Source organism: Burkholderia arboris, assembly GCF_038723655.1.
GTDB classification, from domain to species: Bacteria; Pseudomonadota; Gammaproteobacteria; order Burkholderiales; family Burkholderiaceae; genus Burkholderia; species Burkholderia arboris.
On record NZ_CP109823.1, the window covers coordinates 1 to 230686 of the forward strand.

Sequence of the window (230686 nt, forward strand, 5' to 3'; positions counted from 1 at the left end):
TTGCGCAACCCAATTCACGGCGACATCGAACGCACGAGCGTTGAGAGCGGGATCACGGGCGGGATGCAACTGGCCTTTGCCGATGCCGTACTGCATTCCGCTGCGCTGACCGCGATCAAAGAAGCTGCGATGCTGGTCGCGACCAGCAAGGGACTCGAATACATCAATGACACGGGTGGCGCGACCTTCGCGGAAATCGACGCATTGCAGACGCACTATGCCGATCTCTGCCGCCTTTATCTGTTCGTTCCGGGGCCCGCCATGGAACGCGCAGCGGCCGTAGTGAAAGCGGTGTTCCGGACGCGGCACGAAGTCAGGTCGAGCTACGTAGATGTTTGACCGGTCGGGAGCCTGTTAGCCGCCGTCGCTCCGACATCGGTGCTCCGCTCACGCTGATAGCCACAGTCACGCCGCCGGCTCCGGCAGTTCATGCACCGAAAGCGGACGTCATTGCCGAGAGTCTCGATTGGCCGTAACGGGTGGTGGATTCAACCGGTCGATCCGGAACGGCGTGAACGTAGGTGATGACCTAGGTCTTCGCGCGGACCGAAACTCGACAGCGATGTTTGCTCGCGATACGAGCCGGCGGTTAACTGATGTTCGGCTGTCACTGCGCCGCGCTCGCTGCGCACGTCCGGCGATTTCACCGCCATTCGCTATGAAACCCATCGCGGTCGTATTGCACGGCCCGACCAGCGCCGGAAAGAGCAGCCTGGCTGCGCGCGCTCCGGGACAGTTCGGACGTGCCCGTGTTTCACATTTCGCTGGACGTGTATGCCGAATTGTCGCGCAGGCGTGACATGCGATCGGACGAAGCGCTCGACCAGGCGCTCAGACATCATCCTCTGAACCTGCAGTCGACGCTCAGCCGCGTTGCGGCCAGTCATTTCGACATCGTCCTCGATCTCGTCCTTCGGGATACACCCGCGCTGGACGCGTGCATTGCTGCACTGTCACCTCGCCGTACCAGCGTCGTTGGCGTTTCGTATCCGTGGGCCATTCTTGAGCAGCGGGAACGTGCGAGGCCGGATCGGGGAGAGGGAATGGCCAGATCCCAGATCGGACACCCTGCCTGTTCACGGCCGTACTCGATGCGCATCGACACGTCGACATGCAGCCCGGAGGAAGGCGCCCACCGTATCCGGGCCCACCGCGACGAACGGGGCGGGTGATTGCGCGTGAAGTGCGACGCGGATGCGCTCAGGCACCGCAGCGGCCATTCCGGAAAGCCCCGCGATGTATCAGCGAACCTTTCCGGTTGAAGGCTCAGGAACAGGAGAAGGTGCTGCAGCCAGCGTCGGCTGCAAGACGTCGCCGCGCCCGGCTGACGTTCCCGCGTGTTCCACCGAACCGTGCGCAGCCGGCAACGCAACCCGCACATAAAGAAACGCGCGCCGTTCGCGATCGGGCAGCACTTGCGGCCCGTAGCTGATCCTCACCGCGCCGTCGTCGATCTCGCCGGCCTGCGCGAAACGCCACGCGCCGGGATCGCTGTCGAGCAGGAATTCGGCGCGTGCATACGCGTGCGGCTCGAACAGCTCGGGAATCGCCACGGTCCGCCCGTCGAGCTTGTCGAGCAACGCTTCGACGACGTTGAAGCCGTAGCCGTCGCGCACGATGTCGCAGATGAAGCTGCCCGCGATGCGCGGATTCAGTTCGATCACGTGCGGCACGCCGTCGTGCACGATGCAGTCGAGATGCACGGGCCCCCACGTGAGCCCGGCGGCGGCGGTCGCACGCGTGCCGACGTCGATCAGCGCGCGCAGCGTATCGGCGTCGAGATCGAGTTCGGACGTATAGCCGCGTTCGAGAAAACCGGCGCCATGCCGCTTCAGCTTGCGCAGCGCGCCGACATAACGGCCGTCGAAATACTCGACGCAGTATTCGCTGCCCTCCAGGAATTCCTCGATGACGACACGTTCGGTCGCAAGCGACGACGCATCGGCCTGCGCGGCGACGAGCGCGTCGAGTTGCGTACGGACTTCAGCGATGTCCTCGCACCGCCGCACGCCGTCACTCGCCGAGCCTTCCGACGGCTTGACGACGACCGGAAAGCGCAACGGCGTAGCCGCCGCCGCGAGCGCTGCCGGCGCGGCCAGCGTGCCCGCGACGAACTGCGCGGCCGGGATGCCGTGTGTGGCGAGCAGCGCCTTCTGGTTCGACTTCGACACGGCGTGCGCGACGTGCCGCGCATCGGGGCCGGGCAGGCCGAGCGCATCGGCGACCCATGCGGCGGTGCGCGCATAGGTGTCGTGCGCGGTCGTCACGCGCAGCGTGTCGATCTCGTCCGGAAAGCGCGTGCGCAGCCAGCCGGCGAGCCGGCCCGCGTCGGGCTCGAGGTTGACCGTCTCGACGCTGCCGGGAAACACGCCGTCGAGACGATGGCCGGGCGCGGTGATGACGGTCACGGCCACCTGGCGTGCAAGGGCGGCGCGCACCAGCGCGACGCTGCTGCCGGTGGCGCGTGCGCCGATCACGATGAGTCGCTTCATGAAGAATCCTTGATCGAGGACGGAAGAAAGGCGCCGGCTAGCGTGCACGTCGGCGCAGGCGTTGCGCTTCGAGGCGCGGCAGCAGGTGCTGGACGACGCGCGGCAGCGTATAGATCGGCAACTGTGCGCACGTGAACACGAGCGCCATGGTCGGCGTCGCGGCCAGCCCGAGCGCGGCCCACATCAGCCCGACGTTGCGATTGGCGACGATCAGCGCAACGTTGAGCCGCGTGCGGACGTCGCCGGGCGTGAGCCCGTAGGCGAGGATCTGGAAACCGGCGTTGACCGCGAACGCCAGGGCAATCGCCGTCAACGCGCGGTGCGGCGCGTCGATGATCGACTGCTGCATGCCGGCCATCGTGCCGAGCGCGAACACCAGCAGCGCGACGACGACGATCGCATCGATCGGTGTCGCAAAACGGTCGAGCCGCGCGCCGGCCACGCGCCGCACGAGCAATGCGACGCCCTCGGCGCTGCCGATCAGCAGCGCGAGCCGCAACGCGAGACTCAGCGGCGAGATCGCCACGGCCGCATCGTGGCTGAACCAGGCCGTCAGCAGCGGCGCGGTCAGCGGCACGAACACCATCGACGCGAGGGTGGCGACGAGCGCGACACTGGCGTCGAGCGACAGCATGCGCGCGATCGTCGACGTGCCGCTCGACGGCGGCGCGCAGTACGCGATCACCAGCGCGACCACCCAGTCGTACGGCATGCCGGCGAGCCGTGCGGCGATGCCGAGCGCGACCGGGCACGCGATCATCGTCATGGCAGGCAGCAGCACCGACACAGCCGGCCGCCGCGCGACCGCGCGCACGGCGCTCGGTTCGACGCGCAGCAGCGTGCCGAGTACGAACAGGAACACGGTGACGGGCATCAACGGCCGCGCGAGATCCGCGAGCGGCGGCACCAGCAGCCCGAGGACGACGCCACATGCGAGCACGGTCGGCCCGCGCCGCACCAGCGCAGCGATCAGCGCGCGCACGGGCGGGCCTCGGAGCGGCGGTGAACGGGGGTGAAGCCGGAGCAGACGGCGGATGGCATGCGGATTCCTCGGAAAAGGCGCGGCCGGCACGGAATATCCGCTAGGCTAATCCGGATGATGAGCGAAGTAAAATGATATAAACTGAATCAGTAACAAGAGAAAGTGATATGAACATTCCTCTGCTCGAAACCTTCCGGGCCGTCGTGCAGGAAGGCAGCGCGTTGCGCGCGGCCGAACGGCTCGGCTGCACGCAGTCGAACGTCACCGCGCGGCTGCGCCAGCTCGAAGAGTCGCTCGGCGCGCCGCTGTTCGACCGGCACGGCAAGCGACTGGTGCTGAACGATGCCGGGCGCCGGCTGATACCGTACTGCGACCGCATCCTGCGCCTCGTCGACGAAGCGACGCAGGTGGTGCGCGACACGCCGGTAGCACGCAGCTTCCGGCTCGGCTCGATGGAAAGCACGGCGGCCACGCGGCTGCCGGCGCTGGCCGCCGCGCTGACGGCGCACGATCCGGCGCTCGGCCTCGTGGTGCAGATCGGCAGCGAGCCGGATCTGGCCGATGCCCTGTTGCGCGGCCGGCTCGACGCCGCGCTCACCGCACGCGCGATCGTCAGGCCCGGGCTGCGTTACGAGCCCGCGTTCGCGGAAGACATGGTGCTGGTGAGCGCGGCCACGGTCACGCGCCGGCAGCTGCTGGCCGACAACGCGGTGCGGCTGCTCGCGTTTCACGACGGCTGCCCGTATCGCGCGGTCGCGGAGCACTGGCTGAAGGCGCGCGGCGTCGCGATCGAATCGGTGTCGTCGTTCGGCACGTTCGGCGCGATCCTCGGCTGCGTGGCGGCCGGGATGGGCGTTGCAATCCTGCCGAAACGGATCACGACCGAGCACGTGGCGCGCAAGGAGTTGCGCACGCATGCGTTCGACGATCTCGACAGCGTGACGACCTACCTCGTCACGCCCGACGAAACGCCCGCGTTGCCGGAGCTCGACGTGTTGCGTACGGTCATCGGCCGGCAGGCGGGCGCGCTGCTCGCCCGCTGATCCGGGCGAGCCGGCGCGCCGTGCCCGCCGCGTCAGGCCGGTGCGACCGCGTGTTCGTCCGCGAAGAAATTGGCCTCGATTTCGCGGATCCGCCGGCAATCCTCGAGCAGCCGCTCGAAGGTCGGGCTGTACAGGCCGACCGTGCCGAGCGCCGTCTGCAGGTCGGTGGTCACGCGCAGCGTGTCGCCGACCTTGATCCATTGCTTGAGCCCGACGAACGACGGCAGCGCCTGGATCGCCTGCCACGTGAAGTCCTGCCGCAGCACGCCGTTGCGCGACGACAGCAGCAGCACGTGCCCGCAGTAGCCGCGAAAATCCGTCGGCGCGACGGCGTCGCCGAACAGCCGCTCCGGATGCATCACGGCTTCGACGGCGGCCGACACGTGGTTCTCGCCGCTGACTGCGCTCGTCAGCCGCGGATCGAGGCTGCCGTGCAACCGCGCATTCAGCTCGACGATTGTCGGGCCGTCGGCCGTATCGAACAGCTCCAGATGGGTCGGCCCGAAGCGTACGTCCAGCGCGTCGAGCACGTCGGCCGCATAGTCGAGCAGCGGCGCATAGCGTGGATCGGCGTGGTTCAGCACCAGCATCTTGTCGAGCCGCGGCGCGTGCGTGCGGTCGCGATGCACTTCCCACAGGCTGACCACGCGATGGCGGCCCTCGAAGGATACCGAATCGACGATGTATTCCTGCCCCTCGGAATAGCTCTGGATCACGATGTCGTCGTTCGGCTGGTTGTAGAGCGAACGGGTGGCCAGCACGTCGCGCGCGGCGGCTTCGACCTGCGCGAGCGTCCGGCAGATCTTCACGCCCGTGACGCCCGCGCTGCGCGCCGGTTTCACCACGAGCGGCAACGTGCCTTGCGCGCGGGCCCATTCGACCGCCTCGTCGACCGACGTGCTGTGAAAGTGCGCCGGCGCACGCAGGCCGGCCTCGCGGATGCGTTCGTTCATCGCGAACTTGTCGCGTCGCGCGGCCGACGTCGCGAGCGGGTTGCGATACGGCACGTCGAGCCGTTCGGCCAGCGTGTCGGCCAGCTCCAGCGCGGCGTCGAGGCCGTGCAGTACCGCGCCGATCCGCAAGTCGCTCAGCTGCGCGAGCGTCGCGTCGATGTCGCCGCGATGCTGGATCTGGCGGATGTAGTCGGACGGCACGAACTGGTTCAGGTAGATGTCCGGCAGATCGGGGTCGCTGATCACGTGTGCGCAACGAATGCCGTACGCACGAAACGCGGGCGCCAGGTAGGCGGCGGTCGACGCGCCGTCGACGATCAGGACGGTATCGATGAAGCGATGCTGCATGGATTCCTCGCTCGGCTGGGGGATCGGTGAAAGGGTGTCGGTCGAAAGCGGTTCAGGCCCGTGTGGCGGGATCGGGGGCGTCGCCGGGCCAGCGCGCGGCCAGCACGATGCAGACGGCGATGAGCGCGGCCGCGACGGCGAACGCGCGCGACGCGCCGGCCACGATCGCCGCGCCCTGGCCGGCGACCAGCGCGCCGAGCGCGGCGACACCGATGGCGGCGCCGACCTGGCGTGCGGTATTGAGGATCGCGGACGCGGTGGCCGAGCGGCCGGCCTCGACGCTGCCGAGCATCGTCGACGTCAGCGCGGGAATCGCGATGCCGCCGCCGATCGCCATCGCCGCGAGCCCCGGCGCCAGCAGCGCGTAGGGCGTGTGTGCGGCGAGCGTCTGCCACAGCCACACGTAGCCGGTGAGCGACACGGCGAGGCCGACGACGACGGTCGTGCGGAACCCGTACCGGACGGCGAGCCGCGCGCTCGCGAGGTTGGCGAGCATGATGATCGTGAGCGGCGCGAGCGCGAGCCCCGATTCGGTCGCGGTGAAGCCGCGACCGCTCTGGAAATAGAGGCTGAGCGAGAAGATCAGCCCGTAGAACGCCGCATTCGTGACCGCGCCGATCGCGAGCACGCCCGGCACGCGCGCGATCCGGAAGAACGCGAGCTGCAGCATCGGCGCGGCCACGCGCCGTTCGATCGCCACGAACAGCATGCCGAGCGCGGCCGACGCGGCCAGGGCGCCGGCAGCATACGGGTCGCCAATGCCGTGGGCGCCGGCGCGGATGATCCCGCCCGTGAGCAGCCCGAGCACGAGCACCGCGACGATCTGGCCGGCCGGATCGAACAGCCGCGTGCGTGCGGCGGCCGAATCCTGCACGTGGCGCAGCGTGAGCCACAGCCCGATCGCGCAAATCGGCAGGTTGATGAAGAAGATCGCGCGCCAGCCGAGCGAGTCGATCAGCAGGCCGCCGAGGGTCGGCCCGGCCGCGCTGATCGCACCGCCCGTCGCGCTCCACCACGCGACGGCCTTCACGCGTGCGGCGGCGTCGTGGGCGCACGCATGCGTGATGAGCGCGAGCGACGTGGGCAGGATCATCGCGGCGCCGACACCCTGCGCGACCCGCGCGGCGATCAGCGCCGCCAGCGACGGCGCGAGCGCGCAGCCGAGCGACGCGAGCAGGAACAGCAGAAGACCGTAGGCGAACAGCCGCCGGCTGCCGAAGCGGTCGGCCAGCGTGCCGGAGGTCAGCAGCAGCGCGGCGAACGACAGCGTGTACGCATCGACGATCCACTGCAGCCCGTGAACGCTCGATCCGAACGCGTGACCGAGGCTCGGAATCGCGACGTTGACGACGGTCACGTCGAGCTGGACGATCGCGAAGCCGAGGCTCGCGGCCGCGACGGTCGGGAGGATCGGGCGCAGCGACGTGCGGTGAGGCGGCGCGGCGGCCGTCTGCGTGCGGTCGAGCGCGTGGGCCTGGTCGCTCATCGGGCCTCCCCGGGCGCGCGGTGCGACGGGCGGCACGCCGGCAACGACGTGTCGTATCCGGAATGATCGAAGGAGCAGCGGCGCGGCGGGGGGTATCGATTCATCTGGCGGGTTCCCGTATGTCGGACGAAGGGCGCCGGCTGCCCGTCGGGCAGCGGTCGCATGGTCGAGTCCGACAGAAAACTAGCATCGACCCGCTGGCGAATACAAATAATAAGCAGCGATTTTTTAACAAGTATTTGTGTTAAAGACCGGTGCGAACGACGCGAACCGGCCACGGCCGCGTTGCTGAACTTATATCGATAATTTTTGTTTGCAATCGAATTAATATCATTTCGCAATGCAATGACGGTCTCCTAGTCTTGTCGAGCGCTTCGCACCGAGGACGGCAGAGCGCGGCGGTGGTGCCATACCGCTCTTCGACCCAAGATCTTTATACGAGAGACCTATGACCTATCTCGCAGATGAACGCATCGCTTTGACCGCAGTGGAGTCGGCTCACATTCGCAAGACGCTCGGCGCGCTGGGCTACGACCCGGCCGGCGGCGCCGGCTATATCAGCGCAGTCCGCAAGCTGGCCTACAACGCGTTTCCCGACCGGATCGTCGACGCATTCGATCGCGCGAAGGCGCCGACCGCGGACGCGCACGGCTCGATCGAGATCGACAACCTGCCGATCGACGAGGGCGTGCAGGGCAGCCCGCGGTTCGAGGAAACCGGCCGCTCGTTCAAGGCCGGCGTGCTGAGCGAGAACGTGCTGGTCGCGCTGAGCACGCTGGCCGGCGAGCCTTATTCGATCGCGCACGAAGGCCGCGAGCTCGTGAACAACCTGACGCCGCACAAGACGAACGCGCGCGACTATACGGGCCTCGGCTCCGAAGTCGAGCTCGACTTCCATATCGAGAATGCCGCGCAGGCGCACATGCCCGAAGGCGACACGTCGCCGTTCGCGCTGCTGCTGCTCGGCGTGCGCAGCGAGGCCGGCGGCGGCCCGTACACGCGGCTCGCCGATGCGCGCCGTGCGCTGCAACTGTTGTCGCCGGACGATATCGCGCAGCTCTACGGCGAGCACTACATCATTCGCGTGCCGTACCGGTGGCGCGGCGCGGCGCCGACACCGCGCGACAACACCGACCTGAGCGCCGTGCTGTCGGGGCCGATCGACGCGCCGCGCGTGACGGTCGCGTTCTATCCGGACATGGTGCTGGCCGTCAACACGCGGGCGCAGGAAGCGCTGGCCAACCTGTATCGCGCGGTGCGCGAGGTGTCGTTCGGCGTGCAGGTGTCGCCGGGCAAGCTGGTGCTGATCAACAACCATTTCACGCTGCATTCGCGCGACCGTTTCGATCCGCAGTACGACGAGAACGACCGTGCGCTCCGTTGGGTGCAGCGCGTGTTCGTCGCGCGCAGCCTGTGGAATTTCCGCGCGTTCACGCCGCTGCAGGCGCGCGTGTTCGATCCGAAGGCGCTGTATGCGGGCGACGCGGTGCCGGTGAGGCAACCGTCGCGCGTCGTGCAACCGGTGCCGCAGCGCGCGGCCGAACTCGAGGCGACGCCTGCGTGACAAACCGCGCCGGCGGCGGCGTGCGCCGAACGTCGCGCCGCCGCCCCCCGTGCCTGCTTCACGCATCATCGAATAACAAAGGATTCCGGAAGACATGAGAAGAACCGCTTTTCCCGTTGTACACATCGCCCGCGTGCTGGCCGCCATCCTGATCGCCGGGCACGTTGCCGCCGCGCAGGCCGCGCCGTTCGACCTGAGCCCCGAGCAGCCGGGCCGGCAGCGCGGCGCCGTGAACCCGGCGGTCGAGCAGGCGTTGCCGGGCGGCTTCAAGTTCGCCGAAGCGAATACGCTGACGATCGGCATCGCGCCGAACCTGCCGCCGCTCAGCACCTATGCGACCGACGCGCGCACGGTGGTCGGTTTCGATCCCGATCTCGCGCAGCTCATCGCGGACAGCGTCGGCCGCAAGCTGAAGATCGTGCCGCTCGCGTGGGCCGACTGGCCGCTCGCGCTGCAGTCCGGCAGGGTCGACGCGGTGATCTCGAACGTGACGGTCACCGAGCAGCGCAAGGAGAAGTTCGACTTCTCGACCTACCGCAAGGATCAGATCGGCTTCTACGTGAAGAGCAACAGCCGGCTCGTCGCGATCCGCGAGCCGAAGGATGTTGCCGGGTTGCGCGTCGTGACCGATTCGGGCACGAACCAGGAAAAGATCCTGCTCGAATGGAACCGGCAGAACATCGCGCGCGGCCTCGCGCCGGTCGAGATCCAGTATTACGCGGATGCCGCGGAACGCTGGGTCGCGCTGCAGTCGGGCCGCGTCGACACGATCTTCAGCGTGAATTCGATGCTCGCGTACCAGGCGTCGCTGCGTGGCGATGCGAAGCTGATCGGCACGGTCAGCGGCGGCTGGCCGCGTACCGCGGACATCGCGATCACGACGAGGAAGGGCAGCGGCCTCGCCGGGCCGCTGACGCTCGCGATCAATGGGCTGATCGCGAACGGCAGCTACCGGAAGGTGCTCGGCCGCTGGAGCCTCGATGCCGAAGCGGTCGACCAGTCGCAGACCAATCCGCCGGGGCTGCCGCGCACCTGAGTGCCGCACGCGGCGCCGCTCACGTAATCGGCCACTGCAGGATCACGATCCCGTCGTTGTAGTCGCGGTCGGCGCCGTCCTCGGCCCCGAGCCAGCCGAGCCAGACCGTGTCGCCGGCCGACAGCGGCGCGAGCCGCGCATCGGTCGCCGATTTCCTGCCGTTGGCCGACGCGTCGATCCGGATCCTGCCGCCTTGCGAGTTCAGCGTGAACTGCCTGACGCCATCGTTGCCGTTGCCGGCGAACGACGCGGCCGGCTCCGGTGCGTCGTCGATGAACAGCTTCAGGTCCTGCCGGTCGGCGGCATTCGCGTAGAAGGTCGCCTTGAAAGCGGTATTCGGCGGCAGCGTGAAGTGGCCGTTGCGGTCGGACGACGGCTTGAAGCCGGGCTGTTTCGTGTCCGGCTGGCTGCCGGCGATCTCGATCGTCGTTTCCCAGCGGAAGTAGCCCGATACGGCGCCGTCGCGATCGAGCACGGCGAAATCGGCCGTGCAGGTGGTGGCACCCGCGGCCAGCACGTCGCTGCGCCAGACATGGTCTTTCATCGGCCGGCACGACGGATGAAGCAGGTCGTCGCCGTCCGGTACCGGCACGGCGGCATCGCGGATTTCCGCTTCGATCGGGGCGACGATGCCGGCGTCCTTCAACGCGAACCGGACGAACAGCACGCTCACTTCGGCGCGCAGCGCCAGCGCGGTTTCGCGCAGATGAAGCTGGTCGCCCGGCGCCAGGCCGGCAAAGAGACGGTTGTCGTTGTGGCCGACCTGCCCGGTCTCGCCGGGGCTCAGCACGTAGATGTGCCGGCCGTCGATCACGGTCGGCGCGTTGGCGTCCCGGCTCGCATCGGGGTAGGCCGACAGCAGCGTGACGGCGTCGATGACCGCGAGGACATCGCAACGAAGACCAGACATGAGCACCTCCTCCGCAACAAGGGAGCGGCACGGGCGGCCGCCGCGCGGCCGCCCGCGTGCCGCGATCAGTTATGGATCGAGATGAACGGATCCCACGAGAAGCAACCCTGGATCTGGCAGTTGCGATCGATGATCTGGAACTGGAAGTGGTAGGTCACGCGGCCGACCTTCAGGCATTCCGACGACCAGTAGTAGTTCGCGACTTTCTGGCAGGTCGGCACTTCCGGCTTGCTGGTGTTCGGCACCGGGATCGACGCTTCCGCGACCCGCGGCGTCGGCGTCGAGATCAGGTCGTTGCCGACGTTGCCGATGAACTTGTAGAACACCACCTGGTTCTCGAAGCCCAGCGACAGGCTCGTTTCGCGCCAGCGGATCAGGTCGCCGACCTGCGCTTTCAGGTCGAGCTCGCCGCCCGCCTGCCCGGAAATGACGTTGTCCTGGTTGGTCACCATATAGACGTAACGCCAGTCGATCAGCGTCGGGGCAGCCGGGTTCTTGCTGGGATTCGGATATTTTTTGAGAATGGTTTCGGTGTCGAACGAAACGAGCACATCGGTTACGCGTGACATGGAAGCTCCCGTTTTAAGTAATGGGACTTATCGTTGCGCGAATTGCTTCGTGCGGTCGCCATCGCCTTGTTCTGCAAGGATTTGTGCCCGATTGGGCCCGTGCTTGAGCGACGGCGAATCCAGATTATCCCGTTTGAATATTCGTGGAAGCTGTAAAGGTAAACAGGGTCGTTAAAATATATTCATTTGGTAATTTTAAAATCGGAATCAATCGATTCGATGCGTTACATAAATATAGCGGCATCGAATACGTTAATTGATGGGCCGATTATTTTCCGGGCAGGGGAGGCCGCTTACCGGTAGGTCCAGAACCGGTGCAGCAGGAACGTCGTCGGCGGGATCAGCAGCGCGATCGCGACGACGCTCATCGCGCGCGACATGTCGAGCGCCGCGGCGCCGCGCGCCAGCAGCAGCGTTTCGGCGAACCCGGCGAGCGTGACCGCGAGGAAGCGCGTCGCGTTGCGCGCGCGTACCGTCGACGAAAAACTCCACAGCGTATTCGCCAGGTACGAGAACGCGGTGGCGCAGACGAACGCGACCGCGTTCGCGGCCACCAGCGTCGCATCGAGCAGCGCGAACATCGCCGCCGCAACCAGCGTGTGAATCGCGGTCGAGCAGAGCCCCGACACGCCGAAGCGCACGAGCCTCGCGCGCTCGGCAGCGAGCAGGCCGATCATGGTGCCCGCGCGTCAGCGCGCACCGACCCGCGCACGGACCGGCTGCACGCGCCGGCGTGCGGCCAGGCGGCGCGCATCGCGTGAAACCGGCAGTTCGATCACCTTGCCGTGCGCCTGGTAGCGGCGGCGGATCAGGTAGACGGGCCGTTGCTTCGACTCGTCGTAGATCCGCCCGACATACTCGCCGACGACGCCGATCCCGATCAGCTCGATGCCGCCGATGAACAGCGTGACCGAGATCAGCGACGCATAGCCGAGCACCGGATTGCCGAACAGCAGCGTGCGCAGGATGATGAACGACCCGTACAGGAACGCGAGCGCGGCGATGCCGAGGCCGATGTAGGTCCAGCTGCGCAGCGGCACGGTGCTGAAGCTGGTGATGCCCTCCAGTGCGAAATTCCACAGCTTCCAGCCGGAAAACTTCGAGTGCCCGGCGCTGCGCGGATCGCGCTGGTATTCGACGATCACGGTCTTGTAGCCGACCCACGCGAACAGCCCCTTCATGAAGCGGTGCCGCTCGGGCAGGTTGCGCAGCGCATTCACGACCTTGCGGTCCATCAGCCGGAAATCGCCGACGTTCTCCGGCAGCTTCACGTCCGACAGCAGGTTGTGCACGCGGTAGTAGATCGCGGCGGCGGTGCGCTTCGCGAACGAATCGCACGCGCGGTTGCTGCGTTTTGCCGCCACGACTTCCGCACCGTCGCGCCAGTGTTCGATCATGACCGGAATCAGGCTGGGCGGATCCTGCAGATCGGCATCGAGCGGGATCACCGCGTCGCCGGCGGCTTCGTCGAGGCCGGCCGTCAGCGCGGCCTCCTTGCCGAAGTTGCGGGTGAGATCGATCACGCGCACGCGCCGCTCGGCGGTGCTGATGCGGACCAGGCGTTCCAGCGTGTCGTCGCGGCTGCCGTCGTTCACGCAGACGATCTCGAAGCGGATTGCGTCGATGGCCGTCAGCAGTGGAATCACGACGTCGAAGAAATGCTCGACGGCCTCGCCTTCGTTATAGAACGGCACGACCAGCGAGACGAGCGGCGTGTAGATGGATTCCCGCATGATGATTCCCCTTGTAATGTCGCTTCACCGGCCGACGCCGATCGTCGGGCGGCCGGTGCGGCGCATTCCGTACGCCGGGCGGTGGTGTGACCGGGCCGGATGGGCGAACCCGGTGTCGGTCGAGGTGTCGCGCGCGTCGGGCATCGACGGCACGTCGTGTCTTTCCTGTGCGATCCGGCTGACGAGCAGCGCGAGCGACGCGAGCGTCACGAGCGGCATGAACTGGAACGACAGGTGCGGTACGACCGCGAGGCCCGCGAGCGGCATCGGCCACAGCAGCATCAGCCATTCGCGATCGAAGTGGCGCCAGCCGCGCGTCCCCGCATAGCGGGCGTACCACGCGATCACGAGGCCGTACCACGTCAGGTCGTAGTCGTACAGATAGGGGCTGACGAGCAGGCAGGCGCACGCGAGGGTCGCGGCGCGCAGCGCGTACGAACATGCGCCGCGCCACGCGTAGACCACGGCAATCGCGGCAGCCGCGGCCGACAGCAGCTGCAGGCCGCGTGCAACTAGCGCGGGCCAGCCGGCCATCGTCGCGAGTGCAAACACGGTCGGCATGCGCGCGAGTTTCGCGTGGCCGGTGCCGACGATCGCGTAGACGTTGGCGATCACGTGCATGAACGTGACCCACGGGGCGAGGCCGAACGCGAGCGTCGCGAGCACGACGCTGACGGCGAGCGTCGCGGCCCACGCGGCCAGCGCACGCCATTGCCCCGCGCACAGCAGCGCGAGCGGGAACAGCACCGCGAGCTGGGGCTTCGTCGTCAGCAAGCCGAAGCAGATCCCGGCGACGACCGGGCGGCGGTTCAGCGCGAGCAGGCCGAGGCCGGCGAGCGTCGCGGTGAAGAGGCTGGTCTGTCCGACGATCACCGTGAGGAACGCGCCGGGGAATGCGAGGGCGCACAGCCACGCGGCATCGCGCTGTACGGTCGCGCGGATCGTCGCCGCGAACAGCGCGTACGTGACCGCGAGCCACAGCACGAGCGCCAGCGTGTACGGTAGCCAGCCGAGCGGCAAGACGAACAGCAGCATCGTGGGCGGATAGAGCCACGGCTGCGTGCCGTCCGCGAGCGTCAACGTCGGGATCGCAAGCTTCTGGACCGCGAACAGCGCGGGGAAATGCCATGCGTCGGCGCCGTGCCCGTGCGCGGCGAGCCATGCGGCGCTCCAGACCGGCGAAAAATCCGGCGACAGCGGGTCCGGCGCGCCGTGGTTCGACAGGATCACGCGGATCAGGTAGATGCCGATGAACAGCAGTTCGGTCAGCAACGCGGCGGCCGCATAGAGGCGTATGCGGTCGCGATTGAACCAGTGCGGGTAGCGGTGCGGGCCGGCGATCGGGAGTTCCGGATGCGCGTCAATGGCGGAATGCGCATGGCGGGCGAACGAAGGCGCTTTCATTGCGTGCTCCGTGACGCCAGTGCCGTGCGGCGCACGACGACGAACAGCACCGCGAGCAGCACGACTGGCCCGATCTGCGGCAGCTTCATCAACCGATTGAACATCTCGAAGATCGGCAACAGCCACGCGAGCACGAGGATGCCCTGGTCGCCGGGAAGCCAGCCTTCGTCGAGACCGTACGCGATCAGGCAAAAGACCGCGATGCCGAGCCACGTCAGTTCGTAGTGCCACAGATAAGGCGTCGTCAGCAGCGTGGCGACCGCCAGCACCGCGCCGCGCAGGCGCATGTCGTGCGTGCGACGCCACACGTTGACGGCCGCGGCGATCGCGAGCAGCGCGACCGCCGCCTGTGCGGCAAGCGCGGCGGCTACCGGTGCGCCCGCGAGCCGCAACGCGGCGAACGGCGTCGGCGACGCGAGCCAGTACGACGCGAGCATGAAATGCTGCTCGCGTACCGTCGACATCGCATGCGTCAACCCGTGCAGCGCGGCCGGGCCGGACAGTGCGACGCCGGCTGCCGCGAACAGCGTCGCGGTGATCGCCGCCGCCGCGAAGGTGCGCCACGCACGCGTCGCGATCAGCACGAACGGGAACACCACGGCCAACTGCGGCTTGATCGCGAGCAGCCCGATCAGCACGCCCGCCACGACCGGACGCTTGCCGAGCAGATGCAGCGCGAGCGCGGCGAGGCCGGCGGTCAGGATGCTGTTCTGCCCGAACAGTGCGGACATGCACACCGCCGAATACGCGGCGGCCACGAGGGCCGCGGCGCGCGGCACGGGAAGATGCGCGCGCAGTCCCGACAACCGCGAGACGGCGAACGCGTAGCATAAAAGACTGCCCGCGAAAAAGAGGAAGTAAGCGGGCAGGAAAGGCACAAGGGCAACCGGCGCGACGAACAGCAGCATCGTCGGCGGATAGAGCCAGGGAAGCGGCCGGTGTTGCAGAAACGCACCGAAGTGCGCGAACTCGGCCTGCACGAATGACGACGTGTCGTAGGCCGATGCGGCATGGCCTTGCAACACGAGATGCGATGCAGTCCAGAAGACCGAGAAGTCGGTGCCTGGACGGGCGATGGCGTTCGACGTGAAGCCGTCGGTCACGACGCCCCACACGACCACCAGTGCGATGAACAGCAGCAGCATGATGCAGCTGTATGGAACGATCCGGTCCGCTGTCAGCCATTGAGCACAGCGTATGGCGCGATCGCGCGTTTCACGATTGGCTGTGTACATGATGCCCCGTTTATCGTTTGGCTGCGTGGTCTGTCGCAGCCGTTTGATGTTGTCGTGCCTGCGGATCGAATCGCGTTGAAACGGCGTTGTCCGGTGAGTTCATTGTTGAAGAAAATATCGCGTGATGCAAACCACGCATGGGCGGCCGGTCTTTAATGTGTTCAGCGATGCGCGTGAAAACCGCCGTTTCTGGTATGAAAAAACGCCGACGCCGGGTTTCGTGTTTCTGGCTTGAAACATTCCGCGATTTTCACCGGGTTCGCATGCCGCCGATCCTGCGGTGCGCGAGCGGCGCCAGGCGTTCGGGAAAATCCCGAGAAAAAATTTCGAGCCCTTTGTGCAGCGCGACGACGGGCGTTCCGGGGGCCTCCGTTCGCGGGGGCGCCTATATCAAATCTGAAACATTTCGATCGTTGCGCCCCTGGCCCGGGGCGGCGTGGATCGCCGGAACCCTTGATGCACCTCGATTTCGCCCGAGATGGTCCGCTCTTTGCGTAAGCGTTGGCACGGCAGTCGACGACGGGATGACCGGCCGGTTCGGACAAAAGACACACGGAACCGGCTTTGGAATCACCTGCGGAAAAGATGGGCCGGAGCGCGTCGGGGAACATGCTGCTCCAGGTCGATGAACCGCGCGAAACGTCGTCGAGTGACCAATGAGACCCGATGTCTTCAGGGCAATAAAAATCGGCATGGCAGTACTTGGGGAATAAAAATGAAAGACCACTGCACATCGCGGATCGCAAGCCGCGTTAAAAACACATTGCGGCTTTGCCGGGAGTTCGTCTCCCGTTCAACTGGATTCCATGCGTCGAACGGCCGTCGTGCCGTTCCGGTCTGTCGGCATGCCCGGTTCATCCGGCTGGTCGGCCCGGCCACGCCTTTCTCGCGCTCCGTTTCACTGATACCCGTTCGCACGGACAGGGGTGTGCATCCCCGTTCCCGCAGCTGAGCGTCGCGTTCCGATTTTTCGTGTAGTGCCGGTGGTGCCCACCCCCGACGTCTTGATTGACGAAGGGAATTACATAGTAGTCCGAAAGGAGAAAGCTCATGCCAAGAATCATCGAAAAGGTAGCCTGGTTCGTCGAGGATCAAGACGGTGTGACGGCCATTGAATACGGCCTGATCGCCGCGCTGATCGCAATCGGCATCATTGCCGCGCTGACGACAATCGGCACGGATCTGAAGACCGTGTTCAGTACGGTCGCCGACGATCTGGACTCGGTAGTGGCAGCAATCTGATGAACGGTACGGCGAGCGGCTCCTCAGGATTGTTCGTCGGCACCACACGGCATCAACAACATGCCTCGACGTATCGATGCCGGATCATTCGATCCAGCCGGCACGCGAGGACTTTGAAAGTGACTACGCAAGGAGATCATCATGTCCAAGTTCGTTCAACAAGTCAGCCGTTTCGTTCGCGATGAAGATGGCGTGACGGCCATCGAATACGGCCTGATCGCCGCCCTGATCGCCATCGGCATCATCGCCGCGCTGTCGACGGTCGGCAAGGACCTCAAGACCGTGTTCACCACGATCGCGGACGACCTCGATTCGGCGGTCGCAGCCATCTGATGGACCATGCCGTGGACGGCTCGGCCGGTGCAGTGCTCGAGCCGTCCCCGGCCATCCGATCAACCAGGAACCGGAGACCACCATGCAAGCCACGATGTGTGTCGTCCGTCGCTGGATCGCCGACGAGCAAGGCGTGACGTCGATCGAATATGCGTTGCTCGCGGCGATGTTCGCCACCGCAGTGCTGGGCAGCGTCGTCACGCTGAAAGGCTCGCTCGCCAATACGTACGAGGTGATTGCAGCGGCCGTGACGTCTGCGGTAACCACCGCGCTGGCAATGGTTTCCTGATTCAACGATTCGATCCGAGAGGTTTGCCATGTTACCTGTTGCGCCGCCTTACCCGGTCCCGTTGTGCGTGACGTTGCTCGCCGTCGCCGCGGCCAGCACGGACATCGCAAGCCGCCGCATTCCGAACCGTCTCGTCGCGGTCGGGCTCGTCGGCGCGCTGGTCGCGCAGTGCATGCTGCACGGCGTCCTGGCAGGCGCACTCGGGTGGCTCGCAGGAGCGGCGACCGGCTTCGGCCTGCTGCTGCCGTTCTATCTGTTGCGCGGGATGGCGGCCGGCGACGTGAAGCTGATGCTCGCGATCGGCGCATGGGTCGGGGCGGAAATGACGTTCTACATCGTGCTGGCCACGTTCCTGGCCGGCGGGATAGGCGCCATCGCGTTCGCGCTGCTGCGCGGCCGGATGCGCCAGATGTGGGCGAACGTCCGCGCGCTGATCGCGCGTCGTTCGCAAGGGGCGCACGCGGAAGCCGCCGGCGGCCCCGTGGAATTCGCATCGGTCGGCACGCTGCCGTATGGCGTGGCGATCGCGGCCGGCACGCTGGGCATGTTGTTCGTGTCGTGCGCATAGCGCGACGCACAAGCAACGAGGACGGAGCGATCATGAACACGAATCACACCGAACCGAGACGCGACGTGCAGGTGGCGCACCTGCCCGATCCGCTGCCGTCTCGGGAAGCCCATACGAAACTGGGCACGCAGTTGCCGACGGCGCCGCGCACGCTCGAGGAAACCGGGCTGAGCATGACGTTCGTCGCCGGGCTCGTGCTGAAGTCGACGCTGGTGCTCGGCCGCCCGTCATACGGCGACCTGGTCGAGCGGCACTGCCTGCCGCTCGCGGTCCTCGACGACGTCTTCGCCTTCCTGGTGCGCGAGCATCTCGTCGAGCTCACCCATCGCGGCGCGACCGATCTCGACGTGACGTTCCGCCTGACCGACGCGGGCCGCGTGCTCGCACTCGAGGAACGGGCGCGCAGCGGCTACAGCGGCCCCGCACCGGTGACGCTCGACGCGTATCTCGAATGCGTGGCCGCTCATTCAGTGCGCAAGCTGCACATCGGCCAGAACGACGTGTGGGCCGTGTTCGAAGGCATCGTGATCGACACGTCGGTGCTCGATGCGGCGGCTGCGGCACTGAATGCCGGCCGTCCGCTGCTGATCTACGGCCCGGCCGGCAGCGGCAAGACCTTCCTCGCCGAACGGCTCGGCTCGCTGATGCACGGCCATGTGCCGGTGCCGCACGCGATCTGCGCGGCCGGCGAAGTGATCCAGATCTACGACCCGCTCGTGCATGTCGAGGTCGGGCAGCCCTCCGGCAACTGGTCGATCGATCGCCGCTGGCGCCTGTGTACGCGGCCGGTCGTGATGTCGGGCGGCGAACTGACGCTCGATGAGCTTGATCTCCGCCGCGACGAAGCCGCCGGCTTCTATCAGGCGCCGCCGCACATGAAAGCCAACATGGGCATGTACGTCGTCGACGATCTCGGTCGCCAGCGCGTCGAGCCACGCGACCTGCTCAATCGCTGGCTGCGCCCGCTCGATCGCGGCGTCGACTTCATGACGCTCGAATCCGGCAACCGCTTCGTGATGCCGTTCGATGTCTGGCCGGTGTTCTCGAGCAACCTGTCGCCGGAACAGCTCGGCGACGACGCGTTCCTGCGTCGCCTCGGTTCGAAGCTGCACGTCGGCGCGATGTCGATCGACGACTACCGCGCCGTGTACAACGCGGCCTGCGCATCGCTGGGGCTCATCTCCGCGAGCGATGCATTCGACTACCTGCTGCATCGGCTGCATCTGCCGACCGGCAAGGCGTTTCTCGCCTGTTTTCCTGCGGACCTGCTGCGTCTCGTGGCCGCCGGCGCACGGTATCGCGGCGATCCGCCCGAAGTGACGCACGACGCACTGTACGACGCATGGGCGAGCTATTTCGGCGCGGCACCCGAACGTGACGGCAGCCATCCGCCGCCCGTCGAGCGCGGTGGCCGCACGTTCGTTACCGGTTGAGCCGTTTCTTTCACGAATCGTCGAGGAGCATTGCCATGAAAAACAGTCGAGCGGTCATGATGCTGGTCGTCGCGATGGTCGCGGGTCTTGCCGCGGTCGTGTTCGCGTCCCACTGGCTGGTGCAGACATCCACGAATTCGGTCACGCCGGTCGCGGTGGCCACCACCGACCTGAACCTGGGCGAACCGCTCGGGCCGAACCAGATCCACCTGGTCAACTGGCCGTCGGGCAGCGTGCCGACGGGCGCGTTCACCGATACGAAAGCCCTTGAAGGGCGCGTGGTGCGCACCAGCCTCTCACGCGACGAGCCGGTGATCGAGTCGAAGCTCGCACCGGTCGGCACCAAGGGCGGGTTGTCCGCGGTCATCGCCGACGGCAGCCGCGCGATCACGGTGCGCGTGAACGACGTGGTCGGCGTCGCGGGCTTCGCGCTGCCGGGCAACTACGTCGACGTGATCGTCAACACGCAGGAACAGCAGGGCAAGACCGACGGACAGAGCATCTCCAAGATCGTGCTCGAACACATCCTCGTGCTCGCCGTCGCGCAGCAGGTCAGCCGCGACGACACTGCACCGAAGGTCGTCAACGCGGTGACGCTGGAAGTCACGCCCGACCAGGCCGAACGGCTCGATCTCGCGCGCAGCGTCGGCACGCTGTCGCTCGTGCTGCGCAACCAGGTCGACCAGAAGACGCTGAACACCGACGGCGCGACCAAGCTGACGCTGCTGGGCAAGGAGCCCGCACCCGAAGCGCCGCCGGCACCTGTCCATGTACGGACGGTACGCGTGCACGTCGCATCGCACGCGGCGCCGGAAGCACGACGCGACTGCGTCGGCGTGCTGACGGGCGTGAAGGGCAGCGTCGAGTGTTTCTGAAACAGATCAATACAGCCAGACAAACAGATCGGCCGCCGGCAACGCGCGGCGGCCTTGGAAGTCGATAACCGGCACGGCGCCGGTCTCTCGGGGGATCAGACGAAATGAAGATCAAACCGCAACGCACAGGTACGAGCCCACTGCGGACACGCGTCGCACGGGGCACGATGATGGCCGCGATCCTCTGTTCGGGATGGCTGACCGTTTATGGCGCACTCGCGCAGGAAGGCGTCGAGTCGGCCGTGCTGACGAAGGGCGGCGCCAGCGCGCCGGCCGCCGTCGGCAAGGGGCCGATGCAGATGACGATCAGCATGGCGCCGGTGCCGGCCGCCGCGCCCGCCGCCTCGGCGGGGCCGCTGCGCGGGCCGAACTGCGTCGGCGCCGTGCGCGAGTCGACCAGCGTCAGCGTGCCGCTCGGCAAGTCGCTGCTGGTGCCGATGCCGGAGCCGGTCCGCAATCGGACGATCGGCAACCCGGCCGTCGCGCAGGCCACGATGGTGTCGCCGCAGACGCTGTACATCCTCGGGCTCGCGGTCGGCACGACCAACATGATCGTGCAGGGCAAGAGCGGCGCCTGCCGCGTGATCGACGTCGCGGTCGGCGCGGATGCCGGCGGCCTGCAGGCATCGCTGCTGCAGCTGATGCCGAACGAGCGCGACATCCACGTATCGACCGCGGCCGGCACGATCGTGCTGGCGGGTACCGTGTCGAGCTCGCAGGCTGCGCAGCAGGCCGTGCAGATCGCCCATGCGTACGGTGACAGCGCCAGCGACCCGGCAGCGGGCGGCAAGGGCGGCGGCGGTGTGCTGAACATGCTGAACGTCACGTCGCCGCAGCAGGTGATGCTCGAGGTGAAGGTGGCCGAGGTGTCGAAGACGCTGATCAACCAGATGGGCAGCGCGTTCAACATCCAGGGCGGGTTCGGTTCGTGGAGCGGCGCGCTGGTCAGCAACCTGCTCGCGGGCGTGGCAAGCGGCGCCGTCTTCAACAAGGCGAACAACAAGCCGTTCAGCATCGCGGCCGACGCGCAGAACACCGACAACCTCGTCAAGATCCTCGCGGAGCCGAACCTCGTGACGATCAGCGGCCAGGAAGCGACGTTCCTCGCCGGCGGCAAGATCTTCATCCCGATCCCGCAGAGCAGCGGCAACGGCACGTCGTCGATCACGCTGCAGGAAGAGGAGTTCGGCGTCGCGCTGAAGTTCACGCCGACGGTGCTCGCCAACGGCCGGATCAGCCTGAAGGTCGCGCCGGAGGTGTCGGAGCTGTCGCAGACGGGCGTCACGCTGAGCGCGACCAACATCGGCGGCACGTCGATCCTGCCGCTGATCACGACGCGGCGCGCCTCGACGACGGTCCAGATGAGCGACGGCGAATCGTTCGCGATCGGCGGGCTGATCAAGGACAACGCGACCGGCGCGCTGAAGGCGATCCCGGGTGTCGGCGAAGTGCCCGTGCTCGGCGCGCTGTTCCGCAGCACGTCGTTCCAGCAGGACCGCACCGAGCTGATCTTCCTGATCACGCCGCACCTGGTGAAGCCGCTGTCGACCGCCGATGTCGCGCTGCCGACCGACAGCTTCTCGAAGCCGAACGAAGCCGACGTGTATGCAACGGGCAACATGGAAGGCCGCGGCGGGGTTCGCAAGGCAGGCGCACAGCCCGCGAACGGCGCAGCAGCTGCACCGCAGGCTCCGGCCGAGGCTCCGGCACCCGCGCCGGCTCCGCAATCGGAAGCGCCCGCCGGTCCCGCCGCCGCGCTGCCCGCGCCGCGCGCGCCGCAAGGTGCCGACGCGCAGTCGCCGGTGCTGGCCGAGCCGCACAAGGTGCCCACGCCGGTGGTCGCCACCGTGCCGCAGCCCGACACGTCGAACGCGGCGCGCATCGCGAACATCGAAGCCACCGCCGCGCGCCTCGCGGCAGCCGGCCCCGATACGCCGGCCAAGCCGGCGGCGCGGCCGAAGCACCGGGTGCCGGCAGCGCAGGCGCAGGTCGCGCGTGCGGGCGCCGAACCCCAGTCCACCGATCGTTGAAGCCATCCAAGGGGACACTCATGAAATCCGCCTACCTCGTATTCGTGCGCCGCGCGGCGCTCGCCGTCCCGCTCGCGTTCGCGCTTGCCGGCTGCATGTCGTCGACCCCGGTGTGGGACAGCCGCTTCGGCGATTCGGTCCGCACCGTGATGCAGGCCCAGATCATCGATCCGCATGCCGGCGAACACCCGGCAGCGGCATCGGGGGTCGACGGCGGCGCAGCCGCGGCCGCGCTCGACAACTACGACAAGTCGTTCAAGCAGACGGTGCCGCCCGCCAATGCATTCGTGATCGGCATCGGCAAGGCCACCCAGTAACGCCAGGACGCTCAGGGAGAACGCCATGAACAGCGCAGCCCGCTATCCGAAAGTCATGCGTCGCAGCCCGCATCGCCAGCGCGGTGCCGTCGCGATCATCGTCGGTCTTGCACTGGCGGTGATGATCGGGTTCGTCGGTCTCGCGCTGGATCTTGGCAAGCTGTACGTCACGCGCAGCGAACTGCAGAACAGCGCCGATGCCTGCGCGCTGTCGGCTGCGCGTGACCTGACTTCGGCCATCAGCCTGTCGGTGGCCGAGGCCGACGGCATCGCCGCCGGCCATCTGAATTTCGTGTTTTTCCAGAACAGCGCGGTGCAGCTGTCGACGAACGCGAACGTCACGTTCAGCGATTCGCTGACCAACCCGTTCCTGACCAAGACCGCGGTCACGACGCCGGCGAACATCAAGTACGTGCAATGCGCGACGAAGCTGAGCAACATCGCGCACTGGTTCATCGAGGTGCTGAACGTGCTGCCGGGCACGAAGCTCGCGAGCGCGGCGGAAGTGTCGGCGAGCGCGATCGCCACCGTCGGCGGCGGGCAGACGACCTGCGCGATCCCGGTGTTCGTGTGCCGCACGACGGGCTCGCCGTCCTACAACGTCGGCGACTGGATCACGTCGCCCTCCGGGTCGTCGTCGACCTACGGGCCCGGCAACTTCGGCTGGGCGGCGCTCGACGGCTCGACGAACGAGACGACGCTCGCGGGCGAGCTGTCGGGCAACACCTGCAACATCACGAGCCCGCCCGACCTGAGCACCACGGGCCTGAAGTCGGCGTCGCTGCGCGCCTGGAATACGCGCTTCGGTATCTACACGAACGGCGCGAACGGCTCGAGCGGCCAGCCCGACTTTACCGGTTACGCGTATGTCGGCCCGAACTACGGGCCGCCCGGAACGGCCGGCATCAAGGGTGATGCCTATACGCAGTTCGTTACCGACCGCACGAATTTCAAGTCGTACCAGGGCGACGGCGCGCCGCCTGCGGGCAGCGGAATCGCCACCAACGGCACCGCGACGGCGAGCAACTACCAGACCTACGGCGGCGACCGGCGCGTCGCGCTCGCACCGGAGGGCGACTGCTCGACGCTGAACGGCAACAGCGGCAAGGTGCACGTCACGCAATGGGACTGCGTGCTGATGCTCGATCCGCTGCCGTTCAGCCCAGGCAAGGGCGGGGTCGTCGCGCACCTCGAGTACCTCGGCTCGTCGGTGTCCGGCAACAATCCGTGCGCGACGCACGGCTTGCCCGGCAGCGGCAGTGCGTCGGGGACCCAGGTTCCGATGCTCGTTCAATAGCGGAGAGACGACCATGAACAAGCCTCCGTTCCGCCGTTCGCGCACCCGCGGCGTCGCCGCCGTCGAGTTCGCGCTCGTGCTGATTCCGATGATCATGCTGTCGACCGGCGTGGCCGAGTTCGGCCGCGCGATCTACCAGTACGAGACGCTGACCAAGTCCACGCGGGATGCGGCGCGCTACCTGTCGGTGTGGCTGCCGACCGACAGCGCCTATCCGGTGTCGCAGGCGCAGTGCCTCGTCGTCTACGGCAGCACGACCTGCGGCTCGTCGGGCACCGAGCTGGTGCCCGGGCTCAAGACGTCGATGGTGACGATCTGCGACGCGCAGCGCACGACCGGCTGCAGCGACGGGTCCGATCCGCCGCAGTTCGCGAACCTGCCGACCTACGACTCGAACAACAACGCGGCGAGCGGCACGGCGACGGGCGCAATCAACGTCGTCGAAGTGAAGATCAAGGGCTACAAGTACCAGCCGATCCCCGCGTACCCGTGGCTGCCGTCGATCACCTTCAACAACATCGTCACCGTGATGAGGCAAGTGTCATGAACGCTCGCCATGCCCCCCCGTCACGCCGGCGCGCCCAACGCGGCGCGACGATCGTCGAGTTCGCGCTGATCGCGTCGGTGCTGATCATGCTGCTGATCGGCATCTTCGAATTCGGCCGCGTGCTGTTCTACTGGAACACCGCGAGCGAAGCCGTGCGTCTCGGCGCGCGCACGGCCGTGGTCTGCGACGTGAATGCCGCCGGCGTCGCGAAGCGCGTGACGGCGCTGCTGCCGCTGCTGTCGAACGCGAACGTGTCGGTGAACTACTCGCCGGCGAACTGCGACGTGAATTCGTGCGCGTTCGTGACCGTCAGCGTCACGAACGTCACCGTCAAGACGATGATCCCGTTCGTGAACGTCACGGTCACCATGCCGCCGTTCACGACGACACTGCCGCGCGAAAGCCTGACTTCCGCGACCGGCGGCACCGCTTGCAACTAATCGAACAGACGAGGCACACGACATGATCAACCTCCTCGTAGCTTCCGACGATACCGCGCGTCTCACGCAGATCGCGCGCCTCGTGGCCGACTGCGGACGCTATCGCGCGACCCGCGCGACCGGCCGCCCGTCGCAGATCGAGCATCGCACCGACGGGCTCGACGCGTTCGATGTCCTGCTGGTCGACGGCACGTCGCTCGAGCCGTCCGAGCTGTCGGCGATCGAGCGCATCTGCCGCGCCCACGCGAACCTGACCTGCATTCTCGTGACGGCGGATGCGTCGCCGCACGTGCTGCTCGACGCGATGCGCGCAGGCGCCCGCGACGTGCTGCAGTGGCCGCTCGAGCCGCAGGCGCTCGCCAACGCGCTCGAACGGGCGGCGGCGCAAAGCACGCGGCGCGACACCGACGATACGCGGATCGTGTCGTTCATGTCGTGCAAGGGCGGGGCCGGCACGAGCTTCGCGGCCAGCAACATCGCGTTCGAGATCGCCGAAGGGTTCAAGCGCCGCGTGCTGCTGATCGACCTGAACCAGCAGTTCGCCGATGCGGCGTTCCTCGTCAGCGACGAAACCCCGCCGTCGACGCTGCCGCAGCTTTGCGCGCAGATCGAGCGGCTCGACAGCGCGTTTCTCGACGCGAGCGTCGCGCACGTGACGGAAAACTTTCACGTGCTCGCGGGCGCCGGCGACCCGGTCAAGGCCGCCGAGATGCGCGAGGACGCGCTCGAATGGATCCTCGGCGTCGCCGCGCCGCGCTATGACTTCGTGATCTTCGACGTCGGCGTCGGCATCAATCCGCTGTCGATGGTCGCGCTGGATCGCAGCGACCAGATCCAGATCGTGCTGCAGCCCGCGATGCCGCACGTGCGCGCCGGCCGCCGGCTGCTGGAGATCCTCGTGTCGCTCGGTTACTCGACCGACCAGTTGCGGCTGATCGTAAACCGCGCGACGCGCGCGAGCGACCGGACCCGCACCGCGCTCGAGGAAGTGCTCGGCCTGCAGGCGGCCTGCACGATTCCCGACGATGCCGATACCGTGCTCGAAGCGATCAACCAGGGCCATCCGGTATCGCGGCTCGCGCGCGGCACGGCGGTCGCGCGTGCGTTGCAGGGGTGTGCGAAACAACTCGTCGACGGGGAAGTGCGCGCCGGGCACAGCGCGGCGAACAGCGAACCGTTGATGTCCAGGCTCTTCGGCCGCAAGGCCACGCCGAAGCTCAAGTCCATGTAAATTTTTCGGGGAACCATCATGTCATTGCGCGAACAGATGTCCTTGCACCGGGCCCAGCCGCTGGTGGCGGGTGGTGAACCGGCCGGTCCGGCACATTCGTCGGTGCGCGACGCATACCAGAAGCTGCGCCGCGAAATCCACCTGGCGGTACTCGAACGCGTCGAGCTCGAGCGCCTGTCGCGGCTGCCGCAGGATACGGTCCGCATGGAAATCGGCGCGCTGATCGCGCGCATCCTCGACGACGGGCGGCTGCCGGCGAACGACATCGAGCGCCGGCAGCTCGCGGTCGACGTGTACGACGAGATGTTCGGCTTCGGCCCGCTCGAAGCGCTGCTGCGCGACCCCGGCATTTCCGACATCCTCGTGAATACGTACCGGCAGGTCTACGTCGAACGTTGCGGCCAGCTCGAACTGACCGACGTGACGTTCTACGACGACGCGCACCTGATGAAGGTGATCGAGAAGATCGTGTCGCGCGTCGGGCGCCGCATCGACGAATCGAGCCCGATGGTCGACGCGCGGCTGCCGGACGGCTCGCGCGTGAACGCGATCATCCCGCCGTCCGCGATCGACGGGCCGCTGATGTCGATCCGGCGTTTCGCGGTCAACCCGCTGAAGATGGACGACCTCGTGCGCTACCACAGCCTGACGCCGCCGATGGCCGAGCTGCTCGACGCGCTGTCGCGCGCGAAGGTGAACGTGCTGGTGTCGGGCGGCACCGGCAGCGGCAAGACGACGCTGCTCAACATCCTGTCCGGCTACATTCCGCGCAACGAGCGGATCGTGACGATCGAGGATGCGGCCGAACTGCAGCTGCAGCAGCCGCACGTGCTGCGCCTCGAAACGCGCCCGCCGAACATCGAGGGCAAGGGCGAGATCACGCAGCGCACGCTGGTGCGCAATGCGCTGCGGATGCGCCCGGACCGGATCATCCTCGGCGAAGTGCGCGGCGCCGAAGCGCTCGACATGCTCAACGCGATGAACACCGGCCACGAAGGCTCGCTCGCGACGATCCACGCGAACACGCCGCGCGACGCGCTGACGCGGCTCGAGAACATGATCAGCGTCTCCGGCCTGACGCTGCCGCCGAAGACGATGCGCCAGCAGATCGCGTCGGCGATCTCGGTGGTCGTGCAGGCGGCGCGGCTGACGGACGGCAAGCGCAAGATCGTCAGCATCCAGGAACTGACCGGGATGGAAGGCGACATCATCAACATGCAGGAGATCTTCACGTTCAAGCGTACGGGCGTGGATCGTGACGGATCGGTCCGCGGCCACTTCTGCGCGACCGGCGTGCGGCCGAAGTTCGTCGAGCGGCTGCAGGCGTTCGGCATCAACCTGCCGGATTCGCTCTACGACCCGTCGCAGCGCTACGAGACGAACTGACGGCCCGTCGCCGCCAGCTCCGGGGAGGCTTCATGAACACGATCTTTTACGGCTTTGTGATTCTCACCTTCGTCGCGGTGGTGCTCGCGATCGAAGGCGCCTATCAATGGTGGAACGCGCGGCACGGCAGCGCCGCGCGCCGGATCGAATCGCGCATTCGCGCGATGTCGGCCGGCGGCAACGTACAGCAGGAGCGGCTGTCGATCCTGAAGAAGCGGATGCTGGACGAATCGAAGCCGTTCGACCGGCTGCTGCTGAGCGTGCCGCGCGTGCAGGCGCTCGATCTCGTGCTTCAGCAGTCGGGCCTCGACTGGACGCTGCCGAAGCTGATCACGCTCAGCGCGCTGTTCGCGGCTTTCGCGTGGCTGGGGATGAGCGTCGCGAGGTTGCCGCAATTCGCCGGGCTGCCGGTCGCGCTGTTCGCCGGATGCCTGCCGATGATGCACGTGATGCGCCGCCGCGCGCGCCGGATGCGCAAGCTCGAACGGCAGTTGCCGGACATCTGCGACATGATCGCGCGCGCGCTGCGTTCCGGTCATTCGTTCACGAGCACGCTCGGGATGGTCGGCGACGAGTTTCCCGATCCGATGGGCGGCGAATTCCGCGTCACGTTCGACGAGGTCAACTACGGCGTGTCGTTGCACGATGCGCTGATGAACCTCACGACGCGCGTGCCGGTGCAGGACCTGCGCTACTTCGTGATCGCGGTGCTGATCCAGCGCGAGACGGGCGGCAACCTGGCCGAGCTGCTCGACAGCATCGCCGCGCTGATCCGCGAGCGCTTCAAGCTGTTCGACAAGGTGCGCGTGCTGTCGGCCGAAGGGCGGCTGTCGGCATGGATTCTCGGGCTGCTGCCGTTCGGTACCGCCGCGGTCATGGCGCTGCTGAACCGCGAATTCCTGTCCGTGCTCTGGGAGGATCCGGCCGGGATCAGGATGGTCGGCACGATGCTCGTGTCGATGCTGTTCGGCCTGTTCTGGATCCGTCGTATTGTCCGCATTCGCGTCTGACGCGCGTGCCGAATAACGAACCGTTGCGAGGTTGTCATGCAAAACCTGAGCGTGATCCAGGCCGTGATGCTGGGCGGCTTGTTCCTCTTCGTGGCCGGCGGCGTGCTCATCGCGATGCTGCTGTTCGCGCCGCGCAGCATCCAGCGCCGGCTCCAGCAGGCCGGCGGGGCCGGGGCGGGCGGGACCGCCGTCGGGGGGACGGGCGACGGCGACGACATGGCGTCGCGCTGGGTCGCGAAGCTGGTCGAGCTGTCCACCCCGATCTCGAAGCTGTCGGTGCCGAAGGAGGGCTGGGAGAATTCGCCCCTGCGCATCCGGCTGATGAACGCCGGCTGGCGCAACCAGAGCTCGGCCGCGCTGTATTTCACGGCGAAGACGGCGCTCGCGCTCGGGTTGCCGTGCGCAGCGCTGCTGGTGCTGATCACGACGTCGCTCGGTGACGAGCGCGCGCTGCTGTCGATCATCCTCGTCGCGTTCGCCGGGATCGGCTACTACATCCCGAACATCGTGCTGTCGCAGCGGGTCAAGGTGCGCCAGCAGAAGATCTTCGAGGATTTCCCGGATGCGCTCGACCTGCTGACGGTGTGCGTCGAAGCGGGGCTCGGGCTCGACGCGGCGCTGATGAAGGTGAGCGAGGAACTGCGCTTCAGCAGCGAGGTGGTCTCAAGCGAACTCGACCTGCTGCTGCTCGAGATGCGCTCAGGCTTCACGAAGGAGACGGCGCTGCGCAATCTCGCGCTGCGGACCGGCGTCGAGGACATCGAGTCGTTCTGCGCGATGCTGATCCAGGCCGACCGCTTCGGCACGAGCATCAGCGAATCGCTGCGCGTGCTGTCGGACATGCTGCGCACGCGGCGCCGGATGCGTGCGGAGGAGCGGGCAGCGAAGATTGCGCTGAAGCTGCTGTTCCCGCTGATCTTCTGCATCTTCCCCGCGCTGATGATGGTGCTGCTCGGCCCGGCAATGATCCACGTGTATCGCGTGCTGCTGCCGACATTCGTTGGCGTCGCACCGTGAGCGGCGAACCGGCGTCGCGCCGGGATCGCCGATGAAGGATGGGCGTGCCGGCCCGCCCCCCGCCGGCCGGCACGGCAACAGGCTTCATGGAGGCTCCCTCCCCAGGCGGCGCCGCGAGACAGGTTGACCATAGCGGCGTCAATGCATCCTGGACCCATGGTCGGCCATGGAACAAGCCGTAGTCCACCGCCTTCGCGGCTGCCCCCTACCGCTAACCTCTGAAGCCGCGTTGCCGGCATGGCGCGATGCGGCTGAAAGCGACGTCGCAGGGATGAACCCCCGCCATCGAGTTAATTGAATCATGCGCGGGATTGTTCATTCTGTTGTCGATTGCAATTGCTTCTCGTTCGTCTTTTGCGAACGGCGGGAATGCGCCGCGTTTGCCGAAATGGCAAATTTGCAGAAAGCATTGTGTAATTGATGGTGGGCGCCCGCCCGCTGGCGGTCGACGAGCCGCTTGCACCGGCGTCTCGAGCGTCGTCCGAAAATCTCCTTGAAATACCTGGCTCGAATTTCTACATTATTCAAAATCAAACTCGCATGACGGAACGGACGAATCCATCGTTACACGTACCGTAAAGCCGAACAAAAACACTTGAAAATCAAGAGACTGCCCGACAATACGGAAAACAGGCCAGTCACGCACGATCAAGGCCGGGGGAAACAATGAGCAAGCAAGCAACGGCAAGCACGCTGCCTGACGCTTCATCGAGCAGGCGCCCATGGGGCTGGGACGGCCCCGCGAATCCGCCGCGCACCTTCCCCGGTCCGCTTCCTCCCGGTTCCTGACCGCAAGCGCCCAACCGCGCCCGCCAGACCGTTTCCGCACCGACCCATCCCGCACGCCGAAGCACACGCGAAGCGGCCCGCGCACGGCCGGCGTGACGACGCGTGTCGTGCATCGGCGGTGCCGGCATAACAAATCGAATGAGAGACACAGCATGGCCATCGATCTGCCTGTCACACGCCGGACGTTTCTGAAGCTGGCCGGGAGCGGCGCGGTCGTCGCGATCTCGATCACCCATTTGCCGGCACTGGCGCTCGGCGCTGCCGAGCCGGCGGAAGACGGCACGAGCGGGCCCAGCTGGGCACCGGTGCCCGGCAAGGCGCGCTGGCGCATCGACGGCATGCCGAAGATCACGGGCCAGAAAATCTATGCGCGCGATTTCAAGTCGCGCGACTTCGTCGGCTGGCCGCAGCAGGAGAGCTGGCTCTATGCGTTGCGGTGCGATCGGGTCGACGCCGTGTACGACGGCTACGACCTGAGCGTGCTGCCCGCGGAATTGCGGCCGATTGCCGTTGTCGACAACGCGTTTCTGACCGCGCGACGGATTCCGCTGGCGCCCGTTCCCGATCCGATCCCGAACCAGGACATCTACTGGCTCGCGCGGACCGGCTACCCGGCGGACTGCTACGGGCAACCGGCCGCGCTGCTGATCTTCGAGAACTTCGATGCCTATCGGCGCGCGAAGAAACTGCTCGATTTCAACCGCGGCGTGATCCGCTACGGCGCGCCGGTCACGCCGCCGACGGCCGCGCAGGCCGTGCCGTATTCCCCCGTGACCGTCTACGTGCGCGACGACGAACGCCGCTTCAACTACGTCGACAACTACCAGGCCGACAGCAGCGGCAAGCCGACCGAACAGTACCTGAAGGAACGCGAGGACGCGGTCGTCAACATCGACGCGACGATCGCCCGCAACGCGGCCGCCGGTACGTGGATCGGCGTGCGCGCGACCGGCAACGACGGATTCGAGACGCCGGCGATGGACCCGATGTTCATGGAGCCCGAAGCGGGGCTCGCGTGGTACGACGCGTCCACCGCGAAAATGAGCCTCGTGCTCGGCACGCAATCGGCGAACGACGATGCGACCGGCGCGATCGGGCTGTTCAAGGACAGCGACGTAACGGTCAAGGAAGCGCACGTCATCGCGTGCTATCCGGGCGGCGGTTTCGGCGGGCGCGACAAATCCTACTTCCCGCTTTATCTGGCGCTCGCCGCGCCGTTCGCGAAGGGCGCGCTGCGCTGGCAGCAATCACGCTACGAGCAGTTCCAGGTCGGGCTGAAGCGCTGCGAAACGCAGTTCTCCGAATCGCTGTGGTTCAACCGCCGCGGCAAGCTCGAAGCGGTCACGTGCGACTTCCTGATGAACGGCGGCGGCAAGAAGAACCTGTCGCCGTACGTCGCGCAGCTCGCCGCGCTGAGCGCGATGAGCTGCTACGAGATCCCGCGCGCCCGCGCGCAGGCGGCCTCGACCTATACGCGGGAAGTGTTCGGCGGGTCGCAGCGCGGCTTCGGCGGGCCGCAGGCGTTCATGGCGATCGAGACGCTGATGGACGAGGCTGCGCGCCGGCTCGGGCTCTCGCCGTTCGCGATACGCCGCGCCAATTTTCTCGGCAACACGCCCGGCCTCGGCAAGGGGCGGGCGATCACGGGCGCGCCGATCCTGTTCGACCTGCAGCTCGACGCGCTGCTCGACCGGCTCGAACAGCATCCGCTGTGGCGCGACCGCGAACGCACCCGTGCGGAACGCGGCGCGCGCAATCTGCGCTACGGCGTCGGGCTCGCGATGGCGAACGAGGCGTACGGCACCTCGGGAGACGGGATGTTCGGGATGGTGCAGATCCTGCCGGACAGCCGGCTGCGCGTGGTCACGCCGTACACCGACATGGGCAACGGCGCGGCCACGACGCTGGGTCTCGCGCCGGCCGAATTTCTCGGGCAAAACGCGCAAACGATTGCGATGAGCGAGATCGGGCCGTTCAACGCGCTCGGGCTCTCGCGGTCGAGCAATCCGTCAACCAATCCGAAGACGGTGCGCTACACGTATGGATCGTCGAGCGCCTGTCTCGGCGCATTCCACCAGTATCACGCGGTGAAGGGCGCGGCGCAGGCGCTGTTCCTGCAAAGCGTGCTGCCGGCGGCGCGGGCGTGGTGGGGCCTGCCGGTCCGCGCCGAGGACGTGCGCTGGGTCGATCGCGCGCTCGTCACGAACGGCGCCGCACCGATTCCGTGGCCGGCGCTGCTCGCCACGATCACGAAGATGGGCCTGCAGACGGTGGCGGCCGTGCATGCGAGCTATGCCGGGTACTTCTGGAAGGGCACCTATCCGTTCGCGTCCGGCAATGCGCAGATCGATTACGACTACGTGGCGGTGGGCCTCGATCCGTATTTCCTGACACCGCTGTCGCGCACGCTGCAGGCGCCGCCGGTCGACACGACGCTCTACGGGCGCACGACCTATGCGCCGTCGGCGTCGCTCGTCGGCGTGTCCGTCGATCCGGCGAGCGGCCGGGTGAAGGTCGAGCGCGTGGTGACGGCCGTGAGCGTCGGCCGGCAGCTGTCGCCGGAGCTCGTCGAAGGACAGTCGCAGGGCGCGGTCGCGATGGGGATCGGCAACGTGCTGACCGAGACGTGTCCGCTCGGGCCGGACGGGCCGGGTGGCGGCCGATGGAACCTCGACCGCTACGAGGTGACGCGCCTGCCCGACATTCCCGCGCAGGAGCTGATCGCGTTGCCGCCGCCCGGCAACGACCCCGCGAATGCCCGCGGCATCGCGGAAGCGGTGATGTGCCCGATCGCACCGGCGCTGCTCAATGCGCTGGCGATGGCGACGGGACGGCGATTCAGGGTCACGCCCGTGACGCCGGACAAGATTCGGGAGGCACTGCAATGAGCGATCCGGTCCGCATGGTCATCAACGGTCAGCCCGTCGAGGCGGCCGCCGCCGACGGCGACATGAACCTCATCGATTTCCTGCACGAGCGGCAGGACCTGACGGGCACGAAGCTGTGCTGCGGCATCGGCGTGTGCCGGGCGTGTACCGTCGGCGTGCGTAACGCACCCGATGCGCCGATGGAAAAGACGCTGTCGTGCTCGACGCCGGTCAGCGCAATGGCCGGCATGCACGTGTACACGATCGAAGGGCTCGCGCAGGGCGGCACGCTGTCGCCGTTGCAGCAGAGCTTTCTCGAATCGTTCGCGTTCCAGTGCGGCTACTGTGCGTCGGGATTCCTGATGGCCGCGACCGCGATGCTCGATCATCTGCGCACGCAGCCCGTGCACGTCGCCGAACTCGACGCGATGATCGAAACATGGGTGGGCGGCAACGTGTGCCGTTGCACCGGCTACGTCAAGTACATCGAGGCCATTCGCAAGGTGGCGATGCGCTACACGAAGGAGGCGGCATGACGATCAGAACCTGCGTCGCGGCGCTGGCGATGCTGCTGGCCGCGCCCGCCTCGTTTGCCGCGGAAGGCGCCGGTGCATCGCTGCACGAATATGCGCAGCAGTGCACCGACGAAATCGGCGAGATTCCCGCGTTCGACTGCAACAGCGGCACGGACGTCCCGATCACCGTCAACGGCAGCGTGCCGGTGCGGTATGTGGCGCACATGACGTGCGACCGCCCGGCGCTGCTGCCGTACGACGCGCCGACGTCCGGGCAATGCACGCCGTATTCGAAGATCCTCGACCTGTCGCACGGCGACACGCAGATCTCGGCGTTTTGCCGCCGCAAGCAGATTCGCGAGAACCGCAGCCCGTACTACGACGAAGTCGACATCGTGCTGCACCATGTGCGCAACGGCAAGACCTGCTGGTTTCATGCGGACAAGGGCGGCACGGGCGGCATGGACGCGTCGCGCGTGCCGCCGCCGAACGAGACGACGCCGCCGCCCGGCCGGCCGTCGGCCGCGGAATTCTGGTGGAAGCCGGCGGCGACCGCGACGAAGCGCTGCGTGTCGTGCCACGATGCGAGCCCGGTGATGTACAGCCCGTGGCTCGGGCAGGTGTGGAACCGCGTGCCGACCGACCCGTGGGGCAAGTACGTGAATCTCGGCGCCGACTTCGCGTCGTGGACGTCGCACGCGATCAGCACGCCCGGCAACACCTGCATCGGCTGCCATCGGATCGGCGACCAGAACAGTTGCAAGATCTACGTGCCGCTCGCGGCGGGGTTGCTGCCGCCGCCGAAAGGCAGCAACCAGCTGGCGAGCAGCTATCCGTTGACGCACTGGATGCCGATCGACAACAACCGCAGCCTCGACGAATGGAACGCGGCCAACGTGAAGTCGGTGAGCGACTTGCTCGAATGCTGTTCGGCGCGGGGCAAGAACGATCCGAAGTGCAGCTTCACGCCGGCGGCGCAGGCGGCGAAATAAGCCGCCCGCACGGCGTCACGGCCGCCCTTCGCTCGGCACTTCCGCCGCCTTGCTCAGCTCGCCCATGATGATCTGCGCGATCACGTTGGCCGGCGCGCGTCCGTCGGGCGCGGCCGCCGTGGTCGCCCACGTGACGATCGTCGTTTTCGTGGCCGGGTCGTAGCCCATGAAGGTGTTGAAGCCCGGTATCTCGCCCGTGTGGCCATAAAACGTGCCGAATCTGGCCAGGCCCATGCAGTAGCTGGGCGACATCGGGTCGGACGCATCGATCGGCGTGCAGCTGGCGAGCCGCTGCGCCTGCAGGTCGGCGCTCAGGTAGCCGCCGCCGACCATCCGCTGCACGTAGGCGGCCAGTTCGGTCACGGTTGAAATGCCGGAGCCGGCCGTCCATGCCCACGACGTGTTGACGCCTGTCACGTCGGTCGGCAGCAGCGTGCCGTTTTTCGCTTCCGCCTGGCGTTCGGGCGACAGCGCGTCGCTGTCGGTCGTCTCCGCATTGGTGCCCCATTGATAGCCGTGCGGCGCGGGCGCCGGCAGCGCCGTATTCGCCTGCGGCGGGAGGAACGTGTTGCTCAGGCCGAGCGGCGCGAACAGGCGCGCGTTCATCGCGTCGGCCGCGCTCATGCCGGTGAGTTGCTCGATGATGAGCCCGAGCAGCACCGTATTCGTGTTCGAGTAGCGAAAATCGGCGCCCGGCGCGAAATAGACCGGCTGGCCTTCGGCGATGTCCAGCAATTCCGTCGTCGTCCAGACCTTGTCCGGCTGCGCATCGAGCGTCTGGTTGAACGCGAGGCTGGTCGAATAGTTGTAGAGGCCGCTGCGCATCCTCAGCAACTGCTCGATCGTGATCATGTTGCCGTTCGGCACGTTGGCGACGAACTTGTCGACGGTGTCGCCCAGGCTCAGCCTGCCTTCCTGCACGAGTTGCAGGATCACCGTGCCGGTCCACGTCTTCGTGATGCTGCCGACGCGAAAATGCGCGCTGGTCGGGATCGGCGTGTTCGTGCCGCGCACGGCCGTGCCGAACGATTCGAGCCAGTTGCCCTGCGGCGACTGCACGTAGACGACGGCGCCGGGCGTCATCGTGTCGGCGAGCAAGGCGTTGATCTGCGGGCGCGCCGCGTTCGCGAACGCGGGCCCGCCGGACGAGGGCGAGCTGTCACCGCCGCAAGCGGACACCGTGAGCCCGATCACGACGGCCGGTGCGACGGCAACCAGGCGCCGCACGAGCCGTTTCGCCGCGCGCGTCAAGCACCGGAAGGTTGCTGAAGTAGCCATGGCGCGGTCCCTCCGGGTTCGTGACGAACTTCGTTTCCACCTTCTCCAAAACTATAGGACAGGCGCATCCCGGACGGCAGCACGCGTTGCTTTCGTCCGGATTCGTCTGGAGATAGCGATCCGGCCCGTTGATCCGGCCGCCCGCGTTACTGGAAGTGATGCACGTAGCGCAGCACCATCCGTGTCCCCTGCGGCCGGTTGCGCGCGTAGGTCTCGAAGTACGCGTTGAGCAACAGGTGGTCGTGCGGCGAGAAGCTGACCATGGCGCCCGGCCCGACCGCGAACACGGCCTCCCGTGTGCCCGGCACGTCCTGCCCGTTTTCCTTCATGTCGGTGGTCTGGCGCAGCCAGTAGCCGTTGAGCCCCAGCCGCAGGCCGGGCCGCACTTCATACTCGGTCGCGAAGTTCACGTGGATCGCCTGGCCGGCCTGCGTCGAGGTCACGTCGGGCCCGAGCGACGTGGCCGGCCGATGGTTGGTCGCATTCCACAGATAGTGGAGCCGCCACGACACGGTCCATCTGGGCGTGAGCCACAGCGTGGCGGCCCAGTACGGATCGAACGACCAGAAATGACTGCCCGGGTTGATCGCGCGCGACGGATCGTATGCGCCGGTCGGCGCAATGAACTGGAATTCCACGCGCTGCGCGAAGCGCGGGCCCTGCGCGCCCATCACCGGGTCGAACTGGATGAACGGGCCGATCAGCAGATCGCCGAAGCCGGCGCGCGCATTCAGCGCGACGTTGCCGATGCCGTCGTCGGTCCGCGCGGACGCGATCCACGGCAGGATCACGTCGAGGCCCGGATGCATGCCCGCGAACGCTAGCGGCGACTGGTAGACGAGCTGGCTCAATCCTGCGAACAGGTCGATGTCCTGCTTCGGCAGCCCGACCTTGTTGCCGGCATTGTCGTTGACGCGGCCGGCCGTGTAGTACTGCAGGTACTGCGTGCCGTACCAGCCGGCGCCGGCCGGCGGCATTCCGTCGAGGAAACTGGTCATGCCGAGGTTGACCGACGGCAGGTCGGTCGCGTTGGCCGGCGCGTGACCGGCGAGGCCGGCGATCGCGAAGCCTGCGACGACGAGCAGGCGAGAGCCGAATTTCATGTTCACCACCTCCTGGTTATTTGTATGTATAACTAATCAAATGGTGCGTAAAAGATCGGGATGATCGGCGATCGCACGATACTGGCCGGCATGGAATACGAGCGGCGCCTTGCCGAATGCATCGAACTGCTCGATCTCGCCGATGAAGAGCAGGTGATCGCCGCCTTCGTAGTGGCCGACGTTGCTGGCAGCATTGCTTGCACGGGAAGGCGTGAGCGGCCCCGCCCGCGTGTTCGACGACGTGTGGGGCGGTTTCTTCAATACGTTCGCCGCACAATCGCACGCGCCCGACGCATTGACCGACGGCCTTGGTGCGCACTGGAAGCTGATGCGCTGCTCGATCAAGCCGCACGCGTCGTGCCGCAGCGCCCATGCGGCGGTCGACGCGACGTTGCAACTCGCGGACGGCCGCACGTTCGATGCCGACGCGCTCGAACGGGTGGTGGTGCGCGCAAGCGCGTTCGTTGCGCGGATGTGTGGCGGTCGCGACCTGTCGACGCTGTCGTCCGCGCAGATGAGCCTGCCGTATGCCGTTGCGGCGGCGCTCGTGTTCGGCGATACCGGGCTCGGCGCCTATCGCGCAGACCGGCGCGCCGACCCGCGCGTGACCGCGCTGCTCGCGCGCATCACGGTCGACGTCGATCCGGCACTCGGCGATCTCGACGAACCGACGGTGACCTTGCAGCGCGCGGACGGGACGCGGGAATCGCGTCACGTTCCGATCGCACTCGGCGATCCGCGCAATCCGCTGCCGGATGCGGCGCTGCTGGCGAAATATCGTGCGCTGGCAAGCACGGCGCTCGACAGTGCGCGCGTCGACGCGTTGCGCGACGTGTGCCTGTCGCTGGATCGGCAGGCAGACGCGCGCGTGCTGAACGAGCGGCTCGCAGGCGATTCGGAAAACCGCGAATGACCGTGCCGATGGGCTTCGAGCGGCAGTGGCGGCTGCAACATTCGCGCGAAAAACGGCCGATCAACGATACGTCAACGCCGAGGATGTGCCGCGTGCGGGGTGCCGGGCCTATGGCAGCGGCGCGCCCCACACCGCCGTCACGTCGCCACCCAGCCGCCATTCGTCGAACGGGCGGCGCGGTGCGATGATTGCCGGCAGGCGACGATCGCGAAAGCGCGCGAAGTACGGCTCGACCCAACTGAGTTCATCGCGAAACGTCCACGGGAACAGGTCCTGCCTGACCGGCGTGATGGCCGCGAAGCTCGCGGGATTCTCCACCGCGGCGATCACGAGATTCGCGAGACGGCCGATCGCACCGTCGTTTTCCCGATAGAGATCGATATGGCGCTGCTGCACGAGCTCCGCCGCGAACACGAGCGGCAGCAGTGCGAACGTGTGGTAGTGCAGCGCACGGTTGCCGCGCTTGACTTCCCGTGCAAGCGAACCGTCCGGGCCGATGTCGCGGATGCCTTCGCGAACGCGCAGCAGCCCCGAATCGACGAGGCTCGCGTTGCCGGTCGCGGTGCCGATCGCGATCAGGTCGAGTCCGGCCCAGTACACGAGGTTGTTGTGCAGGTGGTTGATCGCTTCCGCATCGCGGGTGGCGATCGCGATGCGTTCGAGCCACGGATCGATCGCATCGAGGCGCGCGCGATTCGCATCGCGCACGTCGCGCGGCATGCGCAGGATCACCATCGCGAAATCGGTGCCGGCCCATGAACGCTCGTAATGGCCCTGGTAACCCGAGATCCGGCCCATCAGCGCATCGGCCTGCGCCCAGCTTTCCAGCAGGCTCGATGCGCACGACCAGTCGCCGTGGTCCGCCGCCGTGTTGAGCCGGGCAATGAAATCGCGCATCGGCTTCACGGCGCGCGCATAGCCGGCGGCGTCGTCATAGTAGCCGGGCGGATCGATCGTCGTGACGGCTGGCGGTATGTCGCAGGCGCGGGCCGGTGGCACGGTGCCGAATAGCGCGCCCAGGGAGAGCAACACGGCGAACAGCGGTCGAGTCGACAGGCAGCGCATACGGTCCCCGGTGGTGACGGTCGTGACGCCGGGTGCCCGCGGTCGACGCCGTACCGAGCATCGTGCGGGGCCGCGTGGTCCGCGGCCGTTTCCGGGTCGAACGCAGTCTAGCGTCCCCGTCTTTCATCCGCCTTTCCCGGCGGCAGCCGACCGGATCGATGGCGCGCCTGCGCCGTTTTCGCCGCGCGAGCGCCGGATTCGCGTGCCCGCGCACTTTTTTTGAAGACCGCGCCACATTCGCCCGGTATGATCGCTGCGCTCGCGAACGACGCCACTGGCCATCGGATTCCGGCTCGCGCGCAATCGACATGACCGGCATGACACCACAGGGCGGACGCCGTTCGATGCGTCGCGCCACGATCGGGCCGAATCGGCCACCAGCACGACGGAGCAGGGAACGATGGTAACGGGGACGAGTGCGGCGCGACGCGCGAGGGCGATCGCGGCCGCCGGAGCATGGTGCGTGGCGGCGGCAGGCAGCGCGCCCGCGCAGGCTGCGGATGCGGGAGGCGCGCCGCAGGCCGGCGCGGCGGCAGCCGTGTTGCCGGCAATCGACGTGCAAGGCGTGGCCGACGGCGCGTCCGTCGGGCTCGTCGGGCGGCGCACCGCGACCGGCACGAAGACCGACACGCCGGTGGCCGAGATCCCGCAAACGATCAATATCGTGACCGCACAACAGATCGAGATGACCGGCGCGGCCGACCTGAACCAGGCGCTGCGCTACGTGCCGGGCTTCTCGACGTTCGGCGCCGACAGCCGGACCGACTGGTATGCGGCGCTGCGCGGCTTCACGCCGACGCTGTACGTCGACGGCGTGCCGGCCCTGAATACGGCCGTGATCGCGAACTGGCGCGTCGACCCGTACACGATCGATTCGATCGCGGTACTGCGCGGGCCGACGTCGGTGCTGTACGGCGCAGGCGAGCCCGGCGCGATCGTCGACGCGCAGACGAAGCTCGCCGACGGCGCGCGCGTGCGCGAAGCCGGCGTGCAGATCGGCAACGATGCGCGCAAGCAGGTCATGCTCGATGTCGGCGACCGGCTCGACCCGGACGGCAAGGTGGCATACCGCTTCGTCGGCGTCGCGCGCGACGGCAACGCGGTGACCGGCCCGAACGGTGACCGGCGCGTCGCGCTCGCGCCGTCGTTCCGCTGGCGGCCGAACGCCGACACGTCGCTGACGGTCTCCGCAACGTTCCTGCAGGACAGCGGCGACATATCGTCGAACTTCCTGCCGGCGTCGGGCACGGTATTGCCGAACCCCAACGGCCGCCTGTCGCAGGACACCTACATGGGCGACCCGTCGTTCAACGACTACCGCAAGAAGCAATGGTCGCTCGGTTACGCGCTCGAACACCGCGTGAACGGGATCTGGACGCTGCACCAGGACGTGCGCTGGTCGCACCTGTCGCTCGACGATGCAACGGTGTTCGGCAATGGCTTCGCGCCCCGCAGCACGACGAACATGATGCGTTTCGCGGGGCTGTTCCAGCTCAACTACAGCCGGCTCGACATCGACAATCACGCGCAGGCGCGCTTCGGCACGGGGCCGCTCGAGCATACGCTGCTGTTCGGCCTGCAATTCGACCGGCAGACGACGACCAACAGCGTGTGGCTTGCACTCGCGCCGTCGCTCGACCTGTACCACCCCGTCTACCGGCCGGTGACGGCCGCGATCTTCTCCGGTCCGACGTCGCTCGGCCACATCGACCAGTACACCGCGATGAACACGGTCGGCGTGTATGCGCAGGACCAGATCCGCTGGCAACGCTGGACGCTGACGCTCGGCGGCCGCGAGGATGTCGTGAATGCGCGCTTCGACGACCGGACGGCCGGCACGCAGGCGCAGCAGAACGTCAGTGCGTTTTCCGGGCGCGTCGGGCTCACCTATCAAGGCGACGCCGGGCTGTCGCCGTACCTGAGCTATTCGACGTCGTTCGATCCGGTCATTGGCGTGCGGATGTTCGGCGGCGGCCTGCCGAAACCGACGCGCGGCGCGCAGACCGAGGCCGGGCTGCGCTGGCAGCCGCCCGGCAGGAACCTGATGCTGAACGCGGCCGTCTACCAGATCGACCAGACCAACGTCGTGACGCCGACGCCGGTGAATCTCGACCGGACCGGCACGACGTCCGTGCAGACCGGCAAGGTGCGTTCGCGCGGCATCGAGCTGAGCGCGGTCGGCAAGCTGACGCGCGAGTTGTCGATCGTCGCGTCGTATGCATATCAGGACGTCAAGAACGTGCAGGCGAACGACGCGTCGCTGAACAACTGGCCGGTGTCCGTGCCGCTGCCGCGGCAGATGGCGTCGCTGTGGGCCGACTGGACCTGGCAGACGGGCGCGCTGGCGGGCGTCGGGATCGGCGGCGGCGTGCGCTATCAAAGCGCGTCGGCCGGCGCGCCCGACAATTCGTTGACGGTGCCGAGCGCGACGTTGTACGACCTGGCGTTGCATTACGACATGCCGCACTGGCGTTTCGCACTGAACGTCGCGAACCTGTTCGACCGGCGTTATGTCAGCGGCTGCCAGTCGTACGCCGTGTGCGTGTTCGGCAACGAGCGGACCGTGCTGGCCAGCGCGAAATACAACTGGTGAGCGCGCGCTATCGTGCCGCGGCGGGCAGCAGATATTCGAGGCCGTGCGTGAAACCGCGCGGCGCGACCGTCAGGTGATTTTCGTCGTCGAGTACGTCGACGCGCAGCCGGAGCGACCGGAACTGCCTCGACCGCAAGGACTTCTCCATCTTCCGCGTGTCGGTGACCATGTTGTAGGTCCTGGCAAAACGCGGATCGCCCTTCCGGACTTCCTCGTACTCGCCGACATACATGAACACCTGCGCCGGCAGGTCGCGGTGGCTGGCCGCGTAGGCGGCCTCGACACGCGACATGGCGTGCCGGTCGTACCACAGCGACGGACTGCCGATCAGATAGCCGGAGAACAGGTCAGGTTCGGTCAGCAGGATCCTCATGCCCAGCAGGCCGCCATATGAATGGCCGAGCAAGAATCGCCGGCTTTCGTTGGTCCGGTACTGCTTCGCGATGAACGGCAGAACCTGGTTGCGGAGATACGCCTGATACGCGCCGGCCTGGCCGTGAACGGCATCGGCCGGTGCGTCGGGAGATCCTGCCGACGTGGGCGTGTAGTCGCGTCGCCGGCTCTGCATGCCGCTTTCGCCGCGCGCATAGGACAGGCCGACGAGTATGAATTCCTCGACGACCGGCCCTTCGCCGTTGAGACGGCGGGCAATCTGCTTGACGAGGGGGAACGCATAGTCGGCATCCGTCACGTAAAGGACGGGATAGCGGCGCTGCGGCTGGCTGCCGTAGGACGGCGGCAGCGCGACGAATACCTGATAGTCGCGGCCGGAAACCGGGTCCGGCACGTCGCGGACTTCGGTGTCCGCGACTTCATAGGGCTCGCCGTTGCCGCGCTGCCAGTACGCCGGATGGGTTGCCGTCGTTGCCTGTCCCGCTGCGGCGGCGGAGTGGGCGATCAGGCACATCGCGACGAGGCCCGCATGCAGAAGTGGCTTCATGCCGGACCGCATGCCTCGTTTGGCCCGCATCAACGAGGCGACGATCGAATGGTTCGGGAAACGTGGACGTCGCATGGGGCGTGCTCTTGGCCGAAAGCGCGCAGTTTGCCAAAAAAAGCGCGCTCGCGCGGCGCCGATTCGATTCGTTTGGGCGAACGGGCGGGCGCGATTGGTCAACGACGGCCGGCGCGCCAGGGCCCGGCGATTCCGTTGCCCGGTTGCCGGCGGTGAACCGCGGCCCGTGAAGCCGGCAGCGCGCGACGGGACGCCGTGAACCGGCGCGCTACGCGCCGCGTTGCGGCTCCCGTGCGGCGGTGCGCGCGCCCGCGTGACCCTGGCGCCGCCATTCGGTCGGGGTGATGCCGAACCGCTCGCGGAAGGCGGTCGCGAAATTGGCCGGCGTGGAAAAGCCGATTTCCTTCGCGATGCTGGCGATGCTGAGCGACGTCGAATCCAGCAGGTCCTGCGCGATCCGCAGCCGCTCGTACCGCAGATATTCGAACACCGTCTGGCCGAGATTGTCGCGAAACGCGCGCGACAGCCGCTTTTCGTGCGTGCCGACTGCGCGTGCCAGTTCCTCCACCGTCGGCGGATCGTTCAGCGTGCGCGACAGGTGGCGAATGGCCGCCCGCACGATGATGTCGTCGTCCTTGCCGGCCGCGAACAGGTTGTCCGCCGGTTCCGGACCGGCCGGCCGTTCCCGCTGCGTCCGTGAGAGCTGCACGCGAATCCGCGCGACCACTTCTTCCGGCTCGAACGGCTTCACCACATAGTCGACGCCGCCGATCTCGAGCCCTTCGAGCCGTTCGTGCAATGCGCCGGCCACGGTCAGGAAGATGACGGGAATCCCGGCCGTGAGCGGATCGGCGGCAAGCAGGCGGCACGCGGTGAAGCCGTCCATGCGCGGCATCCGCACGTCCATCAGGATCAGGTCGGGCATCAGCGCCTGCGCGCGCTGGCACGCTTGCGCGCCGTCGGATGCGATGCTGATCCGGCATCCGGTGTCGCGCAGGATGTCGATCAGCAGACGCAGCTGGTCGGGTTGATCGTCGACGACCAGGAGATGGGCGTCGCTCAATGCGGAGATCGATGAAGGCATCGTGCACCTGTTCGGAAAAGGCGGTTGGCTGCGTTTCCACGGGTGGCCTGCCCGGTTCGGGGGAAACGTCGTGAGCCGCTCTATGACGACGCATAAGCGCATCGCACGCTCGCATCGATTCCAGAGGTTGCCGGCACTGCGCGACGGACAACCGGTCGTCGCATGACACGGCATTCGTTTTTTTGATCGCTGAGCCGGTAAGGACGTGGACGATTGCCGTGCTCGCGCCGTGAAGATCGCGACTGCAGGAATCAATGCGAGCGGAATTGTAGGAGCTTCTTTCAAATCCCGCCAGACACTGCGGCTCTATTCGCGTCATCCCGCTTTCCCGATATTTAAAATGGCGGATTGAGACAGGAACGCCGCGCGTTGATATGCGTCAATACTCATGGTTTACGCGAATGCCGGCCACGCAGATCCGCGATCGACTGGATTCCGGATTGTCTTCCCGGGATTGATTTGAATTTAAATCCGCTTTGGCAAAGTATTTATCCGCCTTGTAAAACATTGCGATTAATTTCGGCAGCACGAAATCGTTTGCGAGGCGCGGGTATTTCGCGTAAGTCATTGAATATATTGAATTTCACAATCTATAAAGAATGTCGGCTTCAATAATTCAAGATCGTGTCCCATAATTCGTCCGAACTTTGAATGCCGGGTGGCACAGCGCAACGGAAGGCGCCGCAAGGTGCGCCGGACGTTGTGCGATTCGAGTCCGAAGCATCGATTGATGCCCGCCCGGGCAAATGCTCGTGGCACGGAAATGAAACACCGGTTGCCGAAGATGAAATAAAAGAAGCGGGGTTGGTCGCGGTCGGCGCGACCTCACATCAGAGGTGTTTATAACGACAGGTTGAATCTCCGGATTCAGTCGGGGAAAGGCTCGTCCATAAATAGCATTACGCATTCCTAATGAGGTTTCATGAATAACGGAACGGGCCGTAACTAGACGGCGGGCCCGGAGGCTTCGATCGTCCGGTGGAAACGAACGGTCGATGCGGATCGCCTCCAACGTGGCAGCGCCGGATCACGGAATCGGGTTCCGCACCGAAGTCGCAATCGCAATCGAAGTCGAAGCTGTCAATAAACGTAAGTAGTCCATATTCAAACCAGACGCTACACAACGGAGCAGAAGACCATGAAGAGGAAGCAGATTTCGGTGCTCGCCGCCGCGATGTTCGCGGGCGCGGGTATGCTGAGCGCCGGCGCCGCGCACGCCGACAATTTCGTCGACCGCGGCAACCCGGACAACGCGCTGAACGGGCAGTGCATCGACGGGACCAACCCGCTGTGCGTCAAGACGAAGAACGGGACCTACGTGGCGGTGAGTACCACGAACGTGACGCAGGGCACGAATGCCAAGGCCGGCACCAGCGGCATCGCGATCGGCGACCAGTCGAATGCGAGCAGCAACGGCGGCAGCAGCAGCGGCGGTGCGATTGCGATCGGTGTCGGCTCGCAGGCGCTGGCGAACTCGGCGACCGCGATCGGCACGGTGGCGGTCGCGCAGGGCAACACCGCGCTGGCGATCGGCCGCCAGTCGGCCGCAGTCGGCGATTTCTCGATGGCGCTCGGCAACGTGGCGGATGCGCACGGCACCAGCTCGATCGCGCTCGGCCACTCGGCATTGGCCAGCGGCGACCGCTCGGTCGCAATCGGCGGCGCGAACCCGACGTCGAGCGATGGCGTATCGGCCGGCGCGTCGTACGACGCGGCGACGCAGACGCGCGCGGGCGGCACGCAATCGGTGGCGATCGGCGCGGGTGCGCAGACGAACGACAACAATCAGGTGGCGATCGGGTCGGGCAGCATCGGCGCGAACAACGGCGGCACGCCGGTGTTCGGCGGCACGGCCGCACCGGTCGGCGGCGCGGTATCGTTCGGTGCAATCGGCAGCGAACGCCAGCTCAAGAACGTTGCGGCGGGCGCGGCCGATACGGACGCCGTCAACGTCCAGCAGCTGAAGAACGTGAACAACACGCTCAGCACGGGCATCGGCAATGTCGACGCGCGCGTGACGTCGGTCGGCAATTCGCTGTCGACCACGATCTCGAACGTCGACCAGCGCGTGACCAGCGTCGGCAACAGCCTCAGCACGAGCATCGTCACGGCGACGCAGAACGTCGTGAAGTACACCGACAACACGCATGCGGCGATCGCGCTCGACGGCGTCAACGGCACGACGATCGGCGGTGTCGCGGCCGGCGTGGCCGATACCGACGCCGTCAATGTCGGCCAGCTGAAGGGCAGCGTCACGCCGCTTCAGACGTCCATTTCGACGGCGGCGTCGAACATCGCGAACCTGCAGACCAGCGTGACCGGCATCAACACGTCGCTGAGTACGGCGGCGTCGAACATCGGCGGCCTGCAGGCGGCCGATGCGCGCAACGTGAAGTACGACGGCGCGAGCGGCTTCGACTCGGTGACGTTCGCGGGCACCAACGGCACGACGCTGCACAACGTCGCCGACGGCAAGGACGTACACGACGCCGTCAACGTCGGGCAGCTGAACGGCGGCCTCGCGTCGCTCAGCACGAGCGTGACGAACAACCTCAGTACGACGCTCGGCAACCTGAGCACGTCGATCACCAGCCAGATCAGCAGCGCGACGAAGAACGCCGTGCAGTACGACAGCGACGCGCACAGCGGCGTCACGCTGGGCGGGACGGGGGCGGCGGCGCCGGTCGGCCTGCACAACGTCGCGGACGGCACGGCCGCGAACGATGCGGTGAACGTGGGCCAGCTCGGCAAGGCAACCAGCACGCTCAATCAGTCGATCACGACCGTCGGCAACCAGGTGACGACGAACACGGGCAATATCGCGGCGCTGCAGCAGGATGCGCTCCAGTGGAACCCGGGCATCGGCGCTTACGACGCGAGCCACGGCGGCCACGGCCCGCAGCTCATCAGCAACGTCGCGGCCGGCAAGGCCGGCACCGACGCGGTCAACGTCGACCAGCTGACCGCGGCGATTCACGACGGCACGAGCCAGCTCGATGCGCTGGCCGTGAAATACGACGACGCGAGCAAGCGGCAGGTTTCGCTCGGCGCGGGCAACGGCGGCAGCCCGGTGCGCGTGACCAACGTCGCGGCCGGCAACGTCGCGGCCGGCAGCACCGACGCGGTGAACGGCGCACAGCTGCGCAGCGCGATCGACAGTACCGCGGCCGCACTCGGCGGCGGCGCGACGTCGAATCCGGACGGCTCGATCACCGCTCCGAACTACAAGATCGGCGGCAGCGCGTTCAACAATGTCGGCGACGCACTGACGAACCTAGACGGCCGCGTCGGCAGCAACACGACGACCCTCGCGAATCACGAAACGCGCATCGGCAACGCCGAAACGAATATCGCGGGCAACACGGCGGCGATCGCCGGGCTGCAGCAGGACGCGCTGCAGTTCGATCCGAAGCTCGGCGCGTTCAGCGCGGCGCGCGGCGGTGCACCGACGCAGCTGACGAACGTGGCCGACGGCAATGTCGCCGCGGGCAGCACGGATGCGGTGAACGGCGGCCAGCTGTCGGGCGTGAAAACCGCGCTCGAACAGCAGATCACGCAGGTGTCGAACCAGGCCGGCGAAGCCGTGAAGAACGTCGTCAAGTACGACGTCGACACGAACGGCAACCGGCTGAATTCGGTGTCGCTCGTCGGCGGCGATGCAACGTCGGCGGTCGTGCTGAAGAACGTCGCGGCGGGCACCAGCGATACGGACGCGGTGAACGTGAAGCAGCTGAAGGGCGTGCAGTCGAACCTCAACCAGCTCGGCGCGCTCGCGGTGCAGTACGACGACAGCTCGAAGAGCACGATCACGCTCGGCGGCGCCGGCGGCACGCGCATCACCAACGTGCAGGCAGGCACGCTCAGCGCGACCAGCACCGACGCGGTGAACGGCTCGCAGCTCTACGCGACCAACCAGCAGGTGTCGAAGAACACGACCGACATCTCGAACCTGCAGAGCAACGTCACCAACATCGCGAACGGCAAGGCCGGCCTCGTGCAGCAGCAGGATCCGAACGGCGCGATCACGGTCGGGCAGGGCACGGGCGGCACCAGCGTGAACTTCTCCGGCACGGCGGGCGACCGCGTGCTGACCGGCGTCGCGGCGGGCGTGAACGCCAACGACGCGGTCAACATGGGCCAGTTCAACACCGCGCTGCAGAATGCCGCGGCCAACGACAAGATCCGCGCGGCGGCGACCGATGCGAACACGTCGTGGATCGCGCGTGCCGATGCGGGTTCGATCGGGTCGACGGCGACCGCGACCGGCAAGAATGCGGTGGCGGTTGGCCAGGGCTCCGTCGCCGATCGCGACAATTCGTTCTCGGTCGGTGCGAAGGGCAGCGAGCGCCAGGTCACGAACGTCGCGGCCGGGACGGCGCCGACCGACGCGGTGAACGTGCAGCAGCTGAACGACAACCTGTCGACGGCATCGGCGCAGGCGAAGGGCTACACCGACCAGCGCGTCGGCCAGGTGTACAACGCGTTCAACGACCTGAAGAAGGACATGTACGGCGGCGTCGCGTCGGCGATGGCGGTGGCCGGTTTGCCGCAGCCGACGGGCGCGGGGCGCTCGATGGTGTCGGCGGCGACGTCGAACTATCACGGTCAGCAGGGCTTCGCGGCCGGCTACTCGTACGTGACGGAGAGCAACCGCTGGGTCGTCAAGGCGTCGGTGACGGGCAACACGCGGTCGGACTTCGGCGCGGTGGTCGGCGCGGGTTATCAGTTCTGATGCAGGTCGCGCAGCGTTGAGCGTTGAGCGGTGCGGGCGCCGGGGCATGGATGCAGCGCCCGGTACCCGTGATCGCCCGGTGGCCCGGGGTCCGTTGACGGACCCCGGGCCATTTGCGCAGCGGCCCGCCTGGCGGCAGGCATGCGCCGGTCTGTTCGACCAGGCGGATGAATCCGGGCAGCGCGCGAATCGACGCGCCCGCCGTTGCGCCGATACTCGCGGCGCCGCCGCATGCGCGCGGCGGACGATGCAACGCGCATGCGGTTCCGGGACGCTCAGCGGACGCTGGTTTGCCGCGGCGGCGGAATGTCCTTGAATCGTGGATCGAGCGCGATCCAGAACGCTTGCGTCCGGCCCGGTTCGGTCAGCGCCGGGTCGGGGCGCCAGCCGCGCGCCTGCTTTCGCTCCAGTTGCGCCGTATTGCTGTCCCATACGCGAGACAGCCTGTATCGATCACCCTTCGCGATCAACGCGTCGTCGACCTGTTTCGCGAGGTTTCTCGCGGCGTCCGTTCCCCGATGTTCCCGGGCGACCAGGATATTGATCTGGGCGACTTGTCCCGGCGCGTGCAGCCCGGTTTCCGAATCGTCCATGAAACCCGTGATCACGTCGTCCTTGACCGCGACGACCACCCCGTCATAGTTGCGCGGGTCGAATGCGTCGGGCGGGTAATCCTCCTCGAAACGGGCGGCAAGTGGGCCACGATCGTCCGCGTCTATTTCGAACGGGAATCTGATGAGTTCGTCCCTGGTGTTCGCGTCATGCGGGTCGACCGCTCCCATCGTCGTTCCGTCGGCGTAGTGCCGGCGGCGCGAAAGCTGTGCCGGCGGCGCTTCGCCCGCGCTCTCCAGCGACGCCGTACTTGGACGGCGCTGTCCGGACAAGGGGGCGGGAACTGCGATTGGATCTGGGCTTGCGCGGCAGTATCGACGGTTGGCGCCGGCGCTGGCGCTCAGTGCGAACTGTCGACAGGGCTTTCGCTGTTTCGCGGGCTGGAATCGGGACTCGGGGTGCGCGTCACTTGCATGGCGTTCAGGAAATGAGTGGCGGGTTAACGGAATGTAGGCGGGCCTCGCGCGCCGATCGCCGCCGCATCGGAACCGCGGTCGCCGGATGCGAAGCGAGCGTGACGCTGGCGGCATCGATTGCGGGTTTGCGCGCGCCGCTTCGCATTGCGTCCGGCCGCAATCGACGGACCGAGGTATTTCTGCAGGAGTCGGCGTCAGCACGGCCTTGCCGAAGGGGCGTTCACCCCAGCCCCATGCTAGCGAACAGGTATCGGAGAGCACATGGACAATACGGTCAGCGGGCCGCGTCAGGTTTCATTCGGAAGTCCGCCTGCATCTACGCCGGCGCCGGAGCGCCACGACAGCCCGCCAGCGCAGCCGTCCAGCCCGGCCGGCGGCGCGGTGCTCGAACGGCTGCGCACGATCGGCGCCCGGGCGGATACGCCTTTTTCTCCGCGGCCCGTCAGCCCGCTGACGAAGGCCGACATGAGGTCCGTCGTCACGCCAAGACCCGTCTCCCCGGAGACGGCATCGCCCATCCGCCGGCCGGCGGCATGGCGGATCGGCAACGTGCCCGCAAGCGCCGGCAACACGAGCCCGCCCGGCAGCTTGCCGGAGCCGGGCAGAACGGCTTCTGCTGCGTCGAACGGTCATTCGTCGCCGCATGCGGAAGCGCCGGCCAGCGCGCCGAAACAGCCGGACGAAGACTGGCGCGCGTTCCTGACGCGTACCGGGCATTCGCCTGGGTCGGAGGCACCACCATCGCCGTCCGGCAGCCCTGCGCAGACGAGGGGGCACGAAGACTGGAGCACGTTCCTGACGCGCACCGGGCATGCGCCTGGATCGGCGGCGCCGCCATCGTCATCCGGCAGCCCCGCGCAGACGGGGGGCCATGAAGACTGGAGCACGTTCCTGACGCGTACCGGGCATGCGCCTGGATCGGCGGCGCCGCCATCGTCATCCGGCAGCCCTGCGCAGACGGAGGGCCACGAAGACTGGCGCGCGTTCCTGACGCGCACCGGGCATGCAACGGAACCGGAGGCGGCAACCGAGCCGTCAGGCAGCCATTCGGCGGCGCGTGAAGGCGTGCAGGACAGCTTGCCCGCGAACCCGGCGGGACACGTGCCGGTGGCCGTTGCCGACGTTCCGCTGCAGGCGCCGAAACCGGTTCGTCCCCATGCGACGGCGCACATCTTGCGGGAAGTACCCGATCGTTCGCCCGGTGTGCCCGCGCAGGTCAATCCTGCACCGGCACGCGCCGACGCGCACCGTAATCCACTGCAGGCACTGAGGGACGGGATCCGACGCATCTTGCGCTGAATCGCATGGCCGTCCGCTGCGGATCGCCCGCCACCGTTTCGCATCGCGGCCGCCGCAACGGCACGCTTCTCCTACGATCGCTGTCACGGCCGCATGGGCGCGGCCCAACCCTGGGGAATTTCATGCAAGCTGCGCAGCGCTATCAACATGTCCTCACACAGCATCTCGCGAAGCCGCTCGAGCACGCGACGTCGCTTCCGGCGGCGTTCTACACCGACCCCGAGATCTTCGCCCACGAACGCGCGGTGCTCGACCAACGCCACTGGCGCGTCGCAGCCGCCGGCGGACAGGTTGCCCGGCCCGGCGACGTGCTGCCCGTCACGCTGTCCGGCATGCCGCTCGTCGTCACGCGCGATCGAGACGGCATGCTCGGCTGCTTTCACAACATCTGCAAGCACCGCGGCGTGCCGCTCGTGAGCGAGACGGCAAGCGACGTCCATTCGATCAGGTGCCCGTATCACGCGTGGCGATACGGATTGAACGGCGCGCTGGAACGTGCGAGCCACTTCAACGGGATTCACGACCACCACGTGGATGCTTCGCACCGCGCGTGTCTCGAACTCGATCGCGTGCGAAGCGCGAGCTGGAACGGTCTCGTCTGCGTGAACCCGGGCGGCCGAGCCGCGCCGCTCGCCGATACGCTGGCGGCGCTCGAGCGCCGCTGGCACGACTACGACTTCTCGCAACTGCAGTACGGCGGCGCGCTGCACTATCGCGTGCACGGCAACTGGAAGCTCGTCGTCGAGAACTTTCTCGACAGCTATCACAACCCGTTCGTGCATCCCGCGCTGAACAAGGCGTCGCTGTGGAACGAGCACTACCCGATCGTGGACGCGCACGTCTGCGGCGTCGGCACCCGTATCTACGATGCGGCGACCGCCGGCCACGGCGGCCTGCCGACGTTCGCCGGACTGTCGCCGCAACGCGCGCGCGGCGCCGAGTACCTGCTCGCGAGCCCCACGCTGATGCTCGGCCTGCATGCGGACTACCTGTTCGTGCTGACGGTCGATCCGGTCGACGTGCAGACCACCGACGAGCACGTGTACTTCTTCTTCGTCGGCACGCCGTCCGCCGGCGTACCGGCCACGAATGACGACGGCGATCCGCTGGAAGCGCTCCGCGAGCGCGTGCGCGCGAACTGGGATCGCATCAATCGCGAGGACCTTCCGATGATCGAGGGCATGCACGCGTGCCGCCGCTCGCCCGGCTATCGCGCCGGCCCGTTCTCGCCGTTCCACGAAGGGCCGCTGCATGCGTTCCAGCTCTCGCTCGCGCGCCGGATGGCGCCCGAACCGGCTGTGCCGTCGCAGCCCGCCGAACGGCACGACGCACTCCGCTTCCACCCGATTTCAGTCGAGGCCTGACCATGCAGATTGCATTCAACGGGCCGTCGCACGGCGACCTGGGCGAGCGGCTGTGCGCGCTCATCGGCGCCGACGCGGTGCTGACCGACGAACCGTCGCTTGCGTTCTATTCGAACGACGTGTTCTGGCAACCGGGCGTGGCGCCGCTGGCGATCACGCTGCCGCGCAGCGCCGACGACGTGGTCGCGCTTGCGCGACTCGCGCAGGATCTCGACGTCGCGCTGATTCCGCGCGGCGGCGGCCTGTCGTACGGCAAGGGCTATCTGCCGCCGCACCGCAACTGCATCGTGGTCGACACGCGGCGCATGTCGCGCGTGATCGAAATCGACGAGAAGAGCCGCTTCGTCACCGTCGAAGCCGGCTGCACCTGGGCCGAACTGCACGAGGCGCTGCTGCCCACCGGCTTGCGCACGCCGTACTGGGGGCCGATGTCGGGGATCGGCGGGACGGTCGGGGGCGCACTGTCGCAGAACAGCGCGTTCTACGGATCGAGCCGCCACGGCACGGTGGCCGACAGCGTGCTCGGCGTCACGGCCGTGCTGGCCGACGGCACCTGCGTGACCACCGGATCGGGCGGGCGGCGCGGCGCGAAGCCGTTCACGCGCCACGGCGGCGGCCCCGATTTCACGGGGCTCTTTCTCGGCGACAACGGTGCGTTCGGCATCAAGGTCGCCGCGACGCTGCGCCTGATCGAGCGTACGCCGCATGTCGGCTACCTGTCGGCCGGCTTCGCGACGATGCAGGCGATGGTCGACGCGCAGGTGCGGCTGGCGCAGACCGGCAAGATCGCGGAGAGCTTCGGCATCGACCGCAACAAGGCGCTGCAGTCGGCCGGCGTGAACCGCGCGGCCGACAGCGTGAAGAACCTGCTGGCGGTGGTCGGCGCCGGCACGAGCCTCGCGGCCGGCGTGAAGGACGCGGTGGCGGTCGCCGCGGGCGGCACGCAGTTCCTGACGGCGTATCCGTACACGCTGCACCTGATGGTCGAGGACGAATCGGCGCGACGCCTCGGCGAGGCGCTGGCCGAGGTGCGCGCCATCGTGCTGTACGAGGGCGTCGAGCTGCCCGATTCGGTGCCGCGCGTGATTCGCGCGAAACCGTTCGGCCCGGTGCGCGGCATGCTCGGGCTGAACGGCGAACGCTGGGTACCGTGCCACGCCACGTTCGCACTCGCCGATGCGTTGTACGTGTGCGATGCGATGGCGCGTCACTTTGAAACGTTCGATGCGTTGATGACGCAACACGGGATCAGCCGCTCGCATTTCCTGATGTGCATCGGCAACGAGTTTTTCTTCGAGACCGCGTTCTACTGGCGCGACGAACTCACGCCGCTGCACGTCGCGACGGTCGGGGCGGACGTCACGGCGCCGTGGGCCGACCGGCCAGCCGCGCCCGACGCGCGGGCCGCCGTACAGGCGATTCGCGACGCGACCTATCTCGCGTATGCGGAACTGGGCGGTGCGAGCTGGCAGGTGTCGCGCGACTATCCGTTCGAGCGCGTGCTGGAACCGGGGTCGTGGAACCTGATGCGGCGTGTCAAGGCGAGCCTCGATCCGGATCGGCGAGTCAACCCGGGAGCGCTCGGCGATGGCTGCTGATCCGCGCGAAGGGGCGGCGGCCGGTACGCCCGCCGCCGACGGCGTGACCGGCGCGCAGGTCGCGCTGATGGCGACGCTGTGCGCGTTCTCGGCCGGCAGCCTCTACTACAACCAGGTCATGGCGACTGCGATCGCGTCGAGCTTCGGCGTCGCGCCGGCCACCGCGAGCACGCTGTCGATCTTCGGCCACGTCGGCTACGTGGCCGGCCTCGTGCTGCTCGTGCCGCTCGGCGACCGTTACGAGAAGCGCTCGCTGGTCGCGCGTCTCGCGTGGCTCGGTGCGCTTGCATTGGCCGGTGCGGCGCTTGCGCCGTTCTTCGCGCTGGAGGCGCTCGCCACCCTTGCGAGCGGCGTGTTCGCGACCACCGCGTCGCTGACCGTGCCGTTCGCGGCGACGCTGGCGGCGCCCGCGCGGCGCGGCCGTGTCGTGGGGCGCGTGATGCTCGGGCTGCTGATCGGCATCGTCGCGAGCCGCGTGGTTTCGGGCGCGCTGACCGACGCGCTCGGCTGGCGCGCGATGTTCGCGTTCGCGGCGCTCGCGCAGGCCCTCCTCGCGTGGCTCGTGTCGCGCCGGCTGCCGCGCTCGCCGGCGACGACCGGCGAATCCTATGCGAGCCTGCTTCGCTCGCTGCACGCGCTTTATCGCGACGAACCGCGCCTGCGGCTGTCGGCGTGGCGCGGCGCGCTGCTGTTCGGCGCGTTCAGCGCGCTGTGGGCGAGCTACGCGCTGCATCTGCGGCACACGCATCCGGCATGGGGCGCGGCCGTGGACGGGTTGTTCGGGCTCGCGGGCATCGCCGGTGCGCTGATCGCGCCGGCGATCGGCCGCGCGGCCGACGTGCTCGGACCCGAGCGCGTGTTCGGGCGCGCGCTGGCCTGCCTGTTCGTCGCACTGGTGCTGTTCGCCGCGTGGCCGGGGCAGGTCGCCGTCGAGGCGCTGGCGATCGTGTTGCTCGACATGGGCATCCAGGCCGCGATGGTCTGCAACCAGACCGTGATCTATGCGCTGCGGCCGGCCGCGCGCACGCGCATCAACGGCGTCTACATGATCGTGTACTTCATCGGCGGCACCAGTGGCACGGCGCTGGCCGTGCCGGCGTGGACGACGGCAGGGTGGCCGGGCGTGCTGGCCGTGTGCACGGCATTCGTCGCGGCGGGGGCCGGGTTGCATGCCGGGGCACGGTGGCGTGCGCGTGCGTGGCGCGGCGACCCGACGGTCTGACCGTCTGACGCTGCGCGATCGGGTACGGCCTGGCCCCGCGCGCATGACGGATGCGCCTGCGTCGACCGTCGCAATCAGCGCGGAACAATGGGCGGTCAGACGCGGCAGGACATTCAACGACACGCGCACCGCGCCCGCGATGCGCGGCCCATCCGCGCGTGGGCTCGCCCCCGTCCGTCCCCATCGCATGACGACCGACGTCGAACGCCGCGGACCGGTGTTCCAGTGCGTCGCACGTGTGACCTTCGGGGGCAACGGGTTCCGGAACCAGCACAGGCGCACCGCCACGCGGGTTACATCATCGATGCGAAGACGGATTGGCGGACGCGAAGTGCCGGTCCGCCGCGCGAGCCTGGGTCAGGCGAGGCTTCACGCGCGCAGCCAGATGAATTCACCCGTCGCGATACCTTCGAACATGTCGTCGTTCGATTCGATGATGTTCTGCCGCCAGTACCGGCCGTGCTCGGCGTAGTGCGAGAGGAGGTCGGCGAGGGTCTCGCCGGTCACGTCGTCGGCGAACGGCACGCGCACGATCAGCACGATGCCGCCCGTATCGCTGTCCATGCCGAGCTGTGCCTGGTCCTGCGCATAGATCAGCAGGTTCGCTTCCAGCATCAGCCGGAAGATCGTCAACGTGCGGCCGGCCGTGACCGTGCCGTAATGAAAATTGACGTAGAGCGCGCCCGGGTCGTTGTCGAAGTAATCGAGCCGCACGTCGAAACCCTCGACCTCGATCGTCCGCGTCTGCAGGATGTGGTCGACGTCGGGCAAGCCGACGGCGGCGCACAGTTCGCCGACCAGCGCGGTATAGATATCGATGCTCATCGGCCTTGCGACCCGTCGAAAGAAGTGCCGGCCGTACCGCGCCGCGACCCGACCGGCACAAGGGTCGCGGCGCCGGTTGCCTTCGTCTCGATCACGAGGGCTTCGCGGCCTCCTTGACACCCGAAGAGGCCGCTTTCATTGCCTCGCCGGTCGCCTGCTTCAATTGCATGTTCGACACGGCGCCTGCGATCGCCAGTTGTTCGTTCCCGGCGGCCCCAAGCTGTCCGATGATGCCACCGGTGGCGGCAGCCGAATTCGCGCCTCCCGCGACGCTGCCGACGACGTTGCCAATACTCATGTCCGACTCCTTTCGACGTGTAGAAGAGCCTGTCCGAACGCCGCCGCGATTGCATGCGGGCGACTTTCTCGACAGTACGTTGCAGATCGCGACGGTCCGGTCGCCCGGCGTCGCGGGATTCCGCGCACAAGCGCGAAAACCGGGCGCTACTTCGCGAGTTCCTGCTCGCGAAGCTGCGCGACGAGGCGGCTGGCCGCCATCAGTCCGAGATAGATCTTCGAGCGGTTGCTGCGGTCCAGGTCGGTACCGCCCCGGGCGTCGCCGACCGCCTGGGCACTGAGCTGCAGCGCGCGCTCGAGCTCGATCAGCCGCGGCCCCGAGGCCGGGTCGGCGAGCAGGTTCTGCAGGTTGCCGAAATCCTCGGCGTGGCGTTCGATTGCTTCGTACATGCGAATTCCCCTTGGGCTTCAGTGAATCGACGCTGCGGCGGCCCGGTCGTCCGACGGCAACGGCACCGGATCGACCCGCGCGACGGGCGGTGTGGCGGGCGCCGCCGGCGTGGCGGATGCCGCGCCCGGCGCCGATGCGGCGGCCGTTTCCGGTGCGATGTCGTCAGCGGCGTCGGGCACCGGATAGATGTGCTTCACGCCGTCCGGCGTTTCGGCATACCGCACGTCGCCCGACGACAGCAGCGCGGTGAAATTCCCCTGTTTGGGGGCCGGCGCCGGCAGGTCGATGTCGGTCAACGCGACGCGAATCTGCGTGACGCTCTTGTCGAAATCGCCGCGAATACGCGTCAGCGCACTCTCGACGCGTTGCCGGTCCGCCACCGCGCCGGATACCGTAAACACGCCGTGGCCGTCGTAAGCGACCTGGACGCCGTCGACGTCGACGGCATCGCGAATGCCGCGAGCGATGTCGTCGGCCACCCGATAGCGGCGCACGATGACGGCCGGCTTCATGCGGTCGAACAGTTGCCGCGCGACATGATCGTCGTTCGCCGAGCGGACCATCCCCGTCACCACCGCGCGCGCGGCGCCGTCGCCGCCATCGCGGGCCGCATGTAGCTCGTTCAGGTGCGCGTCGGCCAGCGCGCGGTTCACGCGTTGCTCGAGCAGCACGTCGGGCGGCGCGAGCGCGGCGCGGCTGACGTTGGTCGTCAGCGCGAAGCTGAGGCCGGCCACGCCCGCGCCGACGGCGACACACGCGGCGACGATGCCCGCATAGCGCAGCCGTTTCACGCGCGCGGCGCCGCGCGGCGTGTCGTCGCCTTCGTTCGACGCGCGGGCGGGGCCGGTCAGCAGTGTCGACAGCAACGCGAGGTCGCTCGGCCACGTGTCGTCCGCCCAGCCGATGCACAACGCGATGTCGTCGAACTGCAACGGCACGAAGTCGACCATCCAGACCTTGCAAGGATCCAGCGTCGCAGGCGGTTCGTCGTCGTGCCCGGCGAACGCGTCGCCGCGAGCCGCGCGGGCCGACGCCGCGTCATCGCCGTCGCGCGGCAGGTCTGCCTGCGGTGCAGCGAAGGCGGCGAGCGAATCGTTCGTGTCCGCGTGCTCGAGCCGCTGGCTGCTGACCGCGCCGTTCGATTCGACCACCAGCAGGACGTCGGCACCCCGCCAGTCGGTGAGCTGGATGTCGGCGTCGTCGTCGGCGCCGACGCGATACGCACCGGGCTCCAGATGGACCTGGGCGCCGGCGTGGTGTCCCGTGAGGATGCGCAGCAGTTTCATGGTCGATTCGGATCCGTGCGGTGACGCAGGCGACATGCATCGCAGCGGCGTCGCGTGCTTTCGATACTTTCACTGTAACGGCCGTCGGTTCCGTCGCCCGGCAGACGCGCGAACCGGCGTGCGTGTCTGCGAAGCGGTCAACGAGTCGATGGCGGGTCAGACGGGGTGTCGTCGCCGGGAAGGTCGCGCGCGTCAAGGTTCGACGCGTGCGCACCGGCTTCCAGCGACGCCAGGATGCTGTCGGCGCGCGCCGCGCGCGAGCCGATCGCCGGCCGTTCGAGCGCAAGCAATTGCAATCCCAGCAACAGGTTGAAATGCCGGATGCGGGCGGCCGGTTCGACGGCCGGTGCGGCCCGGTCGGCCGGATGCGATTCTCCGGCGCCCGTGGCGGCGCTGCGCAGCCGGGACCGCTCGACGAGCCGCGCGCGCACCGCGTCGAAACCGGTCGCGCTCGACGGGCCGAGCCAGGTGCGTGCCAGCGTGACTTCACGGGCGACGCGATACATTCGTGCATCGAGTGGCGTTCCGGGGGCCGCGGCGAGCTCGTCGCGCATCGCCAGCAACGCGTCGCAACACGCATCGGCAACGGCCTGTTCGCGCGCACCGCCGGCGTCATGACCGAGTGCGCCGGCCAGCCAGCCGGGTACCGTCGCGTCGTCGAGCAAGGCGGCCGCCGCGCGCCGCGTGCCAGGCTCTCGTTCGCGCTGCTGCTGTTGCCGGCCTTGCTGCTGTTGATTCCCGTCCTGCTGGGACGACTGCTGCTCGCCGCCGCGCTGTCCTCCGCGTCCGCCGTCACGACCGACGCGCAATCCGGACAGCGGGCTCGACGTACCCCGCCGGGTCGTGCCGTGCGGACCCCGTTGCTGCGCCGGTTGCGCGATTGCCTTGCGCGGCATCGCGAAGCGCGCGCGCTTGCCGGCGTTTTTCCGCCGGGCCTGCGCGAGGCGCGCGCGCATCCGGGCGGCCAGCTGCTTGTTCGCCAGCAGCCTCGCGCTCACGTTGCGCGCATGCGCGAACAGCGTGCGGCCGCGAAACAGCGCGGCCTGATGGCTCGCGCGCGCGTCGTCGCGTCCGTGTTCGGCGCGGGTCCGCTCGGTTTGCGCGAGCCCGTCCTGTGCGGCAGCATAAGGATTGTGCGAGATCCGGCTCATCGACATGCCGCTCCGGGGATCGTCGTGACGATGCCATTCATTGCGGCAACGCGGTGCGCATCATCTGGTTGGCGAAATGCAGGACCGAGGACGCCGCGAGCGGGGCCACGATGATGATCGTGATCACCACCGCCACGAGCTTCACGCCATGCGGCAAGGTCTGGTCCTGCATCGACGTGATCGCCTGCAGGAACGAGACGGCGAGCCCGACCGCGGCCGCCACGATGACGACCGGCAGCGAGCAGTAGAGGCACAGCAGCATCCCCTGGGCGGCGGCGCCGATCAGCGCGTCGATTTCCATCGAGAATTCCCGTAAGCAAGCATTCGATATCGATTGCGGCGCGCTACCGGTAGGTCAGCACGAGGCCGTGGATCAGGGTCGACCAGCCATCCATCACGACGAACAGCAGCAGCTTGAACGGAATCGCGACGTTGGTCGGCTGCACCTGGTTCAACCCCATCGCGAGCAGCACGTTGGCGATGATCAGGTCGACCACGATGAACGCCACGTAAAGCAGGAAGCCAATCTTGAACGCTTCCGTGAGCTCGGTGAGCGTGAACGCGGGCGCCAGCACGAACAGGTCGGTGTCCTTCAGTTCGCTCGCGACATCCTTCGGCCAGACCATCGCCGCCGACCGGACGAAGAAGCGCCGCTCGCGCTCGTGCGCGTGGGCTTCGAGGAATTTGCGGAACGGTTCGCGCGCGGCGCTGAACGCCTGCATCACCGCCTGCGAACTCGATGCGCCCGCGACCGGGTCGCTCGGCAGGTTGCGCGACGCGGCGATCGCGACCGGCGCCAGCACATACGCGGACACCAGGATCGCGATGCCGTTGAGCACCATGTTCGGCGGCACCTGCTGCACGCCGAGTGCGTTGCGCAACAGCCCGAGCACCACCACGATCTTCATGTAGCAGGTGACGACCATCGCGATGAACGGCACGATGGTGATCGCGATGACGACGAGCAGCAGCCCGGTGAGGTCACTGTACTGAACCATCGCCGTGCGCCATCCGCAGGATTCGAACGCCGAGACGATCGGCAACCGCGATCAGCTCGCCATGACCGATCGTCTGTCCGTGGGCCACCAGCCTGATCTGTGCGTCGGACACGCGCGTATCGAGCTCGATCACGTAGCCCGGCCGCAGCGACGACAGTTGCGCGAGCGGCAGCGCGACGCTGTCGAGTTCGAACTGCACGGGCAGGTCCAGCTCGCCGATGTCGACGGGGTCGTCCTGGAAATCGTCGGCGAGCGGCGGGTGCGCGTCGTCGGGGTAGTGCAGATCGTCGGTCATGACGGGGTCCTCGCTGATGACAAGCCGGCTGCCGTCGATTTCGACGCCGGTGCAAAGCCGGGTCAGCCCCGGCGTCCCCCACGCGGCGCGCGCGAGAAATGTGTCGCCCCGGGCCAGCGCGGTTTCGACATGCGTCGGCATCGTGCGCAGCAATACGTCGCCGGGGCGCAGCGCCTCGAGCGCGGCGATCGCGATGCGGCGCGCGCCGATCGTGATGCGGCCCGGGATGCGCAGCAGCGGATGGAGGCCGCAGGTGGAGCCCGGTCGCGCATGCGGCGCGTCCTGCGCCGGAGCGTCGGAGGAGCGGCCCGCCTGCATCGACGACAGACGCCGTTCGAGCAGCGCGAGCGTCGCCGCGCCGATGTGCAGCGTCGCGTCGTGACGGTATCCGTCGACCGTGACGGCCACCTCGGCGACGAGTCGATCGGCATCGGTGCCGGTGCCGGGCGCGTTGCGGCCGGCGTGCTGCTGGCCGTGCCGCGCGGCGGCCGCGCCGCCGGTTCGCAGCACGTCGGCGACCCGGCACGTGCCGATACCGGTTTCGAGCAGACGCTCCGTGAGTGGCGCCAGCAGCACGCCGGCGATCGATTGCCGCAGCGCCTGGACCGTGCCGGCGGCCGACCCGCGCGAATCGGACGCGAGCGCCTGCAATGCCGGATAGCGCGCCAGATCGACATCGACCGCGAGGCTTCCCGTGACATGGGCGAGAACGATCCGGCCCGGTTCGTCGCGATGCGTGTCCGGATCGGCCGCCCGCGGCGCGGGTGTCAGCCGCCATCCGGTAACGCCGCCGAATTGCGCGACCAGCGCGTCGACACGCGCGTCGAACAGCACCCGGCTCGCTTGCGCGGCGGCCGGCGTGATCCGCGACAGGCCGCGTGCAAGCGCATCGGCGGGCAGCGCCGGCGCACGGGCGTCGGTTGCGGCAAGGGCGGGCGGCCGCTGCGAAGCGCCGCCGGTGATGCCGTCATTCAGCAATGCCGTTTCGTCGAGCACGATGCGATCGAGGGTTGTCCGTTCAGGCGGTGTCGGAGTGTTCGTCTGCAGATGTGCCGCAAACGAGCCGCGCTTCATGTCGCGTCACCCGATGACGATCTCGATCTGCCGCGGTTCGCCCCATGCGTCGAGGAGTCCGGTCAGTTCGCGATCCAGGAGGCGACTGTGTTGCCAGAGTAGCTGTCTGCTCGACGGGTCTTGCGCGTCGAAACGAAGCTGCAGACAGAGAGGCGAAAGCGACAGGTACAGCGTCGTGTCCGGCAGCACCGCCGGGTCGAGCGGCAGGCACACATCCCAGCTGCCCGATTGCGCGATCGTCCGGTTCGCGCAGAACTCGGCGATCTCGCGCGCGATATGCGCGGTCAATTCGATGAACCGGTTCTGTTGCCGGTAGACGGCGTCGACGACCGGCGCGCTGGCCGCGCCGATCCGCTCGGCCAGCGAGGCGCCTGCGCGCGCATCGCCTGGCGCATCGCCGCGGGTATCCTCGTCGGCACCGGAATCCGGTGCGTCGTACGCATCGTGCCCGTCGTCTTCGGATGCCGCGCCGCCCACGCGCGGCACGGCACGCCGGCGCAGCAGCGCCGCGTAATCGAAGCGGCGCGCGCGGCGCGCACCCGGCGCGTCGACAGGGTCGGTCGCGGGCGGGATGATCCGGGCGGGACGGTGGATCCTGGACATCGCGCGTTACAGCATCACGCGGCCGAGCGGCTGCAGATCGACATGCGAGCCCAGCTCCTGATACGAGTAGACCGGCAGCCAGCCGAGCTGCGCTTCGATCATGCGCCGCACGTAGCGCCGGATATCCATCGACGTCACCAGCGCAACGCCCGTGCGCGGCACCGGGCCGACGAAGGACTGGATGCTGTCGACCAGGAACTTCGCTTCTTCCGGCGGCAGCGCCAGATAGTTGCCGGTCGGCGTCTGCTTGATCGCCTGGCGAATATGCTGCTCGACCGGCATGTCGAACAGCACGGCCGGCAACTGCTTCGCGCCGTTGGCGGCACGATGCGCGAGGAAGCGCGACAGGTCGCCGCGCACGTATTCCGTGAGCATCAGCATGTCCTTTTCCTTCGGCCCCCATGCGATCAGGCTTTCCATGATGTTGCGGGCGTTGCGGATCGACACCTGCTCCTCGAGCAGGCGCCGGAGCACGTCGGCGATCCGCTGCGGCGGCAGCACCTTCTGCACTTCGGCCACGAGCCCCGGGTATTCGCCACCCATCTGGTCGAAGATGTACTGCACCTCCTGGACGCCGACGAACAACGCCGCATGCTGCCGCAGCAACGCGACCGACGCATGCGCGATCAGCTGCTCCGCGCGCCATACGCGGGTCTTCGCGGGCACCGACTTTTCGTCGATCCAGTAGGTTTGCGGGCCGTTCGCGACGAGCGGCATGCCGACGTCGCATTGCGCGATCATCGCGCTGGCGGCTTCGTTGTCCACGGTCTGCGGATCGCCGGGTTCCGGTCCGCGCGCGGCCGCCGCGCCGAGATCGGGCAGCATCACCTTGCCGGCCGGCAGGTCGAGCGACAGTTGCGGCACGTCGTGCATCAGGAATTCGCAGCTCGACGGCGGCACGCGGTCCGACACCCAGATCGTGATGCCGGGAAACGGCAACCCGAGTTCCTCCTGCAACAGCGCGCGCTCGGCTTCGAACGCGCGGTCGAGCGCCGGCTGGTTGATGCGCACGACCAGGTCGGCGGAAATGCGCACGCCGAGCGGCGCGGCGAACGCGGGCGCCTGCGGCAGGATCGCGGGCGAGACCGTTTTCGCGCCGGCCCGCTGCATCGAGCCGAGCGGTTCGTCGACGGACGCGCCGCGCGACGGCTTGCGCTTGCCGAGCCGGTATGCGGCGAAGCCGAGCGCGCCCGACAGCAGCAGGAACAGCGGCCACGGAAAGCCCGGCACCGCCGCGAAAGCGAGCAGCAACAGCGACGCGAACGCCAGCGCGCGCGGGCTGGCCGCGAGTTGCCGGCCGATCTCGGCGCCGAGCGACAGCGATTTGCCTTCGCGCTCGTCCGACACGCGCGTGATCATCACGCCGGCCGCGACCGACAGCAGCAGCGACGGGATCTGCGACACCATCGCGTCGCCGATCGACAGGATCGAGAAACGGTTGGCCGCTTCGCCCGCGGTCATCCCGTGATACGCGACGCCGACCGCGAGGCCGGCCACGATGTTGACGACCGTGATGATCAACCCGGCAATCGCATCGCCCTTGACGAACTTCATCGCACCGTCCATCCCGCCATGCAGCGCGCTTTCGAGCGCGAGCGTCGCGCGCTTGTGACGCGCTTCGTCGGGCGTCAGGTTGTTCGCGCGCAGGTCGGCGTCGATGCTCATCTGCTTGCCGGGCAACGCGTCGAGCGTGAACCGCGCGCCCACTTCGGCAACCCGTTCGGAACCCTTCGCGATCACGATGAACTGCACGACCGTGATGATCACGAACACGACGATCCCGACGACCAGGTTGCCGCCGACCACCAGCTGGCCGAAGCTGTCGATGATGTCGCCGGCCTCCGCGTGCAGCAGGATCGACTTGGTCGACGCGATGTTCAGCGACAGGCGGTACAGCGTCGTGAACAGCAGCAGCGTCGGAAACGCGGACAGCGACACGATGCTCGGCACGTACAGCGTGATCATCAGCAGGGTCGCGCTGATCGCGAGGTTGAGGCTCAGCAGGATGTCGATCAGCAGCGTGGGCAGCGGCAGGATCATCAGCGAGATCATCGCGACGATCAGCGCGAGCAGCGCGATTTCTCCGCCGGCGGGCAGTTTCAGCGACTTGAGCAGGGTAGCCATGTGACGTAACCGGTTGCGTGGATCAGTGCGCGTCGGCGCGGGCGCCCGCATCGGGCCGGCCGCGGGCGGTGCCGAGCGATTCGACCCAGCGCAGGATCACGGCGACCGTCTCGAACAGTTCCTCGGGAATCGGCGCGCCCAGCTCGACCTTGTAGAGCGCGCGCGCAACGGGCGGGTTGCCGACGATCGGCACGTCGGCCAGCTGCGCTTCCCGGCGCAGGCGCGCGGCCTGTGCGTCGAAGCCTTTCGCGATGATCACGGGCAGCGGGTTTTCGTCGGGCGCATAGCGCACGGCGACCGCATAGTGGGTCGGGTTGACGACCATCACGCTCGCCGCGCCAACCTTCGGCCGCGCCGGGCCGTTCGACAGTTCGCGGGCGATCCGGCGGCGCTCGCCCTTGATGACCGGGTCGCCTTCGTCCTGCTTGTGCTGGCGCTTGACCTCGTCCTTGCTCATCTTCTTGCTGCGGATGAACAGCCAGCGCTGCAGTTTCACGTCCGCCGCGCCCATGATGATGAACACCAGCGCGGCCACGCCGAACAGCTTCAGCACGATGACGGCGAGCAGCCGCGACAGTTGCGGCAGCGGCTGGTACAGCGAACCGGCCACCATCGGCATGACCGCGTCGATGGTGCGCCACATCACGAACGACACGATCAGGCCCTTGACGATCATCTTCAGCAGATCGATCAGCGTCCGCACCGAAAAGATCTTCTTGATGCCGGCCACCGGGCTGACCGCGCTGAGCTTGAACGCAACCGGCTTCATCGACACCTGGAAGCCGACCTGCGGCGCCAGCGCCACCACGGCGGCCACGAGCGCGGCCGCGACCGGCACCAGCACGGCGCCGGCCAGCCGGGCGCCCATCTGCTGCAATGCGACCGCCAGCGTGACCATGTCGTGGCCGGACGACACGAAGCCAAGCGCGATATGCAGCGACGAGCGCGTGGCGTCGACGATCATGTCGCCGCACGCGAGCAGCACGATCGCGCCGGTGGCGAGCAGCGCGCCGTCGATCAGGTCGCTGCTTTTCGACACCTCGCCGTCGCGGCGCGCGTCGCGCAGCTTCTTGTCGGTTGGCTGTTCGGTTTTCTCGTCGCTCATCGCGGGCCTGGGTCGGGATCCTGCGTCGATCATAGAGGCCGGCCCGCCGGGCTGCCGGGCAGGCACGAAGCGCTCCGTGCGCAAACGAAGCGGGCTGCGGCGGCCGGGCCGGGCCGGCGGAATGCGCATCCGGCTTCGTTTGCGCACGGAGCGCTTCGCGTCGTCCGCCGGCCACGCGGCACCCCGTTGCTATGGTGGGATGGTCCGTCGGCAACGCCACGCGTCTGCCGCAACGGCGGATGCCCGTATCCATGGAGAGTCAACGTCATGCTCAACAGCCAGCCTGCGCCGTCTTCCGCGAACGCGCTTCCCGACTATCTGCAATGCAGCCACGACGTCGTGTGCGGCCTGATCGATACCGTATCCGCCGCGCTGTTCGCCCATTTTCCGAAGGCAGCCGGCGACACGCTTGATGCCGAGCTCGTGCTGGATGCGCTGCGCGTGTTCCGCCCGGCCGTGGCGGAGATCGGCATGCTCGACGGCGTGCTGCACATCGTGCACGGACGCTGGACCGACGCGGAGCACGCACTGAGCACGGTGATCGATCTGGCGCCGGATTTCGTCTACGCAAAGGCGATGATGGCCTATTGCCTCGCGTCGACGGGCGAGCCGGGCTGGCGCCAATGGGCGCATGGCGCGCTCGAGTCGAAGCCGAACCGCGAGGCGCTGCAGCTGATACGCGCACTCGAGGCGCGCGAGGACCTGAACCACGCGATACGCGACTACCGCGGCGGCGAATTCCGGATTCCGGAGTCGTGCCAGCCGTCCCCGGTCGCCGTGCACGCCGACCCGGCACGGCAGGACGACAGCCGGGCCGCGCCGCCCGCAGCCGGCCCGCAGCTGAATTACCTGCGCGCCTGACCGATGCCGCCCCCGGCGGCGTTCCACATCGCAGAACGAGGAGGGTGAATGAGCCAAGCCATCGCAAGCCAGATGATCGACGCGGCATTGACCGATATCGCGCAGGGCGGCGACGCGGCCAGCGCCGGCGCCGCGGCAAAATTCCAGGCGCTGATGAACCAGCCGCACCTGGTTCCACCCGGCACGCATCACGACGGCGCCGACGGCGGCAGCGTGATCGCCCAGATGCTGACCACGCACGACGCGGCCGCGCAGCATGCGATGGACCGCGTCAGCCAGTTTTCGGAGCAGAGCGCCCACATGGACGTGAAGCAGGTGCTCGCCGAATCGGCCGATGCGGCAATGGAGATGTACCGCGTGCAGTTCGACTTCCAGGCGAAGATGAGCGTGGTGTCGTCGTCCCGGTCGTCGGCCGAAACGCTGATGAAGAACCAGTAGCCATGACGCGCCGGACAGGATGGAAGCGCGACGCGGCGCGGCGGGCCGGCATTGCCCTGATGGTGGCCGGCTGCGCGCTGCTGGCGTCGTGCAAGAAGGAGCTGTACGCGAACCTCAGCGAGCAGGACGTCAACGAGATGGCGGTCGCGCTGCTGGAGCGCGGCGTGAGCGCGGACAAGGCGAGCGCGGACGGCGGCAAGACCTACGTGCTGCAGGTCGAAAGCAGCGACATGGTGCGCGCGATGCAGATCCTCAGGATGCGCGGCCTGCCGCGCAGCAAGTTCGACGATCTCGGCAACCTGTTCAAGAAGGAAGGCCTGGTGTCCACGCCGACCGAGGAGCGCGTGCGCTTCATCTACGGGTTGTCGCAGGAGCTGTCGGCCACGTTGTCGCACATCGACGGCGTGATGTTCGCGCGCGTGCAGATCGTGCTGCCGAACAACGATCCGCTGGCCCAGCAGGTGAAACCGTCATCGGCGGCGGTGTTCATCAAGTACCGGCCGGAATCCGATATCGACGCGCTCGTGCCGCAGATCAAGAACCTCGTCGTGCACAGCGTCGAAGGGCTGTCGTACGACCAGGTGAGCGTGACCGCAGTCGCGGCCGAGCCGGTGGAAATCGCGGCCGCGACGCCTGCGCAGGCGCATCCGCTGCGCTGGCTCGCTGCGGGCGGCGCCGTGCTGCTGCTGGCGATCGGCGGCGCGGCGGCGGCCATGCGGCACCGCGTGCTGAAGCAGCGGCTCAAGCCGGCCGCCGACGTGCTGGGCGACCGGATCGCCGGCTTCGCGTCGCTGCGCCGCAAGCGCGGTTCGCAGGCGTGACCGTGACGTGCCGGCCGCCGTGCGCGACGGGGTGTGCCCGGTCGTGATCCTGTCTTGTCGATGAATGCGATGACCGATCTCTCGTATCGAATGGCCGCGGCCGCGCTGGCGGCGTGGCAGCGCAACGCGCGGAGCGCGCTGCAATGGGCGCATCCGTCGTGGCTGGCCGGTGCGCTCGGTATCGACGCGGCCGCGGCCGATGGGTTGGCGCGCGCGTTGGCCGCGCCCGACGGCTCAGCGGATGCGGGCAGCGGCGCTGCGATCCGCCTGCGTATGCGCGTCGATGCCTGTTCGCTGGCGCTGCTGCGCTGCGTCGGGCTGCCGCTGCCGGACATCCGGGCCGTCGTCGGTCCGGGCGCGCTGCGCGTCGACGCGTTGCCGCCGGCGACCGGCTTGCGCGTGTTGCGCATTCGCGCGCTGCGGTTCCGGCGCGGCGAGATCCGGCGGATCGTCGACAAGCGCATGCGTGCGCGCGTCGCCGAATGGTCGGGACTCGCGCTCGACCGGCTGATCGCCGAGCAGCCGGGCAAACGGCACGCGATTCCCGACATCGAACAGATGGCCGGGCGCGTGCCGGTTCCGCCCGTCACGGCAGTCGATGGCGATGCGCTCGCGCTGGAAGGGCATGCGCTGATCCGGCGCGACCTGGGTCATGCGCATTCGCCGTGCCCGTTGCTGCGTCTCGCACTGCCGGCCGACGCCCACGCGTTGCGCGCCGCGGGCGCGTCCCCTCACTGGGTCGACCGGATTCCGGCCGACCTCGACCGGCACGGCACCGACGCGCTGTTTGCCGAACTCCCTCATCTGTTGCCGGAGTACGCATGGTTATCTGGCTGAGCAAGCCGCGACAGGCCGATCCGTCAGCGGAAGAGTCGTACCCGCGGTTCGGTGCGCAGGGCGACATCCTGCCGCGTGAAACGTTCGGCACGCTGGTCGACATCGAAACGGCCTACCGGCAGGCCGGCGAGGATGCGCGCGCCGAGCTGGATGCCGCGCGCGAAGAGGCCCGGCGCATCGTCGCGGCCGGCCGTGCCGACGCGGACGCGTTGCGGGACGCCGCACGCGCGGAGTTCGCATCGGCCGCGCAGCGCGGTTTCGAGGAAGGCACCGCGCGCGGCGCGGCGGACTGGCTCGTCAACGTCGCCCAGGCAGGCAGCGACGCGCGGGCGGCGCAGGAGCGGATGCGCGCCCGCATGGCCGAGATCGTCGCCGTCGCGGTTGAGCAGATCGTGCGCAGCGAAGGCGCGAGCGCGCTGTTCGAGCGGGCGCTGTCGGCCGTCGACCGGATCGTCGAAGGCTCGACCTGCCTGCACATCGCGGTTCATCCGGACGATCTCGACGATGCGCGTGCCGCGTTCGACGGGCTCGCGAGCCGCTGGCGCGAACTCGGGCGGCCATTGCCGGTCACCGTGGCCGCGGATCGGCGGCTCGCACGCGGCAGTTGTCTGTGCGAATCCGACGTCGGCCTGATCGACGCAAGCGTGTCGACCCAGTTGCGGACGATGCGCGCGGCCATCGCCCGGGCGCTGAAGGCATCCGTGCAGGACGCCGGCGGCCCTACCGGTGACGATCCGGTTGCCGCGTACGACGACCGCAACGACGATGACGGCAACGGCAACGGCAACGGCAACGGCAACGGCAACGGCAACGGCAACGGCAACGGCAACGGCAACGGCAACGGCGACGGCAACGGCGACGGCAACGGCGACGGCAACGGCGACGGCGATGGTGATGGCGCAATGCCGGACGCGGTCGGTATGCCGGTAACGGGCGGCGCGGACGATCCGGCGCCGGCCGCGAGCGCCGGCGCGCAAGCGGAAGAGGCGGGCACATGGCGCTGACCGACCTGCCCGAAGAGGCGACGGCCCACACCGCCGGCAAGCGCATCGCCCCCGTGCGGGACACGCGGCTGCGCGACCTGACCGATGCGATCGAGCGGGAACTGCGCGCGAGCGTGCGCGTGCATCAAAGCGGCAAGATCACGGAGGTGATCGGCACGCTCATCAAGGTCGCGGGCCTCGACCTGCAGCTCGGCGAGCTGTGCGAACTGCGCACGCCGGACGGCGCGCTGCTGCAGCACGGCGAAGTGATCGGCTTCACGCGCGACCATGCGCTCGTGTCGCCGTTCGCGCGGCTCGCGCAAATCTCGCGATCGACGCGCGTCGTGGGGCTCGGCCGGCCGCTTTCCGTCAAAGTGGGCGACGGCCTGCTCGGGCGCGTGATCGACAGTCTCGGCGAGCCGATCGACGGGCTCGGCCCGCTCGGCATGGACGACGCGCCGGCGCGGCCGATCTTCGCGGATCCGCCGAGCCCGATGACGCGCCGCATGATCGAGGACACGATGCCGACCGGCGTACGCGTGATCGACGCGATGACGACCTTCGCGGAAGGCCAGCGGATCGGCATCTTCGCGCCGGCGGGCGTCGGCAAGAGCACGCTGCTCGGCATGCTCGCGCGCGGCGCGCAGTGCGACATCAACGTGATCGCGCTGATCGGCGAACGCGGGCGCGAAGTCCGCGAGTTCGTCGAGCTGATTCTCGGCCCGCACGGCATGGCGCGCTCGGTGGTGGTCTGCGCGACGTCCGACCGCTCGTCCATCGAGCGCGCGAAAGCCGCCTATGTCGCGACCGCGATCGCCGAGCATTTTCGCGACGAGGGCAAGCGCGTGTTGCTGATGATGGACTCGTTGACGCGGTTCGCGCGCGCCGGTCGCGAAATCGGTCTCGCCGCCGGCGAGCCGCCCGCGCGGCGCGGCTTTCCGCCGTCGATCTTCGCCGAGCTGCCGCGCCTGCTCGAACGCGCCGGCATGGGGGAAACCGGCTCGATCACCGCGCTGTACACGGTGCTCGCGGAAGACGAGACGGGCAGCGACCCGATCGCCGAGGAAGTGCGCGGCGTGCTCGACGGCCACCTGATCCTGTCGCGCGAAATCGCGGCGAAGAATCGCTATCCGGCCATCGACGTGCTGGGCAGCCTGTCGCGCGTGATGCCGCAAGTCGTCGCGCCCGGCTATCTCGCGGCGTCGACCCGGCTGCGCGAATTGATGGCCCGGTACCGCGACGTCGAGATGCTGTTGCAGGTCGGCGAATACCAGCCCGGCTCGAATCCGCTGTCCGACGAAGCCATTGCGAAGATCGACGCGATCCATGCGTTCCTGTCGCAGCCCACGGATCACTATGCGGACCCCGCCGATACGGAAATGGCGATGATGCAACTCGCGCAGCCCCGCGCCGGCGGCGCGTACTGATGCGCACGATCTCGCGCCGGATCGCCGCGCTCAAGCGCGCGGGCGCGCGTCGCGAGCGCATGGAGCCCGAGCTGCGCGGCGCGCTCGACGCACACCGGCGCGAGCACGCGGAACTGCAGGCGCGCGTCGAGCGCACGATGGCCCGCCTCGCGGAACTCGACGCGATCGCCGCGCAGCAGCGCGCGCGGATCGCCGGCATGATGACCGGCACGGCGCCGTTCGCGATCGACGATTTCGACGGCTGCCGCCGCTACCTCGAAGTGATCGAAACGCAGGCGCGGGCCACGCAGGCGGAACTCGACACGCATTGCGACGCGATGGCCGCGAAGGACGAACAGGTCGCGCAGGCCCGCCGCGCGATCGCGCAGAACCGCGGCCGCATCGACCTGTGCCGCACGCGCACGACGCAGCTCGAACGGTCGCTCGACCGGATCGAGCTCGACGCCGAGGACGAAGCGGCGGAAGAACTGGCGCTGGCGCGCCGCGGCCGCGCATGAACGACCAGTTTCTGCAGATCGGCCCGCAACTGGTCCAGGACCTGACGGTGCTGGGCGTGTGCTCGATCCGTCTGCTCGTGATCCTGACGCTGTTTCCGCCGACCGCCGACGGCATCCTGCAGGGGCCGTTGCGCAACGGCGTCGCGCTGATCTTCAGCCTCTACGTCGCCGTTGCGCAGCCGGCCGGGTTCGCCGGATCGCTCGCCGGCACGGGGCTGATCGTGGTCGCCGTGCGCGAAGCGCTGATCGGCACCGTGCTCGGGTTTGCCGCCGCGACGGTGTTCTGGGTCGCGGACGCCGCCGGCACCTATCTCGACAACCTCAGCGGCTACAACAACGCGCAGCTGACCAACCCGATGCGCTCGGAAAAATCGACGCCGTCGGGCACGCTGCTCAGTCAGGTCGCGATCGTTGCCTTCTGGTCGCTCGGCGGCATGGAATTCCTGTTGCAGGCGTTGTACGAGTCGTACCGCTGGTGGCCGGTAGCCGCGCAGACGCCCGTCGACATGAATTTCCTCGAGATGTTCGCGATGCACCAGACGGATACGCTGATGCAGATGATCGCCAAGCTCGCCGCGCCGATGGTGTTCGTGATGGTGCTGATCGACCTGGGCGCCAACCTGGCATCCAAGTCCGCGCAAAAGCTCGAGCTCAGCGCGCTCAGCCAGCCGATCAAGGGCGCGGTCGCGGTGCTGATACTCGCGCTGTTCTGCGGCATTTTCGTCAACCAGATCCACGATCAGCTCGATCTGCGCCTGTTCGCCAGCCAGATGCGCGCCGTCGCGCACGGAGCAGGCCCGGCTGCCCGCTAGATCCTCCGCAACGCGCCGGAATTTCAACACTCCTCAAATCGGATCGCGGCGTTAGGTTTGTTGAATGTTCAACAAATCTTCCTCGTCTACATTACTTCCATGGCGCTGTCACGCTGCACGACGTCCCGCATGAACGGGCGCGCGCGGCACGCCGGCGGCGGGTGTCGATCATCGTTTCAGGTCGATGCTCACGATAAACCGATATGGAGTCCGATATGTTTTCAAGCCTCTATTTTCCGCTTGTCTCGGTGCTCGCCTGTCACGACGCGCAGCCCGACCATCTCGACATGCTGCTCGACGGCAGGATCGCGGAGACGATGTCGTACACGAGCCGCTGCGCCGAGCAATGCGATCACGACGAGAGCGGTGCATCGGGCTGCATGCAGATCCAGGCCGATCTGCAAACCATGCTCGGCATCGACGAGGATGCGGAGGATTCGTACCGGGAAGCGCAGAAGATGATCCGCTCGTCCCGCCGCGACCTGCGCATCGCATCGTGCCGCAATGCCGGCTGGCAGGCGTTTTTCCGTCACCGGCTCGGCACCGCGATGTCGTGCTTCATGTCCATCGTCGACGATCCGAGGCTCGAACCGCGCCAGTCGATGGAAGGGCGCTTCGGCGCACTGTGCGTGCTGCTCGAACTGGGGCAGTTGCACGAGGCCGAAGGGCTGCTCGTCGAACTCGAGGTCATGCTCGATGAGCAGACCGCGAGCGGTCGAGCCGCGTTGCCGCAGCTGCCGGTGTGGCGCGAGCTGATCGATACGCTGCGTTACGACCTCGGCGTGCAGAATGCGCTGCGCACCGCGGCGCAGCTTTCCGATCACGTGTTCTGGCAGTCGGGCCTGGCGGCGCGGCCGGCAGCCGGGAAGCGCACGCACGTGCCCGATGCCGGGCCGTTTTCAGCGCTCGCCGCTCGCGTGCGCTCGCCGTTGCTGCGCAGCCGGATCGATTACCTGGATCACCTGCAGCGTCTTGCCGCCGGACAGCGCGAAGCGTCGCCGGCCGCGGTTGCGCATCTGAACTGGGCGATGGCGAACGGCCTCTATGCGTATCAGTACGCGGTGCGGATCGAGATCGCGTTCGCGAGCCTCGCCGGCGGTGCGCCGCAGCTCGCGGAAACCATGCTTGCGCCGCTCGCCGCCGACCGGCGCGCCGCGCAAGGCCGCTGGAAACTGGAGTCGCTGTACTGCCTCGCGAAGACGCGCGCCGCGCAAGGGCGCGACGCCGATGCCGCGCAGCTGTACAGCCGTTATGCCCTCGTCGCGATGCAGTGCCTGCGCGACGCGTCGGCGGTGCTCGCGCCGTTCGCGCATCGGGCGAAGCGCGTCGCCGAGCAGCTCGACGATGTCGGCGCGCGATTGCCGGCGAAGTACCGGCGCGCCTATCGCTACCTGATGGAAAACCTCGAACGCAGCGATCTGTCGGTGCGCGAGGTGGCGGCCGAGATCGGCGTGACCGAGCGTGCGTTGCAGAGCGCGTTCAAGAACAGCCTCGGCTCGACGCCGACCGAAATCATCCGTCAGAAGCGCATGGAGCGGATTCGCGCGGAACTCGAAAGCGACACCGTGCTCGGCACGCCGAGCGTACTGTTTGCCGCAGCGCGTTGGGGGGTGCAAAGCCGCTCGACGCTGGTCAACGGGTACCGGCGCCAGTTCGACGAAGCGCCGTCGGACACGCTCAAGCGCTGAATCCACCGAGGCCATGCCATCCGTGCGGGCCCGATCACCTTCAAATCAGACGGCAATCCACATGACAGTCACTTCGCGTCGCAATCCGTGGGGACGGCGCTTCGCCGCCAGCCTCAAGCTGTGCCTGGTCCTTTCGCTCGCCATCGGCGATGGCGCGCGCCCCGCGATGGCGGCCGACGTGCCGTTCCGCACGTCGGCCGTGCATATCCAGGTGGAAGGCAAGGACCTGAAAGACGTGCTGCGGGATTTCGCAGCGAGCCAGGGGGTCGTCGCGTCGGTGGCCGGCGACGTGCATGGCGCGGTATCGGGACGCTTCGACATGTCGCCGCGGCGCTTTCTCGACACGCTGGCATCGACGTTCGGCTTCGTCTGGTTCTATGACGGCAGCGTGCTGTCGATCAGCAGCGCCAGCGACGTGACGCGCCGCGTGATTCATCTCGACTTCGCCGGCACGCGGGAGCTGCGTTCGACGCTCGCGCAGATGGGGCTCGAGAACAAGCGTTTCCCGGTGGTCTACGACCCGTCGATGGGCGCGGCGCTGGTCACCGGCCCGAGCCAGTACGTCGCGCTGGTCGACAATCTCGCGTCGCGCCTCGATCAGAACGCGAACCGGCGGGTTGGCACCGAAGTGCGGATCTTCCCGCTGAAACACGGCTGGGCGGCCGACCACGACGTCGTGATCGACGGCAAGACCGTCACGGTGCCGGGCGTCGCGCGCGTGCTGGCCGACATGTATCACGCGGGCGGGGACGATGCGAACGGGAACCCGGGGCTCGGCGCGAGCGCGATGACGCCCGGCATGGAACGCCAGACGCCGATGACCGACGCGGCAGGCGGTACCGGCGGCGGCTCGCCGTTCAGCGGCGCCGGCGGCGGCGGGGTCAACCCGCCGTTGCCGGCCTTCTTCGGGCGCGGAGCGGGCAGTGCACCGCAGTTCGGTGCGCAGCCGCCGGCGCAGGGCCGCACGGCGGACGGCGGTTATGCGAACGCCGGCGGCGGCACGGGCGCGGTGCCGGCCGGCGCCGGCATGCTGCCGGTGATCAAGGCCGATCCGCGCACGAACTCCGTGTTGATCCGCGACCTGCCGCAGCGGATCGGCCAGTATCGACCGCTGATCGATCAGCTCGACGTGCGGCGGCGGTTGGTCGAGATCGAAGCGCACATCATCGAGATCGACGATACGGCGCTGCGGCAGCTCGGTGTCGACTGGCGTGCGCACAACAGCCACATCGACATCCAGACCGGCACCGGCTCGACCTCGGCCAACAGCTATGCGAACGGGCAGTTGAACCCCGTCTTCACCGGCACCGATTCGAGTGGCGGCACGCTGCTGAACGCGACACCGGCCGGCCTGTCGCTGACCGCCGTGCTCGGCGACGCCGGGCGTTACCTGATGGCGCGCGTCAACGCGCTCGAGGACAGCAATCTCGCGAAGATCGATGCCAGCCCGAAGGTCGCGACGCTGGACAACGTCGAAGCCGTGATGGACAACAAGAAGCGCTTCTATGTCCGCGTGCAGGGGTATACGTCGGGCGACCTGTATGCGATTTCGACGGGCACGTCGCTGCGCGTGCTGCCGATGGTCGTCGACGAGGACGGGAAGACCCAGATCAAGCTGCAGGTCCACGTCGAGGACGGCATGACGACACCGCAGAAGGTCGACAACATTCCGGTCATCACGACCAGCACGATCAACACCGAGGCGGTCGTGTCGCAGGGAGAAAGCCTGCTGATCGCCGGCTATCGCGTGGACAATACGTCGAACGGCGAGAGCGGCATTCCGGTGCTGTCGAAGATCCCGCTGCTCGGCGGCCTGTTCCGCTATCGCGAGAACCAGCACAGTCACATGGAACGGCTGGTGCTGCTGTCGCCGCGGCTGATCGAGTTCTGACGGCCGGCGCCGGGCGGGGCGGCACGCGCGGCCGCCCCGCGATTGCGCGATCCGGGACATTCGCTCGCGTGCTGCCGCTTCGGCTTGCTCCCTGCATGATCCAATCCGGTATGCCAACCGCCGTGTTGATTCCCAGCCATGCCGACCTCTGTCGATTCGAAGTCTTCGCCGCCGATTCTCCCGTCACAGGTTGACGACGGGAGCGAGGCCGATCAGCGTGTGAAGTCCGGCGGCGCAACCCATGCGTCGCCGCACGGGCCGCTTGGCGGCCTGACCAGGTACAAGGCGAACCTTGCCGGTCTGCCGGCCGAGATCCACCAGGCGATTGCCGGCCAGTTGCCGATGGCGGACCTGTCCAGATTGTCGCGAACCGCGCGCACACTGCATGAGCGGTTGGGCGGCGAAGTCCGGGCATTCGCTTCGTTGCGGAAGGAGATTGACGACACGTCGGATCTTGCGGGCCTGCACCGGTTGACTTCGCGCGTCGCCGCGGAAGTGGTCGGGGAGGGGAAGCCGGCCATCCGTCGGTCGCACGCGGGCGAACGGCAGCCGCTGTTCTTCGTGATCGGCGAGCGAATGTACGTGGCCCTGAAGCACATCGTCGACATGCCGCCGGAACAACGCGCCGGCATGCCGCCGGAACAACTTGCGGCGCAATTCGGGCAATACATCGCGGGTTTCAGCCAGATGCGGCCGCCCGAGCTTGCAGAGGCTGGTGTGTACTACGCGGCAGCGTCCATCGTGAACGCTTTGCCGAGAGGCGCCCAGCAAGCCGTTTTCGATCGCGCTCTCGCCGCGGCGCGCGCTTTCCCGCCGGAGTACCGGAGCCGCATCCTGATCGCGCTGACCGAGGCCACTTTCCGAAGTCCCGATCCGGTGAGCGCCGACTCGCTTCGCGATGCACGAACGAACACGATCACGCTCGCGAACAGTACCGACGGCATGGCGCCGGCCCAACTCAAGCCGATCGTCGAACGGCTCGCGAACCATTCGAAGCTCTTCCTGATGGCGTCGGAGGGCGGCGACTGGCAGTCTCCATTCAATGCGATCGTCGATGCATCGAGCCGGCTGGCGCCGGACGACCGGCAGGCGGTCGGTACCCTGTTGAACGATTCGCTCGACAAGATCGAGTCGAACATCGACCCCGCCGGCATCGACGCCGCCCGCCAGCGTCTGGCCATGCTGACGCCGCCCGCCGCCTAGGTATTGCACGCGGCCTCGCTATCGCTCGTCAGCAGCCGGGACGGCGAGGCCGCGGGCGTACGGAGCAACCGCGCCTTGGCCGGCTCGACGACCTGTTCCATGACCCGCTCGACGACCCGCTCGATCCGGTAGCCGTGCGCGTACATCGTTCGCAGGACGATGCCGCATGCGCCGTCGAGCAGCAACTTCTTGCGCAGCTTGTAGATGTGCTGCTCGAGCGTGCGTCCGACGATTTCCTCGGAACTGCCCCACACGGTCGCGGCGATCGCGCGCCGTGTCACGTAGTTGCCCTGCTGCGAGAACAGCACCCACGCGATCGCAAATTCGCGGGTGGTCAGGCGTACGCCCTTGCCGTTCATTTCCACGCTGCCGTTGCGGCGGCTCAACCGGTAGATGCCCATGCCGATCTCGTCGCCGGCCGGTTGCGGCTTGCCGGATTCCGCGGGGCCGCCGGTGAATCGATGCACCGCGAGCAGGACGCGCAGGCGCAGCTCGCGCGGGTCGACCGGCTTCAGCACGATGTCGTCGGCGCCTGCGCTCAACGCGGCGATCGCCCGGTCGTGCGCGAAGAAATCGCCGATCGCGATCAGCGGCGCGCGCCGGTCGCCGAAACACGCACGCCGTGCCAGGACCGGATGGGACGCGTCCATGCCCGCAGACGCGTCGAACACGATCGCGCTGAACTCCTCCCGATGCAACGCACGCGCCAGATCGACGTCCTCGCGATAGCGCGTGCAGATCACGTTATCGCCGACCAGGCAGGTTTGAATCAGATGAAACAACGCCGAATCGTGGGTATAGATTGCCAGTTTCAATGGGCACCTCGCGAAGACATCTCTCTCTCTTTTACTTGGATGCCCGGGAGGGTACGACCGCGTCCGTCCCGGCCCACGAAAGGTAGGGGGAGGCCCTCGCTAGATGCGTAACATTTTGTTAAATAACCGCCAGAATGACGCGGCGAGGACGGAAGCCGTGCGTTTCTTGAAAAAATGATCGGAACAATTGGGTCGTATTGGGCGATATTGCGCGACGATTCCCGGTTTTTAGCAACACCCAATATTTGGTCAATTGCTCGATTGACGAACAAAATGTCAGACGAATCGGCCGTGCGGGCCTTGTGCCGCAAGGACTTCCGAGAAATCTTACAGGCCGTAAAGTCACGGGTGACTTTGATTGAGGATTGGTCAGTGGTCTGGAATCGGTACCGTCCCGTTTGCCGGTCCAGCGGGCGCATGCCACGGCGGCGGCATCGCGCCGATGCGACCGGATCGCGCCGGCGCATTCGATGTGGCGACGGCGGATGCGCTGTAGATCAGATAGGTCGCCCCATAGGGCACCAGCAGCGTGCTGCCTTCGCGATCGCACAGCGCATCCGACGGCAGGCCGCCGCGGGTGTCGACCTGCTGGATGATCGACGTACGCGTGAAGCGCCCGGTGCGCGTCGCGCTGCCCGGCCGGTGACGCGCGACGTAGCGTGTCCAGACGGGGGTGCCGGCCGTGACCTGCGCGACCGCGTCCGTGCGGACGACGACGTAGCTGCTGTCGTAGGCCGTGAAGTAGCCGCCCGGTGCGACGGTGCCGACGCTCTGGCGCTGCCGGTCGACCAGCGTCGCGAGATCGCCTTCACGCGCCCACAGGCGCACCGCGCCGTCGCGACGGCATTCATAAACGGTCTGGCCGCGTGCGGTCAACACCTGGTCGAGATGCTGGGCCGGGCCGGCCCGCAGCATGGCCGGCAGATCGTCATCGGCCGGCAGGACCGGGGCAGACGCGCAGGCCGCGAGCGTGACCAGCGCGATCGCCGACGCCAGCATGCGTGTTGCTCGCGATTCGATGAAGCGTGAGGACGGGGGCGGGAACATTCGGTTCGTGCCTGCCGTGAATCAGGCGGCCTGCACGCGGTTCGAGCTCAGCGCTTCCATCACCCGGGTGTACGCGTCGGTGCTCCGGTAGCCGGCCGGCTGATCGTCGCTCGCCGCTGCGAGAAAGCGGTCGACGATCGCGATCGCGGTCGGGTGGCCGTTCGCCAGCACCGCGCGGGCGCACCGCTGCCATTCGATATCGCCGAGCATGTACAGGCACCAGCTCTGCAATGCCCAGGAAATCGGCCCGCCGTCGCCGCGCTCGTCGATCTGCCGCAGCACTTGCGACGCTGCGAGCCAGTTCGACGAGCCGATCTCGAGCCGCGCTTCGCAGATGTCGCCGGTCGTGCCGTGCGGGTGCAGCACGCGCAACGCCGGCAGCATCTCCTCGAGCTCGGCACGCGAACCGCAGCGCACGCCCCAGGAAAACATCGTCAGCAGGATATTCGACACGATTTGCGGGTTCGACATGAGGTGTGCTCCGAAGACGTAGTGAGCGTCGCAGCCGGATCCGGCGGACGAACGGGGCGCGTCGATGCGCCGATCGCGCAGCCATGACGGCAACGGGATTGTCGGCGATGCCGCGGGCGCGCCCTCCGGCGTGCGCGAAGCGCTGAATGGGGCGACGAATGTTGCGCGGCGATGAACGGTTGCGCTGCGCGTCGCGACGGGGCGCCGGTCACGCAGCGCGCACGTCGATACGTCGTCGGGCGCCGCCGGGCGCGTCGCCGGAAGGCTGGCCGATTCGGTTCGCGTGACGCGGCTTCGCACCGCTCATCCGGTTCGCGGATGCCTGCCCATAGTCTGACGGTGGATCGGACCGTACGCGAGCGCGCGCCCGATCCGTCTTGGCGATCCACACTTTTCACCGGGAGCAAACACATGAACGACATTACTTCAGGTTGTCTGAGCTCACTCTTCGGCTGTTCATCGACCCAGTCGCCGCAAGGCATGTCCAATGGCGGGAACATGGGGGGTATCGGGCTCCTGCGGAAGCTGAAACAGGACATCGAGAAACTGATCACCGACATGCTCGGCATGAACGGCGGCGCAGACGGCAACACGGGCGGCGTCGACGACAGCATGGGCGGCAACTACGGGAACGGGATGCCGCAGCGTGACGGCGCCATGAACGGGAACAACTTCCAGACCGGTGGCGACTACGGGAGCGAGGTACCGGGCGACGACTTCGGGCAAAGCCAGGGGCAGGGGCTGCGCGACGTCAAATTCAACTCGCCGGCCGGCGGGGAGGCACTGCACCTCAAGATGGACCAGAACGGGAATCTGTTCAACGGCAGCGGCAATTCCGTCGGCCGTTACGATCCGCAGACCCGCCAGCTCTCGTTCAACTCCGGTGCGGGAAAGGAAATCGAACGGCTCATGACGGGCGGCCGAAACATGCTCGGCGTTCCCGACGAATTCGCCCCGAAGAAGGGCCCCGGCGGCAACGCGGTCTTCTCGCCGTCGCAGTTCACCATGAGCGTCGGCGACCTGAACCAGAAGGCCGATTTCTGACCGGACCCGCGGGGAAGCCAGTCACACCGGCAACGCGCCTGCACACGTTCGCTTTGCCATACGCCGTTTCGGATCCGCGGGTGCCCGGCATGTCGCCGGGCCCTAGTCTTTTCATTGCGATCTGGCAGAGCGAGATACCGCCAGAGTTCGCATCAATCAGGCATCACACTGGAATCAGGAGAGTCACATGGGCGCAATTGCAGAAATCGGATCGAAAGTGATCGGAGCCATCGGCGGGATCGGTGGCCAGGAAGGAGGCGGCGGCTCGTCGCCGGTCGACGCGCTGATTCATAGCCTGCTGGGGGGCGGTCTGAAGGCGCTGGAACCTCAGCCTTCCGCCAGCAAGGATTCGTCTTCCTGAACGATTCAATTCCCTGAAAAGGACGCTCATGCAACCCGACCATGAAGAGGTGTCCCGGCTGGGACGTGCGTTGATCGACAGCATCATGGAGGATCGCTTCGACGAAGCCGAGAGTTTGCTGGAACGGCTGTGCGTCGCGCATCCCGCCGCCCGGTCCCAGGTGATATTTCCGGTCGCCATCGCGATCCGGCGCGGCCGCCCGCAGGATGCACTGCATCTCGTCAACGGGTTGCATGAGAACGACCGCCCGGATCTGAAGGCGCTTTGCCTGCACGCACTCGGCGATCCGCTGTGGCACGGCTATGCGCTCGAGCATCAGGACAGCGAGGATCCCGACATCCGCAAGACCATGCGCGGCCTGCTCGAGATCGAACGGCAGGCCCACGGCGTCTGAGCCGCGCGATGAAGCGATTCCGACTGGCAGACCGCGCGGACCTGGCGGTCTTTTACGAGGCCGATGCTGCCTGCTTTCGCGCCGCAGGCAGGGAGGACATGCTTCAGCTCGTCAGCAAGGACGTGTTCGTCTCTCACTACAGCGGGTGCCCGTCCATCGGTTTCGTCTGCGACGGCAACGCGATCGGCGGCATCATCCTCGATCGCGATCACGCGCACCTGGCCGTGCTGCCCGATTACCACGGGCGGTGGGCCATTCTCTGGAAGCCCGCGCTCGAATGGTTGTTCCGCATGACGCCGGAGGCATGGGGGGTCGTGGAAGCCGACAATCGCGTCTGCCTTGAATTCATGACGCGCAACGGCTGGACCGGGGTGCCGGCCAGCGACGGCAGGATCGTCTTTCGCATCACGCCGCGCACGTCGCGGCGGCCCTGACCGGCGCCTGCCCGATCGCACCGTTCACGGATTGCCATGGCAATCCGGTGGTGCGATCAGATATTGTCGAGCACACTGAAGACCTTGTCCGCCGTCTGCTTCGCATCCTTTCCGAGGTTGCTGTTCTCGATCGCTGTCTTGGCTTCCGACACGCCCACGTTCTTGATGACCGTGAGGATTGCCGATACCGGATTGAGACGGCCTTTCGTGATGATGTCGATGACGCTCTTGCCGATGGCCTTGAAGAAGGCGCCGATATACTTGCCGGCCTGCTCGAGCCCCCACTGCAGATTGTCCTTGTTGGTGCCGTCGAGATTCACGTGGGAATCGTTCGTCTCGTCGAGCTTGTGCCCCGTCTTCTCGAGGTGGGCCCAGCCGCCTCCCGGATGCCCGCCGGCGCCGACCACGTCCTGCAACAGTCCCGCTTCCGTGCCGTGACGCGCGTCGCCGTCTTTCGTGAAGCCGTCGATCTTGCCGTTGCCGACCTGCGATGGATCGCGCGCGTCGCCGTTCCGGTTTGCCGAACTCTTGATGTTCGTGAGCAACGCGGCCGCCTTGAACGCCTGGTCGGGATCGTTGTACATGTTGCCGCCGACGAACTTGTTCAGGTTGTCCTTGATGCCCCCCTGGTTGCCCAGGTTTTTCAGCAGCGGGTTGTCGTCGATGATCTGCTGGGCCGTTCGGTTGTCGCCAGGCGGCCGCTTCGTCTGGTCGTTCGGCGCCTGTGTGGCGTAGGGCGCCATCCGGGGATCCGGAGACGCGGCACACGGCTTCTGGTTTTCGGCGGGCGCGGGTGCGGCGGCAGATGTCGTCGTGTCCGTCACGGTCTGCGTCTGCGCGAAATTGACGGGAAGGTCGACCGGCGTCGGCGATACCGACGCCTGCCGGTATTGGCCCTCGGGAATCGGCGGCGACGAGCCGCCCGACTCGGTGGCAAGCAGTGACTCGATGTCCTGCAGGATCGCCTTGATGACGGACGAAATGTCGGCGGGTTTGCCGGTCTCGCCGTTGCGAAACGTTGCGCCGATCGAAACCGGATCGGGGTACCGGGTCGAAATCATTACGCCTCCGTGAGCGAAGTCTGCGCACCGAACGCCGCCCCTCGCCGTTCGGTCGCCGGACGCGTCGATGCCGCGCTGCAGCGGCGTACCCGCCAGATGCAGCGCACGGTTCAAAGACTAGCCGGGCGCGACGCAGGCTGCGCGCGTCACGCGAACATCGGTGCGGAAATCCGAACGTCCAGCCGTGTCATGGCGCGAGCCTCGGCGCATTCGACAGTCATGCCGGTCAACGCAATCAAATCGGTTTCCTTAATAACTGGATGGTTCGACAGAATTCATGCCGGCGAGTCACGTCAGTTTCATGTCCGGTAGCGATAGTAGGCGTATCCCATTACGTGACCGCTCCAGCGAGATGTCGACTCCCGCGCTCAATCGATCGAACGGCATGCCGCCAGCACGGGCTGCCGATCACGCGGCCGATACGCCTGCCACCCCCTCACCGGGCCCGTCGACGCAAACGGATCCGGCGCCGGCGCCCGGCCAGGTCACCGGTGTGCTGGCCGGCCTGACGTCGAAACTGAAATCGCGCGCCAGGGCGGCGGGCCACGCGATCGCCCACCCGAAGCGGCCGAATCTCCCGATGGAGCTCACCGCGCTGTCGGTGCTCAAGGTCGGCACGAAGGGCCGGCCGGTTCTTCCGCATCAGACGAACGATCCCGCCCGCGACGTTGCCGTTCCGCCGCCCGCGTTGTCCGGCGCGACGCGTCCCGATTCGCTCGCCTATGTGCGGCCCGAAGGCGCGATGCGCAAACCGGCGCAATCGATGCAGCAGGCGCTCGGCGGCTTCAGCGCGCACGCGGCCGACACGACACCCGCTGGCGGCGACGACGGCATCGGCGATCCTGCCGCGGCCGCGCGCCGTTGTTTCGCCAGCCGCGACCCGGCCAGCATCGACCGTCTCGTCACGGATCTACGGCACGCGCTCGCATCCGCGCCGGGGCTGCCGCCGGCAGGCCGCGCGTGTCAGGCGGAACTGCTGATCGATGCGCTGGCCGACGTGTGCTACGGACAGCCCGATCTCGCCCGCGACGTGTTGCGTCGCCTGCAGCAAGGCCTGTCGATCCAGTCGCAACCGGCACGCGATGCCGGCTTCATCGACAACCATCTGACGGCGCTTGCGTGGCGAACGGCCCAGAAGCTCGCGGTTACGGCCAGCGGCTACGACTGCGTGCACGCGCTGGCCGGTCGCACCTGGCCGCCGGCGGACGGCGCGGCGCGATATGCGCCGCGCGTGTGGCTGCAGGCCGCCGATCGGCTGGTCGACACGACGCGCTGCGATGCCGATCCCGCGGGCGTCGAACGTCACGCGCGGGCACTGGCCGGCGATACGTCGGCCACGAAGCCCGCGCATGCCGCGTGGCTCGTGCGTGCGGCGTCGCGGCTGTGGCGCAGCCAGAACGCGGACGGGCTGAACGCGTCGGACAAGGGCGCGTTGCTCGCCGGCCGGCAGGGCTTTTTCAGCGATGGCCCCGGCACGCCGTTTGCCGCGACGAAGAACCGGCTCGCGCGTTTCCTGAACCACACGATTCCGCGCGCCACGTCGGACCACTTCGAGCCTGCGCAGGACGAACGCGACGAGGCGGTGCCGGTCGCGGCGCAACGCTCGGCGTTCGCGGCCGCGGTGCGGCCGTTCGGGTACCGGAAGAGCGCCGTCGCGGCGATGCAGGACGGTGTGCCGGGCGCGAGCCTCGGCGCATGGTCGAAGGACGAACAGGTGCTCGACGCCGCGCTTCGCGATGCCTTCGTCGCGATGGACGAACACCCCGCGGTGCGCGAACCTGCGGCTGGCCCCGCGAAGCTGAAGAAGGACAGCCGCGCGATTCACGAAACGGTTGGCGCGGCCGAACTCGCGGTGCTGGCCGAATTGTCGCGTACGCCCGGCGCCGGCCGGCAACCGGTCGGGTACGGGATGAAATTCGACGATGCCACGGTCGGCCTCATCGCCGCACGTGTCGTGCACACGCTCGACGACGCCGCCATCGACCGGCTCGCGCGCCGCGCCGTGCAACGGCCCGGTGCACGCGCAGCGCCCGTTTCCGTTCGGTCGACGCTGCGCGCAGCGCGCGTGCGGCGCATGCTCGCGGCATTCCGCGACACGCTGGCGGGCGCCGACCGAAGTCCACAGGCGCGAGCCGATGCGCTCGAACGCGTGCGCAAGCATCTGATCGGCGGCTCGGACGTGCTCGACGCGAAGAAAATCGGCCTGTGGCGCAAACACGTCGGCGACGACGTGCCGCCCGCCGTTGCCACCCGGTTCGACACGATCGACCGCATCGCGCTCGGGAAAGCGGTGAAGCCGCGCGGCACGACGACGGACGATTACCGCGACGCGGGCGATCGCATCATCGACGCGCTCGAAGGCAGCGGCAAGGCGATCGTCACGGAAGGCGGCGTGATCGGCGCGAGTACGCGCGGCGTCAGCGCGACCGCTGCATCGTTCCCGTGGATTGCACCGCGGCTCAACGTGCAGGCGTCGCACGGACGTCAGTCGGTACTCGAATTCAGCCGCAGCACGGCCGCTTACAAGATCGGCATCGGCACGCAGCGCCGGAACCGCTTCGAGGCCGGCGGCGGCCTTCAGGTGGGGCACAACTTCAGTATCGTGCGTGCGGCCGGCAACGTCGAGGTCGGGCATGAGTGGGACGACACCGAACAATGCACGGTCGACCTGAGCATCGCGCGGCGGCTGCATCCGGTCAACGACGCCTATGACGACTCGGCCGGCAGGCGGCAATTGAAGTCGGTCAACCGCTACCTGTTCGACAACGCCGGCAGGGGCAAGGGCGAACGGGCGCTCTGGAACGAACTCGGCAGCCGCTTCTTCGACAACGATGACTTCTCGGTTGCATGGAACAACCAGACCGCCAGTTTGCGGAAGGTCCAGGTGGCGACCGACCTGCGGGCCGGCGTGAAGATCGGCGCGGGCCAGTACTCGGCGCGCGCGACCGCGGCGCTCGGCGACACCTACCAGTGGGTGCACCGCGCCGAACTCGATTCGGTCGACGCGAGCGGCCAGACGAAGATCGAAGGCCATCGCGTCGGCAGCGGCCATCGGGCCGGCGTGGAGGCCGGCATCAACGTCAGCATCAGCGATCAGTTGCAGAACGCGCAGACGGGCAGCGCCGACCCCGCCGATGTCGCGACCGTGTCGATCTTCTCGCCGAAGCTGATCGGGGTCGAGGTACCGGTGCACGACTCGTTCCATCAGGCGAAGGCGACGCTCGTGCGTGAACGCGGCAGGCTGCAGGTGCGCGCGTCGAATGCCGACACCGAATTCGCGAACTTCACGCAGTACAAGAACGCGCTGCGCAACGATCCGGCCTGGCTGCTCGCGTTCGGCGCGACGCCCGGGCAGCCGCTGCCGGCCGCGGCGGCCGACTACGAGCGGGCGCTCGCGGCCGGCCGCGAACGCATCGAGCAGTACCTGTCGCAGATCGCCGAAAATCGCGTGCAGAACCTGCGCTTCGTGCTGCGGCGGCGCCTGCGCGAACATGCGGCCCGCGAAGCCGACGCGCTCGACGACCGGATCGCGTCGCTGCGCGCCCGGCATCGCGGCGACCCGCCGGAGCACGACATCGACATGTTGCTCGACCGGCGCGATGCGCTGCTCCGGCGCGCCGACTCGTGGTTGCCGACCGAACTGCTGACCGTGCAGGCGACCGACCGGCAAATCACGGCAGGGCTGCGGCTGGGGCTGCAGATCGCGGTGCAGAAAGGCGCGCGCGGCGAGCATGAAGTGGCCGCGCTGAAGCTGTCGCCGCGCGAAGCCGACCGGCTGGACCGGAATTGGCCCCGGCAGCCCGAAGCGCGGGCGTGACGGGCAGCGTCGCCGCCCGGGTAGGCCGCTGCGTTTTGAGGGACGCGCATTCGCAATTGCGGGGACGCTGGCATGAAATGCGACGATCATGAAGTCGCGCAACGGCGATGACCTGTCGTTGCGGCCCATACGTATCACGCGGCGCGCCCGACAAGGACCAACACCGTCCGGAGAGCGACGTGGGCGTATGGGGCCGTGGCGTCAACGGGAACTGGCCGGACTGAATCTCCCGAATTCGTTTGAAACGAATGAATGAAGGCGGATTGTCTTTCCATAAGTTTATCCAGGGTCGCGCGCAATTTATTCTTGCTTGTCGTCTTGCGCCGAAATCGCGACATTAGCGGCTGTTCGATATCGACACTGACGAGGGAATTCGGCAATGAAGCCGTCAAGCATGACAACGTGGGTGACTGGCGCGGACCACGGACGTGTGGCTGCGATGCGCACGCTCGCGCGCGGCGCGCTGGCGTTCGCGACGTTCGCGTTCGCGCAGTCCGTACCGGCGGCCGGCAAGGCCCCCGACAGCAAGCCAACGGTCGTGCTGCAGCGTGTGCCCGTGCCGGACACCGGTCGCGAGATGGGGATGGGGCTTGCCGAATTCCCGCCCGATGCGCTCAAGCCGCGTCATGCGGCCACCGGGCCCGAGCTGTGTTACGTCCTTGAAGGCGAAGTCGTCGTGCAGGTGGACGGCAAGCCGCCGGCGACGTTTCACGCGGGCGAGACGTTCCGGTTGCCGGCCGGCGTCGCGCACGTGACGCGCGCCGGGCCGGCCGGTGCGAAAGTCGTGGCTGCGTGGGTGCGCACGCCGGGCCAACCCTTCAACGTCCCGGCGCGGCACTGATGCCCGTGTCGCCAGTCATCGCGTGGCCGGAATGCGCAATGCGCTGTCCCGATTGCACAATGACGACCGGTGGTTACGCAGGGGCGATTCGACTATTCCTTGGAATCGACTTGTGTCGTTATGTGCAGATCCGGAGAACAAGCACGTAATTCCGACTAAAATGCCTTTCCGGATTCATTGCAATAAGCCAAGGGGTTGCCTGCGACATCGCGACCGTTCAAAAAACGTGTCACTCAACCGGCATGCGCATGACATTCAATGCTTCGAGAGAAACGCGCGGATATGAATGCGCGATCAGCGATCACGGCGACATCGCGTCGCGCCCATTGTCGGGGTGACCGGCTCGACCGGTTGTCCGTCATGCCCACGCGCCGTGCGTGGCCGGCTCGCGACGAGCCCGGTCGCGGGGCGGCACGCGTGGCCGCCACGAAATAACCTGTCCGGACTGTCCCGGTCGACGGTTGCGTCCGGATTCCGCCGCGGCGGATGCGCGCGTCGGGCATTACCGGCGTGCGCCCAGGTGCATCCCTCATCCCCGCGAGCCCCGGATCGGCCTGGACGAACCGGCGGAGCGGGCGCAACGGTGGAGCAGGTTCCCGTCGACATGAAAACCCCGATTTCCTTCGCGCTGAGCGCCGCGCGCCCGAGGGCCGGCGCATGAAGAAACGCTCGTCGCCACCTGCTTCCGCCGCGCATGTCACGCTGTTCGGCCGTTTTGCGCTCGATCGCGACGCACGCGTGCTGTACGCGGAAGGCAGCGCGCTGCCGGTCAACGAGCGCGCGATGGCCGTGCTGATCACGCTGGTCGATGCCGCGGGCAAGATCGTTTCGATCGAGCAGTTTCAGCAACGCCTGCGGCCGGCGTCGTCCGTCATGGCCCATAGCGTGCATGCGCTCGTATCGCAGTTGCGCCGTGCACTGGGCGACGATCGCGGCATGATCGAAACCGTGCCGCGTCGCGGTTACCGCTTCGCCGCCGAGTGGTATGACATTCGCGACCGGCTGGGCACCGCCGACAACGAGCCTCCGGCGGCCGATGCCGATGCCGATGCCGATACGGAGCCGGACCGGCAACAGGCCGGCGATCGCGACGCGTGGCCCGACCGTGGCCCCGACCTCGAAGGGGCGCGAAAGCTGCTGATCGGACGCGATGCCGAACTCTCGGAATTGTCGATGCGCATTGCGCAACACCGGCTGGTCACGCTGATGGGCGCACACGGCAACGGCAAGACGCGGCTCGCGCACGAGACGGCATTGCGCGTCGCGGCATTGTTCCCGGACGGCATCGTCCGCGTCGAGCTGGCCGGGCTGACGCTGCCCGAAGGCGTGCCCGACGCAATCGCGGCGCAGCTTCCGCCACACCCGCACGTCAAACCGGCCGCGCAAGGGCTCGACGGGCTGATCGCGCGACTCGCCGGCCGCCGGATGCTGCTGATCGTGGACGATTGCGACCCGCTCGCGCATGAGGTCGGCGTGTTGATCGACGCATTGCTGACGGCCACCGACGTGTGCGTGATCGTGTGCGCGGAAGCGCCGTTGTTCATCGCAGGCGAATACGTGTTGCCGCTGGCGCCGTTGCGCTTTGCGCTTCGGCCGCCGAACGACGTGTCGCCGGTCATGCCGGACGCGCCGCCTTCGGATGCCTGTCAACTGCTCGCCGCGCAGCTCGACGCATGCGGTGCCCGGTTCGCGAGCGACGCCGCCGGCACGGCGTCGAACGACACGCCGGCCGCGCACGTGCAGCGCCACCTGGAATCGATCTGCCGCGCGTTGAGCGGCAATCCGCTGGCCCTCGACCTGGCGGCGCGCCAGATTGCGGGTGCCTCGCGCGGCCGCACGACGCCGGCCGAAGCCGTCGCGGCGTGGGATGCGCGCTGGCGCCGCTACATCCTGCAGCGAACCGGCGGCCACGAGCTGGCCTTGCCGCCTGCGGCACTGGTGCCGACGGTGGTCGCCCATGCGTATCACGCACTCGATGCCGGCGCGCAGCACGTCCTGCGTTGCGCGAGTCTTTTCGCGGCGTGGTTCGATGTCGCGGACGTTCACGCGGTATCGGCGGAGGGCGACGCCACCCGCGCCCCGGACGACGCATCCGCCATGCAGGCGATCGTGTCGACGCTGATCGATGCCGGCCTGCTGATCGAACACGCGTCGAGCGACGCGCGTCGCCTGTTTCAGGTCCCGGCCGCCGTCCGCCGCTTCACGCTCGGCGTGCCCGCGCACCGGCCCGACCAGGCACGCGCGGCCGCCCGCCATGCGCAACGGATCGCCGAACGGCTCGACGCGGCCGGCCATCGCGCCGGCGAACCCGCGTCTCGCGCGCCCGCACTCGCCGACGTGCGCCGGGCCGTCGGCTGGTCGATCGAGGCACGGCATTTCCACACCGCCGCGCGGTTGCTGCGGCATTCGGGATCGCTGTGGGCTGCCGCGCATCTCACCGGCGAGTGGACGGTCTGGACCGGCCGCGTTCTGGATCACGACCTGTCGCGCTCGATTCTGAAGGTGCGCGATCTCATGCAACTGCAACTGACGCTGGCGCAGGCGATGCAGCAGGCGACGCCGGCGCCGTTGCCGGCCGACACGATCGCCGCGTGGTGGCGCGTCTACGAACTCGCCACCGCCTGTGCCGACGATGCCAGCCGGCTGCATGCGTTGTCGGTCCTGTTGCTGCGTACGCTCGAAGCCGGCTTCAGCGACGATTCACCCGAACTCCTGATGCGCGTGCGGGCACGGATCGCGCAGGAATGCGAAGTGTCGTCGTCGCATCGCAGCTTCGCGTTGCTGCGCGGCGCGCTGCTGACGCTGGACGGCCGCCACGACGAGGCGATTGCGCTGCTTTCGCCGCACGACGAACCGGCGCGGGAGGCGGATTGCGATGCCGACGAAGCCGCCGATGCCGCCGAAGCCGCCGAAGCCGCCGAAGCCGGTGCGCCGGACACGTGCCGTCCCGACTACATCACGTCGGTTGCGGACAACGCGCTCACGATATCGCTGTGGCTCACCGGCGCGCAGGCGATCGCGCATCCGACCTTGTTGCATGCGTTGCAGGGCGCGCGGCAGCAGTCCGATCCGCTGTCGCGTTGCGCGGCCGCGATGATGGCCTGCGTGCTGTTCCTGCTCGAAGGCGACGCGCCGCGCGTCGCGCAACAGGCCCGGCTGCTCGTCGACGTCGCGCAGCGCAACGGGCTGCCGGGCTGGCGCAACATCGGCCGCCACTTCCTGATGTGGGTCGACGCGACCGACGAAACGCACGACGAGACCGGGAAGCTGATCCAGCTTGCGCTGCGCAATCTCGCGCGCGGCCACGTGAGCATCATCGACCTGGCGATACTTGACCGGTTTGCCGGCGCGGTGCTGCAGCTGGCCGGCGGCCCGGCTTTGAACCGCCTGTTCGAACAGACGACCGCGAATCTGCCGGCCAGCGGACGCCGCTGGCTGCTGCCGGAAGCGTTGCGCGTACACGCGGTCGTGCGCCACCGCGCCGGCGTGCCGGCGGACGACGTACGGGCGTTGCTCGACCAGGCAACGCACGAAGCCCGCCGGCAGCGCGCTTCGCTGCTCGAGCGGCGGATCTCGGCGACCGTCGAGCAGATCGTCCCGTCGCGGTAAGCGTCATGCACGAGCGGGCGGCGCCTGCCGCCTGCTTCAGTTCGACTGCATCCGCTGCACGATCAGCCGGACCTGGGCCGCATAGCGGTCGCGTTCCGCTGGTGTTTGCGAATGGTATGCGCCGACCGCCTTCCACGTATTGCCGTACTTGAGCATCATCTTGCGCAGGTGCCACGCGGCGATATAGACGCTCGCGCAAGGATCCATCAACGTGTGCGACGTGATGCCGTACGTCGACAGCGTCGTCAGATGGATCGAGTTGATCTGCATCAGGCCATAGTCGATCGACCCGTTGGTGTTGACGCGCTTCGCGTTGACGTTGTCGTGCGATTCCTGCCATGCGAGCGCGCGCAGAATCGTTTCGTTGACGTGCTGGTAGGCGGCGGCTTCGGCGAAGCATTCGGCATGGGCGACAGGCGTCAGGTACGGCAGCAGCGCCAGAAGCGCGATCGCTCGGATGGCCATGGGTTCGATCGTCGGAAGGATTCGGGAGGATGAGGCATCCATCATGCTCGTACGACTCGGCCGGGTGAGGGGGGCGCACGCGAATCCACGGCGCGCGGTGCGAATTCATTGCGTCGTCGCACGTGATTTCGCATGCGCGCCGGACGGCCGGAGGCATGGCCGCGATCATCGACGTTTGTCCCGTGCCGAACACGCCTGATTCAGGGGAACGACGTCATGCCGAACATCACGCGATCTGCCGGCGGCCTCTCGAACGCGTCTCGCCGCTCGTCTTCGCCGGAGCCAGGCGAATCGGAGCCGGGGGCAGGCTCGGGGCCGGATGTCGATACCCGGTCCCGTGCCGCTGCAGGCATGCCCCCGCCGTTGCCCGGGCGACCGGTCTTTCTCAAGCGCATGCAATCGTCCTCCGTGCGTCGGCCAGACCGCCGTTACGCCACGGCGAGAGGTGCGATCGTCAGGCACATGAACGAAATTTTCAATACCGTCCACGCCCGGGTGGCGCTGACGGCGCCACGCGCGGCGCCATCCCGCAAGCCTCGTCTCTGACACGCACGGCATGCCCGACGCGCAATGACACCGTTTGCCCGCCGGGAGGCGGGCGGGCAACGCGATCGATCGTTCCGTCGATCGCGCTCGCGGCATGCCGCGTCGGGACGCGGGTCGTACCCGTACGCTACTTGGTCTCGGTTGCCTTCAGGATCCCCCCCGAACCGGCCTTGATTGCCTCGGCCTCGGCCTGCGTCAGACTCAGCTTCGACTGATACACCGCCAGTTGCATCTGCGATTCGGAATAGCGCTCCAGCGATGCAGGTTCGCTTTCACGAACCTGCGGCTTTCTCGCGTGTCGTTCCGCCGCAGGATCCATCCGCGGTTTGAGGTCGGCGAGTTTCCCGGCAACGGCGGGCCGGTTCGAAAATCGGGACGGTCTGAGCGTATCGGGCTCGTCCGTCGTTGATGGATGCTGAAGCGGGGCGACGTTCGCGCCGCCAACACGTGATGTCGACATGTCCGGACTCCGGCGTCTCGCATTAAAAGTCCGTTCTAACATGGCCTCGCCGGCCCACGGTCGACGCACGCGAATGATCGTCGCGCGATGCGAATCCCGCTTGATTCCCGCGCATCGACGCGTTGCGCCGAGAGGCCGGACTTCGTGACTTCGTCGACGGTTTCGGCGGCGCGGCGACGCACGCACCGCCGGGCATCGAGCGCCGACACGCAGGTCTCCCACAGGACATCTGGCGCCGTACGCGCGACGGCCGCGGTAACGCAATCGGCGCCGCTCCGACCGCGGACCGATTCTTCCGCGCCCATCGACCGCTCTGCCGACGGGCCCCGGGAACCCGCCGGGTCGCTCGCCGCAAATGCGAGTAGCGCAATCCATCGAGATCGTCCCCATACCCCGACCGGCGGCCCCGCGCGGGTTCGCGCGCCGCCCGGCACACGCGTCCAATGCGAGTTGTCGAATGTGAGCCGCAGCTCATATTCTGAAGTCGTCGGGCGGCAAGGCATGGGGCCTCCGCCGATCACCGCATCAGAGAGTACGACCATGACCGAAACGACCCAAACGATGAAGCTCAACCACCTGAGCTTTCCCTCGGCCGACACGCTGGCGACGGCCCGGTTCTTCGAGCGATACCTCGGCTTCACGATTGCCGGAAGCTGGGACGAATCCTGGATTCTCAAACGTCCGGGCTTCGACGTCGTGATCGATCACGTCGGCGACGGCGTGCCCGCGTGGCCGACGAATTTCCACGTCGGCTTCGAACTGCCGAGCCTCGATGCCGTGCGCGCGCTGTTCGAGCGCTTCACGGCGGAGGGCGTCGCGATGGAGACGGACATCTTCAACAACGGGCGCGGTTCGCGCTTCTTCTGTCGTGCGCCGGGCGGCGTGATGTTCGAGCTGAACACGCGCGCGGATGCCGCACCGGAATATCAAGGCACCTTCGACGACTGACGCGGGGTGGTTCGTACCGCGCTCAACCGCGACCGGCGTTGCGTGCCAGCATGTCGATGAACGCGCGGGTGCGCGAAGGCTCGGTGATCTCCGTCCATTGCAGGTGCGCGTATTTCGGATCGTCGCGCAGGCCGGTGAACTTGACGCGGTTTTTCGCGAATGTCGTGCATGACCACAGCAGTACCGAGTCTCGCGAGCAGAACGCCATCCGCAGCGACTCCCGGTTGCCGTGAGACAGCTCGGTACGCATGAGCCCGCGGCTGATCGTGCGCCAGAGTACCCGCGAGAATACGGTCCAGCGCCCGAAGTTGAGCCAGACGACGTGCGTGGCTCTCGACCACAGCACGTCGCGCACCGCGCTGTAGTTCCCGTCGGCGACCCAGTGGTCCCCGGCGGTTGCGGCCAGCACGGCGCGCTCGAACTGCTCGGGCGGCACGGCGGCCCAGTTGCGACCCCAGTAGAGCCGGTCGAGTTCGATGTAAGGGCAGTCTGCCGCTGCTGCGAGCGCGCTGGAGAAGGTGGATTTCCCCGATCCGCTTGTTCCGACGACGACGACGCGCATGTGTTTGACCGCGGGCAAAGGGCGAAGCCGCGTATTGTGCCCGATGCACGGGAACGGCGCCGCTTGGCCGGTCGACTCATCGCCGTTGGCCAACCGGTTCCGGCCGGCTGCCGATGATTCGACGAGCCGGCCAGGGACCGAACACCGCTTACCGGAGCGACACCACCATGTTCTGCGTGTTGCCGACGGGAACGTAGTCGAACTTGAGGCGCTTGCTGTCCGATTGCGGTACGCCGTCGATGGCAACGACCCGCTTGTTCAGCATCGCGGACTGTTCGAACGCACTGCCGGCGCCGTAGAGCGTGAACTTGCCCGTGCTCCTGGACTGAGGGCTCGACTGAAAGTTGAACAGGCCTTCCGGGTATTGCCGGTTGCTCAGGAAGTCGAAGGGCTTTCCGCCGGAGTAGGTATCGAATTCCACATCGGCATGATCGGCGATGGAAAAAATGGCGGTCGATGCGCTGTCGTAAAACTCGACCGCGTCGGTGACGAACGTCGCCCGTGCGCTGTCCTGGGCCGCAACCCGCACGCTCTTGCGCAACGTGATCTTCTTGCTCTTCACCGCGCTCTTCGCGCTGTTTCCGAACGCGAAACGCGATTCGGCGATCTCCAGCTTGCCGCCGGTCGCTTCCAGGTTCAGCGAATGGTCGTCGCCCGGCGCCCGCGGCAACTCGGTCGGCAGGACGAAATACTCGCTGAACGTCAGCACGACCTCGTCGGCCCGGACCTTCACGGCCGATCGTCCCTTGACAAGCAGCCGCTTCGTGCTGGCGTACAGCCCGCAGTCGACCTGATAGCGGCTGGCGCCGGCCAGCTTCAAGTCGAGGAGGAGGTCGATGTACATGCCGAGCACCAGCGGATCCAGACCGCCGGCGTTCACCTTGTCGAAATGGCTGGCTTCGAACGACGCGTCGGTGAGCGTGAAGTTGACGAACGGATGTCCGATGAGCTTGTACGGATACGGCCCCATCGTGAAATCGACACCCTTCGGATCGCCGGACACACCGCGCAGGACGAGTGCGCCGCTGCGGAGATCGATTTCGGTCGGCGGAATCGCATTGTCGAAATGTCCGCCCCATACCGACGACTGCCTGGAAAGCAGCATCAGCGTTCCCGCGGGGGGGATCATCGTGAAGGACTTGCCGGCTTCCTTGTCGAAGGAGGCGGCACTCAGTTCGTACGGCCCCGGAATGTCGTAGGTCTGGTTTTCGTCTGGATTCCAGATGAAGATTTTCGACATGATGCCCTGAACCGCGCCGGATTTTGTGGAGGCTCGTATTCTTGAGAGAATCGAGTCATGAACAAGAAGGCAAGCAAGTTTTCCCCGGAAGTGCGAGAGCGCGCAGTGCGTCTGGTACGCGAACAGCGTAGCGAACACGCGTCAATGTGGGCGACGGTCGAATCGATTGCGCCGATGATTGGCTGTACGCCGCAGACGCTGCTGGATTGGGTCAAACGTGACGAGGTCGACCGTGGGGAGCGCGATGGCGTGAGCACGGCCGAGCGTGAACGCATCAAGGCCCTGGAACGCGAGGTCAAGGAACTGCGCCGGACCAACGAGATTCTCAAGCTGGCGAGCGCGTTTTTCGCCCAGGCGGAGCTCGACCGCCGTTTCAAGTCCTGAAGGCCTTCATTGATCAGCATCGCGACGCCTTCGGGGTCGAGCCGATCTGCAAGGTCTTGCGGATTGCCCCGTCGGGCTACCGACGCCATGCTGCGCGGCTTCGAGATCCGTCCAAACGCTGCGCCCGCGCCAAACGCGATGAGCTTCTGCAGCCGGAGATCAAGCGTGTCTGGCAGGCCAACATGCAGGTCTATGGCGTGCCGAAGGTCTGGAAGCAGATGAACCGGGAGGGTATCTTGGTCGCACGCTGCACGGTCGGGCGGTTGATGAAGCTGCAGGGCTTGCGAGGCGCAGTTCGCGGCAAGCGAGTTCGCACGACGACTCCCGATTCGAGCGCGCCGCGCCCACTGGATCGGGTCAACCGGCAGTTCAAGGCTGAGCGACCGAATCAGCTTTGGGTGTCGGATTTCACCTACGTCTCGACGTGGCAGGGCTGGCTGTACGTGGCGTTCGTAATCGACGTGTTCGCCCGTCGCATCGTTGGCTGGCGAGTCAGTTCGTCGATGACCACGGACTTTGTTCTGGATGCACTTGAACAGGCGCTGTACGCTCGCCAACCGGGTGACGAAGGGACTTTGATACATCACTCAGATAGAGGGGCGCAATACGTCAGCATTCGCTACAGCGAACGTTTGGCCGAGGCGGGTATCGAGCCGTCCGTCGGCAGTCGTGGCGACAGCTACGATAACGCGCTGGCTGAAACGATCAACGGTCTGTACAAAACGGAACTGATTCATCGGCGCGTCCCGTGGAAAACGAGGGAATCTGTCGAACTGGCAACCCTGGAATGGGTGGCCTGGTACAACCATCATCGGTTGATGGAACCGCTCGGCTATATCCCGCCCGCTGAGGCTGAGGCAAACTACTACAGGCAACTCAGAAATGCCGCTGACGTGCCTGCATTAACTTAAACCAACCAGCCTCCACGATTCTCGGCGCGGTTCAGCCCTCCTGATTGAGTTGAGCGGAATGCGCAGGTGTATCGAATCGACCCGGGTCGCTATTGAATCCTGGCAAGCAATGGCTGATTTTTTATCGGCCTTGATGAAAATCCAGAGATCCGGGTTCTGGTGAAAGAACGAAAACAATATAGAAGGAGTTATTTTAAAAGGCGATTACACTCGATTACACGGACTGTCGCGGTAGCACCGGCATCGGTGACCGTCCGTACGACGGCGGCACCGCCTCAGGCGCGGAGGGCGCCACGAGGCAAGCCATACCCCGGCCGGCGTTTTGTTTCGAGTTGTTCAATTCAGCCGGGCATTGTTGATTGCCGCGTAGCCGGTTTCGGAATATTCGAACCAGGCAGGGAGGCAAAGCTTCCTGAAAATGTTCAATTTTCTTTCGGCGAATTTTCAAGTGAGCGATCAAATTCAATTCAATCAAATTTGGTATTGAATTTGTCGAAATCCGGCCCTATACCTAATGACGCGCACGTGATTGGAATTCTGTCGCGCGGTGTGCGAGCAGGTTTTATGCATGGGCGGAGCAAGACCGTCTTAGTCGTTCCGGCGTGTTTTCCGAATCCTGATTTCGGGAGATCGATATGTTCGATTGTCTGATAGCGGAGGACGTACTATGAGCGCGGCCAAAGGCAGGCTGGTGGTGATCGGATCGGGCATCAAGGCGGTTGCGCACTTTACGCTGGAAGCGCAGGCGCATATCCAGCAGGCGGACATCGTGCTCTATGCGGCGGCCGACCCGGTCACCGACATGTGGATCGAGGCGCAGAACCCCAACGCGTTCGATCTCTACCAGTATTACGCGGACGACAAGGCGCGCGTGATCACGTACGTCCAGATGATCGAGCGGATCATGGCGGAGGTGCGTGCGGGCAAGTACGTGTGCGCGCTGTTCTACGGTCACCCCGGCGTATTCGTGACGCCGTCGCACAATGCGATCGCGATTGCCCGCAACGAAGGCTACGATGCCGTGATGCTGCCGGCGGTTTCGGCCGAGGACTGCCTGTACGCGGACCTGGGCGTGGACCCGAGCGTTCCGGGCATGCAGATCTACGAGGCGACCGATTTCCTGTTGCGGCGTCGCAAGGTGGATACCACCGCCAACTTCATCCTCTGGCAGGTCGGTTGCATCGGCGACCTGGGCTTCAAGTTCGGCGGCTACCGGAACGACAAGTTCGACGTGCTGCTCGACTATCTCGAGGAGATCTATGGCGCCGAGCATCCCGCCATCAACTATGTCGCCAACATGTTTGCCGGGCCGCCGCAGATCGACCGCCACGTGATCGGTGACTACCGCGACCCCGACGTGAAGGCGAAGGTCTCCGGCATCTCGACCTTCTTCATTCCGGCGAAGGACGGCATCCAGTCCGATGCCGGCATGCTCGCCAAGCTTGGCCTCGCCAGAATCAGCGAGGCGCGCCGCAACCCGTTGATCTGCGACCGCGAAGACTATCGCGTACTGGCCGAAATCGCCCGGCGCAACATCCACAATCACAAGGTACCGCCCGGCTACAAGTACAGCTTCGCATCGGAAGCGTTGTACCAGACGCTGCTCACGCTTGCGCTCGACCAGCGTGCCCAGGGCGAGTTCCAGACCAACCCGCGAGCCTACCTCGATTCGCGCGCGGGCCTGACGGCCGAGGAGCGGCGCAACCTGCTGCTCCAGCACACGGGCGTCACCCGGATGATGTTCAAGCGCGATCCGGACAAGGAGGCTGTCCGGTTCGTCGGCGCCGCGCTGCTCGATCCGGAACTGGCCCGCGAATACCGCGATCGTCAGGCCGCTGCCGCGCAAGCGGTTGCCGACCACGAGATTCCGCTCGGCGAGTACGAAGGCGTGGTCGCGTCCTGGTTGCGTCGGCAGGGTTTTGCCGCCACGCCCGCCGCCGTGACCCGGGCCATGGAAGCGGTCCATACCAGCAAGGACGACCTGAGCCTGGCCTGAGCGCCTGCACGCGCTGTCCCACCACCTGAAAAAGAGGAAAAGACCATGGCTTCCTTCGACGTGTCCGGCACCTATATGACCAGCTGGCTGCAGCCGGACGGAAAGACGTACATTCCCGGGCCGGTCGTGATCGATACCGGCAACCAGTCCGTCACGCTCAACGGCGCCGCGATCGCTTCTCCGTCGTTCACCGCAACCGGGGTGAGCTGGGCCGCGACCGGCGGCAATGCGACGTCTGCCAGGCTGACCTTCTACCAGAACGGCGGCGTCAACGGCTTCGTCGGCGTGTTCTCGCAGGGAAGCGACCCGTTGCCGACCGCCAACAACCTGTTCGGCAACGCCGGTGCCGCCACCCAGCAGTTGTCGACGTGGAACGGGACGTACAACCTGTTCAGCCTGACCGCGGACGGCAAGAGCACGCCGCTGAGCGACAAGCTGGTCATCAGCGCGCCGCAGGTCACGTACGGCGGGTCGATCGTGAACAAGCCCGTCTATACCGGCGAGAAGGGGCCGAAAGGCGAGATCGACCAGCTCGCGTGGTTCAGCGCGAACGGCAATCCGCAGAATGCGATCATCCAGTTCTCGAACGCGCAGGCGCCGACGTTGACGCTCTACGGGGAATTGTGGAACAGCGGTGCGCAGCCCACTTACGTCAATCTCTCGGGGACCACCAAATCCAGTTCCGCCCCGCCGAACATCACGGTGGTCGCCGCGCTGATCAGCAACACGTCGACCGAAGTGACGACGGAGGTGACGACCGAGGTCACGACGGAAGTGACGACGGAAGTCACCACCGAGGTGACGACGGAGGTGACCACCGAGGTCATGACGGAAGTCGCGGTGGCGGTGGTCGAGGTGCTGGCGGAGGACGACGACAAGCCGTCACCCGGTTCGACCAAGGCGTCCCTCCCCAAAGAGGATGCCGCGGCGGCGGAGAAGCTGCTCGAAAAGGCCCTGGCGCTTGCGGCGTGAGCCGTGCGACGGGAGGCCCTTCATGGCATCCGATCGCGGCCCTGTCCGGTACCGCAGCGCGGAGACGGTCGAGGTGGCGGGGCGCGCCCTGCCGCTGTCGTCCGTCTTCGCCTACGATACCGCGCGGTGGGATTTGCGTGCGATCGTGGCGGAGTTTTTCGGCACCGACGCGCTCGAGACGCTGCACCTGGATCCTCGCTGGAACCCGCAGAAGACGGACCTCACGCTGCCGCATCACTTCGTGACCCGAAACAGCTGGGACGTCAGCAAGGCCTTGCACGCAGCGGTAGCCGAGCGCTCGATGGCGCTGATCCGGTCGCTCGTCTTCGATCATGTCGACGGATTCGCCGGCCCGATCCGGAGTTGCCAGCCGATTGCGATGATGCGGGTCAACTTCCACGGCTCGCGTGCGATCCTGCGCTTTCATCGTGATGCGGAATACGGGCAGCGGCCGAATCTGGTCAACATCTGGCTGCCGGTGACACGCACCTTCGACAGCAATTCGATGTACGTCGAATCCGCGCCGGGGTTGAGCGACTTCAAGCCCGTCGAGCTTGAATACGGCGAAGGATTCATATTCTACGGCACCGAGATGATGCACGGCACGCTGGACAACCTGAGCGGCGCGACGCGCATCTCGTACGACTTCCGGTTCTCGATATAGCGCCGGGCGTTCAGGCCGCCATTTTGTCGCCGACACCTGCTTCAACGCCTCTTCGACCCACCGCACGTCGCCCGCCTCGCGGGGCGGGCCTGCTTGAACGGTGCCGAGGTGGCGCTGGCGCCCGAAGCGAGGAGCGAGAAGCGAGAAGCGAGAAGCGAGAAGCGAGAAGCGAGAAGCGAGAAGCGAGAAGCGAGAAGCGAGAAGCGAGAAGCGAGAAGCGAGAAGCGAGGAGCGAGGAGCGAGGAGCGAGGAGCGAGGAGCGAGGAGCGGCGCGGCGGCCGGGAATGCCGGCGCGTCAGTCGAGCGGAGGCACCGCGCCATCCTGCAAAGTTTTGACGAGCCTCGCGCGCCGTTTCTCGAGATCCGCGATCTGACGGTCGATGGCTTCGAGGCGTTCCCGCTGGACGTCGGTGATCTGATCGCACGAGCGGGCGCCGTCAATCAGCAGCATGCAGTCCGGAAAGCCGCGAATATCGTCGATGGTGAAACCGGTCGCGATCATGCGCTGAATCTGTTTGACCTGCGTTACCACCTTGTCGGGGAACATGCGATAGCCGTTGGCCGCCCGCACCGACGCGAGCAGGCCGTGCTCGTCGTAGTGCCGGATCGATCGCACGCTCGCGCCGGTGAGTTGGGCAAGCTCGCCGATGGTCAGGCGTGCCTGCGCAGATGGATTTTTCATGAAAGGCAGGTTAGCACGAACCGCTTGACTCTCACACAGGTGTGAGGGTTGAGACTGGGCGTTCCGGCCACTCTTTCAGGAAAACATCATGAAATTCCGATCGCTGATCAACCTGCTGATTGCCGCGATCGCGTGGGCGATGCCGGTCGCATTCGCCAGCGCCGCGGCCGCCGCGCCCGTGAGCTATACGGTCAGCTCGACGGACGGGGCCAAGCTGGCCGTTCAGGAAAGCGGCGACCCGGACGGGCCGCCGGTCATCCTGATCCACGGTCTGCTCGGCAGTCGCCTGAACTGGGACGCCCAGGTGGCGAGCCCCGCATTGCGCCGCTACCGGATCATTACCTACGATCTGCGCGGTCACGGCCTGTCGGACAAGCCGTCCGGCGCGGAACCGTATCGCGACGGAAACCGTTGGGGTGACGATCTTGCGGCGGTCATCCAGGGGGCGCATGCGCGCAAACCCGTCGTGGTCGGCTGGTCGCTCGGCGGCGTCGTGATCTCGAATTACCTCGCCAGGTACGGCGATCACGGGATCGCCGGCGCGGTGTATGTCGACGGCGTGGTGGAGCTTGCGCGGGATCAGATCGTCGCGCATCCCGATGTTTACCGGGACATGAACGCGCCGGATCTGAAAACGCATCTCGACGGCGAACGCACCTTCGTCGGTCTGTGCTTCAACCATCGACCGGACGCCGCCACGTTCGAGCGGCTGCTCGCCAACGCCGCGATGGCATCGTGGGACATGCAGAAGGCCGTCCCGACGATGACGGTCTTCGCGGCCGCGGGGCTCGGCCACGCGCACGTGCCGCTGCTTTTCATCTACGGCGGTCGCGACGCGCTCGTCGATACGGACGCGACGCTGGCGCGCGCGGCTGCGCTGAATCCGCGTGTGGTCAGCAAGGTGTACGCGGAGTCGGGGCACGCGCCGTTCATCGAGGAGGCCGAGCGGTTCAATCGCGATCTGGCCGCGTTCGTCCAGTCAGCGTCGCGGCAATGAATGCGCGTGTCGCGCTGCCCGCATGGCGCAATCCGGGGCGCGCAGGCACGCGATTTCAGGCGGGCGTGGCCGTGGTTCAGGCCGCGTCGCCCACCGCGCGATCGTGAAAGCGCTGGAACGCATCGAGCAGCCGCGCGCGCTGCGCCGCCAGCGACGGATCGCGCCGATCGCGCGGCCGCGCGACATCGACGTGGATTTCGCCGTCGATACGGCCCGGGTTCGGCGCGAGCATCAGCACGCGATCGCCGAGATACAGCGCCTCGTCGAGATCGTGCGTGACGACGATCGCGGCCATTCGGTGCCGGTGGACGACATCGAGCAGCAGCGTCTGCAGGCGCATCCGGGTGATCGCATCGACCGCGCTGAACGGTTCGTCGAGCAACAGCAGATCCGGTTCGCCGAACAGCCCGCGAGCGATCGCGGCGCGTTGCGCCATTCCGCCCGACAACGTGGCCGGCAGTTGCCGCGCGACGCCCGCCAGGCCCACTTCGTCGAGCAACCGGGCAACGCTCGGCGCGCGGCCGCCTCGCGGGCCGGCCGCGAAACCGACGTTGTCCGCGATCGATAGCCACGGCAGCAGCCGCGGCTCCTGGAAGATCACGCCGACGCGCGCGGACGGTCCGGCGAGCGCGCTACCGTCCAGCGTCACGCTGCCGCGAAAGTCGGCGTCGAGCCCGGCGACGATCCGCAGCAGCGTGCTCTTCCCGCAACCGCTCGGGCCGACCACGCAGACGATCTCGCCGCGTGCGACCTGCAGCGCGACGTCGGCGAGGATCGTGCGACCGCCATACAGCTTGCGGACGATCCGCAGGTCGAGCAGCGGCGTATCGGTGCCGGCGGCCGGGCGGGCCGAAGGATGTGCACTCATTTCGACACCTCCCGCGGCACGCTGTCGAACGCATCGCGCCAGCCGAGCCAGCGCAACTCGATGCGGCGCATCGCGCCATCGGTCAGCTTGCCGAGCAACGCGAGCAGCAGGATCGCGCCGAATACGAGATCGGGGCGCCCGGTTTCGCGGCCGTCACTCAACAGGAAACCGAGGCCGCGGGTAGCCGCGATCAGCTCCGCGGCCACCATGAACATCCACGCGAGACTGAGGCCGGTGCGCAGGCCGGTGACGATCTGCGGCAGCGCGGCCGGCAGCAGGATGCGACGGAACAGCGCCAATGGGCCGAGCCGGTACACCGCGCCGAGCTCGACGAGCTTGCGGTCGACGTCGCGAATGCCGGCGACCACCGCAAGATGGACCGGGAAGAATGCGCCGATGGCGATCAGCGTGATCTTCGGCGCTTCGTCGATACCGAGCCACAGCAGCAGCACCGGCACCCATGCGAGCGAAGGAATCGCGCGCAGCGCCTGAAACGTCGGCTCGAGCAGCGCGTCGATCCGACGGCTCAGGCCCATCGCCGCGCCGACGACGAGCGCGAGCCCGGCGCCGGCTGCAAAACCCGCCGCCACCCGCAACGCACTCGCAGCGACATGGCGTGCGACCCGCGTGACGCCCATGCGCGCGAGCGTATCGAGAATCTCGCTGGGCGCCGGGACGAGGCGATCCGGCAGCCAGCCCTGGCGCACGGCGCACTCCAGCAGCGCGAGCGCGGCGAACGGCAGTGCGAGCCCTGCGATGCGCCACCCGCGAAGCGGGTCGCGCCGGCTCGCTTCGGGCGGGGCCGGACGGCGGGGCGCAAGCGCATCGTCCCGGGCAGCGGTGTCCGTCATCGGCGGCCAGCTCAGTGCGATGCAGCGACGATCGGGCGCGCGAACGACGGATCGATCAGCGTATCGACGATCTTCGCGGGATCGACGCCGGGCTTGGTCAGCTGCTCGGCCGTCAGCACGGGCGCGGCGGCCTTCAGCGCCGCGCGCTGGGTATCGCCCGGCACCGGATCGCTGAAGTCGTTGCGCTGGAGCTGCAGCCGCGCGACCGGCAGCGACACCTTCGATTCGTCGGCGACGATCTGCGCGGTTTCGGCCGGATGCGCAACGATCCACTGGCGCGCGCGGTCGTAGACCTTCAGCACGCGCGCAACCGCCTGCGGATACTGGCCGGCGAACGCGTCGCGCACATTCAGGAACCCGTACGTATTGAACGCGACGTTGCGATACAGCAGGCGCGCGCCGTCGTCGAGCTGGGCGGCCGCCATGTGCGGATCGAGCCCGGCCCATGCATCGACCTGACCGTTCGCGAGGGCGGTGCGGCCGTCCGGATGCTGCAGGTTGACGATCTCGACGTCGTCGCGCGTCAGGCCGGCCGTGTGCAGCGCCCGCAGCGTGAACAGGAACGGATCGGTGCCGCGCGTCGCGGCGATTTTCTTGCCCTTCAGGTCGGCAAGCGAGCGGATCGGCGAATCCTTGCGTACGACGAGCGCCGTCCACTCGGGACGCGAGAAGACGTAGACCGTGCGGATCGGATTGCCGTTCGCGCGCGCGAGCACGGACGCCAGCCCGGCGGCCGAACCGAAATCGACCGCGCCGCTGTTCAGGTATTCGAGCGCGCGATTGCTGCCGAGGCTCAGCACCCAGCGAATCGACGTCCGGTCGGCCTTGAACTCGTCGTCGAGCCAGCCGAAGTGGCGGATCACGAGACTCTCGGGCGAGTAGTACGCATAGTCGACGCGGATTTCCGCGGGCGTCGCCGCGTGGGCAGGCATCGATGCGAGACCGGCGAGCGCGGCAATGACGAGGGCCGCGGATTGCCACGCGCGGGACCAGAACAGCTTCATCGGGGAATCTCCGGAAGAGCGGCAATGCGCCGCGAACAGGCAGGGTAGCGGGCTAATGTACCCAAGCACCGGCGATCCGTTAACGAAGAAATCCTCGATTGAACATGCGCGCGGCTGCTAAGCGCACCGGCCGCGCAACTTTATGACGCAGGGCGATTAATTAATCGCTTTATATCGCTTGGGATTGCCGGACCGGGGGGACAGAATTTCGGCTGCCGGGCCTCGCCGGCAGCGGGACCGCCTTCGCGGGATGGCCTGACGCTCCGCGAATGTGCACGCCCGGTTTCCCGCGCCACGCGAACATCGCCGGTCATCCGGCGTGAAATTAAGGAATGCGATGAGTTCGATCCACCTGGACCCGGTCACCCCGGTCTCTTCCCCGATCCGCTCGGCGAGCGACGTCGCGCGCCTGATCAACACGGTCGACAGTTCGGTCAGCCATGCGCGGATGATCGTGCTGCTGGCGCTCGGCGGCGTGTTTCTCGATGCGTATGACCTGACGACGCTGTCTTACGGCATCGACGACGTCGCGCGCGAGTTCGGCCTCACGCCCGCGCTGACCGGGCTGGTCGGGTCGGCGATCATGATCGGCACGATCTTCGGCAGCCTGATCGGCGGCTGGCTGACCGACCGGATCGGCCGCTACCAGGTGTTCATGGCCGACATGCTGTTCTTCGTCGTCGCGGCGATCGCGGCCGGGCTCGCGCCGAACGTCTGGGTGCTGATCGGCGCCCGCTTCGTGATGGGGCTCGGCGTCGGCATCGACCTGCCCGTCGCGATGGCGTTTCTCGCCGAATTCTCGAAGTTCAACGGTCGCGGCAACAAGGCGTCGCGGCTCGCGGCGTGGTGCCCGATGTGGTACGTCGCGTCGTCGGTCTGTTTCCTGCTGATCTTCGGCCTGTATTTCCTGTTGCCGGCCGAGCATGCGGGCTGGCTGTGGCGCGCGTCGCTGATCTTCGGCGCGGTGCCCGCGCTCGTCATCATCCTGTTCCGGAACCGGTTCATGAACGAATCGCCGCTGTGGGCCGCGAACCAGGGCGATCTGGCCAATGCCGCGCGCATCCTGCGCGAATCGTACGGCATTCACGCCCACGAAGCGGAGGATGCGCGACGCGAGCCGGGCCCGCCGCCCGTGCGGATTCGCGTGCTGTTCCAGCGCCCGTATCTCGGGCGCACGATCGTCGCCAGCGTGATGAACCTGTGCATTCCGTTCGAATACACGGCGATCGCGTTCTTCCTGCCGTCGATCCTGTCGCAGTTTCTCGGCGCGGGCGTGTTCGAAACGATCGCGGCCTCGCTCGCGTTGAACGTGCTGTTCGCGTTTACCGGCGGCTTGCTGGGCATGCGCCTCGCGTATCGGTACCCGTCGCGCCATGTCGCGATCGCGGGGTTCGCGCTGCAAACGGTCGCACTCGTCGCGCTCGCGCTGGCGGGGCATCCGCACGGCGCACTCGCGGTTGGCGTCGTGCTGCTGATGCTCGGTACGTGGCTGTTCGCGGAAGGCTTCGGGCCGGGCGCGCAGATGATGATCTATCCGACGCTGTCCTATCCGGCCGCGATCCGCGGCACCGGCGTCGGCTTCGGGCGATCGCTGTGCGGCATCGGCCAGGCGCTGGCGCTGTTCGTGCTGCCGATCCTGCAAGCCCGTCTCGGTACCGACATGTTCTGGGTCGTCGCGATCAGCGCGGTCACGCCGATCGTGTTCCTGCTGATCGTGCGCTACGAACCGACGGCGCGCGACATCGACGACGAAAGCGCCGCGTGAGCGTTGGCGGGAGGGCGCTCGCCGCTCCCCGCAAACACAAACGGCTTCGCCGGGCCGCGCGAAGCCGTTTGCGCTGAGGCCGGTTGCTCCGTACACGGGCATACCGGCCTGGACATTGCCGTTCGTTATGCGCTGACCGCTTCCTGCTCCGCATCGCGCTTGACCTGCTCGATATCGCGAAACTGCGCGGCCGGATGCGTATCCGGCAGCCGCGCCGCGCCGCCGAACAGCTTCTCGCGCAGCGTACCCGGCGCATAGGCGGTCGGATACACGCCGCGCCGCTGCAGCTCCGGAACGAGGTGGCGCACGACATCCTCGAAGGTTTCATGCGCGACCGCATACGCGAGATTGAAGCCGTCCACGTCGGTCGCGGCCACCCATTCCTGCAGGATGTCCGCGACGGTTGCGGCCGACCCGACGAACACCGGGCCCATCCCGCCGATGCCGCCCCAGGTCGCCAGCGCCTCGATCGTCCACGCGGTGTCGCCGCCCGACAGGTGCTCGACCGCCGACACGATCGCATTCGTCTCGACGCGCCGCACGGGATCGGCCGGCGCATACTGGCCGAAGTCGATACCGGTCCAGCCCGACATGAATACCAGCGAGCCGTCGTACGACACATAGCGGCGGTACTCGTCGAACTTGGCCTGCGCTTTCTCGTCGGTTTCGTCGACGATCACCGTGACGAGGTTGTAGATCAGCACGCCGGCCGGATCGCGCCCGGCGGCAGCGGCCTGCGCGCGCACGTCGGCCACGTAGCGCGCGAGCTGGTCGCGGGTCGGCGCGGCGACGAACACGCATTCGGCGTGCCGCGCGGCGAACGCCTTGCCGGGGCCGGACGCACCGGCCTGGAACAGCACCGGCGTGCGCTGCGGCGACGGCTCGCACAGGTGATAGCCGGGCACGTCGAAGAAGCGGCCCTTGTGGCCGATCTCGTGCACCTTCTCGGGATGCGTGAACACGCGGCCGTCCCGATCGCGCACCACCGCGCCATCTTCCCAGCTGCCTTCGAACAGCTTGTACAGCACCTCGACGTATTCGGCCGCGACCGCATAGCGGTCATCGTGCGTGCGCAGGCCGTGATCGCCGACGTTCTTCGCACCGCTCTCCAGGTACGACGTGACGATGTTCCATGCGAGCCGGCCCTTCGTGTGATGGTCGGCCGTCGACAACCGGCGCGCGAACGTGTACGGGTGTTCGAACGTCGTCGACGCGGTGATGCCGATGCCGAGATGCTCGGTCGCCATTGCGATCGGCGCGGCGAGCTGCAGTGGATCGTTGACCGGAATCTGCGCGGCCTGGTGCAGCGCGTGATAGTTGCTGCCCTTGTAGACGTCGTAGTAGCCGATCACGTCCGCGATGAAGATCGCGTCGAAGATCCCGCGTTCGAGCACGCGGGCGAGGTCGGTCCAGTAGTCGAGATCCTTGTACTGCCACGAGCGGTCGCGCGGATGCGCCCACAGGCCCGGCGACTGGTGGCCGACGCAGTTCATCTCGAACGCGTTGAAGCGGATGGGCTTGCTCATCGCGCGACTCCGGCTTCCGTTTCCACGTCGGCGCCCGCACCGTTGCCGACGCGCCAGACGAACGGCGGCGTGCGGCCGTTGATGACCCAGTCGCCGACGATCCGCGCCTTGTAGACGAGCGGATTGTGCGACGACACCGTGCGCGCGTTGCGCCAGTGACGGTCGAGCGCGGCCGTGGTGCGGGTCGCGGATGCGCCGAGCGCGTCGAACAGGCGCGTCGCCGCGCGCAGCACGAGTTCGGACACGACGAGCTGGCTCTGCGCGGATTCGATCTCGGCCGCGACGTTCGCCGCGTGCTCGGCTGCGTCGTCGCCGCCGAAGCGCACCTCGTACGCGAGCTGAAGCGGCTGCGCGGCGCGCAGCGCGAGCGCGTCGGCCGCGTACGCCCACGACGCGATTTCGCCGATCACCTGCTGCAGCTGCGCGTCGTCGCCCGCCCGCGCCGCGTTGCCGTGGCTGTACACGCGCGTGCGGCTGCGCACGAGCTCGCCCGCGTCGCGCACGATCGCATGGCCGATGCCCGCCAGCGTGGCGACGTGGAACAGCTGGTAGAACGCGGTCTGGTACTTGAAGCGGCGCGCGAAGTCGATCACGTTGCCGGCGTCGACGGCCGCATCCTCGAAACGCGTCGTGCCGCTGCCGGTCGTCGTCTGGCCGAAGCCGTCCCAGTCGTCCTCGCGGATCACGCCGGGCTGCGCGGTCGCGACGGCCACGATCACGTCGCTGCCGTCGTGCGCGCGCTGCGCGAACACGTCGATCCAGTCGGCGAACAGGCTGCCCGTGCTGTAGAACTTCCGGCCGTTCAGCACGAGCCGGCCGTTCTGTTCCGATACCTTCGTGACGGTCTGGCCGAGCGGCACGTCACCGGCCTCCGACCAGGCATTGCCGACGAGCTGGCCGCTCGCGAAGCGGTCGAACCAGGTCGTGCGTTGCGGCCCGGCCGGCGCATTCAGCCAGTCCTCGACGAACGCGAAATGCCCGCGCAACGCCTGCGGCAGATTGGAATCGGCGGTGGCGAGTTCGGTCAGCAGCCGGAACAGCTGCGGCAGCGACGCAGCGGCGCCGCCGGCGCTTGCGGGCAGCCGCACCGCGCCGAAGCCCGCCGCTTTCAGCCAGCCGATCGCCTCGTGCGGCAGTTCGCGGCGGCGTTCGCGTTCGGCGGTGCCGGCGGCGATGCGCTCGAAGATCGGCCGAAACCGGCTCGCGAGCGTGTCGTAGTCGGTGCCGGTGGAAAGGTCGGGGGCTGCGTGCGTCGAAGTCATGCGGGGTTCCTCGAAGAGCGGGGCCGATTGCGCCGGGACGCCAGTATAGGAAGCGCGACGCGAGCGTTCCAATAACGGATTCGCAGATGGTTATCGCCGCTGCGTATTACCGGAACCGGGCGGGGACGCATCGACGTTCGTACGTCGATTGCGACGCACAAGCGCGGCATCGCGTGTGAAGATCGACAGGTCGTTTGTTATCCAAAGGAATATCGTTCCGAGAATCGCTCGGTTTTAGCGCTCGCGCCGCGCTGCTAGATTGAACGCTTTCGTCATTCGACAGGAGGGGCAGATGTCAGACACGAGCGCCACGATCCAGGAGCGTCCGGCCGATGCAGCGCATCGCGCGGCCCACGTGATCGCCGACGACGCACAGGCGATCGCGGCCGCGCACGCACTCGCGCAACGGCTCGCGGAAGGCGCGGCCGAACGCGATCGCACGCGCCGCCTGCCGCGCGACGAAATCGAATGGTTTTCGCAGTCGGGACTGTGGGCGATCACGGTGCCGAAGGCGTACGGCGGGGCAGGCGTGTCGCATGTGACGCTGACCGAAGTCATCAAGATCGTCGCGGCGGCCGATCCGTCGCTCGGGCAGCTGCCGCAGAATCATTTCGGGCTGGTCGACGTAATCACGCTGACCGGCACCGACGCGCAAAAGCGTCACTTCTTCGCGGAAGTGCTGAGCGGCAAGCGCTTCGGCAACGGGTTCTCGGAGAAGGGCACGAAACACGTACTCGATCTGAAGACACGCGTGCGCCGCGACGGCGACGACTATCGGGTAGACGGCACCAAGTTCTACTCGACCGGCGCGCTGTTCGCGCACTACGTGCCGGTGCTGGGCCTCGACGACGCGCACCAGGCATGGCTCGCATACGTGCCGCAGCCGACTCCGGGGCTGGCCGTGATCGACGACTGGTCGGGATTCGGGCAACGCACTACCGCGAGCGGCACGGTCGTGCTCGATGCGGTGCGCGTTCCAGCGTCGCACGTGCTGCCCGCGCAGCGCGTGTCGGACGTGCCGACGCTCAACGGCCCGCTGTCGCAGATCATCCAGGCGGCGATCGACGCAGGCATCGCGAAGGCGGCCATCGACGACACGCTGGCGTTCGTGCGTACCCGCACACGGCCGTGGGTCGACAGCGGCGTCGAGCGGGCCACGGACGATCCGCTGACGATTCGCGAGATCGGTCATCTGCATATCCAGCTGCATGCGGCCGAGGCGCTGCTCGAACGTGCGGCGCGCACGCTCGACGAAATCGCGGCGCGCGGCAACGTGACCGAAGACGATGTCGCGCGTGCGTCCGTCGCGGTCGGCGAAGCAAAGGTGCTGACGACCGAGGTCGCGCTGCTCGCGGGCGAAAAGCTGTTCGAGCTGGCCGGCACGCAATCGACGCTCGCCGAGCACAATCTCGACCGGCATTGGCGCAACGCGCGCACGCATACGCTGCACGATCCGGTGCGCTGGAAATATCACCTCGTCGGCAACTACTACCTGAACGGCGTGCGCCCGGCACGCCATGCGTGGAATTGAGCCGCGCGCGGCCGGCGGGCCGTCCGGCCGCCGCGCATCGCGCTAGCGGCCGGACGCCAGCAGCGCCCGGGCCAATAGCCGCGCGAATCCGTCGAGCGCGAAGCCCAGCGCGCCGATGACGACGATGACCGCCATCAGTTCGGAATACGCGAGCCGGTCGCGCGTGTCGAGGATCAGGTACCCGAGGCCCGCGCTGACGCCCAGCATCTCGGCCGGCACCAGCACGATCCACAGGATGCCGATCGCGAGCCGGATGCCGTTGAGCAGCGGTCCCGCGATGGCAGGCAGCACGATGTGGATCAGGAGCTCGCGGCGGGTGGCCGCAAGGCTTGCGCCGAGCTGCAGCCATCGCCGGTCGATCTGGGTCACGCCAGCGGCCGTGCTCATCAGGACCGGCCACAACGCGGCGAACCCGAGCAGGAAGTAGATCGCACGGTCGCCGATGCCGAACGACATCACGGCGAGTGGCATCCACGACAGCGGCGACACCATGCGCAGGAACTGGAACGTCGGCGACAGCATGCGCTCGATCCATTGCACGCGGCCGATCAGCAGCCCGAGCGGCACGCCGGCCAGCAGCGCGGCGCCAAGCCCGACGCCGATGCGCCGCAGGCTGACGAGCGCGTGCTCGAGCAGGTGATCGTCCGCGCACAGCGACCGCAGGCTCGCAAACGCGCTGTCCGGCGCGAACTGCCGGCCGAGCGAGCCGGGCTCGGTCAATGCGTGGATCGCGGCCCACCAGACGGCGACGGTCGCGACGAGGCCGGCCACGCCGAGCCATCCGGCGGCCATGCGCGCCGGGGAACGGAAGCCGCGGGCCGCGCGCGTTTGGCGGGCGGACGAACGGCGGGTGGCAAGCGCATCAGACAACGATGATCTCCTCCCGCCGGAAGGCGGCCGGCTGACCGAACGCCGCGAGCCCGCCGACCGCGTCGATGCTCTTGCGCACGAACCGGTCGTCGACGAGATCGCGGGCCGCGAACGCCGGGTCGAGCGACGCGAGGAATGCGCGGTCGCCGTCGACCACGGTACGCTTCAACCGCTGAACGAGCGCCTCGGTGTAGCTCGGGAACGGATACGGCTGGAAGTCGATCCGCTTGCCGCGCCAGTCCGCATGACGGATCGCGCCGCTCGCACGATAGGTGTCGGCCAGCGACGCCGACGGAACCAGCACGCGATCGAGCGCCGCGAGCGTGTGCGGCGTATAGCGGTGCGTGCCGTCCTTCGACAGCAGTTGCGCGGTTTCCTGCGGATGCGAGCGCGCCCACAACTGCGCCTTCACGATCGCGTTGACGACCTTCTGCGACCACGCGGGGCGCTGCGCCAGATCGTTCTCGTGCATGAACACGACGCAGCACGCATGGTTCTGCCAGACGTCGCCGGTGAAGCGCAGGATCTTGCCGATCTTCATCAATTCCGCCGTCGCGTTGAACGGCTCGGCGACGATATACCCGGCGATCTGGCGCGCGGCGAGCGCGGGCAGCATGTCCGATGGCGCCATCACGACCAGGTTGACCTCGTTCGGCCCGGGCGTGCCGCGCCGCTTGAGCACGGGGACGAGCCCCTGCTGACGGAGCATGTCCTGCAGCACGACGTTGTGGATCGAGTACCAGAACGGGATCGCGACGGTCTTGCCGCCGAGATCGCGCAACGAATCGACGCCGGGCGCGACCGTCAGCCCGGAGCCGTTCACGTGGTTCCAGGCGACGACCTTTGCCGGCGCGCGGCTGCCATAGCGCGCCCAGAGCGTCATCGGCGACAGCAGGTGCACGACGTTGACCTGGCCGGACAGGAACGCTTCGACGAGCTGCGCCCAGCTGCGCAACAGCTTCGGTGGCTCGACGTTCAGCCCTTCGGATGCGAAGAGGCCGTTGTTGTGGGCCACCAGCAGCGGCGCTGCGTCGGTGATCGGCAGATAGCCGATGCGAACGGGCGCATCGGGATCCGTTGCGGCATGCGCGTTCGCCATGGACAGCAGCGGGGCGGCGCCGGCCGCGGTGAACAGGGTCGCAAGCTTCAGCCATTCGCGGCGCGACATCGGTATCTGGCACATGGGAGGCGGGACAGGTCAGTGAGCGGGGTGGAGTTCGGACGCGTGCGGGCGCTTCATGCCGGCCTGCAACGCCTTCAGGATGTCGATGCGCATCGTGCCGAGTTCGCTGACGAACGCGTCGCGCGGATGCGGAAGATCGACCTGCCAGGCATCGATGAAACGGCCTTGCGTGCCGAGCAGCACGATGCGGTCGGCCACGAGCAGCGCTTCGTCGATGTCGTGGGTCACGAGTACCGTCGCGCAGCGCGTCGTCGCGACGATGCCCGCCAGCAGCTGTTGCATCGCGGCGCGCGTGACTTCGTCGAGGGCGGAGAACGGCTCGTCGAGCAGCAAGGCCTGCGGTTGACGCGCCAGTGCGCGCGCGAGCGCCGCGCGCTGCGCCATGCCGCCGGAGAGCTGGGCCGGGCGTAGCGCTGCGGCGGCTTCGAGCCCGACCGCGCGCAGGGCCGACCGGACGCGTTCGCGTTGCTGATCGCGCGTGAGGCGATCCTGATGCTCGAACGCGAGCCCGAACGCGACGTTCCGTTCGGTCGACAGCCACGGCAACAGGCAGGGATCCTGAAACGCGATCGCGATCTTCGGATGCGGACCCTGCAGCATCGCGCCGTTGACCGACACGGTGCCCGATTGCGGCCGCTCGAGGCCGGCCAGCGCGCGCAGGAGGCTCGACTTGCCGGTGCCGCTCGGGCCGATCAGCGCGACGATTTCGCCCGGAGCGACCGACAGCGAGACATCGGCAAGCACGATCGTGGGCGACGGCTCGCCGTAGCCGAGCGTCAGGTGGCGGGCGTCCAGCAGCGGCGGCGTCATGCGGCGATGCTCCGCGACTGCGCCGCGAGTTGCGCCTTCAGCTGCACCACGCTGGGCGTGACGATCGGAATGAACGCCGCTTCGCGCCAGCGTCGATCGAAACCGAGCCCGGCATCGCGCAGATAGCCGCGGCCACCGCTCGCCTCGAGTTCGAGGTTCACGGCGGTCGCCACCAGCGTCGCGAGCGTGATGCGCAGCTCGAACAGGCGATCGGGGTGCATGCGCAGGCTGCCGTCGGCAAGGCCGCTCGACAGCTGCGCGCATGCGGCGGCCAGCCCGGCCGCGCACGATTCGACTTCTGCGCCCAGGATGCCGCGCGACGTCTTCGCCGCACGCTGCGCTTCGGCCAGCGCGCGACGCGCAAGCCCGATCGAGAGCCCGCACTGCAAACCCAGGAACGCCGGTCGCACCGCCGGCAGGAAAGTTCGCGCATCCGGATGGATCAGCCACGCGGTATCGGTCGGCACGTCCTCGAGACGCAACGCGGCGGTGTTGCTGCCGCGCAGCGCGATCAGGTCGAGATCCGTGCTGCGGGCCAGGCCGGGCGCGTCATGCGGGATCGCGACGATCGCGGACGGGCGGCCATCGGGAAACGCGACGGCGGCCGCCACCACGAACTGCTCCGCGCGCAGGTTCGTCACCCAGGCCATCCTGCCGGTCAGCCGCCAGTCGTCGGCCGCTTCCGCGTGCTGCGTGGCGTCGATCTGCAGCGATTCGATCCCGCACAGATACTTCATCGCGTTCGACAGGCCGCTGGCACCGGCGCAACTGCCGTCGAGCAGCGCCGGCAGCCAGCGCTCGCGCAGCGCGGTATTGGGGCTTTGCAGCAGATACTCGATGAAGCTGCGCTGGCCCCACAGGACGAAGGCTGCCGCCAGCGAATGCTCGGCCACCGCGGCGATGCCCGCAATGGCGTCCGCGGTACTGCCGCCGGCGCCGCCGAGGCTCGCCGGCACGCCGCTTCGGAACAGCCCCGCGGCCGCGAGGCGCGGCACGACTTCGGCTTTCAGGTCGGCGCTCGTGTCGAGCGGCGTGGCGTTCGCGTCGAGCCAGTCGACGAACGACGCGTCGAGTGCGGGCGCCGTCAGGCGAGCTGTGTCCGGGGTTCCCATCGGTATGCCGCCAGTTCGGGGTTGAGTTCGTTGCGCGCGAGGTTGTTCGCGAAGTTGCACAGCGTTGCGAGGCTGACGCCCAGCACCACCTCGAGCGCGTTCGCTTCGGTGAAGCCGGCGGCAACGAAGGCGTCGAGCGCGTCGTCGGCAACGGCGCCGCGCGTCGCGATCACCGCACGCGTGAATTCGGCGACGGCATCCAGCCGCGCATCGGCGACCGGCTCACCGTCGCGCAACGCGTTCACGTCCGCGCGATCGACATGCGCCTTTTTCAGCGCCGCCGCGGTGTGGCCGGCCACGCAGAACGCGCAGCCGTGGACGGCGGCCGCGGTGATCTGAACCGCCTCGCGCTCGGCAAACGTGAGGCCCGCACGGCTGTTGATCTCCGAGACGGTCAGATAGGTTTCGAGGGCGACCGGCGCATTCGCGAGCGAGCGCACCAGGTTCGGCAGGAAGCCGTTCGCACGCAGCGATTTCTCCAGGAACGGCTGGCTCGGCGCGGGGGCCGTTTCGATGGCAGGCAAGGGCAGGCGGCTCACAGGATTCTCCGGAAGGGCAGTGAGAACATTGTCGAGGCGGCGTCGCCACCGGACAATGCGCGAACATCCGCGATTCCTGTGCGTTCGTCCCGCGGGGCGGCGGTGCGCCGTCCGGTTAGTGGAGGCGCGCCGCAGGGTGCGACGCGTTGTCGCGATCGCGACGCCATGCGCCGGGCTGCATGCCCATCGTGCGCTTGAATGCATGCGCGAATGCCGACTCCGACTGATAGCCGACGATTTCGCCTGCACGCGAAATCGGCAAGCCCTGCTGCAACAGGTCTGCCGCGAGCCTCATCCGCACCATCGTGACGAACTGCATCGGCGGATGTCCCGACGCTTCGCTGAAGTGCTTGCAGAACGCGGTGCGCGACATGTTGGCGAGCGCGGCCATCGACTCGGTGGTCCACGCGTCGCCGGGCGCGTCGACGATCGCGGCCAGGAGCGTGCCGAAGCCGGTCCGCTGCATCAGCGACGCGAGCCCGCTGGTCACGGTATCGTGCCCGGCGGCGTCCCGTACCGCATAGAACAGCAGCAGTTCGACCAGCTTGTCGATCAGCGGCGATGGCGCGTCGACGCCATGACGGCCTTCGGCGCGTATCAGGTCGAACAGGCCGTGGATGCCGCGATGGGCGTCGTCGCCGCGCCGCACGATCAGGTACTCCGGGAGGAGCGACACGATTGCGCGCGAGACGGTGGAGTGGAATTCGATGAAGCCGCAGGCAAGCCCGACACTGCCGTCGACCGACGGGTCGAGCGTCTGCATCGTTCCGCGTCGCTCGATCCGGCCGTCACCGGCGACGGTGCAGGCGTTCGGATTGACCGGGCTCGGCGACAACCCGTGCGGCACGTCGCGCAGCAGGAACACGGCTTCGCCTTCGGCAACCTGGACGCTGGCGCGCCCGTCGGCGAAGTGAAGCCACGCCGATCCATGCAGGATGACGTGGAAGCTTGCCTTGGCACGGCCGGCGGTCGACGCTTGCCAGTCGCCGCAGTACTGGCCGACGTGAAAGAGCTGGCTTCTGGGCGCCAGGCTGGACAGCAGCCAATGGACGACCTTGTCTGTTTGCGCGGACATTCCGATGCTGGAAGGAGGTTGACGCGCCCATGCTACGGGCTGCGTCGCGCCGCTCAAACCAACGATTCGTAGAAAGCTTTTTCCTGGCGTGGCGAAGGGATCCTCGCGTACGCGTAACGTCTACGACTCCCGGCGAACGCGTGCGAGCCCCTTACGGTACGTCGTCACCGCGAACCCGGCCGGACGGTTGGCCCTCGCGCGAGGCCCCGGACCAGTCTCTTCCGCAGCCTGCCGTGACACGCCCGTCATGTGAAGCCGGAAACGCGCGGGGCGTTCTGCCGTTCGAGCGTTGGGTAGCGCACCCGTTGCCATTTCGCTCCCGCCTTTCCGTATCGCGACACCCCGCCGTGCAGCAACGCCCCGGCGGTCGCTCGCATTTCGGAACGCATCTTCGTGTTCGGCTCGTTCCTTGACGCAACGCTGGCGGATCATGTGCCTGCGGCTTCCCGGCATCGTTGTCCCGGCATGGCCAAGCGGCCTGTCGAACGGCAATACGCTACGTCGTTCAATGCCGTGAATCAACGCGTGGCGCGATCGCCTCGACACGCCGGAACCTCGGGCGGCGCCCGCATACGCTGCCTGAAAAATCCATCCCGTCCATGGAATCGACATTGTCAATGTTCATGCAGGAGGCCGGCATCCCGTCGTTGACCCAGGAACGGTATCTGCTGGAAGCGCGAGGGCGCGGCGCAGGCCGACACTGGCATGTGGACGATGAAGCGCTGATCCGTGCATACCGATACGCGTCGAATACCGCGCCGAAAACAGCCGAGAGCCACGCGAGCCTGCTGCGCCAGTTGGGCAATTGGTTGCGCGCCAACCCCGAGGCCGACGGCAGGCCGCGCCCGACCTTGTCGGTGTTGTGCGCCGAATTGATCGAGTCGCACCGGCCGGCGCGCAAAAATCCGCATGTCCAGGCGTTCCGCGAAGCGGTGGGAAGGCGCAGCAGTACGGGTAAAAATACGCCCAGTGCACTGGATGCGCTGGTTCGCGGCGATACCGCGCGGAAACGGCAGCCGGTCCAGAGCGACGACGAAGCATTGATCCGCCGCTATCAGCAGACCTCGGCCACGCTTCGCAGGACGGCGCTGACGCATGCGAGCCTGCTGCGCCGGCTGGCGATCTGGCTACGCAGCCATCCGGAAGAGAGCGGGCAGCCGCGGCCGACACTCGCCGAACTGCGCAGCATGCTGTTCCGTTCAGGACAAGCGGCCCGCGCGAATCGCCATCTCCAGGCTTTTCGCGATGCGGTGGGACCGCAGAGCAGCGCCGGCCAGAACGTGGCCAGCGCACTGAATGCCCTGGTGCACGGCAATACGACGCGAAAGTCGCGACGGGCCCGGGTCGACGCAGAAGCATCCGTCAAAGCGCGTCGAATGGCCCCGGTTCCCGCTCCGTAGGCGGCACGGCGTCGTGCGCGCGTGCTGCGTCGCGTGGCTGGATGCTCACGCGTGATCGTGCCGCAAGATGTCCAGGTAAATCGCACCAAAGGTTTCGATGTCTTCAACCAGGGTTGCCCGCGCCGTATCGCCATCGTCACTCTCCAGCGCCGCGATGATTCGGTCATGTTGTGCCGCGCCGAAATCGTGTCCGCGTTTGGCGGGACTGGCGGTCATCGCACGTTCGATGCTCGACAGGTACGGGCCGCTCTGCTGCCAGAGATTTTCGATGATCTGCAGCAACGCAGGCGATTCCGCACCGCGATAGATGCCGAAGTGGAAGGCCTGGTTCGCCTCCATGACGGTCGGATGATCGCGCTTCTTCGCTGCAGCCTTGAGCCGGGTGTTGGCGGCCTTGACATCCCGCAGCGCATCGCCGCCGATCCGCTTGGCGGAGAGATAGGCGGCATACCCTTCCGCCGCGACGCGCGCCTCGATCAACGCCTGATACTGACCGAGCGTGAGCAGCGGCACGCGAACCTGCCGGTTCGGCAAGGTTTCCAGCGCACCTTCGCTCACCAGTCTGGAGACGGCATCCCGCACCGGCATCATGCTCACGCCGAGCGTGCCGGCGAGGTACCGCAGGGTCAACGACTGGCCCATCTCGAACTGACCTTGCCGCAGTGCCTGGCTCAACTGTCGATAGACCTTGTCATACAGGGTCTCGCGCTCGACAGGTTCAAGAAGGCCGGGGCGATCCGCCTTGGCGACGCCACGCTCGGATGCAGGCAAATCGCGGATTTCCGCCACCTTCTTGTCGTTCATACGAATCCTCGTTCGTGATGCGTGATGCCAGATATTTTATCACGCAGATCTGGCGCCGATCGCGCCGCCCGGCCCGTGCCCGTTGCGGCGGCGCGTGGATGAACCGCGGCCCGGCTCCGGCTGGGCGGCAGGTTTCGGCTTGCGCTTTCGGAGACCTGAGCCTATGATTTGTTATCTGTTATCACAGATAACAAAAGAGGTGCGCTGCAAAGCGCCGGACTGGAATCGAGCCTGCTCATTTAAGTGGATGGAGCCATGAGAATCGCTGTCGACACTGGAGGTACTTTCACGGACCTGATCGTCGAATACGACGACGGTCAACTGAGAATGGCAAAGGCGCCGACGACGCCTGGCAAGCCATTGGAAGGGGTGCATGCCGCGCTGCAGGTGGCGGCGCAGGACGGCGGTTTCACGGTGGAACAGTTGTTGGCGCGCACCAGCATGTTCATCTATGGCACGACGCACGCGCTGAACGCAGTCGTGACCGGGCGGACGGCCCGAACTGCCTTTCTCACGACGGAAGGCCACCCGGACATCCTGGTGCTCAGGGAGGGCGGACGGCCCGACGTATTCGATTATTCGCTGTCGACGCCGGCCCCCTATATTCCACGGTCGCTCACCTGGCAGGTCGCCGAGCGCATGCTCGCGGATGGCTCGGTCGGCACGCCGCTGGATGAAGCGAAGTTGCTGGCCTCGATCGAGGAGATGAAGGCCGCCCGGATCGAAGCCGTCGCCGTGTGCCTGCTTTGGTCGAACGTCAACCACCGCCACGAGGAGCGGATCGGCGAACTGCTCGCGGCCCATCTGCCGTCGGTTCCCGTGTCGCTTTCGCACCGTGTGTCGCCGACGATCCGCGAGTATCGGCGCGCGTCCGCAACGGCGATCGACGCGTCCCTGAAGCCTTCCATGATCAAGCACCTGGAAGGGTTGCGACACTTCCTGCGCGAGGCAGGGCTCAAGGGACGGTTGCTCGTGCTGACTTCCCGGGGCGGCATCCTGGACATCGCCGACGCCGCGGCAATGCCGATCCAGATGCTCAATTCGGGGCCGGCGATGGCACCCATTTCCGGCCGCTATTTCGCGTCGGTCGACGAGCCCAGCGAATTCGCCATCGTCGCGGATACGGGCGGCACCACGTATGACGTGAGCCTGGTGAGACGGGGCAGAATTCCGGTGACGCGCGAGACGCACATCGAATCGCCGAGCGGATCGCACATTACGGGGTTTCCGTCGGTCGACATCAAGAGTGTCGGTGCGGGCGGCGGTTCGATCGCGTGGGTGGACGATGGCGGGATGCTGCATGTCGGTCCGCAAAGTGCGGGGGCCGAACCCGGCCCGGCCGCCTACGACAACGGCGGCGATCTTCCGACCGTCACCGACGCCTGCGTGGCCCTGGGTTATCTCGATCCCGACTTCTTCCTTGGCGGGCGGCGCAAGCTGAATGTCGATGCGTCGGTGAAGGCGATCCGGGCGCATGTCGCGGAACCGCTCGGCAGAACCGTCGAGGAAGCGGCCAGCGCGATCATCCAGATCGCAACGGAAAACATGGTCCAGGCGATCGAAACGATCACCGTCAATCAAGGCGTCGATCCGAAGGACGCGGTCCTGATCGGCGGGGGCGGCGCAGCAGGGCTCAACTCTGCGTGGATCGCCCGGCGCCTCGGCGCAAAGAGCCTGCTCATTCCGCAACTGGGCGCCGCGCTATCGGCGTGCGGCGCATTGATGTCCGACCTCACCGCGCAGTATCGCCGCACGTTCTTCACGCGGACCGATCGCTTCGATTTTTCCGGCGCGGGACACGTGCTCGAAGACCTGAACGGCGACTGCCGGCGATTCCTCGATCAAGCAGGGACCGAAGGCGCGACCGAGTTCCTGGTCGAGGCGCGCTACCCGGATCAGGTCTGGGAAATCGAGGTGCCCGTTACCCCGGACGTCTTTACGCACGCTGACGGCATCAAGGTGTTCGAAGCCGCTTTCCATCGTGCGCACGAGGAGCTTTTCGGCATCCAGGACGACACGTCGCCGGTCGAGATCGTCGGCTGGTGTGCAACGGTTTCCGTGCGGGTGCGCGGTGCATCCGAGCCATGCGTCGGCCATGCCGGCGATAGCGCGGGCGAGCCGGCGGTGCGGGTCCGCCGCGCGTATTTCCCGGATACCGGCTACATCGATACGGCGGTGCACCGGCTCGGCGACATCGGCGTGCAACACCGCATCAGCGGACCTGCCATCGTCGAATCCCCCTTTACGACCATCGTGGTGCCGCCTGGCGCCGAGGCAAGCCGGACGCCGTCCGGAAGCCTGGTGATGACCGACGTTGAATGAGAGGACCACGGACCATGACTGAAAACACGACCAAAGGCCGCCGCGACGGCGTCAAGCTGGCGCTCGTCAACAACCGGCTCCAGGGCATTGCCAGAAAGATGTCGAATACGCTGGCCCGAACCGGCCGCTCAGGCGTGCTCAACATTGCACGTGATTTTTCCTGCTGCATCGTGTCCGCCGACGACGAACTCGTCGCGGCGGCCGAGAGCCTGCCCATTCACGTGCTGTCCGGGCCGGACCTGATGTCGAAGTCGATGAAGGAGCTGCACCCGGGCTTTCTGCCGGGGGATGTGTTCCTCCACAACTCGCCGTATCACGGGTGCTCGCATCCTGCGGACCATACGCTGCTCGCGCCCGTGTTCGACGGCGACGGCAAGCACCGGTTCACCATCCTGGTCAAGGCGCACCAGGCGGATTGCGGCAATTCCCAGCCGACGACCTACATGGGGACTGCGCGCGACGTGTATGAAGAGGGCGCGCTGATTTTCCCGTGCGTCCAGGTGCAACGACAGTATGAACGTGTCTCCGACGTGATCCGCATGTGCGAACTGCGGATTCGCGTGCCGGAGCAATGGCGGGGGGATTTTCTCGCGATGCTCGGGTCCGTTCGCATCGGCGAGCAGGAACTGCTTGCGCTGGGACAGGATCTTGGGTGGGACGCACTCGAGGCCCTGACGAAGGATTACCTCGACTACAGCGAAGAGCGCATGATCGCCGCGCTGCGCCAGCTGCCGCGCGCCAGTGCGGAGCGCTCGTCGACGCACGATCCGATCCCGGGCACGCCGCCCGACGGGATCACCGTCAAGGTGACGGTCCGGATCGATCCTGACGACGCCCGTGTCCACGTCGATCTGACCGACAACGACGATTGCTACCCGTGCGGGCTCAATCTGTCGGAGTCCTGCGCGCGGACCGCCGCGATGATCGGCATTTTCAACAGTATCGACGCGACGATTCCAAAGAATGCCGGCGCGTTCCGCCGCATCGATGTCCAGCTGCGTGAAGGATGCGTCGTCGGTGTGCCGCGTCATCCGACCTCATGTTCGGTCGCGACGACGAACCTCGCGGACCGTGTCACGGGCCCGGTTCAGGTCGCGATGGCGGACATCTCCGCGAGCATTGGCGCCGCCGAATGCGGTCCGTTCCAGCCGCCGTCGGTCGGCGTGCTCTCCGGGGTGCGCGGAGACACCGGGGATGCGTATGTCAATCAGGTGTTTCTGGGTTTCACCGGCGGCGGCGCCGGGCCGCGCGCCGACGCGTGGCAATTGATGCTGCATGCCGGCAACGGCGGCCAATGCCTGCTCGACAGCGTGGAGCTGGACGAATTGCGCATGCCGGTGATCGTGACCAGACGGCAATTCGTGATCGACAGCGAGGGCGCGGGGCAGTATCGCGGCGCGTCGAGCCTCGTGACCGAATTCGGCCCGCTGTCCGGCAAGATGACGGTTGCGTATGTCGCGGATGGTTCCGTCAATCCGGCCCAGGGCGCCCGCGGCGGCGGTGCGGGCGGCGCGACGTCGCAGGTTCTGATCGACAAGGACGGGCAGTGCCATGACATTCCCGTGGCGGGACATGTCGATCTGGTTCCGGGCGAGACCATCCGCTCGGTATGCGCGGGCGGTGGAGGATACGGGGTACCGAAAACCCGAGCCGTCGCGGCCGTGATCGACGACGTGCGCGAGCGCTGGATTTCGCGTGAGCGCGCGTTGTCGGTCTACGGCGTCGACGTTCATGCGGATGCCAGTGGCGGGGTGGCTGTCGAGGTCCGGAAATGAGCCGGGGAACCGACGCCGGCTACGCCTTCGACAAGACGATGACCGAAGCCATGCCGGCCGTGCATGACGAGGTGGCTTGCGACATCGTGCGCGCCGTTTATTCGATCGAACCGCGTTCGCTCAGGAGACTCACCGGCGAGCGCGATCTCAATTACCTGGTGGAGGACGCGGAAGCGCGCCGGTACGTGCTCAAAATTACGCACCCGTCCGAGCTTGCGCAGGTGACGGAACTCGTCACGAAGGCCCTGCGTCACATCGAGGCGACCGACTCGTCGATTCCGGTTCCCACGGTGTTGTCGACCAACACCGGGGCCGACGCCGGCTGGTTTTGCCTCCATGACGGCCGGATGGCGCCCGTGCGATTGTTCAGTTTCCTTCAGGGAACGCCGCTGCACCAGATCGAGGTCGACCGATTCTGCCGGCGCTCGATCGGGCAAACGCACGCCAGGATCGGACGTGCCCTTGCCGATTTCGCGTACCCGGCGCCCGATCGCGACCTGCTGTGGGATCTGAAGCGCATGGACCGGGTCAGGGGGCTGCTGGAATACATCGACGGTCCGGATCGGCAGCGATTGGCCATCGAGTCCTTCGAGCGCTTTCAAGCGGGCATCGAACCGCTGTCGGGTGCGCTACGGGAACAGTACATCCACAATGACCTGAATCCGTACAACGTGCTGGTCGATCCTGCGACCCACGGCGTGTCCGGCGTCATCGATTTCGGGGATATCGTCAAGGCCCCGTTGATCAACGACCTGGCGACCGCGGCTTCGTATTTCATCGCGGACGCCGACGATCCGCTGGCGCCCGTTGTCGAACTGGTGGCTGCCTACCACGGCGAGATGCCGCTGGACACGGTGGAGCTTCACGCACTCTTTCCGCTGATCCTCGCGCGACTGGTCATGACCGTCGCCATCACGGAATGGCGCGCGTCGCTGCATCCGTCGAACAGCGCCTACATTTTGCGAAACAACGCCAATGCATGGATCGGTCTGAAGCGCCTGGCGCGGATCTCCGATGCACAGGCGAACACACGTTTCCAGGCCATTCGCGATCTTCGCGGTTAGCCTCAACCCTATCGTGAGAAGTTCAATGGATACAACCGATTCGATTGCGCGTCGCCAGAACAATCTCGGCCCGGCTTATCGCCTGTTCTACGATGAACCCGTCCATGCCAAAAGCGCCGAGGGGGTGTGGATTGTCGATGTGGACGGAAAGCGCTACCTGGACGTGTACAACAACGTGCCGTCGGTCGGGCATGCGCATCCCGGCGTCGTGGCGGCGATCTCCAGCCAGATGGCCGTGCTGGCGACGCATACCCGCTATGTGGAAGAGCGGATTCTCGAGTATTCGGATCGCCTGCTCGCGCTGTTTCCGGCGGCGCTCGACAAGGTGATGTTCACCTGCACGGGCAGCGAGGCGAACGATCTTGCGTTGCGCGTTGCACGTGCGGCAACGAACGGAACGGGCATCATCGTGACGAAGCTGGCGTATCACGGCGTCACCAGCTCGATCGCCGAGATCTCTCCGTCGTTCGGCGCAGGCGTACCGCTCGGCCAGCATGTGCGCACCGTCCCGGCCCCCGACACCTACCGGACCTACTCGGCCGGGCAAGTCGCTTCCGCGTTTGCCGAAAGCGTTGCCGCGGCGGTCGCCGACATGAGGCGGCACGGTATTCAGCCCGCCGCGCTGATCGTCGACACGATTTTCAGCAGCGACGGCATTTTCGGCGATCCGGCCGGCTTTCTGGGCCCGGCGGTCGATCTGATCCGTCGCGAGGGCGGAATTTTCATCGCCGATGAAGTTCAAGCCGGCTTTGGCCGTACCGGATCCGCGATGTGGGGTTTCGAGCGCCACGGTGTCGTTCCGGACATCGTCACGCTCGGGAAGCCGATGGGAAACGGGTATCCGGTTGCCGGCATCGTTGCACGGACGCCGCTGATCGACGCGTTCGCCGGCCGGACCCGATACTTCAACACGTTTGGCGGCAATCCGGTGGCAAGCGCTGCGGGCCTTGCGGTACTGAATGCGATCCGGGACGAAGGGCTGATGCTCAACGTGCAAAGCACGGGACACTATTTCCGGTCGAAGCTGCTCGAGCTTCAGGACGCGTGCCCGCTGATCGGGGACATTCGTGGCGCAGGTTTCTTCCTCGGGGTCGAACTCGTGAAGGACCGGCAATCCCAAGCGCCATTGAGCGACGACACGCCGAAGGTGGTGAATGGCATGCGCAGGAAAGGCATCCTGATCAGTGCCACCGGGCCGTACGGAAACGTTCTCAAGTTGAGACCGCAACTGATTTTTCAACCGGACCACGTCGATCTGTTCATGACGAACCTCGAAGCGGTTTTGTCAGACGTAACGCGCTCGCTCGCCTGATATTCCGGGTTCCACGTTCGGCGCCCGGACGGCGGCAATCCGGTCAACAGGGACGGCAGCCACCGCCCGGCGCCGGCACCGCCGGGGCCGCCGACGCTTCCGGGGCGCCAACGGAACATCATCTTGATATGTGATAACAGACCCGCTATCATGAATCGAAATTTACGTATCCGTAAATTCAGGCGTGGCCCTCGCGAAGCGCCAGCGGATGCCTGGGGGGGGAAAGGGCCTCGGGGCGCCAGTTCAAGGGGATACCGGTCGCAGGTGTCGGCACCGTCGGCAAGCGACCCGCAAGAAACAGAATCAATGAAGACGGTTGGTCGTATCTGGGTTAGTCAAATCAATCATGGAGAGAGACAGAAGATGGATGCGAAGAACGTAGCACCCGGTCGTTACGAGAAGAATGGCTGGGTTCAATGGCCGGGGCAGCCCGAGCTGAGTTTTCAGTTTGCGCGCACGCTGGGTGCCGCGCAGGAAGGGGCCAGCCTGATCAGCGAGTGCTTTCTCGCGGCATCGCGGATGGCGCCGGGCGATACCGAGAGCTGGTATCGCGAATGGCAAGCCCTCGCACGGACGAGCGAGGCCCGTGCGAACGAGGCGTTTGAATTGAAGCGCTTTCGTACGGCGAGCAGCAACTGGCTGCGCGCGGCCAACTACTATCGTTCGTCGGAGTTCTATCTCGGGCATGACGACCCGCGACGCACCGACACCTTCGAAAGCGTGGAGCGCTGCTCGAAGCGTTATCTGGCGGGACTCACGCCTGCCGGCGAAGTCGTCAAGGTTCCGTACGAGAACGGGGCGCACCTGGATGCCTATTTCATCCCGTGTGCAGGCAGCGACGTTCGTTCGCCGGTCGTAATCGCTTTCGGCGGGCTCGACGAGTACAAGGACGAACTCCTTCACGAGATGCCCAAGCACGCGCTTCCCCGCGGCATGTCGTTGCTGCTGGTCGATCTGCCCGGACAAGGCGGAACGCTGCGCAGGCAGAAAATCGTCAACCGCCCGGATACGCAGGTCCCGGTCGGCGCATGTGTCGACTATTTGCTGACGCGTGCGGACGTCGATTCGACCCGGATCGGGCTGTACGGTGCCAGCGTCGGGGGTGTCTACGCGGCGCTGGCCGCGGCGGCCGAGAAGCGGGTCGCTGCCGTGGTGTCGGATTCGGTGATGTTCGACATGTCGTCGCTGTTCGCCGAGTGGCTCGACTTCCCCGACAAGCTGATCTGGAGCCACCTGAAATGGGTCTTCGGATGCTCGACACCGGAAGCGGTGGTTCAGCGGGCCAAAGTGTTCTCGTTGAGCGGCGTCATCGACAACATCAGCGTGCCGTATCTCGTCCTGCAGGGAACCGAGGACTGGCTCGGCCTCGAGACGGCGACCGATACCTACGACTATGCGAAAAAGAGCGGTGTAAACGCCGAACTCAAGCTTTTTTATCCGGAAGAAACCGGCGCGGCGCATTGCCAGATCGACAATCCGACGCTCGGTCAGGAATTTGTCTGCGACTGGCTGGCCGAGAAGCTCGGTGTCGATCAGGCAAGCGCGCGGGCCCGATACCCGGCACTGGCCTGAGTCCGGTGCATCGGCGCGGATCGATCGTCTGATCAACATTTTGTTGTCCTGAACAGGAGCAGGTTGATGAAACTGAAGGGAAAGGTAGCGCTCGTGACGGGCGGGTCTCAAGGCATCGGCGAAGCGGTCGCCCGAGCCTTGTCGCAAGAAGGCGCGATCGTCGCCGTCGTGGCGTCGAGCAGCGTCGAGAAAGCCGTGGCCGTCGCGAGGACGCTGGGCGCCGCGGAGGGCAGGGCGAAAGGCTATGCCGCGGATGTTCGCGATGCGGATGCGATGACGCAACTGGCGAAGGAGATCGTCGCGGATTTCGGCCGGATCGACATTCTCGTGAATTGCGCGGGCGTGTTCGTGCCGACACCGATCGAGTCCGACGACAAGACCAACATGAACAACACCGTCGACATCAACGTCAAGGGAACGTGGAACGCCATCAGCGCCGTCGTGCCGGAGATGAAGCGCAACCAATACGGCAAGATCGTGAACATTGCGTCCGTATGCGGGGTCATGGGATTCGGCTCCTTTGCGGCCTACTGCGCGACGAAGGCAGCCGTCATCATGCTGACCAAGACACTGGTGTTCGAGCTGGCGCCACACGGCATCAACATCAATGCGATCGGGCCGGGGAATACCGCCACGCCGATCAACGAATATATCCGCAAGGATCCGGAGTACGCATCGGTCCTCAAGGAGATCGTGGATCAGACGCCCAGCGGGAACGCCTACTCGTCACCGGAAGACATCGCGCAAATCGCGCTGTTCCTCGTGTCCGACGCCGCGCGCGCGATGCACGGCAGTTTCGTTCTTGCGGACGAAGGGTATTCTGCCGGGGCGGATTTCACGTCGGACTGACCGGACGCATCGACGGGCGTCGGCGCGCATTGCATCGTCGCTGTCGAGATTTCGCACAAGAATCCGGAAACGATCATGAAATGAGAAATCTGCGACATATGTTTCGGACTCCATCATTTGTGATCGTTATCGCCTCGTCGGCGCCCGTGTCGACCAGGCGATGGCAGCGCGAGTTGAAATGGCGTCCGGCATGGACCGATCGCACCTGCGTTCTCCGGCAGGCCCGGCAGTTTCGTACGACCTTGTTCCGGTCCACTGCCAGGCCTGCCGGGAACCTACTCAGAAAGACCGTTCCGTCATGCAGATTGCATGGAAGCGCTTCGTGCTTCGCAAAGGGAACCGTCGCACCATTCAGGAGGAGACTCGATGAACTCGACCTTTGACGAATTCAAGCGGAACTGGCTACTGGTCGTGGTCGCCATGTTCGGATGCGGGCTGGGGATTTCTTCTCTGCCCCTCTATACATCGGGCGTTTTTTTCCCGTACATGACGAACGATCTCGGATGGACCCGTAGCGAACTGTCCTTCGCGGTATTGCTCTCCACGCTGATGCTGGCCGTTGCGTCACCCATCGCCGGGCTGCTGATGGACCGATTCGGTGTGGCCAGGATCACGGCCTGCTCGCTCGTGATGGCTGCGGCCCTGTTTGCGGTGCTTGGGCTGCATCGCTTTTCGCTGGCGCAGTTTTATGCGATCCAGCTCGCTATCGCCGCGTTGGGGGCAGGGGCCGCCCCGGTTGCGTACACACGGCTGGTGGTCCATCAGTTCGAGGCGACCAAAGGGCTTGCCCTCGGCATCACCCTCCTGGGACCGAGCCTGGTTGCAACCTTTGCGCCGCTCCTCGTCGCCACGGTCATTTCCACGCATGACTGGCAGGCTGGGTATCTGACGCTCGCTGCGCTGACAGCGGCCATGCTGCCGTTACTCGGTGCGCTGTTGCTCGTGCAGCCGGCGGCACTCCGCGCGTCGAAATCGACCGCGGTTGCCCCGGACGACAGCCTGTTCAATGCGACCGAGCGGCGCGCGATCTTCTCGCGGTTGATGCTCGGGCTCGGATGCTACTCGCTCGCGGTGGGCGGCATGCTCGTGCATTTGACGCCGATGCTGGTCGATGGCGGGATGACCACCGTCAATGCCGCGAAGATTGCCGGACTCGTCGGGATTTCCGGCATAGCGGGCCGACTGCTCGGGGGCTGGAGCGCCGACCGCATCTTCGGTCCGTATATCCTGGGCACGATTGCGGTAGTCGCCGCGACTGGCTATGCCGCACTCGCGACGTTCGGCATCCCGGCAGCGCCTTTTTCCGCGATCGCGGTAGGCTTCGCGCTCGGCACCGAAGGCGACCTGCTGGGATACCTGGTATCCCGTTACTTTGGAAAGCGGTCGTATGGCAGGGTATTCGGGTGGATCTTCGGCGCATTCATCGCATGCCTGGGCCTCAGCCCGATGATCATGGCGTTTCTCCATGCGCGATCGGGATCGTACAGCGTGCCGCTTTGGGTCGACTCGGTCCTGCTGGTTGTTTCCGCCCTCGTGCTCGTCAAGCTTCCGAAGTATCGCCGTAGCCGGCACGACATGCCCGGTGACGAAAGCAGCCCGCAGGGGAGGCCCGCGACGTATCCGGAGGGGCCTCAAAAGACGGATTTTTTCGTGCGCTGAAGGGGGGATTGATCGTTGCCGAATTCAGGGCGACCGGGTGTGGAAAGACTGTTGAGCAGATCAACACGGAAATCATCCACTTCCGCAGGTGTGTCATTCGACCTCTGCATGAGGCGCTGGCCGCACCACGTCGGTTCGCAAGCGTCCAAGTATCTTCGCGGTTCTGAAAGCATGTTGGCTGAATGGCAAGAACAATTATCGTTTTTTGCGGAAGATTTTGCTCCGCAAGTGCGAGGCCAAGATGGAATTCAAGACGAACCGATTGCGCGTTTTCGGCGTGGTCCCGCGGCAGGCCGCACAGCTTTGTGCGTCGCTGCTCAAAGACGACGAGGTGGCTGCTCTTGTCCCCTGGATGAATGGCAAAGACGCAAAGGAAGCGGGGCAGGAGACTTTGCGTATCGAGCTTTTATGCGGGGCCGGCAGCTTGAACGTCTGGGCAATTCAAAGACTTGAAGATCAAGTTCTGGTGGGCGCTGTCATGGAGACACCGTCGCTGGTGGGCAGCCGTGTCGAGGCGATCCTTGGCCGTCAGTACTGGAATCTCGGATACTCGGATGAAGCCATCGCACCGATCCTCGAATGGATAGCGTCATAGGGTCGAGCGATTCGGGCGAATGACCAGGTCGGCACGCGCGACGACAAGCGCATCGCGAATCAGGTGATTGTGTCGCGTCCTTCCTCCGCCTTCCGCGACGGTACGATTTGCTCCCGGGTAGCCGAGATCCGGCGCCACAGCAGCGATGCACGTTGTTGCCGGGCTTCGTGCGCTGCGTGCTCGAGCGCCGCGTGCACATGCTCGGCGGGCAGGCCCGCGTGGTGCTGGATGACCGCATACACACGCCACGCCTCGGGCATCAACCACCTGCGTCCGCCGGCCGACAGATTGGCGATCATCTGCTCGAACTGAGGAACCAGCATCGAAACGTCCACCTTGCTCAACACCAATCCACGAAACCGTTCCAGCACGACCAGATCGACGATGGTCGTATGACCGCGGGCCAGATTGCCCAGCGCCAGTCGAGTCAGCTTGCACGCTTCGTCGTGTGTCTCGTCGATTGCGTGCGTCCACTGCAGGAAACTGCACCCGACGCTCGTCCAGCCTTGCAAGCCGTTGCGTTGCGCGATTTCGAGCAGCAACCGGGCCTGCTGTGCGACACGCTGCGTGTTGCCTTCCAGCAGGAACAGGACGCAAGCCATCATCGCGGCAGCGCAACGCGCGATCGGATCGGAAGGGTGTCGTGCGTCCTGCAACGCGCGCAACAACAGCGGATGCGCAATCGTATGCGCGCCGGTCAGCCACAGCGACATGGCCAGCGCGTTGTCCGACACCACGGCGACATAGTCGGGCGTGCCGGTTTCCGGCCACTGGCGATCGGGCCGTTCGCCAACCGGCGGCGCATGTCCGTCCGGTGGAGCAAACAGGCGGATGGCCTCGTCGTGCCGGCCATCGAAGGTCAGCAGCGCACCGTGCAGCAGCGCAAAGCCCTGATGTGACGACGAACTGGCACATTCGTGCAAGATCCGCGCCCGCACCTGCATCAGGAGTTCGGGCGAATCGTCATTGAAACCGGCTTCGAGCGAGCGCATCAACAACAGCGATAGCGCGAGCACGCGGTTGTCGTCGTCGGCGCAGGCCGTGGCGAGTTCATAGACACGCCACCACGATGCAACGACCTCCGCTGTCGACGTGGCGTGCTGCATGGACTGCGCCACGGACAGATACAGCAGCATGTGGTCGCGGATCTTGAGGACCGGGCGCGACAGATCGTGCTCCAGCACACGGCGAATCCATGTCAGCCATTCCCTGGCGAGACGCGCGCCGATCCAGATCGCTCCCGAATGTTGCAGCAGCTGGATGGCGATCCGCGGATAACCGGCGTTGCCTGAAAAACCGAGTGCGCGTCGCAGGTCGGCAAGCGTCGGCGCGCTGTCGCGGCGCTTATCGGCAGGCCTGCCATCCCGCCCGGACGGCGGGCTGATTTTCCGGACGACCCATTTGGCATGACGCGCGGACAGGTCTGCATGGTCGAAACGATGCGTCAGGATCCCACGGATGAATCGCCGCACCGGCCGGGGGACTTCGAAGTGGCCGCCAGGATCGGCGGACGGGCCTGCATCGACCAGGCCGGCGTCGATCAGGTTCGCCACGATCGCGGGCAGCCGGTCTTCCGTATCCCCGGTGCCCGTTTCTTCCGGTCGGATCGAGACGGCACATGCGTCGGCCAGGTCGAACGGTCCGCCGATCAGACTGACGCAACACAATACGTGCTGCGCAGCGGTGTCGAGCGCGCCGTAGGCCAGTGCGACCACGGACGACACCAGCGTAGCCGGTTCCGGTGCAATCTCGTGACTTCCAGTTCGATGCTGCATGAGCCGGCGCCACCGCGCGTTCCAGTCCTCGGCCGCGCTGTCGAGCGTCGTGCGACCGCGCACCGCGCGTGCGATCTGTCGTGCCGCCAACGCGAGTGCAAGCGGATTGCCGCTCAACGCGCGGGAGATCGATTCCAGCGTCGCGTCGAGCGGCCTGTCGCGCGTGCGATCCGGCGTTGCGTCGACGCGCCCGGCGCTCGGCCGTCCCCCGTTCGATTCGAGCTGCGCGACGAGCAGTCGGCAGGCATCCGACAGGGGCGTGTCCGCCGTGTCGAGCGCCGCAGCGGATGCCGGTCGCCCGCCGAAGCGCAGCGGCGCCACTGGCAGCACACGCTCTTCGGCGATGAACAACGGTGCTTCCGCGCATACGATCACGCACACCTCGGTCACGCTCAGCCATGTCTCGACGAGACTGGCGACCTCCTGCGCGAGATGATCGCAATGATCGATGACCAGCAGCATGCGGCGATTCGTCAAGTGCTCGATGAGCCCGCCCGGTCCCGACGACGCATGCGACGACACGGGCAGGATTTTTGCCGCAATGACATCCGGGACGAGTTCGGGCAGTGTCAGGTCGGCGAGCTCGACGTAGGCGACACCATCGGGGAACAATGCCGAGGTGCACAGCGCTGCCTCGCGAGCGAGCCGGGTTTTTCCATTGCCGCCCGGGCTGGTCAACGTAATCAGGCGATGCGTCGGCGCCAGCATCAACAACTCGGAGAGTTCCGCATCGCGCCCGATCAACGGCCGATGCTCGATATCATCGTCGAGCAAACCCGCGACACGCTCGTCGTGCCTGCCGGCATCGCGCATGTCGTGCCATTCGCATCTCGGCGGATCGACTGCCGCGCGCCTGCCGTCGGGACCGGCCCACTCGTCGCGAATGTCGCACCACTCGGCGGCGAAGCGATAGCCGCGGCGCGGCACGGTCTCGATCACGTCCCGATCGTCGCCCAGCACGTTGCGCAGTTGCGATACCAGCGCCTGAACGCTATTGGCCGACACGGATGAACCCGGCCAGACATGCTGCTGCAGTTGTTCGATCGAGACGATCCTGCCGCCCGCATCGATCAATGCGATCAGCAATTCGGTGGCCCGTTCGTTGGATGCGAGCGCTTTTCCCTCCGCCCACAAGCGGCGGGACTTGCGCCCGATGGCAAAACGGCCGAACAGCGTGAAATGCTCATCGGAAGGAAGCTGCGCTCGGGCATCCTGCAGGGGCATGGCTTGCTCTCGATATTTACGGATAGGTAAATCCCGGGTTGCCGAATCGCGACGCCGAGCTTCTTCAACCTTTCGTTACTGGATAGTGAACCCCGACCATCGAGGCTGAACTGGCAACAATTCAACCCGAGATTTACATATATGCAAATCAGGGTGTTTAAAAAAACCGTGGCCGTGAAGATACCGCGGTTTCGTCATGCAATTGTGAATTCAGTGTACGTCCTTTGTCGTGTGGCGACAAGCCTCGTCCGCGGGGGCGTCGATGCGGTATATTCAGTTCACTCATCCGTCTATTCAATTTACTCATCCGCAACGTTTTTCAACTCCGATGAACGGCAATGAACAAGAAGACCCGCGTCGCCTCCATCACTTCGGCACTGTCGATCAAGCCGCCGCGCCGCGGCCGCCAGCAAGTACCCGCCGACAAGATCGGCCAGCGGTTGCGCGCGCTGCGCCAGTCGCGGGACCTGACGCTGAATGAGGCAAGCCGGCTGACCGGTGTCCCTGCCGCGACGTTTTCGCGTATCGAGACGAACAAGATGTCGCCGACCTTCGGCATGCTGCTCCGGATCATCGAAGGGATGGGGTTCGACTGGAGCGAGGTGCTGACCGTCCAGCCACGCAAGGTCAGCACGCTGAGCGTCTGTCACGCAGAAGACATCGTCACGACGCGAATCGCCAACATTCCGTATGAATACGCACTGCTGCACCGCGACAGTTCGACCGGGATGATCACGTTGCGCATGCAGGTCGACGCACGTACGCTCGACGAGGCAGGGGGGCTCGCCACGCACGACAGCGAGGAATTTTGCTATGTGCTGTCAGGCGAACTGGAACTGCATTTCGAACAAGGGGAGCCGACGCGGTTGCGGGCGGGCGAAAGTGCATTGTTTTCGTCGCATCGGCCGCATGCGTACGTGGCGCCGGCCGGTGCGACGCTGCTCGTGGTGCTGACCCCTTCCGGATACGCGCAACAGAAACCCGTTTCACCGTAGCGTGTCCTGGCATGTCCGCAACGCCGGACTTCGTCGTGCGCGGACGCTCGCGGCAGGTCGTGGAATATGGAAAAGTACCGGTCAGCGCCGATTTCGTCACCAACCGGCAGGTCGGCGCAACACGTGAGCAACCGGCTCGGAACGGGCATGTGTTCCAAGCGACAATGCCTGTTCCAGGGTGACGGTCCGGCCAGCGCGCGGTTGCCGGCGCGGTCGTTCACTGGTTCGCGTCCCGCGAGTACCACTCGTTTTGCTAATTCCCGTTCATCTCGATGAGCGGGAACGGGGTCGATTCATCGCTTGACGAATGGATCGATATCGTCATCTTTTGCGTCCCGATTTGAAGATTTCTCGAAAGAAAATGTTTCATTTCCTTTGAATGGTCCGGAGATTTCCACATTCGCAGTACTTCTGCGAAATGCGTATTCATGGTAATTGACGACCCACATCGCAATATGTTTTTTATCTTCCTCAATTTCATTGCGTCCGAAATACTCGGGAATCAATTGCGATAGGCGATCTCGGCGCTCCTCGTCCTTGTCCTTGATTGCTTCCCGTTCCAGCAGGATATCTTCGTGAGGCGCCGTTACCTGCCCGCTCGACGAGCGTCGCGGCGGCATCGCTTGACTCAGTCGTTGCAGTCGAATCGAAGGTGCCGGATTTGCCGGAGCGTGATCTGCGGCATGCTTGCCAGCCGGAGATTCGGCTGACTGGATTCCCGCTCGGCGCGGTTCTTCGCGAAGCCCCGTTGCCTGTTCGTCCCTCGAGTGTCGCGGTGCCCTCATCCGGCTCAGCTGCTGCAACTGAACCGGTGGTGTTGGACTGGAAGGGACCGTGTCATTGACACGTTCACCAAGCGGATTGTCGGTGTGGGGCAAGTCACGCTCGCCCGGCTCACGGCTAATGGTGCATCCCATCGAGCGCTCCATGTGGATTGCAATTTGGCACCCGCCAGATTACCGGTCAGGCGCGGTGCGATCTGTTCGGCTTGCGAAGCGTTGGACGATGATGCGAAGACATGCCGTGCCGTCCTCAATGACGTTGTCCGGTGCTGGCCAGCAGATGTCGATGCAACTTGGCGGGCATTGACGACGCGAGGTTATCAAGTGATCCGGATGGTTTTGCCGGCGTGGCGAAGTCACGGCGACGCACGCGAAGCGTAAAAATCCGGCATGATCGAACGAGGTGTATCCAAACGTTTCGCACCGGAAGTGCAGCGTTCGATGTCACGCGAGAGGTGTTTGCATCGCGCTCCAACCGGCGCGAATTCATGTGCTTCGCGCCCCCGATGGTATTTTCGCGTTCGCGACCGCGCGGTTGCCGCGGAACCGCGACCCTATCGACCTCTGCAGCGCATGTCCGTGCGGGGTCCGTTGCAGACAGGCTCATTTTTTCCCGCCTCGTGACATTCGTTGGCTGAACGGGCGCCGCCAAGCGGCCGCGCGTCAGCGTCGCGTCATCCATCCCCGTCCCGACGTCAACGTATCGGGCCGTCGGCCGGTACTTGGCGAAGGGGGGCATCGACAGCGCGCTGGATCCGGAACCGCGCCGCATTGACCACGCTCGCGGCGTATCGGCAGGCAAGCGGGAGCGGGGCGACCGGCGTTCGACGGCCCCGCGCTTCGTCGACATCAAGACGCCGAGTCTGCATGCGGCGTCAGGATCTCCGGCGATCGGTACCGGCGTCGATCGAGGGCTTGCCGAAACGGTGAAGATCGATGAGTGGTCGTGCGATCGGGCGATCCACATGATCGGACCCATTCCGTGGTTCCGTACAAGCATCGACGCGCGCCTCTCGACTCTTCGCGCGGCGACGCAGGCATTCTGGAGACGTCATGACGAACATCGCAAAATCCGGCGGATTCAAGCCACCGGTTACGAGTGAATCGGGATCCGATGAGCGCTGCATTCAAAAGGCACGTCAACAGCCGCGGGATGCCGAGCATTCTGCCCGGCATCCCACGCTATCGATACTGCCTCGCAAACCGGAGGCGGGCACCCGGGCCGGCGACGACGGCATTGCCACGCTACCGCGCATCAGCTCCCTGCGGTTCGCACAACCGGAGCGAGAGCTGGATCCCGTCCTGACCTACGACCGCACGCCACCGCCGGAAGACCAGCCGGGTAGCGCGGAACATTTCCGGTACTTCCGGACCACCAGCGACTTGAGCGCCCTTCCGGCGCACTTCAATCGGGAAGGACTTGACGACTTGCGACTATCGGGAAGCGAGACGATCTCGACGACCGGGCAGGTTGAACGTATCGCGCGATCCGCGAACATTCAGAATCGGGATCAATTGCATATCGTCGATGTCCGCCAGGAATCACACGTCGTAGCCGGCCGCTACGCACTGACGTTGCGCGGCCTGAAAGACTGGGCCAACGTCGGCCTTTCGCACGAGGAAGCGTTGCAGCGCGAAGCCGACTGGATCGGCGACCTTCGTCGAAGCGAGCATCTGACGATCCATAGCGCGGAAGACATGAAGTCGGGCGTCAGGCCGATGAGGTCGGTCACGCTCCATCGTCCGGAGATCGTCAGCGAGCAGGCGCTCGTCGAACGCACCGGGGCAAACTATGCCCGTCTGACGGTCACCGACCACCTGCGGCCGGGCAACGATGCCGTCGACCGGTTCGTCGATATCGTCCGTCAGATGCCATCCGGCGCAGCATTGCATGTGCATTGCAAGGGTGGCAGAGGGCGCACGACCACGTTCATGGCGATCTATGACATGTTGCGCAACGCTCGACGGGTGTCGGCAGACGGCATCATCGACCGGCAAGGGGAGCTGGGTCACTATCAATTGAGAAAGATCGATGGGCAGAACGCCGTCTTTCGACAGGATCGATTGTCGTTCCTCTATGCGTTCCATGAGTACGCGAGACAAAACCCGGACGGACAGCCGCAAACCTGGAGTGCATGGCTTGCGTCGCGTCCGGATGCCGGCGCCAGAGCTACCGATGGCGTGCCGGCTGCCAGGGATTGATCGCCGCGGCATGGTCAGGTAATCGACGGCACGTCGAGAGAGACAGTGGAATCGTGACTGTCGATGCCCTCCACCTCGCGATGGACTGACATGCCCTGGGGCAAGGCAGACAGGCGCGGGTCGACGCAACGCAAGCCAGATCGGCAAAACGGGGCGTCGCCGCGCTGAACCGTGCAGGTCCGGCCCCGTCCGTTCCATTCCGGACAACGCCACGCGCCGCGTCGACGCGCCACATTGCCCGAGCGACCGGCCTCCGCTTCGCCACGGCGCACGCTGCTTCGCGTTCACCCGCCACCCACGGCAGCGGGAACCTACGATGTGTCATCAAGCAGTCATACATGGCGCCGGCGAGCGGTGTTGTGCCGGTTCCCCGCCTTGCCGCTGGAGCACAAAGATGAAGCTAACGAGCATGATGGCGCGGATCAGGCGTACCGATGCCGACGAGGGGCACGGGGTGCCGCAGCGGTTACAGGAGGCCGGGCAACGCGCTCAAGCCAGCACGTCGATTCCGGGGGCGCTGCGCAATCTCGTCGACACGGCGACGGCACGCAGGCAGGCCGCCGCCGCGCGCGGCATGAGCGACGGCGAGTTGAACGCGATGCTTGAAAATCCGGGGTTGAATGGGCGTGGCGTACGTACGGCCTATCGCGAAGCGCTCGCGCGGAACAACGCCACGAGAACGCGCGACGCAGCTCGGCAGTCCGTCGACGTGACGGCGGCGGAAAACGAGCCCGTCCACGCAATCGAACTCGAGGTGCTGGCGGCGCCCGGGACGGAAACGCCGCCGCCGGCCGTCGCACGCCCTGACGGCGCCGTCATTCATCCCGACTCCGGCGCACTCGATGCAACCCGTCTGCAGCAGACCGTGAATGCGCTCGTGGCTGCGCTGCCCGACATCCCGGCTGACATCGCGAACGGGCACCCGCGCGTCGCGGCATTGCGCAACCGTCTCGCGCAGCAACTCTCGGAGATCGGCAATGCCGCCGAAGCCACTCGCGCGCATCCGGAGCGGCAGCATCTTGCTGTCCGCGATGGTTTTGCCAGGGCGGCGGACACGTCGCGCAAGCTGGCGCGTGACCTTGACTCCAGCGCCGTGAAGCGCAATGCCGGCGACGGAGGGGCCGCGTCCGCACGCGAGTACGACCTGTTTTCGGCCCTGATGACGGAGCTGAAGCGCACCCACTTGAGCGCGGCGGCGCCGGATCTGATGGCGCATTACACCGGCCGGGAAGCCGAGCGGCTCGAACGTGTGGCGCATGGCATCGGCCAGGGCGTATCGGGCCCGAACGTGGTCACGAGTACGGGCGCGAGCCTCGGCTATTCGAACGGCATCGGCAACGTCACCGGCAGTGCCTCGGGCGGCCATACCGTGTTCTCCGATGACGATCGCGACGTCCTCTTCTTTCCGTCGGCCGGCGCCACCGTCCAGGGCGGCGTCGGCACCGAAATATCGGGTTGGGCCGCGCGCATCAATGGCCAGGCCTCGTACTCGGGCGGCGGCACCTATTTCGAGCACGCCGACCTGAAAGACTTGCTGGCGCTGGTTGCGAACCGGGACGCGAATCGCTCGACGATCACGTCTGCCGGTCCGAATACGCGCAAGCTCGAACATGGCCGGCAGCGCATCATGGCGGCGGTGTCGCAGCTTTTCGGTCGCAACTACGTGTCCGAACCCGGTCGGCCGTACTTCCTGGCGGATAAAAAACTCGAAAAGGGCTTCAACGGCGTGAAGCTCGCGCTTCTCGCGACGGAGCTCGACGAGGCACTGCACCGCAATGACGACGCACCGCGATTCGACGAGATCATCCAGGCCGCCTATCCGGCTGTCGGCGACGTCGTGCGGCAGCGCGTTGCAGACCGCGAGCGGCTTCCCCTTGCCACCCGCAGGGACGTGCCGGTTTCCGTTGCGTACGCGGACCGGGCGGTGGCGTTTCGCAACGCGACGCTCGGCGTCGACGCGCGCCTGGGCCGGTCGACGGGCGACAGCGAGAATATCGGCGCAAAGGGTGCTTTCGATTTGCTTGCGCGCGGCGAACTGATGCAGTTCTTCGTTGAATCGGCCAGCGCACCGCACCAGATTCTCGACCTGTCGCATTACAAGGACCTGAAGGCGACGCTTGCCGTGCACCGGCAGCTCGACGCGCTGTGCAGCGACGTCCCGCCGGCAGCACTCGAGCTGTACGGGATGACGCGCGAGCGGCTGCAAGGCGAGCACGGTACGGACCCGCTACCGGCTGCCCTGGCTCACGACGAGGCGCTCTACGGCGATGAGGCGTCGATTCCGTCGCAATTCCACGACGTGATCCGTCACCCGACCGCCGCGCACCTCGAGCGCGCCGGTGCCGAGGCAGAAGCGCTGCAGCAGCTCTATCTGACCTTTATCGAGGACGCCGCGACGGTGCTGGCACGTGGCGACCGCTTTCTGCCGCGCGCCGCGACCGAGCGGCTCGAAGCGGAGCGCGGCCACGCATTTGCACGGATCAACGACGAGATCTGGCACGGCCGCTATCCCGAGGCGAACGCGCTTGCCCATCCGGACACATTCGTGTCCGCGAGCTACGCGAGCATCAGCCTGGCGTTGGGCGCGGTGGGGACGCATATCGGGATCGCAAAGGAACGCCTGTCGCTCGACGCCAGCGAGAACAACCGGGCCGCGGTCACGCGGGCGGACGGCAGCTATGCCCGGACCCGGGAGCTGCTGGACAATGTTTATCTGCCGATGAAGCACTACGACGTGCAGAAGAACGGCCCGCTCGAGGAACAGGGGAAGTGGCAACGCTGGCATGGGGTGGTGCGCGGTACCGCGGCGGGCGGCGCGACGATCAACGCGATGGGGGCGCTGCTCGGTCACTGGAACAAGTCCCTCGGTCCAGTCGACGTCACCAACGAAACGGGCAGCTTGACCCTGAGTGCGGAAGCGAAATTCCTCTATGCGGACCATCAGATCAATCCGATCCGGGCCGGCAAGTTCTGGCAGATCACGCTCACGGCGAACGGCGGCAAGCCGCTGGCCGGCGCGGCGCTCGGGATGGCAGTGCGAAAGGCGCTCAACCAGCTGAATGAAGCGCTCGCCACGGACGAACCGAAAGTCGACAGCGCCGAGATCGCACGCCAGATGCAAGGGCTCGTGTTCGACGCGTCGGAAGGCAGCACGATCGTGATGAAGTTCCGGCAGCCGCCGGAGTTGAGTGCGAAGTCGACCCATTTGCAGTACGTGCGCGTGCTCCACAACCAGAATGCCGGCTTGAATGAATCGTTGACCATACCGACCCCTGCTGGCCTGTTCACGCCGGGTATTTCGCATGCCGATTCATCACAGGGATTCGTCGGCGAGATCATGGGCTCGGATCTCAGCTATCTGATCCTTCAGCACCCGAGACTTGCCGCCGTGCTCGACCATCCGGATGCAGCGACACCCGAGGGATTGAAGGCGCGCTTCGATGCGAATCCACGGGTACGAAACGGCTACTTCGCCACGCCGTCGACCGTCGTGGATACGATCGAACGCTACGCGGTCTTTCTCGACGCGAAGGCGCAGGCGACGCGCCACGGCACGCGCATCGAGGACGCGCCGAAGGTGAACGAGTTCTTCCGCATGCTCGCGTCGGAGCCGTTCAGCCGCGTGGCAGACCATGCACGGCGGACGCAGCTGAATGCGCCCGGCGCGGCGGCGAACGGGGGGTGGCCGTCTCCTGATTCGGACGCGTCGTGGGCGGACGACGTGGATCTGACCGGCATCGACCTTGCGGCGGCGAGGGCGCGCCTCGCCGCGGCGGGGTCAATCGATGAACGCACGACCTATCTGTGCGGAGAAGGGCGGCCGCTCCTCGATGCGTACGCGAAGATCGTCGGCAACATGCGCGAGATCAATGCGGGCACGCTGTTCCACGCCGAGCCGCGCCCCCACGGATTCCGCACCGTGTTGCGCGATACGATCAAGCCGCGGCGCGAGAGCGCCGCGATTCGGACGGCGCCTCGTCACGACACGCAGCACGACGTGACCGGCCCGCCACCCGCATGGTTGCCCCCCGTCGACGATACGGCGTCCGTGTCGTCGGTCGCCAGGACGGAAACGCCGGCCGGAACGGACACGTCAACGGTGCCGCAGACGGACACCCGGGCAACGGCACGCGACGAGCCGGAGCAGTTTATCCGCGACTTCGGTTACCTGGGCGGAATCATCCGGGCCTGAGGGACGAGCGTGGCGCATCCGGGGCTCGCTCGCGCCGCGCCCGGACAGGCGCGGCCAGGCGGGATCCGAGGTCGATCGAAGCGGTCAATCTGCGGACGGCATGAAGATCGACTGTCCAGACACGATTGGCGTTCAAGCGAACGCCATCGGCAGAATTTGCGAATGTCCACACCGGCGTGCGCCGCGACCGTTACGGCATCAACCGATCCAGCAGCGGCGAGCGGAAGATCCGGTGCGGGTCGTAGCGTTCGAGCGTCGCGCGCGCCGTATCCCACCTGCTCGACGCCGGCTGCCCTTCACGAGCCAGTTCTCCGATGCCATACCGCAATCCGTCACATTCCCGAACCGATCGGACCGGCAAGCCTGCCGCTGCAACTTTCTCTGCAGGCGTTGCCCAGCGTGTATCGAGCGGCGGTGAGTGAGCCGGGCGGGACGCAGCGCCGACCAACGACGTGTCGCCACCGCCCGGAGAGAGGTGCCTAGACTAGCGTGTGACTTCCGCTTCCTCCATTTTGAGTATCACCGTCCCGTCCGTTGCATTCGCAGGCATGACTGCCCGCCGCGTGCGCAGCTTCTCCTGCCCCAACTGCACTTGGAGATCCTCCATCAGAACCTCGCCGTTTGGCCGCACATTGATGGACTTTGCCGAATAGCGCGTGACGCCGCTCACTTTTGCAACGACATTCCCGCGATATCGAGCCGTGGACCCGTTGTAGTCGGAGTAATCGGCGCGAACCTCAACCTGGGGCGCAGCGTCTCCAGCTTGTTGGCCGTCGGCGAAAGGGGGGGCGGCGGCTTTCTGAGCGGCCCAGGCACTGCTGCCGAATGCCCCGATCAGGGCAACGGTGACGATTTTCCACACCGCAGATTGCCCTTTCGACGGAGAAAATGGTTTCAGAATCATGACGTGCTCCAAGTAAAAGACAAGGGGATACCCAATGGCGGACCATTAAGCGTGCATTACCTGCCGCTCGCGCAATGGCAAAGAGCAGGCACGAACTTCAAAATGCGCAATCGAGGGTCGATGTCCGTAGTCACAGAGGATTTGTCTCCACGCCACACCGGTGTAAAGGAGCGCATATACGTGGCTATACGGTCAGTACGTCGACGCTGGTCATCGACGACGGACGGATCAGCGCCGGCATCCGTGATCGACATGTCCAGTTATTCGACGCGAGCGCATGCAGGCCGTGACGCGCCGTGACGAGCGACATACCGAAACGCTCGGCCAGTTCGTCGGCGGCGACCTTCTCGCGCTCGCGAATCAACTCGCGGATCAGACGGCGCCGCGCTTCGACAAGCAAGGGCGCGTGATCAACGGCGGACGACGGAGGCACTCTTTGATCGGGCATGGACATTTCGGCAGGGCGGAAGGCTGAATTGATATCCAAAACCCTGACTGGAACCGGGCACGCGTCATGCCGAAGGGGCGAGCGGCCGACCTCCAAGGTGCACCGCATGAATGACGGTGCCGAGATGAGGCGCCAGATGCAGCGGTACAAGCCCGACTTGTGCGTTGAAATACCAAAAGCAGTACGAACGACTGACCGGGCGTTGCGGACCCCTGGACCGAATGACAGTCGAACAGCGGCAGCGAACAGAGTGCGATCCCGATCACGCCGAGCGTGCCCGTGCGTTCGCGCGGCAGCAAAAATGACAAAGCGATCGTCAGCACCGGTGACAGCGACACGATTGGAAACACGAGATACCGCGATCCCGATTCGTCTGCGCGGATCAACCCCATCTGTACGCCTCTGCCGACCGGAGTGCCCGAGCGCCATCCGCCCGGGCGGCATCATCGTGAGTGCCCGGATCACGTAGATCAGCGTGTCCGGGAAACCCCGCTCGGCACGCAACCCCGTGAATGCGCGCAACGCACCCTGCAGCGTCGTGACGCATGTGTGAACTGGCCGGTTGATTTGCATAGTTCGCATAATTCGAAAGTGATGATATGTATCGAAATCTTTCGTTTTGTCGCGGAACGTGTTGCCGAGATACGAAACAATCACACAGGGACACACAATTTCATTGCCATCAGCTTGATCGAGAGCCCGGGAATCCATGATACTTCGTTTTCTTTCGTTATTGCGGGGCGTCTAAAACGAAAGAACTCGAAGATTCAATGGGATTGCCGACCTGCGCGACATGGGCCGCTTGGCGCGGTCGGGCAGCGTCGGGGGCTATCGATGTGCGGCGGCCACACGTCGGACGGTTGACACGCAGTTCTCTTTCATGAGGAACAGCGGATGAACACTTGCCTTTTCTTTCGATTTTCTCGGTCTGCCTGGGTCGCCTGGCTTGTCGATAGGCCCTGCCGCGTCGTGTCGGCGCGCCGTGCCATTGCGGAGTGTGGCCATGACCGCGCGACGCAGGATTCCGTGGTGGTCGGCAGCCTGCCCGATCCTGGTCGACGTCGGCGGGCGCGATGCACGCGGTGAACCGCTTCGATACGAACGAGACGCTTGAATGGCTGACCGGTTCGATTCCGGCGAAATCCAAGGATGGCCCGATGCTCGATAAACGGCCGGCTCATCAGGCCGACCGCTTCGCGATTGTCGACGCCGCGCATTGCGCTTCGGGCATGCGTCGCTAATGCGCGCGGATCCTCTCGATGCCTGACCGGGGCAGGCCGCACGTCAACCGTTCGTCGTCGTGGCGTAAGGGGGGGCGCCACGGCGCCCGGGAGCCTGCATGCCACTCGCCGTTCGATCGCCGGTTCCGCAGCGCGTATCCGATTTTTAACGTGTATCACCCGAGTCATCCAGATTCACCGAGCAATCCGCGTATCCGCCAGATGGCGACCCTGCACCTTTTCAATGTCAACCCGGAGATTCACCCGATGAAAATCGCACGTTCCCTGTCCGTTGTCGCCGTGATGCTGCTGTCCATCGCGAGTTTGCAAGGCTGTGGAGATGGCGCCTCCAGCGCCCCGTCCGCGCAGGCTCTGGCGGCCCAGAGTCATGTGGCCGCTGCGGCGCCTGCGTCCGCCAGGGTCCGCTGGGTGCCGGTGGCCTCCGATACCTGGCAATGGCAACTCAGAGGCACGATCAATACTTCGTATGACGTGTCGATCTACGATATCGATCTGTTCGACGTCGATCCCGCGACCATTGCCAGTCTGAAAAATGCGGGGCGCAAGGTTGTCTGCTACTTCTCCGCCGGAAGTTCGGAGAGCTGGCGTTCCGACTTTGCAAAGTTCGAGGCATCGGACATGGGTAAAAAGATGGAAGGATGGAAACGGGAAAACTGGTTGGACATCCGCTCCGAAAATGTCCGGAAGATCATGCAGGCACGTCTCGATCGCGCCGTGGAAAAAGGTTGCGACGGCGTGGAACCTGACAATGTCGACGGCTATGCGAACAAGACAGGATTCCCGCTGACATCCGATGACCAATACGCTTACAACGAGTTCCTCGCGTCGGAAGCGCATCTGCGCAATCTGGCGGTCGCTCTCAAGAATGATGTCGACCAACTGAATCGACTCGAGCCGTCGTTCGATTTCGCGGTCAACGAGCAATGCAACGAACATGGCGAATGCGGGAAGTATTCGGTATTTACGTCTAAGAACAAGCCGGTTCTGAATGCGGAGTACGCGAGTCAGTATCACACTCCGGATGGGCAGCGCACGCTTTGCGACGCCGCGAGCGCGAACAATCTGCGCACGATGGTGCTGGCGCTGGAGCTGAACGACACGTACCGGTTCAGTTGCGACAAATGATGCTCGTGTATCGCGGAAATGCCCGGGAGGCGGCTCAGTGCCAGATGCGTTGCGAGTGTGCGTCACCGTATCGCGGCGCACTCTGTCTCCGGGTTTGCGTGGCCGTCGTATCGAAGCACCATTCGCCTCTCTACGCCCGAAGTCGGCAAGGATGACCACGCGCGCAGGCGGGGCGGGTCTCCATGTCGATGGGCTGGCGGGCGGGTGCGCAGTATGCGGTCGGGGCAGGGACCGCCGACGCGTCGTTCAGCGTGGGTCAATATTGCCTTGAGCGCGAGTCGACGTTCTCGCTGACGCCTTCCCATCGCAGCCGATCTGCATTCAATCGAAACCGACGCGCCTGAAAGAGCGCCCGACCTGCTGCGCCCCTCTGTCCCGATGCCGTTTGTGATCGTCATCAGGGCAGGAGGGACTTCCGTAAAGGCGTGTTCGACGCCGGATTGGATCCGAATCGTGCGGCACTGCCGGCGTTGCTCGGCGGTGCAATCGCGGATGGCAGCGCCAGCCCGCCATCCCGTTTTCGGCGGCCCGGACAGCGCTGCGGGAATGGCGTCGCGAAGCGCCCGTCAGCCGTGGCGATGAAGGTCGCCTAGCCGGACACGATCGGCGTTCCAGCGAACGCCGCCAGCAGAATCCACGACCTTCAACACCGGCGTGCGCCGCGACCGTTACGGCATCAACCGATCCAGCAGCGGCGAGCGGAAGATCCGGTGCGGGTCGTAGCGTTCGAGCGTCGCGCGCGCCGTATCCCACGTGCTCGACGCCGGCTGCCCTTCACGATGCAGGTTCGGAATCGTGGTGGTGAGCATCGTGTCGTCTTGCCAGGCAGCCGTATCGGTATAGCCCCAACCCTTCGACCATTCGGGGCGCAGCGTCGCATACGAACCGGTGTAGTTCGCGAGCATCCATTGCTCGATCTCGCGATAGAAGCGATCGGCGGACGGCGTGCCCGGTAACGTCAGAATATCGAACCACACGGCCACGTCCCACTCCGGCCGGTCGGGGCGCGGCTTGAGTGCGGACAGGCTGGGCACGGCCGCGCCGGCGCCGGCATCGGCCGGCTTGTCGAGACCGGTGATGCGGATCTCGACGGGACCGTTCATCGGATACTCGCCGCGCGCCTTGTACGTGTCGACGCGGTTCTGATAGAACTGCACGAACTCGCTGATCACGCGCTGCACATCGGCGCGCCGCGCCAGTACCGCGTAGCCGTTCGCGGTCACGCGCAGCGTCGTCGGTCGAATGTACTGCAGCACGGTGCGCGACCAGCCCCAGATATCCCCGCTGAGCGTGAGCGCGAGACCGGCGGCCGTGATGGCCAATTGCGTCTGGCCGAACAGCGGCGTCAATGCGCCTTCGCCGCCGATCACGATCCGCTTGACGAGATCCGAGATGGACTGCGAGATCGAATCGGAGAACGGATAGTTGTACGGCTGCGTGACGGCGCGCGACAGGAACGGCTTGCTGGGCGTGGGCGTCCAGACCTTGAGCCACGGGCTGGACGTAAACGGAAACCAGATGGCTTCCACCCGGCCCGCGCGATCGAGAAACGACGTGATCGTGCGGCCCGACGTGCCGGCCGGCGCAAACAGTTCGGAGGCCGGAATGTCGACGTAGCTCTGGCAGCGCAGGCGCTGGTTGGGGCCTGCCGTCAGCGTGACTTCGACGACGAACGCCCGCCCGATGTGCGCGAGGAACGCGCCGATCTCGGGATCGCTGCGTTCGAACCGGCGCAGCACGTATTGCTGCCGGGCCGGATCGTACACGACCGCGGTGAGCGCGACCACGAGGTTGCTCAGCGAGCCGTAGGTGTGTCCCGGTTGCAAGGTTTCACCGACCGCCGGCACGGCAGTGCCGTGCGCATCGATCGCGAGCGCACCGCCGAGCGTGATGTCGCCCGGCGCAGGCGCGGCAATCACGCCGAGGCCATACTGTTCGAGCGTCGCGAGCAACGACTCCAGCGAGATGCCCGTTTGGGCGGTGACGCGCGCCGGACGTGCCGACGTGTCGACCGAGACGGCCGTCAGCGATTTCGTCGTATCGAGCAGCACCACGTTCGCGGCGCCGGCGCCCGGATCCAGCGTGAGCGGCGACCAGTTGTGCATGTAGCCGCGCGGGCGGATCCGGTAGCCGTTCGAGCGCGCCCAGTTGACCGCCGCGACGACATCGTCGGCCGAGCGCGGCGCGGCGGTCCATACGTCCTGCACGGCGATTTCACCGCTCCAGTTCTGGAACGCCTGCTTGTAAAGCGGGATGTCGGCCGGGAAGCCGGGCGGCGTCGCGTCGGCGGTTCGCGCATTCGCCGCAATCTGGTAGAGCGGCGTCCAGCCGGTGACGACGCCTGCGGCAGCGAGCTTCGCCATGTCGGCGAGGAAAGCGCGGCGCGACGCTGGTTCGTCTCGGAAGTCTTGACTCATGGTGTGCTCCAGTTTTTTCGGAATGGTTTTGACGATCGGAAAGACGACAGATAACGCGGTGATACCGGGATACGGCAATACGAGCAGCAGCGATGCGAGGTAAAGCGTTGGCCGGTCAGGATTGAAAAGACGACCGGTTCGGCGATGCGCGGACGCGCATCATCGCGCGCCTCTGGAAGTCAATCCAGAAGCCGCCCGGTTACTTTTTCAACTGGCCGCCCGCCTGCCCTGCCGGCAAGCGAGTAGGGAATTCGACTGAATATCGCGTGACGAAGCGCTAGCCGCGACGATCAATAAAGGGAGATTGCACGTGAATATTTATTCTCATGTTTCACATTTTTAAATAAAGTCACCCGCAATTCATGATCGGTTGATGATTCACCCCTTGCATCGCCGAAAGGGTATCAATCTGTTCGATGAGTGACAAGCGGTGAAATGGATTGGCGGTATCGTATCTAATGTTTCCGTTTTGTGACTGGCAACGGTTTTGTTAATTATGAATCTTTTGCGACGGCTTTATTTATCGGCGCCTGCCAGATTTATCAGGGATGATTTTTATAGAAAAAAGGCGTATTGGCGGCGGGGCAATTGGACCCGCGACGACAGCCACGCTGCGCCATCGCGCAGGCGCAATCGGTCGTCGAACGAGTCGAAACGATGATCGGGAAAGCTATGTTCGATACCAAAGCCACGGGAGAGAACAAAGAAGCCTGGACGAGATCCCCCCAGACTTCTCTCGAACGACGTTTCGCAAACGGAAACGGAAACGATTATTCCCGCGCGCAACGCATGGCCGGATTGTTGCGAAATTTCGCAATGAATAACGGCTAATCCCGCCATCGAAAACTGGCATATCAATCGGATTCCGTTCTGCTGAGCGAAACGACTGAAGATAAACATCCAATCGACTGCAAATATCTTAAATCGTCGCTATCATACGCAGCTGGGGTATTCGGCATCAAATCAATCAAAGGAATCGTTTCGCCTTTTTGTCGCGTTTCCTTCAGTAAACACGCCAGGAGCGCGCCTTTATTCAGCAACGCTCAATGACCGAAATGAATTATTCAGCTTATGGCGGGGATCGCCAGCAATCGTCAATCCCTGCGCCGCCGTCCTCAAGCACGCACAACAAGGAGAGTCAGATGGTCGCAATCTTCGCGAAGCTCGGGAAGGTGATTTCGAGCGCCGGCAGCGAGCGCTTCGCATCCGACATGCATGCCTTGCTGGCCGGATCGATTCCGCTCGCCACCACCCGGATGACGGAATGGACGCTCGACGAGCCGGCTGGCGAAGTGGTTCACGTGGAATCGCTCGGCGCGTGCGGCGCGACGCGCGACGACGGACGCGGCGGCGCGCCCGTCGTGCACGGCGAGCGGGAACCGGCGCCGCATCCGCTGCGAAACCGGATCGTGGCCGCCTGCGACCGGCAGCTCATTCACGTCGATCCGCTGATGCGGCGCGGCCACGGCGGCGAGGTCGCGCCGCAGCGCGGGGCGAGCGCGGGATTCCAGTGCCACCTCGTGTCGCGCAAGGCGAATCGCCGCTACGTGATCTCGTTGCATCGCACGGCGTCGCATGACGACTTCTCGTTGCAGGAGATGGCGTTCCTGAGGAATTTCGCCGATACGCTGCTGCCGCTCGTCGAGTGGCATGCATCGACGCGGCGGCAGGGCGCGCGCGAATCCGGGGCGCCGGGCGGTGGGGTGGCGGGCGTGCCCGGTGTCGAGGCGCTGCGCCACGAGTTCGAGTCGCGGCTTGCGCGCGCCTCGGTCGTGTTGTCGGCGCGCGAAAGCGAAGTGTGCCTCGGCCTGCTCGCGGGCAAGATGCTGCGCGAAATGGCCGGCGAGCTCGGCGTCAAGGAGAGTACGGTCGAAACGTACATCAAGCGCGCCGCGGTGAAGCTCGGCATCAGCGGCCGGCACGGGCTCACGAAATGGATGATCGACGATTGCGTGCCGCTCACATCGGCGGCATGACGCTGGTTTCTTTCGCGAATCGGATCGCGGCCCCGGCTTCGGCTTCGGCTTCGGCTTCGGCTCCGGCTGTTTCATCGACCTTTTGTTCAACTCCGTCGGTAGACTCCTGACGAAGTGTTGAAGCGGCGCGTGCGCGCGACACGCGCCGACATGATCCGAACATCGTGCCGCTCCCCCGTCTGTCGCGGATATCCGGGACAAACCGACGAAGCACCGGCCATCGAATCCGGTGCGGCGCGCGGCGCCGCGGGCCAGAGCGCCGCATCCGGCGCTTGATCCGGTCGCCGGCCCGGGCGATCCGCCGCCCGTTAAAAACGGGATCGTCACATGACGAAGCGGCATCGTCCGGCCGCCCGCTCGTTGCATCGACGGTTCGGCAGCTGCGCGCGCGAACACCCGCATCGCATCGTTGCCGCCGCCGATGAAACCCGGCGGCCCGGGGCATCGGTCATCCTGCCATGTCGGCGCTGGCGGGACACCGGGCCGAGTCCGAGAAGATGCGGCCGCTATCCAGGCGAATGACCCGGCCGGCCAGCCTGAAATACTGATCGTCATGGGTCACGATGATCACGCATTTCCCCCGCGATTGCAGATCGGGCACCAGCACTTCGTAGAAGAATTTCTTGAAAACCGGATCCTGGTCGGCAGCCCACTCGTCCAGGATATAAATCGGGCGATCCTCGATGTAGGCGCAGAGTAACGCCAGTCTCTTGCGCTGCCCCGTCGACAAGGCCCTGGTCGTCGAGTAAGTCTTGTCATGAATCTCGATCTTGCCCGCCAGCTTCAGGGTTTCGAGGTATTCCTGCGCAAGCTCGATGCTCGCACTTTCATGGTCCGGCCCGATGATGCGATTGAACAGATGGAAATCGGTAAATACGGCGGAAAACAGATTCCGGTACCGCTCGCGCGCATCGTCGTCGATGACTTTTCCGTCCAGGGCAATATGGCCTTCGGTTGGCACATAGAGGCCGCTGAGCACCTTCGCCAGCGTGCTTTTGCCGCTGCCGTTTCCACCGATCACATAGACCAGCTCGCCGGCGTGAATCGTCAGGTTGACGGGGCCCAGGACGAAGTCGACCGACGACGCGTTGTCACGGTAGGTCATCTTGACGTCGCGCAACTCGATACGCTGCCATGACCGGATCGGCGCGGATTCCCCCATGCCGGGCGACGGCGGCTTGCCGAATGAATCCGGCGTGTCGTCGATCAGGAAACCGAATTCCGCCAGTCGGGCGAGGGCGGTCTTGCCCTCGGCCACGATCGGCAGAATGTTGATCAGCATGGTCAGCGGCCCCATCATGTAGAGCACGGCCAGGATGCTCGCCGTGAGTACGGCGGGGTCCACGACGCCGAGAGACGGCACGCCGAACAGCAGGAATCCGAGCAGGACCGCCACGGTGACCTGGCCGATGCTGTCGCCGGTCATGAACCAGAAGCGTTCGATGTAGTTGTAGCCTGCCACGCGCCGCGACGATACTTCGATCGCCGCCTTGGTGAACCAGCGTCGCCGGGCCCGGTTGAGCTTGAGCTCCTTGATGCCGAACACGAGGCTGTGCGTGTATTCGTTGAACTGGACGAACTCGTCGCGCACCCGTTCCGTGAAATTGGCTGCCTTTCGATAGAAAAACAGGTAGAGCACCAGGCCGACGATCGTCAGCGTGAGCGTCGACACAAACACGATCCACGACAGATAGGCGAGATACGCAACGCTGCACATCAGGACGACGGATTGAACCAGGATCGTCGGTATGGTGAGCAGGGTCTGGCTCAGTTGCGGAATGTCTTGCGTCAGCATCGTCAGCACATGCGGCGCGCCGCGCCGGTCGATGTCTTCCAGCGGCGTCGCCAGGATGCGCTTGCACAGGTTGACGCGCAATCGCGTCATGATCTTCATGCACGCGTAGGACGGCATCGCGGCAGCGCCGCTCCGGCAAATCACCGCGACGACGTTCACCGCGATGAAGAGCATCAACAGCATCGGCCGATCGTCCTGGTCGTGAAGCACCCGGCTGATCAGGCCGACGCCCGCGATCGACGCCACGCCGCTGATGAGGCCCGTCAGGACCGTGCCGAGGGTCAACCAGGGATGACTGCGCCACATCAGGGTGACGGCTGAGTGCCACGGCGGCGATTTGCTTTGCGCGGAGTCCATGAGTCGCTTTTCGGAGAGGCGTGAAAACGGGAAGGGCTCAGTTGACCAGGTGACTGAGTTCGATGGTGTGTGCCGCCGATCTCAATCTCGACGACGCCTCGTGCCTTCCGAGAAACGTGATGCTTTCGACGATTTCCAGCGGCGAATCGGAAAACAGGATGCAGCACTTCAGCAGGCGCTGCGCACGGTCCCAGCCGACGTTCATGGAATCGGCCACGCCCTGCAATGCGGCCTCGACCGACGCGGCCGTCCAGCTGTCGTTCCGGATCAGCTGCGACTCGATCAGCCGAAGAAATTTCAGGAGCGTGCGGGGATTGCTTTCGATGCTGTACATGAGGATGTAATCGATCCGCAGTTTCTTCGTGATCAACGGAAAAATCAGGTCGATCACGCCGGCGGTCGATTCGCATTTCCCGTAAGCCAGCGAAATCGCCTCGCCGAGCTTGCGGTCCCGGTGAAGCGCATCCAGCGCGGCCTGTACGAACGCCGCCTCATGGTCAACGGTAGTGATTTGCATGATGTTCAATGGCCTGTCGAGTGATGGATTGCGGCGAGCGTGGACCGCAGGCGTTACCAGCCATCCGGAATGGGCATGGAATAGGTCAGCGGCTTTTCCGGCATGACTTCGTCCATGATGTCGGAGTAGCCGGACTCCTGGCCGACCAGATTGGGCTCGAAGCAGTAGCAGTTGAACGTCTTCTGCAAGACGAGGTTGTTGCGGTCGTTGATGGCCGGCGGATGCTCGTTGATCGCGATGAACGCGTCGTAAAGCGAGTTCCTGACGACGTACGCATGCGCGGTCAGCGTCTCCACGGTCTTGACGACGTTCGGCGCAACGGGAATGGGCGGCGCGAAGTGATACGCGCCCAGAAACAGCATGTGCCAGTCGTCCGGCACCTGCGCGATGAAGTCGGGGAAGCGCGCGGCGAAATCGGCGGCGAAGAACGCGTCGTCCTCGAAGATCAGGACTTCGCTCGCGCCGGCGGCCTTGGCCTGTTGCACGGCGGCGAGATGGCTCATCGTGCAGCCGTAGTCCTGCGGACGCATGTGGCTCAAGGATTCCGGAACGCTCACGAGTCTTGCATCGACCGCGGGCAGCCGTTCCACCGTGAGGATGTTCTGCTCGGCGAATTTACGCTGCATCGCCTCCCAGCGATCGGGACGCCGGTCCAGGTTGATGCAGACCTTGCGGGCGAAAGTGTTGTCGATCGTCGGCGTTGATTTCATGAGGGCTTTTTTTCCAGGAACTGATTGACATGGGCAGCGAGGACACCGGCATGCGGATCGAGCAGCATGGTCAGGTGGTCGCCGGGGACGTCCGTCACCTCGACGGGATGCGCCGAGAAGCGTGACCACCCCCAGGCCGGGTCCAGGCGAAGCTGCGCGATCTCGGGCGACGGATCGTAGTCGCCGGGATCGCGCTCGGTACTGCGGAACAACGCGATCGGCACGGGCAGCGGGGAGGCTTGCGGCACGTAGTGCGACTTGAAGTTGGCCTGATAGACGCGCAGGTAGGCGCGCAGGCGGTCGGGTCCGGCGTCCGCGAACCAGCTGCCGCGGGCGCCGATCCGGTCGAGAATCAGGCCGGCCTGGCCGTCGGGATCGAGCGGGACGAGGTCGTCTCGCGTCACCTGCAGGTCGGTCCCGAGGAAGGTGCCGATTTCGTGAGCGATCGCGACCAGCCAGTCGGTGTCGTCCCAGTCCCGCCAGTAGGTGGCGGCCGGGCAGTCGATGGGTGCGGACGCATCGAAGATCGCCAGCAGCTTCACGACGGCGCCCTTGGCGACGAGCTGCCGGCTCATTTCGAGCGCCACCTGCGCGCCGAACGAGTGGCCGGCCAGGTAGTAAGGGCCCGCGCCCACCAGCGGCCAGATGCGTTCGATGTGGCGGGCCGCGATGTCTTCCACGCGGGTGAGCGGCAGGCAGGCGCCGTCGAGGCCGAGCGCTTCCAGCCCGTGAATCGCGTGGGCGCCGCTCAGGCGGTTCGCGAGCGGGTGGAAGTAGACCACGTTCCCGCCGGCGCCCGGCAGGAGGAACAGCGGCGCGGCGGGACCGCCGTCGCGGATCGGCACGAGTCCGCCGGCGGGCGCGGACGGTTCCTGCGTGGCCAGCGCCGCCGCCAGCTTCTCGATCGTCGGGTTCTCGAAGAGACAGGAAATCGGCAGCCGGCGATCGAACGCCTTCTCGACATTGGCCATCAGCTGGATCGCGATGATCGAATGACCGCCGAGATCGAAATAGTTGTCGCTGACCGTGATGTCGTTTCGCTTGAAGATCCGCTGCCAGATCTCCAGCAACGTGCTTTCGTGCGCCGTCGGCGCGACGGCGCGGGCCGCCGTAACCGGACCGGCGGCGGGCTGGACGGCAGGGGCGGCCACGCCGCGCGGCGCGCCCGGCTGGCCACCGGCAGCCGGCGCATCGGCGAGCTGGCCGGTCGGCTGGTCAGGCTCGGCGGCGAATCGCTCCAGCATTGCGCGGAGGGTGTCCAGCATCTGCCGCACCACGTCGGGCGCGACGCGGTGTGCGTCGTGCGAAATTTCGAAGCCGACGCGCTCGTTCGGGTGCACGGTCAGGGTCAGCGGGTAATTCGATTCCGCGAAGGCGCGGGTGTCGAGGATCTCGATGTCGTCCGGCCCGAGATCGGGAGCAGCGGCAACCGGGAAGTTCTCGAACACCAGCAGGCTGTCGAACAGGCTGTCGCGGGCGGGCAGTTCGCTCCACGACTGGATATCGACCAGCGAACTGTACGAATGCGGCTCCATGGCCGTCTGGGCTGCGTGGATCTCCGCCAGCCATGCGGTGAAGGGGCGCTCCGGCGCGATGCGCAAGCGCAACGGCAGCGTGTTGATGAACAGCCCCGCGACCGACTCGACGCCGTCGAGCATCGGCGGGCGACCGGACACGGTGACGCCGAAGACGACGTCGTCCGTGCCGGCGTGGCGCCGCAGTACCAATGCCCAGACAGCGCGTACCAGGACGTTGAGGGTGACGCGATGGGCGCGCATGAGCGCTTGCAGCCGCGCGGCCAGGGTCTCATCGAGCAGGAACTGCTGTGTCCGGCGCGTAGCCTGCCGCGCGGCGTCGCCGGCGGCCTGCCGGGCCGGACCGGCCGCGATCGGCGTGGCGGCATGGAACCCCGCCAGTTCGGCGCGCCACCAGGTCTCGTCGGCCGAGCGCGGATGGCGCGCGAGCCAGTCGATGTACGTGCGGTATCCCGGCGCCGATGCAGTCACCGCGGGCGCGCCGGTGCGGACGAGCGACAGGTAGTCGTCGAACACTTCCTTCATCAGGATGGCGGTGCTCCAGCCGTCGAGAACGATGTGGTGTGCGCTCCAGCAGAAGCGATGGCGCGTGTCCGTTTCCTGGATCAGCGTGCAGCGGAACAACGGCGCGCGCTGAAGATCGAAGCCGCGCCGCCGGTCATCGGCGAGGAAGGCGTCGAAGTCCTGCGCACGGCGGGACGCATCGCGGGATCGCCAGTCGAGGAATGTCCACGGCAGGTCGACCGCGTGCAGCACGGTCTGGACGGGCTGATCGCGATCGGCCCACGCGAACGCGGTGCGCAGCACGGGATGGCGCGCGAGCGCATTGCCCCACGCTTGCCGGAGCGCCGGCACCTGGAGCGGGCCGCGGACGACGAAGCTGAACTGCTGGAAATAGGCGGCGGGATCCAGGTCGTACAGCGAATGGAACAGGATGCCCTGCTGCAGCGAAGAGAGCGGGTAGCTGTCCTCGATGTTGTCCCATGCGGCGTCCTGGACCGACGCCGCGAAGTCGAGCAAGCGGTCCTTGAAGTGCGCGGCCAGGTTCTCGACCGTCTGCCGCCGGTGCAGCCGCTCGCCGTAGCGCCAGTCCACCTGCAGCCTGCCGTCGACCACGGCGGCGACGATCTCGAACGCATGCGTGCGCTGCGACCGCTCGGCACGCAGCGAACCGAGGTCCTCGGCCGCCGGGCGCCAGCCTTCGGATTGCTGCAACACGGTGTCGAGCCGCCCGTGATAGTTGAAGAGGATATCGGCGCTCGGCAGCGCGGCGAGGCTGTCGCGCACGGCGTCGTCGGGGCTCAGGTAGCGGAGCAGCGAATAGCTGAAGCCTTCGGCCGGAATCTCGCGCAACTGCTGCCGTGCGGCACGCAGCGCTTCCTCAGGCGTGTGCCAAGCGTCGGCCTCGAGCACGACGGGGTAGATGGAGGTGAACCAGCCCACCGTCCGGGTGAGGTCGAGCGGCGCATCCGACACGTGGCGGCCGTGACTTTCGAGATCGATCCGGGTGCGGGCGTTGCCCGTGACCATGCTGCAGGCTTGCGCCAGCGCGGCGAGCAGGACGTCGTTGATGCGGGTGTCGTAGGCCCGCGGCAGCCGGCGCAGCAATGCCGTCGTGGCGGCTTCGTCCAGCTCGAACGACACGGACGCCGCGTCGCCGACCGCGTTGCTGGCCGCACCCGCGGCCGGATAATCGACCGGCATCGGTTCGACGGGCTGCGCGACGAGGGCGTGCCACAGCCGGGCTTCGGCGCCGATGGCCGGCGAACGGCTCAGTTGCTGCAGGTGCATTGCCCATTCGCGGAACGAAGTCGTCTTCTCGGGCAGCGGCTGGCCGTGGTAGGCCGCATGCAGATCCTCGAGGAGCACGCGCCACGATACGCCGTCCACCGCCAGGTGATGGACCGACACGAACAGGCGGGCGAGCGGCTCGTCGGCCACGCAGAAGAGCCGGGCCGCCAGCAGCGGGCCGTGCGTGATGTCGATGTCGCGTTCGGCTTCGGCGGCGGCGGCGCGCATCGCCGCCAGGCGCTCGCCGGCGTCGCCGGCGATCTCCCGCTTCGCGAAGCAGGCGGGCGCCTCGCCGCCGGCGACGACTTCCTGGGTCCAGCGGCCCGCGCTGCGCGAAAAACGCAGGCGCAATGCGTCGTGATGGTCGTGGACTTGCCGGAACGCGTCGGCGAGCCTCGACGCGTCGATATCCGCCGGCACCTGGATCAGGACCGTCTGGTTGTAGTGCGACGGCGCATCGGTCTCCTGCTCGAAGAACCAGTGCTGCACCGGTGTGAGCGGCGCATCGCCCAGCGGGCTGACGTTCGACGCATACGTTGCCCGCTCCTCGGGCGCAGCGGCCAGCTGCGCGATCGTCTGGTACTGGAACAGCTGTTTCGCCGTCACACGAAGTCCGGCGCGATTGGCGCGCGCGATGACCTGAATGCTCAGGATGGAATCGCCGCCCAGTTCGAAGAAGTTGTCGTGGATGCCGACCGAAGGCAGTTGCAGCACGTCTTGCCAGATTGACGCCAGGAGGATTTCCCGGGGCGTGACGGCCGGCGCGTGCGGCCGTGGCGCGTCGATCGTGTCCGCGGGCGCAGGCAACGCCTTGCGGTTGATCTTGCCGTTGGGCAGCATCGGCAAGGACGCCAGCGCGACGAACTGCGACGGCACCATGTAGTCCGCAAGCTTGCCGCCCAGATAGCCGCGAAGATCGGCGAGGTCCGGCGCTGCGGTCGCGACATAGGCGATCAGGAACGTTCGGATGCCTTCCGTTTTCGCGATCACGACACAGTCGTCGACCGACGGATGCGTGCGCAGGGCGGCCTCGATTTCACCGGGCTCGATGCGCAGGCCGCGCAGCTTGATCTGGTGATCGATGCGGCCGAGGAATTCGATGTTGCCGTCGGGGCGGTAGCGCGCGAGATCGCCGGTACGGTAAAGGCGCGCCTGCGGATCGGTCGAGAACGGGTCGGCGATGAACTTCTCCGCGCTCAGTTCCGGTTCGCCGTGATAGCCGAGCCCGACCGGCGTGCCGCCGATCAGCAGTTCGCCGGCCACGCCGAGCGGCGTGGGCTGCATCTGCGCGTCCACGATGTAGAGGCGGGTGTTGGCGATGGGCCGGCCGATCGGGACGATGCGGTGCGGGTCGTCGCGCCGGCACGTCCATGCGCTGACGTCGACAGCGGCTTCCGTGGGGCCGTAGAGGTTGTACAGCCCGACGTCCAGGCGCTCGAAGCAGCGCTGCTGCAGGTCGTAGGGCAGCGCCTCGCCGCTGCACACGACGCGGCGCAGCGACGTGCAGTGCGCGTCGAGGTCCGGATGGTCGAGGAAGGCACGCAGCATCGACGGCACGAAGTGGATCGTGGTGATCCGTTCGCGCTCGATGAGCGCGGCCAGATAGTCGGTCTCGCGCTGTCCGCCGGGTCGGGCGAACACGAGTCGCGCACCGGTGACGAGCGGCCAGAAGAATTCCCAGACGGAGACGTCGAAGCTGAACGGGGTCTTCTGCAGGACGGCGTCGTCGGCTTCGAGCGAGTAGGCGTGCTGCATCCAGAGGATGCGGTTGGTGATCGCGCGATGGGTGTTGAGCGCGCCCTTGGGGCGGCCGGTGGAACCGGACGTGTAGATCATGTAGGCGAGGTTGTCGCCGTTCAGATCGGGCTCGGGGTTGACTACCGCGTCGAGATCGAGGCCGAGTTCGTTGGAATCGACGACGATCAGGGCGGCATCGGTATCGGGCAGCGCGGCGCGCAGATGTTGCTGGGTGAGGAGCCAGCGCAACTGCGCGTGCTCGATCATGAAGCGCACGCGCTCGGCGGGATAGTCTGGGTCGACGGGGACGTAAGCGCCGCCGGCCTTGAGGACCGCGAGGAGCGAGACGATCATGTCGAGCGAGCGCTCCATGGCGACGCCGACGAGGGCGTCGGGCCCGACGCCGAGCGCGATGAGCCGGTGCGCGAGGCGGTTGGCGCGCAGGTTGAGTTCGGCGTAGGAGAGCGTGGCGTCGTCATAGACGGCGGCGACGGCATCGGGCGTGCGCGCGACCTGCTGTTCGAACAGACGGTGCAACGGTTGCGCGGCGGCCTCGCCGAAATCCGTCCCGGTCCGGTTCCACTCGACGGTCAGCAGGTTCCGCTCCGCTTCGCTCGTCAACGCAAGCCCGCCGAGCGGCCGGTCCGGATCGGCGATCACGGCATCGACGAGCGTGCGGAAGTGTTCCGCCATGCGATCGATCGTGGCGGCGTCGAACAGGTCCAGGTTGTATTCCAGCGAGCCCGCCAGGCCGTCGTCGGCATCCTGGATATGGAGCGTGAGGTCGAACTTGGCGGTGTGGGTCTCCACCGCCACCGGCGTCGCCACGAGACCGGGGAAGTTCAACGTCTGGGAGTGCGCTTTCTCGTACGCGAACACGGCCTGGAAAACCGGCGTGCGGCTCAGGTTGCGCTCGAGCTTGAGCGAATCCACGACCTGTTCGAACGGAATCTCCTGGCGGCTATAGCCGTCCAGCGCGACGCGCTTCACGCGCGCCAGCAGTTCGCCGAAGGCCGGATTGCCCGACAGGTCCACGCGCAGCGCGAGCATGTTCGCGAAGAAGCCGATCAGCGGCTCGGTCATGCTGGAGCGCCGATTGGCGATCGGGGAGCCGATGACGAGGTCCTGCTGATGGCTGTACCGCGACAGCAGCAGCGCATACGCGGCGAGCACGACCATGAACGTGCTGGTGCCGGACGCACGTGCGATCGCGCGCAGGCCGTCGGCGCGTTCGCCGTCCAGCCGGAACGGCAGCACCGCGCCGCGGAACTGCTGGATGGCGGGGCGGGGACGGTCGGTGGGCAGTTCGATCAGGTCCGGCGCGTCCGTCAGCGATGCGCTCAGAAGCGCCAGTTCCCGATGCGTATCGGCGGACGCCAGGCGCTCGTGCTGCCACACCGCGTAGTCCGCGTACTGGATGGCCAGCTCCGGCAGCGGCTGGCCTGCATAGAGCGCGGCCAGTTCGCCGATGAGGATGCCTGACGACCACGCATCCGACACGATGTGATGCATCACGACGCCGAAGACGTGCCAATCCGCATGCACGCGATACAGCACGACGCGATAGAGCGGCCCGGCGGCGAGATCGAACGGACGATCGGCTTCCTCTGCGAGCAGCGCGAGCGCTTCGGACTCGCTGGCGACGTCGACGACGTCGAGCGCAACCGGCGCGGGCGGCGCAATGCGCTGGACCCCGAGGCCGTCGATGGCGGGAAACGTCGTGCGCAGGATCTCGTGACGCCGGCTGATCCCGGACACGGCATCCCGCAGGCGCGGGAGGTCCAGTTCGCCGTCGAAACGCAGCGCGCTCGAGATGTTGTAGGCGGCCGACGGGCCTTCCAGTTGCGCGAGGAACCACAGGCGCTGCTGCGGAAAGGACAGCGGCAGATCGTTCGCGCGCGAGCGGGGCAGGATGTTGCCGGCCGTCGAACCGGCGCGGGGCGACGACGCCTCGATCAGGTCGGACACCGCGCCGATGGTCTGGAGTTCGAAGATCGCGTCGATGCCGATCTCGACGGAGAAGCTGCCCCAGATCCGCGAGACCAGCTGCATGGCCTGCAGCGAATCGCCGCCGTAGTCGAAGAAGCGGCCGGCGAGATCGACGGCCGGGTTGTCGAGCACGTCGCGCCAGATGCGCAACAGTTCGAGCTGGACCGGCGTGGCGTCGGGACTGGCCGCGTCGGGCGCGGCGGCCGGCGCCATGGCCAGCAGCGCCGGGCGATCCAGCTTGCCGTTGGCGTTGAGCGGAAATTCGGCGATCGGGACGATGTCGGACGGGACCATGTAGTCCGGCAGTTTCCCGGCCAGGAACGCCCTGAGGTCCGCCACGTTCAGGCTCGCGGAACCCTTGACGTAGGCCGCCAGCTTGCGCACGCCGTGCGCCGATTCGCGCAGCATGACCGCCGCGCCGACGACCGCCTCGTGCGCGGTGATCGCGGCCTCGATCTCGCCGAGTTCGACACGGTGCCCGCGAATCTTGACCTGGTCGTCGACGCGTCCATAGCACTGGATCCGTCCGTCGGGCAGCCATCGGCCGATGTCGCCGGTGCGATAGATGCGCGCTTCGCCCGGGAACGGATGCTCGACGAATTTCGCGGCGGTGACGTCGGGTCGCAGGTGGTAGCCGCGTGCGAGGCCGGCGCCGGCGAGGCAGATTTCCCCCGGCACGCCAAGCGGGACCGGCCGCAGGGCCTCGTCGAGCATGTACACCCGGGTATTGGCGATGGGCCGGCCGATCAGCACCGCAGCCGGCACGTCCTCGACGCGCTCGACGATGCAGCCGACCGTCGCCTCGGTGGGGCCGTACTCGTTGTAGATTTCGATCGACGGATCGATCTTGCGCAGCGTCGCGATGTGCTGGGGCGTCAGTTCCTCGCCGCCGACGATCACCTTGCGCACGCCGGAGCGTGCCAGGTTCATGTACTCCAGCAGGTGAATGTGGGTCGGCGTGAGCTTGAGGGTGTCGACGCCGCTGCCGGGCTGGAACATCCGGGCCAGGATGGTGTCGATGCTTTCCGACTGCGGATAGATGCGCAGCGTCTTGCCGCGCACCAGCGGGCAGAAGAGGTTGGTCAGCGTGAAATCGAAGCACAGCGAGCTGTACAGGCCGAAACTGCCGGTCGTGCTTTCCGGAAAATAGTATTCGGCGGCCCACGCGATGTAGTGGGCCAGGTTCCGGTGTTCGAGCAGGCAGCCTTTCGGGCGCCCGGTCGAGCCGGACGTGTAGATCACGTAGGCCAGGTTCGCCGGTTCGGCGCGGCACGGCGGATTGTCCGGCAGCGGCGTCCAGTTGGGGAGCTCCTGGTCCAGCAGCAGCGTCACGCCGGAGAATTCGTACCACTGCGCCAGTTGGCTCGACTGGGTCACCAGCAGCGACAGGCCGGTGTCGCCGAGAATGTGATTGATCCGTTCGGCCGGATAGGCCGGGTCCAGCGGAACGAACGCCGCCCCTGCCTTCAGGATGCCGAGAATCGCGACGATCATCCATTCGGAACGTTCGAGCATGACGCCGACCAGCGATTCCTGCCCGACGCCGTAATGTTCGCGCAACTGATGCGCGAGGCTGTTGGCCCGGGCGTTCAGGTCGGCGTAGGTCATCAGCGCACTGTCGGTGACGAGGGCAGGCGCCGCCGGCGTGCGGGCGACCTGCGCTTCGAACATCTCGACGACCGTCGGATGGCGAGGGCCGGCCGCCGCGGTTTCGTTGAAGGTGGCCAGCCGCCGGCGCGCGTCCGGCGCGCTCGCGTCGATGTCGCCGACCGGCTGGTCGAGGCGTTCGAATGCCTGCAGCACCGTGGCGAGGCTGCTCGCGAAACCGTCCACGACGAACGGCTCGATGGCGCCGGCATGACGAATCTCGATTTCGCCGCGCGCCAGTCGCAGGTGCAACTGCAGGTCGTCGTCCTGCCCCGTCAGCGCGTGGTGCACCCGGTCGTCCGCCAGCGAGACCTTCGTGAGCTGCGCGAGCGCCAGCTCCTTTTCGTTACGCACCAGCGTTTCGAGCGGGAATCGATGCTCGGCATAGCTGTCCTCGACGATCCCGGCCACGCGCGACAGGTAGTCCTCGATGCGCTCCTCGGGGCGGACCTCGATGATCAGCGGAATGGCGCCGGCCCGGGTCGACGGGTGCTCGGCAAGCCCTGGCGTGCCGAGCACCGTGACCGGCGTCCGGAAGTATTGCCAGAGCAGGAACGCAATGCCCGCCGCCGTGACGGCGAATTCGGCAAGCTCGCCGTCGCCGATGCGCCGCAGCACGTCGAGCGACGCGGGCGTGAGCGGCACCGTGCGGGACAGCAGGCGCCCCGGTTGCGGGCTCGGCGCGTGCGCGGCGATCCGGTAGGTGCCGGTGACCCGGGACAGGCTTTCGCGCCAGAATCGCGCGGTGTGCGCATAGCGATGGTCGGTGACCAGCACGTTATTGTCTTGCACAGGAAACTCCTCGATACGTTTTGTTCACCTGAAACAACCCGAAGCCGGGCGCATGGCGCCCGCCGTTCGAACGCCGGCCGGCATCACGACTTCTCCTCGAGCACGTCGTCGGCGGTGACTTCGGGCACGCGCTTCAGGCGCAGGCCGACCCGTACGCGCGGGCTGGCGGCGGGCGCATCGCCGGACAGCGGGATGCGATCGACCGGCATGGCCGGATCGCGGCGGAAGACGTCCTGGATCGCGAGCAGTCGATCGCGCATCGCGGCAATGGTCGCGGGGCGGAACAGGTTGGCGTTGTAGATCAACTGAATGCGGTGCCGGCCATCGCTTTCCACGACCTGGAACGACAGGTCGAACTTGGCCGTGGTGTCCGTCTGCGAGCGGTCGGTGATGCGCAGATCCGACTGCGGCGCGGGCATCGAAATGGCATTCGCCTGAATGTCGAAGATCGGGAAGTGGCCGGCCGGGGTGCGAATCTTCAGGTCGTCCAGCAGCGCATCGAACGGATAGGACGCATGCGCCAGCGCGTCCGTGGAGGCTTTCGCCACCGCATCGATCACCGCTTCGACGGTCGCGGACTTCTGCACCGGGACGCGGAGCACGAGGGTGTTGAGGAACACCCCGATCTGCGATTCGAGCTGCTCGCTGTCGCGTCCGGCCGACACGCTGCCGATGACGATGTCCTCGCGCCCCGTGTAGCGGTGCATCAGCACGCAGAACGACGCGAGGAGCACCGTGTAGAGCGACGTGCGGTGCGCGCGTGCCAGCGCCGCGAGGCCCGTCACCTGCGGCTCCGACAGTTCGACTTCGAGCGTCTGCCCGGCATGACCGGGCCGCTCGGGACGCGGGAAATCCGACGCCAGTTGCAGGCGGGGCAGCGGCGATGCCAGTTGCGCGAGCCAGTACGAGCGATGCGCGGCGGCGTGCGGGCCGTCGAGGCTCGCGTTGTGCCACGCGGCGTAGTCGCGATACTGGATCGACAGCGGCGGCAGGTCGTGCCCCGCATACAGGGCTTGCAGGTCGTCGGTCAGCACGCGGATCGACCATGCGTCCGATATCACGTGGTGCATGTTCAACAGCAGCAGGTGCTCCGTCGGCGAGAGCCGGACCAGCTTGACGCGCAAGAGCGGCCCCGACGCGAGATCGAATGGCTGCCCGCTTTCCTCGCGAATCAGCGCATCGATGGCCTGCAGTGCAGCATCGTCGGAGAGATCCATGTGCTCGACCCGGAATCCGGATGCCTCGCGGGTGAGGATGCGTTGCCGCAGCTCGCCTTCGATCATCGCAAACACGGTGCGCAGGCTCTCATGGCGATCGACCAGCGCGTCGAACGCACGAACGAGGCGCGCCGTGTCGATGGCGCCGTCCAGCTGCAGCGCGCCTGCCATGTTGTACGTGGACGGATCCGCGCTGCGGCTGGCGAGCCAGATCCGCTTCTGCGCACGGGACACCGCGTAGGACGGTTGCACCGCAAGCGCCGGGATGGGCGCATCGACATCGAGGCGCTCGGCGGGGCGGGACGCCAGCTTCCGCGCGAGTGCGCGCGGCGACGGCGCCTGGAAGATATCGGCGACCGCGACGTTCAGTTTCAGTTCACGCCGGATCCGGCTGACCATCTGGATCGCTTTGAGGCTTTGGCCGCCATGCTCGAAGAAGTCGTCGTCGACGCCGTTCGGCCGGCGGCCGAGCACCTCGGCGAAGATGCGCAGCAGCGCGGCCTCGACGGGCGTCTGCGGTTCGGCCGGCGCGCCGTCGGGCACCGACGCGGCCTCCGGGAGCGGCAGCGCGGCGCGGTTGATCTTGCCGTTCGGCATGACGGGCAACGCCGGCAGCAGCATCACGGTGTCGGGCACCATATGCGCCGGCAGCGTGTCGCGCAGTGCGTCGCGCAGGCGTTGGGGCGTCCAGCCGGTGCCCGACGCGTAGCCGCACAGGGTCATGTCCGAGTCCGGCGCCCGACGGGCGACCACGACGGCGTTGGAGATGCCTGCGAGCCCCGTCAGCGCGGCTTCGATTTCCCCAAGCTCGATGCGATAGCCGCGGATCTTGACCTGGAAGTCGCGGCGGCCGAAGAAATGGAGCGTGCCGTCGGCCCCGAAGCAGCCGATGTCGCCGGTGCGATACAGGCGCGCGCCCGGTTCCGGACTGAACGGATCGTCGCGGAACACCGCCCGGGTGCGTGCTTCGTCGAACAGGTAGCCGCGTCCGACGCCTGCTCCCCCGATGCAGATCTCGCCTTTGACGCCGGCCGGGCACGGATTCATGTCGGCGTCGACGACGTAGAGGCGCAGGTTCTCGATGGGGCGGCCGATCGGAATCGCTGGCAGATCCGGCGCGCGTTCCATGCTGAAATGCGCGACGGAATCCGACGCTTCGGTCGGCCCGTATGCGTTGATGAGCCGGACCGCCGGATTCAGGCGGAACCACGCGTGCGCGGAGGCCGGCTGCAGGGTTTCGCCGATCGTCAGCAGCGTGTCGAGGTGCGGGAACGCCGGAGCCGGGTGCCGTTCCAGCTCATCGAGGAAAGTCGCCAGATAGGACGGCACGAACTGCATCGCCGTGATGCGGTCGCGGTGAAGCGCGTCGATCAGGCGCGCGGGCTCGAGAATGTCGGCATCGGGATAGATCACCGTCGTGCCGCCCGACACCAGTGCCGCGAAGCACTGCCAGACCGAAATGTCGGAGCAGTGCGAAGCGGTCTGTGCGACCGCGCTCTGCGCGCCGAGCCCGACCCTGCGCGCCATCGCGAGCACGTGATTGAGCATGCCGCGATGCTCGACCATCGCGCCCTTCGGCTGGCCGGTCGAACCCGACGTGAAGATTACGTACGCAAGGTCCGCGGGCCGGCAACGCGGCACCGGCGCGCCGGCGTCGCGTTGCTCGGGCACGCGCGCGGGATCGACCCGCGGGATCGACGCCAGCGCCGGCGGCGGCACGCCGTCCGTCGCGACGACGATGGCCGGCCGGGCCAGCGTCAGGAGGGTCTCGACCCGCTGGGCCGGATAGGCCGGATCGACCGGAACGTACGCCGCGCCGCACTTCCAGATGGCCAGGATCGTTTCCAGCATCAGCGGCGAGCGCGGCATCCAGACGGCGATCCGGTCGTCCGGCCGGATCGGCGCGACGTGCAGCAGATGACCGGCGATCCGGTTGGCGCCTTCGACGAGGTCGCGATAGGTGCGGACCTCCGTGCCGCAACGGACCGCAATGCGCTCGGGGTGCGCGGCGGCGACGGCTTCGATCAGGTCGGGCAGGGTCCGGTCGGACGGAACCGGCGCGAACGTCTCGTTCCATCCGAGCACGATGGCGTCCCGCTCCGCGGCGGTGAGGAGCGCAACGCTGCGGTTCGGGCGATCTTCCTCGCCGGCGAGGCCGACGAGCAGTGTTTCGACGTGACCCAGCAGGCGGACGATCGTTTCGCGATCGAACCGGCCGTCGTCGTACAGCACCTGCAGCGACAGGCGCTTGCCCGGCGTCACGACCAGCGTCAGCGGGTAGTTGTTCGGATCGGCGACCTGGAATTCGCCGATCCGCAGGCCGGGCAGCCCGTCGGCCAGCGCTTCCTCGACCGGATAGTTCTGGAAGATGAGCAGGCTTTCGAAGAGCGGCACGCCGGGCGGCAGGCCCGCGAATTTCTGGATGTCGGCCAGCGGAAAGTGCGCATATTCCTCCTGCTGCGCGAGCTCCATCTGCAACTGCGCGAGCCACGCGGACGTCGGGCGCGCGTCGATGCGAACCCGCACCGGCAGCGTGTTGATGAACAGCCCGACCATCTCGTCCGACGCCGGCAGCGAGGCCGGGCGACCGGAAACGATCGTGCCGAACACGACGTCCGCTTCGCCGCTGTAGCGGCCCAGCAGCTGTGCCCACGCGCCCTGCACGAGCGTGTTGAGGGTGAGTCGACGGGTTTGCGCGAAGGCGACGAGCCGTTGCGTGTCGCTTTCGGAGAGCCGCAGCGGCACTTCGACATAGGCGCCCGGCGCGGCCGTGCCGTCGAGTTCCGGGCGTCCCAGCACGAGCGGCGTCGTCGCCGGGAAATCCGCCAGCCTGGTCTTCCAGAAGCGTTCCGCCGCGGCTGCGTCCTGGCGCGCCAGCCAGCGCACGTACTCGGCGAACGCAGGCGGCGCGTCCTGCTCCGGCGCACCGTCGGCCGGCAGCGCCTGATAGGCGGCGGCCACTTCGCCCAGGAGCCGGGCGGAGCTCCACCCGTCGAGCAGGATGTGGTGATGGCTCCAGTGGAAGCACCACGCGTGATCGCCCATGCGGAACAGCGCGAGACGCATCAGCGGCGCCCGGGTGAAGTCGAAGCCGCGTGCCCGGTCCTGCGCGTCGTAGGTTTGCCGACGCTGTTCGGCCTGCGCGGCGGACGCCGCGCACAGATCCTCCTCGTGCCACGGCAAGTCGATATGGCGATGCACGACCTGCACGGGGCTGTCGAGGTCTTCCCAGTGAAACGACGTTCGCAAGATGTCGTGCCGTTGCGCCACGGTATCCCACGCGCGGCGGAACCGTTCGGCGTCGAGCGCGCCGTCGATACGGAAATTCAGGCTGCTGAAGTACGCATCCGACGCGGGTTCGTACAGCCCGTGGAACAGCATGCCCTGCTGGGTCGGCGTCAGCGCGTAGACGTCGGCGATCTCGTCCGGCATGACCGAGGCCGGCGCCTGCGCGTGGCCGGTCGCGGGCCGGGTCGATGCGGACGGGACGGCAGGGTCGGCGACCAGGGATTCGAGCGCCGCGATGTACGCTTGCGCGACGCGCCGGATGGTGGCGGCGTCGTGGCAGGCCCGGCTGAATTCCCACGCAACGTGCAGGCGGTTGCCGGTCACGTAGGCGTTGATGTCGAGCAGGTGTTCGCGCCGCTGGCTCGCATGGCGGCCGTCGCCGCTCGGCTCCGTCGCCGGTTTCCAGTCGCGCGCGGCGGCGAACAGCTGGTCGGTCTGGCCCAGGTAGTTGAACAGCAGTGGCGGCTGCGGCGCCGGAGCGTCGAGCCGGTCTTGCAGCAGGCCGTAGCTGACGCCCGCGTTCGGCACGGCGCGCAGCTGCGTTTTCACCGACGCAACCAGGCGAGCCGGATCGTGCAGGCCGGGATCGACCGTCAGCGCGACCGGGAACACGGACGTAAACCAGCCCACCGTGCGCGAGATGTCGAGGTCTTCGACCAGTTCCTCGCGCCCGTGCGCTTCGAGATCCAGCAGGACGTCGGCGGATCCGCTCCAGTCGCTGACGGCACGCGCGAGCGCGGCAAGCAGCACGTCGTTGATCTGCGCGTCGTAGGCCCGGGGCGCGGCGCCCAGCAAGGCCGTCGTCGCGGCTTCGCCCAGCTCGACCACGACCGTTTCGGCGGACGACACGGTATTGGCGTCGGCCGGCGCGGTGCGGTCGAGCGGCAGGCCGGGCAGGTCGGCGCGCGCGAGGGCCTGCCAATGGACGCGATCGGCGTCGGCGGCGCCCGCGCCGGCCCAGCGCGAGATCGCCTGGGTCCAGGCGGCCCACGTCGCGCTGCCGCCCGCAAATTCGGGCGCCTTGCCGTTGCGCAGGCGGGTATAGGCGTCGTACAGGGTTTCGAGCAGCGCCCCCCACGACACGCCGTCGACGACCAGGTGATGCGCAACCAGCAGCAGACGAAGCGAACGGCCTTCGTCGAGACGGAACAGGTCCGCACGCACGACGGGGCCGTCCGACAGATTCAGGCTCGCATGCGATTGCGCGACGTGCTGCGCGAGCTGGTCGCGCGGAAGGTCGAACACGCCGACGGGCACCTCCGGATCGTCGACGACTGCCTGGATCCAGCCGGACTCGCCCGCGCGAAAGCGCAGCCGCAGCGCATCGTGCCATTTGACCGCGTGCCGCAACGCCTGACGCAGCAAGGCGGGATCGAAATCCGCCGGCACGTCGAGCAGGACCGCCTGGTTGTACTGGTGCGGATCGTCCTGGTGCTGCGCGAAGAAACGCTGCTGGATCGGCGTCAGCGGCAGCGGGCCGGACGATGCGACGAACTCCGCCGCGCCGACCGTGCCGCGCGCGGTCACGGCGGCGAGCTCGGCGACCGTCGGATGCTGGAAGATCAGCCGGGTGGTGAGTTTCAGGCCCGCCTTGGCGGCCAGCGACACGATGCGCATGCTGAGAATCGAGTCGCCGCCCAGCGCGAACAGGTTGTCGTGGATGCCGGGCGCCGGAATGCCCAGCGCTTCTCCCCAGATGCGGCACAGCAGCGTCTCGGTGGGCGTGCGCGGCGGTGTCGGTGCGTGTACCGCCGCCGACAGCCGCGACCGGTCCAGCGGCGGCAGCGCCTTGCGGTCGATCTTGCCGTTGCCGCTCAGGGGCAGCGCGTCCAGCACCACGTAGATGGCGGGCACCATGTAGTCCGGCAGCGTGGCGGACAACGCGGCGGCTATCGCGGCATCGCTCAGCGACGCGCCGTCGCGGAACGCGACATACGCGCACAGCGCGGCGCGGCCGGCGTCGTCGCGATAGTCGAGCGCGGCCGCCTGGCGGATTTCCGGAATGGCGGCCAGCGCGTTGTCGATCTCCCCGAGCTCGATGCGGTAGCCGCGGATCTTCAGCTGGTGGTCCTTGCGGCCGTAGAGCGCGATCGTGCCGTCGGGGAGATGGCAGCCGATGTCGCTGGTGCGGTACATGCGGACGCCGCGCTCCGGAACGAACGGATCCTCGACGAAAGCCTCCCGCGTCGCGGCTTCGTTGTTCAGGTAGCCGCGGCCGACGGCGATGCCGGACACGCACAGTTCGCCGGGAATCCCGATCGGGCACAGGTTCATCTGCGGGTCGACGACGTAGAGGCGCACGTTGCGGATCGGCTTGCCGACCGGGACGTAAGGCGTGGCCGGCGCGCACGTCATGCGGTGCTGCGCGACGTCGTCGGACGCTTCCGCCGGGCCGTACGCGTTCACCAGCGCGATGTCCGGGAACACGTCGAACCACCGTTTCACCAGGGCCGGGCTGACCATCTCGCCGGTGACGAGCAGGTGCCGCAGGTGCCGCATCAGCGCCGGCCGTTCCGACGCGCGGTCGAGCACGGCGGACAGATAGGACGGCACCAGTTCGAGGATGCTGACCCGGGTAGCGTCCAGGGTCGCGACGAAGGACGCGGGATCGCGAATGCATTCGTCGTCGACGATCACGGTCTTGCCGCCGGCGAGCGGCGCCGTGAAAAATTGCCAGACCGAAATATCGAAGCAATGCGGCGCGGTTTGCGCGATCACCGACGACGCCGATATCGAAAACTCGTCGATCTCGGCGAGCATGTGATTCAGCATGCCGGCGTGCTCGACCATCGCCCCTTTCGGCTTTCCGGTGGAACCGGACGTGTAGATCACGTAGGCGAGGCTGTCGGGCGACACGGGGCGGCCGGGATTGGTGTCGTCGTCGCTCCCGGTGGCGTCGTCGAGCGACACGACCGGCGCGAGCGAGGCCAGCTCGGGCGGCAACAGGCCGTCGCAGGTCATCACGAGGGCGGCGCCGGAATCCTCGAGAATGGTGCGGATGCGCGCCGCCGGATAGTTGGGGTCGATCGGAATGTAGGCGGCGCCGCACTTCCAGACGGCGAGGATCGCCTCCATCAGGCGGGCCGACCGGTGCATGCAGATCGCGACCAGCGCGTCCGGCCCCAGCTCGGCGGCGGCCAGCAGGCGGTGCGCGATACGGTTGGCGCGGGCGTTCAGTTCACCGATGCTCAGGACGCCGTCGCGGTACTCGACCGCCGGCCGCCCCGGGTGCGCCGCGGCGGCCTGTTCCAGACGATGCACCACGGTGAGCGCGGCGTCGAACGGCACGGCGGTGTCGTTGAAGGTGTCCAGCAGTTGCCGTCGTTCGGCCTCGGGCAGGATCGGCAGGCGTCCGAGCAGCCGGTTCGGATCGGCCGCGAAGGCATCGAGCGTCGCGGCCACGTGGCCCAGCATGCGCTGCATCGTGTCTTCGTCGAAGCGCCGCGGATCGAACGACAGTTCCATCTTCCAGTCGTCGCGCGCCGTCACCACGAATTCGAGCGGGATGTCGGCGCGGTTGTAGAGTTGAACCTCGTCGACCGCCAGCCCGTGCGCGCCATGCGTCAGCGACGCGTCCAGCGGGTAATTCATGAACGTGATGTTGCTTTCGAACAGCGGCGTCGTCAGCGGCACGTCGCTGCAGCGCTGGATGTCGGGCAACGGCGTGTGCTCGAACGGCGCGCGGGCGGCCACGCGCGCCTGGATCATCTTCAGCCACGGCACCAGCGGCTGCCTGGGGTCGACCCGCACCCGCACCGGCACCGTATTGATGAACAGGCCGAGCATGGATTCGATCCCGGGCAGGTTCGCGCCCCGTCCGGACACGACGGCGCCGAACACCACGTCGGTCTCCCCGCTGTAACGCGACAGCACGAGCGCCCAGGCCGCTTGCGCGAGGGTATTGAGGGTGACGTGATGGCGGGCCGCAAATTGCCGCAGGCGCGCGCTCAGGTCGGCCGACAGGTCGGCCTGCACTTGCGCGAGGCCCTCGCCGAAGCGCTCGCCCGCGTCCGCGCGCGCGGCCGTGGGCAGCGGGGTCGGCGAGTGAAAACCTTCGAGATAGCGCGCCCAGTATTGCTGCGCGGCTTGCGGCTCGCGCTGCTGCAGCCACTGGATATAGTCGCGATAGGGGCGCACCGCGGGGAGCGTCGGCGGCACGCCGTGCGCGAGCGCGCGATAGGCCTCGAAGATCTCCTCGATCACGAGCGACAGGCACCAGCCGTCGGCCAGGATGTGATGGTGGCTCCAGCTGAACAGGTAGGCGTGCTCGGCGACGCGCACCAGGCGGCAGCGCACGAGCGGCGCACGATCGAGCGCGAAGCCTTCGGCCAGGTCGCGGTCGAGATGCGCGCGCCACCGCGCGCGCTGTTCGTGGTCCGGCAGATCGCGCCAGTCGTCCTGCACCCACGGCAGCGTGGCGTGCGCATGCACGACCTGCATGGGCTTGTCGAATTCCTCCCAATGGAACGACGTGCGCATCACCGGGTGCCGATCGATCAGCTGCTGCCATGCGGCTTGAAACAGCGCGGGATCGAGGCTGCCGGTGATCCGGCAACCGAGCTGGTTGAAGCTGCTTCTCGCGCCGGGCGAGTGCACGGCATGAAAGAGCATCGCCTCCTGCATCGGGGAGAGCTCGTAGATATCGGCGATGGTGGGGGAGGTCACGATTTGATCCTTGATACGAGGGCGTCCAACGCTTCCTGACTGATGCGCGCGGCCGGAAAGTCCGACGGGCTCAGCCCGCGCGGGCCGTCACCGCTGGCCTCGACGATCGACAGCAGGCGGCTGCGGTAGCACTGCGTCAGCTGCTCGATGACGCCGGGTGCGCAGGCCTCGCGGTTGTAGCGCCAGGTCAGGCGCAGACGCCCGTCGAACACCATCCCGTCGATCTCGAACAGGTGGCCGCGACGTGCGCGCGGGCTGTGCTCGGGACTCTGGAAGTCGAGCACCGGCTTCCAGCCCGTGTCGTCGGCCAGCACGCGGTCGATCTGGCCGAGGTAGTTGAAGCGCACCGGCGCCGGCGGCTGCCGCGCCAGTGCCGCCGCGATGCCGGCGTCGTTGCCGAGGTAGCGGGCGACGCCGTAGCCGAGCCCGCGCATCGGCACCGCGCGCAGCTGCTCCTTGACGTGGCGCAACGCGTCGACCGCCACGGTGGCGTCGCCGGCATTCAGGTACACCGGGTAGTGCGTGGTGAACCAGCCGATCGTGCGCGACGTATCGACGCCGTCGAAGAGGTCCTCGCGACCGTGGCCTTCGAGCTCGACGACCAGCGTGGCGTTGCCGGTCCAGTCGCCGAACGCGAGCAGCAGGGCCGTCAGCAGGACTTCGTTGATCTGGGTGTTGAACGTGCGCGGCACGTCCTGCAACAGCGCGAGCGTCTGCCCGGCGTCGAAATCGATGACCGTCGTGCCGGCTTCGCCGACGGTGCCGACGGGCATGTCGTCGAAGCATGCAGGCTCGTCCGCGCTGGCCTGGAGCCAGTAGTCGAGCCCGTCGGGCGCGCTCGCACCGAGTTCGGACAGGCGCGTCGACCAGTCGCGCCACGCCGTCGTCCTGGCCGGCAGCTGCACCGCTTCGCCCGCTTCGCGCTGGCGGCATGCGGCGTACAGGTCTTCGAACAGGATGCGCCACGACACGCCGTCGATCACCAGATGGTGCGCGACCACCAGCAGGCGCTGCGGCGTGTCGGGACCGAACTGGAACAGGTGCGCGCGCAGCAGCGGCGGCGCCGACAACGTGAAGCTTTCCTGCAGGTCGCTGGCGGTCGCGAGCATCGCCGCCTGGCGTGCGGCGGGCGACGCGTCCGCCAGCGACGTGACGCCGAGCGGAATCGCCAGCGGCGGCGCCGCATGCGATTGCTGCCATGCGCCGGCGACGCGCTCGAACCCCAGCCGCAGCGCGTCATGATGGGTCGCGACCGCCGCCAGCGCGTGCTCGAGCACGTCCGGCCGCAGCGACGCGGGCACCTCGATCATGGTCGACTGGTTGTAGTGGTGCGGATCCGCCACGTCCTGTGCGAAGAACCACGACTGGATCGGCGTCAGCGGGGCGGGGCCGACCACCGGTTCCTGCGAAATCCGGAGCGACGGCGCCTCCACCGCGACCTGGGCAAGCGCGGCGATGGTCGGATGCGCGAAAAACTGGTCGGCGGTGAATTTGAGGCCGACCTGCTGGGCCAGCGACATCACCTGGATGAGCAGGATCGAGTCGCCGCCGAGTTCGAAGAAATTGTCGTGCACGCCGATCGGCTCGCGGCCCAGCACCTCGGACCAGATCTTGCCCAGGCGCGCTTCGACGTCATTGGCCGGTGCGGCGTACGCGGTTGCGCCCGGCACGGGCGCCAGCTCCAGCGCGGCGAGCGCCTTGCGGTCGGGTTTGCCGTTCGGTGTCAGCGGCAGGCGTTCGAGCGTCACGATCGAGGCGGGCACCATGAACTCGGGCAGGCGTTCCTTCAGATGTTCCCGCAGGCCGGCGACGCTGGCCGTCGCCGTGGCGACGCAGGCCACCAGCTGCTTGTGCTGCGGCGTATCCTCGCGCACGAACACGATCGCGTCGGTCACGCCGGCGTGCTGCCGGAGCGCCGCTTCGATTTCGCCCGTCTCGATGCGATAGCCGCGAATCTTCACTTGCGTGTCGCGGCGCCCGGTGACTTCCAGGTTGCCGTCCGGCAGCCAGACGCCGAGGTCGCCGGTGCGATAGAGGCGCTCGCCCGCTTCGAACGGGTGGTCGACGAACGCGGCGGCGCTCAGGTCGTCGCGGCCGACATAGCCGCGCGCCAGCGCGATGCCGGATACGCAGATCTCGCCGGCACACCCGTCGGGGGCCAGCGCCCCGTGCTCGTCGAGCAGGTACAGGTGCGTGTTGTGGATCGGCCGGCCGACCGGCAGACGGGCGCCGTAGGCGATCGCCGGGTCGACCACGTAGTCCGCGATGCACACGGTGGCCTCGGTCGGGCCGTACGAGTTGTGGCACACGCGGGTCCGGGCCAGTTCGCGCAGATCCGCCACGCGCGCGTTGTCGCCCGCGCTGATGACCCGCTTCACGGCGCCGAGCGCGTTCCAGTCGAGCGACGCGAGATAGGCCGGCGTCGCGTTGACGGTGGTGACACCCTGCTGCGCGATGTAGTCGACGAAGCGCGGCACGTCCCGGATCACGGCGGTCTTCGCCAGCACCAGGCGCGCCCCCGCGAGCAGCGTGACGAAAATCTCCATGATCGAGCCGTCGAAGCCCGGGGAGTAGAACTGGACGAACCGGTCGTCGGCATCGAAACCGAAGGCGTTCACATGGGATTGCGCCATGTTCAGGAGCCCGGCATGTTCGAGCACGACACCCTTGGGGGTGCCCGTGGAGCCGGACGTGTAGATGATGTACGCCGCGTCGCCCGGCGCGACCTCGACCTGCGCCGACGCCGGTGCGGGTTCCAGCGTGTCGAGCTGAAAGTCGAGCGCGAACATCGGAATCGCCCAGAAATCGGCGAGCAGCGGCAGGTATTCCGAATTCGTCAGCAGCGCCTTGACGTTCGCGTCCTCGATCATGAAGCGCAGCCGCTCCCGCGGAAACTCCGGGTCGAGCGGCAGATACACTGCGCCCGCCTTGAGCGCGCCGAGCATGCCGACGATCCAGCGCTCGGAACGGTCGGCGACCACCCCCACCACGTCGCCGCGCCCGATCGCGTATTCCGCGAGCAGGAAGCCCGCCAGCCGGGACGCCTGGTCGTCCAGCTGCGCATAGGTCAGCGATGCGTCGGCGGTCACCACCGCGACGCTGTCCGGCGTGGCCGCGACCCGTTGCGCGAACTGCGCGAGGAAGGTGCCATCCACGGCAATGGGTGCCGCATGCGCAAGCAGGCGCGCACGTTCCTCGTCATCGAGCAGCGAGATCGTGTCGAGCGGGGCGTCCAGCGCGCCGAAGCCGGCCACGACGTTGCGCAGGTGCCGCGCGACATGCTGCAGATAATGCAGCGTGAAGACCGTCGGCCGGCCCGTCAGGACGATCTCGTAGCACGCACGATGCCGGATCTCGATCGACAGGTCGTAGTCCCCCGCCGTCCACGCTTCGTGCAGGCCGTCGAAGCGCACGCCGACGTTGGTCGCGGGCCGTGCGCCGCGCAGTTTGTGCGCGAGGGCCGCGATCGGAAAATCCTGATACGAATAGCTGCGCTGCACGCTGTCGCGCACCTGGTTCAGGTACGCGCGAACCGTGGGGCCGGGCTGGGCGGCGTCGAGCAGCGGGATGGAATCGGCGGAACCGTTCGCGGCTTCGGCGATCAGGCGCGGCGTATCCACGAACAGGCCGGCCGCGCCGTCGTAGCGCCCGAGCACCCGGAACAGCGCCGCCAGCAGCACGACGAACGCGCCCAGCTCGTTGCCGGCCGCGAGCTTCGCCAGGGCCTGCCCCGCGTCGCCGTCGAGCGCGAACGTCAGCGCCGGCGCGGGGCCGAGGGGCAACGCATACGCCTGCCACGCTTGCTGAAGACGGAAGTCTTCGTCGAGGCGTCCGAGCGCCTCGCTCCAGAACGCGAAGTGTTCCTGGTATTGCCCGCTGGTCGACAGCGCGTTGAGATTCAGTTCTGACAAAGCACGATCTCCCTGGTCGCGTACAGGATTTCGGAAGCGATGCCCTTGGCCTTGCAGTGCGCGACAAACTGGGTGGACTGGATATGGCTGGGCGAGTTTTCGTCGAAGGTGTTGTCGAGGAGGTGGTTGAGCCACGGCTCCTGGCCCATCGCGTAGACATACGCCGCGTTGAACGGGAAGTCGTCCACCAGCGCGGCCGCCTCGCCGAACTGGCAGCCCCGCGCCCGGCGCGAGCGGTCGAGGTCGCGCGGCAGCGCCTTGGGAAACAGCGGGCCGTAGACCCATGACGGCGGTGCGCCCTCGGTTTCCATCCCGACGAACAACGTGTCCGGCTTGCCGGCGAGGCGGAAGACATGCTCGTAAAGACGCGGGTCCAGGTTGCAGGAATCGGCGATGCACAGCACCGAACGCGTGCCGAAGCGGATCATGAAGCTCTGCTTGCTCTGGATCGCCAGGTCGTTGTGTTCGCCCAGGAACGGAATGGCGGTGATGGCGCCGTTGGGCACCTTGATTTCGTCTGCATCCCTGACTTCCAGCACGTCGTCGAAACCGAGCTTGCGCAACGCCAGCGCCAGTGACGGATCTTGCGGAAACCCGTCGAGATTCCTGCCGACCACCACGGTCTTGACCTTGTGGCGAAGCTGCAGCAGCGTTTCGAGGACGATGTGATCGTGATGGCTGTGCGTGATCAGCACGTAGTCGATCTGGTCGGGCAAGTCCGCGAACGTATAGCGCGGCAGCGCGGTGTCGTAGCCGTAGCTGATCGCCGGATCGATCAGGATGCTCACGCCGCGGCTCTGCACCAGCAGGCACGCGTGGCCGTAATAGCGGATGCGGATGTCGTCGCCGTCGAACGAACGATCCGGTTTCGGCGCGGGCGCCTCCTCGACGAAGAACGTGCGGAACAGCGGCTCGTCCTTCTCCTCCACGCGCATCAGGTCGACGATTTTCGCGTAGCTGCCGGGCGTGTCGCGCATCCGGAACAGCGCATCGAGCGCGCGATCGTCGAAGGCCATGTTGCAAAACAGCGTGCGCTCGTCGCTGAGCCGGGGCGTGCTGAGAATGAACGGCCGGGGCGTGTTCTCGTCGATCGCCGACAGCGCGATGCTCTGGGCGTCGCGCGCGTAGAGCGGGCTCGCATACAGCAGGCTCTCGAAGAGCCGGAAGGACGGGTTGTGATTCAGGTCGTAGTAGATCTCGACATAGCCTTTCAGCACTTCCGGGATCTCGGGATAGATCGGATCCGACGCCATCCCCTTCGCCTGTTCCAGCAGCAACGTGGAGAACGTCTTGTAAGCCTTCGCCAGCTCCAGTTGGCGGGTCGCGCGAGCGGTGGTCTGCTCGATCAGCGCGCGGATTTCGTCGACGCGCTTGCCGCCCAGGTCGAGAAACGGGCCACCGCGCATCGCGGGATCCTTGCAGGCCGCCGCATGCATCATCGGCGACGCCGCATAGGATTTCATCAGCGGCAGGAACCGCTCGGCCACGTTGAGCGCGGCGGTCAACGGCGGCAGCGTGTGAAACCACGCGTACCAACCGTTGATCAGCGGTTCGAACTGAATGTTTTGCCGCAGGTAGACGTGTGTGCTGGACGAAATAGTCAACGAAGGCTCCTTAGAATGCGCTGAGTTCGACGGTCGGCTGACGGGTTTCGGCGTGCAGCGCAGGTTGTCCCAAGGTCAGGTTCCGGATGCGAACGCCCGGATCGGCGAGCACTTCGCCGATGACGGACGTCAGCGCGTCGGCAAGGCCTTGCACCAGGGCCTCGCTGAACCGCCCCGCGTGATAGACGACGCTGATCGCGAGGCCCTCGGCGCGCGGCTCGGCCAGGAACCAGAAGTCCGTCGCGGCTTCCGTGTCCGCGCGTTGCGGATCGTGGTCCGGCCGCTCGGCAATGTGCACTTGTCCCGCATAGCGATCGACGGCGCCCTCGCGCTGGTTCTGCAGCGTCAGGCCGATGTCGAAGAGCGGGTTGCGTCCCGCAACGCGTTTGACGTGCAGTTCGTCGAGCAGGCGATCCAGCGGATACAGCGGATGGGAGAACGCTTCGAGGGTGGTGTCCCGCACCCGGGTCAGCAGCGTGTCGAAACGGTCGTCGCCGGCGACGCGATCGCGCAGCGCGAGCACGTTCAGGTAGGGGCCGACCTGCGCCTCGAGTTCGGGCAGCTCGCGGCCCGCGACCGGCGTGCCGACGACGATGTCCTCCTGGCCGGAACGGCGGTAGAACAGCGCCTTGATGGCGGACAGCAGCGCGACGAACAAGGTCGCGCCGTGACGCTTGCCGAGCGCATCGAGCGCCGCCGTCTCGGCGGCGGGCAGTTCGAACCGCCAGGTTTTCCAGCTCGGCGCGGCCGGCTGCTCGACGTCGCCCGGCAGTGCCAGCGCGCGCAGGCCGCCGCCCAGCTTGGCCAGCCAGTAGTCCTTCATGCGGGCGCCGTCCGGCCCGGCGAGCAGGCGGTTCAGCCAGCCGGCGTAATCCTTGTACTGGATCGAGAGGGCGGGCAGCGGATTGTCCCGACGCTGGACGAACGCGTCATAGAGCTTCGACAGGTCGTCGAGCAGCACCTCCGTGGACCAGCCGTCGCTCACGATGTGATGCATCGTGCAGAGGCAGACGTGCCGGACTTCGGACAACCTGAGCAGCTTGACGCGGAAGAGCGGGCCGGCGGCGAGATCCATCGGCGCGAGCCGTTCGCTCTCGTAGATCGAGATGACCTGGGCGTCCCGGTCCTCGGCATCCTGCAGATTGACGACCTCGACCGGGAAGGCTGCTTCGCCGGGCGGCAGCACCTGCTGGACCGGCTGATTGCCCGCCAGCACGAAACGCGTGCGCAGGATCTCGTGACGTTCGCTCAGCGCGCGGAACGCACGCACGAGCGCATCCACGTCGAGCACGCCCTCGAACAGCAGGGACGTGGGCAGCGGCCCACCGGCCTGCCCCGCATTGAGGCGATCCTGGACCCACAGCCGGGTCTGGGCGGGAGAGAGTTCGTAGTGCGTCTGCGCCGGCAGCGGCGTCACGGGCACGTAATCGATCGGCTGCGTATCGGCGATGCGCTTCGCGAGGCCCGAAATGGTGGGGTGCGCGAACAGGCTGCGGATTTCCAGTTTCGCCTGCAGATCGCGACGGATGCGCGCGACGACCTTCGTCGCGGACAGCGAATTGCCGCCCAGCTCGAAGAAATTGGCGGTCGTACTGATGCGGGCCTGGCCGAGCACTTCCTGCCAGATGGCCGTCAACTGCGCTTCGAGCGCGTTGGCGGGCGCAACGTGGTCCGGGCCGTCGCCGGGTTCGGGCAGCCTGGCGCGATCGAGCTTGCCGTTGGGCAGGGTCTCGAACGCGGTCACGACGACGAACGCCGACGGCACCATGTAATCCGGCAACCGCTGCTGCAGATGGCCGCGTACCGCTTCGATCAGTTCGGCTTCGGGGTGCGACGCGCACAGCCATGCGACGAGTTTCGCGCCGTCGTCCACGCCGCGCACCGCCACGACGGCGGCGTCGACCAGCGGGTGCGAGGTCAGTACCGCCTCGATCTCACCGGGCTCGATGCGCAGGCCGCGCAGCTTGATCTGGTGATCGATGCGGCCGAGGAATTCGATGTTGCCGTCGGGGCGGTAGCGTGCGAGATCGCCGGTACGGTAAAGGCGCGCCTGCGGGTCGGTCGAGAACGGGTCCGCGATGAACTTCTCCGCGCTCAGTTCCGGTTCGCCGTGATAGCCGAGCCCGACCGGCGTGCCGCCGATCAGCAGTTCGCCCGCCACGCCGAGCGGCGTGGGCTGCAGCTGCGCGTCGACGATATGAAGGCGGGCATTGGCGATGGGCCGGCCGATCGGGACGATGCGGTGCGGGTCGTCGCGCCGGCACGTCCATGCGCTCACGTCGACAGCGGCTTCCGTGGGGCCGTAGAGGTTGTACAGCCCGACGTCCAGGCGCTCGAAGCAGCGCTGCTGCAGGTCGTAGGGCAGCGCCTCGCCGCTGCACACGACGCGGCGCAGCGACGTGCAGTGCGCGTCGAGGTCCGGATGGTCGAGGAAGGCGCGCAGCATCGACGGCACGAAGTGAATCGTGGTGATCCGTTGGCGCTCGATGAGCGCGGCCAGATAGTCGGTCTCGCGCTGTCCGCCGGGTCGGGCGAACACGAGTCGCGCACCGGTGACGAGCGGCCAGAAGAATTCCCAGACGGAGACGTCGAAGCTGAACGGGGTCTTCTGCAGGACGGCGTCGTCGTCCTCGAGCGAGTAGGCGTGCTGCATCCAGAGGATGCGGTTGGTGATCGCGCGATGGGTGTTGAGCGCGCCCTTGGGGCGGCCGGTGGAACCGGACGTGTAGATCATGTAGGCGAGGTTGTCGCCGTTCAGATCGGGCTCGGGGTTGGCTACCGCGTCGAGATCGAGGCCGAGTTCGTTGGAATCGACGACGATCAGGTCGGCATCGGTATCGGGCAGCGCGGCGCGCAGATGTTGCTGGGTGAGGAGCCAGCGCAACTGCGCGTGCTCGATCATGAAGCGCACGCGCTCGGCGGGATAGTCTGGGTCGACGGGGACGTAAGCGCCGCCGGCCTTGAGGACCGCGAGGAGCGAGACGATCATGTCGAGCGAGCGCTCCATGGCGACGCCGACGAGGGCGTCGGGCCCGACGCCGAGCGCGATGAGCCGGTGCGCGAGGCGGTTGGCGCGCAGGTTGAGTTCGGCGTAGGAGAGCGTGGCGTCGTCATAGACGGCGGCGACGGCATCGGGCGTGCGCGCGACCTGCTGTTCGAACAGGCGGTGCAGCGGTTGCGCGGCGGCCTCGCCGAACTCCGTCCCGGTCCGGTTCCACTCGACGGTCAGCAGGTTCCGCTCCGCTTCGCTCGTCAACGGCAGCCGGGCAACGACGGCCGACGCATCGTCCGCGAGACGCGCGAGCAGGGTCCGGTAGATCGCGAGGAAACGCTCCACGGTGCTCTCGTCGAACAGATCGGTGTTGTAGTCGCAATCGATCAGGAGTGCCTGCCCCGAGTCGAGGACGTTGACGTTCAAATCGAACGCGGTGTGGCGGATCAGCGGGGCGACCAGGCCGACCGTCAGGCCCGGCAGGCCGGGCAGCGCCGACACGGGCTCCAGATTGAAGACCGCCGATACCAGCGGGGCGGCGTTGAGATCGCGCTGCGCGCCGATTTCGCGGACCAGCTCGGCGAACGGATAGTCCTGGTGCTCGAGCGCGTCGAGCAGGTTCTGCCGGGTGCCGGCCAGGAAGCTGGCCACGGTGGCCTGCTCGGGCAGCGTGGAGCGCAGTGGCAGCAGATGCGTGCAGTAGCCGGCGAGGCGATCGCTGCCGGCCACGGAACGGCCGGTCACCGGGATGCCGGTGACAATCTCTTGCTGGCCGGCGATGCGGTGCAGGAACAGGTTGAAGCCGGCAAGCAGCACCATGTAGAGCGTGCAGCCGTTCTGACGGGCGGCGGTGCGCAGCGGCGCGGCCGCCGCCGCGTCCAGATGCAGCGACACGCGCTTGCCGTGAAACGTCTTCACCGCGGGCCGCGGGTAGTCGGCCGGAAGGTTCAACGGTTCGGCCTGGCGCTCGCACTGCGCGAGCCAGTACGCGCGATTCGCCTTCGTTTCCGGGCTGTGGCGCTGGGTGTCGAGCTGCTTCAGGTATTCGCGAAACTGGAGCGGCGCCGCAGCCGGCGCGGCGCCGGCATACGCGCGGGCCAGATCCTCGAGCAGGATGCCGAACGTCGAGCCGTCACAGATGATGTGATGGGCCGTCATCACCAGCAGGTGACGTTCGCTGTCGACGCGCACGAGCGCGGCGCGAAAGAGCGGGCCGTTCACCAGATCGAACGGCTCGCGGCTTTCCTGGTCCCGCCACGCGTCCTGGTCCGCGTCGATCAGCGGAATCCGCAGCGTCAGCGACGGATGCACGATCTGGCCCGACCCGTCCGGCGTCACCGTCGTGCGCAGCGCCTCGTGTCGATCGACCAGGCCCTGGACGGCGGCGCGCATCGCGGCCTCGTCGAGCCGGCCCTTCAGTTCGAGGGTGGTGTTGACGTTGTAGCCCAGCGAGCCCTCGGGATCGATTTCCGACAACACCCACAGCTGGCGTTGCGCTTCGCTCAGCGCGGCGACCGTGCCGTGCTTCGAGTGCGGCCGGATGAAGCCGCCCCGGCGCAGGTCGGCGACGCTGTCCTTCACCGCGCGGATAAACCGGTCGACATCGGCGTCCGTATGCGCGGTGGAGAGGAAGCAGGTGCGCCATTCCCAGATGTAGATGCCCTTTTCGAGCATGTGATAGAAGAACAGGTCCAGGTTCTCGGTGAATTCGAAGCGGAACATCGAGCCGAACCACGTGACCTTGATCGGCGCCTCGGCCTCCACGAAGAACGCATTCAACGTGCCGGCGATTTGCGCGGTCCGTTCGTTGAGCGCGGCCTGCAGCGCCGGGCCTTCCTGTTCGATCTTCTCCAGCACGGCCAGCGCGGCCGCCATCGCCAGCGGGTACTGGCAGAACGTGCCGCCGAACGCGGTGCGGTCCGCGACCGGGAACGAGTGGTCGCCGTAGGTCCACATGCCGCCGTCGATGGCGTCCATGAAGCGGGTGGTGCCGGCGATGACGCCCAGCGGCAGGCCGCCGCCGATGATCTTGCCGTACGTCGCGAGATCGGCCCGGATGCCGAACATGGCCTGCGAGCCGCCCGGATGGACGCGGAAGCCGGTGATCATTTCGTCGAAGATCAGCGCGACACCGGCCTCTTCGGTGATGCGGCGCAGTTCCTTGAGAAACGCGACGGGCTGCAGGGACGGGTTGCGGCTCTGCACCGGCTCCACCATCACGGCCGCCAGGGTCGACGCCATGCCGCGAATGGCCTCGAGCGCGGCGTCGCTGCCGTAGTCGAGCAGGATCATGTTCTCGACCGAGCCGAACGGCACGCCGGGGGCGATGGTTTCCGTGACGCCTTCCGCGTTCGCCGCGGCGAGCGTGCCGTCGGCATGGCCGTGATACGAATGCGTGAACATCACGATCTTGTCGCGCCCGGTCACGGCGCGCGCGAGCCGCATCGCGGTCATGACCGCCTCGGTACCGGTGTTCGAGAACGCGACGCGATCGAGGCCGGTGACGCGGGCAAAGCGCGCGGCCACTTCGCCGACGAGGCTGGAGCGTGCGCCCAGTTCGAGCGGGCGTTGCCATTCGCGGCTGACCTGATGCTGGATGAAATCCGGCGTGTGGCCGAACAGATGCACGCCGAAGCCCATCGTGAAATCGATGTACTCGTTGCCGTCGATGTCCCACAGCCGCGAACCGGCCGCGCGCTCGCCGACGATCGGATACAGCATCTCCTTGGTCGAAAAGCGGAAGCCGACCGTGGCCCGGCTGTCGGCCAGCACCGGGCGGGACGCCTGCACCGATTCCTTCGATTTCCGGGTACGCGTCGTGTAGCGCGCGATCAGCGCTTCGAGATGCTCCTGCTGTACGGCGGACAAGCCGCGCGCCCGCTGTTCGACCGGGCTGCCCCACGGCATCATCGGCTTGGGCGGCCGGTTGTCGGTCGCGGCCGCAGGTGCCGGCGCGGGCTTCGCTGCGGGCGCGGCGGCCGGCACCGCGGTCGCGGCCTTGGCCGCGACGTTCGCGACGTTCGCGACGTTCGCGACGGCTTGCGCGGCGACCGTCGCCGGCCGGACGTCGGCGTGGCCGGTCAGCGACGTGCGCAGCAGCTCCATCTGCTGGCTCATGACGCGCGACAGCAACTGATTCTGTTCCAGCAACACGCGCTCGACCGTGGAGCCGCCTTCGGCCGCCACCCATTCCGCCGGCGCGGCGGCGAGCGGCGCCGGCACCTCCGCGGACGGCGCGAGCGCCACCGTGGACGGCTCGCCCACGGTCGCGGCCACGGCCTCTGCCTCGGACGGCGCGGCGGCCGCCGGCAGATTGTCCGCGACATACTCGGCGAGCGCCTGCACCGTCGCCAGGTCTTCGAAGAAGCGACGCATGGCCAGCTTCACGCCGTACTGTTTCTCGATGTGCCGGATGGCCTCGATCAGCACGATCGAGTCGGCGCCCATTTCCAGGAACGGCAGGTCGATGTTGATGGTGGCGGGATCGGCCTGGATCAATTCGCCGATCTTGCCGCGAAGCCATTCGAGAACCTCGCCGCTACGGTCGTGGGTCGGCGTTGCAGCGATGGGTGATGCGCTTGTCTGAGTCATGGACGTGTCCGCTTTCTGAAACCAGGTACGGCTGCGTTGGAAGGGATAGGACGGCAATGCGACGCGCATGGGCGCGGGTGTTTCGGTTGCGGCCCAGGCGACATCGACGCCCCGGGCATAAAGGCTCGACAGCGTTTCGATCAGCGCTTGCTGCTCGACTTGCGGCCGCTGCAGGGCCAGGAACTGGATCCCGGCATCCGGCGCGCAGCACGCGCGGGCCAGGTTGACGAGCACCGGCTTGGGACCGATTTCGACCAGCACGTTGAAACCGGCTTCGGCGAGGCGCTCGACGCTGCTTGCGAACTGCACCGGCTCCCGGCAGTGGCGGCGCCAGTACGCGTCGGTGGGCGCCTCGTCCATCGCGGCGCCCGTGAGATTCGAATAGAACGGGATGGCCGGGCGCGCGACGGGCACGGCTTTCGCCGCGGCCTGGAAGCTGTCCAGCATCGGCTCGAGCAGCGGCGAGTGAAACGCGTGCGACGTGTTGAGCGGCACGGACCGGATGCCCTGCGCGGCAAACGCGTCGACCAGCCGTGCGATGCGCTCGCGCTTGCCGGAAATCACGATGCTGGCCGGCCCGTTGACGGCCGCCACCGCGACCTCGTGCGGACAGGCTTCGATCGCGCGCTCGACCGTGGCGAGGTCGGTGAAAATCGCCGCCATCTCGCCGTCGCGGGGCAATGCCTGCATCAACCGGCCGCGTTCGGCGATCAGCCGCAGGCCGTCTTCCGGCGAGAAGACGCCGGCCGCGCAAGCCGCCGCGTACTCGCCGACGCTGTGCCCCATCACGGCGTCGGGCACCACGCCGAACGACGCCAGCAACGTGGTGAGCGCGTACTGCAGCGAGAACAGGGCCGGCTGGCTGAAGCCGGTCTGGTGAATGTCCTCGGACGGCGCGGACAGCACCTCGAGCAACGGCTTGTCGAGCAGCGGATCGGCCACCGCGCGGCAGCGGTCGATTGCGTCGCGGAACACCGGATACGCGTCATACAGGCGGCGGCCCATGCCGGCGTATTGCGAGCCCTGACCGGTGAACAGGAACGCCATCTTCACGCGCGGCGCGGGCTGCGCCGCGCCCGCAGGTTCCTTGGCCTGGAAGGCGCGCAGCTTGTCGATGGCGTCCTCGACGGACGTCACCGGCAGCGCCAGCCGGTGTGCGAAAGGCGAGCGGCCGGCCGCCGCAGAAAACGCCACGGCCGCGATATCGAGACCCGGTTCGGCTTCGAGCCGCCGCTGATAGCGTCCGGCCAGCTCGCGCAACGCCGCCGGCGTCTTGCCCGACAGCACCAGCGGATGCACCTTGTGTCTCGACGGTGTCGCCCGTTGCGCCGGCACGGGGGCTTCTTCCAGCACCACGTGCGCATTGGTGCCGCTCGCGCCGAACGCGCTCACGCCGGCTCGCCGTGGCCGCTCGCCGCGCGGCCACGCGCTCGCCTCGGTGCAGATCTCGACGGGCAGCGCGTCCCACTGCACCAGCGGGTTCGGGCGGCGCAGATGCAGGTGGGCGGGCAGGCGGCCGTGGTTCAGCGACAGCACGACCTTGATGACCCCCGCGATGCCGGCGGCGGATTCCGTGTGGCCGATGTTGGTCTTCACCGAGCCGACGCGCAGCCGGCGGCTCGCGTCACGGCCTTCGCCGAATACCGTCGCCAGCGCCTGCACCTCGACGGGATCGCCGAGCGGGGTGCCGGTGCCGTGCGCTTCCACGTAATCGATGGACGCGGCGGGCAGCCCGCCCAGCGCCTGGCGGATGACGGCTTCCTGCGCGCGGCCGTTCGGCGCGGTAAACCCGCTCGATGCGCCGTCGTGGTTGACGGCCGAACCACGCAGCACGGCCAGCACGCGATCGCCTGCGGCGAGCGCATCGGACAGGCGCTTGAGCACCAGCGCGCCGCAGCCTTCACTGCGCACGAAGCCGTCCGCCGCCGCGTCGAAGGTCTTGCAGCGGCCGTCCGGCGCCAGCGCCCGCGTGCGCGACACGGCAATGGAGTTGTCCGGCGAGAGGATCAGGTTGACGCCGCCCGCGATCGCGAGATCGCATTCGCCGCTTCGCAGATTCTGGCTGGCGAGATGGATCGCGGTGAGCGACGACGAGCAGGCGGTGTCGATCGCCATGCTCGGTCCCTGCACGCCCAGTCCATAGGAGATGCGGCCGGCCGCCGTGTTGAGCGGATTGCCGGTGAAGAAATAGCCGTCGATGCCGCTGCCGCCGCCGTTGCGAAGCTGCAGGTTCGCGTAGTCGTTGGTGGTGATGCCGACGAAGACGCCGGTCCGGCTGCCCTTGAGCCCGTCGACGGGAATCCCGGCATGCTCCAGCGCTTCGTGACTGACTTCGAGCAACAGGCGCTGCTGCGGGTCCATCGCGGCCGCTTCGCGCGGCGTGATACGGAAGAAGGCAGGATCGAACTGGTCGACGTCGTCTAGGAAACCGCCGAAGCGGCAGTACAAGCGCCCCGGCGCTTCCGGATCGGGGTCGTAGTACGCGTCGACGTCCCAGCGCTCGCGCGGCACTTCGGAAATCGCATCCACGCCGTCGTTCAACAGCTGCCAGTAGGCATCGAGGTCGTGCGCGGCGCCCGGAAAACGGCAACTCATGCCGACGATCGCGATCGGCTCCGGCGTACCGGTCTCGCGGGCCGCCACGGTCGCCACGGCCGGCCGCGGCTGCACGACCTCCGTCGGCGCCGCGTGCGCGTCCGGCGTCGTGCCGGACGACTGCTCCGCCAGGAAATCGGCGAGGGCGTTGACCGTCGGATGATCGAACAGCAGCGCGACCGGCAACGGGATGCCCAGCGCCTTTTCGACGAGCGTGCGCACGTCCAGCGCCATCAGCGAATCCATGCCCATCTCGAAGAAGCCGAGATTGCGATCCAGCGCCTCCGTTTCGTAGCCGAGCACCTGGGCCACTGCGCGGTCGATGCTGTCCGCCAGCAGACGCTTGCGCTCGCGCGGCGATGCGTCGCGCAATGCCGGCATCGCCTGCGCGCCCGTGGCGGGGCCGGCCACCCGCACGCGGTCGAGGAAGGGGCGGGGCCCGCGCGCCTCGTACGAGGCCTGGAACAGCGCCAGGTCGATATCGACGACCGCCGCCTGCGGCACGGCGGGGAGGCGATCCAGCAGGTCGAGCGCGCGATCCGCCGCCAGCGGCCGGATGCCGACGCGCCGCAGCAGCGCTTCCGCCTCGGGGAACGTCATGCCGCCTTGCGCCCAGGGCCCCCAGTTCACGCTCAGGGCCGGCAGGCCCAGCGCGCGGCGATGATGCGCGAGCGCGTCGAGGAAGCGGTTCGCGGCACTGTAGTGCGCCTGGTCGCGCGAGCCCCATGCGGATGCGATCGACGAAAACAGGATGAAGAAATCGAGCGGGAAGGGCGCGCTGTGCTGATGAAGCAGCCACGCGCCGGCGACCTTGGGTTCCAGGACCGCGTCGAGTTCCGCGCGCTCGACCTGCACGATCGGCTTGTAGCCGACGATGCCGGCCGCATGCACGATGCCCCGCAGCGGCACGCCGTCGCGCTGCAGCGCGGCGAAGAAATCGGCGACCGCCACCGGATCCGCGATATCGAGGCGCTCGCAGTGCAGTGACACATTGCGCTCGCGCAGCTCGGCGATCGCCTGCCGGCTCTCGTCGCTCGCCGCCCCTTGACGGCCGACCAGGATCAGCGTGCCCGCGCCGCGCGCCGCCAGCCATCGCGCGGTGTGCAGCCCGAGCGCGCCGAACCCGCCGGTGATCAGGTAGGCCGCGTCCGGATCGACCCGCAGCGCGGCCGTGTCGGCTTGCGCGAGCGGGCTCAGGCGTGCGACATGGCGCACGTCGCGCCGCAACGCCACCTGTTCTTCGCGGTGCTCGCCGAGCAGTTCCTGAAGCAGCGCCTGCGTCTCGTCCGCCGGCGCGGCCGGATCGAGATCGATCGCCGTGCCGAACCATTCCGGATGCTCGATCATCGCCCCGCGTGCCAGGCCCGACAAGGCAGCCTGTGCGAGCCCGGTGACGCGGGGCGCTTCGCCGGCTTCCACCGCGTCGCGCGTGACCACCGAGATCCTGGGCCCGATCGAAGGCGTCCCGGCGCGCTCGCTGCCGGCCCGCGCGTGCACGAGATGCAGCAGCGCGGTGGACATGCGCGACGTGCCTACGGCTTCGTCCAGCGCCCATAAAAAGACGATGCGCTGCCCGGGCGCGGCGGTCTCGTTCAGCAAGCGCACGAAATGGTCCGGCTGCTCGGGCGCGACCTGCCAACCCGCTTCCGCGCCACCGCCATAGTCGCGGCCGGGGCGTACCAGCGCGCACGATGCGCCGTGCGCGCGCAGCAGCGCGGCGAGCCGCTCGCCGACCCCGCTTCCGTCCGCGAAGATCAGCCACGCAGACGCATCGACGGCGAGCCGGGCCGGCGGCAACGCGGCTTGCTGCTCCCACACCACGCGATAGAGCGGAGGCGCGGCCGGGGCGCCGGGTTCGGCCGGGGTGAACGCGGCCCTGAGCAGGTCCGGAAAGAGGTTCAGCACGTCTTCCGGGTATTTGCCGGACGACTTGAGGTGCCGCAACGCGGCGTCGATGCTGTCGGCATCCATGCCGACGACGGGCGACGGGATCTTCTCCAGGCTGAAACGCTGCCGCTCGAACGGATAGTTCGGCAAGGTCGTGGCAGGCTGGGCCGGCGCCGGGAACAGCGCGTGCCAGTCGAATTGCCCGCCCTGCACGTACAGGGCCGCGAGTGCGTGCTCCAGTGCCTCGCCGGCGCACGGCGGCGGCAGCCAGCCGTCGGCGAGCCCCTCCGGCACGTGCGGCGCGTCGGCCTGATCCGGCGCACCGGCAAGCTGCAGCCAGTACTGCGGGTGCGTCACCTCGTCGGTCACCTCCGCGCCGAGACAGCCGGAAATCAGGCGGACCGACGGCCGTGCGAGCGGCATGTCATGAAGCGCAGCGCGCAACGCGTCGGCGTCCCGGCGGGCGGCCACGAGGCGCAGCGCGTCGGCCATGCTCACGACACCCGCCACGCAGGCCGCCACATATTCGCCGATGCCGTGTCCCGACACGACGGCCGGCCGGATGCCCCATTCCTTCCACAGTTCCGCCCACGCGAACTGGGCCGCGAAACGGCCCGCGTCGGTATCGAGCGCCTCCAGCGGCACCGCGCAACGGTCGAAGGCATCGCGAAACAGCGGTTCCGATGCGTGGAGCGCGCGCGCGGCGCCGGTGCCCGGCACGCCGAACAGGGCGCCCAGGCGCAACGGCTTGCCCGTGCGCGCCACGGCCGCCGACGCGCTCCGCCCGCCCGACACATAGGCCGCGCGAAACGGATAATGACTCCGTCCGGTGGCGGCGGCGCGGCAGATGGCGGCCTGCTCCTGCGGCGTCGCGCCGGCGATCGTGCGCTCGTAGCGTGACGCGAGCGCCGCCAGCGCCGCTTCGGATCTGGCCGACAGCAGCAGCAACTGGCGCTGCGCCGCGTGCGCCGGTGCGACCGGCGGTTCCTCGACGATCGCGTGCGCATTGGTGCCGCTGAATCCGAACGCGCTGACCCCGGCGATTCGCCGGCGCTCGCCGCGACGCCATGCGACCGGATCGGCCGCGACGCGGATCGGGATCGCCTGCCACGGCGTATGCGGATTGGGTTGCGTGAAATGCAGGTGCGCCGGAATCCGGTCGTGCTCGAACGACAGCAGGACCTTGATCAGGCCGGCGATGCCGGACGCGGATTCGAGATGCCCGATATTGGTCTTGACCGACCCGATCACGAGCGGCTCGCTCGCCGTGCGGCCGGGACCGTAGACGCCCGCCAGCGCTTCGACCTCGATCGGGTCGCCGAGGGAAGTCCCGGTGCCGTGGGCCTCGACATAGGAGACGTCGCCCGGCGCGAGGCCAGCCTGGTTCAGCGCGCGGCGTATCACCCGCTCCTGCGAATCGCGGCTCGGCACGGTCAGCCCGCCGCCGCCGCCGCCCTGGTCGACCGCCGTGCCACGCACGATGCCGAGCACCCGGTCGCCGTCCGCGAGCGCGTCGGCGAGGCGCTTGAGCACGACCATGCCGCACCCTTCGCCGCGCACGTAGCCGTCCGCCGATGCGTCGAAGGTCTTGCAGCGTCCGTCCGGCGACAGCATGCGCGCTTGCGAGAAACTGACCATGACCTCGGGCGACAGCATCAGGTTGACGCCGCCCGCGAGCGCCATGCCGGTTTCGCGCGAGCGCAGGCTTTCGCAGGCGAGGTGCAGGCAGACCAGCGACGACGAGCAGGCCGTATCGATCGCCATGCTCGGGCCGGTGAGGCCCAGCACGAACGACAGCCGGCCGGCGGCCATGTTCAGCGCGCTGCCCGTGCCGGCATAGCTGCTCGACGGCATCGCCGCATTGGATACCTGGATCGCATGGTCGAAGCAGGTAATGCCGACGTACACGCCCGTGGCGGACTGCCGGAAGCGCTCGGGCGCGAGATGGGCATTCTCGAGCGCCTCCCAGGCCACTTCGAGCAGGAGCCGTTGCTGCGGATCGAGATAGGTCGCTTCGCGCGGCGCGATCCCGAAGAACGCCGCATCGAACTGATCGACGCGTTCGAGAAACGCGCCGTGGCGGGTCGCCATCTTGCCGGGCGCGGACGGATCGGGGTCGTAATAGCGATCGATGTCCCAGCGTTCGCCGGGCACTTCGGTGACGGCATCGCGCGCGTTGTCGAGCAATTGCCAGAACGCGTCCGGCGTATCGCTGCGGCCGGGGAAGCGGCAAGCCATGCCGATGATGGCGATCGGTTCATTGCGGTCCGAGCGCAGCGCCGCGATTTCCGCGCGCCGCTGGCGCAGTTCGTCGAGCGCGGCTTTCAGTGCATGCGTGGCCTTGGCGTTCATTGGGCGCCGATCTCCTGCGCGATCAGTTCGGAAAGGTCGTCCTCGTCGAGGTCGTCCGATGCTTCGTCGACGACAGGCGCGGGGAGCGACGGTGACAGTTCGCCGAGCACGTACTGGGCGAGCGCTTGCAGGTTCGGATAGGAAAAGAACAGCGTCGCGCGAAACGGCCTGCCGAACACCTTGGTGAGACGGTCGGTCAGTTCGAGCGCGATCAGCGAATCCAGGCCGAGATCGAGCAGCGATTGCGCGGGCGCAATGGCGTCCGGCCCGGGCAGACGCAACGTCTCGGCCAGCATCTTCGCGAGCGTGCCGGCGATGAGCTCGAGCCGCTCGCGCGGCGCGCACGCATGCAGCTGGCGCAGCAATGCCGTCTCCTGCTGCGCAGGCTGCGCGGCCGGTTGCGCCAGCTCGGAAAACAACGCCGATCCGGCAGCCGGCGCATCGACCCGGAACAGCGTCGGCCAGTCGATGCGCGCGACCCCGGACTGGGCAACGCCGGACGCCATCAGCCGTTCGAGGGTCGCGATGGCCAGTTCGGGCGACAGCGTGCCCACGCCGAGCGCACCCAGCTGTTCATGCGCGCGCCGTCCGTAGTCGGTGGCGGCGTGGCCGATCTCGGCCCACGGGCCCCAGTTGACGCTGAGTGCCGGTTTTCCCTGCGCGCGCCGATGCTGCGCAAGGGCGTCGAGGAAGCTGTTCGCCGCCGCGTAGTTGCTCTGGCCCGGCATGGTGATCAGCGCGGCCATCGACGAGAACAGCACGAAATGGTCGAGCGGCAGGTCGGCCGTCAGCTCGTGCAGATACCACGCGCCATCGGCCTTGCCGCTGCCGGCGCGATGGAAGAAGTCATCGTCCTGGCGGGTCAGCAGCGCATCGTCGAGCGTGCCGGCGAGGTGAAACACCCCCTTGAGCGGCGGCATCGAACGCGCGATTTCGCCGATCGCGTCCGCGACGTCCTCGCGACGCGACAGATCGGCGCGAATGAAGCGGGCGTCGAGCGTCTGCAGGATCTTTTCGGCGGCGGCGGAAGGCTCGCTGCGCCCGAGCAGCACGACCTTGCCGGCGCCGTTGCCGGCGAGCCAGGCCGCGAGCCGCAGGCCGAGCCCGCCGAGCCCGCCGGTCACCAGATAGGTTGCGTCAGGGTGGAACCTGACCGGCCGGTGGCTAACGAATTCGCGATTGTCGCGGGCGATGCGCGCGACGTGGCGCTGTCCGCCGCGAAACGCGATCATGTCTTCACGGCCGCCAGCCAGCACCGCCTGCACGATGTCCGTCGCCGACGGCTGCGCGGGATCGAGGTCGATCAGGCCGCCCCACAGCGGCGCATGCTCCACCGCGATCGCCCGGCCCAACCCCCACAGCGGCGCCTGCGCCACGGCGGTCGATTCGCCGTCCAGCACGTTCATCGCACCCGACGTCACCAGCCACAGACGCGCCTGCCGGGCCGACGGCGCGCGCGCCGCCAGCGCCCTGACCAGTTGCAGCACGCTCGCGCTGGCGCGCCGTCTCGCAGCGATATCGGCGGGCGCGAGATCGAGACTCCACAGATGGATGACGCCCTTCAGCGGCCGGTCGAGCGCGGGCAGCGCCGCGCTCGCGTCGGCGAACTGCAGCACACACGTATCGCCCGCGCTTTCCAGCAGGGCCGACAGTTGCGCGCCGACGCCACCGCGGTCCGCGAGAATCAGCCACTCGCCATGCGCCGAAGCGCCGGTTGCCGCTTCGACGCTCGACGGTCTCCAGACTCGCCGATAAAGCAGGGCGGCGAAGTCGTGCCGCTCGACCGCGCGCCCGGCGCGCACCTGCTGCAACCGCAGCGCATCGATCTCGATCAGCAGCCGGCCGGCGAGGTCGTGGACGCGGATATCGCCCTCCAGCGCGTGTTGCCCGGCCGGCTTGCGCAGCGTCGCGTGACTCCAAGCCTGCGCTGACGACGGCGGCTGATGAACCCGTACCGCACCGATCGAACTGGGCAGGTACAGGTCGCCGGCCTCCAGCGCGTCCGGATCGATGGCGGCCGCGAGCACGCGGCTGCACGCATCGAGAAACGCCGGGTGCACCTGAAATTGCGACGACGCCAGCGCGTCGGCCGGCAGGCTGATTTTCCCCAGCGCCTCGCCGGCCGTGCGCCAGATCTGCCGGATCGCATCGAACACGCCGTCGATCTGCACGCCGTACTGCCGGATTTCGCCATTGAAGTCCGCGCCCGACGTCGTTTCGGTGCAGCGCGCCTGCACCTCGGCGGCATCGAATCTCGCCGGCTCGGCGCGCCGTTTGGGCGCGCACATTTCCCGCAGCCGGCGCAGGTGAGGAAGATTGCCCAGGATCAGCTCGACCGGCGGACCGAAATCGAGCAGGCATGCCACTTCGTCCACGCCGATCGACGCGAGGTCCTGCACCAGGTCGACGCAGGTTTCCGGCGTGCCGATGAGGCCGCGCGATTGCGCGAAGCGTTCATAGAGAAACTCGACGAATTCGTCCAGTTCGCGCGCCCCCATCGCGCGCACGTCCACCGACTGGCCACGGCTTTGCGCCAGTCCGTTCAGCAGTCCGATATTGCTGCGGATGTAGTTGCAGAACGGCGCGCGCGCCTGCTCGCGCACCCGCGTCGCATCGTCGCCGACGAACGTGTGCAGCATCACCGACACGGTGCCGGTCGCCGGGTCGAAGCCGTGCTTCGCGCGCGCCTCGCGGTAGAGGGCGATCTTGTGCGCGAGCTGGTCCCGGTCCTGGTCGAGCACGTGGGTCAGCAGGTTGGCGCCGACTTCGCCGGCGCGGACGAACGTCTGCGGATTGCCGGCGGCGGTCACCCAGACGGGCAGTTCCGGCTGCACCGGCGTCGGGTAGATGCGCAATTGCACCGGCTTGCCGACGCCATTGTTCGCATTCAGCGATCCGCCCCGCCACAGATTCCGGACGGTGCGCAGCGTGGTCAGCATGTCGTCCTGCCGGGTCGCGTATTTGTCGGGCGCGAGCACGAAGTCGTCCGGATTCCATCCGGAGGCGAACGACACGCCCACGCGGCCGTTCGACAGGTTGTCCACCATCGACCACTCTTCCGCGATCCGGATCGGGTTGTGCAGCGCGGCGACCACGCTGCCCGCGACCAGCTGCACGCGTCCGGTGACTGCGGCGAGGGCCGCGTGAAGGACGGCGGGATTCGGGTACAGCGAGCCGAATTCGGTGAAATGGCGCTCCGGCACCCAGACGCTGGAGAACCCGTTCGCATCGGCGAAGCGCGCGCTCTCCATCACGAGCTGGTACTTGTTGCCGGACAGCGCCTCTTCACTGCTGGCGAAGAACATCAGGCCGAATTTCATGCGTGGCTCCGATCCGATTCGTGAATTTCGGCACTGGCGCAGATCTGCCATGTCGCGGCAGCGCTCGTGTCCTCGATCCGGTGATAGACGGCAAACGAAAACGGCCCCCAGGACTGGCGGCTCAGCACGGTCTGCACGGCGCGCGATGCATGCGGATGCAGCGGCAACGGCGCATGCAGTGCGAGGTCCTTCAGCGTGGTATGGCCGTCGGCGCCGATCTCCGCGGTGGCCGCCAGCGCCATTTCCACATAGGCGGAATAGGGCAGTACGGGCGGCCCTTTCACGCGATGACCGGCGAGAAAGGCGGTGTCCGGCGCGTCGAGACTCGACTCCCAGATCCACGTGCCGGGCAAATGCGCGTGCTGCGCCATGCGCCGCCCGAGCAACGGATGCCGGGGCGCGCGCGGGTTGAGCCAGAAGCCGCGACGCTCGAACGGATAGGTCGGCAGCGCGAGCCGGCGGGACGGGGCGGGCTGCTCGACGGCATGCCAGTTGACCGATGCGCCGCGCACGTAAAGCTCGGCGAGCGTGTGCAGGATCGCGTCCCAGGCGGCCGCATGCGCGCCGATCTCGATGACGATGCCGGGGGTGCCCGCCGCCACGCCGTCCGGGGCCTGCGGCACGTCCGCCAGCGAGGCCGCGGCGCGATGCCCGTCGCCCGCGCTGCTGACGGCGTCCGGCGTGATGCCGAAGGACATCCACAGTTGCGCGAGCGCGCGCTGGAATGCCGTGAAGCCGGCCTCGGCCGCGTCCGGTTGCTGCTGCATCAGCGCGCTGAAAGCGGGGCTCGCCGCGCGCAATTGCCGAATCGCATCGGCGCTGGCGCCGTCGTCGGCGGAAAAGTGAAACGTCACCGCGGGCGGTGTGTCGGCGGCCTCGCCGGCCGACACGGCATGCAGCCGTGAACGCAACGCACCGAGACTCGATGCGACGATGGCCGCCCGCCGCGTGAAATGGGTGCGCCCGGTGTTCGCCGTCGACGCGACCTCCCGCAAGCGGACCTCGGGATGGGCGTCGAAATACGCGGCATAGGACGCCGCCAGCGCTTGCAACGCTTCGGGCGTGCGCGCGGAGAGTGTCACGACGTGCGTCGCGGGCGCCGCCGGGTCGTCTTCGACCGCTCCGGCGTGCGGCGCTTCGGACAGGATCATGTGCGCATTGGTGCCGCCGAAGCCGAACGAACTCACGCCGGCCACGCGCGGCCCGTGTTCCGGATGCCAGGGCACGACCTGCTGCGGAATGCGGAACGGCGTGTCGTCGAGCGCGATATGCGGATTGAGCGACCGGAAATGGAGGTTCGGCGGAATGGCGCGATGGTGCAGCGCCAGCGTGGCCTTGATCAGGCTCGCGATGCCCGCTGCCGATTCCAGGTGGCCGATGTTGGTCTTCACCGAACCGATCCAGCAGCGCGCTTCAGGCTGGCGCGATTCACCCAGCACGGCCGTCAGCGCGTTCAGCTCGATGGGGTCGCCCAGCGGCGTGCCCGTTCCGTGCGCCTCGACGAAGCCGATGTCCTGCGGCCGCACGCCGGCATCGCGCAGCGCGCTGCGAATCACGGCCTGCTGAGCCGGGCCGTTCGGCGCGGTCAGACCGTTGCTGCGGCCATCCTGGTTCACCGCCGAGCCGCGGATCACGGCGAACACGGTGTCGCCGTTCGCGAGCGCATCGTCGAGACGCTTGAGCAGCACCATGCCCACGCCTTCTCCGCGCACATAGCCGTTGGCATCCGCGTCGAATGCCTTGCAGCGGCCATCCGGCGACAGCATGCCCGCCTGCGTGAAGGATGCGCTCAATTGCGGCGCCAGGATCAGGTTGACCCCGCCGGCAAGCGCTGCATCGCTCTCGCCGCGCTGCAGCGCGCGGCACGCGTGGTGAACCGCGACGAGCGACGACGAACACGCGGTGTCGACCGCCCAGCTCGGGCCGCGCAGATCGAGCGTGTAGGCAATGCGGTTGGCGGCGACGCTGAGCGCATTGCCGGTCGCGACATACGGGCCGACATCCGCGTCTTCGTCCTGCGCCAGCCGGACGTAGTCGGAATTGCTGATGCCGACGATGACCGCGGTGCGGCTGCCGGCGAGATGCCGGGGCACGATCCCCGCGTGCTCGAACGTCTCCCACGCCACCTCGAGAAGCAGGCGCTGCTGCGGGTCCATCGTTTCGGCCTCGCGGGCGCTGATGCCGAAGAATTCCGCATCGAACTGATCGACCTGGTCCAGCAATCCCGTGGTCGGCAGGCCGCCGGCGCGCGCGTTCGATGCGCCGACCGCGTCATGGCCTGCCAGCAGGCGCTGCCAGAATGCGTCGGGATCACTGGCGCCGGGGAAGCGGCATCCCATGCCGACGATGGCGATATCCGTGCGTGCGGCGGCAACGGGCGCGTCGTCCGACGCCGCATGCCCGGCGCCGCAGAAATGGCGCGCCAGCAGCGCAATGCTCGGGAAATCGTAGACGACGGTAGGCGAGACCGGCTGCCCGAGCCAGTCCTGCAACTCGCCCGAGAGCAGGATCGCGTCTTTCGAATCGAGCCCGAAGGTGCTGAACGGCGCGTCGGGGTCGAGCTTGCCGGGCGCGATGCCCGACAGATGCGCGACCCGCTCGATGCACCACTGCACCAGTTCCTGCGTGCCGCGCACCGCGGTGGCCGGGCGTGCGGCCTCCCGGGAGAACGAACGCCGCCATTCGCCCGCGATCGCGAGCCCCTGTTCATCGACGAAGGCCTGCCGGATTCGGCTGCGCTGGATTTTCCCGCTGGACGTGCGCAGGATCGTCGCGGGTTTCAACAGGATCGCCGCATACAGATCGACATCGTGCACTTCGGCGAGCTGGCGCCGGATCGCCGTGGCGACGGCTTCGGCATTCAGCGTGGCGAGCGCTTCGCGGCGCACTTCAGCGGCGACGACGACCCGCTCCACGTTATCGACGTTGATCGAGAACGCCGCTGACGCGGCGGGCGCCAGCGCGGGGTGGCTTGCCTCGGCCGATTGCTCGAGATCCTGCGGGTAGTGATTGCGGCCCGCGACGATGATCAGGTCTTTCAGGCGGCCGGTGACGAAGAGGTGCTCGCCATCGACGAAGCCGAGATCGCCCGTGCGCAGGTAGCGCGCGTCATCGCCGTCCAGCCTCGCGCGGAAGGTGCGCTCCGTTTCCTCGGCGCGGTTCCAGTAGCCGATGCCGACGCTCGTGCCAGTCAACCAGATTTCTCCGATTCGGCCGGGCGGGCAGCGCTGACCGGTCTCCGGGTTCACTATCTGCAGGCGATGCCCCGCCCAGGCGCGGCCGCATGAGACGAGCGCGTGGCGCTTGCCGTGCGCGCTTCTGGTCGCGACGCCTTGCGCGAGATCGTCGGCGTCGAAGTCGGCCACGAGCGGCTGCGAGCGCGCCGGCTGGCCGGAGATGAACAAGGTCGCCTCGGCCATGCCGTAGACCGGGCGCATGGTTTCCGCGTGGAAGCCGCGCGATGCGAATGCGCGCGAAAAACGCGCTACCGATTCCGCACGCACCGGTTCCGCGCCGTTGAATGCCACCCGCCAGCTGCTCAGATCCAGCTGTTCGCGGGCTTCGTCCGAAATCTTGCGTGCGCACAGGTCGTACGCGAAATCCGGCGCCGCGCAATGCGTGCCGCGATACTTCGTGATGGCTTTCAGCCAGCGGTGCGGTTTCTGCACGAACGCCGCCGGCGCCATCAGCACCGACAGCACGCCGAGATAGATCGGCAACAGCACCTTCCCGAAGAAACCCATGTCGTGAAACACCGGGAGCCAGCTCACGAACACGGCCGACGCATCGGCATCGCTGGCCTCGGCGATGACCGCCATGTTGCTCAGAATGTTCGCATGACTGATCATCACGCCTTTGGGCGTACCGGTGGACCCCGATGTGTATTGCAGCAGCGCCAGCGTCTGCGGCGTGATGTCCGGCGCGCGCCATTGCTCGGCCGGTGCGTCGAAGCCCCGATCGGTCGCGAGGATCCGCAGTTCCAGCGTGTCGGAATAACCGTCCGCGCGATGCGCGATGCCGCCGAGCGTGGCTGCGTCGGTCAGCGCGACGACCGGCCCGGCATCGGCCACGATCGACTTGAGGCGATCGGCGGGACGATTCCTGCGCGGCGGATAGGCGGGCACGCCGATCAGGCCGGCGTACAGGCATCCCACCCACGCGCAGATGAATTCCAGCCCGGGCGGATAGACCAGCAGGACGCGATCGCCCGGTTGCGCAATCTCCTGCAGGCTGGCGGCGATGCCGCGCGCGCGCTTGTCCAGGTCGCCATACGTGAGTCGGGCGAGTTCCGATTCGCCGTTATCGAGAAAAATGAATGCCGTCTTCTCCGGTTCGACCTTGCCGCGAAACTGCAGAATTTCCGTAACAGTCCTGAATTTTGTATCGGGAAGCATACTCAACCTTCGTTGTCTGCCAAACGTTGATTTGAATGCACGTCACTTGTGAATCCGTGCGTTCATTCCGACGGGCAAAGACAGTCCGTCATGCAGGCCCTGTGCCGGGCGCATACCGGGTTCACTGTCGCGTCGCGTGACCTCAGGACCAATCGCGGCGCGCCCGCCAGCCTTGCTTCTTGAATCGGGTTATATTGAGATTAGAGCATCGCGCCCAACCGGCGTCTGCCCTGTAATTCAAGGACACGACGTTTCGTGCGCGTGTTCAATCGGACAGGTCATTCAATCGCGCGATCAGGGTTTCGCCGGCTATCTGGCCGACGGCGTTCCCGTATCGGGGGAGTAGGGGTCCAGCAGCGACACGACCACCTTGCGCTCGCCTTCGAACGGGTTGCGCCCATGCGCGAATCGCATGTTGTCGACGAGCAGGACGTCGCCGCGCTGCCAGGGAAACTGGATCGCGCATTCGCGGTACGCGTTGCGGATCTGCTCGATGTCGTCGAGATCGAACGGACTCCCGTCGCCGTAGAACGCGTTGCGCGGAACGCGATCCTCGCCGAACAGGCTGACGATCGAACTGGCGAGCGATGCTTCCAGGTTCGAGAGGTGGAACAGGTGGGCCTGGTTGAAGAAGACCCTGTCACGGCTGACTGGATGGTAGGCCACGCCCTGGTTGATCTGTGCGGTGCATAACGTGTCGTCGTCGAGCCATTCGTGCTCGATGCCGTTGTCTGCGCAGAAGGCCGCGACCTGGCTGCGGTCGGTGGTCTGAAAGACGGTTTCCCACGGAATGTCGACGTGCCGCCGGTAGTGCCTGACATAGCGGACCTGCTTCGCTTCGAAGTTCGCCAGGATGCGTGCTCCGATCCTGCGGCTCACCTCCCGCATGTCGGCGATCGGCGTTTCGCCGCCGGCCGTGGGCGCGCAAAGGCAGCAGAATGCGACGCGCAGCGGCCAGCTGCGTTGATACGCGTTTTCGCAATGGAGCGCGATCGTCTCGCTCGGCGGATACTCGGTGGCGGTGAAGATGCCGTTGCCGATCGAGGTGCGCGGCGTGGAACGATAGACGTAGTCGGACTGATGAGCCGACACCGCGTTCGAAAACGCCTCGAAGTCGGCGACCGATGACACGTCGAAACCGCGAAACAGGAGCGCGCCGTGTTCCAGAAGCCGCGCTTCGAGTTCAACTCGATTGTCGTTCACCGCCAGCACGAAATCGCGTGCGTTCACTCGCCCGCTCGATGCCGGCTCCAGCAGCAACGGCGAGGCCCCGTCGGCAAGCAGCTTGCGTTCCGTCATGCCCAGCATGGTCAACTATTCCTTATCTGAACGTGGATCGCGACGCAACGCGGACCGACCGGCCTTCACGGTTACGCCGCGGTATGCCTATGCGCGGCAGGCCGTCGCCACCGCTTGCTCGAAGCGGTTGAGAATCTCGTGGATATCCGCTTCCGAGACGATCAACGGCGGCAGGAACCTGAGTACCGCGCCATGGCGGCCGCCGGTTTCGATCACGAGTCCGTTGCGCAGGCAATGCAGCTTGATCGCTTTCGCGAGCGTCGCATGGGGCGGACCGGTTCGGCCATCGCGGCCGGGCAGCACGACTTCGACGCCGATCATCAGGCCGCGGCCGCGAACCTGGCCCAGGCTGGGGAAGCGTTCGGCAATCCGTTCGAGGCCGGCGACCAGCAGCTTGCCGACCGTGTCGGCGTGCGCCGACAGCCCGTCTCGCTCGACGATGCGCATGGTCGACAAACCGGCCACCATCGCGATCTGGTTGCCGCGGAAGGTGCCCGCGTGCGAGCCGGGCGGCCAGGTGTCCAGGCGCTGGTCATAGACCACCACCGATAGCGGATAGCCGCCGCCGAACGCCTTCGACAACACCAGGACGTCGGGCCGGATGCCGGAATGCTCGACGGCGAACAGCGCGCCGGTCCGGCCGAGGCCGGTCTGCACTTCATCGACGATCAGCGGGATTTCATGCCGCAGCGTCAGTTCGCGCAGCTCGATCAGCCAGGCGTCGGAAGCGGGGATGCAGCCGCCTTCGCCTTGCACGACTTCGACGATGACGGCCGCGGGCTTCGTGATCCCGCTCTCGGGATCGGACAGGACCGTGCGGATATAGTTGATGCTGAGTTGATCGGTTGCCGAGCCGTCGGTGCCGAACGGGCAGCGAAAGGCATAGGGGTAGGGCAGGAAATGAACGTCGCGCCCGTTGCTGCCGGCCGATTTCGGCGTGAGACTGCCCGATGCGGCGAGCGCGCCGGCCGTCATGCCGTGGTAGGCCCCGTGGAACGCCATGATCGTCGGGCGGCCCGTATGATGCCGGGTCAGCTTGATCGCCGCTTCGACGCCATCCGCTCCGCTCGGACTGCAGAACTGGATCTTGCCGGTATCGGCGATCGCGTTCGGCAACATCGAGAAAAGCTGTTCGACGAACGCGTGCTTGGCCGGCGTCGCCAGGTCGAGCGCCTGTTGCAGTTGACCGGAGGACAGGAACCGCATGACGGCTTCGTTGACTTCCGGGTGATTGTGCCCGAGCGCGAGCGTTCCGGCATTGGACAGGCAGTCGATGTATTCCTGCCCGTCGGAGTCGCGCATGCGTATGCCTTCGGCATGGGTAAACAGCCGTGGGAACGACGTCGCGTAGGTTCGCGCGTTCGATTCGACATGCTTAAGATAATCGAGTTGTTCCATGCGTAGGAATCCGGCTTGCAAACGCGGATGATGGACACTGGCGCATCAGCATCGCTTCGTGTCGGCCAATGGTGCAACGGCAAGGGTGCAGCGGTACGGCTGATTGAAGCATGGTCTTCGTACCGCGTCTGCCACGGGAAAGCGGGACACCGGCGTGGCGTCAGGCCGGCACGGTCGAGCGGAAATAGTCGATGGTCCGCCGCAGCCCCGCTTCGAGCCCGACCGTCGGCTTCCAGTCGAGGTGGGTGCGTGCGAGGTTGATATCCGGGCAACGTTGTGTCGGGTCGTCCTTCGGCAGCGGCCGGAATACGATTCGCGACTTCGATCCCGTCAGCCGCAGGACGATCTGCGCGAGTTCGCTGACCGCGATCTCGTGCGGATTGCCGAGATTGATCGGGCCGGTGATATCCGCGGGCGTGCCCATCATCCGGATCAGGCCGTCGACCAGGTCGTCGACGTAGCAGAACGCGCGCGTCTGGCTGCCGTCGCCATACAGCGTGATGTCCTCGCCGCGCAGCGCCTGCACGATGAAGTTGGACACCACGCGACCGTCGTTGGGATGCATGCGCGGCCCGTACGTGTTGAAGATCCGTACCACCTTGATTTGCACGTTTTGCTGGCGGTGATAGTCGAAGAACAAGGTCTCCGCGCACCGTTTTCCTTCGTCGTAGCAGGCACGCGGCCCGAGCGGGTTGACGTTGCCCCGGTACGTCTCCGGTTGCGGATGCACGTCGGGGTCGCCGTACACTTCGCTCGTGGAAGTTTGCAGCACGCGTGCGTGCGTGCGCTTCGCGAGCCCCAGCATGTTGATCGCGCCCATCACGCTGGTCTTGGTGGTTTGCACGGGATCGAACTGATAGTGGATCGGCGATGCCGGACAGGCGAGGTTGTAGATCTCGTCCACCTCCACGTACAGCGGAAAGGTCACGTCGTGGCGCAGCGCCTCGAAGCTCGGGTTGCCGAGCAGCGTTGCCACGTTCTGCTTGGTGCCGGTGAAATAGTTGTCGACGCACAAGACGTCATGACCGAGTTCGACCAGGCGCTCGCACAGATGCGAACCGAGGAAACCTGCGCCACCGGTTACGAGGATCCGCTTTCGATTACGTTGCACAGTTGCACTCCAGGTTTGACGCGTGGGTAAGTGGCGAGCCGCCGCCGGGCACGTGCGACCGGGCCGCGTGGCGTTTCGCTGCGACGATCGCGGCCAGGCCCGGCGCGCCGATCGCGCGACGTGGATCCGGGCGTGTGCGATGCCCGTCATGCTTGCAGGGCACTCGGCGCATCGTGATCCGCACGCCGCAGGCGCGTCGCGATGATGTCGGCCATCGCCCGCATTTCGCTCCGGATAAAGAAGTGATCGCCGTCGATGACATGAAAATCGCAGCGCCCGGTCGTCTCGGCCTCCCAGCCTGAAACGGAATCGGCGGGAACCTGTTTATCCGCCCCGCCTGCGAACGCGGTGATGTCGACGGCCAGCCTGCGTCCGGGCACGGCCCGGTAGTTTTCGATCAGCGTGAAATCCGCACGCAGCGCCGGCATCATCAACGCCATCATTTCGCGGTTGTCCAGCACCGGCTTCGGTGTGCCGCCCATCTCATGCAGCGCGTCGATGAACGCGCGGTCGTCCAGCGCCTGCATTTTTCGAACCGGGCGCTCCTGGCCCGGTGCAGCGCGCGCGCTCACGAACAGATGCCGGAGGTTCGATTGCGCGTGGGCGGGAAGCCGCAGCGCCAGTTCGACGGCAATCGCCGCGCCCATGCTGTGGCCGAGCAATGCGAAGGGACGATCGAAGCGACTGCCCAGGTCGTCCAGCAACGCGTCGATCAGCGTTGCCATGTCTCGCACGGCAGGCTCCGACAGGCGGCTGCCCCGGCCGGCAAGCTCGTGGCGGTGCACCTCGATCCCGGGCAACAGCGGTTGCAGGCCACGATAGACGGCGGCCGAGCCGCCCGCGTAAGGAAAACAGATCAGACGCATGCGAACGGGTACTCGAGCGGCTCACTTGCTGCCGGGCGACCGGCGATCGCGCTGCGGGCATTCGCGGGTTCGGCGTTGTTCACGATTAAAAGTTCGGTCATTGCTTTCATGGTGATGCGTCGGCCATCTTCACCTTGAGGGAGTCGGGCTTGAATGCCCGGCGCGGCTTCGCGAAGTGCCAGGCGACAGGCCGTTTCATAGCCGTTTCATAGCCGCTTCGTTGGCGCTGTGCGAAGGCCGCGTGGCCGCGCGCGAGACGCCGCCGAAGCGTTGATTCGCGTCATGGAAATTCATGGTGCCGCCCGGATTAGGAATGCACACGGTCCGGCTGGGCATGAGTAAAACATGAGGCTGCGTGGATGTATGTCGTAGAAAAACGGGACGTGCGGCAGGAGGGGATGCGAGCAGTTCGCGCGTCGTCGTGCGCGCTGCGGAGAAATGCGGGGGGAGTCGACACCGGGCTTGGCGACGCCGCGCTCAGCGGCCACTTTGATGCGCGCCGTGCAATCTCGCGAATTCCCCAGCGTTTCGCATTTCCGGGGCTCGAGCGTCGCCCCCGTCGGTCAGGAATCGACGCAAAAAACGATGAATGCGAGCGCAGTCTGTACGCGCCTTTCGGCGACAGCGTGTACCGGCACGCGATCCGCGATGAGCGCGTCGTCGAAGGCGGCCAGCGGATCGAGGTCGGAAACCACGCGCTCAACTGCCGGTCAAGGGCGATCCGCTCGCGGGCGCCGTCGAGCTGACTGGCGCGCAGTCGGAGCACTCAGGAAAGCCCTGAATGACGGTCGCATTTGTCAGTCAGCCGTTACGATCCCGAGCAATCGGGCAAGCCGGTCATCGTCGAAATCCGGAAAGACAACCGCCCCGCGCGTGGTCAAGACGTCCGCTTTCGGCGGCATGCCGATACCGATGAATTCGAGGCCGAGAGCGCCGGCGACTTCAAGATCCCAAAGCCCGTCGCCGATGGAAACAGTCCGGCAAGACGATGCGACGCCATAGTATCGTCGGGCACGTTCGACGGCGGCGGCGACGAGATCTGTCCGTGACGGGTACACCGACGACGTCACCAGCAGATCGTCGTTGAACGGGATCCCGACGGCCTGCAGTTTCCGCTCGCTGACGCGCCGTACGCCGCCAGTCGCAAAGACGATGCCCCAACCCGATGCGATCGCCTCCCGCACGAACCGGCCGGCGCCCGGGATTTCCATCAGCGCCTGACGGGCGAGCGCGGCCACGAAATGACGATCGACCTCCTGCTCGAAGGCAGCCACAGCCGATGCACTCATCGGGCTCCTGCCGTTGGATGACAGTGCGTGAGCGAGGATTCCGGTGTCGGTGTGATGCGGATAGCGTCCCCAGTTGGTATCGAGCGCCGGCAGCTTCAACGCAAGCATCGCAGCCAGGAACGCGGACTGATGCAGGGCGACCGAATCGGTCAGCGTGCCGTCGATATCCAGTACAAGTATGTGTTCGGTTTTCATGGGATGACGTTACGAAGAGGACGGCGTGCCGGTCGTACCGCGCCGACCGGTCGATTCGATCGGTCGGCAGGCGAGCCGCTATCATAAGCATCCGGGACGCTGAATGCCAACGCGTCACTCACGACAGGGAACTTCGATGGCGCACCGTATGTACATGTTCAATCTGCAAGACATCGGTCCGGCCGATACGCCATGTCTGAGTATGGTGGAGTGGAACGACGACTTCCCGACGGTGTTGAGTCCGCTGCTGGCCGTGGCGCCATTCCTTGCACGCAATCGTTGCAACGATACTGGCGACAACGACGGAATTTATGCTGCAGCGGAAGGCGGCAAGGCCCGGATGGCCAGGTTGTACGCGTTCCTGGAGCGTCATGCCGACCGCCTGATCGACGATCTCGAGGCGTTCCGGGAAGCAAAGCGCAAGATCTTCGCGTTCCTCGAGAATCGTGCGATCCATCGATACTTTCACCTGAACGGATGGGACGTGTTCAACCTGTCGGCGGCGCCGCACGTCGAACTCGCCCAGGCGCTGCTGGCGCGCATCGAGCGCGACAACGCGAGAATCGAGCACGCGATCGAGGCCGACGATCCCGCCCTGCTCGACCAGTGCGAGGGTCTGGCGGAAGAAGCTGTCACCCGCTTTCGCGAACTGATCAACCAGGACCATTACGACTACGGGTGGGAACCGTTGACGTCGATTTACTACGAGCAGGTCGAAGTGTTCGAGCAGGACGGGAAGATGGGCGTGATGACCATCACGGGCGAGGTGCTGGTGCCGCCGCGCTACGACGAGATCGGCTTCGATGCATGGACGGAAGTCGCCATCGTCCGGCAAGGCGACCGCTATGGACATATCGACAGCCAGGGGACAACGATTACGCCGGTGCAGTACGACCGCGTATGGGCGTTCTGGCGCGGGGAGTATGCACGAGTGCTGCACAACGGCAAGTTCGGCGTGGTGGATCGCAACGGCGTACCGGTCATCCCGTTGGCCTATACGGCCTTGACCGCGCTGCAGTACTCCGGCAGCCAGTGCTGGGCAGCCTGCGAACACGAACGATGGGGCGTACTCGATGCTTCAGGGCAATGGCGTCTGCCGGCCGAGTACGAATCGGTCGACGACTCGATCGGCCGGATGGTTGCGACCCGCCCGGGCTGCGACGTGCCGGATATCTTCACCTGCCGCTTCGCGCGGCTCGGGACCTTGCCGGACGAGCAGATCCGCGCATACGAGGTCGAACGGGACGATGGCAGCCGCGTGTATCACTATGAAGTCGAGCACGCGGATACCGGCACGACCACCGTGTTCGACGAGGATGGCGTACAGGTTCGAACCTGACACGGCGAATCGGTCTCGTGTTTTCGCGCCCGGACACGCGGGTGCACGGCACCGGCCTGGCCATGCGGCTGCGATCCGGCTGCAGCCGGCTTACGTAGCCGCGTCGGCCTCGTCCGGACTGACGCGATACGCGCGCCGCAACAGCGCACGGGCGCGCGCGACGAGTACGCGGGGATCGAGCGGTTTCACGAGGTAGTCGTCCGCGCCCGCGTCGAAAACGGCGACCTGGTCGCAGGCATCGGCGCGCGCGGTCAGGACGATCACGGGTACGTTCGAGCACGCGCGGATCTGCCGGCATAGTTCCAGGCCGCCGGAATCCGGTGGCATCGGATCGAGCATCACGAGCGCGGGCAGATGCTCGCGCACGGCTGCGACGGCAAGGTCGCCGCGGCGAACGATCGTCACCGCGAACCCGTACCGGCCCAGATAGTCGTGAACCTGCTGCGCGAACCGTTCGTTATCTTCGATCAGCAGGACACGGTGTGTGAGCGTTCCACCATTCATTCGGCGTGCTCCTGAATGACAGGCCTTTGCGGCGAAGACCGTGACAGCCGTCGGCCGACTCGCGGTGCGCAACGCGCAGAAAGCGCGATTCGTTCGTGCGGCCGACCGGCGAAGCAGGCGGGCCGGCCGGCCTTCGGTCGGCGACGGACCAACCCGCCTGGGGCCGGTGCATGCTCGTCGTCGACCGCCGCGAAACCGGCACCCCGGTCAGGAAAGCGAACCATCGCTCATGCCCCCGGCGTATTCCCCGTGACGCGGCCACGCACCCGTGACGGAGACCGGTGACGCCGACGACGCCTTTCCGTGTGTTGCGCCCGCGTCGAGCGCAGCAGCAACGATCGGCCCGATCGCGGCCAGCGCTGACGTGCTCATCATCGTTTCGTGCAGGCATGCGACGTCGTGCACGTCGATTTTCCCGCGCACATACGGCTGCCACGCCCGGACATCGCGTGGCTGATAGGCCTCCGGCCGCTCGAGCGTCGCCCTGAAGAAGACCACGTCGCCATCGAATACGTCAGGCGCAAACATGCCGGCCTGCGCAGGCGCCACCTGGAATTGCCGGACGATCGATTCGAATGTCCGCGCGTTGAACGTCCTGAACATCGGATTGTGTTCGGCAAGGCGCGTCTTGAGCGTGTCGATCGTCAGCGAGCGGGCGCTGGCCGACTGCGGCGTGTCCACGAATGCGCGTATCAGCACGTCGATGACTTCCGTCTCCGTCGGTGCGGGGTAAGCCTCGCTTCCCACTTCCGGATAACCGTCGAGCATCGCAAGCAATGCCACTTTTTCACCGGCGCATTGCAGCTGGGTGGCGATGGCGTGCGCGATATGGCACCCCAGCGACCAGCCGAGCAGATGATAAGGGCCGGTGGGCTGTACGCTGCGAATCTGCCGGACGTAGTCCTGCGCCATCTCCTCGATCGACTGCGCGTCGGTGCCGGCTTCGGTGAGCGCGCGCGCCTGCAGACCGTAGAGCGGCCGATCCCGCAGATGATGCGTCAGGCTCGCATACGGCCAGCTGAAGCCGCCGGCCGGGTGAATACAGAAGAGTGGCGGACGCGCCCCCTGCGGCTGGAGCGGCAGCAGGACAGCAAGCGCGTCGGACGCCCCCGTTTCATGTATCCGGGGCGCCAACTGTGCAACGGTGGGCGCTTCGAACAGCGTGCGAATCGAGACCTCGTGCCCGAACGTCTCGCGGATTTTCACCAGCAGGCGGGCGGCGACAAGCGAATGCCCACCGAGCGCAAAGAAGTTGTCGTGCCGGCCGACGCGCTCGATGCCGAGCAGGTCGGACCACAACGCGGCGACGGTACGCTCGGTCTCGCCCTGCGGCGCCTCGTACTGCGCCTGGACGAACGCATCGTCGTCCGGCTCCGGCAGCGCACGGCGGTCGAGCTTGCCGTTCGAGGTCAACGGCAACGCATCGAGTACGACGAACGCCGCCGGCACCATGTAGTCCGGCAACCGGGCCGCAAGGTGCTCGCGCAGCTGCCGGACGCGTTCTGCACGTGGCGCCTCGTCGTCGAGCGTCACGTATGCCAGCAGTCGGGTGTTGCCCGCCGCATCGGGGCGCGCCAGCACGATGGCTTCGCGCACGGCGTCGTGCGACGCAAGCTGCGCCTCGATTTCGCCCGGCTCGATACGGAAGCCCCGGATCTTGACCTGATCGTCGTTGCGGCCGAGGAACACGATGTTGCCGTCCGGCATGTACCGCGCCAGATCGCCGGTGCGGTACATGCGTGCATCGGGTTCGCCGGCCGCACGGGCGAACGGATCGGCCAGGAACCGCTGCTCGGTCAACTCCGGTCGGTTGAGATAGCCGCGTGCAACACCTTTGCCGCCGATGTACATCTCGCCCACGGCACCCAGCGGCACCGGCGCCTGCGACTCGTCGAGCAGGTAGATACGTGTATTGGCGATCGGCTTGCCGATCGAATGAACTACCTCGCCGGATGACGGCTCAAGCTCGCCGGAGGTGGCGACGACCGTGGTTTCGGTCGGGCCGTAGTTGTTGACGATGCGCAGCGACGGCGGCAACCCGGCGGGCAGGGTCGTGATGCGATCGCCGCCGATCAGCAGCGACTTCAACCCGTGCGGCAGGCCCGACTGCATCGCGAGCAGCGCCAGCGGCGTGACGAGGAACGCACAGTCCATCGACTGCCGGCGCCACCACGCGAGCAACGCTGAGGCATCGGACGCCAGCCCCGCCGGGGGCAGCAGCAGCGCGGCGCCGGCGCAGAGCGCGGGCCAGAGTTCCCACACGCTGGCGTCGAAGGCCAGACTGGCGGTGGCCGGCACGCGAGAGCCGGCGTGCAGTTCGAATCGCGCGATATGCCACGTCACGAGATTGGCGAGTTGCCGATGCTCGACCATGACCCCCTTGGGCATACCGGTGGAACCGGACGTATAGATCACATAGGCGAGATTGCGCGACGTCAGTCCGCGCGCGAGCGGCGGGAGGTTGTCCGGCGAGTGCGCGGCCCACGGCGGCGACGCGACACTGATATCGACAAGCGTGGGCGTGGCCAGATGCACGTCGGCGAGCGCCTGGCGTCCCACAGGATCGACGAGAACGACCGCCGGCTTGGCGTCATCGAAGATATGGGCAAGCCGGGTCCCGGAGTAAGCGGGATCGATCGGCAGGTAAGCGCCGCCGGCCTTGAACACGGCGAGCAGCGCGACGACCATCGCGACGCTGCGCTCGGCGCACACGGCAACGGGCGTATCGGGCCCGACACCGCGCTCGACGAGGTAATGCGCGAGCCGGTTGGCGCGGGCGTTGAGGGCGGCATAGGAGAGTTGCTCGTGGTCCGCGACGAGCGCGACGGCCTCGGGGGTTTGCCGGGCCTGCGCCTCGACGAGTTCGTGGATGCACTGGTGTTCGGGGTAGGCGGCCTCGGTCGCATTCCACGTGTGCAGCAGCAGATGCCGCTCGTCGGCATCGAGCAGGTCGATCTGCCCGACCGGCTGCGCGTCGTCCCGGGTCATCGCGCGCAACACCGCGATCAGGTACGCGCCATGACGCACGATCGATGTCTCGTCGAACAATGCGGTCGCGTAGCGCAACGCACCGGCCACCGCGCGGCCATCGTCAACCAGGTCGAGTTCGAGATCGAACTTCGCCCGGTCGAACGCGCTCGCAACCGGGGTGACATCCAGATCCGGCAATTCGAATGTCCGCACGTCGGTGTTCTGCCAAGAAATCATCACCTGGAATATCGACGTATGACCGAGCCGTCGCGGCGGCTTCACGATTTCCACGACCTGTTCGAACGGAAGATCCTGATGATCCTGGGCGGCGACGACGGCCCCCTGGACGCGCTCGAGCAGTTGCGCGACCGACGGTACGCCCGACAGGTCGATGCGCAGTGCAAGCGTGTTCACGAACAGGCCCACGATGGATTCGAATTCGGGACCGGAGCGATTCGCGACCGGGGTGCCGATCACGACATCCTCCTGGCCGGCGAGGCGCCCCAGCACCGCGGCCCAGGCCGCGGTGACGACCGCGAAGACCGTGACGCCGCGCCGCGCGGCGAGCCGTCTCAGATCCCGTGTGAGCACCGCGTCGAGTTCGAACGGCAGCCGCGCCGCGTCGAACTGCTGATGCGCGGGCCGCGGGCGATCGGTCGGCAGCGTCAGCAGCGTCGGGATGCCTGCCAGCGCTTCTTTCCAGTAACCTGCTTCGCGCTCGAGTCGTTCCGCGCCAAGCCATTGCCGTTGCCACGCAACGTAGTCCGGGTACTGGAATGCCAGCGTCGCAAGCGGGTTCGGGCGTCCTTCCGTGAAGGCCCCGTAAAGCGCACACAGCTCCTTGACGAGCACGGACAGCGACCAGCCGTCGCAGACGATGTGATGCAGCGTGAGCATGAAGACGTGCGCGTTCTCCGACAACCTGACGAGGCGCGCGCGCACGAGCGGCCCGTGTGCGAGTTCGAACGGGCGCGTGGCTTCTTCCTCGCACAGGCGCAGCCAATGTTCCGGCGCACCGGGTTCCGTCGACAGATCGTCTTCGCGCCAGGGCATGCCGTCGCCGGCCGGAAGGAGCGCCGCGCGGGTATCGCCGCTCGCGCCAGCCGTCTCGGGAAACACGGTGCGCAATGCCTCGTGGCGTGCCCACAGCGCATCCAGCGCGCGATGCCACGCGGCGGCGTCCAGCCCGCCGTCGAGCCGCAGCACGAGCGGGACGTGATAGATCGTGCCCGCGCCTTCGAAGCCGCTCAGGAACATCATTCGCTGCTGCGCGAACGACACCGGAAGCGGGGCAGCGCGATCGACACGGGCGATCGGCGGCGCATCGTCGCGGCTTCGCGCCCCGACCACCTGCGCGACCGCACACACGGTCGGATGATCGAACAGCGTCGAAAGCGACAGCCTGACCTCGTGCATGGCCCGCAAGCGATTCAGCATCCGCACGGCAAGCAGCGAATGTCCGCCGAGCGCAAAGAAGTTGTCGTGCCGGCCGATGCGTTCGACGCCGAGCAGTTCGGCCCACAACGCGGCGATGGTGCACTCGGTCTCGCCTTGCGGCGCCTCGTACTGTGCCTGGACGAAGGCGTTGTCGTCCGGCTCCGGCAGCGCGCGACGGTCGAGCTTGCCGTTCGGCGTGAGCGGCAACACGTCGAGCACGATGAACGCCGCAGGCACCATGTAGTCCGGCAGCCGGGAGAGAAGGTGCTCGCGCAACTGCCGGATGAGCTCGGCGCGCGGCGCGGTTTCGTCCAGTGTCACGTATGCCAGTAGTCGAGTGTTGCCCGCCGCTTCGGGGCGCGCCAGCACGATCGCTTCACGTACGGCGTCGTGCAATGCAAGCTGCGCCTCGATTTCACCCGGCTCGATGCGGAAACCCCGGATCTTGACCTGATCGTCGTTGCGGCCGAGGAAGACGATGTTGCCGTCCGGCAGGTAACGCGCCAGATCGCCGGTGCGGTACATGCGTGCGTCGGGCTCGCCGGCCGCACGGGCGAACGGATCGGCCAGGAACCGCTGCTCGGTCAGCTCCGGACGGTTCAGGTAACCGCGCGCGACCCCGACCCCGCCGATGTAAAGCTCGCCCACGGCACCCAGCGGCACCGGCGCCTGCGATTCGTCGAGCAGGTAGATGCGCGTATTGGCGATCGGCTTGCCGATCGGTACGGACTGCGCGTCGAGATTGGCCGGACACGTAAAGGCCGTCACGTCGATGGCGGCTTCGGTCGGACCATACAGATTGTGCAGTTGCGCATGGGGCAACCGCTCCAGGCAGCGCCGCGCGGTGGCCACCGGCAATGCTTCGCCGCTGCAGATGATGCGCGAGAGCGTCGTGCAGCGTGCGAGGCCGGACGCCTCGAGGAAGCCGCTGAGCATCGACGGCACGAAGTGCAGGGTGGTCACCGCGTACTGTGCGATGACGTCGGTCAGATAATCGGCGTCACGGTGCGCGCCGGGCGCGGCCATGACGAGCGTGGCGCCATTGGCCAGCGGCCAGAAGAATTCCCAGACCGATACGTCGAAGCTGAACGGCGTCTTCTGCAGCACGACATCGCGGGCATCCAGACGATACGCCGACTGCATCCAGGTCAGGCGGTTGATCAACGCATCGTGCTCGTTCTGCACACCCTTGGGCAAGCCGGTGGAGCCCGACGTATAGATGACGTAAGCGAGATGGCGCGGGGTCAACCCGAGCGCACGCGGCGACAGATCGTGCGGAGACAGGCCGTCCCACGGCGGCGACGCGACACTCACGTCGATCAGCGTGTGCTTCGCCAGATGCGCTTCACCGAGCGCGTCGGAAAGCGCGTGGCGTCCGACCGGATCGACGAGCACGACGGCGGGTGCGGCGTCGGACAGGATATGCGCGAGGCGCGCGCCGGGATAGGCGGGATCGAGCGGCACGTAGGCACCGCCGGCCTTGAGGATACCAAGCAGCGCGATGACCATCGGCGTGCCGCGGTCGAGGCAGACGGCGACCGGCGTATCGGGCGTGACGTCGAATTCGATCAGGTAACGCGCGAGCCGGTTGGCGCGCGCATTGAGTTCGGCATAGGAGAGACGCTCGCCGCCGGAGATCAGCGCGGTGGCATCGGGTGTACGCCGAACCTGCGCCTCGAACAGCCCATGCAGATACTGGCGCCGGTCATATGGCGCATCCGTCGCGTTCAACGTGTCGATCAGCAGCGCCTTTTCGTCGCTCGATACGAGATCGATTGCCCGCACCGCGACGCTGTCGTTCTCGCACGCACGCTCGATGAAGTCGAGAAGACGCGCTGCATGGCGCGACACGGCGACCGGATCGAACACGTTGCGGTTGTACCGGAGTTCGACATCGATCGGCGCGTTTTTCCCGAATTGCGTAAACAGGAACGACAGACCGTTCTCCGGCCCGGACAGCCATTGGACGTGCGTGGGCTGACCGGCCACTTCGACGGGATGCCGCAGGAACAACGTATTGACGCTCACGTCGATATGACGAGGATCGATCCCGTAACGTCTGACCATGTCGCCCAACGGGAATCTTCCGTGACGCACCGCGCCCCGGAACGTTTCGCCAATCTCGGCCAACGCCGCCGAAACCGGCATGTCGGGCTGCTCGAGCGACACCGGAAGCGGAATGACCTTGGCGAATTGCCCGGGGATATCGAGCGCTTCGCGCGTCCGGTTCAGGAACGACGCGCCGACGACCGTATGCCGTTGGCCCGCGATACGCATCAGATAGATGCCGGTCAGCGCAGTCAGGCATTCCGACGGCGACAGCGCATGCTTCTGCGCGGTATGCAAGAGCCGCGCCTGCAAGGCCGGCGAGAACGTGCTGCGCATCGACGCGACGCCGCCGCGCGCCTCGACGGGATGCGCATGGTCGGCCACCAGCGTCACCAATGCAGGACCGTCCATCTTCTTGCTCGCCGACTGCCAGAAGGTGGCGTCCCGCTCGTACGTCGACGAACAGAGATAGCGCTCGTCGAGCGCAAGCGTATCGAGAACGATCCGGTCCATGTCGAACGTATGGGACGGATCCTTTTCGAGCGCGGCATAGTTCTTGCCGATGCGCGCGAACAATCGCACCGCAGCCCAGCCGTCGGTCTGCAGATGATGCGACCGCAACGCGACCAGTACGCTCTCGGGCGATTCGAACAGCGCGACCGCATTGGTCCTGTCATCGAGGTTGTCGTTGAGCGTCTCGTGCCAGTCGATGACCGCCTGTCGCATCTCGGCGTCCGTCCTGGTCGCGGGTTCGACGAAATGCTCGAAGCGCGTCGTCGGCATCGGCCCTTCGCATTGCAGGCCGGCATCGGAGAGTTGGAGCCAGAATGACTGGTTCTGCGCAATGAGCGCGCGCGAGGCGATCACGAGCCGCTCGCGATCGATCTCCGGCGCGCAGCGCATCGCCGCAATCGAAAAGAACGATGTCCCGTGCCGCGACGCCTGCTCCTGGAGCCAGACCGCCTGCTGCGCGGGCGACAGCGGATACCAGGTTCCGGACGGGCTGGCCGGCGCGTCGATCAGCCTCGCGACGTCCGGGCCCGATGCGCCGGCCTGCGCGTGAGCGACGCCGGCGTCCCAAAGGTCGGTTACCGACGCATCCGGCCGCTGCACGCTTTCCGTCACGAACGCCAGGAACAGCGCGATGATCGCGTCGATGCTCGCCGGGTCGAACAGGTCGGCACTGTACGAGATGTCGGCGCTGACGGTCTCGCCGGTATCCAGGAACACGACGGCGAGATCGGCGCCGCGCCCGACGCGTGCGCGCGGAACGGCCTCGAGCGTCAGGCCGGAGAGCGTCTCGCGTTCCGCTCCCGGGCCTTGCTGGAACTGACAAAAGACCTGGAAGATCGGGTCGTGCGAAGCGCTGCGCGGCGGATTGACGGCGGCAACCACATGGGCGAAAGGCAGCTCGCCCGCTTCGAGAGCGGACAGGAGTTCCTGCGACGCCGCGAGTAAATGGCTGGCGACGGAAGCGGATCGATCCAGCCGATGGCGAAGCGGCAGCGTGTTCACGAAGAGGCCGACCATCTCCGCGGTCGCCGCGTGCGTTCTGCCTTCGGTCACCGTGCCGATCACGATGTCGCGGCTGCGTGCGAGTTGCGCGCACGTGATGGCGAGCGCCGTCTCGAGCACGACGAACGGCGTGACGTTGTATGCAGCCGCGACTTGCCGGATCTGCTGCACGAGATCCGGCGCGAGCACGTGTTCGGTCCGTCCGGCGCTGTCCGACAATCTCACCGGGCGCGGCCGGTCCGACGGCAGATCCAGGCACGCGGGCGCACCGGCGAGGCGTTCCCGCCAGACCTGCTCCAATTGCGAGAGATGCCCGGCGTCAACGTGCCGCTTCGACCACGCCGCGTAGTCCCGGTATTGCAGCGCGAGCGGCGTGAGTGTCGGCAGCGCGCCGGCGGCCAGCGCCGCATACGCGTGGCGGAAGTCGCGCCAGACCGTCGTCCACGACGTGGCATCCATCGCGATGTGGTGAATCGAGATCATCAGGATCGAACGCTGCGGCGACTCGATGAACAGCGTCGCGCCGAAGACAGGGCCGCTGAAGCAATCGAGCAGCTTCGCAGCCTCCGATTGCGCGAGTGACATCGCATCCTCTCCGGCGACGTCGCGGCGTTCCAGACGGAAGCTTTCGGAGCGCTCGACGACAGGCATGAACGCTCCGGTGGCGGCGTCGCTCGCATAGTGCGTGCGCAGGATTTCGTGACGGTCGACGACCGCGCGCAGCGCGCGGTCCAGCACATCGTCGCGTACGTGGCCGGACAGGACGAAGAGGCGCGAGGAGTTGAACATCGAGCCGCGCGCCGCACCCGCTTCGATCGCGAGAATCCGCTCTTCCGCGAAGGACAGCGGCATCGGCGCATTGCGGTCGATGCGAACGATGTCGTGACCGCTTTCGTGCGACGTGGCATCTGCCAGTGCCAGCGCCAGTTCCGCGACGGTCGGCACTTCGAATACCTTGCGCAGCGGCAGTACCTTGCCGGTTTCGTTGACGATGCGCGAGACCATGCGAATGGCGACAAGCGAATGTCCGCCGAGCGCGAAGAAGTTGTCGTGCCGGCCGATGCGCTCGACGCCGAGCAGGTCGGCCCACAACGCGGCGATGGCGCACTCGATCTCGCCTTGCGGCGCGTCGTACTGCGCCTGGACGAACGCGTCGTCGTCCGGCTCCGGCAACGCACGACGGTCGAGCTTGCCGTTCGGCGTGAGCGGCAACGCGTCGAGCACGATGAACGCCGCCGGCACCATGTAGTCCGGCAACCGGGATAGAAGGTGCTCGCGCAACTGCCGCACGCGCTCGGCACGCGGCGCCGCGTCTTCCAGCGTCACGTATGCCAGCAGTCGGGTGTTGCCCGCCGCATCGGGACGCGCCAGCACGATGGCTTCGCGTACCGCGTCGTGCAACGCAAGCTGCGCCTCGATTTCGCCGGGCTCGATGCGAAAGCCCCGGATCTTGACCTGATCGTCGTTGCGGCCGAGGAAGATGATGTTTCCGTCCGGCAGGTAGCGCGCCAGATCGCCCGTGCGGTACATGCGTGCTTCGGGCTCGCCTGCCGCACGGGCGAACGGATCGGCCAGGAACCGCTGCTCGGTCAGCTCCGGACGGTTCAAGTAGCCACGCGCGACCCCGACCCCGCCGATGTAAAGCTCGCCGACCGCGCCCAGCGGTACCGGCGCCTGCGATTCATCGAGCAGGTAGATCCGCGTATTGGCGATCGGCTTGCCGATCGGCACGGAGGGCGCATCGAAATCTGCCGGGCACGTAAAGGCGGTCACGTCGATGGCGGCTTCGGTCGGACCGTAAAGATTGTGCAGTTGCGCATGGGGCAACCGCTCCAGGCAGCGCCGTGCGGTGGCCACCGGCAACGCCTCGCCGCTACAGACGATGCGCGAGAGCGTCGTGCAGCGTGCGAGGCCGGGCGCCTCGAGGAAGCCGCTGAGCATCGACGGCACGAAGTGCAGGGTGGTAACCCCGTACTGCGCGATGACGTCGGTCAGATAATCGGCGTCACGGTGCGCGCCGGGCGCGGCCATGACGAGCGTGGCGCCATTGGCCAGCGGCCAGAAGAATTCCCAGACCGATACGTCGAAGCTGAACGGCGTCTTCTGCAGCACGACATCGCGGGCATCCAGACGATACGCCGACTGCATCCAGGTCAGGCGGTTGATCAACGCATCGTGCTCGTTCTGCACACCCTTGGGCAAGCCGGTCGAGCCCGACGTGTAGATGACGTAGGCGAGATGGCGCGGGGTCAACCCGAGCGCGTGCGGCGACAGATCGTCCGGAGACAGGCCGTCCCACGGCGGCGACGCGACACTCACATCGACCAGCGTGAGCTTCGCCAGATGCGCCTCACCGAGCGCGTCGGCAAGCGCCTGGCGTCCGACCGGATCGACGAGCACGACGGCGGGTGCGGCGTCGGAGAGGATATGCGCGAGGCGCGCGCCGGGATAGGCGGGATCGAGCGGCACGTAGGCGCCGCCGGCCTTGAGGATGCCGAGCAGCGCGACGACCATCGGCGCGCCGCGGTCGAGGCAGACGGCGACCGGCGTATCGGGGGTGACGTCGAGTTCGATCAGGTAACGCGCGAGCCGGTTGGCGCGCGCATTGAGTTCGGCATAGGAGAGGCGCTCGCCGCCGGAGATCAGCGCGGTGGCATCGGGCGTACGCCGAACCTGCGCCTCGAACAGCCCATGCAGATACTGGTGCCGGTCATACGGTGCGTCCGTCGCGTTCAGCGTGTCGATCAGCAGCGCCCGCTCGTCGTCGGGCACGATCTGCAGGTGCTCAAGCGAACCGGAACCCGCCTCGAGCGCGTCCGCAAGTTGCTCCAGCGCGCACTGCATGTATGCGCATAGCCGTTCCGCCAGCGCCGGTGCGGCGACCTGCGCGACCAGTTCGAGCGCATCGCCGTCATCCTCGACGGACAGCGTCACCGGGTAATGGGTCCGCTCGTGCGCACCCAGCAGTTCGACATCGGACGGCCACTGCGCGTGGCCATCGGCGTGTACGTTGTGGCGGTAATTCAGCAGCGCGCTGAAAAGCGGCGCGTTCGCGCCGATGCCGCTGCATCGTTGCGCCAGCGCGAGCGATGCATGTTCATGGGCAAGCAGGCCTGCGAGCCGACTCTGCGTATCGCGGACTGCCGTGCGCACATCGGTCGCGTCGATGTCGATGCGCAGCGGCAGCGTATTGATATACAGGCCCAACGTGCGGTCGGAGCCGGCGCCGGCCGCCATGCGCCCGAACAACACCGTCCCGAACACGACGTGCCGTTGCCCGCTCGTGCGGGCGAGGACGAGCGCCCACGCCAGATGGCACAACGTGGCGAGGCTCACGCCGATGGTTTTCGACAGCGTACGCAGTCGTGCGTCGAGCGTGCCCGGCATCGTTCGACGCGCGTCGTACAGCGGCGCCATGTCGTCGTGCTGGAGCGTGAGGCCGAACGGAAGGGTCGGCGCATCGACGTCATTCAGCATCTCGCTGAAGAACGCCTCGTGCGCACTCGCGGGCATCCCGAGACGCGCATGGGCGACGAGGTTGCGGTAGGGCTGCGGCGCGGGAAGGCGGTGTATCAGTCCGGCGAGCATCGCCTGGACTTCTTCGTTCAGGATCGCAAGCGTGGAATGGTCTCCGACGAGGTGATGGAGCAGCATCGTCGCGTGCCAGCGTCCTCCCGTCGCCTCGGCGATCACGAAGCGCAGGAGCGGGGCCTGGGTCAGATCCATCCTGTCACGCCCCGGATGGATGAGGCCCGGCAACTGCTCCGCGGCGCACCCGCTGGAATCGTCGAGGGCCAGCTCGGTCACGTCGATGTGCGCGCGCCGCAGCACGACCTGTACCGGTGAACCAAGCCCTTCCCACAGCACGGCCGTGCGCAGGATGTCGTGCCGCTCGACGAGACAATCCATCGCCTGAAGATAGCGATCGAGCGCGGCGCGATCGGTAAAGGCCAGATGCGCGCTCAGCAGATAGGGGTCGCCCTGCGTGCTGAGTACATGATGAAACAGGATGCCGTCCTGCAACGGTGAAAGGGCATAGATGTCCTGAATGTTCGCGATGCCGCCCGGCACCTGCGCGACGATGCGATCGATGTCGTCTTGCGACAGATCGGCGAGCGGCAGGAGATCGGGCGTGATGGCCTGCGTATCGGGCCCGAGCCGGTTTTCCGGCACGACCACTTCGCGCGACTGACCGAGAGTGGCGGAGAGTGCGGCGAGGGCCGGTTGCTCGAACAGGTCCCGTATCGCAAGCGTCAGCCCGATCTGGCGCAAGCGCTCGATCAGCTGGACGGCGACAAGCGAATGCCCACCGAGTGCAAAGAAGTTGTCGTGCCGGCCGACACGCTCGACGCCGAGCAGGTCGGACCACAACGCGGCAACGGTACGCTCGGTTTCGCCTTGCGGCGCCTCGTACTGCGCCTGGGCGAACGCATCGTCGTCCGGCTCCGGCAGCGCGCGACGGTCGAGCTTGCCGTTCGAGGTCAGCGGCAACGCATCGAGCACGACGAACGCCGCCGGCACCATGTAGTCCGGCAACCGGGCCGCAAGGTGCTCGCGCAGCTGCCGGACGCGTTCTGCACGTGGCGCCTCGTCGTCGAGCGTCACGTATGCCAGCAGTCGGGTGTTGCCCGCCGCATCGGGGCGCGCCAGCACGATGGCTTCGCGCACGGCGTCGTGCGACGCAAGCTGCGCCTCGATTTCGCCCGGCTCGATACGGAAGCCCCGGATCTTGACCTGATCGTCGTTGCGGCCGAGGAACACGATGTTGCCGTCCGGCATGTACCGCGCCAGATCGCCCGTGCGGTACATGCGTGCATCGGGTTCGCCGGCCGCACGGGCGAACGGATCGGCCAGGAACCGCTGCTCGGTCAGCTCCGGTCGGTTGAGATAGCCACGTGCAACACCTGCGCCGCCGATGTACATCTCGCCCACGGCACCCAGCGGCACCGGCGCCTGCGACTCGTCGAGCAGGTAGATGCGCGTATTGGCAATCGGCTTGCCGATCGAATGAACTACCTCGCCGGATGACGGCTCAAGCTCGCCGGAGGTCGCGACGACCGTGGTTTCGGTCGGGCCGTAGTTGTTGACGATGCGCAGCGACGGCGGCAGCCCTGCGGGCAGGGTCGTGACGCGATCGCCGCCGATCAGCAGCGACTTCAACCCGTGCGGCAGGCCCGACTGCATCGCGAGCAGCGCCAGCGGCGTGACGAGGAACGCACAGTCCATCGACTGCCGGCGCCACCACGCGAGCAACGCTGCGGCATCGGACGCCAGCCCCGCCGGGGGCAGCAGCAGCGCGGCGCCGGCGCAGAGCGCGGGCCAGAGTTCCCACACGCTGGCGTCGAAGGCCAGACTGGCGGTGGCCGGCACGCGGGAGCCGGCGTGCAGCTCGAACCGTGCGATATGCCACGTCACGAGATTGGCGAGTTGCCGATGCTCGACCATGACACCCTTGGGCGTGCCGGTGGAGCCGGAGGTATAGATGACATAGGCAAGATGACGCGACGTCAGTCCGCGCGCGAGCGGCGGGAGGTTGCCCGACGAATACCCCGCCCACGGCGGCGACGCGACACTGATATCGACAAGCGAGGGCGTGGCCAAAGACACATCGGCGAGCGCCTGGTGTCCGACCGGATCGACGAGAACGACCGCCGGCGTGGCGTCGTCGAGGATATGGGCAAGCCGCGCACCGGAGTAAGCGGGATCGATCGGCAGGTAAGCGCCGCCGGCCTTGAACACGGCGAGCAGCGCGACGACCATCGCGACGCTGCGCTCGGCGCACACGGCAACGAGTGTATCGGGCCCGACACCCAGCTCGACGAGGTAATGCGCGAGCCGGTTGGCGCGGGCGTTGAGGGCCGCATAGGAGAGTTGCTCGTGGTCCGCGACGAGCGCGACGGCCTCGGGGGTTTGCCGGGCCTGCGCCTCGACGAGTTCGTGGATGCACTGGTGTTCGGGGTAGGTGGCCGCCGTCGCATTCCACGTGTGCAGCAGCAGATGCCGCTCGTCGGCATCGAGCAGGTCGATTTGCCCGATCGGCCGCTCAGGATTGGCGAGCGCGGACTCGATAAAATGCAGCAGCCGCGTTCGATGCGCCAGCACACTTGCGTTGTCGTAAAGCTCGGCATTCGCGTCCACGTGCAACGTACACCCGGGATCGCGCGGATCTCCTGTCACGGTCACCGCGAAATCGTTGACGAGGCCATTGGCGAGCGCATGCAGGGTCGCACGGCTCTCGCCGAATTCCCACCGGTTGCCGTACGGCACGATATTGATGCGCGGACCGAAGACCGGTGCGGTGACCGCACCGCGCAGCTGCTTGATCTCCTTCACGCGGAACTGCTGGTGCTTCATGTGCGAGAAGACTTCGGTGCTCACGTGCCGCGTCAATTCCACGAGCGTCATGTGCGGCGCAAGAGGCAGCCGCATCGGCAGGATGTTGGCGAACATCCCGGGCAGTGTGCGCGTCTCCTTCGTGCGCGCCGATACCGGGAAATCGAACACGGTAGTCCGGCCGTTGCTCGTTCGGTAAAGGTACGCCGCCACGATGGCCGTGAGAACGAGCGGCCACTTCGCGATCTGCGTCTCGATCCGGTCGAGCTGTTCGACAAACGCAAGCGGAAGCGGCGCGGATTCCCGCCTGAAAAAGCCGCTCGCGCGCGGCGTCGTACCGGCCAGGGTTTCCGGAGCAGGCAGGGTGTCGACGTAGTCTTGCCAATACTGGCGGTCGTTCGCGTAGCGCGACGATGACCGGTACGAGCGGTCGCCGTCCGTCATCAGGTCGGTCGCGCCGAAATCTGCGTCGGGGACAGGCTGCTGTCGCGTCAGTGCCGTGTAAATCTGGGCAACCCGGCGTGTCACGAGCGGGATGCTCGCCCCATCCATCACGATATGGTGATAGCGCTGGTACCAGACATAACGCTCGTCGCAGAGCTTGAACAGCATCTGGCTGAACAGCTTGCCGGAGAGCAGGTCGAACGCCGTGCTCGACTCGATCTGCATGACATTCCAGCAAGCTGAAAACGGGTCTGCTTCATTCGACACATCGATAAAATCCAGCCCGAATGCATCCGGTTCGCATTCAAACTGCAAGGGCCCGGCCGGTGTTTCGAGAAAGCGAAAATGCAGGCTCCGGGCTTCCTGGATAACACGGCTTAATGCCGCCTCGAAGGCCGGACGATCTAGCGCGCCATTGATATCCACATAGCCACGGCTGTCGAGCAGCGGGTTGTCGGGTTCGAGTTTCTGCGAAAACCACATTTCCATCTGCGCGGCAGTCAGCTCCGCGAATTCCTGAGGGTCTTTTGTATTCAAAATTATCCTCGTCATTGTTCAATACACGCGACTTGATGGCGAAGGGCGCGAATGATGAGCGATCACACATCGCGCGTTTCAATAACCTGAAAAATCAAACCTATTCTTGACGGTTGTTCAGCGGCAGCCCGCGAGCAGGGTTGTTTTCAAGGCCAGACAGGCGAAACGGGGAGGTGTTGCTTGATTGGATGTGCGAACTGGCGACTCTAAGTATTCGTGCCACATGAATATTTGAAGCGCACTGTAGCATGCTGATTGTGAAAATTAGCTTACTCAATGCGAGTTATTTTCATATCAGACATAATCCGCAACAAATTAATAATTCGTTTCGATCCGGGTATTTTTATTATTTACCAGCCAGATTCAATACAAAAATAATCAATTCATCGAATTATTGAACGATGAAGGCGACCATGCTGACGCCCTCGGAACACAAAGCGTCGAGACCGATCGTTCACGATCGTCAAAAACAAAAAGCCTCGTAACGTCAGGGCTGACGAACGAGGCTCTTGGCAAATCGATATTCCAATACCGCGAATCGCGAGATATCGACCTACGTTGCGACCGCTTTGTGCACGCCCGTCGCGGCTGGCCGGTCGAACGTGTCGATGTTCAGCGCGTACATCGCGCGGCCAAACGGCGTCACGCGATTGCCATTCATGCCTGGCTTTGTGACGCGGAACATGACGGCGTGGTCGCGTTAGAACGCCGCCCGCCCGATTCTTGTGCGGCAGATCGATTGCATTTCCAGACTGACCGATTCGAAAACGCGTCAGAACCGAACACGCATGGCGCCGACCGCCGTGTCGACACCCGAGCAGGCGACCGAATCAGCGCAACCGGTGTGCACGGTCGACGGCCGTGCACACCGCCGTGGCCCCGGCGGCGCCTATTGCGGACTCGCCGCCTCCGGTGCTGCGCGCGTCATGCTCGCACCGGTTCGCTCTCGCGCCAGCGCGCCATCAGCGTGTTCGACGGCCGCGTTTCGTCGCGCAGCTTGCGCGCGACGTCGACGCCGGAAACCGGCAAGCCTTGCGGATCGAGCATCCCGAGCTGCACGAGCACGCTCGCCTGATCCCAATAGATGTGTTCGTTGTAGAGCTTGGGCCCGCGAAATTCGACGATGGCGACCATCGGGATCTCGACGCGCTTGCCGGTCGGCGCGACGCCGGGCAGCAGCCAGTCGATCTCCCGGTCGTGCGTAAACGTCAGGATGAATTCATCGACCATGCGATCGACGCCAACCACGCGCGAGATCGGCGCCATCGCCATGTCGGCCGGATTGTTGTGGATGAAGTGATGCGTGTAGAAGCGCCTGAGTTCCGTGTACCCGGTGCCGCCCGTCATGGTCGGCACGTGATTCACGTACGGCTCGGGCACCATCGTCCGCATCGTCTCGTCGGGATCGCGCGCGGCGAACTCCAGATGGAAGTGATGATCGGCGAGCGCGCCCAGGTCGTAGTCGGGACCGAGCACCTTGCGAAACACCGCAAGACTGCGCGTATGCGCGGACATCGCGGCCGCTTTGACGAAGGTCGGGCCGCTGCGGCTGAACGCATGACCGGCGCCTTCATATTCGTAAAGCTTCACGTTCGGCTTGCCGCCCAGCGCCGCGCGTATCGCCGCCACGGTCCCGGGCGGATTGAGCGGATCGTCTACGCCGAAATGCAACGCGAGCGGGCACGTGACGCGCTCGGCCAGATCGAGCGACTGTTCGATGCCGACGCCGTAGTAGCCGACCGCGCAGTCGACGCCGCACTGCGCCGCAGCGAGCCAGGCGAGCTTGCCGCCGAGACAGAAGCCGAGCACGCCGACCTTGCCGTTCGATTCGGGCAGCGTGCGCGCACGGGCGACGGTCGCACGGATATCTTCGATGGCGCCGGCCACATCGAGACGCCCGTAATAGTCGAAGGCTTTTGCATGGTCGGCTTCGCCGTAACCGAGTTCGATGTTCGGGCCGAACGGGTGGAACAGGTCCGGCGCGATGACGACATAGCCCTCGGCCGCATAGAGATCCGCCACTTCGCGCATCTCGGCGTTCACGCCGAAAATCTCCTGCAACAACACGACGACAGGGCCGCTGCCGGCTTCCGGCAGCGCGAGATAGGCGTCGAACGCAACGTCGCCCCGTTCGATTCTGATTTGCTTCGTCATGGATGCACTCCCGATAGAGTAGGGGGAAAATATGCGGGCCGCACGGTTCGCTACCGCGATGCCTGCCGCTCGAACCACTCGCGCGGCGAGCGGCCCTGGTCCGGCCCGAGGATCGAAAAACCGCCGTCGACGGGTACGTCGACACCGGTGATCCACGACGCATCGTCCGAACAGAGAAACGCGACGACGCGCCCGATCTCGCCGCCGCGGCCGACTCGGCCGAGCGCATGCAACGGCCGGCCAACACGGTCCGCGACATCGACCGAGCCACCCGCGAGCCGTTCCAGCGACGGCGACCACGTCCAGGCCGGCGACACGCTCACCGCCCGCAGGTCGCGCGTCGCGAGATCCACGGCGAGGTTGCGCGTCAGTTGCAGCAACGCGGCCTTCGACGCCGGATACAGCGCGCGTCCCGCCGCGCCGAACTTGCCGCCGACGCTGCCGAGGTTGACGATCACGCCGCGTCGCCGCAGGTGCGGCGCAGCCTTCTGCGCGAGAATCGCCGCCGACACGAGATTGACGTCGAGCAGGCGCGCCCACTGTTCGCGCGTCGAGGCGAGACCGGCGTCGTCGTAGCTGCACGCATTGTTCACGACGATGTCGAGGCCGCCGAAGGCGGCGATACCCGCCGCGATCGCGCGATCGAGCTGCGCGTCGTCGGTGACGTCGGTCGGTACGAAGTGGGCCGGGGCGCCGATCGAAGCGGCCAGCGCATGGCCCGCGTCGACGTCGAGCCCCGCGATCAGCACACATGCGCCTTCATTCGCGAGGTTGCGCGCGATGTCGGCGCCGAGCCCCTGCGTCGCACCGGTGACGATCGCGACCTTGCCCTCAAGGCGCGCGCTCGAGCGCCCCGGGCACGCCTGCCGGGCCGGTTCGGGAGAACGCGACACGTTCATGCGCCCTCCGTTTTCGACGCAGGGCCGAACAGCTCGGCCACGCTGGAAATGGCCGCAATCAACCGCATCGACTCGAGCGAGGCGTCATGCTGGCGGCGATCCGCACAGGCGCAGGCGTCGGCCGCGACGGTCACGCGATAACCGAGATCGGCGGCATGGCGGGCCGTCATCTCCACGGTCGAATGCGTCGCGACGCCTGCGACGATCAGGTGACGCACGTCGTGAGCCGCGAGGAGCCGTTCCAGCGGCGTCCCGATGAAGCCGCTCGTGCACTGGTGATGCACGACATGGTCGAGCGCGCGCGCCGGATCGGGTTCGAGCGCCGGGTAAAACTGCGCGCCCCAGCTGCCGTCGCGCAGCGCGCCGAGTTCGGCGGTGCGCACGAAGACGGGGGCATTGCGCGGCAGGTCCGCGTAATCTTCGCGGAATGCGATGCGGACATGCACGATCGGCAAACCGTGCGCCCGCGCACCGGCCAGCAGCGCGCCTGCCGCGTCGAGCACCGCCGCGCGACCGGGCTGGTCCGTGTCGAAACCGACGCGGATCTTGCCACGCGGATCGATCACGTCGTTCTGGTAATGCAGCGCAATCACGGCCGTGCGCGCAAACGGAGTCGAAAGCGTGGCGGCGTTCATACGAATACCTCCAGGTTTGCGAGCGCATCGGTCGAGTTGATGAGATCGACTCGCTTCAGGTAGATCTTCCACGCCGGGCCACGCGTATCGAGCTTGTGCGTGACGAGCCCCGCGAGCGTGCGCTGGCCGATCCGCCATTCGTTGACGATCTGCGTCGAGTGGACGACCAGTCGGCCGGCTGCGTCGCGGCCGTCGACGATCACGTTGCCGACCATCCGCGCCGTGCGCGTCGACGGCTGCTGCGACCAGTTGCGCCGGTTCGTCACGCGGGCCGCGCGCACTTCGCGCAGCGTCGCGTCCTCCCAGAACAGCGAGATATGATCGCGCGGGTTGGCCTGGCCCGGTTCGTGCGGCAGCCAGTACATGCCGTCCGGCGCCCACAGGTCGAGCCACCCGTCGAACGCGCGCGTATCGAGCAGCCGCGCCTCGCGGTACAGGAACTGTGCCGCCTGCGCCTGCAGGGCGGCGTCGAAAGCGAGAGCAGGGGCGTCGACCGCGACGGTCGACAGATCGAAAGCCGGATCGTGCAGCATCAGGCATCTCCTTCGCGCATGCGCGCGGGTTGGCCGGTCTCGTCGACCATGAAACGCTTCCACGCGGCGAACTGGTTGCGCATCGGCAGTTCGCTGGTGCCGTTGATCGATACGAAGCCGTCGTCCGTCGCGCGGTCCGTGCCCGCGTAGCGATGCATGCTCACCCATTCGCCGCCGCGCGTCCGGTTGCCTTCCTGGCAGCGCGCGTAGACTTCGACGTCGTCGGGCATCACGTTCGACGACGGGGAATTGATCACGTTCGCGTAGGTCAACGCACGCTCGAACACCTCGTCGGGCGCGCCTTTCAGGCGAAACAGCTGGATTTCGACGAGCGTCTGGTCCACCGCAATCGGGCGGATCACGCGAAACTGCTGAAATACCGTGTGCGGGGAACCGCTGGCGTAGATGACGGTGTTGTGGCGATTCATGCCGAGAATCCGGCGCGCGCGCTCGTCGCCGTAGGCCTGCGCGAGCACCGCGAAATGCGCGCTCGACACCGGATCGCGTTCGGCGGCCGCCGGATCGAAGATCCCTTCCATGTAACCGTGGCCGTACGTGTACGCGCGCAGCTCCAGTTTTTCCCAGAATTCGTACGGTTCGCCATTGCCGTCCATGATGAGCAGTTCGAACGGCATCGCCCCCAGCTCCGCGGCCCGCGAGCGGGCCGACACCACCGATGATTCGTGCGTGACCGGCGCATGCATCGTGTCGTGCAGGTTCTCGTAGAACACTTTCCAGTTCGAACGCTGCAACACACGGAATACCCCGCCCGTGACCTCGACCTCGCCAACCGGCGAGCGATCGCACAGGTTGTCGATCGACGAGACGACACCATTCAGGAACGTCCGCAGATCCGGGCCCTCGTCGCTCTGGCTGGCGAACACGAAGCCGCGATAGCTGTCCACGCGCGCGACGCGGCGCATCGAGAAATCCGGATGCTGCGGGTCGAAGCAGGTGTTCTGCAGGCCGTTGCGCAGCGGCGCCGACAGGTGTGTGCCGTCATGCCTGAAGGTCCACGCATGGTAGGGACACCGGAAGAACTTCCCGACCGAACCGTCGCCGTCGGGTACGACTTTCGCGCCCTTGTGCGGGCACCGGTTGTAGATCACGTGTATCGCGCCGTCAGACGCGCGCACCATCACGACTTCCTGGTCGCCGAGACGCGTCGTGTGATAGTCGCCGGCCGCCTTGACCTGGCTTTCGTGGCCGACGTAGATCCACGCACGGCCGTAGATCCGCTCCATTTCCAGCGCGAAGATCGCCGGGTCGGTATAGAGGCGCTTGTGCACGCTGTCGGGGCGCACCAGACCCGCCAGGGTCTCGTTGGTAAGGCTCATGGGGTTTCCTCGAAGGAGAGGGTCAAAGGTCCAGGACCAGGTGCGCGCCGTTCGCGCGCGACACGCACGGACAGAACCCGCCGCGCGCGCGATCGTCGTCGCTGAGGCAGATGTCGCGGTGATCGGGATCGCCGTCGAGCAGGCGGACCGCGCACACGCCGCAATCGCCGCGCCGGCAGTCGTAGAGCGGATCGAGGCCGGCTTCGATCATGGCGTCGAGAATCGAGGTGCCGGGCGGCACGTTCAGCGTGCGCCCCGACACCGCGAGGCGGACTTCGACCGGCGCGTCTCCGCCCGTCGCGACCGGCGCCGCAAAGCGCTCGCAATGCAGCATGTCGTCGCGCCAGCCGAGACGCCGCGCGACCGCGAGTGTCGCTTCGATGAGTCCGGCGGGGCCGCACACGTACAGGTGCTTGCCGCTTTCAGGCGCGCCGATCGTGTCGGCCAGCGGCATGCCGCGCGACGGTTCGCCGTTGTCGAGCCAGCATGTCGCATCGGGTAGCGCGGCAACCTCGTCGCGATAGGCCATCGAGACGGCGTCGCGCGCGGCGTAGTGCAGGGCGAACGGGCGCCCGGCTTGCGTCAGTTCGCGGGCCATCGCGAGAATCGGCGTGATGCCGATGCCGCCCGCCACCAGCAGGTGCCGGTGCGCGTCCGCAACGAGCGGGAAATCGTTTCTGGGCGGATCGATGTCGAATGCGTCGCCGGGCGTGCATGCGTGCATCCACTGCGAACCGCCGCTTCCCGCGGGTTCGCGCAACACCGCGATTTCGTAACGGTCGACCGGCCCGGCGCTGCCGCCGGCGTTCACGAGGGAATACGCGCGCCGTTGGGTGCGTGGGGAGAGCGGCACGTGCACGCCGATATGCGCGCCGGCTGCGAACCCGGGCAGCGGGCCGCCGTCTGCGGCGACGAGAAGCAATCGGCGGATTGCGGGCGTCAGGGCGTCGATACGCTCGACGCGGATTCTGAGCGGGGACATCCAGCGGCTCCGTTGAATTCAGAGAAGCCCACTGTATGCGGGCGAATTGGCCGCGAATATCCGTCGAGCGCAGCGCCTGTCCGGCGCGCGCAGAATTCCGGCTCAGCCGGCGGACTGGCGGGCGCGGCGCAGCGTATCCGACGGCGATTCGCCGAACGTTTCGCGATACAGGGCGGCGAAGCGGCCCAGATTCGCGAAGCCGCAACAGAGCGCCACGTCGGCCACGCGGCCGGTCTCGCGTGCCTGCAGCAACTGGTCGCGCGCACGTTCGAGACGCCGTTCGCGCACCAGCTGCATCGGGCTGCCGCGTGAAAAGCGCTGAAAGCCGTCGAGCAGCGTACGCACGGGCACGCCAGCGGCCAGCGCGATATCGGCCAGCGTGATCGGCTCGCACGCGTGTTCGGCGATATAGGCTTCCGCCCGCTTGACCGTGCGCGGCACGAGTGCCGTTCCGCCGGGCCTCGCCTGGCAGTGATGGGGTTGACCGGCGAGCAGGAGCGAGATCACGAGCCGTTCGAATTCGAGCGCGATGCGGCGGTCGCGCTGCGCGAGCGCGACGGTTTCCGGCGACGAGGCCATGACGCGCAACTGGGCAAGCCACGGCAGGAGGTCGGGGCGGGAGAGATCGAGCACCGGCTCGATCTGCAGATGGTCGTATCCCGTATGCGCCAGGATCGCGTGCTTGTCGACGCGCACGAAGAACTGCTCGCAGTCGTGGGAGAACGTGCCGCCGAAACGGGTGGCCGGACCGACGATGACGCCCTGGGCCGGCCCGACGATCACGCGCCGGCCACCGACGCTGACGTCCGCATAGCCGCCCAGGCTGAGGATGGCGAGATAGTAATCTTCGATTTCGCCGGCATCGACGCCCATCGCGACGTCGTAACCGATCGTGCCGAACCCGACACTGTCGATCCGCACGTAGTCCATGTATGCCGAATAGCCGCCGCGCGCGCTGCCCGGCGTGAGCCGATGCTGTTGCAGCACCGCGGCGATCCGCTCGCGCGTGTCGTCGATATCGGCCGATTCGAAATAGCGGTATCGACGGAGCAGGGTCGGCTCGATCGGCAAGGAAGCATTTGGCATGGCGTATCTTCTTTGCGTATGCGGGGAAACCCGGAGGGAAAAATCGGTCGATCGCGGTCGTGTTCCGGGGTACGCCCACTGTACACGTTTGCGACACCGTCAATAAAACGCGCAGGACCGGCTTCCGGATATTTGCGCGAACCGGACAGGCGACCGTATGCGATTGCGTTTACCGGCTAGCTCGCGATCGTCGGCCGACGCCATACTCGTCGGCGTCGCCGAGCGCGCAGGCGATCGAAGCCACGGCAAGCGCGCTGGACGATGCCGGCGGCAATCCTCACGTTCGCCAGGAAATCGATGATCGCCTCATCCTGCGCCCTCGCGCCATCGCCCGCGCACGACGGCCTCGACGCGCGCGATGTCTCCGCGTTGCTCGAGCTTGCGCGCGGCGGCACGCTCGAACAGATCAGCGGCCGCTGTCTGGCCTGCCTCGCGACCGGGCTCGACGCATGTGCGAGCGGCTTCTATTTGCTCGCCCCCGATGCGCGCCCGATTGCCTGCGAAACCGCCGGCGCGCCGATCGATTTTCTCGACGAATACGAAGCCGCCATACGCGAGCGCGATCCGGTGCTGCACGTCGTGTTGCGCTCGCGTCGCGCGATGACAGGGGGTGCGCTGCCGGCGGCCGTATGGGGGCATTCGCCGGCATGGCGGCACCTGCAGCGCTGGGGCTTCGGCCCCAATCTCCAGGGGCCGCTCGAAGCGGGCGGCAGGATCGTCGGAACGCTGAACCTCGCACGCAAGGCCGGTGGCGAGCCGTTCAATGTGCGCGACATCGCACGGTTCGCTTGGGTATGCCGGGCGGTATCGGTTGCCGTGAGCCAACCGGGCGCACTGTACACAGGCGCGTGCTCGCCGTGCCTCACCGAACCGTGCGATCCGTGCGATCCGCTGCCGCCGCGCGCTGCCGCCGTCGGCCGCCTCGTGCGCGACGGCGCACCGAACAAGGCGATCGCACGCACGCTCGGCATTTCAGAACACACAGTGAAGGAGCATGTCCGCGCGTTGTGCGTGCGCTTCGGCGCCCCCAACCGGACCGCGCTGAGCGCGATGCTGGCGTTGCGGTCAACCCCCGCATCCGGCGGGATTGAGACGGCGTGCGCACGTCGCTAGATTGTGCGTTCGCGGCCAGCCGGTCGCTTCATCCTGGAGCACAACAACCATGACTCACCCCATGACGAACGCCGCCGTCGGCGCAGCCGATCCGCAGCATGCCACGCATTGCCGCCTGAACGACGGCGGATTCATCACGCGCTCGAAGTTGATTCCGTGGACGCGGCTCGACAAGCCCGGCCTCGAAGGCATTCAGTACAAGATCCTCAATTTCGACGAAAACCGCGGTTACATGGTCGTGCTGAACACCTTCGATCCCGGCTCGCGATTTGCCCCGCACAAGCACATGGGAGCCGTCGAGATCTTCATGCTCTCGGGTTCGTTCTTCTACGACAACGGCCAGGTGTTCGCCGACGATTTCATGCTCGAGGCGGGCGGTGTCACGCACGCACCGGGCTCCGACGACGGTGCGCTGATGCTCGCCATCTTTCACGGGCCGCTTCAGATTCTGGATCAGGACGGCAGCGTGCTCGTGACGGTCGGCATCGACGAAATGTACGCACTCGCAAAACGGAACGGCGCCGTCGCCCATCTGAACAAGACCGAGCATCGCGTGGCGCTCACATCGGGGGCCTGAGCGGGTTGCGATCGTGCGGGACGACCCGTCGCTGGGTCTGGCGGCGACTGGTATCGAGCGGGTTTGCGGAGCACCGCGACATGCAAGACCGCTCGGATCGGCTCGATGGACTCGCGATAATTTTGTCTACGGCGCGGCCGTAAACGCGGCATCGAACAAGCGAAGCAGGCGATCGACTCCGATTGCCGGATCGGCGCTCAATAAACGCTGCTCCGATAGCGGAACAATGGCGCGCTGCGCGAGGCCGTTACTCGATCGCTCCCGGCGCCGGTGCGGAAGAGGGTTGAAGCGTTTGCCATCGACTTGATGGTTGAGGGCGGCACGTCCCCGTGGTGGCCTGGATGCAACGTGCAGGGAAAGATGCCGAACGCGTCTCGGTACCCGCTCGAGATCCACGGCAGTTCCCCCCGATTGAATAACTGCGCAGCTCGATTCAGTCCGACGCGCGGCTCCCACTCGAGGTTTGTGTATCCGAAAGCGTGCGCTGGATAGTCGGACCCGGCTCCAGAGCAGGAGCGACGCTCCCGCCGGCTTTCGTTCCGGCCGGCTTTTATGCTTCTTTCAGCCAGGGCATTTCCACGGGTGACACGACCAGTTGCCGGAATTCGCGTTTCAGATCGAAGATGAACCCGACCAGGATCATGGAGTCGGCGTAAGGGATCGGAAAGACATGCGGATTTTCCGGAGTACGCAAGGGGCGCTCGGGCGTGTCCACCGTCGCCGCGGCGTTTTCGCGAACGCTTTCCAGTTCGTCGGCCATGGCCAGGTCACCGGTTTTCAGCACGCGGCTACGCAGGTCGCTGAAGGGCTCGATGCGCGCAGCGTCTTCGTGGTATTCGGGCACTTCGTAAATGAACCAGGACATTTTCGTCTC

General features: G+C 66.9%; 156 protein-coding genes, 2 pseudogenes and 1 other annotated feature. Of the genes and pseudogenes, 76 read left to right on the forward strand and 82 right to left on the reverse strand.

From position 1 onward, the window contains the following. Positions 1–63 precede the first annotated feature (63 nt). The gene (locus OHZ10_RS32960) at positions 64–339 is read left to right on the forward strand and encodes a hypothetical protein (protein ID WP_155627324.1); all 276 of its coding nucleotides are present in this window, start codon (positions 64–66) and stop codon (positions 337–339) included. 377 nt (positions 340–716) lie between these two features. Beyond that, positions 717–1172, forward strand: a complete 456-nt coding sequence (locus tag OHZ10_RS32965; protein WP_342706511.1) for a phosphotransferase-like protein — start codon at positions 717–719, stop codon at positions 1170–1172. Positions 1173–1241: 69 nt separating this feature from the next. Here OHZ10_RS32965 and OHZ10_RS32970 read toward each other — a convergent pair whose 3' ends face one another. Together OHZ10_RS32970 and OHZ10_RS32975 are read right to left on the reverse strand one after the other, a co-directional pair. Further along, positions 1242–2492, reverse strand: a complete 1251-nt coding sequence (locus OHZ10_RS32970) for an ATP-grasp domain-containing protein (RefSeq protein WP_059241378.1) — start codon at positions 2490–2492, stop codon at positions 1242–1244. A gap of 37 nt (positions 2493–2529) precedes the next feature. Next, complete coding sequence (locus OHZ10_RS32975) at positions 2530–3474, reverse strand: hypothetical protein (RefSeq protein ID WP_174992360.1); 945 nt, start codon at positions 3472–3474, stop codon at positions 2530–2532. Positions 3475–3641: 167 nt separating this feature from the next. Between OHZ10_RS32975 and OHZ10_RS32980 the strand changes: the two genes are divergently transcribed. Next, positions 3642–4517, forward strand: a complete 876-nt coding sequence (locus tag OHZ10_RS32980; protein ID WP_059241380.1) for a LysR family transcriptional regulator — start codon at positions 3642–3644, stop codon at positions 4515–4517. Positions 4518–4549: 32 nt separating this feature from the next. Here the strand turns inward: OHZ10_RS32980 and OHZ10_RS32985 are convergent, their stop codons facing one another. Beyond that, positions 4550–5818 carry an ATP-grasp domain-containing protein gene (locus OHZ10_RS32985; protein WP_342706280.1) on the reverse strand — a complete coding sequence of 423 codons (1269 nt, stop codon included), beginning with the start codon at positions 5816–5818 and terminating at the stop codon, positions 4550–4552. Positions 5819–5870: 52 nt separating this feature from the next. Then, entirely contained in the window at positions 5871–7304 is a 1434-nt protein-coding gene (locus tag OHZ10_RS32990) for an MFS transporter (protein ID WP_342706281.1), read from the reverse strand. A 448-nt stretch (positions 7305–7752) separates the two neighbouring features. On the opposite strand from OHZ10_RS32990, the gene OHZ10_RS32995 reads away from it, so the two are divergent. Both OHZ10_RS32995 and OHZ10_RS33000 read left to right on the forward strand, forming a co-directional pair. Beyond that, positions 7753–8868, forward strand: a complete 1116-nt coding sequence (locus tag OHZ10_RS32995; protein ID WP_342706282.1) for a TauD/TfdA family dioxygenase — start codon at positions 7753–7755, stop codon at positions 8866–8868. Between the two features lie 94 nt (positions 8869–8962). Beyond that, positions 8963–9904 carry an ABC transporter substrate-binding protein gene (locus tag OHZ10_RS33000; RefSeq protein WP_342706283.1) on the forward strand — a complete coding sequence of 314 codons (942 nt, stop codon included), beginning with the start codon at positions 8963–8965 and terminating at the stop codon, positions 9902–9904. A gap of 19 nt (positions 9905–9923) precedes the next feature. On the opposite strand, the gene OHZ10_RS33005 is transcribed toward OHZ10_RS33000, so the two are convergent. The 6 genes from OHZ10_RS33005 to OHZ10_RS33030 form a co-directional block, all read right to left on the reverse strand. Further along, positions 9924–10814: an AidA/PixA family protein gene (locus tag OHZ10_RS33005; protein ID WP_081052094.1), complete on the reverse strand. Its 891-nt coding sequence runs from the start codon at positions 10812–10814 to the stop codon at positions 9924–9926. A gap of 65 nt (positions 10815–10879) precedes the next feature. Next, positions 10880–11383 carry an inclusion body family protein gene (locus tag OHZ10_RS33010; RefSeq protein WP_059241385.1) on the reverse strand — a complete coding sequence of 168 codons (504 nt, stop codon included), beginning with the start codon at positions 11381–11383 and terminating at the stop codon, positions 10880–10882. A 293-nt stretch (positions 11384–11676) separates the two neighbouring features. Further along, on the reverse strand, positions 11677–12060 hold the full coding sequence (locus tag OHZ10_RS33015; RefSeq protein WP_342706284.1) for a GtrA family protein: 384 nt from the start codon (positions 12058–12060) through the stop codon (positions 11677–11679). Positions 12061–12072: 12 nt separating this feature from the next. Next, positions 12073–13116, reverse strand: coding sequence for a glycosyltransferase family 2 protein (locus tag OHZ10_RS33020; protein ID WP_342706285.1), 1044 nt, complete (start codon positions 13114–13116; stop codon positions 12073–12075). A 24-nt stretch (positions 13117–13140) separates the two neighbouring features. Next, the gene (locus OHZ10_RS33025; RefSeq protein ID WP_226196041.1) at positions 13141–14520 is read right to left on the reverse strand and encodes a glycosyltransferase family 87 protein; all 1380 of its coding nucleotides are present in this window, start codon (positions 14518–14520) and stop codon (positions 13141–13143) included. Then, positions 14517–15755 carry a glycosyltransferase family 87 protein gene (locus tag OHZ10_RS33030; RefSeq protein WP_059241389.1) on the reverse strand — a complete coding sequence of 413 codons (1239 nt, stop codon included), beginning with the start codon at positions 15753–15755 and terminating at the stop codon, positions 14517–14519. Before OHZ10_RS33030 ends, OHZ10_RS33025 begins: the two co-directional genes overlap by 4 nt. A 1050-nt stretch (positions 15756–16805) precedes the next feature. Here OHZ10_RS33030 and OHZ10_RS33035 point away from each other — a divergent pair. The 18 genes from OHZ10_RS33035 to OHZ10_RS33120 all read left to right on the forward strand — a co-directional run bounded on the left by OHZ10_RS33035 (position 16806) and on the right by OHZ10_RS33120 (position 34933). Then, positions 16806–16997 carry a Flp family type IVb pilin gene (locus OHZ10_RS33035; RefSeq protein WP_342706287.1) on the forward strand — a complete coding sequence of 64 codons (192 nt, stop codon included), beginning with the start codon at positions 16806–16808 and terminating at the stop codon, positions 16995–16997. A 141-nt stretch (positions 16998–17138) separates the two neighbouring features. Then, the gene (locus OHZ10_RS33040; protein WP_342706288.1) at positions 17139–17330 is read left to right on the forward strand and encodes a Flp family type IVb pilin; all 192 of its coding nucleotides are present in this window, start codon (positions 17139–17141) and stop codon (positions 17328–17330) included. Between the two features lie 82 nt (positions 17331–17412). Then, positions 17413–17619, forward strand: a complete 207-nt coding sequence (locus tag OHZ10_RS33045) for a Flp family type IVb pilin (protein ID WP_059241392.1) — start codon at positions 17413–17415, stop codon at positions 17617–17619. Between the two features lie 28 nt (positions 17620–17647). Beyond that, a complete protein-coding gene (locus OHZ10_RS33050; protein ID WP_059241393.1) occupies positions 17648–18187 on the forward strand; it encodes an A24 family peptidase in 540 nt (179 codons plus the stop codon). Positions 18188–18219: 32 nt separating this feature from the next. Then, positions 18220–19620, forward strand: coding sequence for an ATP-binding protein (locus tag OHZ10_RS33055; protein WP_342706289.1), 1401 nt, complete (start codon positions 18220–18222; stop codon positions 19618–19620). Positions 19621–19655: 35 nt separating this feature from the next. Then, positions 19656–20495: a Flp pilus assembly protein CpaB gene (gene cpaB, locus OHZ10_RS33060; protein WP_059241395.1), complete on the forward strand. Its 840-nt coding sequence runs from the start codon at positions 19656–19658 to the stop codon at positions 20493–20495. 104 nt (positions 20496–20599) lie between these two features. Then, complete coding sequence (locus OHZ10_RS33065) at positions 20600–22525, forward strand: type II and III secretion system protein family protein (protein WP_059241396.1); 1926 nt, start codon at positions 20600–20602, stop codon at positions 22523–22525. A gap of 20 nt (positions 22526–22545) precedes the next feature. After that, complete coding sequence (locus OHZ10_RS33070; RefSeq protein WP_059241397.1) at positions 22546–22842, forward strand: hypothetical protein; 297 nt, start codon at positions 22546–22548, stop codon at positions 22840–22842. Positions 22843–22867: 25 nt separating this feature from the next. After that, positions 22868–24139, forward strand: coding sequence for a TadE/TadG family type IV pilus assembly protein (locus OHZ10_RS33075; RefSeq protein WP_342706290.1), 1272 nt, complete (start codon positions 22868–22870; stop codon positions 24137–24139). 13 nt (positions 24140–24152) lie between these two features. Further along, entirely contained in the window at positions 24153–24686 is a 534-nt protein-coding gene (locus OHZ10_RS33080; protein ID WP_174992369.1) for a TadE/TadG family type IV pilus assembly protein, read from the forward strand. Beyond that, complete coding sequence (locus tag OHZ10_RS33085; RefSeq protein ID WP_059241400.1) at positions 24683–25126, forward strand: TadE/TadG family type IV pilus assembly protein; 444 nt, start codon at positions 24683–24685, stop codon at positions 25124–25126. Before OHZ10_RS33080 ends, OHZ10_RS33085 begins: the two co-directional genes overlap by 4 nt. A gap of 22 nt (positions 25127–25148) precedes the next feature. Then, positions 25149–26357 carry an AAA family ATPase gene (locus tag OHZ10_RS33090; protein WP_059241401.1) on the forward strand — a complete coding sequence of 403 codons (1209 nt, stop codon included), beginning with the start codon at positions 25149–25151 and terminating at the stop codon, positions 26355–26357. Positions 26358–26375: 18 nt separating this feature from the next. Next, positions 26376–27743 carry a CpaF family protein gene (locus tag OHZ10_RS33095; RefSeq protein ID WP_059241402.1) on the forward strand — a complete coding sequence of 456 codons (1368 nt, stop codon included), beginning with the start codon at positions 26376–26378 and terminating at the stop codon, positions 27741–27743. Positions 27744–27775: 32 nt separating this feature from the next. Further along, the gene (locus tag OHZ10_RS33100; RefSeq protein ID WP_174992370.1) at positions 27776–28753 is read left to right on the forward strand and encodes a type II secretion system F family protein; all 978 of its coding nucleotides are present in this window, start codon (positions 27776–27778) and stop codon (positions 28751–28753) included. A 36-nt stretch (positions 28754–28789) separates the two neighbouring features. Further along, complete coding sequence (locus tag OHZ10_RS33105) at positions 28790–29770, forward strand: type II secretion system F family protein (protein WP_059241404.1); 981 nt, start codon at positions 28790–28792, stop codon at positions 29768–29770. A gap of 941 nt (positions 29771–30711) precedes the next feature. Continuing rightward, positions 30712–33447 (forward strand): xanthine dehydrogenase family protein molybdopterin-binding subunit, encoded by a 2736-nt coding sequence (locus tag OHZ10_RS33110; RefSeq protein WP_342706291.1) that lies wholly within the window; start codon positions 30712–30714, stop codon positions 33445–33447. Continuing rightward, a complete protein-coding gene (locus OHZ10_RS33115; RefSeq protein ID WP_175846067.1) occupies positions 33444–33962 on the forward strand; it encodes a (2Fe-2S)-binding protein in 519 nt (172 codons plus the stop codon). Before OHZ10_RS33110 ends, OHZ10_RS33115 begins: the two co-directional genes overlap by 4 nt. Further along, positions 33959–34933, forward strand: a complete 975-nt coding sequence (locus tag OHZ10_RS33120) for a hypothetical protein (protein ID WP_059241407.1) — start codon at positions 33959–33961, stop codon at positions 34931–34933. Before OHZ10_RS33115 ends, OHZ10_RS33120 begins: the two co-directional genes overlap by 4 nt. 15 nt (positions 34934–34948) lie before the next feature. Here the strand turns inward: OHZ10_RS33120 and OHZ10_RS33125 are convergent, their stop codons facing one another. From OHZ10_RS33125 to OHZ10_RS33135, 3 genes and pseudogenes are all read right to left on the reverse strand, one after another. Next, on the reverse strand, positions 34949–36211 hold the full coding sequence (locus tag OHZ10_RS33125) for a serine hydrolase domain-containing protein (protein WP_342706292.1): 1263 nt from the start codon (positions 36209–36211) through the stop codon (positions 34949–34951). A gap of 146 nt (positions 36212–36357) precedes the next feature. Then, positions 36358–37314: a SphA family protein gene (locus OHZ10_RS33130; protein WP_174992373.1), complete on the reverse strand. Its 957-nt coding sequence runs from the start codon at positions 37312–37314 to the stop codon at positions 36358–36360. Positions 37315–37350: 36 nt separating this feature from the next. Next, positions 37351–37500 (reverse strand): annotated as a pseudogene (locus OHZ10_RS33135) (flavin reductase family protein); the annotation flags it as partial. 109 nt (positions 37501–37609) lie between these two features. Here OHZ10_RS33135 and OHZ10_RS33140 point away from each other — a divergent pair. After that, a complete protein-coding gene (locus OHZ10_RS33140) occupies positions 37610–38227 on the forward strand; it encodes a hypothetical protein (RefSeq protein WP_342706293.1) in 618 nt (205 codons plus the stop codon). 108 nt (positions 38228–38335) lie between these two features. Here OHZ10_RS33140 and OHZ10_RS33145 read toward each other — a convergent pair whose 3' ends face one another. Then, positions 38336–39292: a mannuronate-specific alginate lyase gene (locus tag OHZ10_RS33145; RefSeq protein WP_342706294.1), complete on the reverse strand. Its 957-nt coding sequence runs from the start codon at positions 39290–39292 to the stop codon at positions 38336–38338. Between the two features lie 400 nt (positions 39293–39692). Between OHZ10_RS33145 and OHZ10_RS33150 the strand changes: the two genes are divergently transcribed. Continuing rightward, entirely contained in the window at positions 39693–41885 is a 2193-nt protein-coding gene (locus tag OHZ10_RS33150) for a TonB-dependent siderophore receptor (RefSeq protein ID WP_342706295.1), read from the forward strand. 7 nt (positions 41886–41892) lie between these two features. Here OHZ10_RS33150 and OHZ10_RS33155 read toward each other — a convergent pair whose 3' ends face one another. Then, on the reverse strand, positions 41893–43002 hold the full coding sequence (locus OHZ10_RS33155) for an alpha/beta hydrolase (protein WP_342706296.1): 1110 nt from the start codon (positions 43000–43002) through the stop codon (positions 41893–41895). Between the two features lie 106 nt (positions 43003–43108). After that, positions 43109–43924, reverse strand: coding sequence for a response regulator transcription factor (locus tag OHZ10_RS33160; protein ID WP_059241424.1), 816 nt, complete (start codon positions 43922–43924; stop codon positions 43109–43111). A 1138-nt stretch (positions 43925–45062) separates the two neighbouring features. Here OHZ10_RS33160 and OHZ10_RS33165 point away from each other — a divergent pair. Further along, on the forward strand, positions 45063–48656 hold the full coding sequence (locus OHZ10_RS33165; RefSeq protein WP_342706297.1) for a YadA family autotransporter adhesin: 3594 nt from the start codon (positions 45063–45065) through the stop codon (positions 48654–48656). A 275-nt stretch (positions 48657–48931) separates the two neighbouring features. Here the strand turns inward: OHZ10_RS33165 and OHZ10_RS33170 are convergent, their stop codons facing one another. Further along, the gene (locus OHZ10_RS33170) at positions 48932–49438 is read right to left on the reverse strand and encodes a hypothetical protein (protein WP_340625944.1); all 507 of its coding nucleotides are present in this window, start codon (positions 49436–49438) and stop codon (positions 48932–48934) included. 795 nt (positions 49439–50233) lie between these two features. Between OHZ10_RS33170 and OHZ10_RS33175 the strand changes: the two genes are divergently transcribed. The 4 genes from OHZ10_RS33175 to OHZ10_RS33190 all read left to right on the forward strand — a co-directional run bounded on the left by OHZ10_RS33175 (position 50234) and on the right by OHZ10_RS33190 (position 55167). Beyond that, on the forward strand, positions 50234–50983 hold the full coding sequence (locus OHZ10_RS33175; protein WP_342706298.1) for a hypothetical protein: 750 nt from the start codon (positions 50234–50236) through the stop codon (positions 50981–50983). 122 nt (positions 50984–51105) lie between these two features. After that, positions 51106–52347: an aromatic ring-hydroxylating dioxygenase subunit alpha gene (locus OHZ10_RS33180; protein ID WP_342706299.1), complete on the forward strand. Its 1242-nt coding sequence runs from the start codon at positions 51106–51108 to the stop codon at positions 52345–52347. A 2-nt stretch (positions 52348–52349) separates the two neighbouring features. Further along, complete coding sequence (locus tag OHZ10_RS33185) at positions 52350–53945, forward strand: FAD-binding oxidoreductase (protein WP_059241433.1); 1596 nt, start codon at positions 52350–52352, stop codon at positions 53943–53945. Then, positions 53935–55167, forward strand: coding sequence for an MFS transporter (locus tag OHZ10_RS33190; RefSeq protein ID WP_174992388.1), 1233 nt, complete (start codon positions 53935–53937; stop codon positions 55165–55167). Before OHZ10_RS33185 ends, OHZ10_RS33190 begins: the two co-directional genes overlap by 11 nt. Positions 55168–55536: 369 nt before the next feature. On the opposite strand, the gene OHZ10_RS33195 is transcribed toward OHZ10_RS33190, so the two are convergent. The 11 genes from OHZ10_RS33195 to sctU form a co-directional block, all read right to left on the reverse strand. Next, a complete protein-coding gene (locus tag OHZ10_RS33195; RefSeq protein WP_059241437.1) occupies positions 55537–55992 on the reverse strand; it encodes a CesT family type III secretion system chaperone in 456 nt (151 codons plus the stop codon). A 91-nt stretch (positions 55993–56083) separates the two neighbouring features. Next, complete coding sequence (locus OHZ10_RS33200) at positions 56084–56290, reverse strand: hypothetical protein (protein ID WP_059241440.1); 207 nt, start codon at positions 56288–56290, stop codon at positions 56084–56086. A 146-nt stretch (positions 56291–56436) separates the two neighbouring features. After that, positions 56437–56679, reverse strand: a complete 243-nt coding sequence (locus OHZ10_RS33205) for a hypothetical protein (RefSeq protein ID WP_059241441.1) — start codon at positions 56677–56679, stop codon at positions 56437–56439. A gap of 18 nt (positions 56680–56697) precedes the next feature. Then, positions 56698–57966 carry a secretion protein gene (locus tag OHZ10_RS33210; RefSeq protein ID WP_342706300.1) on the reverse strand — a complete coding sequence of 423 codons (1269 nt, stop codon included), beginning with the start codon at positions 57964–57966 and terminating at the stop codon, positions 56698–56700. Between the two features lie 137 nt (positions 57967–58103). Then, positions 58104–59117, reverse strand: coding sequence for a hypothetical protein (locus tag OHZ10_RS33215; protein WP_342706301.1), 1014 nt, complete (start codon positions 59115–59117; stop codon positions 58104–58106). Between the two features lie 37 nt (positions 59118–59154). Then, positions 59155–59418 carry a type III secretion system export apparatus subunit SctS gene (sctS, locus tag OHZ10_RS33220; protein ID WP_059241447.1) on the reverse strand — a complete coding sequence of 88 codons (264 nt, stop codon included), beginning with the start codon at positions 59416–59418 and terminating at the stop codon, positions 59155–59157. A 43-nt stretch (positions 59419–59461) separates the two neighbouring features. Beyond that, the gene (gene sctR, locus OHZ10_RS33225; protein ID WP_059241449.1) at positions 59462–60115 is read right to left on the reverse strand and encodes a type III secretion system export apparatus subunit SctR; all 654 of its coding nucleotides are present in this window, start codon (positions 60113–60115) and stop codon (positions 59462–59464) included. Further along, a complete protein-coding gene (gene sctQ / locus OHZ10_RS33230) occupies positions 60099–61406 on the reverse strand; it encodes a type III secretion system cytoplasmic ring protein SctQ (RefSeq protein WP_342706302.1) in 1308 nt (435 codons plus the stop codon). Before sctQ ends, sctR begins: the two co-directional genes overlap by 17 nt. Before the next feature lie 84 nt (positions 61407–61490). Continuing rightward, the gene (gene sctP / locus OHZ10_RS33235) at positions 61491–62087 is read right to left on the reverse strand and encodes a type III secretion system protein SctP (RefSeq protein ID WP_059241453.1); all 597 of its coding nucleotides are present in this window, start codon (positions 62085–62087) and stop codon (positions 61491–61493) included. 6 nt (positions 62088–62093) lie between these two features. Continuing rightward, positions 62094–64211, reverse strand: coding sequence for a type III secretion system export apparatus subunit SctV (gene sctV, locus OHZ10_RS33240; protein ID WP_340625950.1), 2118 nt, complete (start codon positions 64209–64211; stop codon positions 62094–62096). Positions 64212–64233: 22 nt separating this feature from the next. Continuing rightward, positions 64234–65316 (reverse strand): type III secretion system export apparatus subunit SctU, encoded by a 1083-nt coding sequence (gene sctU, locus OHZ10_RS33245; protein WP_256087803.1) that lies wholly within the window; start codon positions 65314–65316, stop codon positions 64234–64236. 267 nt (positions 65317–65583) lie between these two features. Between sctU and OHZ10_RS33250 the strand changes: the two genes are divergently transcribed. From OHZ10_RS33250 to OHZ10_RS33300, 11 genes are all read left to right on the forward strand, one after another. Next, positions 65584–66177 carry an HrpB1 family type III secretion system apparatus protein gene (locus OHZ10_RS33250; protein ID WP_059241456.1) on the forward strand — a complete coding sequence of 198 codons (594 nt, stop codon included), beginning with the start codon at positions 65584–65586 and terminating at the stop codon, positions 66175–66177. Between the two features lie 48 nt (positions 66178–66225). Further along, positions 66226–66615: a hypothetical protein gene (locus tag OHZ10_RS33255; protein ID WP_059241459.1), complete on the forward strand. Its 390-nt coding sequence runs from the start codon at positions 66226–66228 to the stop codon at positions 66613–66615. Positions 66616–66674: 59 nt separating this feature from the next. Next, positions 66675–67436 (forward strand): type III secretion system inner membrane ring lipoprotein SctJ, encoded by a 762-nt coding sequence (gene sctJ, locus OHZ10_RS33260; protein ID WP_155627374.1) that lies wholly within the window; start codon positions 66675–66677, stop codon positions 67434–67436. 69 nt (positions 67437–67505) lie between these two features. Next, positions 67506–68273 carry a type III secretion protein HrpB4 gene (locus OHZ10_RS33265; RefSeq protein WP_174992395.1) on the forward strand — a complete coding sequence of 256 codons (768 nt, stop codon included), beginning with the start codon at positions 67506–67508 and terminating at the stop codon, positions 68271–68273. Then, positions 68258–69277, forward strand: coding sequence for a type III secretion system stator protein SctL (gene sctL, locus OHZ10_RS33270; protein WP_342706303.1), 1020 nt, complete (start codon positions 68258–68260; stop codon positions 69275–69277). Before OHZ10_RS33265 ends, sctL begins: the two co-directional genes overlap by 16 nt. After that, positions 69268–70683 carry a type III secretion system ATPase SctN gene (gene sctN, locus OHZ10_RS33275; RefSeq protein WP_081052098.1) on the forward strand — a complete coding sequence of 472 codons (1416 nt, stop codon included), beginning with the start codon at positions 69268–69270 and terminating at the stop codon, positions 70681–70683. The genes sctL and sctN overlap by 10 nt, the downstream gene beginning before the upstream one ends. Continuing rightward, a complete protein-coding gene (locus tag OHZ10_RS33280; RefSeq protein WP_342706304.1) occupies positions 70683–71180 on the forward strand; it encodes a type III secretion protein in 498 nt (165 codons plus the stop codon). Before sctN ends, OHZ10_RS33280 begins: the two co-directional genes overlap by 1 nt. Then, on the forward strand, positions 71177–71992 hold the full coding sequence (gene sctT, locus OHZ10_RS33285) for a type III secretion system export apparatus subunit SctT (RefSeq protein WP_342706305.1): 816 nt from the start codon (positions 71177–71179) through the stop codon (positions 71990–71992). The genes OHZ10_RS33280 and sctT overlap by 4 nt, the downstream gene beginning before the upstream one ends. Before the next feature lie 215 nt (positions 71993–72207). After that, the gene (locus tag OHZ10_RS33290) at positions 72208–73680 is read left to right on the forward strand and encodes a helix-turn-helix transcriptional regulator (protein ID WP_059242445.1); all 1473 of its coding nucleotides are present in this window, start codon (positions 72208–72210) and stop codon (positions 73678–73680) included. Positions 73681–73741: 61 nt separating this feature from the next. Continuing rightward, positions 73742–75571, forward strand: coding sequence for a type III secretion system outer membrane ring subunit SctC (sctC, locus tag OHZ10_RS33295; RefSeq protein ID WP_174992401.1), 1830 nt, complete (start codon positions 73742–73744; stop codon positions 75569–75571). Positions 75572–75709: 138 nt separating this feature from the next. Then, on the forward strand, positions 75710–76774 hold the full coding sequence (locus tag OHZ10_RS33300; RefSeq protein ID WP_342706306.1) for a hypothetical protein: 1065 nt from the start codon (positions 75710–75712) through the stop codon (positions 76772–76774). Here the strand turns inward: OHZ10_RS33300 and OHZ10_RS33305 are convergent. From OHZ10_RS33305 to OHZ10_RS33315, 3 genes are all read right to left on the reverse strand, one after another. Further along, positions 76771–77556 carry a response regulator transcription factor gene (locus tag OHZ10_RS33305; RefSeq protein WP_226196035.1) on the reverse strand — a complete coding sequence of 262 codons (786 nt, stop codon included), beginning with the start codon at positions 77554–77556 and terminating at the stop codon, positions 76771–76773. The genes OHZ10_RS33300 and OHZ10_RS33305 overlap by 4 nt on opposite strands. A gap of 402 nt (positions 77557–77958) precedes the next feature. After that, positions 77959–78588, reverse strand: coding sequence for a DUF3455 domain-containing protein (locus OHZ10_RS33310; protein WP_174992403.1), 630 nt, complete (start codon positions 78586–78588; stop codon positions 77959–77961). A gap of 69 nt (positions 78589–78657) precedes the next feature. Next, positions 78658–79107 (reverse strand): HrpB1 family type III secretion system apparatus protein, encoded by a 450-nt coding sequence (locus OHZ10_RS33315; RefSeq protein ID WP_081052154.1) that lies wholly within the window; start codon positions 79105–79107, stop codon positions 78658–78660. 411 nt (positions 79108–79518) lie between these two features. Here OHZ10_RS33315 and OHZ10_RS33320 point away from each other — a divergent pair, with 411 nt between their 5' ends. The 4 genes from OHZ10_RS33320 to OHZ10_RS33335 all read left to right on the forward strand — a co-directional run bounded on the left by OHZ10_RS33320 (position 79519) and on the right by OHZ10_RS33335 (position 81340). Beyond that, positions 79519–80151: a hypothetical protein gene (locus tag OHZ10_RS33320; RefSeq protein WP_155627328.1), complete on the forward strand. Its 633-nt coding sequence runs from the start codon at positions 79519–79521 to the stop codon at positions 80149–80151. Positions 80152–80338: 187 nt separating this feature from the next. After that, positions 80339–80512, forward strand: coding sequence for a hypothetical protein (locus tag OHZ10_RS33325; RefSeq protein WP_155627329.1), 174 nt, complete (start codon positions 80339–80341; stop codon positions 80510–80512). 28 nt (positions 80513–80540) lie between these two features. Further along, positions 80541–80906, forward strand: coding sequence for an HrpB1 family type III secretion system apparatus protein (locus OHZ10_RS33330; RefSeq protein WP_059241476.1), 366 nt, complete (start codon positions 80541–80543; stop codon positions 80904–80906). 8 nt (positions 80907–80914) lie between these two features. Then, positions 80915–81340: a GNAT family N-acetyltransferase gene (locus OHZ10_RS33335; RefSeq protein ID WP_340625956.1), complete on the forward strand. Its 426-nt coding sequence runs from the start codon at positions 80915–80917 to the stop codon at positions 81338–81340. A 56-nt stretch (positions 81341–81396) separates the two neighbouring features. Here the strand turns inward: OHZ10_RS33335 and OHZ10_RS33340 are convergent, their stop codons facing one another. Then, positions 81397–82515, reverse strand: coding sequence for a hypothetical protein (locus OHZ10_RS33340; protein WP_342706307.1), 1119 nt, complete (start codon positions 82513–82515; stop codon positions 81397–81399). A 187-nt stretch (positions 82516–82702) separates the two neighbouring features. Here OHZ10_RS33340 and OHZ10_RS33345 point away from each other — a divergent pair, with 187 nt between their 5' ends. From OHZ10_RS33345 to OHZ10_RS33355, 3 genes are all read left to right on the forward strand, one after another. Further along, positions 82703–86218 carry a hypothetical protein gene (locus OHZ10_RS33345; RefSeq protein WP_342706308.1) on the forward strand — a complete coding sequence of 1172 codons (3516 nt, stop codon included), beginning with the start codon at positions 82703–82705 and terminating at the stop codon, positions 86216–86218. A 394-nt stretch (positions 86219–86612) separates the two neighbouring features. Further along, positions 86613–87059: a cupin domain-containing protein gene (locus OHZ10_RS33350; protein WP_226196031.1), complete on the forward strand. Its 447-nt coding sequence runs from the start codon at positions 86613–86615 to the stop codon at positions 87057–87059. Between the two features lie 657 nt (positions 87060–87716). Continuing rightward, positions 87717–90668: an ATP-binding protein gene (locus tag OHZ10_RS33355; protein WP_342706309.1), complete on the forward strand. Its 2952-nt coding sequence runs from the start codon at positions 87717–87719 to the stop codon at positions 90666–90668. Between the two features lie 36 nt (positions 90669–90704). Here OHZ10_RS33355 and OHZ10_RS33360 read toward each other — a convergent pair whose 3' ends face one another. Together OHZ10_RS33360 and OHZ10_RS33365 are read right to left on the reverse strand one after the other, a co-directional pair. Beyond that, on the reverse strand, positions 90705–91133 hold the full coding sequence (locus tag OHZ10_RS33360; RefSeq protein WP_059241487.1) for a lytic transglycosylase domain-containing protein: 429 nt from the start codon (positions 91131–91133) through the stop codon (positions 90705–90707). A 673-nt stretch (positions 91134–91806) separates the two neighbouring features. Then, positions 91807–92139 (reverse strand): hypothetical protein, encoded by a 333-nt coding sequence (locus OHZ10_RS33365; protein WP_155627332.1) that lies wholly within the window; start codon positions 92137–92139, stop codon positions 91807–91809. Positions 92140–92679: 540 nt separating this feature from the next. On the opposite strand from OHZ10_RS33365, the gene OHZ10_RS33370 reads away from it, so the two are divergent. Further along, positions 92680–93087 (forward strand): VOC family protein, encoded by a 408-nt coding sequence (locus OHZ10_RS33370; protein WP_174992407.1) that lies wholly within the window; start codon positions 92680–92682, stop codon positions 93085–93087. Positions 93088–93109: 22 nt separating this feature from the next. On the opposite strand, the gene OHZ10_RS33375 is transcribed toward OHZ10_RS33370, so the two are convergent. Then, entirely contained in the window at positions 93110–93649 is a 540-nt protein-coding gene (locus OHZ10_RS33375) for a toxin (RefSeq protein WP_342706310.1), read from the reverse strand. A 148-nt stretch (positions 93650–93797) separates the two neighbouring features. After that, positions 93798–95027: a hypothetical protein gene (locus OHZ10_RS33380; RefSeq protein ID WP_342706311.1), complete on the reverse strand. Its 1230-nt coding sequence runs from the start codon at positions 95025–95027 to the stop codon at positions 93798–93800. Here OHZ10_RS33380 and OHZ10_RS33385 point away from each other — a divergent pair. The 4 genes from OHZ10_RS33385 to OHZ10_RS33400 all read left to right on the forward strand — a co-directional run bounded on the left by OHZ10_RS33385 (position 94947) and on the right by OHZ10_RS33400 (position 99816). Beyond that, positions 94947–96184 (forward strand): IS3 family transposase gene (locus OHZ10_RS33385; RefSeq protein WP_342706312.1). Its coding sequence is split into 2 segments (ribosomal slippage): positions 94947–95238 and positions 95238–96184, totalling 1239 coding nucleotides; the frame shifts between segments, so codons are not numbered across the junction. The genes OHZ10_RS33380 and OHZ10_RS33385 overlap by 81 nt on opposite strands. Next, positions 95228–95344, forward strand: a sequence feature (AL1L pseudoknot). It overlaps the preceding gene by 117 nt. Positions 96185–96851: 667 nt before the next feature. Beyond that, positions 96852–98180 (forward strand): SAM-dependent methyltransferase, encoded by a 1329-nt coding sequence (locus tag OHZ10_RS33390; RefSeq protein WP_059241493.1) that lies wholly within the window; start codon positions 96852–96854, stop codon positions 98178–98180. 45 nt (positions 98181–98225) lie between these two features. Beyond that, entirely contained in the window at positions 98226–99152 is a 927-nt protein-coding gene (locus tag OHZ10_RS33395) for a hypothetical protein (protein ID WP_174992408.1), read from the forward strand. 22 nt (positions 99153–99174) lie between these two features. Next, the gene (locus OHZ10_RS33400) at positions 99175–99816 is read left to right on the forward strand and encodes a hypothetical protein (RefSeq protein WP_342706313.1); all 642 of its coding nucleotides are present in this window, start codon (positions 99175–99177) and stop codon (positions 99814–99816) included. A 295-nt stretch (positions 99817–100111) separates the two neighbouring features. On the opposite strand, the gene OHZ10_RS33405 is transcribed toward OHZ10_RS33400, so the two are convergent. Then, the gene (locus OHZ10_RS33405; RefSeq protein ID WP_340625961.1) at positions 100112–100498 is read right to left on the reverse strand and encodes a MerR family transcriptional regulator; all 387 of its coding nucleotides are present in this window, start codon (positions 100496–100498) and stop codon (positions 100112–100114) included. An 88-nt stretch (positions 100499–100586) separates the two neighbouring features. Between OHZ10_RS33405 and OHZ10_RS33410 the strand changes: the two genes are divergently transcribed. Beyond that, positions 100587–101495, forward strand: coding sequence for an alpha/beta fold hydrolase (locus tag OHZ10_RS33410; RefSeq protein WP_256087319.1), 909 nt, complete (start codon positions 100587–100589; stop codon positions 101493–101495). 76 nt (positions 101496–101571) lie between these two features. Here the strand turns inward: OHZ10_RS33410 and OHZ10_RS33415 are convergent, their stop codons facing one another. From OHZ10_RS33415 to OHZ10_RS33425, 3 genes are read right to left on the reverse strand one after another with little or no spacing between them, the layout of a single operon-like run. Then, positions 101572–102363: an ABC transporter ATP-binding protein gene (locus OHZ10_RS33415; RefSeq protein ID WP_256087320.1), complete on the reverse strand. Its 792-nt coding sequence runs from the start codon at positions 102361–102363 to the stop codon at positions 101572–101574. Further along, positions 102360–103214 (reverse strand): ABC transporter permease, encoded by an 855-nt coding sequence (locus tag OHZ10_RS33420; protein ID WP_059241504.1) that lies wholly within the window; start codon positions 103212–103214, stop codon positions 102360–102362. Before OHZ10_RS33420 ends, OHZ10_RS33415 begins: the two co-directional genes overlap by 4 nt. A gap of 11 nt (positions 103215–103225) precedes the next feature. Then, positions 103226–104218: an aliphatic sulfonate ABC transporter substrate-binding protein gene (locus tag OHZ10_RS33425; RefSeq protein WP_342706314.1), complete on the reverse strand. Its 993-nt coding sequence runs from the start codon at positions 104216–104218 to the stop codon at positions 103226–103228. 337 nt (positions 104219–104555) lie between these two features. Between OHZ10_RS33425 and OHZ10_RS33430 the strand changes: the two genes are divergently transcribed. Beyond that, entirely contained in the window at positions 104556–105983 is a 1428-nt protein-coding gene (locus OHZ10_RS33430; RefSeq protein WP_256087323.1) for an MFS transporter, read from the forward strand. Positions 105984–106108: 125 nt separating this feature from the next. On the opposite strand, the gene OHZ10_RS33435 is transcribed toward OHZ10_RS33430, so the two are convergent. Then, the gene (locus tag OHZ10_RS33435; RefSeq protein ID WP_342706315.1) at positions 106109–107509 is read right to left on the reverse strand and encodes an LLM class flavin-dependent oxidoreductase; all 1401 of its coding nucleotides are present in this window, start codon (positions 107507–107509) and stop codon (positions 106109–106111) included. Continuing rightward, on the reverse strand, positions 107506–108771 hold the full coding sequence (locus tag OHZ10_RS33440; protein ID WP_342706316.1) for an acyl-CoA dehydrogenase family protein: 1266 nt from the start codon (positions 108769–108771) through the stop codon (positions 107506–107508). Before OHZ10_RS33440 ends, OHZ10_RS33435 begins: the two co-directional genes overlap by 4 nt. A gap of 292 nt (positions 108772–109063) precedes the next feature. On the opposite strand from OHZ10_RS33440, the gene OHZ10_RS33445 reads away from it, so the two are divergent. Beyond that, a complete protein-coding gene (locus OHZ10_RS33445) occupies positions 109064–110302 on the forward strand; it encodes an SfnB family sulfur acquisition oxidoreductase (RefSeq protein WP_174994471.1) in 1239 nt (412 codons plus the stop codon). A gap of 42 nt (positions 110303–110344) precedes the next feature. Here the strand turns inward: OHZ10_RS33445 and OHZ10_RS33450 are convergent, their stop codons facing one another. The 6 genes from OHZ10_RS33450 to OHZ10_RS33475 all read right to left on the reverse strand — a co-directional run bounded on the left by OHZ10_RS33450 (position 110345) and on the right by OHZ10_RS33475 (position 115891). Next, positions 110345–111172 (reverse strand): ABC transporter permease, encoded by an 828-nt coding sequence (locus OHZ10_RS33450; protein ID WP_340625969.1) that lies wholly within the window; start codon positions 111170–111172, stop codon positions 110345–110347. Continuing rightward, positions 111165–112355: an ABC transporter substrate-binding protein gene (locus tag OHZ10_RS33455; RefSeq protein ID WP_340625970.1), complete on the reverse strand. Its 1191-nt coding sequence runs from the start codon at positions 112353–112355 to the stop codon at positions 111165–111167. The genes OHZ10_RS33450 and OHZ10_RS33455 overlap by 8 nt, the downstream gene beginning before the upstream one ends. A gap of 15 nt (positions 112356–112370) precedes the next feature. Next, the gene (locus OHZ10_RS33460; RefSeq protein ID WP_059241521.1) at positions 112371–113165 is read right to left on the reverse strand and encodes an ABC transporter ATP-binding protein; all 795 of its coding nucleotides are present in this window, start codon (positions 113163–113165) and stop codon (positions 112371–112373) included. Further along, on the reverse strand, positions 113162–114277 hold the full coding sequence (locus OHZ10_RS33465) for an acyl-CoA dehydrogenase family protein (RefSeq protein ID WP_342706318.1): 1116 nt from the start codon (positions 114275–114277) through the stop codon (positions 113162–113164). Before OHZ10_RS33465 ends, OHZ10_RS33460 begins: the two co-directional genes overlap by 4 nt. Next, a complete protein-coding gene (locus OHZ10_RS33470; RefSeq protein WP_059241525.1) occupies positions 114250–114816 on the reverse strand; it encodes a carboxymuconolactone decarboxylase family protein in 567 nt (188 codons plus the stop codon). The genes OHZ10_RS33465 and OHZ10_RS33470 overlap by 28 nt, the downstream gene beginning before the upstream one ends. A 115-nt stretch (positions 114817–114931) precedes the next feature. Next, positions 114932–115891 (reverse strand): AraC family transcriptional regulator, encoded by a 960-nt coding sequence (locus tag OHZ10_RS33475; RefSeq protein WP_342706319.1) that lies wholly within the window; start codon positions 115889–115891, stop codon positions 114932–114934. A gap of 617 nt (positions 115892–116508) precedes the next feature. Here OHZ10_RS33475 and OHZ10_RS33480 point away from each other — a divergent pair. Beyond that, a complete protein-coding gene (locus OHZ10_RS33480; protein ID WP_256087330.1) occupies positions 116509–117291 on the forward strand; it encodes a hypothetical protein in 783 nt (260 codons plus the stop codon). Between the two features lie 45 nt (positions 117292–117336). Here the strand turns inward: OHZ10_RS33480 and OHZ10_RS33485 are convergent, their stop codons facing one another. After that, complete coding sequence (locus tag OHZ10_RS33485; protein ID WP_342706320.1) at positions 117337–118095, reverse strand: GntR family transcriptional regulator; 759 nt, start codon at positions 118093–118095, stop codon at positions 117337–117339. A 255-nt stretch (positions 118096–118350) separates the two neighbouring features. Here OHZ10_RS33485 and OHZ10_RS33490 point away from each other — a divergent pair, with 255 nt between their 5' ends. The 8 genes from OHZ10_RS33490 (at position 118351) to OHZ10_RS33525 (ending at position 129243) form a co-directional block, all read left to right on the forward strand. Further along, positions 118351–120417 carry a hydantoinase/oxoprolinase family protein gene (locus OHZ10_RS33490; protein ID WP_174994477.1) on the forward strand — a complete coding sequence of 689 codons (2067 nt, stop codon included), beginning with the start codon at positions 118351–118353 and terminating at the stop codon, positions 120415–120417. 14 nt (positions 120418–120431) lie between these two features. After that, positions 120432–122192 (forward strand): hydantoinase B/oxoprolinase family protein, encoded by a 1761-nt coding sequence (locus OHZ10_RS33495; RefSeq protein ID WP_059241534.1) that lies wholly within the window; start codon positions 120432–120434, stop codon positions 122190–122192. After that, entirely contained in the window at positions 122189–123256 is a 1068-nt protein-coding gene (locus OHZ10_RS33500; RefSeq protein WP_174994478.1) for a phosphotransferase, read from the forward strand. The genes OHZ10_RS33495 and OHZ10_RS33500 overlap by 4 nt, the downstream gene beginning before the upstream one ends. Before the next feature lie 25 nt (positions 123257–123281). Further along, positions 123282–124568, forward strand: coding sequence for an aspartate aminotransferase family protein (locus OHZ10_RS33505; RefSeq protein WP_342706321.1), 1287 nt, complete (start codon positions 123282–123284; stop codon positions 124566–124568). A 363-nt stretch (positions 124569–124931) separates the two neighbouring features. Beyond that, complete coding sequence (locus OHZ10_RS33510; protein WP_342706322.1) at positions 124932–126140, forward strand: alpha/beta hydrolase family protein; 1209 nt, start codon at positions 124932–124934, stop codon at positions 126138–126140. 66 nt (positions 126141–126206) lie between these two features. Then, on the forward strand, positions 126207–126989 hold the full coding sequence (locus OHZ10_RS33515; protein WP_059241542.1) for an SDR family NAD(P)-dependent oxidoreductase: 783 nt from the start codon (positions 126207–126209) through the stop codon (positions 126987–126989). 366 nt (positions 126990–127355) lie between these two features. Further along, complete coding sequence (locus OHZ10_RS33520; protein ID WP_342706324.1) at positions 127356–128648, forward strand: MFS transporter; 1293 nt, start codon at positions 127356–127358, stop codon at positions 128646–128648. A 241-nt stretch (positions 128649–128889) separates the two neighbouring features. Then, complete coding sequence (locus OHZ10_RS33525; protein WP_155627333.1) at positions 128890–129243, forward strand: hypothetical protein; 354 nt, start codon at positions 128890–128892, stop codon at positions 129241–129243. 59 nt (positions 129244–129302) lie between these two features. On the opposite strand, the gene OHZ10_RS33530 is transcribed toward OHZ10_RS33525, so the two are convergent. Continuing rightward, positions 129303–132242: an ATP-binding protein gene (locus OHZ10_RS33530; RefSeq protein ID WP_342706326.1), complete on the reverse strand. Its 2940-nt coding sequence runs from the start codon at positions 132240–132242 to the stop codon at positions 129303–129305. A gap of 338 nt (positions 132243–132580) precedes the next feature. On the opposite strand from OHZ10_RS33530, the gene OHZ10_RS33535 reads away from it, so the two are divergent. After that, positions 132581–133237 (forward strand): XRE family transcriptional regulator, encoded by a 657-nt coding sequence (locus OHZ10_RS33535; RefSeq protein WP_342706327.1) that lies wholly within the window; start codon positions 132581–132583, stop codon positions 133235–133237. A gap of 293 nt (positions 133238–133530) precedes the next feature. Here OHZ10_RS33535 and OHZ10_RS33540 read toward each other — a convergent pair whose 3' ends face one another. Then, a complete protein-coding gene (locus tag OHZ10_RS33540; protein ID WP_342706328.1) occupies positions 133531–134166 on the reverse strand; it encodes a hypothetical protein in 636 nt (211 codons plus the stop codon). 575 nt (positions 134167–134741) lie between these two features. Here OHZ10_RS33540 and OHZ10_RS33545 point away from each other — a divergent pair. From OHZ10_RS33545 to OHZ10_RS33555, 3 genes are all read left to right on the forward strand, one after another. Continuing rightward, on the forward strand, positions 134742–135122 hold the full coding sequence (locus tag OHZ10_RS33545) for a hypothetical protein (protein ID WP_342706329.1): 381 nt from the start codon (positions 134742–134744) through the stop codon (positions 135120–135122). Continuing rightward, the gene (locus OHZ10_RS33550) at positions 135073–136221 is read left to right on the forward strand and encodes a fused DSP-PTPase phosphatase/NAD kinase-like protein (RefSeq protein ID WP_342706330.1); all 1149 of its coding nucleotides are present in this window, start codon (positions 135073–135075) and stop codon (positions 136219–136221) included. Before OHZ10_RS33545 ends, OHZ10_RS33550 begins: the two co-directional genes overlap by 50 nt. A 394-nt stretch (positions 136222–136615) precedes the next feature. After that, a complete protein-coding gene (locus tag OHZ10_RS33555) occupies positions 136616–140413 on the forward strand; it encodes a hypothetical protein (RefSeq protein ID WP_342706331.1) in 3798 nt (1265 codons plus the stop codon). A gap of 190 nt (positions 140414–140603) precedes the next feature. Here the strand turns inward: OHZ10_RS33555 and OHZ10_RS38655 are convergent, their stop codons facing one another. The 3 genes from OHZ10_RS38655 to OHZ10_RS33565 all read right to left on the reverse strand — a co-directional run bounded on the left by OHZ10_RS38655 (position 140604) and on the right by OHZ10_RS33565 (position 142476). Then, entirely contained in the window at positions 140604–140861 is a 258-nt protein-coding gene (locus tag OHZ10_RS38655) for a cholesterol oxidase substrate-binding domain-containing protein (protein ID WP_425394807.1), read from the reverse strand. 36 nt (positions 140862–140897) lie between these two features. Continuing rightward, on the reverse strand, positions 140898–141317 hold the full coding sequence (locus OHZ10_RS33560) for a hypothetical protein (RefSeq protein WP_342706332.1): 420 nt from the start codon (positions 141315–141317) through the stop codon (positions 140898–140900). 184 nt (positions 141318–141501) lie between these two features. Continuing rightward, positions 141502–142476 (reverse strand): hypothetical protein, encoded by a 975-nt coding sequence (locus tag OHZ10_RS33565; RefSeq protein ID WP_342706333.1) that lies wholly within the window; start codon positions 142474–142476, stop codon positions 141502–141504. Positions 142477–142838: 362 nt separating this feature from the next. On the opposite strand from OHZ10_RS33565, the gene OHZ10_RS33570 reads away from it, so the two are divergent. Together OHZ10_RS33570 and OHZ10_RS33575 are read left to right on the forward strand one after the other, a co-directional pair. Then, entirely contained in the window at positions 142839–143006 is a 168-nt protein-coding gene (locus OHZ10_RS33570) for a hypothetical protein (RefSeq protein WP_155627337.1), read from the forward strand. Positions 143007–143207: 201 nt separating this feature from the next. Continuing rightward, on the forward strand, positions 143208–144131 hold the full coding sequence (locus OHZ10_RS33575; RefSeq protein WP_233464364.1) for an endo alpha-1,4 polygalactosaminidase: 924 nt from the start codon (positions 143208–143210) through the stop codon (positions 144129–144131). 668 nt (positions 144132–144799) lie between these two features. Here OHZ10_RS33575 and OHZ10_RS33580 read toward each other — a convergent pair. After that, complete coding sequence (locus tag OHZ10_RS33580; RefSeq protein WP_174994488.1) at positions 144800–146548, reverse strand: cholesterol oxidase substrate-binding domain-containing protein; 1749 nt, start codon at positions 146546–146548, stop codon at positions 144800–144802. Positions 146549–147103: 555 nt separating this feature from the next. Next, positions 147104–147448 (reverse strand): hypothetical protein, encoded by a 345-nt coding sequence (locus OHZ10_RS33585; protein WP_342706334.1) that lies wholly within the window; start codon positions 147446–147448, stop codon positions 147104–147106. Positions 147449–147690: 242 nt separating this feature from the next. Between OHZ10_RS33585 and OHZ10_RS33590 the strand changes: the two genes are divergently transcribed. Next, on the forward strand, positions 147691–148524 hold the full coding sequence (locus OHZ10_RS33590) for a helix-turn-helix transcriptional regulator (protein ID WP_342706335.1): 834 nt from the start codon (positions 147691–147693) through the stop codon (positions 148522–148524). Here OHZ10_RS33590 and OHZ10_RS33595 read toward each other — a convergent pair. The 15 genes from OHZ10_RS33595 to OHZ10_RS33665 all read right to left on the reverse strand — a co-directional run bounded on the left by OHZ10_RS33595 (position 148508) and on the right by OHZ10_RS33665 (position 201884). Then, positions 148508–148969, reverse strand: coding sequence for a hypothetical protein (locus tag OHZ10_RS33595; protein WP_342706336.1), 462 nt, complete (start codon positions 148967–148969; stop codon positions 148508–148510). The two genes, OHZ10_RS33590 and OHZ10_RS33595, sit on opposite strands and share 17 nt — an antisense overlap. A 3-nt stretch (positions 148970–148972) precedes the next feature. After that, complete coding sequence (locus OHZ10_RS33600; protein WP_342706337.1) at positions 148973–150676, reverse strand: cyclic peptide export ABC transporter; 1704 nt, start codon at positions 150674–150676, stop codon at positions 148973–148975. 37 nt (positions 150677–150713) lie between these two features. Next, positions 150714–151193, reverse strand: a complete 480-nt coding sequence (locus OHZ10_RS33605) for a hypothetical protein (protein WP_059242453.1) — start codon at positions 151191–151193, stop codon at positions 150714–150716. A gap of 53 nt (positions 151194–151246) precedes the next feature. Next, positions 151247–151903, reverse strand: coding sequence for a glycosyltransferase family 25 protein (locus OHZ10_RS33610; protein WP_059241569.1), 657 nt, complete (start codon positions 151901–151903; stop codon positions 151247–151249). Continuing rightward, the gene (locus tag OHZ10_RS33615) at positions 151900–161394 is read right to left on the reverse strand and encodes an amino acid adenylation domain-containing protein (protein WP_342706338.1); all 9495 of its coding nucleotides are present in this window, start codon (positions 161392–161394) and stop codon (positions 151900–151902) included. Before OHZ10_RS33615 ends, OHZ10_RS33610 begins: the two co-directional genes overlap by 4 nt. 83 nt (positions 161395–161477) lie before the next feature. Further along, on the reverse strand, positions 161478–170564 hold the full coding sequence (locus OHZ10_RS33620) for an amino acid adenylation domain-containing protein (RefSeq protein ID WP_342706339.1): 9087 nt from the start codon (positions 170562–170564) through the stop codon (positions 161478–161480). Further along, entirely contained in the window at positions 170561–174475 is a 3915-nt protein-coding gene (locus tag OHZ10_RS33625) for an amino acid adenylation domain-containing protein (RefSeq protein WP_342706340.1), read from the reverse strand. The genes OHZ10_RS33620 and OHZ10_RS33625 overlap by 4 nt, the downstream gene beginning before the upstream one ends. Beyond that, on the reverse strand, positions 174463–176079 hold the full coding sequence (locus OHZ10_RS33630) for an MBL fold metallo-hydrolase (protein ID WP_059241576.1): 1617 nt from the start codon (positions 176077–176079) through the stop codon (positions 174463–174465). The genes OHZ10_RS33625 and OHZ10_RS33630 overlap by 13 nt, the downstream gene beginning before the upstream one ends. Before the next feature lie 10 nt (positions 176080–176089). After that, entirely contained in the window at positions 176090–189496 is a 13407-nt protein-coding gene (locus OHZ10_RS33635; RefSeq protein WP_342706341.1) for a non-ribosomal peptide synthetase/type I polyketide synthase, read from the reverse strand. Then, the gene (locus OHZ10_RS33640) at positions 189493–192816 is read right to left on the reverse strand and encodes a type I polyketide synthase (RefSeq protein ID WP_342706342.1); all 3324 of its coding nucleotides are present in this window, start codon (positions 192814–192816) and stop codon (positions 189493–189495) included. The genes OHZ10_RS33635 and OHZ10_RS33640 overlap by 4 nt, the downstream gene beginning before the upstream one ends. Further along, positions 192813–197210: a beta-ketoacyl synthase N-terminal-like domain-containing protein gene (locus OHZ10_RS33645; protein ID WP_342706343.1), complete on the reverse strand. Its 4398-nt coding sequence runs from the start codon at positions 197208–197210 to the stop codon at positions 192813–192815. Before OHZ10_RS33645 ends, OHZ10_RS33640 begins: the two co-directional genes overlap by 4 nt. 309 nt (positions 197211–197519) lie before the next feature. Further along, positions 197520–198518, reverse strand: coding sequence for a TauD/TfdA family dioxygenase (locus OHZ10_RS33650; RefSeq protein WP_059241583.1), 999 nt, complete (start codon positions 198516–198518; stop codon positions 197520–197522). A gap of 78 nt (positions 198519–198596) precedes the next feature. Next, positions 198597–199907, reverse strand: coding sequence for a diaminobutyrate--2-oxoglutarate transaminase family protein (locus OHZ10_RS33655; RefSeq protein WP_425394810.1), 1311 nt, complete (start codon positions 199905–199907; stop codon positions 198597–198599). Between the two features lie 160 nt (positions 199908–200067). Then, positions 200068–201018, reverse strand: coding sequence for a UDP-glucuronic acid decarboxylase family protein (locus OHZ10_RS33660; protein ID WP_059241587.1), 951 nt, complete (start codon positions 201016–201018; stop codon positions 200068–200070). Positions 201019–201164: 146 nt separating this feature from the next. Next, the gene (locus tag OHZ10_RS33665) at positions 201165–201884 is read right to left on the reverse strand and encodes a thioesterase II family protein (RefSeq protein WP_342706345.1); all 720 of its coding nucleotides are present in this window, start codon (positions 201882–201884) and stop codon (positions 201165–201167) included. 359 nt (positions 201885–202243) lie between these two features. Between OHZ10_RS33665 and OHZ10_RS33670 the strand changes: the two genes are divergently transcribed. After that, positions 202244–202630, forward strand: a complete 387-nt coding sequence (locus OHZ10_RS33670) for a hypothetical protein (RefSeq protein WP_342706346.1) — start codon at positions 202244–202246, stop codon at positions 202628–202630. Positions 202631–202681: 51 nt separating this feature from the next. Here the strand turns inward: OHZ10_RS33670 and OHZ10_RS33675 are convergent, their stop codons facing one another. Then, positions 202682–203368 (reverse strand): HAD family hydrolase, encoded by a 687-nt coding sequence (locus tag OHZ10_RS33675; protein ID WP_342706347.1) that lies wholly within the window; start codon positions 203366–203368, stop codon positions 202682–202684. A 154-nt stretch (positions 203369–203522) separates the two neighbouring features. Here OHZ10_RS33675 and OHZ10_RS33680 point away from each other — a divergent pair, with 154 nt between their 5' ends. Next, a complete protein-coding gene (locus OHZ10_RS33680; protein WP_340625997.1) occupies positions 203523–204707 on the forward strand; it encodes a WG repeat-containing protein in 1185 nt (394 codons plus the stop codon). Between the two features lie 96 nt (positions 204708–204803). On the opposite strand, the pseudogene OHZ10_RS33685 reads toward OHZ10_RS33680, so the two are convergent. The 9 genes and pseudogenes from OHZ10_RS33685 to andR all read right to left on the reverse strand — a co-directional run. Then, positions 204804–205211: pseudogene (locus OHZ10_RS33685) on the reverse strand (response regulator transcription factor); the annotation flags it as partial. Between the two features lie 207 nt (positions 205212–205418). Next, positions 205419–220511, reverse strand: a complete 15093-nt coding sequence (locus OHZ10_RS33690; RefSeq protein ID WP_342706348.1) for an amino acid adenylation domain-containing protein — start codon at positions 220509–220511, stop codon at positions 205419–205421. A gap of 909 nt (positions 220512–221420) precedes the next feature. Next, positions 221421–222650 (reverse strand): dienelactone hydrolase family protein, encoded by a 1230-nt coding sequence (locus tag OHZ10_RS33695; protein ID WP_059241599.1) that lies wholly within the window; start codon positions 222648–222650, stop codon positions 221421–221423. Positions 222651–222700: 50 nt separating this feature from the next. Beyond that, a complete protein-coding gene (locus tag OHZ10_RS33700; protein WP_342706349.1) occupies positions 222701–223549 on the reverse strand; it encodes an SDR family oxidoreductase in 849 nt (282 codons plus the stop codon). Beyond that, a complete protein-coding gene (locus OHZ10_RS33705) occupies positions 223546–224184 on the reverse strand; it encodes a cysteine hydrolase family protein (protein WP_174993910.1) in 639 nt (212 codons plus the stop codon). Before OHZ10_RS33705 ends, OHZ10_RS33700 begins: the two co-directional genes overlap by 4 nt. Further along, a complete protein-coding gene (locus OHZ10_RS33710) occupies positions 224181–224717 on the reverse strand; it encodes an aromatic-ring-hydroxylating dioxygenase subunit beta (RefSeq protein ID WP_174993909.1) in 537 nt (178 codons plus the stop codon). Before OHZ10_RS33710 ends, OHZ10_RS33705 begins: the two co-directional genes overlap by 4 nt. Further along, the gene (locus OHZ10_RS33715; protein WP_340626000.1) at positions 224717–226054 is read right to left on the reverse strand and encodes an aromatic ring-hydroxylating dioxygenase subunit alpha; all 1338 of its coding nucleotides are present in this window, start codon (positions 226052–226054) and stop codon (positions 224717–224719) included. Before OHZ10_RS33715 ends, OHZ10_RS33710 begins: the two co-directional genes overlap by 1 nt. 22 nt (positions 226055–226076) lie before the next feature. Next, entirely contained in the window at positions 226077–227036 is a 960-nt protein-coding gene (locus OHZ10_RS33720; RefSeq protein WP_342706350.1) for a PDR/VanB family oxidoreductase, read from the reverse strand. A gap of 102 nt (positions 227037–227138) precedes the next feature. Then, on the reverse strand, positions 227139–228122 hold the full coding sequence (gene andR, locus OHZ10_RS33725) for an anthranilate 1,2-dioxygenase regulatory protein AndR (RefSeq protein WP_342706351.1): 984 nt from the start codon (positions 228120–228122) through the stop codon (positions 227139–227141). A gap of 297 nt (positions 228123–228419) precedes the next feature. Here andR and OHZ10_RS33730 point away from each other — a divergent pair, with 297 nt between their 5' ends. Beyond that, positions 228420–229235: a helix-turn-helix transcriptional regulator gene (locus OHZ10_RS33730; protein WP_342706352.1), complete on the forward strand. Its 816-nt coding sequence runs from the start codon at positions 228420–228422 to the stop codon at positions 229233–229235. Between the two features lie 49 nt (positions 229236–229284). Further along, the gene (locus OHZ10_RS33735) at positions 229285–229812 is read left to right on the forward strand and encodes a cupin domain-containing protein (protein ID WP_174993905.1); all 528 of its coding nucleotides are present in this window, start codon (positions 229285–229287) and stop codon (positions 229810–229812) included. Between the two features lie 550 nt (positions 229813–230362). Here the strand turns inward: OHZ10_RS33735 and OHZ10_RS33740 are convergent. Beyond that, entirely contained in the window at positions 230363–230677 is a 315-nt protein-coding gene (locus OHZ10_RS33740; protein ID WP_342706353.1) for a helicase, read from the reverse strand. Positions 230678–230686: the final 9 nt, after the last annotated feature.

What these genes read in the sequence shown, in the direction of transcription:
- OHZ10_RS32960 (WP_155627324.1), top strand. Translation starts at nt 64, where the DNA reads ATGCAACTGGCCTTTGCCGATGCCGTACTGCATTCCGCTGCGCTGACC.
- OHZ10_RS32970 (WP_059241378.1), bottom strand. Translation starts at nt 2,492, where the DNA reads ATGAAGCGACTCATCGTGATCGGCGCACGCGCCACCGGCAGCAGCGTC.
- OHZ10_RS32980 (WP_059241380.1), top strand. Translation starts at nt 3,642, where the DNA reads ATGAACATTCCTCTGCTCGAAACCTTCCGGGCCGTCGTGCAGGAAGGC.
- OHZ10_RS32985 (WP_342706280.1), bottom strand. Translation starts at nt 5,818, where the DNA reads ATGCAGCATCGCTTCATCGATACCGTCCTGATCGTCGACGGCGCGTCG.
- OHZ10_RS32990 (WP_342706281.1), bottom strand. Translation starts at nt 7,304, where the DNA reads ATGAGCGACCAGGCCCACGCGCTCGACCGCACGCAGACGGCCGCCGCG.
- OHZ10_RS32995 (WP_342706282.1), top strand. Translation starts at nt 7,753, where the DNA reads ATGACCTATCTCGCAGATGAACGCATCGCTTTGACCGCAGTGGAGTCG.
- OHZ10_RS33000 (WP_342706283.1), top strand. Translation starts at nt 8,963, where the DNA reads ATGAGAAGAACCGCTTTTCCCGTTGTACACATCGCCCGCGTGCTGGCC.
- OHZ10_RS33005 (WP_081052094.1), bottom strand. Translation starts at nt 10,814, where the DNA reads ATGTCTGGTCTTCGTTGCGATGTCCTCGCGGTCATCGACGCCGTCACG.
- OHZ10_RS33010 (WP_059241385.1), bottom strand. Translation starts at nt 11,383, where the DNA reads ATGTCACGCGTAACCGATGTGCTCGTTTCGTTCGACACCGAAACCATT.
- OHZ10_RS33015 (WP_342706284.1), bottom strand. Translation starts at nt 12,060, where the DNA reads ATGATCGGCCTGCTCGCTGCCGAGCGCGCGAGGCTCGTGCGCTTCGGC.
- OHZ10_RS33020 (WP_342706285.1), bottom strand. Translation starts at nt 13,116, where the DNA reads ATGCGGGAATCCATCTACACGCCGCTCGTCTCGCTGGTCGTGCCGTTC.
- OHZ10_RS33025 (WP_226196041.1), bottom strand. Translation starts at nt 14,520, where the DNA reads ATGAAAGCGCCTTCGTTCGCCCGCCATGCGCATTCCGCCATTGACGCG.
- OHZ10_RS33030 (WP_059241389.1), bottom strand. Translation starts at nt 15,755, where the DNA reads ATGTACACAGCCAATCGTGAAACGCGCGATCGCGCCATACGCTGTGCT.
- OHZ10_RS33035 (WP_342706287.1), top strand. Translation starts at nt 16,806, where the DNA reads ATGCCAAGAATCATCGAAAAGGTAGCCTGGTTCGTCGAGGATCAAGAC.
- OHZ10_RS33040 (WP_342706288.1), top strand. Translation starts at nt 17,139, where the DNA reads ATGTCCAAGTTCGTTCAACAAGTCAGCCGTTTCGTTCGCGATGAAGAT.
- OHZ10_RS33045 (WP_059241392.1), top strand. Translation starts at nt 17,413, where the DNA reads ATGCAAGCCACGATGTGTGTCGTCCGTCGCTGGATCGCCGACGAGCAA.
- OHZ10_RS33050 (WP_059241393.1), top strand. Translation starts at nt 17,648, where the DNA reads ATGTTACCTGTTGCGCCGCCTTACCCGGTCCCGTTGTGCGTGACGTTG.
- OHZ10_RS33055 (WP_342706289.1), top strand. Translation starts at nt 18,220, where the DNA reads ATGAACACGAATCACACCGAACCGAGACGCGACGTGCAGGTGGCGCAC.
- cpaB (WP_059241395.1), top strand. Translation starts at nt 19,656, where the DNA reads ATGAAAAACAGTCGAGCGGTCATGATGCTGGTCGTCGCGATGGTCGCG.
- OHZ10_RS33065 (WP_059241396.1), top strand. Translation starts at nt 20,600, where the DNA reads ATGAAGATCAAACCGCAACGCACAGGTACGAGCCCACTGCGGACACGC.
- OHZ10_RS33070 (WP_059241397.1), top strand. Translation starts at nt 22,546, where the DNA reads ATGAAATCCGCCTACCTCGTATTCGTGCGCCGCGCGGCGCTCGCCGTC.
- OHZ10_RS33075 (WP_342706290.1), top strand. Translation starts at nt 22,868, where the DNA reads ATGAACAGCGCAGCCCGCTATCCGAAAGTCATGCGTCGCAGCCCGCAT.
- OHZ10_RS33080 (WP_174992369.1), top strand. Translation starts at nt 24,153, where the DNA reads ATGAACAAGCCTCCGTTCCGCCGTTCGCGCACCCGCGGCGTCGCCGCC.
- OHZ10_RS33085 (WP_059241400.1), top strand. Translation starts at nt 24,683, where the DNA reads ATGAACGCTCGCCATGCCCCCCCGTCACGCCGGCGCGCCCAACGCGGC.
- OHZ10_RS33090 (WP_059241401.1), top strand. Translation starts at nt 25,149, where the DNA reads ATGATCAACCTCCTCGTAGCTTCCGACGATACCGCGCGTCTCACGCAG.
- OHZ10_RS33095 (WP_059241402.1), top strand. Translation starts at nt 26,376, where the DNA reads ATGTCATTGCGCGAACAGATGTCCTTGCACCGGGCCCAGCCGCTGGTG.
- OHZ10_RS33100 (WP_174992370.1), top strand. Translation starts at nt 27,776, where the DNA reads ATGAACACGATCTTTTACGGCTTTGTGATTCTCACCTTCGTCGCGGTG.
- OHZ10_RS33105 (WP_059241404.1), top strand. Translation starts at nt 28,790, where the DNA reads ATGCAAAACCTGAGCGTGATCCAGGCCGTGATGCTGGGCGGCTTGTTC.
- OHZ10_RS33110 (WP_342706291.1), top strand. Translation starts at nt 30,712, where the DNA reads ATGGCCATCGATCTGCCTGTCACACGCCGGACGTTTCTGAAGCTGGCC.
- OHZ10_RS33115 (WP_175846067.1), top strand. Translation starts at nt 33,444, where the DNA reads ATGAGCGATCCGGTCCGCATGGTCATCAACGGTCAGCCCGTCGAGGCG.
- OHZ10_RS33120 (WP_059241407.1), top strand. Translation starts at nt 33,959, where the DNA reads ATGACGATCAGAACCTGCGTCGCGGCGCTGGCGATGCTGCTGGCCGCG.
- OHZ10_RS33125 (WP_342706292.1), bottom strand. Translation starts at nt 36,211, where the DNA reads ATGGCTACTTCAGCAACCTTCCGGTGCTTGACGCGCGCGGCGAAACGG.
- OHZ10_RS33130 (WP_174992373.1), bottom strand. Translation starts at nt 37,314, where the DNA reads ATGAAATTCGGCTCTCGCCTGCTCGTCGTCGCAGGCTTCGCGATCGCC.
- OHZ10_RS33145 (WP_342706294.1), bottom strand. Translation starts at nt 39,292, where the DNA reads ATGCGCTGCCTGTCGACTCGACCGCTGTTCGCCGTGTTGCTCTCCCTG.
- OHZ10_RS33150 (WP_342706295.1), top strand. Translation starts at nt 39,693, where the DNA reads ATGGTAACGGGGACGAGTGCGGCGCGACGCGCGAGGGCGATCGCGGCC.
- OHZ10_RS33160 (WP_059241424.1), bottom strand. Translation starts at nt 43,924, where the DNA reads ATGCCTTCATCGATCTCCGCATTGAGCGACGCCCATCTCCTGGTCGTC.
- OHZ10_RS33165 (WP_342706297.1), top strand. Translation starts at nt 45,063, where the DNA reads ATGAAGAGGAAGCAGATTTCGGTGCTCGCCGCCGCGATGTTCGCGGGC.
- OHZ10_RS33170 (WP_340625944.1), bottom strand. Translation starts at nt 49,438, where the DNA reads ATGGGAGCGGTCGACCCGCATGACGCGAACACCAGGGACGAACTCATC.
- OHZ10_RS33180 (WP_342706299.1), top strand. Translation starts at nt 51,106, where the DNA reads ATGCAAGCTGCGCAGCGCTATCAACATGTCCTCACACAGCATCTCGCG.
- OHZ10_RS33185 (WP_059241433.1), top strand. Translation starts at nt 52,350, where the DNA reads ATGCAGATTGCATTCAACGGGCCGTCGCACGGCGACCTGGGCGAGCGG.
- OHZ10_RS33190 (WP_174992388.1), top strand. Translation starts at nt 53,935, where the DNA reads ATGGCTGCTGATCCGCGCGAAGGGGCGGCGGCCGGTACGCCCGCCGCC.
- OHZ10_RS33195 (WP_059241437.1), bottom strand. Translation starts at nt 55,992, where the DNA reads ATGAGCATCGATATCTATACCGCGCTGGTCGGCGAACTGTGCGCCGCC.
- OHZ10_RS33200 (WP_059241440.1), bottom strand. Translation starts at nt 56,290, where the DNA reads ATGAGTATTGGCAACGTCGTCGGCAGCGTCGCGGGAGGCGCGAATTCG.
- OHZ10_RS33205 (WP_059241441.1), bottom strand. Translation starts at nt 56,679, where the DNA reads ATGTACGAAGCAATCGAACGCCACGCCGAGGATTTCGGCAACCTGCAG.
- OHZ10_RS33210 (WP_342706300.1), bottom strand. Translation starts at nt 57,966, where the DNA reads ATGAAACTGCTGCGCATCCTCACGGGACACCACGCCGGCGCCCAGGTC.
- OHZ10_RS33215 (WP_342706301.1), bottom strand. Translation starts at nt 59,117, where the DNA reads ATGAGCCGGATCTCGCACAATCCTTATGCTGCCGCACAGGACGGGCTC.
- sctS (WP_059241447.1), bottom strand. Translation starts at nt 59,418, where the DNA reads ATGGAAATCGACGCGCTGATCGGCGCCGCCGCCCAGGGGATGCTGCTG.
- sctR (WP_059241449.1), bottom strand. Translation starts at nt 60,115, where the DNA reads ATGGTTCAGTACAGTGACCTCACCGGGCTGCTGCTCGTCGTCATCGCG.
- sctP (WP_059241453.1), bottom strand. Translation starts at nt 62,087, where the DNA reads ATGTCCAGGATCCACCGTCCCGCCCGGATCATCCCGCCCGCGACCGAC.
- sctV (WP_340625950.1), bottom strand. Translation starts at nt 64,211, where the DNA reads ATGGCTACCCTGCTCAAGTCGCTGAAACTGCCCGCCGGCGGAGAAATC.
- sctU (WP_256087803.1), bottom strand. Translation starts at nt 65,316, where the DNA reads ATGAGCGACGAGAAAACCGAACAGCCAACCGACAAGAAGCTGCGCGAC.
- OHZ10_RS33250 (WP_059241456.1), top strand. Translation starts at nt 65,584, where the DNA reads ATGCTCAACAGCCAGCCTGCGCCGTCTTCCGCGAACGCGCTTCCCGAC.
- OHZ10_RS33255 (WP_059241459.1), top strand. Translation starts at nt 66,226, where the DNA reads ATGAGCCAAGCCATCGCAAGCCAGATGATCGACGCGGCATTGACCGAT.
- sctJ (WP_155627374.1), top strand. Translation starts at nt 66,675, where the DNA reads ATGGTGGCCGGCTGCGCGCTGCTGGCGTCGTGCAAGAAGGAGCTGTAC.
- OHZ10_RS33265 (WP_174992395.1), top strand. Translation starts at nt 67,506, where the DNA reads ATGACCGATCTCTCGTATCGAATGGCCGCGGCCGCGCTGGCGGCGTGG.
- sctL (WP_342706303.1), top strand. Translation starts at nt 68,258, where the DNA reads ATGGTTATCTGGCTGAGCAAGCCGCGACAGGCCGATCCGTCAGCGGAA.
- sctN (WP_081052098.1), top strand. Translation starts at nt 69,268, where the DNA reads ATGGCGCTGACCGACCTGCCCGAAGAGGCGACGGCCCACACCGCCGGC.
- OHZ10_RS33280 (WP_342706304.1), top strand. Translation starts at nt 70,683, where the DNA reads ATGCGCACGATCTCGCGCCGGATCGCCGCGCTCAAGCGCGCGGGCGCG.
- sctT (WP_342706305.1), top strand. Translation starts at nt 71,177, where the DNA reads ATGAACGACCAGTTTCTGCAGATCGGCCCGCAACTGGTCCAGGACCTG.
- OHZ10_RS33290 (WP_059242445.1), top strand. Translation starts at nt 72,208, where the DNA reads ATGTTTTCAAGCCTCTATTTTCCGCTTGTCTCGGTGCTCGCCTGTCAC.
- sctC (WP_174992401.1), top strand. Translation starts at nt 73,742, where the DNA reads ATGACAGTCACTTCGCGTCGCAATCCGTGGGGACGGCGCTTCGCCGCC.
- OHZ10_RS33300 (WP_342706306.1), top strand. Translation starts at nt 75,710, where the DNA reads ATGCCGACCTCTGTCGATTCGAAGTCTTCGCCGCCGATTCTCCCGTCA.
- OHZ10_RS33310 (WP_174992403.1), bottom strand. Translation starts at nt 78,588, where the DNA reads ATGCTGGCGTCGGCGATCGCGCTGGTCACGCTCGCGGCCTGCGCGTCT.
- OHZ10_RS33315 (WP_081052154.1), bottom strand. Translation starts at nt 79,107, where the DNA reads ATGTCGAACCCGCAAATCGTGTCGAATATCCTGCTGACGATGTTTTCC.
- OHZ10_RS33320 (WP_155627328.1), top strand. Translation starts at nt 79,519, where the DNA reads ATGAACGACATTACTTCAGGTTGTCTGAGCTCACTCTTCGGCTGTTCA.
- OHZ10_RS33325 (WP_155627329.1), top strand. Translation starts at nt 80,339, where the DNA reads ATGGGCGCAATTGCAGAAATCGGATCGAAAGTGATCGGAGCCATCGGC.
- OHZ10_RS33330 (WP_059241476.1), top strand. Translation starts at nt 80,541, where the DNA reads ATGCAACCCGACCATGAAGAGGTGTCCCGGCTGGGACGTGCGTTGATC.
- OHZ10_RS33335 (WP_340625956.1), top strand. Translation starts at nt 80,915, where the DNA reads ATGAAGCGATTCCGACTGGCAGACCGCGCGGACCTGGCGGTCTTTTAC.
- OHZ10_RS33345 (WP_342706308.1), top strand. Translation starts at nt 82,703, where the DNA reads ATGTCCGGTAGCGATAGTAGGCGTATCCCATTACGTGACCGCTCCAGC.
- OHZ10_RS33350 (WP_226196031.1), top strand. Translation starts at nt 86,613, where the DNA reads ATGACAACGTGGGTGACTGGCGCGGACCACGGACGTGTGGCTGCGATG.
- OHZ10_RS33355 (WP_342706309.1), top strand. Translation starts at nt 87,717, where the DNA reads ATGAAGAAACGCTCGTCGCCACCTGCTTCCGCCGCGCATGTCACGCTG.
- OHZ10_RS33360 (WP_059241487.1), bottom strand. Translation starts at nt 91,133, where the DNA reads ATGGCCATCCGAGCGATCGCGCTTCTGGCGCTGCTGCCGTACCTGACG.
- OHZ10_RS33365 (WP_155627332.1), bottom strand. Translation starts at nt 92,139, where the DNA reads ATGTCGACATCACGTGTTGGCGGCGCGAACGTCGCCCCGCTTCAGCAT.
- OHZ10_RS33370 (WP_174992407.1), top strand. Translation starts at nt 92,680, where the DNA reads ATGACCGAAACGACCCAAACGATGAAGCTCAACCACCTGAGCTTTCCC.
- OHZ10_RS33375 (WP_342706310.1), bottom strand. Translation starts at nt 93,649, where the DNA reads ATGCGCGTCGTCGTCGTCGGAACAAGCGGATCGGGGAAATCCACCTTC.
- OHZ10_RS33390 (WP_059241493.1), top strand. Translation starts at nt 96,852, where the DNA reads ATGAGCGCGGCCAAAGGCAGGCTGGTGGTGATCGGATCGGGCATCAAG.
- OHZ10_RS33395 (WP_174992408.1), top strand. Translation starts at nt 98,226, where the DNA reads ATGGCTTCCTTCGACGTGTCCGGCACCTATATGACCAGCTGGCTGCAG.
- OHZ10_RS33400 (WP_342706313.1), top strand. Translation starts at nt 99,175, where the DNA reads ATGGCATCCGATCGCGGCCCTGTCCGGTACCGCAGCGCGGAGACGGTC.
- OHZ10_RS33405 (WP_340625961.1), bottom strand. Translation starts at nt 100,498, where the DNA reads ATGAAAAATCCATCTGCGCAGGCACGCCTGACCATCGGCGAGCTTGCC.
- OHZ10_RS33410 (WP_256087319.1), top strand. Translation starts at nt 100,587, where the DNA reads ATGAAATTCCGATCGCTGATCAACCTGCTGATTGCCGCGATCGCGTGG.
- OHZ10_RS33415 (WP_256087320.1), bottom strand. Translation starts at nt 102,363, where the DNA reads ATGAGTGCACATCCTTCGGCCCGCCCGGCCGCCGGCACCGATACGCCG.
- OHZ10_RS33420 (WP_059241504.1), bottom strand. Translation starts at nt 103,214, where the DNA reads ATGACGGACACCGCTGCCCGGGACGATGCGCTTGCGCCCCGCCGTCCG.
- OHZ10_RS33425 (WP_342706314.1), bottom strand. Translation starts at nt 104,218, where the DNA reads ATGAAGCTGTTCTGGTCCCGCGCGTGGCAATCCGCGGCCCTCGTCATT.
- OHZ10_RS33430 (WP_256087323.1), top strand. Translation starts at nt 104,556, where the DNA reads ATGAGTTCGATCCACCTGGACCCGGTCACCCCGGTCTCTTCCCCGATC.
- OHZ10_RS33435 (WP_342706315.1), bottom strand. Translation starts at nt 107,509, where the DNA reads ATGAGCAAGCCCATCCGCTTCAACGCGTTCGAGATGAACTGCGTCGGC.
- OHZ10_RS33440 (WP_342706316.1), bottom strand. Translation starts at nt 108,771, where the DNA reads ATGACTTCGACGCACGCAGCCCCCGACCTTTCCACCGGCACCGACTAC.
- OHZ10_RS33445 (WP_174994471.1), top strand. Translation starts at nt 109,064, where the DNA reads ATGTCAGACACGAGCGCCACGATCCAGGAGCGTCCGGCCGATGCAGCG.
- OHZ10_RS33455 (WP_340625970.1), bottom strand. Translation starts at nt 112,355, where the DNA reads ATGTGCCAGATACCGATGTCGCGCCGCGAATGGCTGAAGCTTGCGACC.
- OHZ10_RS33460 (WP_059241521.1), bottom strand. Translation starts at nt 113,165, where the DNA reads ATGACGCCGCCGCTGCTGGACGCCCGCCACCTGACGCTCGGCTACGGC.
- OHZ10_RS33465 (WP_342706318.1), bottom strand. Translation starts at nt 114,277, where the DNA reads ATGGGAACCCCGGACACAGCTCGCCTGACGGCGCCCGCACTCGACGCG.
- OHZ10_RS33475 (WP_342706319.1), bottom strand. Translation starts at nt 115,891, where the DNA reads ATGTCCGCGCAAACAGACAAGGTCGTCCATTGGCTGCTGTCCAGCCTG.
- OHZ10_RS33480 (WP_256087330.1), top strand. Translation starts at nt 116,509, where the DNA reads ATGTTCATGCAGGAGGCCGGCATCCCGTCGTTGACCCAGGAACGGTAT.
- OHZ10_RS33485 (WP_342706320.1), bottom strand. Translation starts at nt 118,095, where the DNA reads ATGAACGACAAGAAGGTGGCGGAAATCCGCGATTTGCCTGCATCCGAG.
- OHZ10_RS33490 (WP_174994477.1), top strand. Translation starts at nt 118,351, where the DNA reads ATGAGAATCGCTGTCGACACTGGAGGTACTTTCACGGACCTGATCGTC.
- OHZ10_RS33495 (WP_059241534.1), top strand. Translation starts at nt 120,432, where the DNA reads ATGACTGAAAACACGACCAAAGGCCGCCGCGACGGCGTCAAGCTGGCG.
- OHZ10_RS33500 (WP_174994478.1), top strand. Translation starts at nt 122,189, where the DNA reads ATGAGCCGGGGAACCGACGCCGGCTACGCCTTCGACAAGACGATGACC.
- OHZ10_RS33505 (WP_342706321.1), top strand. Translation starts at nt 123,282, where the DNA reads ATGGATACAACCGATTCGATTGCGCGTCGCCAGAACAATCTCGGCCCG.
- OHZ10_RS33510 (WP_342706322.1), top strand. Translation starts at nt 124,932, where the DNA reads ATGGATGCGAAGAACGTAGCACCCGGTCGTTACGAGAAGAATGGCTGG.
- OHZ10_RS33515 (WP_059241542.1), top strand. Translation starts at nt 126,207, where the DNA reads ATGAAACTGAAGGGAAAGGTAGCGCTCGTGACGGGCGGGTCTCAAGGC.
- OHZ10_RS33520 (WP_342706324.1), top strand. Translation starts at nt 127,356, where the DNA reads ATGAACTCGACCTTTGACGAATTCAAGCGGAACTGGCTACTGGTCGTG.
- OHZ10_RS33525 (WP_155627333.1), top strand. Translation starts at nt 128,890, where the DNA reads ATGGAATTCAAGACGAACCGATTGCGCGTTTTCGGCGTGGTCCCGCGG.
- OHZ10_RS33530 (WP_342706326.1), bottom strand. Translation starts at nt 132,242, where the DNA reads ATGCCCCTGCAGGATGCCCGAGCGCAGCTTCCTTCCGATGAGCATTTC.
- OHZ10_RS33535 (WP_342706327.1), top strand. Translation starts at nt 132,581, where the DNA reads ATGAACAAGAAGACCCGCGTCGCCTCCATCACTTCGGCACTGTCGATC.
- OHZ10_RS33540 (WP_342706328.1), bottom strand. Translation starts at nt 134,166, where the DNA reads ATGGAGCGCTCGATGGGATGCACCATTAGCCGTGAGCCGGGCGAGCGT.
- OHZ10_RS33550 (WP_342706330.1), top strand. Translation starts at nt 135,073, where the DNA reads ATGACGAACATCGCAAAATCCGGCGGATTCAAGCCACCGGTTACGAGT.
- OHZ10_RS33555 (WP_342706331.1), top strand. Translation starts at nt 136,616, where the DNA reads ATGAAGCTAACGAGCATGATGGCGCGGATCAGGCGTACCGATGCCGAC.
- OHZ10_RS33560 (WP_342706332.1), bottom strand. Translation starts at nt 141,317, where the DNA reads ATGATTCTGAAACCATTTTCTCCGTCGAAAGGGCAATCTGCGGTGTGG.
- OHZ10_RS33565 (WP_342706333.1), bottom strand. Translation starts at nt 142,476, where the DNA reads ATGGATTCCCGGGCTCTCGATCAAGCTGATGGCAATGAAATTGTGTGT.
- OHZ10_RS33570 (WP_155627337.1), top strand. Translation starts at nt 142,839, where the DNA reads ATGCACGCGGTGAACCGCTTCGATACGAACGAGACGCTTGAATGGCTG.
- OHZ10_RS33575 (WP_233464364.1), top strand. Translation starts at nt 143,208, where the DNA reads ATGGCGACCCTGCACCTTTTCAATGTCAACCCGGAGATTCACCCGATG.
- OHZ10_RS33580 (WP_174994488.1), bottom strand. Translation starts at nt 146,548, where the DNA reads ATGAGTCAAGACTTCCGAGACGAACCAGCGTCGCGCCGCGCTTTCCTC.
- OHZ10_RS33585 (WP_342706334.1), bottom strand. Translation starts at nt 147,448, where the DNA reads ATGTTTATCTTCAGTCGTTTCGCTCAGCAGAACGGAATCCGATTGATA.
- OHZ10_RS33590 (WP_342706335.1), top strand. Translation starts at nt 147,691, where the DNA reads ATGGTCGCAATCTTCGCGAAGCTCGGGAAGGTGATTTCGAGCGCCGGC.
- OHZ10_RS33595 (WP_342706336.1), bottom strand. Translation starts at nt 148,969, where the DNA reads ATGCCCCGGGCCGCCGGGTTTCATCGGCGGCGGCAACGATGCGATGCG.
- OHZ10_RS33600 (WP_342706337.1), bottom strand. Translation starts at nt 150,676, where the DNA reads ATGGACTCCGCGCAAAGCAAATCGCCGCCGTGGCACTCAGCCGTCACC.
- OHZ10_RS33605 (WP_059242453.1), bottom strand. Translation starts at nt 151,193, where the DNA reads ATGCAAATCACTACCGTTGACCATGAGGCGGCGTTCGTACAGGCCGCG.
- OHZ10_RS33610 (WP_059241569.1), bottom strand. Translation starts at nt 151,903, where the DNA reads ATGAAATCAACGCCGACGATCGACAACACTTTCGCCCGCAAGGTCTGC.
- OHZ10_RS33635 (WP_342706341.1), bottom strand. Translation starts at nt 189,496, where the DNA reads ATGAACGCCAAGGCCACGCATGCACTGAAAGCCGCGCTCGACGAACTG.
- OHZ10_RS33640 (WP_342706342.1), bottom strand. Translation starts at nt 192,816, where the DNA reads ATGAAATTCGGCCTGATGTTCTTCGCCAGCAGTGAAGAGGCGCTGTCC.
- OHZ10_RS33645 (WP_342706343.1), bottom strand. Translation starts at nt 197,210, where the DNA reads ATGCTTCCCGATACAAAATTCAGGACTGTTACGGAAATTCTGCAGTTT.
- OHZ10_RS33650 (WP_059241583.1), bottom strand. Translation starts at nt 198,518, where the DNA reads ATGCTGGGCATGACGGAACGCAAGCTGCTTGCCGACGGGGCCTCGCCG.
- OHZ10_RS33655 (WP_425394810.1), bottom strand. Translation starts at nt 199,907, where the DNA reads ATGGAACAACTCGATTATCTTAAGCATGTCGAATCGAACGCGCGAACC.
- OHZ10_RS33665 (WP_342706345.1), bottom strand. Translation starts at nt 201,884, where the DNA reads ATGCGTCTGATCTGTTTTCCTTACGCGGGCGGCTCGGCCGCCGTCTAT.
- OHZ10_RS33670 (WP_342706346.1), top strand. Translation starts at nt 202,244, where the DNA reads ATGTATGTCGTAGAAAAACGGGACGTGCGGCAGGAGGGGATGCGAGCA.
- OHZ10_RS33675 (WP_342706347.1), bottom strand. Translation starts at nt 203,368, where the DNA reads ATGAAAACCGAACACATACTTGTACTGGATATCGACGGCACGCTGACC.
- OHZ10_RS33680 (WP_340625997.1), top strand. Translation starts at nt 203,523, where the DNA reads ATGTTCAATCTGCAAGACATCGGTCCGGCCGATACGCCATGTCTGAGT.
- OHZ10_RS33690 (WP_342706348.1), bottom strand. Translation starts at nt 220,511, where the DNA reads ATGACGAGGATAATTTTGAATACAAAAGACCCTCAGGAATTCGCGGAG.
- OHZ10_RS33695 (WP_059241599.1), bottom strand. Translation starts at nt 222,650, where the DNA reads ATGACGAAGCAAATCAGAATCGAACGGGGCGACGTTGCGTTCGACGCC.
- OHZ10_RS33700 (WP_342706349.1), bottom strand. Translation starts at nt 223,549, where the DNA reads ATGAACGTGTCGCGTTCTCCCGAACCGGCCCGGCAGGCGTGCCCGGGG.
- OHZ10_RS33705 (WP_174993910.1), bottom strand. Translation starts at nt 224,184, where the DNA reads ATGAACGCCGCCACGCTTTCGACTCCGTTTGCGCGCACGGCCGTGATT.
- OHZ10_RS33710 (WP_174993909.1), bottom strand. Translation starts at nt 224,717, where the DNA reads ATGCTGCACGATCCGGCTTTCGATCTGTCGACCGTCGCGGTCGACGCC.
- OHZ10_RS33715 (WP_340626000.1), bottom strand. Translation starts at nt 226,054, where the DNA reads ATGAGCCTTACCAACGAGACCCTGGCGGGTCTGGTGCGCCCCGACAGC.
- OHZ10_RS33720 (WP_342706350.1), bottom strand. Translation starts at nt 227,036, where the DNA reads ATGTCCCCGCTCAGAATCCGCGTCGAGCGTATCGACGCCCTGACGCCC.
- andR (WP_342706351.1), bottom strand. Translation starts at nt 228,122, where the DNA reads ATGCCAAATGCTTCCTTGCCGATCGAGCCGACCCTGCTCCGTCGATAC.
- OHZ10_RS33730 (WP_342706352.1), top strand. Translation starts at nt 228,420, where the DNA reads ATGATCGCCTCATCCTGCGCCCTCGCGCCATCGCCCGCGCACGACGGC.
- OHZ10_RS33735 (WP_174993905.1), top strand. Translation starts at nt 229,285, where the DNA reads ATGACTCACCCCATGACGAACGCCGCCGTCGGCGCAGCCGATCCGCAG.
- OHZ10_RS33740 (WP_342706353.1), bottom strand. Translation starts at nt 230,677, where the DNA reads ATGTCCTGGTTCATTTACGAAGTGCCCGAATACCACGAAGACGCTGCG.